The 175,335-nt window shown below is 62.6% G+C and carries 90 protein-coding genes and 1 pseudogene (1 of these 91 only partly in view); 52 read left to right on the top strand and 39 right to left on the bottom strand.

Annotated elements, in window-relative coordinates:
* Positions 1–3,684: non-ribosomal peptide synthetase (locus N4Q37_RS11235; RefSeq protein ID WP_260957937.1), on the bottom strand; the 3,684-nt coding region annotated here is incomplete at its 3' end.
* Between the two features lie 367 nt (positions 3,685–4,051).
* Between N4Q37_RS11235 and N4Q37_RS11230 the strand changes: the two genes are divergently transcribed.
* The 6 genes from N4Q37_RS11230 to N4Q37_RS11205 all read left to right on the top strand — a co-directional run bounded on the left by N4Q37_RS11230 (position 4,052) and on the right by N4Q37_RS11205 (position 13,716).
* The gene (locus N4Q37_RS11230; protein ID WP_260957936.1) at positions 4,052–5,056 is read left to right on the top strand and encodes a cupin-like domain-containing protein; all 1,005 of its coding nucleotides are present in this window, start codon (positions 4,052–4,054) and stop codon (positions 5,054–5,056) included.
* Positions 5,053–6,423 (top strand): MFS transporter, encoded by a 1,371-nt coding sequence (locus N4Q37_RS11225; RefSeq protein ID WP_260957934.1) that lies wholly within the window; start codon positions 5,053–5,055, stop codon positions 6,421–6,423. The genes N4Q37_RS11230 and N4Q37_RS11225 overlap by 4 nt, the downstream gene beginning before the upstream one ends.
* A gap of 159 nt (positions 6,424–6,582) precedes the next feature.
* Positions 6,583–7,194, top strand: coding sequence for an aspartyl/asparaginyl beta-hydroxylase domain-containing protein (locus tag N4Q37_RS11220; protein WP_260957932.1), 612 nt, complete (start codon positions 6,583–6,585; stop codon positions 7,192–7,194).
* Positions 7,195–7,432: 238 nt separating this feature from the next.
* Positions 7,433–8,425 carry a lipase family protein gene (locus N4Q37_RS11215; protein WP_260957931.1) on the top strand — a complete coding sequence of 331 codons (993 nt, stop codon included), beginning with the start codon at positions 7,433–7,435 and terminating at the stop codon, positions 8,423–8,425.
* Between the two features lie 241 nt (positions 8,426–8,666).
* Positions 8,667–10,493, top strand: a complete 1,827-nt coding sequence (locus tag N4Q37_RS11210) for a pentapeptide repeat-containing protein (protein ID WP_260957929.1) — start codon at positions 8,667–8,669, stop codon at positions 10,491–10,493.
* A gap of 64 nt (positions 10,494–10,557) precedes the next feature.
* Positions 10,558–13,716 carry a hypothetical protein gene (locus tag N4Q37_RS11205; RefSeq protein WP_260957927.1) on the top strand — a complete coding sequence of 1,053 codons (3,159 nt, stop codon included), beginning with the start codon at positions 10,558–10,560 and terminating at the stop codon, positions 13,714–13,716.
* Between the two features lie 109 nt (positions 13,717–13,825).
* Here N4Q37_RS11205 and syrC read toward each other — a convergent pair whose 3' ends face one another.
* The 3 genes from syrC to syrB1 form a co-directional block, all read right to left on the bottom strand.
* Positions 13,826–15,037, bottom strand: a complete 1,212-nt coding sequence (syrC, locus tag N4Q37_RS11200; RefSeq protein WP_260957925.1) for a syringomycin E biosynthesis aminoacyltransferase SyrC — start codon at positions 15,035–15,037, stop codon at positions 13,826–13,828.
* Positions 15,038–15,100: 63 nt separating this feature from the next.
* Positions 15,101–16,036 carry a syringomycin E biosynthesis L-threonyl-[L-threonyl-carrier protein] 4-chlorinase SyrB2 gene (gene syrB2, locus N4Q37_RS11195; RefSeq protein WP_260957924.1) on the bottom strand — a complete coding sequence of 312 codons (936 nt, stop codon included), beginning with the start codon at positions 16,034–16,036 and terminating at the stop codon, positions 15,101–15,103.
* Between the two features lie 17 nt (positions 16,037–16,053).
* The gene (gene syrB1, locus N4Q37_RS11190; RefSeq protein ID WP_260957922.1) at positions 16,054–17,892 is read right to left on the bottom strand and encodes a syringomycin E biosynthesis L-threonine--[L-threonyl-carrier protein] ligase SyrB1; all 1,839 of its coding nucleotides are present in this window, start codon (positions 17,890–17,892) and stop codon (positions 16,054–16,056) included.
* A gap of 338 nt (positions 17,893–18,230) precedes the next feature.
* On the opposite strand from syrB1, the gene N4Q37_RS11185 reads away from it, so the two are divergent.
* From N4Q37_RS11185 to N4Q37_RS11155, 8 genes and pseudogenes are all read left to right on the top strand, one after another.
* Positions 18,231–19,292, top strand: coding sequence for a TauD/TfdA family dioxygenase (locus tag N4Q37_RS11185; RefSeq protein ID WP_260957920.1), 1,062 nt, complete (start codon positions 18,231–18,233; stop codon positions 19,290–19,292).
* A 34-nt stretch (positions 19,293–19,326) separates the two neighbouring features.
* Positions 19,327–21,024: a cyclic peptide export ABC transporter gene (locus tag N4Q37_RS11180; RefSeq protein WP_260957918.1), complete on the top strand. Its 1,698-nt coding sequence runs from the start codon at positions 19,327–19,329 to the stop codon at positions 21,022–21,024.
* 386 nt (positions 21,025–21,410) lie between these two features.
* The gene (locus tag N4Q37_RS11175) at positions 21,411–50,474 is read left to right on the top strand and encodes a non-ribosomal peptide synthase/polyketide synthase (protein ID WP_260957916.1); all 29,064 of its coding nucleotides are present in this window, start codon (positions 21,411–21,413) and stop codon (positions 50,472–50,474) included.
* Positions 50,471–63,577, top strand: a complete 13,107-nt coding sequence (locus N4Q37_RS11170; protein WP_260957914.1) for a non-ribosomal peptide synthetase — start codon at positions 50,471–50,473, stop codon at positions 63,575–63,577. The genes N4Q37_RS11175 and N4Q37_RS11170 overlap by 4 nt, the downstream gene beginning before the upstream one ends.
* A 348-nt stretch (positions 63,578–63,925) precedes the next feature.
* Positions 63,926–80,263 (top strand): annotated as a pseudogene (locus tag N4Q37_RS28095) (amino acid adenylation domain-containing protein); the annotation flags it as partial.
* Positions 80,258–94,825: an amino acid adenylation domain-containing protein gene (locus N4Q37_RS28090; protein WP_449301162.1), complete on the top strand. Its 14,568-nt coding sequence runs from the start codon at positions 80,258–80,260 to the stop codon at positions 94,823–94,825. The pseudogene N4Q37_RS28095 and the gene N4Q37_RS28090, both read left to right, overlap by 6 nt.
* 78 nt (positions 94,826–94,903) lie before the next feature.
* Positions 94,904–96,055 carry a macrolide transporter subunit MacA gene (gene macA, locus N4Q37_RS11160; protein ID WP_260957911.1) on the top strand — a complete coding sequence of 384 codons (1,152 nt, stop codon included), beginning with the start codon at positions 94,904–94,906 and terminating at the stop codon, positions 96,053–96,055.
* 2 nt (positions 96,056–96,057) lie between these two features.
* Complete coding sequence (locus N4Q37_RS11155; protein WP_260957909.1) at positions 96,058–98,019, top strand: MacB family efflux pump subunit; 1,962 nt, start codon at positions 96,058–96,060, stop codon at positions 98,017–98,019.
* 91 nt (positions 98,020–98,110) lie between these two features.
* On the opposite strand, the gene N4Q37_RS11150 is transcribed toward N4Q37_RS11155, so the two are convergent.
* Positions 98,111–99,451 (bottom strand): diaminobutyrate--2-oxoglutarate transaminase family protein, encoded by a 1,341-nt coding sequence (locus N4Q37_RS11150; protein ID WP_260957906.1) that lies wholly within the window; start codon positions 99,449–99,451, stop codon positions 98,111–98,113.
* A gap of 287 nt (positions 99,452–99,738) precedes the next feature.
* On the opposite strand from N4Q37_RS11150, the gene N4Q37_RS11145 reads away from it, so the two are divergent.
* From N4Q37_RS11145 to N4Q37_RS11135, 3 genes are read left to right on the top strand one after another with little or no spacing between them, the layout of a single operon-like run.
* Positions 99,739–101,169, top strand: a complete 1,431-nt coding sequence (locus tag N4Q37_RS11145; protein ID WP_260957904.1) for an efflux transporter outer membrane subunit — start codon at positions 99,739–99,741, stop codon at positions 101,167–101,169.
* Between the two features lie 41 nt (positions 101,170–101,210).
* On the top strand, positions 101,211–102,284 hold the full coding sequence (locus N4Q37_RS11140) for an efflux RND transporter periplasmic adaptor subunit (protein WP_390897919.1): 1,074 nt from the start codon (positions 101,211–101,213) through the stop codon (positions 102,282–102,284).
* Complete coding sequence (locus tag N4Q37_RS11135) at positions 102,281–105,364, top strand: efflux RND transporter permease subunit (protein ID WP_260957901.1); 3,084 nt, start codon at positions 102,281–102,283, stop codon at positions 105,362–105,364. The genes N4Q37_RS11140 and N4Q37_RS11135 overlap by 4 nt, the downstream gene beginning before the upstream one ends.
* 60 nt (positions 105,365–105,424) lie before the next feature.
* On the opposite strand, the gene N4Q37_RS11130 is transcribed toward N4Q37_RS11135, so the two are convergent.
* Positions 105,425–106,291 (bottom strand): helix-turn-helix transcriptional regulator, encoded by an 867-nt coding sequence (locus N4Q37_RS11130; protein ID WP_260957899.1) that lies wholly within the window; start codon positions 106,289–106,291, stop codon positions 105,425–105,427.
* Positions 106,292–107,227: 936 nt separating this feature from the next.
* On the opposite strand from N4Q37_RS11130, the gene N4Q37_RS11125 reads away from it, so the two are divergent.
* Positions 107,228–107,827, top strand: coding sequence for a LysE family translocator (locus N4Q37_RS11125; RefSeq protein WP_260957897.1), 600 nt, complete (start codon positions 107,228–107,230; stop codon positions 107,825–107,827).
* A gap of 107 nt (positions 107,828–107,934) precedes the next feature.
* Here the strand turns inward: N4Q37_RS11125 and N4Q37_RS11120 are convergent, their stop codons facing one another.
* Positions 107,935–108,660 carry an autoinducer binding domain-containing protein gene (locus N4Q37_RS11120; protein WP_260957895.1) on the bottom strand — a complete coding sequence of 242 codons (726 nt, stop codon included), beginning with the start codon at positions 108,658–108,660 and terminating at the stop codon, positions 107,935–107,937.
* Between the two features lie 569 nt (positions 108,661–109,229).
* On the opposite strand from N4Q37_RS11120, the gene N4Q37_RS11115 reads away from it, so the two are divergent.
* The 7 genes from N4Q37_RS11115 (at position 109,230) to N4Q37_RS11085 (ending at position 118,718) form a co-directional block, all read left to right on the top strand.
* Positions 109,230–110,708 carry a hypothetical protein gene (locus N4Q37_RS11115; protein ID WP_260957893.1) on the top strand — a complete coding sequence of 493 codons (1,479 nt, stop codon included), beginning with the start codon at positions 109,230–109,232 and terminating at the stop codon, positions 110,706–110,708.
* Positions 110,709–110,924: 216 nt separating this feature from the next.
* Positions 110,925–113,099 carry a transcriptional regulator NosR gene (nosR, locus tag N4Q37_RS11110; protein ID WP_260957891.1) on the top strand — a complete coding sequence of 725 codons (2,175 nt, stop codon included), beginning with the start codon at positions 110,925–110,927 and terminating at the stop codon, positions 113,097–113,099.
* Positions 113,100–113,154: 55 nt separating this feature from the next.
* On the top strand, positions 113,155–115,074 hold the full coding sequence (nosZ, locus tag N4Q37_RS11105) for a TAT-dependent nitrous-oxide reductase (RefSeq protein ID WP_260957890.1): 1,920 nt from the start codon (positions 113,155–113,157) through the stop codon (positions 115,072–115,074).
* Between the two features lie 26 nt (positions 115,075–115,100).
* Positions 115,101–116,420 (top strand): nitrous oxide reductase family maturation protein NosD, encoded by a 1,320-nt coding sequence (locus tag N4Q37_RS11100; RefSeq protein WP_260957887.1) that lies wholly within the window; start codon positions 115,101–115,103, stop codon positions 116,418–116,420.
* On the top strand, positions 116,417–117,334 hold the full coding sequence (locus N4Q37_RS11095) for an ABC transporter ATP-binding protein (RefSeq protein WP_260957885.1): 918 nt from the start codon (positions 116,417–116,419) through the stop codon (positions 117,332–117,334). The genes N4Q37_RS11100 and N4Q37_RS11095 overlap by 4 nt, the downstream gene beginning before the upstream one ends.
* Positions 117,331–118,161 (top strand): ABC transporter permease, encoded by an 831-nt coding sequence (locus N4Q37_RS11090; protein WP_260957883.1) that lies wholly within the window; start codon positions 117,331–117,333, stop codon positions 118,159–118,161. Before N4Q37_RS11095 ends, N4Q37_RS11090 begins: the two co-directional genes overlap by 4 nt.
* Before the next feature lie 32 nt (positions 118,162–118,193).
* On the top strand, positions 118,194–118,718 hold the full coding sequence (locus N4Q37_RS11085) for a nitrous oxide reductase accessory protein NosL (RefSeq protein WP_260957880.1): 525 nt from the start codon (positions 118,194–118,196) through the stop codon (positions 118,716–118,718).
* A gap of 100 nt (positions 118,719–118,818) precedes the next feature.
* Here N4Q37_RS11085 and N4Q37_RS11080 read toward each other — a convergent pair whose 3' ends face one another.
* The 12 genes from N4Q37_RS11080 to N4Q37_RS11025 form a co-directional block, all read right to left on the bottom strand.
* Complete coding sequence (locus N4Q37_RS11080; RefSeq protein ID WP_260957879.1) at positions 118,819–120,315, bottom strand: nitrite reductase; 1,497 nt, start codon at positions 120,313–120,315, stop codon at positions 118,819–118,821.
* A complete protein-coding gene (gene cobA, locus N4Q37_RS11075) occupies positions 120,312–121,154 on the bottom strand; it encodes a uroporphyrinogen-III C-methyltransferase (protein ID WP_260957877.1) in 843 nt (280 codons plus the stop codon). The genes N4Q37_RS11080 and cobA overlap by 4 nt, the downstream gene beginning before the upstream one ends.
* 38 nt (positions 121,155–121,192) lie before the next feature.
* The gene (nirJ, locus tag N4Q37_RS11070; protein ID WP_260957875.1) at positions 121,193–122,389 is read right to left on the bottom strand and encodes a heme d1 biosynthesis radical SAM protein NirJ; all 1,197 of its coding nucleotides are present in this window, start codon (positions 122,387–122,389) and stop codon (positions 121,193–121,195) included.
* A 28-nt stretch (positions 122,390–122,417) separates the two neighbouring features.
* On the bottom strand, positions 122,418–122,954 hold the full coding sequence (gene ahbB / locus N4Q37_RS11065; RefSeq protein ID WP_260957873.1) for a siroheme decarboxylase subunit beta: 537 nt from the start codon (positions 122,952–122,954) through the stop codon (positions 122,418–122,420).
* On the bottom strand, positions 122,929–123,372 hold the full coding sequence (locus tag N4Q37_RS11060; protein ID WP_260957871.1) for an Lrp/AsnC family transcriptional regulator: 444 nt from the start codon (positions 123,370–123,372) through the stop codon (positions 122,929–122,931). The genes ahbB (N4Q37_RS11065) and N4Q37_RS11060 overlap by 26 nt, the downstream gene beginning before the upstream one ends.
* On the bottom strand, positions 123,365–123,877 hold the full coding sequence (gene ahbB / locus N4Q37_RS11055) for a siroheme decarboxylase subunit beta (RefSeq protein WP_260957869.1): 513 nt from the start codon (positions 123,875–123,877) through the stop codon (positions 123,365–123,367). The genes N4Q37_RS11060 and ahbB (N4Q37_RS11055) overlap by 8 nt, the downstream gene beginning before the upstream one ends.
* A 90-nt stretch (positions 123,878–123,967) precedes the next feature.
* A complete protein-coding gene (locus tag N4Q37_RS11050; RefSeq protein WP_260957868.1) occupies positions 123,968–124,492 on the bottom strand; it encodes an Lrp/AsnC family transcriptional regulator in 525 nt (174 codons plus the stop codon).
* A 2-nt stretch (positions 124,493–124,494) separates the two neighbouring features.
* Positions 124,495–125,673, bottom strand: coding sequence for a cytochrome D1 domain-containing protein (locus tag N4Q37_RS11045; RefSeq protein WP_260957866.1), 1,179 nt, complete (start codon positions 125,671–125,673; stop codon positions 124,495–124,497).
* Positions 125,670–125,999: a c-type cytochrome gene (locus N4Q37_RS11040; protein ID WP_313958321.1), complete on the bottom strand. Its 330-nt coding sequence runs from the start codon at positions 125,997–125,999 to the stop codon at positions 125,670–125,672. The genes N4Q37_RS11045 and N4Q37_RS11040 overlap by 4 nt, the downstream gene beginning before the upstream one ends.
* 149 nt (positions 126,000–126,148) lie before the next feature.
* Complete coding sequence (locus tag N4Q37_RS11035; protein WP_260957864.1) at positions 126,149–126,457, bottom strand: c-type cytochrome; 309 nt, start codon at positions 126,455–126,457, stop codon at positions 126,149–126,151.
* Between the two features lie 24 nt (positions 126,458–126,481).
* Positions 126,482–128,161, bottom strand: a complete 1,680-nt coding sequence (locus N4Q37_RS11030) for a cytochrome D1 domain-containing protein (RefSeq protein WP_449301161.1) — start codon at positions 128,159–128,161, stop codon at positions 126,482–126,484.
* A 34-nt stretch (positions 128,162–128,195) separates the two neighbouring features.
* Positions 128,196–128,363: a hypothetical protein gene (locus N4Q37_RS11025; RefSeq protein ID WP_260957862.1), complete on the bottom strand. Its 168-nt coding sequence runs from the start codon at positions 128,361–128,363 to the stop codon at positions 128,196–128,198.
* On the opposite strand from N4Q37_RS11025, the gene N4Q37_RS11020 reads away from it, so the two are divergent.
* The 6 genes from N4Q37_RS11020 (at position 128,362) to N4Q37_RS10995 (ending at position 134,086) form a co-directional block, all read left to right on the top strand.
* Positions 128,362–129,165: a CbbQ/NirQ/NorQ/GpvN family protein gene (locus tag N4Q37_RS11020; protein ID WP_260957860.1), complete on the top strand. Its 804-nt coding sequence runs from the start codon at positions 128,362–128,364 to the stop codon at positions 129,163–129,165. The genes N4Q37_RS11025 and N4Q37_RS11020 overlap by 2 nt on opposite strands.
* Positions 129,149–129,733 (top strand): cytochrome c oxidase subunit 3, encoded by a 585-nt coding sequence (locus tag N4Q37_RS11015; protein ID WP_260957859.1) that lies wholly within the window; start codon positions 129,149–129,151, stop codon positions 129,731–129,733. The genes N4Q37_RS11020 and N4Q37_RS11015 overlap by 17 nt, the downstream gene beginning before the upstream one ends.
* A 12-nt stretch (positions 129,734–129,745) precedes the next feature.
* Positions 129,746–130,000 carry a cytochrome C oxidase subunit IV family protein gene (locus tag N4Q37_RS11010; RefSeq protein ID WP_260957857.1) on the top strand — a complete coding sequence of 85 codons (255 nt, stop codon included), beginning with the start codon at positions 129,746–129,748 and terminating at the stop codon, positions 129,998–130,000.
* A gap of 288 nt (positions 130,001–130,288) precedes the next feature.
* Positions 130,289–130,729: a c-type cytochrome gene (locus N4Q37_RS11005; protein WP_260957855.1), complete on the top strand. Its 441-nt coding sequence runs from the start codon at positions 130,289–130,291 to the stop codon at positions 130,727–130,729.
* 3 nt (positions 130,730–130,732) lie between these two features.
* Positions 130,733–132,160, top strand: a complete 1,428-nt coding sequence (locus tag N4Q37_RS11000) for a cbb3-type cytochrome c oxidase subunit I (protein WP_260957853.1) — start codon at positions 130,733–130,735, stop codon at positions 132,158–132,160.
* Positions 132,161–132,247: 87 nt separating this feature from the next.
* The gene (locus N4Q37_RS10995; RefSeq protein WP_260957852.1) at positions 132,248–134,086 is read left to right on the top strand and encodes a nitric oxide reductase activation protein NorD; all 1,839 of its coding nucleotides are present in this window, start codon (positions 132,248–132,250) and stop codon (positions 134,084–134,086) included.
* Between the two features lie 4 nt (positions 134,087–134,090).
* Here N4Q37_RS10995 and N4Q37_RS10990 read toward each other — a convergent pair whose 3' ends face one another.
* Together N4Q37_RS10990 and N4Q37_RS10985 are read right to left on the bottom strand one after the other, a co-directional pair.
* The gene (locus tag N4Q37_RS10990) at positions 134,091–134,291 is read right to left on the bottom strand and encodes a protein DnrP (RefSeq protein WP_260957851.1); all 201 of its coding nucleotides are present in this window, start codon (positions 134,289–134,291) and stop codon (positions 134,091–134,093) included.
* On the bottom strand, positions 134,288–134,971 hold the full coding sequence (locus N4Q37_RS10985) for a Crp/Fnr family transcriptional regulator (RefSeq protein WP_260957850.1): 684 nt from the start codon (positions 134,969–134,971) through the stop codon (positions 134,288–134,290). The genes N4Q37_RS10990 and N4Q37_RS10985 overlap by 4 nt, the downstream gene beginning before the upstream one ends.
* A 565-nt stretch (positions 134,972–135,536) precedes the next feature.
* Between N4Q37_RS10985 and N4Q37_RS10980 the strand changes: the two genes are divergently transcribed.
* Positions 135,537–136,727 (top strand): NnrS family protein, encoded by a 1,191-nt coding sequence (locus tag N4Q37_RS10980; RefSeq protein ID WP_260957848.1) that lies wholly within the window; start codon positions 135,537–135,539, stop codon positions 136,725–136,727.
* A 25-nt stretch (positions 136,728–136,752) separates the two neighbouring features.
* A complete protein-coding gene (locus tag N4Q37_RS10975; protein WP_260957846.1) occupies positions 136,753–137,190 on the top strand; it encodes a CopD family copper resistance protein in 438 nt (145 codons plus the stop codon).
* 158 nt (positions 137,191–137,348) lie between these two features.
* Here N4Q37_RS10975 and ytfE read toward each other — a convergent pair whose 3' ends face one another.
* Positions 137,349–138,023, bottom strand: a complete 675-nt coding sequence (gene ytfE / locus N4Q37_RS10970) for an iron-sulfur cluster repair protein YtfE (RefSeq protein ID WP_260957844.1) — start codon at positions 138,021–138,023, stop codon at positions 137,349–137,351.
* Positions 138,024–138,181: 158 nt separating this feature from the next.
* Between ytfE and norR the strand changes: the two genes are divergently transcribed.
* The 7 genes from norR to ubiT all read left to right on the top strand — a co-directional run bounded on the left by norR (position 138,182) and on the right by ubiT (position 144,849).
* Positions 138,182–139,714 carry a nitric oxide reductase transcriptional regulator NorR gene (gene norR / locus N4Q37_RS10965; protein ID WP_260957842.1) on the top strand — a complete coding sequence of 511 codons (1,533 nt, stop codon included), beginning with the start codon at positions 138,182–138,184 and terminating at the stop codon, positions 139,712–139,714.
* Positions 139,715–139,837: 123 nt separating this feature from the next.
* The gene (gene pdxH / locus N4Q37_RS10960) at positions 139,838–140,485 is read left to right on the top strand and encodes a pyridoxamine 5'-phosphate oxidase (RefSeq protein WP_260957840.1); all 648 of its coding nucleotides are present in this window, start codon (positions 139,838–139,840) and stop codon (positions 140,483–140,485) included.
* 91 nt (positions 140,486–140,576) lie between these two features.
* Entirely contained in the window at positions 140,577–141,131 is a 555-nt protein-coding gene (moaB, locus tag N4Q37_RS10955; protein ID WP_260957838.1) for a molybdenum cofactor biosynthesis protein B, read from the top strand.
* On the top strand, positions 141,128–142,363 hold the full coding sequence (locus N4Q37_RS10950; RefSeq protein WP_260957836.1) for a molybdopterin molybdotransferase MoeA: 1,236 nt from the start codon (positions 141,128–141,130) through the stop codon (positions 142,361–142,363). Before moaB ends, N4Q37_RS10950 begins: the two co-directional genes overlap by 4 nt.
* Positions 142,364–142,488: 125 nt before the next feature.
* Complete coding sequence (ubiU, locus tag N4Q37_RS10945) at positions 142,489–143,484, top strand: ubiquinone anaerobic biosynthesis protein UbiU (protein WP_260957835.1); 996 nt, start codon at positions 142,489–142,491, stop codon at positions 143,482–143,484.
* A 10-nt stretch (positions 143,485–143,494) separates the two neighbouring features.
* The gene (locus tag N4Q37_RS10940) at positions 143,495–144,385 is read left to right on the top strand and encodes a U32 family peptidase (protein WP_260957834.1); all 891 of its coding nucleotides are present in this window, start codon (positions 143,495–143,497) and stop codon (positions 144,383–144,385) included.
* The gene (ubiT, locus tag N4Q37_RS10935) at positions 144,379–144,849 is read left to right on the top strand and encodes a ubiquinone anaerobic biosynthesis accessory factor UbiT (RefSeq protein WP_260957833.1); all 471 of its coding nucleotides are present in this window, start codon (positions 144,379–144,381) and stop codon (positions 144,847–144,849) included. The genes N4Q37_RS10940 and ubiT overlap by 7 nt, the downstream gene beginning before the upstream one ends.
* Before the next feature lie 121 nt (positions 144,850–144,970).
* Here ubiT and N4Q37_RS10930 read toward each other — a convergent pair whose 3' ends face one another.
* The 12 genes from N4Q37_RS10930 to N4Q37_RS10875 form a co-directional block, all read right to left on the bottom strand.
* The gene (locus N4Q37_RS10930) at positions 144,971–146,140 is read right to left on the bottom strand and encodes a spermidine synthase (protein ID WP_260957831.1); all 1,170 of its coding nucleotides are present in this window, start codon (positions 146,138–146,140) and stop codon (positions 144,971–144,973) included.
* A 48-nt stretch (positions 146,141–146,188) separates the two neighbouring features.
* On the bottom strand, positions 146,189–147,493 hold the full coding sequence (locus N4Q37_RS10925; protein ID WP_260957830.1) for an MFS transporter: 1,305 nt from the start codon (positions 147,491–147,493) through the stop codon (positions 146,189–146,191).
* A gap of 46 nt (positions 147,494–147,539) precedes the next feature.
* Positions 147,540–148,667, bottom strand: coding sequence for a HesA/MoeB/ThiF family protein (moeB, locus tag N4Q37_RS10920; RefSeq protein ID WP_260957828.1), 1,128 nt, complete (start codon positions 148,665–148,667; stop codon positions 147,540–147,542).
* Position 148,668: 1 nt separating this feature from the next.
* Positions 148,669–148,941, bottom strand: a complete 273-nt coding sequence (locus N4Q37_RS10915; protein ID WP_260957826.1) for a MoaD/ThiS family protein — start codon at positions 148,939–148,941, stop codon at positions 148,669–148,671.
* Positions 148,942–148,944: 3 nt separating this feature from the next.
* Positions 148,945–149,661: a hypothetical protein gene (locus N4Q37_RS10910; RefSeq protein ID WP_260957825.1), complete on the bottom strand. Its 717-nt coding sequence runs from the start codon at positions 149,659–149,661 to the stop codon at positions 148,945–148,947.
* Between the two features lie 28 nt (positions 149,662–149,689).
* Positions 149,690–150,391 (bottom strand): TfuA-like protein, encoded by a 702-nt coding sequence (locus N4Q37_RS10905; RefSeq protein ID WP_260957823.1) that lies wholly within the window; start codon positions 150,389–150,391, stop codon positions 149,690–149,692.
* Positions 150,372–151,589 (bottom strand): YcaO-like family protein, encoded by a 1,218-nt coding sequence (locus tag N4Q37_RS10900; RefSeq protein ID WP_260957821.1) that lies wholly within the window; start codon positions 151,587–151,589, stop codon positions 150,372–150,374. Before N4Q37_RS10900 ends, N4Q37_RS10905 begins: the two co-directional genes overlap by 20 nt.
* 90 nt (positions 151,590–151,679) lie before the next feature.
* On the bottom strand, positions 151,680–151,856 hold the full coding sequence (locus N4Q37_RS10895) for a hypothetical protein (RefSeq protein ID WP_260957820.1): 177 nt from the start codon (positions 151,854–151,856) through the stop codon (positions 151,680–151,682).
* Positions 151,857–152,289: 433 nt separating this feature from the next.
* Positions 152,290–152,676 carry a putative zinc-binding protein gene (locus N4Q37_RS10890; protein ID WP_260957818.1) on the bottom strand — a complete coding sequence of 129 codons (387 nt, stop codon included), beginning with the start codon at positions 152,674–152,676 and terminating at the stop codon, positions 152,290–152,292.
* A gap of 85 nt (positions 152,677–152,761) precedes the next feature.
* Complete coding sequence (locus tag N4Q37_RS10885; protein WP_260957816.1) at positions 152,762–153,439, bottom strand: Crp/Fnr family transcriptional regulator; 678 nt, start codon at positions 153,437–153,439, stop codon at positions 152,762–152,764.
* An 85-nt stretch (positions 153,440–153,524) separates the two neighbouring features.
* Positions 153,525–154,172: a two-component system response regulator NarL gene (gene narL, locus N4Q37_RS10880; protein WP_260957814.1), complete on the bottom strand. Its 648-nt coding sequence runs from the start codon at positions 154,170–154,172 to the stop codon at positions 153,525–153,527.
* Positions 154,169–155,962 (bottom strand): HAMP domain-containing protein, encoded by a 1,794-nt coding sequence (locus N4Q37_RS10875; protein ID WP_260957812.1) that lies wholly within the window; start codon positions 155,960–155,962, stop codon positions 154,169–154,171. Before N4Q37_RS10875 ends, narL begins: the two co-directional genes overlap by 4 nt.
* A 307-nt stretch (positions 155,963–156,269) precedes the next feature.
* On the opposite strand from N4Q37_RS10875, the gene N4Q37_RS10870 reads away from it, so the two are divergent.
* The 11 genes from N4Q37_RS10870 (at position 156,270) to N4Q37_RS10820 (ending at position 170,941) form a co-directional block, all read left to right on the top strand.
* A complete protein-coding gene (locus tag N4Q37_RS10870) occupies positions 156,270–157,571 on the top strand; it encodes an MFS transporter (protein ID WP_260957810.1) in 1,302 nt (433 codons plus the stop codon).
* Complete coding sequence (locus tag N4Q37_RS10865) at positions 157,549–158,946, top strand: NarK family nitrate/nitrite MFS transporter (RefSeq protein WP_260957808.1); 1,398 nt, start codon at positions 157,549–157,551, stop codon at positions 158,944–158,946. The genes N4Q37_RS10870 and N4Q37_RS10865 overlap by 23 nt, the downstream gene beginning before the upstream one ends.
* 67 nt (positions 158,947–159,013) lie before the next feature.
* Positions 159,014–162,781: a nitrate reductase subunit alpha gene (locus N4Q37_RS10860; RefSeq protein WP_260957806.1), complete on the top strand. Its 3,768-nt coding sequence runs from the start codon at positions 159,014–159,016 to the stop codon at positions 162,779–162,781.
* Between the two features lie 10 nt (positions 162,782–162,791).
* Positions 162,792–164,330: a nitrate reductase subunit beta gene (gene narH / locus N4Q37_RS10855; RefSeq protein WP_260957804.1), complete on the top strand. Its 1,539-nt coding sequence runs from the start codon at positions 162,792–162,794 to the stop codon at positions 164,328–164,330.
* 2 nt (positions 164,331–164,332) lie between these two features.
* Positions 164,333–165,088, top strand: a complete 756-nt coding sequence (gene narJ / locus N4Q37_RS10850; RefSeq protein ID WP_260957802.1) for a nitrate reductase molybdenum cofactor assembly chaperone — start codon at positions 164,333–164,335, stop codon at positions 165,086–165,088.
* Positions 165,081–165,761, top strand: coding sequence for a respiratory nitrate reductase subunit gamma (gene narI, locus N4Q37_RS10845; RefSeq protein ID WP_260957801.1), 681 nt, complete (start codon positions 165,081–165,083; stop codon positions 165,759–165,761). The genes narJ and narI overlap by 8 nt, the downstream gene beginning before the upstream one ends.
* A gap of 10 nt (positions 165,762–165,771) precedes the next feature.
* The gene (locus tag N4Q37_RS10840; protein WP_260957799.1) at positions 165,772–166,740 is read left to right on the top strand and encodes a peptidylprolyl isomerase; all 969 of its coding nucleotides are present in this window, start codon (positions 165,772–165,774) and stop codon (positions 166,738–166,740) included.
* A gap of 25 nt (positions 166,741–166,765) precedes the next feature.
* Positions 166,766–167,758 (top strand): GTP 3',8-cyclase MoaA, encoded by a 993-nt coding sequence (gene moaA, locus N4Q37_RS10835; protein WP_260957797.1) that lies wholly within the window; start codon positions 166,766–166,768, stop codon positions 167,756–167,758.
* 267 nt (positions 167,759–168,025) lie between these two features.
* Positions 168,026–170,041: a ribonucleoside triphosphate reductase gene (locus N4Q37_RS10830; RefSeq protein WP_260957795.1), complete on the top strand. Its 2,016-nt coding sequence runs from the start codon at positions 168,026–168,028 to the stop codon at positions 170,039–170,041.
* Between the two features lie 31 nt (positions 170,042–170,072).
* The gene (nrdD, locus tag N4Q37_RS10825) at positions 170,073–170,249 is read left to right on the top strand and encodes an anaerobic ribonucleoside-triphosphate reductase (RefSeq protein ID WP_260957794.1); all 177 of its coding nucleotides are present in this window, start codon (positions 170,073–170,075) and stop codon (positions 170,247–170,249) included.
* Positions 170,246–170,941, top strand: coding sequence for an anaerobic ribonucleoside-triphosphate reductase activating protein (locus N4Q37_RS10820; RefSeq protein ID WP_260957792.1), 696 nt, complete (start codon positions 170,246–170,248; stop codon positions 170,939–170,941). The genes nrdD and N4Q37_RS10820 overlap by 4 nt, the downstream gene beginning before the upstream one ends.
* 81 nt (positions 170,942–171,022) lie before the next feature.
* Here the strand turns inward: N4Q37_RS10820 and N4Q37_RS10815 are convergent, their stop codons facing one another.
* Genes N4Q37_RS10815 through N4Q37_RS10800 form a run of 4 tightly spaced genes read right to left on the bottom strand, consistent with a single transcriptional unit; the run spans position 171,023 to position 174,149 of the window.
* The gene (locus N4Q37_RS10815; RefSeq protein WP_260957790.1) at positions 171,023–172,390 is read right to left on the bottom strand and encodes a 4Fe-4S binding protein; all 1,368 of its coding nucleotides are present in this window, start codon (positions 172,388–172,390) and stop codon (positions 171,023–171,025) included.
* Positions 172,378–173,232, bottom strand: coding sequence for an FTR1 family iron permease (locus tag N4Q37_RS10810; protein WP_260957788.1), 855 nt, complete (start codon positions 173,230–173,232; stop codon positions 172,378–172,380). Before N4Q37_RS10810 ends, N4Q37_RS10815 begins: the two co-directional genes overlap by 13 nt.
* 21 nt (positions 173,233–173,253) lie before the next feature.
* Positions 173,254–173,616, bottom strand: a complete 363-nt coding sequence (locus N4Q37_RS10805; protein ID WP_260957785.1) for a cupredoxin domain-containing protein — start codon at positions 173,614–173,616, stop codon at positions 173,254–173,256.
* A 2-nt stretch (positions 173,617–173,618) separates the two neighbouring features.
* Complete coding sequence (locus N4Q37_RS10800) at positions 173,619–174,149, bottom strand: iron transporter (RefSeq protein ID WP_260957784.1); 531 nt, start codon at positions 174,147–174,149, stop codon at positions 173,619–173,621.
* 204 nt (positions 174,150–174,353) lie between these two features.
* Here N4Q37_RS10800 and N4Q37_RS10795 point away from each other — a divergent pair, with 204 nt between their 5' ends.
* On the top strand, positions 174,354–174,581 hold the full coding sequence (locus tag N4Q37_RS10795; RefSeq protein WP_260957783.1) for a DUF3079 domain-containing protein: 228 nt from the start codon (positions 174,354–174,356) through the stop codon (positions 174,579–174,581).
* A 50-nt stretch (positions 174,582–174,631) separates the two neighbouring features.
* Here N4Q37_RS10795 and N4Q37_RS10790 read toward each other — a convergent pair whose 3' ends face one another.
* Positions 174,632–175,335, bottom strand: the end of a protein-coding gene (locus N4Q37_RS10790) for a dipeptidase (RefSeq protein ID WP_260957776.1). 1,033 nt of this gene lie beyond the right edge of the window; 704 of the gene's 1,737 nt are visible here — the last part of the coding sequence; its start codon lies off the right edge, out of view — the gene reads right to left on this strand; it ends in the stop codon at positions 174,632–174,634.

The raw sequence follows: 175,335 nt of genomic DNA, 5'->3' as shown, positions 1-175,335 counted from the left end.
GGCGTACAGCGCGTTGAACTCACCGATCAACACCGCCACCGACCAGCCGTCGGAGACGATGTGGTGCTGGGTCACCAACAGGATGTGCTCGTCCTCGGCCAGGCGCAGCAGGCGGCCGCGAATCAGCGGGCCGGTGCTCAGGTCGAACGCTGCGCGGGCTTCTTCCTGGGACAGCTCCTCGACAGCCTGTTGCCGGGCCTCGGGGGCCAGGGCTTGCAGGTCATGCTCGACCAGGGCGAAACCGATGTCGGCCGGGGCGAAACGCTGCCGCACTTCGCCGTCCTGGCGTTCGAAGGTGGTGCGCAGGCTTTCATGGCGGGCGACGATGCGGTCCAGGGCCCGTTGCAAGGCGTCTCGGTCCAGGTTGCCGCGCAGGTGCAGGGCGGCGGGCATGTGGTAGGCGACGCTGGCGGCATGGTCCAGTTGATCGAGGAACCACAGGCGCTGCTGGGCCAGGGACAGCGGCAACGCCTGGTCACGGGGCGCCACGGCAATCGGTTGCAGTTGCGATTGACTCGCCAGCGCCACGTGCCGGGCCAGTTCACTCAAGGAGGTCTGGGCGAACAGGCTGCGCAGGTCGATCTCGACGCCAAGATCCTGGTGCAGGCGCGCTTGCAACTGCACGGTGAGCAAGGAGTGGCCGCCGAGTTCGAGGAAACCGTCGTGACGGCCGACCTGGTCCAGGCCGAGCAGGTGTTTCCAGATCTCGGCAATGGCGACTTCGGTGTCACCTTGTGGTGCCTCGTAGGCCTTGCTGGCAAGGGCTTCCAGGCCCGGGGCGGGCAGGGCGTTGCGATCGAGCTTGCCGTTGGCGGTCAGGGGCAGGGCGTCGAGGTGGACGAAGGCGCTGGGCACCATGTACTCGGGCAGGTGCTTGAGCAGGGTGTTGCGCAGTTGTTCGACGGGAACCTGTTCGCCGCAGACATAGGCCACCAGGCGCTTGCTCTCGGGTTGGCTGGGATGATCTTCCCGGGCGATGACCGCCACTTCGCGAATACCGGGGCACAGTGCCAGGGCCGCTTCGACTTCGCCGATCTCGATGCGCAAGCCGCGGATCTTCACCTGGAAGTCGTTGCGGCCCAGATATTCCAGGGCGCCGTTGGCGAGCCAGCGACCGAGATCGCCGGTCTTGTACAGGCGTGCGTTCGGGGCATCGCTGAACGGGTCGGCGATAAAACTTTTGGCGCTGAGTTGCGGCAGGTTGAGGTAACCGCGCGCCACGCCGATGCCGCCGATGTGGATTTCCCCGGCGATACCCAACGGTTGCGGTCTGCCACGCGCGTCGAGCACGTGCATCTGGATGTTGGCAATCGGTTTGCCGATGGGCACGCTTTCGCCGGGATCGCTGGGGCGGCAGTGCCAGGCGGTTACGTCGATGGCGGCCTCGGTCGGACCGTACAGGTTATGCAGTTCTACGCCCGCCAGTTGCCGTTCGAAACGCCGTTGCAGGGCACGGGGCAGGGCTTCGCCACTGCACAGCACGCGACGCAGTGCCGGGAAATCCCGGTCGTCGCGATGTTCCAGGAACAGGTCGAGCATCGACGGCACGAAGTGCAGCATGGTGATGCCCGTCTCGCGCATCACCTGGGCCAGGTAAGCCGGTTCCTGATGACCGCCGGGACGGGCCATGACCAGCTCGGCCCCGGCCAGCAACGGCAGGAAGAATTCCCAGACCGATACGTCGAACCCGAACGGGGTCTTTTGCAGGACCCGGTCGCTGGCCTCGACGCCGTATTCGTCACGGGCCCACAGCAGGCGGTTGACCACGCCCAGGTGTTCGTTCATCACCCCTTTTGGGGTGCCGGTGGAGCCGGAGGTGTAGAGCACGTAGGCCAGGTGTTGCGGCGTCAGGCCAGGCACTTGCGGGTTGTGTTCGGCAAGCGTGTTCAGGTCGTCCTCATCGAGCGCCAGCGCCGGGATATTCAACGGCGGCAATGGGTCCAGCAGGGCGCGGGTGCTCAATACGGCGCGAGGGGCGCTGTCTTCGAGCATATAGGCCTGGCGAGCGCTGGGCAGGTCCGGATCGATGGGCACGTAGGCGCCGCCAGCCTTGAGTACGCCCAGCAGGGCGACGACCATTTCCGGGCTGCGTTTGAGGCACACGGCCACTCGGGCATCCGGCTTCACGCCGAGTTCGATCAGGCGATGGGCGAGCTGGTTGGCCTTGCGATTGAGCTGTGCATAGCTGAGCAGTGGTCCGCTGTCGCCGCTCACCGCCCTGGCGTCCGGCTGCTGCTCGGCCTGCTGTTCGATCAGGGTGTGGATCAACACATCCCGCGGATAGTCGCGGGCCGTGGCATTGAACTCGACTTGCAGGCGCTGGCGTTCGGCCGCGCTCATCAGCGGGTAGTCGCCCACTGGCGTGTCATGCTGCTCCAGCACCGCTTCGAGCATCGCGACGATGCGTTGTTGCAGCAGGCGCGCTTCTTCCACGCTGTAGTAGGCGGTGTTGAAGTTGAAGTCCAGGTGCACGTCTTCGAAGGGATGGTAGTCACGCACGAAGATCGCCATGGGTGTCTGTTCGTAGCCGTTATCCATGGTGATAACGGTGGACGAGGTGCCGCCGAACTGATCGTCGCCGTCCAGGCTTTCGAACGACAGCGACACGTCGAACAGCTGCCGGCGCCCGGTCTGCGCCAGGCGCAGGACACGGTTGAGTTCGGCAATCGGGAAGCGTTGGTGACGGTAGCAGCGGCGCAGTTGGCCGCCGGCGGTGTTCATCAGGTCCAGCAGCGAAGCATTCAAGTCGACGGGCAGGCGGATCGGGCTGACCGAGGAAAACATCCCGGCGGTTTCCTTGGTACGGGCGTTCGTGCGGTTGTGCACGGGCATGCCGATGACCATTTCATCGACCCCCACGGTGCGGCAGAAATAGGTGGCGACCACGCTGATCAGCACATGGGCCACCGACAGGCTGCGCTCGCTGGCGAACTGGGCCAAGGCGTTGTACAGCGCGCGCGGCAGCATCGCCTGGACCTGGGCGCTGGGGGCCAGTTCGTTGGCCTGGCCGGTCTTGAAGTCGGCCCGGCGTTGCAGCAACGAAGGCGGCAGCTGTGCGTAGGTTTCCTGCCAGAACTCACGGTCGCGTTCGTAGCGGGACGATTGCAGATAGGCCCGGTCGTCTTCCAGGAACGAAAGATAGGAGTGACCTTGCGGCACCTGCTCGTTACCTGCCAGCAAGCCGTTGTAGGCCGCGCCCACGGCGTGACCGATAAGTGCCACGCTGATGCCATCGGCTACCAGATGATGGTAACGATTCAGCCAGTAATGGAGGTTCGGCCCGCAACGGACCATGCGCGCTTCCCAGAGCTGGCCGGTCAGGGTTTCGAACGGTTGGCGGAAGGCGTTGCGCAGGTATTCCATGGCCAGGCCGGCCTCGGCTTCGGCCTCGGTGAACTCCACCACTTCCAGCTTGACCTTGACCTCGGGCAGGACCCGTTGCCGGCCGATGCCGCCTTCATGGCTGAAGCTCAGGCGCAGGGTGTCATGGTTGTTGGCGACCAGCTCGATGGCTTTTTTGAACAGCGGGATGTCGATCGCGCCCTTGATCTCCAGGGACATGCCGATGTTGTAGTAGGGCAGGTCCGGGTGCGCGAGCTGGTCCAGCCAGATGCCCTGCTGGACAGAGGCCAGCTCATGGGAGACGGAGTCTTGGGTGGGCAACATATCGGTCGACGAATCCATTTCGGAGCACCTGCTGGCAGAATCGATTGAGGTTTTTCTCCGTTCGAATGGCAGCGGTGCGTGAAGACCTGGGCGACTGCCAGTCGGCGGGATCAATAGCCGTTGGGAAGGACATCGAGGCCGGCTTACAGGCGCCTGATGCAGTGGGAGCGGTGGGGACTGTATGCGCCCTGTCGAGGGGCTCGTCCTGCCGTCCGGTTGCGCCTGATATTCCTTCGCAAAGTGAGAAAAAATTAGAACATCCGGTTTGTGGTGTCTGTCATGGGAAGCAGGGACAACAGCCGGGAACGGGGCTTTGCGGCGCTTGGGCGTGGTCGTGGGAGTCTGTTATACCAACGGCCCTGAGTGTGTTTGCGAGGGTCGAATAATGCCGTTGATCGCCGAACCGGATCGCCCAGTGTCGAAGTTCTGGAGCCTGTCCCGCTTCCCCAACTACCCGCAGGCCGGACCGGTCGAAGTGATCGATGCACTGGCGATTTCCAAGGAGCAATTCACTCGCCGCTACGTCAATCGCAATCGTCCCTGTCTGATCAAGAATGCCGTGCGGCACTGGCCGGCATTCCAGAAATGGAAACGCCTGGATTACCTCAAGGCCCACTCGCGCAACAGTGCGGTGGTAGTGCGTTCGCAGATCGTTTCCGAGGTCATCGGCTGGTCCAATCCCACGGTCAAGGCCGAGCTGACCGAATATGCCAACACGGTCTACCGGGACATGCCGTTCCATGACTTCCTCGACAGCCTGGGCGAGGGCGATGCGCCACTGGTGGCCGACAGTTGCCGGTTCTCCGAAGGCTCGGCCATCGAGCAGATGAAGGAGGACGTGGGCGGATTGCCGTTCATGCCTCAGTTGGGCAAGTCCCGGGCTTACCCGTCCCATCGCAGTTTTCTGTATCGCAACTCCTATACCGATTGGCACTTCCATGTCACCGACGAAACGTTCATGGCCCAGGTGGTCGGTGCCAAGGAAGTGCTGTTGCTGCCGCCGGACGAGACCAGTTGGCGGGCGTTGCGCCCGGTGATCGAGCAGGCGGGCTACCTGTACGACATCGACACCGGGCGTTTTCCGGGTACGCGCGACCTGCGAGCCCTGCGCACGGTGGTGGAGCCGGGCGATGCCTTGTACATCCCGGTCTACTGGTGGCACGCGGTGCAATCGGTGGACGATGCGTTCGGCGCCACGGTCGCGGCGACGTTCCCGACGCCCCTGCACGTCAGCGGCGACATCAGCTCGCCCATTGCCCGGCGAGTGTTGCGCACGTATCTGTTTTCCCGTTACGCGCCGTTGGTGCTGGGGGCGGTGGCGTATTCCCTGGTTTATCGGCTGATGAGCAAGCTGATCGGTGTCGCCACGCCACGTGATGTGCGCACATGAGCCTGGAGAGTCGACGCAGGGGCTTTGACCTGGGGCGAGGTTTCTACTTCCTCTGGTGTGGCGAGTCCCTGGCGGTCATCGGCACGGCGCTGATGGAGTTCGCCCTGGGCGTCTGGGTGTACACCCACACCGGTTCGGCGGTGGCCTTCGCCAATGTGGTGCTGGCGGCCACGTTGCCGGCGGTGCTGTTCCTGCCGCTGGCCGGAGGCCTGGCGGACCGGATCAGTCATCGGGTCATCATCGTCTGTTGCGATGTGAGCCTGGCGATACTGCTGCTGGGTGTCATGGCGCTGCTCTGGTTCGAGCGCCTGGAACCGTTGCATCTCTATATCTTCAATTGCCTTGCGTCGATCGTCAGTGCCTTCCGCAAGCCGGCCTACCAGGCCGCTGTCAGCACGATTGTCGAGCCGGACAAGTTCACCCGTGCCTCGGGGCTGGTCAGTATCAGCAAGAACGCTTCGGCCCTGGTGGCGCCGCTGATGGCGGGGGCGATCATGGCGAAGGCCGGGCTGGTGACGATCCTGGCGGTGGACCTGGTGACGTTCTGTTCCGGCACGCTGCTGGTGATCAAGGCGTTTTCCCATGTGCGTGGAGCGTCGGCTCATCCTGACGCGGCGGCCAAGGGCACGGTGTTCGGCGGTGCCTTGGGCAATGTCGCCGCCGCGCTGAAGTTTTTTGTCGCCGAGCGCCTGATGGCCGGACTGTTGGTCTACACCATGATGCGCACCGCGCTGTTGTCGCTGGCCACGCTGATGATGACGCCATTGCTGTTGTCGACCCTGGGCAGCCAGACCTTGGGCATGGCCTACACCTGGGCCGCATTGGGCGGCCTGGCGGGTGCCGGGCTGTTGATTTCCATGGGCAACCCGCGACGGTTGATGGCGTTGGTCGCGGTAGCCGATCTGTTGCTGGCCGCCTGCGTCGTCGCCCTGGGCCTGGTGTCGCAGGCTGTCGCTTACTGCGCGTTGGCCTTTGTCGCGATCACCATGGCAAGCGTCGCCGATGCCAGTGTGAACGCGTTGTGGATGCGCAAGATCCCTGGCGGCAGTCGTGCCAGCGTGTTCGCGCTGATCAGCATGTTGACCATCGCCACCACCAGCCTTGCTGTCATTGTCGGTGGCTTCCTGGTCGATCATTGGTTCCAGCCGGCGCTGATGCCCGGTGGCCTGTACGCCGACTCGATCGGGCGCTGGCTGGGCGTCGGCCCGGGGCGTGGGGTGGGGATGCTGTTCGTCGTGGCCGGAGGGCTGTTTGCCCTCCTGCCGTTGGGCGTCTTGCTCTACGGGCCGATGCGTCGGCTGGACGGGACAACACCGCAAATGACTGTCGCACGGATGGCCGACAGTCCGCAGGTCGAACCCCTGTAAACGCCTGGCCGGCCGCCTGTACCGGATTCCCGTGACAGACAGGCCAGGCGCCAGTGGGTCAACCTTTTGCAGGCGCTTCTGCCGTGCCCGTGCCGCGGACCGGGAGGACTGCCTTCGCATCGCCATCGGAATCGACAACCCTCAACAAAAGGAGCACCTATGCGCCCGTCGTTTTATGATTCCAGCCGTTTTCCGCACCTCCAGAACCTGGCCGACAACTGGGAAGTGATCCGCGAGGAGTTCCTGGCCCTCGACGCGCCGACCCTGACCATCAACCGCGTGGGCAAGTCGATCACCGAGATCGTCGATGAAGTGACCGCGCACATGGAAGCCGGCGGCGAGTACGGTTGGCTATGGGGCTGGGGTGACGACATGGACGTCATGCCGGAGTGGACCCAGTACGGCCTGGTCGCCTATGACACCCCGATCCCCTACGCCCGCGCCGCCATGCCCGGGACCATCGACCTATTGAGCAAAATCCCGGGCATCAAACTCTGCGCCTTGCTGCGCATGGAACCCAACGTATTCCTCGGCACCCACTCCCATACCGGCACCTGGGAAGAAGGCCTGTTGCACATGCAACTGACCATCGATGCACCGACCACCCAGAACTATGCCTACCTCAACGTCAACGGCAATTTCAACCAGAGCACCAACGGCAACCTGGTGATTTTCGACGGCTCCCTCGACCACTTCGCCGTCAACGCCTCCCGGGCGCATCGTACTGTGCTTTATCTTGAGTTCTATCGCGAGAAACACATGGCGGCGTGAGGTCGGCCTGATGTGATGGGGAGCGAGTCTGTTCGCAAAGAATAGGGCGTGTCAGCCGGTATAATCGGCCGGCTGAATCGGTGACGTTGCGAGCAGGCTCTTCTTGGCATCGGTAGGCGTCTCGCGCTTCCAGAAACTGCGACTACACTCGGTCTTGCTGGCCCCGAAGGATCGACGGCTGCCGTGAGTTTTCGTTGATCCTCTTGGAAGTTATCTATCTTCGAGACAAGGAGCAGTCATGACTTCGCTAGACTCACTTCAGCAAAGACAGATCAATCTTACACACGCTTACGTAGTCAATAATGCGGCGTTGTATTCGCAATCTTGGAAAAATATCCCGAACCCCAAGCCGAGTCAGGTCAAAGACAACATTCTTTCGCGTCTTAATGGTTCCAAGGTGGGCGGTGGCTATGGCGTCGCTTGGGGCCCGGCGCTGGTTATGGATGGCGAATACGCGGCTCACATCACGGTGGTGCTGATCGGAGGGAAAAACGAGAACGATATCGTCGTGGTGACGAGTGGGACGCTCAAGGATTCTTTAAAAGATCAAGTGGACGATCTTGATATCTCTCCAATGATACCTTTGCAGAAACTTATCAATAGTTGTCCGGCACCGGTGAGCATATCGCAGGGGACGAAAGATGGTGTAAAGGCAATATTGGATGAGCCCTCCAAGATTGGTTTCCAGGGCACGCTGTGCGATTTTCTGGGAACGCGGCAAAGTGGGTCGACGATTCGATTGGTCGGTCATAGTCTTGGCGGTGCGCTCATGTCGGTAGTCGCGCTTTATCTAAAAGACAAATTTCCGAGCTTTAATTTTTATTGCGAGACATTCGCTGCACCCACGGCTGGCGATGGTTTCTTTGCCAGCTACTTCAATAAGCAGATGGCCGGTAATGCGCTGCGCGTATACAACACGCTGGACGTTGTTCCGATGGCCTGGTGTGCGACCTCTCTCGATTATTCCTTGACACTCTATGAGCCGGATAATGTGATCGATGAGAAAACGAAGGGAATGATTTGTTCCAAGATGGATACGATTGTGAATAGCAATCTGAACTACACGCAGTGGGGCATGGGCAATGCGCAAATGGAGCTGCGGCTCTGCGGGAAGCCTCAATCCAACTGTGCAAGCTATGAGGCTCAATCCGGCTATCAGCATATCTACGAATACATAACGCAGCTGGGATTGCAGCTTGGCGATATACCCATGCCACCGTTTGGCAGCTAGTGCGATAGTCTTGTTGTTCTGTGTCTGAGTTCTAGTTGCAGTTGCGGGTGTTAGGGGCTGCGTAACTGCAACTTTCTTGCCCGCAATCTTTTTTTGCAATAGGCGCGATGCGCCTGGCGAGTCCATGTCTGTCAGGTGTCGTAGCGCTCGCTTTTCTTTGCGCTATTAATTGGCTGTTTGTAGGTAAGGATGTCTGACTGCGGTGCTGGCTCGGCTTTATATATTTTGCTGAGATTGACAAATGGACGAGGAAACCGAGATGACCAACCCAGCTGTTGTAAAGACTTATATCGGCTGCTACTACCTGACTGTAGTCATCAATAATGGTTTAAGCACCAGTACATGGTTCGCGTACCGCCAGGGTGACTCGCTGGCATGCAAGCTTTCGGACAACGGCAACCTGGACGACGCGACCTTGTTCGCTTTCTACCTGGGGGATAGTTTCACCCCCGACAGCGTCAGTCTAGGCGCCCATAACTGGCTACAGGTTCAATCGGTGAGCGACGGGGCATGGTTGGACTTTGGCAGTTCAATTCCAGGCGGAGCCAAAGGCGATTTCTATGTCGCGCTCACCTATCCAGACACGCCTGCGACGCTCGCGTTGTCAAGCGGTACCAAGTACGGTATCCCGCCGTCAAACAACACCATCTGGATGGAACTCGTCCAAGGCAAGTCGGTTGTATCCGTATTCTATATCGACATTCTGGATAACACGGTCGTCTGGACCGATGTGGAAAAGGCGGTGGAGTTTGCCAACCTGTCGGCGCCCGTTACTACGAAACAGCTACTCCCTGCGGCGTGGGACCTGAACAAACAGTCTTACGACGGGACCGACTTCGGCTATCTCTTTCTGGACAATGCGGATTTCTCCGAGACTCGGGTGACGAACAGCAATTTGAGTCATGTCACGTTCTCGGGCACCGCGAATTTTCCGGAAGCGGTGCTCGATGGCAGTAATTTCAGCGGTTGCAAATTGGATGGTGCGAGCTTTTGCAACGCGTCGCTCAAGGGCGCCGATTTCAGCAACGCCAGCCTGAAAGGGTGCGACTTCGCCGGGGCGGTGCTCGACAATTGCAACTTTGAAGGTGCTGATCTGGCAAACGCCGATCTGTCCCTGGCATCCCTCTCGGATCTTACCCAGCCCATCCGCATCACCCGAGATGTCAATAACCGCACTATTTTCTCGAACGCCCGTGTGAACAAAGTCCTTACGCATGTGTTCGATGGCGAGAATAACGACCTCTACATCTGGAGCTACGCCCAGATGGACGGTGTTCAGTTCATGATGGAAGACCCCGACCACCCAGGCGCCGCGATCCTTGACGGCGTACTTGATAATCTAATCGCCCAATATGCCGTTCTGACCGGCGTACAGTTCGGCGCTTTTGACTCTCCAAGTATTCGCTACGCGGATTTTTCCTACGCTCAACTCGGCGGTGCCAACCTGGTGAAAGCGAACCTGGAGTACGCCAAGTTCGACTATGCCATCTTCTCGACACCAGACGGTAAGCACCGCTGTAATCTGGGCAAGGCGTACTTGCTCAATGCCTCATTCAGCAACGCGGACTTGTCGTACGCCATGATGTCGTATTGCTATTTGTTTGGTAACAAGGCGACGCTGGTTGGCGCGACCATCCTGCAGGTGGACTTTACGGGTGCGTACCTTGTCGCGACCGATTTCTCGGGTCTGGGAGGAAAGAATGCGGCGGGCGTGACCTTCGACTCAGCGTGCCTCATCAATGCCAAGTTCAACGACGTCGATCTGACGACCGTGCAGGATCAACGCGCATGTTCGTTCGCAAACGCGTGTCTCCAGGGCGTCGATTTTTCAGGCGCGAATACCAATGGGGTCAATTTTGCCGGGGCTGCTGTCAGCACGGACACAGGTACGCTGACTGTCCATCACGGTCGCGAGGATACGAAGCAGATCAGCTATAAAGTCACGGTGACGCCGACGGACACCACTGGCGCGATGTGTCCGAATGATCAGACAGGGCCTTGCACCGGCACCATGTGGCACTCCAATGACGCCCCCATGAACGACTGGAATTACGAAGGCGACAATTGACCTGGGACGCCGCCAGACTTGTGCGGACATTCGCATCCAATACATCTACTGCAGGGAAAGAACCATGAATCAAGGGAATGATGGATCGGCCAAACTGCCCGGACCGACCGAGACGCGGACGCTGCACTTCAATCTCAAGCACTGCAAGAACCCCGACGATGTGCTCCTGCACGCGAATCTGAGGAAGTACCGGCTCCAACGTCACACGCCGCAAACCCTTGCAAGGGCCAGCCAGGACATGCCCTTCCTGGCCCTGCTCGCGCAGGAGCATGTCACGCATTACATCGAAGGGCTTCCGGTCCCCTCGAACCGCCCGGCATTGATCACAGTGTCCACGGGGACAGGCGACGGATCGATTCGAAAAACCATCTCCATGTACCTGCACGTCCCCAAGGCCGGCAGGGCGGCTGCACGGGCAGAAATGATAAAGCGCGGCAAGGATCCACTTGCCTCGGCTCGCTACAAGCTCGCCAGATACGGCGTCACGTCGGAGCATTTTCAGTCGCTGGCCCAGGATGGCGACTTCCCGGATCACGTGGAAAATTACGGCGAAGCCATGGAGGCCGCGGTCGCGGTGCTTTTTCACCACCCGAGCCTGCTTAACCTCAGCGGCGACAACGGCGGCGCCATCCCTGCGTATATCAAGGAAAACTGCATCAAGGCTGCGATCGCGAATGACAGTGGCACCCTGGCGGACACCATCAACGGTGCCGGTGACGAGTGGCTGATAACGATACCGCTGCTCGACTGGAACAAGAAACAGGTGTACGACGGCAGCAAACCGCTCCATACGTCCAAGCTCGACCAGGGCGTGAGCCTGGCTGTGGCAAGCACGCTTCCCCTGGCGATCCAGCTATCCCGGCAGGATGAATACCTTCGCGGCGCGCTCTGGAAAGTGTCCGATGGTGTCGTATCGAGCGAATACCAGGGCACGGCGGGTTCCCATTCAATGCGCCGGCGTGACCAGGACTCTCAATGGCAATTGAAAAACCTCACCCCCGGCATGGGCGTCGTGGTCGATCCTGCCAGCGTGACGTACGACGATAACCAAATGTCGGTGACGGTGGAGAATCAGTGGCTCAGGCACCTGGGGGCCTACATCGAGTTCCTGGATGCCAGCGGCACCCCGGTCGCGCCGCCGGATTCATGGCCGGCAGCTTCGATCCCGGCCATGTTCAACGGCACCGCCACAACGAAGTACCTCGACCGGGTCGGGCCCATCGATGAAATCGCCGGTATTCCGATTGACGTCACGGACGTGACTCTGACGTTCCCCGTGCCGCCTACGGCCAGCGCGGTGAACATCCATCTCGCAGGGCTCGGTATCTTCGGTCCCGGGCACACCGACCGGCACATTTGCCTCCTTGGCATCTTCATGACGGCGACCTTCGAGTATGCGATCCCGATGATCGTCCTCGTCGCGGGGGCAGCGGTGATGAAAACGGAGCTCGTCACCAACCTGTTGAAGGACTACAAGGTCTACATGGGCATCTTGGGCGTCCTGGCAACGATCGACGCCGCAATCCTCGATTATGCGTTGACGGGTGGGGTCAAGGAGGTCCTCCTCAAGTTGGCCAATATCATCGGACCTTTGATATGGAAAACGGGCTTGAAGGCGATGTTGCTGGAATACATTGCGCAAGGAGCCTTGGAGGAGGCGATCCCGTTCGTGGACGTTGCCCTGGAAGCGGTCAACCTGGCGATCACCGCAGCGCAGCTCGGTCAGACGACGCTCGAGGTGTTCGAGGCTGCGCCGATCTATACCTCAACGGTAACGAGGACGATCGATCTGGACATCACCCTCGTGCCGGACACTCAATTTCACTACCTACCGATGCAGGCGACGCATTACGTGGTGACCGTGACGTACGACAGCCAGGTGACGGTACCTTCCAAGACGTTTTCGCTGCCTGGGGGCACGAACAAAGACTCCATCCCGATCAGTTTCAAAGGTGTCCCGGGCGGAGGAAAGCTGAAGGTGACCGCGATTTTCTACGCCGATAACGGATGGGTTGCAGGCAGAGGGGCGACCGACTGGACACCCGCACTGGGTACGGATGGCAGCACCCTCGTGATTCCAAGCCTGGAGATCAAGAACAGCTTGCCTTCGCTTACCAAGGGTTCGGTCTACGAACATGTGGAGAAGCTGTCCTACGAGGGAGGTCGGCACGTATGGGCCAAAGGGGCATCGTCCCCGACGGCCACGGCGACATCGGGCTCGGATCTCATCAGCCTGGTGAGTGTCACCCTGGCGCAGGGCCCCGCATCGATCGGCTACGCCTGGCAGGCCACCCATCTGAACATTCCAGAGAATCTCTCGACCAACCCCCGGTCGGTCGACGCCATGTACACAGTACAGAACGTGTCGCTTCTCCCACCGCCGGAGCAGGCCTATCAGCCGCTCGACGTCGGCTACAACGAAAAGTCAGGCATCTGCTACGACCTGGTGAGTCCGTCGGATGGCTCAGGGAGAAACTTCTTCCTCGATAGCTACCCAGTTGCAACCAGCAGCGACTATGGCGCACCGTCGTACGTTCATCTTCGCAAGGCGACGCTGAGCTACGACAATGGGTCGAAATGCGAGCCTCTACGCTCTGGAACGGGGCAGAGCTATGGTCGGTTCCCGGCAGGTATCCCATTGGATGATCTCATCCTGCATCCACAGGGTTATGTATTCGCCATCAGTACCGGGCGAAGCAAACTGCTTCGATGCGAGCTGTCGAGCACCCCCGTCGCGGATGCCGAAGCCCCCGATGCCTGCCTGCTCTCCGGCAAGGGCTTGCGGGAGGGCCTGGTGTCAGGGCCGGTGGCGATTGCGATTGGGCTGGATGGGGTCGTGATGGTGCTGGAGTCGGATAGCGCAAGGGTGCAGGCATTCGATATCCACGGTAATCCGGTCAAGTACTTCCAGGGCAAGACCTCGTCGACACTGTCGCTGACGGACCGCGGAAATTCGACTTATCTCGATTTGGATGTGGAGGCCAAGGGGTATGTCTACGTGCTTTCCTGTACCAACGATGGCGACTCGTCAGACGATTACTACATGGACATCTACACACCGCAGGGCGACCTCCTGGTGTCAACGCAAGGCGTTGCGTCCGGAAAACTCACCGTGAGCCTGGACCGGAACGTCTACGCGCTCAACTACGAGTTGATTCATGGTGCGGATGGAAGGCCGGAGCCGTCGATCAGTCATTGGATGCCGCCGGCGCCATCGGCTTAATCGCCGGTTACCCTTTAGGGTTTGTACAAAGACTATTCAACCACGTGGTGCCGACCTGAAGGGGCGGCACCGTTCGCAGGGCTTTGCTCAGGTTTTGAGACCAAAGGCCTCAGACCGCCGCAGACTCCAGCGTCGATTCAAGGAAGTGAAAGGCAGTCTGTTTCGAGCGCTGGGTCGATTCGAAGAACGCCAGGTGACTGCCGTCGGGTTCCACGTGCAGCCTGGCGTCGATGATGGACTCGGCGATGCGCTGGGAACCGCCGATGTGGGTGGTTTCGTCGGCGTCGCCGGCGACCACCAGCGTCGGCACGCTGATCTGTTCCAACCGGGACTGCAGCTCGGTCTTGTTCAGCGCGTCGTTGAGCCGTGCGTAACGGTAGAACAGCTCTTCGTTGACGTAAGGGTAGAGCGCCGCATGGGCAATCGAGTCCGGGATGGTTGCCAAGGTCGCCTGGTCCAGGAACAAGGCTTGCAGGTCGCTGGCCTCGTTGCGGTTCACGGCCGCCGATTCCATCAGCCATTCGAAGTTCTGTTGATGGGCGGTGCGCAGGCTGTCGTCGCCAAGGTTGTAGTCGCCGTGCCACAGGCTCAGGGAATTCACCCGATTGCCGTGGGTGGCGGCGGCGCTGAGGGCGATCACCGCGCCGCCGCAAATGCCCATCAGGTGCGCGCTCTGGAGCTTGTAGTGGTTCATCACATTGATCAGGTCGCCCACCTGGGCGTCGGTGTCCACGCACAACTGGTCGAACGAGGTGCAGGACCCGAACAGCCCGCGGGTTTCCCAGGTGACCACGAAGAACCGTTCGCTCAACGCGTTGAACCAGTCGCGGCACAAGTCGAACGGCATGCCGCAGGGCAGGGCCAGGACAATGGCCGGGCGTTGCCGGTTGGTGCTGGCATGCACGGACAAGGCCACGTTGTCGCGCGTGATCAGGTGCAGTGTCTCGACTTCCGGCACGGCACCACTGAAATCGAAGTGTCTGACCAAGCGCCCGAATTCCCTGGCATGGTCGACGTCGTCGAAATGCCCATAGGAGAAGTCGAGCGCCTGGCAGATTTTCTTGCTGATAAACATTTCGAACGATGACAGCTGCGCCTCACCGTCGTACAGGTACTGCACGGTCTTGACGCCGATCCGCGCGAAGGCGGCGCTGACCGCCCGTTCCGTGGCTCTCACGCTGGACGACGCCTGGTCGGGCGCAAGATTGCTCCCCTGTGCCAGGAAGCTCAGGCAGATCGGATCGGGCAGATGGATGGCAAGGTGCCTAAGCATCCTTACGGTCTCACACAGGCGCGTGGCGGCGTCGGTGGAAGTAGTCATGGATTGGGGACTCCTGTCAGGCACGTTGCGCATGCCAACTGTCATATGGCACAAAAAAAAGAATCAGACCGCTTCGAATTTCTTGCCTCGGGTGGTGTGGGTGACAAGGCGGTTGTATTCCGGGGTCTTGTCCCCGATCACCTGGACCGCGCCGTATTTTTCAAGGCTGATGCGACCGCCGTATTCCTCGATGTGTTCGGAGTCCGGGTAGATCTTCACGAAGGAGGGCACATAGCGCGAGGCAAAGCCCATGCGCATGTCCTGGGATTCGCCACTGTGAGGGTAGGAAGCGTGCATCAGGGTCGACCAGAAAATGATGAACTGCCCGGCTTTCATCTGCATCGGCACGGCGGCGGATTCGTCAGGCTTGAAGTTCTCGTCGATCTGCAACTGGCGATAGTCGTAGCCGAAGAAGCCGCGGCGCACGCCGTCCTTGACCACCGCGCTGTTGTTGGCTTCGGGGTCGTAGGCCATGCGTTTGGTTTCGTCGTAGTTCATGCTGTTCTGGGTGCCGGGAATGAACTGCAGGCAGCCATTGGCGATGTTGGCGTCGGTGAAGGCGGTCCAGACGGTGATGGTGCCACCGAAGTCTTCGTTGTCCGGCCAGAGGATCTGCGGTTTGCCGGAGGCGTTGGCGAAGGTGTCGGCCTGGTGCCAGTCGGTGCCCTCATCGCCTGGGTACTTGGGGAAAAACTCGGTGCGCCAGCACAGCACGTCCGGGCCGAGGATGCTTTCGACGCGGTCGCAGATCTGCGGCCGGCAGATGTGGCTGGCGAGGAAGTCGTCGTCCAGATGGCGATCGTAGTTGGCGATGTTGGTGCCGGCGGAGATCGCGTCCAGGTCCTGGTACGCCGCGGCGCTGCGGTCGAGCAGGCGCAGGCGCGTGCGTTTCCAGGCCTCTTTCATTTCTTCCGGCGAATAGGCGTCGAATGGTCCGATGAAGCCGTTTTTCTCAAAAGACGCGCGTTCTTCCGCGGTCAAGGCGAATTTCTTGCTCATGGCTCTTTCCTTTTCGGTCAATGGGCTTGGACAAGGGAGCGCTGGATGCTCTCGGCCAGTATTTTGGCGGTCGCGCCGCAGGCCAGTGCGCCAGGGTCCAGGTGGATCTGGTAATGGGCCTTGAGGGTGCTCAGCGAGCGGATCAGGGCCAGCGACGTGCCACCGAAATCGAAGAAGTCATCGTTCAGGCCGATGTTCTTCAAGCCGATGTCCTGCGACCAGACCTTGAGGACGAACTGCTCGTGCTCGGTCAGGCTGTCGGCCGTGTGTTGCACGGTGGTTTCAACGGATTCGGGCGAGGGCAGGCGTTTCTTGTCGATCTTGCCGTGGTCGGTGACCGGCAGTTGCGCCAGTGCAATGTAGGCCGAAGGGCGCATGTAGTCCGGCAGGTTGGCGGCCACCAGCGCCGCGACCTCGTTGCGGGTTTGTTCAGTCCAGGCGTCCACGCCCTGGGTCGGCACCACGTAGGTGACCAGGCGCCAGTCGCCATCGCCGTAATCGTGACCGGTGACATGGGCGGCCGCCACGGCCGGGCTGGTTTGCAGGCAGGCTTCGACTTCTCCTGGTTCGATGCGGAAACCGCGGATCTTCAATTGTTCATCGCAGCGACCGGCATAGCGGTATTCGCCGTCATCCCCCAGTACCAGCAAGTCGCCCGTGCGATAGGCACGGCTTGAGGTGCCTGGCAACTGGACGAAGCGCTCTGCATTCAGGCCCGGGCGGTTCAGGTAGCCCAGCGCCACGCCGGCCCCTTCGATGTACAGCTCACCGGCACTGCCCTGGGCGACCGGTTGCCGGTCGGCATCGAGCAGGTGCAGGCGCCAGCCGTCCAGTGGGGCGCCGATCGACACCATGGCGGCGCTTTCCAGGTCCTGGCCGAGCACGCGCTTGAAGGTGGTGTGCACGGTGGCTTCGGTGATGCCATACATGTTGATCAGGGCCGGTTTCTGGTCGCCATGACGTTCGACCCAAGGGCGCAACACGGTGGCCGGCAATGCTTCGCCGCCAAACACCACGTAGCGCAGCGCCAGCGGCGCGCTGGCCGAACGGTCGGCTTCATCGAGGCCACGGAAAGCCGAAGGCGTCTGGCTCAGGACCGTCACGCCCTGGTCGGCGAGCCATTGGCGCATGGCGCCGGGTGAGCGCGACACATCGTAAGGGACCACGGCAACGTGACCACCGTGGGCCAGGGCGCCCCAGATTTCCCAGACCGAGAAGTCGAAACCGATGGAATGGAACATCGACCAGACGTCGTTCTCGTTGAAGCCATACGAACGCTGGGTGCTGTCCAGCAGGCGGCTGACGTTTGCGTGCGCGACCAGCACGCCCTTGGGCTCGCCAGTGGAGCCGGAGGTGTAAATGACATAAGCCACTGCGTCGTCGGGGTTGCGACGGTCGGTGAGCGGTTCCAGCGCCGGGCCGGACAGCAGCTCGGCCAGGGGCAGTACGCGCACGGACGCGCTTGGCGGCAGATCGCCGCGTTCGCCGATCATCAGGCTCAGGCCGCTGTCGCGCACGATGTGCTCGACGCGCTTGCCGGGGTATTGCGGATCGACCGGGACATAGGCGCCACCGGCCTTGAGGATGCCCAGCAGGCTGATCACCAGGTCGACGCCGCGGGGCAGGTACATCCCCACCAGCATGCCGTCCTTGACGCCCTCCTGGCGAAGACGGGCCGCCAACTGCGAGGAGGCTGCGTCCAGCTGCGCATAGCTCAGTGAGCGGGTGGCGTCGGAAACGGCGGTTCGCTCGGGAAATTCCCGGGCCCGGGCGATGAATAATTCATGCAGCAATGCACCGGGCTTGAGAGGGGCTGGCGTGGGATTGATCGATCCGCCAGGGTTCTTGATCGGCATGACTAACGCTCCTGTTAATTGCCAGGCGCAGCGCTTTTGCGCGTACGCGAAAACCGTTGCACTCGAGACGTGACTGCGGCCCACGGGATAGTTTGCGGTACCTGTGCGATTCGCAGCTGGCGCATTTCAGCACCGAGTCCGTGCCGGCGTCTGTCGCGGGAAATGGGGACAAAACGGCGGGCAACCTCTCTGCGCAAAGGCAGCTGTGGGCTCTGTCCCTGTTTGCGGTGCCAGACATCCCCTCGCAACAGTGTTTTTATCCTTGCCCGACAGTGGGGCGCATTGGTCTTGCCCCGTATGAACATCGGGTCCGAGGACCTGGGGTACAGGAGCACTTCATGAGTCTGCAAACTAACGCTTCGCCTGTCATGACCGATGACACCCTGGCGGATTCGCTTGTCTGGCCCGGTCATGACGGCGATGCATCGGTCAGGCTGTCGTTGCTGGCCGAGGGGTTGAGCCTGCCGGTGATGATCGAGCCGATCGAGTCCGGCCTCGATCCCGCGCACTGGGCCGGCATCCATCGCGAGGCGATCGAGGCGTTGCTATGCCGTCACGGCGCGGTGTTGTTTCGCGGTTTCGACCTGGCCTCGGTGCCGGCCTTCGAAGCGTTCGCCGAGGCCTTGTCACCGGGCCTGCATGGCAGTTATGGAGACCTGCCGAAGAAGGAGGGAGGGCGCAACGTCTATCGCTCCACCCCTTATCCCGAACGGGAAATGATCCTGTACCACAACGAGAGTTCGCACCTGGAAAGCTGGCCGCGCAAGCAGTGGTTTTACTGCGAACAGCCGTCGCGGGTCGGTGGCGCTACACCGCTGGCGGACATCCGTCAGGTGTTGCAACGCCTGCCCTCCAACGTGGTGGAGCGATTCGAAGAAAAAGGGCTGATGTACAGCCGCACCTTCACGGCGGGCGTCGAGCCGGGTTGGGAGTCGTTCTTCGGCACCACCGACCGCGCGGTCGTCGAGCGGCGATGCCGGGAACAGGGTACCGATTTCGAATGGCTGGACGACGACACCCTGCAAGTGCGCACCCTCTGCCCGGCAGTGATCCGGCATCCGCTGACCGGTGAGCGCGCCTTCTTCAACCAGGTGCAACTGCACCACCCGTTCTGCCTCGGCGAAGAAATGCGCGAAGACCTGCTCGACATGTTCGGCGCCGATCGTTTGCCGCGCATGGTCAGTTATGGCGACGGCACGCCGATCGAGGATGACGTCATGGCGCTGCTCGGCGAAGCCTACGAGGCCTGTGCGGTCAGGTTCGCCTGGCGCAAGGGCGACGTGGTGATGCTCGACAACATGTTGGCGGCCCACGCACGGGATCCCTACGAGGAGCCGCGCCTGATCGTCGTCGCCATGGGCGAGATGACCGCCAGGGGTGACGTCTGGCAGCCGGCATAAGCCAAATCGCGAATCCATTCGAGGATAGCTACCCATGAAAGACCAGAAAGAGAAGAAGCCCAAGCCGGGTTCGGTCATGCGCCTGCTGTGGCGCAACCATCCCTGGTTGACTTTTTTCACCTTGATTTGTGGTGTCATCAGCGGGGTCGCATCCATTGCGGTGGTGAGCGTGATCAACCAGGCTATCCATGGTGATGGCGATCATATGCAGGCCTTGTTCTGGTTTGTCGGGCTCAGTGCCACGGCGCTGATCCTGCGCAACGGCGCGGCGCTGTTCCCGGCCTACGCCAGCATGCGGATCATGACCCGGTTGCGCATCGCGCTGTGTCGCAAGATCCTCGCCACGCCGCTGGAAGAGGTGGACCGACGCGGTCCGCCCAACGTGCTGACCATGCTGACCAACGACATCCCGCAACTGAACACCACGCTGATCGTCATGCCCACGGTGCTGGTGGAGATGACCGTCTTCTTGTTCGGTATCGCCTACCTGGCTTACCTGTCGTGGGTGGTTCTGGCCTTGACCGTGTCGCTGATGGTCCTGGGAGTGGTCTTGTACCTGTTCTTCTTCGCCAGCGGCGTAAGGTCCACCCGTCGGGTACGGGATGAGTACACCGCGTTCAACGAATACACCCACGCCCTGGTGTTCGGTCTCAAGGAGTTGAAGCTCAACGGTATCCGTCGTCGCTGGTTCGGACGTTCCGCCATCGAGGCGTCATCGACCCGGGTGGCGCGCTACAACTTCGTCGAGCGCCTGTGGTACACCGCGGCCGACAACGTCGGTCAGTTTACCTTGTCGTTGCTGATCGGTTGCCTGCTGTTCGCCGCGCCGCTGGTCAGTGCCGTCGAACCCAAGGTGATGACCGCCAGTGTGCTGGCTGTGCTCTATATCATGGGACCGCTTTCGCTGTTGGTGGGGGCGATGCCGGTGCTGGCGGCAGGCCGGGTTGCTTGCACCCGCCTCGCGGAATTCGGCTTTGCGATCAACGATCCGCACCCCGAACCCGCTGCGATCGAAGCGCCGAAAGTGCATCTGCTCGAGCACAAGAGGACCTGGAACAGCATCGAATTGAAAGGTGTACGGATGCATTACCAGGACCTGCATGCCGCTACCGGTTTCTCCCTCGGGCCAATCGACCTGACGGTGCAATCGGGTGAGCTGATCTACATCGTCGGTGGCAACGGTTGCGGCAAAAGCACCCTGGCCAAGGTACTGTGCGGTCTCTACATCCCGCAGGACGGCGAAGTGCTGCTCGATGGGGTCGCCATCACCGATGAAAGCCGCAGCGATTATCGCGATCTGTTTTCCGCGGTGTTCTCGGACTTCCAGCTGTTCAACCGCCTCATCGGTCCCGATGAAGAGGACGGCAACCCGGCGCTGGCGAGCAAGTACCTGGAAACCCTCGGGCTGTCCGACAAGATCAAGATCGAAGGGCTCGGCTATTCGACCACCAAGGCCCTGTCCTACGGCCAGCAGAAGCGACTGGCGCTGGTGTGTGCCTACATGGAGGACCGGCCGGTCTACGTGCTCGACGAATGGGCTGCCGACCAGGACCCACCGTTCAAGAAATTCTTCTACGAGGAGCTGCTGCCCGACCTCAAGCGTCGCGGCAAGACCGTGCTGATCATTACCCATGATGACCAGTACTTCCAACTGGCCGACCGCATCATCAAGTTGGCCGACGGGCACATCGTTTCCGATGTCAACTGCACCCTGCGCGACAAGCGAGCCTGATGCCCATGTCGACGATTGCATCCGGCTTGCGATGTTGTTGTGACGATACCTGAACACTTTTCTGAACAACGCCTGGCATCCAGCACAACCGACGGGGACGAGTCCTGCGTGGGATGGCGATGCCATGGCGGAGCAATCCGCTGATTCACCCGACACCGTCCGGCGCTGGCAGTTTGCGCGGACCGCATCAACTCCAGGCGTGCCTGTTGTGTTTGTCCCGGGCAGCACTGACGAATCTCTGAGAAGGAACCTATGACATTTTTCTTTGCACGTGTGGATGACGTCGTCGCAACAGGTCTGCCGAGCCACCGCTGTCATGCAGGCGCGAGCCGGACGGCTGGCGCCGGTCTGGCGTGGGTGGGTGTACGGGTATCGGAGGGGCAGGTATGAATCAGTCCCTGCAACTGTCGGCCACCTATCCGCTGACCGCCTCCCAGCGGGACATCTGGCTGGACCAGATGAGCAAAGGGGATTCGCCGCTGTACAACATGGTCGGCTACCTGCACATCAAGGGAGCGGTCGATCCCGTGCGTTTCCAGCGGGCAATCGACTTGCTGATCCAGAAGCACGATGCCCTGCGCACGTTGCTGCACCATGAAGGAGGGGCTGACGGCGTGCCCGTGCAGACCTTCGTCGACAGCCTGGCGGTGCAGGTTCCCGTGCTCGATTTTTCCGACCGTCCCGACCCGGAGGTTTCGGCACAGGCGTGGATGCAGCAAGGGATGACGGTTGCCTTCGAGCTGGACAAGAGCCCGTTGTTCCGCTTCTTCCTGGTCAAACTCAACGAGCAGTCGTTCCATTTTGTCGTCCACCTGCACCACATCATCATGGATGGGTGGGGCATCAACCTGATGCTGGATTCGCTCGCGGAGCTCTACAACGCCCTGGAAAATGACCAGGTGCCTGATGTGTCGGCACCGTCCTATGCCGAGTTCATCCAGGAGGATGCCCGTTATCGTGAATCCCCTCGCTTCAAGATCGATGAAGCGTATTGGCTGGAGAAGTACCAGGACGTTCCCGATCCCCTGTTCACCGCCCGCTACCGTGACCAGCATGCCGACGCACTGTCGCCCAGTGCCCATGCCGTGTGGCCCTTCGCCCATGCATTGAACGAGCGGATCGACGTGCTGGCGCAGGCGCATCAAGCCTCGCGTTTCGCGGTGCTGCTCGCGGCCGTGTATGTCTTTTTCGTGCGTAGCGGTCAGCGGGAAGAATTGGTGGTTGGCCTGCCGATCCTGAATCGCCCCAGCGCCGCCTTCAAGAAAACCGTTGGCTTGTTCACCCAGGTCAGCGCCGTGCGCTTGAAATTCGCCGATGACCTGTCTTTCGGTGAGTTGATCCGCGCGGTGGCGCGCGCGCTCAAGCAGGACTATCGCAACCAACGGTTTCCCCTGAGCGAGATCAATGGGGCGCTGGGGTTGCGTCGCGACAACCGCGCACAATTGTTCGACGTGTCGTTTTCCTACGAGCAGGAAGACCACCGGTACCGGTTCGCACAGGCCCCAGCCCATTCGGTGAAGTGCACCAATGGCCAGGAACAGATGCCGCTGGCCATCCACCTGCGCAGCAATCCGAACGACGACAACGCCTGGCTGCACTGGATCTACAACCAGGCCTATTTCCAGGCCGGTGAAATCGAAGCGATGGTCGATCGCTTCATGCATGTGCTGGAGCAAGGCTTGCGCGATGACTCGTTGCCGGTCCGGCGTTTTACCCTGCCGACGCCGGCCGAAGCGCGCCAGCTCCAGGCCTGGAGCGCGAGCGACGCCCAGGTGTATGAGCAGGAGCGTACCCTCCCGGGTCTGTTCGAAGCGCAGGCAAGCAAACAGCCTGGCGCGGTGGCGGTGGTGTATGAAGACCAGACGCTGACCTATGGCGAGCTCAACGCCCGGGCGAATCAGGTCGCCCACCGCCTGCTGGCCTTGGGGGTGTTCCCGGATGATCGGGTGGCGATCTGCGTCGAGCGCGGCCTGGACATGATCGTCGGCCTGCTGGGCATCCTGAAGTCCGGGGCCGGCTACGTGCCGTTGGACCCGGCCTATCCCCAGGAGCGCCTGGCATTCATGCTCGAGGACAGCGCGCCCGTGGCGTTGCTCACGCAATCGACATTGCAAGCGCGGCTGCCGGCGTCGGGCATGCCCGTATTGGCGCTCGACCAGCCCGCAGAAGCGGGCATCGACACACAGCCGCGGCATAACCCCGGCATCGGTACGCTGGCCCCGCACCATTTGGCCTACGTGATCTACACCTCGGGCTCCACCGGGTTGCCCAAGGGCGTGATGGTGGAGCATCGCAACGTCGCGCGGCTGTTCTCCGCCACCCAGGCCTGGTTCGACTTCGGCCCGCAGGATGTGTGGGCGCTGTTCCATTCCTTCGCCTTCGATTTCTCGGTCTGGGAAATCTGGGGCGCGTTGATTCATGGCGGCCGCCTGCTGGTGGTGCCACAACTGGTCAGCCGCTCACCGCAGGACTGCTACGCGCTGCTGTGCGAGGCCGGGGTGACCGTCCTCAACCAGACACCCAGCGCTTTCCGTCAGTTGATTGCCGCCCAGGGCGAAAGCGACCTGGGCCACAGCCTGCGCCAGGTGATCTTCGGCGGCGAAGCCCTGGACACCAGCATCCTCAAGCCGTGGTACGCCCGTGAGCTCAATGCCCGGACGCAACTGGTGAACATGTACGGCATCACCGAAACCACCGTGCACGTGACCTACCGTGCATTGTCCGCGGCGGATGCCCGACGAGTCGGGGTCAGCCCCATCGGCAAGCGCATCCCGGACCTGCGCCTGTACCTGCTGGACAAATACGGCCAACCAGTGCCGGCAGGGGTGGAAGGCGAGTTGTATGTCGGCGGCGCCGGCGTGGCCCGTGGTTACCTGAACCGGCCGCAGCTTAACGACACGCGTTTCCTGGCCGACCCCTTCGATGACACGCCGGGCGCGCGCCTGTATCGCACTGGCGACCTTGGCCGCTGGTTGCACAACGGCGAACTCGAATACCTGGGACGAAATGACGAACAGGTGAAGATTCGCGGTTTCCGTATCGAACTGGGTGAAATCGAGGCGAAACTGGCGGCTTGCCCGCAGGTGCGCGACGCCGTGGTGATCCCTCGCGAAGACGAACCGGGAGACAAGCGCCTGGTGGCCTACGTGATTGGCGAAGAGGGCGCCGAAATGGTCGCCGCCGAGTTGCGTGGCCATCTGCTGGGTTCGCTGGCCGAATACATGGTGCCCAGTGCCTTCGTGGTCCTGGACGCGTTCCCGTTGACCACCAACGGCAAACTCGACCGCAAGGCGTTGCCGGCGCCCGATTCCCAGGCTTTTGCCCGGCATACTTACGAAGCCCCGCTGGCTGGAGTGGAAACTATCCTGGCCGGATTATGGGCCGAGTTGCTCGGCGTCGAGCAGATCGGCCGGCAGGATCGCTTCTTCGAGCTGGGCGGTCATTCCTTGTTGGCGGTCAAGCTGATCGAGCGCATGCGCCAGGTCGGCCTGAATGTCGACGTGGGGGTGCTGTTCGGCCAGCCGACGCTGGCGACATTGGCGGCCGCTACCGACACCGACGGTGCCACAGCGGTACCGCCCAACCGGATTCCTCTCCACGCCGAGCGCATCACCCCCGACATGCTGCCCCTGGCGGTGCTGACCCAGGAGGAGATCGAGCGCATTGTCGCCGTCGTTCCGGGGGGCGTGGGTAACGTGCAGGATATCTACGGCCTGGTGCCGTTGCAGGAAGGCATCCTATATCACCATCTCGCGACCACCCAGGGCGATCCATACCTGTTGCAAGCGCTGTTGCGCTTCGGCAGTCGTCCGCAGCTGGAGGCGTTCGTGCAGGCTTTGCAGGCGGTGATCGCCCGGCATGACATCCTGCGCACGTCGGCGGTGTGGGAGGGCTTGGGCGAGCCGGTCCAGGTGGTCTGGCGCGAAGCCCGGCTGGCGGTCGAGGAACTGGTCCTGGACACGGCCGGGGGCGATGTCGCCGGGCAGTTGCAGGGGCGCTTCGATCCGCGCCAGACCCGCATCGATCTGCGCCAGGCGCCGATGATGCGCATCCACTTCGCCGAAGACACTGCTGACGGTAGCTGGGTCGCGGTGCTGCTGTTCCATCACCTGATCGACGACGCCACTTCGCTTGGCATGCTGGGCAAGGAAATCGAGGCGCACCAGCAAGGGCAGTCGGCTGCGTTGCCGCCGTCGGTGCCTTACCGCAACTATGTCGCGCAGGTCCGCCTGGGCAGCCACGCCGGGCAACATGAGGCCTTTTTCAGCGAGATGCTGGGGGACGTGGACGAGCCGACGTTGCCGTTTGGCCTGCAGGATGTGCAGGGCGACGGCACCGGGATCGAGGAAGCCGCGTTGCCGCTGGCCGCGCCACTGGCCCAGCGTTTGCGCGCCCAGGCCCGACGCCTGGGGGTGAGCACGGCGAGCCTGCACCACTTGGCCTGGGGCCAGGTGGTAGGACGTTTGTCCGGCCGTCAGGACGTGGTCTTCGGCACTGTGCTGATGGGGCGCCTGCACAGCGGGCAGGACGGCGGCCATGCCCTGGGCATGTTCGTCAACACGCTGCCCTTGCGCGTCGAAGCCGGTAACCAGGGAGTCCTTGCTGCGCTGAAAGCGACTCACGGGCGATTGGCCGCGCTGCTCGGGCATGAGCATGCGCCGTTGTCCCTGGCGCAGCGTTGCAGTGGCGTGGCGGCGCCGGCACCGTTGTTCAGTGCGCTGATGAATTACCGCCAGACCGCCGTCGCCGCGCAGGCGCCCAAGGATGCCGGTCAGGCACGCACTTGGGCCGGGGCGCAGATCCTCGGTGGTGAAGAGCGCACCAACTATCCGCTGTCGTTGTCGGTGGACGACCTGGGGGATTGCTTCGGGTTGACGGTCCAGGCGGTGGCCGGCATCGGCGCGCAACGGGTGTGCGGCTACATGCAGAGCGTGCTCGAAGCGCTGGTCGATGCCCTCGATCACGATGTCGACATGCCGTTGCAGCGCTTGAACGTCCTGCCTGCCAGCGAACGTCGACAACTGCTTGACGACTTCAACGCCTTCGACACGGCTTACCCGGCAGGCTTGTTGATCCATCAATTGTTCGAAGCCCACGCCCAGGCACGGCCCGAAGCCGTTGCGTTGACCTACCAGGACCAGCGCCTGAGCTACGCCGAACTGAACCGCCTGGCCAACCAGATTGCCCATCGCCTGATCGAGCAGGGCATCGTTGCGGATGACCGCGTGGCGATCTGCGTGGATCGTGGTCCGGAAATGGTGGCCGGGCTCGTGGGTATCCTCAAGGCGGGTGCTGCCTACGTGCCGCTGGACCCAGCGTATCCGAGCGAGCGCCTGGACTACATGCTCAAGGACAGCGCGCCCAAGGTACTGTTGACCCAGCGCGGCCTGTTGGAACGTTTCCCCCAGTTGAACGTGCCGGCGCTGCTGCTGGATGCCGGCGAGCGCACTGGCGCCGGTATCAGCGATCAGTCGCAGGCCAACCCGGACGTGCGCGGCGTGAGTCCCGACAACCTCGCCTATGTCATCTATACCTCGGGCTCCACCGGGCAGCCCAAGGGCGTGGCCATGGCGCATCGCGCCCTGGTCAACCTGATGCAATGGCAAATCGCCCAGGCGGCGCCGCTGGCACGGGACGCTGTGCGTACATTGCAGTTCGCGGCCCTTGGCTTCGACGTGGCGTTCCAGGAAATCTTCAGCACCTTGTGTGCCGGCGGCGAGTTGTCGCTGATCCACGCCGATCTGCGCTTGAATTTCCATCACCTGTTCCAGCACATCCGCGAACAACGTATCGAGCGCCTCTACCTGCCTTGCATTGCCTTGCAGGCGTTGGCCGAGGCGGTGATGGGTGACGGTGAAGGCGAACCATTGGCTTGTGCGCTGCGAGACGTCATCACCGCCGGCGAGCAACTGCGCATCACGCCACAGATCCGCGGGTTCTTCGAGCGCCTGGACGGCTGCCGTCTGCACAACCACTATGGACCGACCGAGTCCCATGTCACCACGGCATTGACCCTGCCGGACGATGTGGCGTCGTGGCCGACTCTGCCGGCCATCGGCCAACCGGTGGCGAATACGCGGATCTACCTGCTGGACGAGCACCTGCAACCGGTTCCGCGTGGCGTGGCCGGCGAGATCTACATCGGTGGCGTCTGCGTCGCCCGTGGCTACCTGAACCGCGACGAATTGACCGCCGAGCGTTTTATCCGCGATCCGTTCGCGGCGGATGCACAGGCGCGCTTGTACAAGACCGGGGATTTGGGACGACACCTGCCCGATGGCAGCATCGAATACCTGGGGCGCAACGACGACCAGATCAAGATTCGTGGGTTCCGGGTCGAGCTGGGTGAGATCGAAGCCAGGCTTTGCCAGCATGCCGGGGTTAGAGAAGCGGCCGTCGTCGCCCGCCAAGCCCGTGAAGACCAGCCTGGCGACAAGCGCCTGGTGGCGTATTTCACTGTCCAGGGAGGGGACGCGGCACCGGACGCCGATGCACTGCGCGCCCATCTGCAAGCACTGGTGCCGGACTACATGGTGCCCGCCGCCTACGTGCGGCTGGAAAAACTGCCGCTGTCGCCCAACGGCAAGCTCGACCGTCGGGCACTGCCCGCGCCCGAGGTGGATGCCTTTGCCAGCCGCGCCTATGAGGCGCCCCTGGGTGAACTGGAAACTACGCTGGCCCGGTTGTGGGCTGACGTCCTCGGCCTAGAGCAAGTGGGGCGACATGATCACTTTTTCGAACTGGGCGGGCATTCGCTGCTGGCGGTCAAGCTGATCGAGCGCATGCGCCAGGCTGGCCTGAGCGCCGACGTGCGAGTGCTGTTCGGGCAACCGACCCTGGCCGCCCTGGCCGCCGCAGTGGGCAGCCGCACCGACGTGGTGGTGCCGGCCAATGGGATTGTCGACGGCTGCGAGCGCATCACCCCGGCCATGCTGCCGCTGGTCACACTGGACCAGGAAACCATCGACCGCGTCGTGGCCGCCGTACCGGGTGGCGTGGGCAATGTGCAGGACATCTACCCCCTGGCACCGCTGCAAGAAGGGATCCTCTATCACCATATCGCCGCGCAAGCGGGCGATCCCTACTTGCTGCAAGCCACCTTCGCCCTGGACAGCCGCGCTCGACTCGAAGGGTTCGTGGCGGCCTTGCAGGCTGTCATCGAACGGCACGATATCCTGCGCACGGCCATCTTGTGGGAAGGCTTCGACGTGCCGTTGCAGGTGGTCCTGCGCCGTGTCGGGCTGCTCCTGGAAGAACAGGCGCTGGATCCGGCCGAGGGCGATATCGCCATGCAGTTGCAAGGGCTGTTCGACCCTCGACACGCTCGCCTGGACCTTGGCAAGGCGCCGTTGATGCGCCTGGCGTGTGCCTGGGACAGCCTTCATCAGCGCTGGGTCGCGGTCCTGTTGTTCCATCACATCGCCCTGGACCATACGGCGCTGGATGTGATGCACGACGAGATGCTGGCGTTCCTGGACGGTGAAGACGAACGCCTGGGCACCGCCATGCCTTATCGCAATTACGTGGCCCAGAGCCTGTTGGGGATGAGCCACGCGCAACATGAGCGTTTCTTCCGCGACATGCTGGGCGATGTCGAGGAACCCACGCTGCCGTTCGGCCTGCGGGAAGTGCAGGGCGATGGCCGGGGGATCGAGGAGGTCAAGCTGCACCTCGATGCACAGCTGTGCCGGCGGCTGCGGTGGCAGGCGCGGCAGTTGGGCGTGAGTGCCGCGGCCTTGCATCACCTGGCGTGGGCACGGGTGTTGGGGCGTTTGTCCGGACGTGAGGACGTGGTCTTCGGTACGGTGTTGCTGGGCCGTATGCAGAGCGGCGAGGGCGCGGACCGTGCCCTGGGCATGTTCATCAATACCTTGCCGCTGCGGGTGGATGTGGGTGGGCAGGATGTGCGCAGCGGGGTCAAGGCGACCCACGCCCGGCTGACGGCGTTGCTGGGTCACGAGCACGCTTCACTGGCACTGGCCCAGCGTTGCAGCGGTGTGCCGGCCTCGTTGCCGCTGTTCAGCGCATTGCTCAACTATCGCCACAGCCCGCTCCAGGAGGGCGACAGCGTCGACCGTTGGGCGGGGGCGCAGGTGTTGGAGGTCATGGAGCGCACCAACTACCCCTGCATGCTGTCGGTGGATGACCAGGGCGAAGGGTTCCTGTTGAGCGTCCAGACGGCGGGTGCGGTCGATGCCCGGCAGGTCGGTGCGTATATGCAGACGGCTTTGGCGAGCCTGGTGGATGCCCTGGAGTTCGCGCCGGATTCGTCCGTCAACGAGCTGGAAATCCTCTGTGAATACGAACGCTGGCAACTGCTGCGTGATTTCAACGCGACCCAGGCCAACTACCCGCAGCAAGAGACAATTCATGGGTTGTTCGAGGCGCAAGTGGCGCGCACGCCAGACGTTGTGGCGGTGGTGCACGGTGAACAACGCCTGAGCTATCGCGAACTGAACGAACGAGCCAACCGCCTGGCGCATTACCTGCGCGAGCAGGGCGTACAACCGGATTCTCGGGTAGCGATCTGCGTCGAGCGCGGCCTCGACATGGTGGTGGGCTTGCTGGCGATCCTCAAAGCTGGCGGCGGTTATGTGCCACTGGACCCGGGTTATCCGGCCGAACGCATTGCCTACATGCTTGAAGACAGCACGCCGGCGGTGGTGCTGGCGCAGGCGGCGACCCTTGGTTTGCTGGCCGGGACGTCGATGCCGGTCATCGATCTGGACAGTGGGCTCTGGCAGGACAAATCCGTCCTGAATCCGCAGGTGCCTGAACTGACCTCGTCCCATCTGGCCTATGTGATCTACACCTCCGGTTCCACCGGTTTGCCGAAAGGCGTGATGATCGAACACCGCAACACGGTGAACTTCCTGGCCTGGGCGCACCGTTCGTTCGATGCGGCGACCCTGTCGAAAACCCTGTTCTCGACCTCGCTGAACTTCGACCTGGCAGTTTACGAGTGCTTCGCGCCGCTGACCTGCGGCGGCAGCATCGAAGTGGTCACCAATGTGCTGGAACTGCAACAGGGCGAGCACGACATCAGCTTGATCAACACCGTGCCGTCGGCGCTCAAGGCGTTGCTGGAATCCGGTGGGTTGAGTGAGGGCGTCGATACGGTCAACGTGGCCGGTGAAGCGCTCAAGCGCAGTCTGGTGGAAAGCTTGTTCGAGCAAACCCAGGTCAAGCGGTTGTGCAACCTTTACGGCCCTTCGGAAACCACGACCTATTCGAGTTGGGTATCCATGGCCCGCGAAGACGGGTTTGCGGCGCATATCGGTAAGCCTGTCGCAAACACCCAGTTCTACTTGCTGGATGAGCACAAACAACCGGTGCCGCTGGGCGTTCCGGGTGAAATCTACATCGGCGGCGCGGGTGTCGCGCGCGGCTATCTGAATCGCGATGACCTCACCACTGAACGTTTCCTGGGCGATCCGTTCAGCAGTACGCCAAACGCCCGGATGTACAAGACCGGCGACCTGGGCCGCTACCTGGCGGACGGCAACATCGAATACCTGGGCCGTAACGACGACCAGGTGAAGATCCGCGGTTTCCGCATCGAACTGGGGGAGATCGAAGCCAAGCTTGCCCAGCACGAGGCGGTGAAGGAAGCCGTGGTCCTGGCCCGCGAGGACGTGCCGGGCGACAAACGTCTGGTCGCCTATTTCACCCAATCAGCAGCGGTGGACATCGAAACCCTGCGCGCACATCTGCAAGCACGGCTGCCGGAATACATGGTGCCGGTGGCTTATGTCAGCCTCGACGCCTTGCCGCTGACTCCCAACGGTAAACTCGACCGCAAGGCGCTGCCGGCCCCGGATCAGGCTGCGGTCATCTCCCGTGGCTACGAGGCCCCGCAAGGCGAGGTCGAAACGACCCTGGCGCAGATCTGGCAAGACCTGCTGGGTCTGGAACAGGTCGGTCGCCATGACCATTTCTTCGAACTGGGCGGTCATTCCCTGCTGGCCGTGAGCCTGATCGAACGCATGCGCCAGGCCGGGCTGAGTGCCGACGTGCGCGTGCTGTTCGGCCAGCCGACCCTGGCGGCTCTGGCCGCTGCCGTCGACAACGACAGCGTTCATTCGGTAAGGGTCCCGTCCAACCTGATCGCCCCGGGTTGCGAATACATCACCCCGGCCATGCTGCCGCTGGCCACGCTGACCCAGGACGCCATCGATCGCATCGTGGCGCAAATACCGGGCGGCGCGCTCAATGTGCAGGACATCTACCCGCTGGCGCCGTTGCAGGAAGGCATTCTCTACCATCACCTGTCGGCCGAACAGGGTGATCCTTATGTGCTACAGGCCCAGTTTGCCTTCGACAGCCGCGAACGCCTCACCGAGTTCACCCACGCGCTGCAGGGCGTGATCGACCGCCATGACATCTTGCGCACGTCGATGGCCTGGGAAGGGCTGGACGAGCCGGTGCAGGTGGTCTGGCGCAAGGCGTTGCTGGGCGTGGAAGAAGTACTTCTGTGCGCCGGGGACGGTGACGTCGTCGACCAACTGAAGGCCCGCTTCGATGCCCGGCACCACCGCCTGGATATCCGCCAGGCGCCGTTGATGTGCATCCGCTTTGCGCACGATGCCGTCAATGGGCGTTGGGTCGCGACCCTGTTGTTCCATCACATGGCGCTCGACCATACGGCGCTGGAAGTGGTGCGGCACGAGATGCAGGCCCATCTGCAAGGGCAAACGGATCAGCTGGGCGAGGCGGTGCCGTACCGCAACTACGTGGCCCAGGCGCGCCTGGGGGTCAGTCGTGCAGAACACGAAGCGTTCTTCCACGACATGCTCGGCGAGGTGGACGAGCCGACGCTGCCGTTCGGCTTGCAGGACGTACGCGGCGATGGCAGCCGCATCGAGCAAGCCACGCAAGTGATCAACCCCGGCCTGAGTCGCCGTCTGCGCACCCAGGCCCGCCAGTTGGGCGTCAGTGCGGCGGCCTTGCATCACCTGGCGTGGGCGCTGGTGCTGGGGCGTGTTTCGAGCCGCGATGACGTGGTGTTCGGCACGGTGTTGATGGGGCGGATGCAGGGCGGCGAAGGGGCCGACCGCGCGTTGGGCATGTTCATCAATACCTTGCCGCTGCGCGTCAGCGTGGGGAGGCTAGGTGTCAAGGCGGGCGTGCTGGCGACTCATGCGCGGCTGAGCGGATTGTTGGGCCACGAGCACGCCTCCCTGGCGTTGGCCCAGCGTTGCAGCGGTGTGGTCGCACCCACGCCTTTGTTCAGCGCCTTGCTCAATTACCGTCACTCACTGGCGGAGCCTGTCGAGCAAACATCTTCGACCTGGCCAGGTATCGAGAAACTGGGCAGCGAGGAGCGCACCAACTATCCATTGGCGTTGTCGGTGGACGACCTGGGCGACGGTTTCAGCCTGACCGTTCAAGCTGCCTGCGGAGTCGGTGCGCAACGGGTTGCTGCCTACATGGAAGCGGCACTGGCGAGCCTGGCCGTTGCGTTGGAGCGTGCGCCTGAATCGGCGCTGTCCGGTTTGTCGATCCTGCCGGCGGTGGAGCGTGAGCAACTGTTGGTGGCGTTCAATGCCAGTGAAGCCGAATATCCGCAGCAGCAGACGATTCATGGGTTGTTCGAGGAGCAGGTGCAGCGTACGCCAGACGCCGTGGCAGTGATCCATGGCGCGCAGCGTATGGGTTATCGCGAACTGAACGAACGAGCCAACCGCCTGGCGCATTACCTGCGTGGACAGGGCGTACAACCGGATGCGCGGGTGGCAATCTGTGTCGAGCGCGGCCTCGACATGGTCGTGGGCTTGCTGGCGATCCTCAAGGCGGGCGGCGGTTATGTGCCGCTGGATCCGGGTTACCCGGCCGAGCGCATTGCCTACATGCTCGAAGACAGCACGCCGACGGTGGTGCTGGCGCAGGCGGCGACCCTTGGTTTGTTGGCCGGTGCGTCGATGCCGGTGATTGATCTGGACAGTGGGCTCTGGCAGGACAAATCCGTCCAGAATCCGCAGGTGCCTGAACTGACCTCGTCCCATCTGGCCTACGTGATCTACACCTCCGGTTCCACCGGTCTGCCAAAAGGCGTGATGATCGAACACCGCAACACGGTGAACTTCCTGACCTGGGCGCACCGTTCGTTCGATGCGGCGACCCTGTCGAAAACCCTGTTCTCGACCTCGTTGAACTTCGACCTGGCGGTTTACGAATGCTTCGCACCGCTGACCTGCGGCGGCAGCATCGACGTGGTCACTAATGTGCTGGAACTGCAACAAGGCGAGCACGACATCACCTTGATCAACACCGTACCATCGGCGCTCAAGGCGTTGTTGGAATCCGGTGGCTTGGGCGAGGGTGTCGATACGGTCAACGTGGCCGGCGAAGCCCTCAAGCGTAGCCTGGTGGAAGCGCTGTTCGAACAGACTTCAGTCAAGCGCTTGTGCAACCTTTACGGCCCGTCGGAGACCACGACGTATTCCAGCTGGGTATCCATGGCTCGTGAAGATGGGTTTGCCGCGCACATTGGCAAACCAGTGGCGAACACCCAGTTCTACTTGCTGGATGAACACAAGCAACCGGTGCCGCTGGGTGTTCCCGGTGAGATCTACATCGGCGGCGCGGGTGTCGCGCGGGGCTATCTGAATCGCGATGACCTGACCGCCGAACGCTTCCTCGACGATCCGTTCAGCAGCGCCGCAAATGCGCGGATGTACAAGACCGGCGACCTGGGTCGCTACCTGCCGGACGGCAACATCGAATACCTGGGCCGTAACGATGACCAGGTGAAGATCCGTGGCTTCCGTATCGAACTGGGCGAGATCGAAGCCAAGCTTGCCCAGCACGAGGCGGTGAAAGAAGCCGTGGTGCAGGCCCGGGAAGACGTGCCGGGGGACAAGCGCCTGGTGGCGTATTTCACCGAACACCACACGGTCGACATCGAAACCCTGCGCAGCCATCTGCAAGCACGGCTGCCGGACTACATGGTGCCGGTGGCTTATGTCAGCCTCGACGCCTTGCCGCTGACCCCCAACGGCAAACTCGACCGCAAGGCGTTGCCGGCGCCGGATCAGGACGCCGTCATTTCCCGTGGCTATGAGGCCCCGCAAGGCGAGATCGAAACGACCCTGGCGCAGATCTGGCAAGACCTGCTGGGCCTGGAACAGGTCGGTCGGCATGACCACTTCTTTGAACTGGGCGGCCATTCGCTGCTGGCCGTGAGCCTGGTCGAACGCATGCGCCAGGCCGGCCTGGGTGCCGACGTGCGTGTGCTGTTCGGCCAGCCGACCCTGGCGGCATTGGCCTGCGCCGTTGGCAACCGTCATGAAATAACCGTCCCGGCCAACCTGATTGTCCCGGGTTGCGAGCACATCACCCCGGCCATGCTGCCGTTGGCCGCGCTGACCCAGGACGCCATCGATCGCATCGTGGCGCAAATACCGGGCGGCGCGCGCAATGTGCAGGACATCTACCCGCTGGCGCCGTTGCAGGAAGGCATTCTCTACCATCACCTGTCGGCCGAAGAGGGTGATCCCTATGTGCTCCAGGCCCAGTTTGCCTTCGACAACCGTGGGCGCTTCGAGGATTTCGCCCAGGCTTTGCAACAGGTCGTCGATCGCCATGACATCTTGAGGACTTCGATGCTTTGGGAGGGGCTTGAACAACCCCTGCAAGTGGTGTGGCGTGAAGCCCGGTTGACACCGGAAGAGGTCGTGTTGGACCCGGCCGCAGGCGATGTCGCGGCGCAGCTATATGAGCGTTTCGACTCCCGGCACCATCGCCTGGACATTACCCAGGCACCGATGCTGAGCCTGGTCCATGCCCACGACGCCGCCCACGACCGCTGGCTGGCGATGTTGCTGTTCCATCATATGGTCCTGGACCATACCGCGCTGGAAGTGGTGCAGTACGAAATGCAGGCTCACCTGTCGGGCCAGGCGGATCGCCTGGACGCGGCGATGCCGTACCGCAACTATGTGGCCCAGGCCCGCTTGGGCGTGAGCCAGCCGGAACATGAAGCGTTCTTCCGGGAAATGCTCGCCGATGTGGATGAACCGACGTTGCCGTTCGGCCTGTTGGATGTTCAGGGTGACGGCAGCGCTGTCGAAGAGCGGCAGCAAGGCGTCGATGCCGCGCTGGCCCATCGACTGCGGGTGCAGGCCCGTCAGTTGGGCGTTAGCGCGGCGAGCCTGGTGCACCTGGCCTGGGCGCAGGTGCTGGGTCGGGTCTCGGGCCGTGAGGACGTGGTGTTCGGCACCGTGTTGATGGGCCGGATGCAGGGCGGCGAAGGGGCCGACCGCGCGCTGGGTATGTTCATCAATACCTTGCCGTTGCGGGTGAATCTGGGGCAAACCGCTGCCCGTGCGGGCGTGAAGGCCACCCATGCGCGGCTGACGGCGTTGCTCGGTCATGAGCATGCCTCCCTGGCGCTGGCCCAACGTTGCAGCGGTGTGCCGGCACCGATGCCATTGTTCAGTGCCTTGCTCAACTACCGTCATACCGATGCGACGGCGTCGAGCCAGGCGTCGTCGGCGTGGAAGGGAATCCAGGTACTGGGTGGCGAGGAGCGCACCAACTACCCGCTGACCTTGAACGTGGATGACCTGGGCGAGGGTTTCAACCTGACGGCGCTGGTTACGCCGCAAGTCGGTGCACAGCGGGTTTGCGCCTACATGCATGCCGCGCTGGAGGGGCTGGTGACGGCCCTGGAACAAGCGCCGCAGACAGCTCTGTATCGCTTGCCGGTACTGCCGGCGGCCGAGCGCGAGCAACTGCTGGTGACCTTCAATGCCAGCGCTGCCCAATACCCGGCGGAGCAAACCATTCACGGGCTCTTCGAGGCCCAGGTGCAGCGCACGCCGGATGCGGTGGCGGTGCGTCATGGCCGGGAACAACTCAATTATCGCCAGCTCAATGGCCTCGCCAACCGCCTGGCGCACCACCTGTGCAAGCAGGGTGTGCGACCGGATTCGCGGGTGGCGATCTGTGTCGAGCGCGGCCTCGACATGGTGGTGGGCTTGCTGGCGATCCTCAAGGCTGGCGGCGGTTATGTGCCGCTGGATCCGGGTTATCCGGCCGAACGCATTGCCTACATGCTCGAAGACAGCGCACCGGCGGCCGTCCTGGTACAGGCCGCCACGCGCAGCCTGCTGGGCGACACGACGGTGCCGGTGATCGATCTGGACAAGGGCGTCTGGCAGGACGAAGCGGCGCCGAATCCGCAGGTGCCGGGGCTGACGTCTGCGCACCTGGCCTATGTGATCTACACCTCCGGCTCTACCGGTCTGCCGAAAGGCGTGATGATCGAACACCGCAACACGGTGAACTTCCTGACCTGGGCGCACTGTTCGTTCGATGCGCAAACCCTGTCGAAAACCCTGTTCTCGACATCGCTGAACTTCGACCTGGCGGTCTATGAATGCTTCGCGCCGCTGACCTGCGGCGGCAGCATCGAAGTGGTCACTAATGTGTTGGAACTGCAACAGGGCGAGCACGACATCAGCTTGATCAACACCGTACCTTCGGCGCTCAAGGCGCTGCTGGAGTCCGGTGGCTTGGGCGAGGGCGTCGATACGGTCAACGTGGCCGGCGAAGCGCTCAAGCGCAGCCTGGTGGAAGCGCTGTTCGAACAGACCTCAGTCAAGCGCTTGTGCAACCTCTATGGTCCCTCGGAAACCACGACCTATTCGAGTTGGGTGTCGATGGCCCGCGAGGAGGGTTTTGCGGCGCACATCGGTAAGCCAGTGGCGAACACCCAGTTCTACTTGCTGGATGAACACCAGCAACCGGTGCCGCTGGGTGTTCCCGGGGAAATCTACATCGGTGGGGCGGGTGTTGCCCGTGGTTACCTCAATCGCGATGACCTGACTGCCGAACGCTTCCTCAAGGATCCCTTCAGCGGCGTTCAAGATGCTCGGATGTACAAGACCGGCGACCTCGGCCGCTACCTGCCAGATGGCAACATCGAGTACCTGGGCCGTAACGATGACCAGGTAAAAATTCGTGGTTTCCGCATTGAACTGGGCGAGATCGAAGCCAAGCTTGCCCAGCACGAGGCAATCAAGGAAACGGTGGTCCTGGCTCGGGAAGACGTGCCGGGTGACAAACGTCTGGTCGCCTATTTCACCCAATCAGCAGCGGTGGACATCGAAACCCTGCGCAGCCATCTGCAAGCACGGCTACCGGAATACATGGTGCCGGTGGCTTATGTCAGCCTCGACGCCTTGCCGCTGACTCCCAACGGCAAACTCGACCGCAAGGCTCTCCCAGCCCCGGATCAGGACGCCGTCATTTCCCGTGGCTACGAGGCCCCGCAAGGCGAGATCGAAACCACGCTCGCGCAGATCTGGCAAGACCTGCTGGGGCTGGAGCAGGTGGGTCGGCATGACCACTTCTTTGAATTGGGCGGTCATTCGCTGCTGGCCGTGAGCCTGATCGAACGTATGCGCCAGGCCGGTCTGAGTGCCGACGTGCGCGTGCTGTTCGGCCAGCCAACCCTGGCGACGCTGGCAGCGGCGGTGGGTGGCGGCCGCGAAGTCGTGGTGCCGGCCAACCGGATTGCATCCGACTGCGCGCGGATCACCCCTGACATGCTGGTACTGACCGACCTGGACCAGGACGCGATCGACCGTATCGTGTCCAAGGTGCCGGGTGGCGCGCGCAACGTGCAGGACATCTACCCGCTGGCACCGTTGCAGGAAGGCATTCTTTACCATCATCTGTCGGCCGAACAGGGCGATCCGTATGTGCTTCAGACCCGGTTCGCGTTCGCCAGCCGCGAGCGCCTCGACGCCTTCGTCCAGGCCTTGCAACGGGTAGTGGATCGCCATGACATCTTGCGTACCGCGATGCTCTGGGAGGGGCTGGACGAGCCCCAGCAAGTGGTCTGGCGTGAAGCACGGCTGGGCCTGGAAGAGCTGGTGCCGGACCCGCGGGACGGGGATATCGTCCAACAGCTGAATCAGCGTTTCGATGCGCGTCACTATCGCCTGGACATGACCCAGGCGCCGCTGATGCGCATGGCGTTCGCGCAAGACAAGCCCAACCAGCGCTGGGTCGCGACGCTGCTGTTCCATCACATCGCTCTCGACCATGCGACGCTCAAGGTGGTGCAACGCGAGATGCAGGCGTACCTGCTCGGGCAGGACGGCCCGGTGGACGCCGCCGTACCGTACCGTAACTATGTGGCACAGTCTCGTTTGGGCGTGAGCCAGCACGAGCATGAAGCCTTCTTCGGCCAGATGCTGGGCGATGTGGACGAACCGACGTTGCCCTTCGGGCTGGGGCAGGTGCCGAGCGATGGCGGTGATCTTGAAGAAGCCACCTGGCAGCTCGACGACGCGCTGAGTGCTCGCCTGCGTCGCCTGGCGCGGCAAGCGGGCGTAGGGGCGGCGAGCCTTTGCCATCTGGCCTGGGCGCAGGTCTTGGGACGTGTATCGGGCAAGGACGACGTGGTGTTCGGCACGGTGTTGATGGGGCGGATGCAGGGCGGCGAGGGGGCCGACCGCGCCTTGGGGATGTTCATCAACACCTTGCCGCTTCGCGTCAGCCTGGGCGACCAGGGTGTCAAGGTCGGGCTCAAGGCGGTCCATCGGCAATTGACCGCGTTGCTGGGGCATGAACACGCCCCGTTGGCCCTGGCCCAACGTTGCAGCGGCGTGGCGGCGCCGGCGCCATTGTTCAGTGCCTTGTTGAACTACCGTAACTCCAGTGAACAGGTCGATGCCGACGATACCCGCCTGGCCTGGCAAGGCATCGAGACCCTCGACGGCGAAGCCCGCACGCACTATCCATTGATGCTGTCGGTGGATGACCTGGGTAACGGTTTCACCCTGACGGTCCAGGCGCTGGCCGGCATGGGCGCGCAACGGGTCTGTGCCTATATGGCGACCGCGCTGCAAAGCCTGGCTTCGGCCCTGCAAGACAGTCCGGCGCTGTCGCTGGACCGTCTGGACGTGCTGCCGCAGGACGAGCGCGAGCAGGTGTTGGCGGGCTTCAACGCCACCGCGCGCGCTTACCCGCAGGACAAGACCGTCCAGGGTCTGTTCGAGGCGCAAGTGTTGGCTTGTCCGGAGGCGACGGCGGTGGTGCACGATGCACAAAGCCTGAGCTATGCCGAGTTGAACCACCGGGCCAATCGTCTGGCCCATCATCTGGTCGGCCTGGGTGTGCAACCGGGCGATTGCGTGGCGATCGCGCTGGAGCGCTCGGTCGAACTGCTGGTCAGCCAACTGGCGGTGCTCAAGTGCGCGGCGGTGTATGTGCCGCTGGATGTCAGCGCACCTCTGGAGCGCCAGCAGTTCATGGTGCAGGACAGTGGGGCGCGGGTGGTGCTGACCTTGAACGGCGCTGTCGCGCCTGAAGCCACGTTGCGCGTGGATCTGGACAGCGTCGTGTTGGACGAGTCGTCCGATAACCTGGCGTTGCTCCAGAGCGCCGAATCGGTCGCCTACATCATGTACACCTCCGGTTCCACCGGTACACCGAAGGGCGTGCTGGTGCCACATCGGGCAATCAATCGCCTAGTGATCAACAACGGCTACGCCGACTTCAACGCCCAGGACCGCGTGGCGTTCGCCTCCAACCCGGCCTTTGACGCCAGCACCCTCGATGTCTGGGCGCCGTTGCTCAACGGCGGTTGCGTGGTGGTGGTCGAGCAGGACGTGTTGCTGACCCAGGAACGGTTTGCCGCGCTGCTCACCGAGCAGTCGGTCAGCGTGCTGTGGATGACCGCCGGCCTGTTCCATCAGTACGCCGCCGGGCTGATGCCGGTGTTCAAGCAACTGCGCTACCTGATTGTCGGTGGCGATGTGCTGGATCCGGCGGTGATCGGGCGCGTGCTGAAAGAAGGCGCGCCGCAGCATCTGCTCAACGGTTATGGTCCGACCGAAGCCACGACCTTCACCACCACCTACGAAATCACCGCCGTGGGTGAGGGCGGTATCCCGATTGGTCGTCCGATTGGCAATACCCGCGTCTATGTGCTGGATGCAAATCAGCAACCGGTGCCAGTGGGTGTGGCGGGCGAGTTGTACATCGGTGGCGATGGCGTGGCGAAGGGTTACCTGAACCGTCCCGAACTGACCGCCGAGAAATTCGTCACCGACCCATTCAGCGCCGATCCGGCCGCGTTGCTCTATCGCACCGGCGACCTGGCGCGCTGGCGCGCGGACGGCACGGTGGATTACCTGGGGCGTAACGACGATCAGGTGAAGATCCGTGGCTTCCGTATCGAGCTGGGCGAGATCGAAGCCCGTCTGGGTCAGTGCGTGGGTGTGCAAGACGCCGTGGTGCTGGCGCGGCAGGACGACGTCGGTCCCAAGCGTCTGGTGGGCTATGTCATCCCTGAAAACGATTTCGCCTTGTCGGTGCATGACCTGCGCAGCGAACTGGCGGCATCGCTGGCCGACTACATGGTGCCCAGCGCCTTCGTGGTGCTGCCGTCCTTCCCGCTGACCGCCAACGGCAAGCTCGATCGCCGTGCGCTGCCGGCGCCGGACGCCGAGGCCTACGCCAGTCGTGAATACGAAGCCCCGCAAGGCGAAGTGGAACAAACCCTGGCGCAACTGTGGGCCGAGGTACTCAAGGTCGAGCAGATCGGTCGGCACGACCACTTCTTCGAATTGGGCGGTCACTCGTTGCTGGCGGTGACGCTGATCGAGCGCATGCGCCAGGCCGGCCTGAGTGCCGACGTGCGCGTGCTGTTCAGCCAGCCGACCCTGGCGGCATTGGCGGCGGCGGTGGGCAGCGGCAAGGAGATCACGGTTCCGGCGAACCTGATTCCGCTGGACTGCGAACACATCACCCCAGAGCTGCTGCCGTTGGTCGAGCTGAGCCAGGAGACGATCGATCGCCTGGTGGCGACGGTGCCGGGCGGCGCGGCCAATGTGCAGGACATCTACCCGTTGGCGCCGTTGCAGGAAGGCATTCTTTATCACCACCTGGCGGCTGAACAGGGTGATCCGTATGTGTTGCAGGCTGCCTTTGCCCTGCACAGTCGTGACCGGTTGACGGCGTTCGTGGATGCACTGCAACACGTCATTGACCGCCATGACATCCTGCGCACGGCGGTGGTCTGGGAAGGTCTCGATGCGCCGGTCCAAGTGGTATGGCGCCAAGTGCAACTGCCGCTTGAGGAAGTTGTCCTCGACGGTGCGGCGGGCGACATCCTCACCCAGTTGCAGCAGCGCTTCGACCCACGGCATTACCGTCTCGACATCACCCAGGCACCGATGATGCGCCTGGTCTTTGCAGAGGATGCGGCTCATCAACGTTGGGTGGCGGTGTTGTTGTTCCACCATATGGCGCTCGATCACACGGCGCTGGAGGTGGTGCAGCACGAGATGCAGGCGCGCTTGCTGGGCGACGTCGACGCGTTGAGCGCGGCGGTGCCTTATCGTAACTACGTGGCACAGGTCCGGCTGGGGGAGGGTGAATCAGCGCACGAAGGCTTCTTCACCGAGATGTTAGGCGACGTGGAAGAACCGACATTGCCGTTCGGCTTGCAAGATGTGCAGGGTGACGGACGGGATATCGAGGAGGCCAGGCAGCCTGTAGACGCGGCGTTGAGCCTGCGGCTGCGTACCCAGGCCCGTCAGCTTGGGGTGAGTGCCGCCAGCCTGGTGCATCTGGCCTGGGCGCAAGTGCTGGGACGTGTATCGGGCAAGGACGACGTGGTGTTCGGCACGGTGCTGATGGGGCGGATGCAGGGCGGCGAGGGGGCCGACCGTGCGTTGGGCATGTTCATCAACACCTTGCCGTTGCGGGTGAGCCTGGGTGCACAAGACGTGCGCGGCGGCGTGAAACAGACCCACGCGCGGCTGACCGGCCTGTTGGGTCACGAACATGCCTCGTTGGCCCTGGCCCAACGCTGCAGCGGCGTGGTTGCACCGATGCCGCTGTTCAGTGCCTTGCTCAACTATCGGCACAGTGCCGTGCATGGGCAGGCTACCGCCCTGGCCGGTTGGGAAGGCATCGAGGCCCTGAGCAATGAAGAACGCACCAACTACCCGCTGACCTTGTCGGTGGACGACCTGGGCGAAGGTTTCAGCCTCACCGCCCTGGCCGTGCCGCAGATCGGCGCGCAACGGGTCTGTGGCTACATGAACATCGCCCTGGAGCAATTGGTGCAAGCGCTGGAAGAGGCGCCGCAGACGTCGTTGAACAGTCTGGCGATCCTGCCGTCGGTCGAGCGTCACCAGTTGCTGGAGGTGTTCAACGCCACCACACGTGAGTACCCACAGGACACGACCGTCCAGGGCCTGTTCGAGACACAAGTGTTGGCCTGTCCGGATGCGACGGCGGTGGTGCACGATGCACAAAGCCTGAGCTATGCCGAGTTGAACCGTCGCGCCAATCGCCTGGCCCATCATCTGGTCGGCCTGGGTGTGCAACCGGGCGATTGCGTGGCGATTGCGCTGGAGCGCTCGGTCGAATTGCTGGTCAGCCAACTGGCGGTGCTCAAGTGCGCGGCGGTGTATGTGCCGCTGGATGTCAGCGCACCTCTGGAGCGCCAGCAGTTCATGGTGCAGGACAGTGGGGCGCGGGTGGTGCTGACCTTGAACGGCGCTGTCGCGCCTGAAGCCACGTTGCGCGTGGATCTGGACAGCGTCGTGCTGGACGAGTCGTCCGATAACCTGATGTTGCTCCAGAGCGCCGAATCGGTCGCCTACATCATGTACACCTCCGGTTCCACCGGTACGCCGAAGGGCGTGCTGGTGCCGCACCGGGCGATCAACCGGTTGGTGATCAACAACGGCTACGCCGATTTCAACGCCCAGGACCGGGTGGCGTTCGCTTCCAACCCGGCCTTTGACGCCAGCACCCTCGATGTCTGGGCGCCGTTGCTCAACGGCGGTTGCGTGGTGGTGGTCGAACAGGACGTATTGCTGACCCAGGAACGGTTTGCCGCGCTGCTCACCGAGCAAGCAGTCAGCGTGCTGTGGATGACCGCTGGCCTGTTCCATCAGTACGCCGCCGGGCTGATGCCGGTGTTCAAGCAGTTGCGTTACCTGATTGTCGGTGGCGATGTGCTGGATCCGGCGGTGATTGGTCGTGTCTTGAAAGAAGGCGCGCCGCAGCACCTGCTCAATGGCTACGGCCCGACTGAGGCCACGACCTTCACCACCACCCACGAAATCCAAGCCGTGGGCGAGGGTGGTATTCCGATTGGTCGTCCGATTGGCAACAGCCGTGTCTACGTGCTGGATGCAAATCAGCAACCGGTGCCAGTGGGTGTGGCGGGCGAGTTGTACATCGGTGGCGATGGCGTGGCGAAGGGTTACCTGAACCGTCCCGAACTGACCGCCGAGAAATTCGTCGCCGACCCGTTCATTGCCGATCCGGCCGCGTTGCTCTACCGCACCGGCGACCTGGCACGTTGGCGCGCGGATGGCACGGTGGATTACCTGGGCCGTAACGACGACCAGGTGAAGATCCGTGGCTTCCGTATCGAGCTGGGCGAGATCGAGGCCCGTCTGGGCCAGTGCGTGGGCGTGCAAGACGCTGTGGTGCTCGCACGGCAGGACGAAGCCGGTCCGAAACGCCTGGTGGGGTATGTCATCCCTGAAAACGATTTCGCCTTGTCAGTGCATGACCTGCGCAGCGAACTGGCGGCATCGCTGGCCGACTACATGGTGCCCAGCGCCTTCGTGGTGCTGCCGTCCTTCCCGCTGACCGCCAACGGCAAGCTGGATCGCCGTGCGCTGCCGGCGCCGGACGCCGAGGCCTACGCCAGCCGTGAATACGAAGCCCCGCAAGGCGAAGTGGAACAGGTCCTGGCGCAACTGTGGGCCGAGGTGCTCAAGGTCGAGCAGATCGGCCGGCATGACCATTTCTTCGAATTGGGCGGCCACTCGTTGCTGGCGGTGACGCTGATCGAGCGCATGCGCCAGGTCGGCCTGAGCGCCGACGTGCGCGTGCTGTTCAGCCAGCCGACCCTGGCCGCCTTGGCGGCGGCGGTGGGCAGCGGCAAGGAGATCACGGTTCCGGCGAACCTGATTCCGCTGGACTGCGAACACATCACCCCTGAACTGCTGCCGCTGGTCGAGCTGAGCCAGGACACCATCGATCGCCTGGTGGCGACGGTACCGGGCGGCGCGGCCAATGTGCAGGACATCTACCCGCTGGCGCCGTTGCAGGAAGGCATTCTTTATCACTACCTGGCCGCCGAGCAGGGCGACCCCTACGTACTGCAATCGCAGTTCGCCTTCGACAGCCGTGAGCGTTTCGATGCCTTTGTCGAAGCGTTGCAACAGGTCATCGATCGCCACGACATCCTGCGCACCAGCGTGGCCTGGGAAGGCCTGGACGAGCCGGTGCAACTGGTCTGGCGTCGGGTGGTGCTGGTGCCGGAGTACGTGGAGGTGGACGCCACGGTCGGCGACGTGGCCACGCAACTGGCGTCCCGCTTCGATGCGCGGCATTACCGTCTGGACCTGCGCCAGGCGCCGCTGTTGCATCTGGCCTGCGCAGAGGATGAAACCAACGGCCGCTGGCTGGCGACCTTGCTGTTCCACCATCTGGTGCTGGACCATACGGCGCTGGAGGTCGTGTGCCACGAGATGCAGGCGCACTTGATGGGTGAGCTGGGGCACCTGACCGAAGCGGTGCCGTACCGCACCTACGTGGCGCAGTCGCGGCTGGGAGCCTGCGAGGCAGAACACGAAGCGTTTTTCCGCGAGATGCTCGGCGATATCGACGAACCGACGCTGCCGTTCGGCTTGGCGAAGGTCCAGGGCGATGGTCGTGGCATCGAGGAAGTGAAGGCATTCGTCGATGACGCGTTGAGCTTGCGTTTGCGGGCTCAGGCCCGGCAACTGGGGGTGAGTGCTGCCAGCCTGGTCCATCTGGCCTGGGCCCAAGTGCTGGCCCTGGCGTCGGGTCAGGAAAAAGTGGTGTTCGGCACGGTGCTGCTGGGGCGGATGCAGGGCGGCGACGGGGCTGACCGCGCACTGGGCATGTTCATCAACACCTTGCCGATCTGCGTGCCCGTGGATGAGCAAGGCGCGCGTGACGCCGTGAAGGCCACGCACGCCCGGCTGACCGGCTTGCTGGGGCATGAACATGCCCCGCTGGCGCTGGCCCAGCGTTGCAGCGACGTGGCTTCGCCGACGCCGCTGTTCAGTGCCCTGTTGAATTACCGGCACAGTTCGGTCGAGGTGACGGATGAGTCGTTGTCGGCCTGGAGCGGCATGCAACTGCTGTCCAGCGAAGAACGCACCAACTATCCGCTGACCTTGAACGTCGATGACCTGGGCGAAGGCTTCAGCCTGACGGCCCAGGTCGAATCGCGGATCGGTGCCCAACGCATCTGTGACTACATGCAGGTGGCGTTGCGCAGCCTGATCGAGGCGCTGGAGCAGGCGCCGCAGACCCCTGTGCGGCGCCTGTCGGTGCTGTCGCCGGATGAGCGTCGACAGTTGCTCCAGACCTGGAACGGTTCGGACCGCGCGTATGAGCATGACGCGTTGATCCACCGGCAGTTCGAAGCCTGGGCGGCGCGGCAACCCGACGCCGTGGCAGTGCTGTTCGAAGAGCAGACGCTGAGCTACGGCGAACTCAATGCCCGCGCCAACCAGGTCGCGCATCGGCTACTGGCCCTGGGTATCTGTCCGGATGACCGGGTGGCGATCTGCGTCGAGCGGGGCCTGGACATGATCGTCGGGCTGCTGGGTATCCTCAAGTCCGGTGCCGGCTATGTGCCGCTGGACCCTGCCTATCCGGCAGAACGCATCGGCTACATGCTCGAAGACAGCGACCCCGCAGTGATCGTGGTGCATGCCGCGACCCGGGCACTGCTGGCCGACGAAGCCGCGCGGGTCATCGATCTTGATGGCCCTGGCTTGGACAATCAGTCGGTTGCCGATCCGCAAATAGCGGAGCTGTCCTCCTCGCACCTGGCCTACGTCATCTACACCTCCGGTTCCACCGGCCTGCCCAAAGGCGTGATGGTCGAGCACCGCAACGTCGCGCGGCTGTTCTCGGCCACCCAGGCCTGGTTCGACTTCGGCCCGCAGGACGTGTGGGCGCTGTTCCATTCCTTCGCCTTCGACTTCTCGGTCTGGGAAATCTGGGGTGCGCTGACCCATGGCGGCCGCCTGTTGGTGGTGCCTCAGCTGGTCAGCCGCTCGCCGCAGGACTGCTACAAACTGCTGTGCGAGACCGGTGTCACGGTGTTGAACCAGACACCGAGCGCGTTCCGCCAGTTGATCGCGGCCCAGGGCGAAAGCGACCTGAGCCACAGCCTGCGCCAGGTGATCTTCGGCGGCGAAGCGCTGGAAACCGGCATCCTCAAGCCGTGGTACGCCCGGCCCATCAACGCCGGCACGCAACTGGTGAACATGTACGGCATCACCGAAACCACCGTGCACGTGACCTATCGCGCACTGGAGGCGGCCGATGTCCAGTTGGTCGGGGTCAGCCCGATTGGCGGGCGCATTCCCGACCTGCAACTGTACGTACTCGACACCCAGCGTGAGCCGGTGCCGGTGGGCGTGGTGGGGGAAATGTACGTGGGCGGGGCCGGTGTCGCGCGTGGCTACCTGAACCGCACGGAACTGACCGCCGAACGCTTCCTGGATAACCCGTTCAGCGATGAGCCGAACGCGCGGATGTACAAGACCGGTGACCTGGGGCGCTGGCTGGCTGACGGCAGCATCGAATACCTGGGACGCAACGACGAGCAGGTGAAGATCCGCGGCTTCCGGATCGAGCTGGGCGAGATCGAAGCGACGCTGGCGGTTTGCGAGGGTGTCAGCGAAGCGGTGGTGATCGCTCGCGAGGACGAACCGGGCGACAAGCGCCTGGTGGCTTATGTGATCGCTAAGGAAGGGGCGCAGCCATCCGCTGCCGACCTGCGCACGCAGTTGCTGGGTTCGCTGGCGGAATACATGGTGCCGAGCGCCTTCGTGTTGCTCGAAGCCTTCCCGCTGACCACCAATGGCAAGCTGGATCGCAAGGCCTTGCCGGCGCCGGATCAGTCGGCGGTGGCGAGCCGTGAGTACGAAGCGCCGCAAGGACCGGTAGAGACAGCCATCGCCGGGATCTGGCAAGACTTGCTGGACCTGGCGCGGATCGGTCGCCACGACAATTTCTTCGAGCTGGGCGGCCACTCGCTGCTGGCGGTGAAGTTGATCGAGCGTATGCGTCACGCCGGCCTGAGCGCCGACGTGCGGGTGCTGTTCGGCCAGCCGACGCTGGCCGCGTTGGCCGCTGCGGTCGGCGGGCATACGGAAGTCGTGGTGCCGGTGAACCTGATTCCGGACGGTTGCACACGGATCACCCCGGACATGCTGCCCCTGGCCGACCTGGACCAGGACGCCATCGACCGGATCGTCGCAACGGTGCCCGGTGGCGTCGCCAACGTGCAGGACATCTATGCCCTGGCGCCGTTGCAGGAGGGGATTCTCTATCACCACGTTGCGGCAGCCCAGGGTGACCCCTATTTGCAGTATGTGCTGTTCGGTTTCGACAGCTTCACGCGCCTGGAAGGTTTCACCCAGGCGTTGCAAGCGGTCGTTGCCCGCCACGACATCCTGCGCACCGCTGTGCTCTGGGAAGGTCTGGACGAGCCGGTACAGGTGGTCTGGCGCAACGCACAGGTGCAGGTCGAACCGGTTGTTCTGGACCCGACGGCCGGCGATATCGCTACACAACTGCACCAGCGTTTCGATCCACGGCACTATCACCTGGACATCCGCCAGGCACCGCTGATGCGCGTCGCTTATGCGCAAGACCCGGAAAATCAACGCTGGGTGGGTATCCTGCTGTTCCACCACCTGGTGGACGATGCCACCTCGCTGGCGGTGTTGTCCGCGGAAATCGAGGCGTACATGCTCGGCCAGGGGCAGCGCTTGTCGGCTTCGGTGCCGTACCGTAACTACGTGGCCCAGGCGCGGCTGGGTGTCGGTCGCGAAGCCCATGAGCAGTTCTTCCGCGAGATGCTCGGGGATGTTGACGAGCCGACGCTGCCGTTCGGCCTGCAGGATGTGCAAGGCGATGGCAGCGGCATCGAAGAGCTCCGCCAGGACGTCGACGGGGACCTGAGTCGTCGGTTGCGGGCCCAGGCCCGTCAGCTTGGTGTGAGCGCGGCGAGCCTGTATCACCTGGTCTGGGCGCAAGTGCTGGGCAAGGTATCGGGCAAGGACGACGTGGTGTTCGGTACTGTGCTGGTGGGCCGGATGCAGGGCGGCGAGGGCGCCGACCGGGCGTTGGGGATGTTTATCAACACCTTGCCGTTGCGGGTGAGCCTGGGGCAAATCGGTGTTGGTGCGGCAGTGAAGGCGACCCATACACGCTTGAGCGCATTGCTCGGTCACGAACATGCGTCATTGACCCTGGCCCAATGTTGCAGTGGTGTGGAGGCACCGACGCCGTTGTTCAGTGCCTTGCTCAATTACCGCCACACCGGCGCTCTGACCACGACCGAAGCATTGTCGGCCTGGAACGGTATCCAGGTGCTCAGCGGCGAAGAACGCACCAACTATCCATTGACCTTGAACGTCGATGACCAGGGCGAGGCGTTCAGCTTCACGGTGATGACCCCGCCACAGATGGGGGCACAACGTATCTGTGGCTATGTGCACCAGACGTTGGAAAGCCTGATCGGGATGCTGGAGCAGACGCCGGATACAGCGCTGCACCAGTTGTCTATCCTGCCGTGCAGCGAACGCCGCAAACTGCTGGATGAATTCAATTGTGCTGAAGTCGTTGCGCCGTCGGCAGCGGCCATTCATGAGCTGTTCGAGGCCCAGGTGCTGCGTACGCCGGATGACGTTGCCGTCGTGCAGGGGCACCAGTCACTGAGCTTTCGTGAACTGAATGCCCGGGCCAACCGCTTGGCGCATTACCTGCGCAAGCAGGGTGTACAGCCGGATTCCCGGGTGGCGATCTGTGTCGAGCGCAGCGCGGACATGGTGGTCGGCCTGCTGGCAGTGCTCAAGGCCGGTGGGGGTTACGTACCGCTGGATCCGGCTTACCCGGCCGACCGTCTGACCTACATGCTGGAAAACAGCGCACCGGTTGCGGTACTGACGCAAACCGGGACCCGCGGGCTGTTGTCTCATGGGCCGGTGCCGCTGATCGACCTGGATACCGGAGAGTGGCAAGCCGAACCGGAGCACAACCCGCAGGTGACGGACCTGGCGCCGGACCACCTGGCCTACGTGATCTACACCTCCGGTTCCACCGGCTTGCCCAAAGGCGTGATGGTCGAACATCGCGGCCTGCGCAACCTGCTGGACTGGTACCTCGACGACCTGGCGTTCCACGCTGGCGATGCGGTGTTGCTGGCCTCGTCCTATAACTTCGACCTGACTCAGAAGAACATCCTTGCCCCGCTGATGGTCGGTGCCTCGTTGCACCTGGCCGAAGAACCGTTCAACCCAAGCGCCATCGTCGTCCAGATCGCCGAGGCGGGCATCACCCACCTGAACATGTCCCCCAGCGCCTTCCACGCACTGGTGGATGCCGACCGGCACGAGGCCCTGAGCTGCCTGAAACGGGTGGTCCTGGGTGGCGAGCCGATCCAGATAGCCATGCTGGAAAAACTGCCGCTGCCACGGCCGGTGATCATCAATAGCTACGGGCCGACCGAGTGCAGCGACGTGGTTGCCTGGCACACCGTTGATCCCAGTCTGGAAACCTACCGCCACCGTTCGATTCCGATCGGTCGGCCGATCCGCAACATGCAATTGCATGTGCTGGACAGTTACGGCCAATTGGTGCCGGTGGGCGTCCCCGGTGAGATCCATATCGGTGGCGTCGGCGTTGCACGCGGTTATCTCAACCTGCCGCAGCTCAGTGCCGAACGCTTCATCGTCGACCCGTTCAGCGAGCGGGCCGATGCCCGCCTGTACAAGACCGGCGACATCGGCTGCTGGCTGGCCGATGGCACCCTGCAATACCTGGGGCGCAACGACGATCAGGTGAAGATCCGTGGTTTGCGCATTGAACCGGGAGAGATCGAAGCCAGGCTCGCCCAGCACGAAGTGGTGAACGAAGCCGTGGTACTGGTCCGTGAAGAGGTGCCGGGCGATAAGCGCCTGGTGGCCTGGTTCACCGCCTGTTCGCCAGACGAAACGACAGACATCGAGGCGCTGCGTGCCTACCTGTTGGCGCACCTGCCGGCCTATATGGTGCCGATGGCCTACGTGCGTCTCGACGCATTGCCACTGAGCCCCAACGGCAAGCTCGACCGCAAGGCGTTGCCGGCACCGGACCTGACGTCGGTCATCACCCGCGGCTACGAAGCCCCTGTCGGCGAAACCGAAATCACTCTGGCCCGCTTGTGGGCCGAGCTCCTCAACGTGGAACGCGTTGGTCGTCACGATCACTTCTTCGAACTGGGCGGGCACTCGTTGCTGGCCGTCACCCTGATGGAGCGGATGCGCCAGGAGGGCATGGAAGCGGATGTACGGACGCTGTTCGAGCAGCCCACGCTCTCGGAATACGCGGCAATGACAGAAACAATGGAGATTGTCCTGTGAGTGTGATCGAACTGTTGGCGACATTAAAAGAAAAAGACGTACAGCTATCGGTCAACGGCGATCAGCTCGTTGTACGGGGCCGGAAACAGTCACTGAAGGAGCCGGAGGTGCTGGCCCTGTTGCGCGAGCACAAGGCCGCGCTGATCGAATTGATCAACAGCGGCGAGTATGAAGCTGGCAAGGCCGGCGAGGTCGAGGTTCCCGCCAACGCCATCCCTGTCGGCTGCGAACGGATCACGCCAGAGATGCTGCCACTGGTCACGCTGGACCAGCCGGCCATTGACCGCATCGTTGCCAGCGTGCCGGGCGGCGCGGCCAATGTACAGGATATCTATCCCCTGGCGCCCTTGCAGGAAGGGATTCTCTATCACAACTTGACCGCCACCCAAGGCGATCCTTATGTCTTGCAGGCGCATTTCAGCATCGCCAGTCGTGAGCGCCTGAGGGATTTTGTCGATGCCCTGCAACACGTGATCGATCGTCATGACATCCTGCGCACCGCCATCCTCCGCGAAAACCTGGAGGCACCGCTCCAGGTGGTCTGGCGCGAGGCCCGACTGGGCGTAACGGACATCAGCACCGAGCTGGCCGACGGCAATGTCCTGACGCAACTGCAAGCCCGTTTCGACCCTCGCCATTATCGCCTGGACCTCAGCCAGGCACCGTTGCTGTCGTTGGTGTGCGCCGAAGACCCGGTCAATCAACGCTGGGTCGCGATGCTGTTGTTCCACCACATGGCCCTGGACCATGCGGCACTGGCGGTTGTGCAGGATGAAATGCAGGCTTGGTTGATGGGGCAGGCCAGGCAATTGCAGCCGGCCATTCCTTACCGCAACTATGTGGCACGAACCCGCCAGGCCGGCCAGCGCCAGACCGACGAGGCTTTTTTCAGCAAGATGCTGGGCGACGTCGACGAACCGACCTTGCCCTTCGGCCAGCAGGATGTGCTGGGCGACGGCAGCGCCATCGAAGAGCACCACCAACCGCTGACCCCGGAACTCAGTCGTCGGGTGCGGGTGCAGGCGCGTCAGCTCGGCGTCAGCGCGGCGAGCATCTTCCATCTGGCCTGGGCCCAGGTGCTGGGTCGCGTCTCGGGGCGTGAAGATGTCGTGTTCGGCACGGTGATGCTGGGGCGCATGCAGGCCGGCGAAAGCCTGGACCGGGCGCTGGGCATGTTCATCAACACCCTGCCGCTGCGGGTGGGCGTGGGCGCGCAGAGCGTGCGCGACGGGGTGAAAAGCACCCATGCCTGGTTGAGCGCCTTGCTCAGTCATGAATATGCCTCCCTGGCCCTGGCCCAACGTTGCAGTGGCGTGGCGGCGCCGGCACCGCTGTTCAGCGCACTGTTGAACTACCGCCATAGTGCTGGTGCGGCCCAGGTTCCCGGGCCGGAAGTGCTCCAGGCCTGGGAGGGCATTACAACCCTGAGCGCGCAGGAACGGACCAACTATCCGCTGATCCTCTCGGTGGATGATTTCTCCGATGACTTTGCCTTGGAGGTGCAGGCGAGCGCACAGATTGGCGCAACCCGTCTCTGCGTCTACATGCAGACGGCGGTCGAAGGTTTGGTGCAGGCGCTGGAGCAGGCGCCGCAAACGCCGCTTAACCGTGTGGAGATCCTTTCGCAAGCCGAGCGTAACCGGCTGCTGGTGGACTTCAACGCCACCCGTCGTGCCTATCCGCAGGCGCAGACCGTCCACGCGCTGTTCGAAGCCCAGGCGGCCCGTCTGCCGCAGTCAATTGCCGTAGTGCACGGCCAGTGCCAGATGACCTATGGCGAGCTGAACGAGCGGGCCAATCGCCTGGCCTACTACCTGATCGGCCTCGGCGTGCAAGTGGACGACCGCGTGGCGATCTGCGTGCCTCGCGGGCCACAAATGCTGGTGGGGCTGCTGGCGATCCTCAAGGCCGGTGCTGGCTACGTACCGGTGGATCCGGCGTACCCGGCAGAGCGCATCGCCTACCTGTTGCAGGACAGCGCGCCGCTGGTGGTACTGGCGCAAGCATCGACACGGGAGTTGCTGGGTGCGGCGCCGATGGTGGACCTGGACAGCGGCGACTGGCTGCATCTACCGGGCAGCAACCCGCAACTGTTGACGCTGACCCCGGCGAACCTCGCCTATGTCATCTACACTTCCGGCTCCACCGGCCAGCCAAAAGGAGTGATGGTGGAGCATCGGACCCTGGAAAACCTGGTGCACTGGCACACCGAGGTGTTCGACCTGAACGCCGACAGCCATACCGCGAGCGTGGCCGGGTTCGGTTTCGACGCCATGGCGTGGGAGGTCTGGCCCGCGTTATGTGTGGGGGCAACGCTGCACCTGCCACCGTCCTCGAACCTGGAGGAACTGCTCGACTGGTGGCAGGTGCAACCGTTGCAAGTGAGTTTCTTGCCGACACCGGTGGCCGAGCATGCGTTCAGTCGTGGCCTGCAACACCCGACCTTGCGTACCTTGCTGATCGGCGGTGACCGTTTGCGTCAGTTCAACCACGAGCAAAGCTTCGAGGTGATCAATAACTATGGGCCAACCGAAGCCACGGTGGTCGCCACCTCCGGCCGGGTCGAGGTCGGGCAGGTGCTGCACATCGGACGGCCGATCGCCAATGCCAGGGTCTATCTGCTGGACGCGCACCAGGCTCCGGTACCCGTCGGCGTGGCCGGTGAGTTGTATGTCGGTGGCGCGGGTGTCGCGCGAGGTTATCTGAACCGACCGGAACTGACCGCCGAACGCTTTCTCGATGATCCGTTCAGCGAAGTGCCTCAGACGCGGATGTACCGTACCGGCGACCTGGCCCGTTGGCTGGCCGATGGCACGATCGAATACCTGGGCCGTAACGACGACCAGGTGAAACTGCGCGGCGTGCGCATCGAGTTGGGTGAAATCGAAGCGGCGCTGAGCAGCCACGAAGCGGTGCAGGATGCGGTGGTGCTGGTGCGTGATGGACGTTTGCTGGCCTGGTTCGTCGGGCGCACTGCGGTCGACATCGAAACCTTGCGCAGCCATCTGCAAACCCGTTTACCCGACACCTTGGTGCCCACGGCTTTCGTGCGACTGGACAGCTTGCCGCTGACTGCCAACGGCAAACTCGACCGCAAGGCCTTGCCCGAGCCGGATCAAGGCGCCTGGCTGAGTCGTGAGTATGAAGCTGCGCAAGGCCCGGTCGAGATCGCTTTGGCACGCATCTGGGCCGACGTGCTCAAGGTCGAGCAGATCGGCCGTCACGACAACTTCTTTGAACTGGGTGGCCATTCGCTGCTGGCGATGAGCTTGATCGAACGGATGCGCCAGGTGGGGTTGTCGGTGGATGTGCGAGTCCTGTTCAGCCAGCCGACGTTGCGGGCGCTGGCCGCCGCAGTGGATGGACAACATGACGTGGCAGTACCGGCCAACACGATTTCCGAAGACTGTGCGCGGATCACGCCGGATCAGTTGCCGCTGGTGACGCTGAGCCAGCAAGCCATCGACCGGATCGTGGCGAGCGTGCCGGGTGGCGTTGGCAATATTCAGGATATCTACCCGCTGGCGCCATTGCAGGAAGGCATTCTTTATCACCATCTGACGGCGCAAAGCGGCGATCCCTACGTGTTGCAGGCGCTGTTCGCATTCCACAGCGAAGCGCGCCTTGAGGCCTTTGTGCAGGCGTTACAGGATGTTATTGACCGTCACGACATCTTGCGCACCGCTGTGTTGTGGGAGGGACTGGGGCAGCCGGTGCAGGTGGTCTGGCGCAAGGCTGTGCTGAGTGTCGAGCACCTGACGATGGATGCACTGGGTGCCGATGTGGCCGCCCAGTTGCAGGCCCGTTTCGATTCCCGTACCCATCGCCTGGATATCCGCCAGGCCCCGCTGATGTGCCTGCGGTTTGCCCATGACCCGGTCAACCAGCGTTGGGTGGCGATGCTGCTGTTCCATCACATCGCCCTCGACCATACCGCGCTGGAGGTGGTGCAGCAGGAAATGCAGATGCACCTGCTCGGCCGGCACGACCAGTTGCCTGCGCCGATACCGTATCGCAACTATGTGGCCCAGGCGCGCCTGGGTGTCAGCGAGGCGGAGCACGAGGCGTTCTTCCACGAAATGCTCGGCGATGTCGACGAGCCGACCTTGCCTTTGGGCATGCAGCAGGTGCAGGGGGACGGTCGCGGTATCGAGGACGCCACGCTTGAAGTGAACATCGACTTGAGCCTGCGCCTGCGGGCCCAGGCGCGGCAGATGGGGGTAAGTGCCGCCAGCCTGCATCACTTGGCGTGGGCGCAGGTGCTGGGACGTTTGTCGGGGCGCGACGATGTGGTGTTCGGCACCGTCCTGATGGGCCGGATGCAGGGTGGTACAGGCACCGACCGAGCCTTGGGCATGTTCATCAATACCTTGCCACTACGGGTGGCTCTGGACGAACAGAGCGTTTACAGCGGGATCAAGAGCACCCATGGGCGGCTGACTGCATTGCTTGGTCACGAACATGCTTCACTGGCCCTGGCACAACGTTGCAGTGGCGTGGCGGCACCTGCGCCGCTGTTCAGTGCTTTGCTGAACTACCGGCACAGCGCAGTCGGTACTGTATCGGCGGATACGACGGCAGCGTGGCAGGGCATGGAAGCCCTGGGCAGTGAAGAGCGTACGAACTATCCGCTGACCCTGTCGGTGGATGATCTGGGAGAGGGCTTCAACCTGACGGCGCTGGCGGTGCCGCAGATCGGTGCAACGCGGGTCTGTGCCTATATGAACGTTGCACTGGAGCACTTGGTAGCGGCACTGGAGCAGGCGCCGCAAACCCCACTCAAGCGTGTGGAAGTCCTCCCGCAAACCGAACGCAATCAGTTGTTGGTGGATTTCAACACCACCCGTCGAGCCTATCCGCAGGAACAGACCGTCCTGGCGCTGTTCGAAGCTCAGGTTGTCCATCTGCCGCAGGCGATTGCCGCCGTGCACGGGCAGCATCAGGTGACCTATGGCGAGCTGAACGAACGAGCAAACCGCCTGGCCCACCATCTGATCGGACTCGGTGTGCAGCCAGATGACTGCGTGGGGATCTTGCTGCCACGTTCGATCGACCTGCTGGTCGGTCAACTGGCGATCCTCAAGTGCGCGGCGGCTTACGTGCCGCTGGACCGTACTGCCTCGCTGGAGCGCCAACGTTTCATGCTGGAGGATTGCCGGGCGTCTTTCGTGCTGACCCTCAGCCACGAACCTGCCCCCGTCCGTACCCGTCGTGTCGACCTGGACGCGCTGCAGACGCAGGGCCACAGCCATGACCCGGCGCTCATGCAATCCAGTGATTCCGTCGCTTACATCATGTACACCTCCGGTTCCACCGGTACGCCGAAAGGGGTATTGGTGCCGCACCGGGCGATCAACCGTTTGGTGATCAACAACGGCTACGCCGATTTCAACGCCCGGGACCGGGTGGCGTTTGCTTCCAACCCGGCGTTCGACGCCAGCACCCTCGACGTCTGGGCGCCGCTGCTCAACGGTGGTTGCGTGGTGGTGGTCGAGCAGGATGTGTTGTTGTCCCAGGAGCGATTCGCGAAGTTGTTGATCGAGCAAGCGGTCAGCGTGCTGTGGATGACCGCTGGCCTGTTCCATCAGTACGCCGCTGGGCTGATGCCGGTGTTCAAGCAGCTGCGCTACCTGATTGTCGGTGGTGATGTGCTGGATCCAGCGGTGATTGGTCGTGTCTTGAAAGAAGGCGCGCCGCAGCACCTGCTCAATGGCTATGGCCCGACTGAGGCCACGACTTTCACCACCACCCACGAAATCACCGCCGTGGGCGAGGGTGGTATTCCGATTGGTCGTCCGATTGGCAATACCCGCGTCTACGTGCTGGATACGAATCAGCAACCGGTGCCAGTGGGTGTGGCCGGCGAGCTGTACATCGGTGGCGATGGTGTGGCGAAGGGTTACCTGAACCGTCCCGAACTGACCGCCGAGAAATTCGTCACCGACCCATTCAGTGCCGATCCGGCCGCGTTGCTCTACCGCACCGGCGACCTGGCGCGCTGGCGCGTGGACGGCACGGTGGATTACCTGGGGCGTAACGACGACCAGGTGAAGATCCGTGGCTTCCGCGTCGAACTGGGCGAGATCGAGGCCCGTCTGGGCCAATGCGAAGGCGTGAAAGACGCCGTGGTACTGGCGCGGCAGGACGACGCCGGTCCGAAACGCCTGGTGGGTTACGTGATTGCCGAAGCGGACGTCACCCTGTCGGTGCACGCGCTACGGAGCCAATTGGCAAGCACCTTGGCCGAGTACATGGTGCCCAGCGCCTTCGTGGTGCTGCCGTCCTTCCCGCTGACCGCCAACGGCAAGCTGGACCGTCGGGCACTGCCGGCGCCGGACGCCGAGGCCTACGCCAGCCGCGAATACGAAGCCCCGCAAGGCGAAGTGGAACAAACCCTGGCGCAACTGTGGGCCGAGGTGCTCAAGGTCGAGCAGATCGGCCGGCATGACCACTTCTTCGAACTGGGCGGCCACTCGCTGCTGGCGGTGACCCTGATCGAACGCATGCGCCAGGCCGGCCTGAGCGCCGACGTGCGCGTGCTGTTCAGCCAGCCGACCCTGGCGGCGCTGGCGGCGGCCATCGGCAATGGCAGGGAGGTCGAGGTGCCGATGAATCTCATCGAGTCTGGCTGTGGGCGCATCACCCCGGCCATGCTGCCGTTGGTGAGCCTCGACCAGGAGACGATCGACCGGATCGTCGCCACCGTTCCGGGTGGCGCGTCCAATGTGCAGGACATCTATCCGCTGGCGCCGTTACAGGAAGGTATCCTCTATCACCATCTGGCCGCCGAACAGGGCGACCCCTATGTGCTGCAGTCACAGTTTGTCTTCGACAGTCGCGAACGTCTCGACGCGTTCATCGAGGCGTTGCAGGTGGTGATCGATCGTCATGACATCCTGCGCACCAGTGTGGTCTGGGAAGGCCTGGACGAGCCGGTGCAGATGGTCTGGCGCAAGGTGCTGTTGGCACCGGAATGCTTCGAAGCCGATGCCACGGCCGGCGATGTCGCCGCGCAACTGGTGAGTCGTTTCGATGCACGACACTACCGTCTGGACCTGCGTTGTGCGCCGATGCTGCATCTGGTCTATGCCCAGGACGAAGTGCAGCACCGTTGGGTCGCCATTTTGCTGTTCCACCACATGGCGCTGGACCATACCGCGCTGGAGGTGGTGCAGCATGAGATGCAGGCGCACTTGACCGGCCAGGCCGGGCAACTGACGGAAGCCGTGCCTTATCGAAACTACGTGGCCCAGGCTCGCCTGGGTATGAGCGAGGCGGAGCACGAAGCGTTTTTCCGCGAGATGCTGGCGGACATCGATGAGCCAACGCTGCCCTTCGGATTGGCGCAAGTGCGGGGCGACGGACGCGGCATCGAGGAGGTAACCGAGGCGGTCGATCAGGTTCTGGGGCTTCGTCTGCGGACCCAGGCCCGGCTGCTCGGTGTGAGTGCCGCGAGCTTGGTCCATCTGGCCTGGGCCCAGGTCTTGAGCATGGCAACCGGGCAGAAAGCGGTGGTGTTCGGCACGGTCCTGCTGGGCCGGATGCAGGGCGGCGAAGGGGCCGACCGGGCGCTGGGCATGTTCATCAATACCTTGCCGGTCTGTGTGCCGGTGGATGAGCAGAGTGTGCGTGACGCGGTCCGCATGACTCATGGGCGGTTGACCGGCCTGCTGGGGCACGAGCACGCGTCGCTGGCCCTGGCTCAGCGTTGCAGCGGCGTGGCCGCGCCAACCCCTCTGTTCAGCGCACTGCTGAATTACCGGCACAGCGCGACTCAGGTGACTGATGAGCTGCTGTCGGCCTGGAGCGGCATGCAAGTCGTGTCCAGTGAGGAGCGGACCAATTATCCGCTGACATTGAGCGTCGATGACTTGGGTGAAGGATTCAATCTGACGGTTCAGGTGAATGCACACGTCAGTGCCCGACGTGTCTGTGGCTATATGCAAGTGGCCCTGCAGAGTCTGGTTGCCGCACTGGAACACGCGCCGGACAGGCCCATGTACAAACTCGAGCGTATGCCGGTCGTTGAGCGCCAACATCTGCTGGAAGCATTCAATACCACCGCCGTTGACTATCCGCAGGGGCAGACCGTGCACGGTCTGTTCGAGGCGCAGGTGGCGGCGTCTGCCGATGCCGTTGCCGTGGTGTTCGAAGAGCAGCAACTGAACTACGCGCAACTGAACCAGCGCGCCAACCGGATCGCCCACCGCCTGCTGGCCCTGGGCATCCGCCCGGACGACCGCGTGGCGGTCTGCGTGGAGCGTAGCGTGGAGATGGTCGCGGCGCTGCTGGGCATTCTGAAATCGGGCGCCGCCTACGTGCCGCTCGACCCCGATTACCCGGCCGAACGCCTGGCCTACATGCTGGAAAACAGCGCGCCGACGGTCGTGCTGACCCAGGGGGCTTTGTCGGCGAGCCTGCCCGCGACCGAGGCCAGGGTGATCGTGCTTGACGAGGAGGATTTCTCCACGCAGCCGACCGGCAATCCACGGGTGCAAGGCCTGCGGGCCGATCACCTGGCCTATGTGATCTACACCTCCGGCTCCACCGGCCTGCCCAAAGGCGTGATGAACGAGCATGGCGGGGTGGTCAATCGCTTGCTGTGGATGCAGGACGCGTACGGTCTGGGCGCCGCGGATGCGGTATTGCAAAAGACCCCGTTCAGCTTCGACGTGTCGGTGTGGGAGTTCTTCTGGCCGCTGTTCTGCGGTGCGCGGCTGGTGATGGCGCGTCCGGGCGGGCATCGGGATCCGGCCTATCTGCGCGAGGTGATCCAGGCCCAAGGCATCACCACGCTGCACTTCGTGCCGTCGATGCTGGACGTGTTCCTGGCCCATGGCGAGGCGGACGGCTGTGCCGGGTTGCGCCAGGTGATGTGCAGCGGTGAAGCGCTGCCGGGTCATCTGGTGCGGCGCTTCAAGGCACAACTGCCGCACACCCGGTTGCACAACCTGTACGGCCCGACCGAAGCGGCGGTGGACGTGACGGCCTGGGACTGCTCGGGCGCCGACACCCCGGACAGCACGCCGATTGGCAAGCCGATCGCCAACACCCGCATTTACCTGCTCGATGCCCACGGCCAGCCGGTGCCACTGGGCGTGGCCGGGGAGATTCATATCGGCGGGGTGCAAGTGGCACGGGGTTACCTGCACCGTCCGGAACTGACGGCCGAGCGGTTCCTTGAAGATCCGTTCAGCCGTGCTCCAAACGCGCGTATGTACAAGACCGGCGACCTCGGGCGTTACCTGCCGGACGGCAATATCGAATACCTGGGCCGTAACGACGATCAGGTGAAGATCCGTGGTTTCCGCATCGAACTGGGGGAGATCGAAGCCCGGCTTGCCCAGCACGAAGCGATCAAGGAGGCCGTGGTACTGGCCCGGGAAGAGGTGCCGGGGGAGAAACGCCTGGTGGCGTACCTCACGGTGCATGACGCCGAGGCCGGGGTGGATGTCGAAGGGCTGCGGGCCCATCTGCAAGGGCAACTGCCGGACTACATGGTGCCGGCGGCCTATGTGCGGTTGGAGGCGTTGCCGCTGACGCCGAACGGCAAGCTCGACCGCAAGGCGCTGCCGGCGCCAGATCAATCGGCGTTGATCAGCCGTGCCTATGAAGCGCCCCAGGGTGAGGTCGAAGTGGCGATAGCCCGGATCTGGCAGGACTTGCTGCAGATCGAACAGGTCGGTCGCCACGACAACTTCTTCGAACTGGGCGGGCATTCGTTGCAAGCCGTGAAGTTGATCGAGCGTATGCGCCAGGCGGCGCTGACGGTCGATGTGCGGGTCCTGTTCGGCCAGCCGACGCTGGCCGCGCTGGCCGCCGAGGCGGGTGGCTACACGGAAGTGGTCGTGCCGGCCAATGGCATCCCGGACGGCTGCACCCACATCACGCCGGACATGCTGACGCTGGCCGAGCTGGACCAGCAGGCGATCGATCAGGTGGTTGGGAACGTGCCCGGCGGTGCGAGCAATATCCAGGACATCTACGCCCTGGCACCGTTGCAAGAAGGGATTCTGTATCACCATCTCGCCGCCGCCCAAGGTGACCCCTACCTGCAATATGTCATGTTTGCCTTCGACAGCTTGAATCGCCTGGAAGGTTTCGCCCAGGCGTTGCAAGCGGTCATCGTTCGACACGACATCCTGCGCACCGGCGTGCTCTGGGAAGGCCTGGCCGAGCCCATGCAAGTGGTTTGGCGTGATGCGCCATTGGTGGTTGAAGCGGTGGCACTGGACCCGGCCTCGGGTGACATTGCCGCGCAACTGCATCAGCGCTTCGACCCGAGGCACTATCGCCTGGATATCCGCCAGGCGCCGATGATGCGGATTGCCTATGCGCAAGACCCGGCGAACCAACGCTGGGTGGGCATGCTGTTGTTCCATCACCTGGTGGACGATGTCACGTCCCTGGCCGTGCTGGTCTCGGAAATCGAGGCGCACATGCTCGGCCAGCAACACGCGTTGCCGGCCTCGGTGCCCTACCGCAACTATGTGGCCCAGGCCCGGTTGGGGGTGAGCCGCGAGGCCCATGAACGGTTCTTCCGCGACATGCTGGAGGATGTCGAAGAGCCGACGCTGCCATTCGGCTTGCAGGATGTACAAGGCGATGGCAGTGGCATCGAGGAAGTCCGCCAGGCCGTCGAAGTCGACCTGGGGCGCCGCTTGCGGGCCCAGGCCCGTCAGTTGGGGGTGAGCGCGGCGAGCCTCTATCACTTGGCCTGGGCGCAAGTGCTGGGACAGGTTTCGGGCAAGGACGACGTGGTGTTCGGCACGGTGCTGGTCGGCCGGATGCAGGGCGGCGAAGGGGCCGACCGCGCGTTGGGGATGTTCATCAACACCTTGCCGTTGCGGGTGAGCCTTGGGGCACAAGGCGTACGGGCCGGGGTCAAGGCGACCCACGCCCGGTTGACCGCATTGCTCGGCCATGAACACGCGTCGCTGGCGCTGGCCCAACGTTGCAGCGGCGTGGAGGCACCGACGCCGTTGTTCAGTGCCTTGCTCAACTATCGACACACCGCCACGACGGCTTCGGCCGAGGCGCTGGCGGCGTGGAGCGGCATCCAGGTGCTTCGTGGTGAGGAGCGGACCAACTATCCGTTGATGTTGTCGGTGGACGATCAGGGCGAAGGCTTCAGCTTTACCGTCATGACGCCAGCACGCATTGGCGCGCAGCGGCTTTGCGGCTATGTGCAACAGGCGCTGGAAGGTCTGGTGCGGATGCTTGAATCGACGCCGGAGGCACCCCTGCATCAGTTGTCGATTTTGCCGGCGGCGGAGCGTGAGCAACTGTTGGTGACGTTCAATGCCAGCGAAGCCGAATATCCGCAGCAGCAGACCATTCATGGGTTGTTCGAGGAGCAGGTGCAGCGTACGCCGGACGCCGTGGCAGTGATCCATGGCGCGCAGCGTGTGGGTTATCGCGAACTGAACGAACGAGCCAACCGCCTGGCGCATTACCTGCGTGGACAGGGCGTACAACCGGATTCACGAGTGGCGATCTGCGTCGAGCGCGGCCTCGACATGGTCGTGGGCTTGCTGGCGATCCTCAAGGCCGGCGGCGGCTATGTGCCGCTGGATCCGGGTTACCCGGCCGAACGCATTGCCTACATGCTTGAAGACAGTACGCCGGCAGTGGTGCTGGCGCAGGCGGCGACCCTTGGTTTGCTGGCCGGGGCGTCGATGCCGGTGATCGATCTGGACAGCGGGTTGTGGCAGGACGAATCCGTCTCGAACCCGCAGGTGCCTGAGCTGACTTCCTCGCACCTGGCCTACCTGATCTACACCTCCGGTTCGACCGGTCTGCCAAAAGGCGTGATGATCGAACACCGCAACACGGTGAATTTCCTGACCTGGGCGCACCGTTCGTTCGATGCGGCGACGTTGGCGAAAACCCTGTTCTCGACATCGCTGAACTTCGACCTGGCGGTCTACGAGTGCTTCGCGCCGCTGACCTGTGGCGGCAGCATCGAGGTCGTGACCAATGTGCTGGAACTGCAACAGGGCGAGCACGACATCACGCTGATCAACACCGTGCCGTCGGCGCTCAAGGCATTGTTGGAATCGGGTGGCTTGGGCGAAGGCGTGGACACGGTCAACGTGGCCGGCGAAGCGCTCAAGCGCAGTCTGGTGGAAGCGCTGTTCGAACAGACTTCAGTCAAGCGGCTGTGCAACCTCTATGGGCCCTCGGAAACCACGACCTATTCGAGTTGGGTCTCGATGGCCCGGGAAGAGGGCTTTGCGGCGCACATCGGTAAGCCGGTGGCGAACACCCAGTTCTACTTGCTGGATGAGCACAAACAACCGGTGCCGCTGGGCGTTCCGGGTGAAATCTACATCGGCGGCGCGGGTGTCGCGCGGGGTTACCTGAATCGCGATGACCTGACGGCTGAACGCTTCCTCAAGGATCCATTCAGCAATACGCCAAATGCGCGGATGTACAAGACCGGCGACCTCGGCCGCTACCTGCCAGACGGCAACATCGAATACCTGGGCCGCAACGATGACCAAGTGAAGATCCGTGGCTTCCGTATCGAGCTGGGCGAGATCGAAGCCAAGCTTGCCCAGCACGAGGCAGTGAAGGAAGCCGTGGTGCAGGCCCGCGAGGACGTGCCGGGCGACAAGCGCCTGGTGGCGTATTTCACCGAACACCACACGATCGACATCGAAACCCTGCGCAGCCATCTGCAAGCACAACTGCCGGCCCACATGGTGCCAGCCGCGTACATGCAGTTGGAGACCTTGCCGCTGACCCCCAATGGCAAGCTCGACCGCAAGGCGCTGCCGGCTCCCGACAGCAGCGCGTATTCCCTGCGCCTCTATGAAGCCCCCGAGGGTGAAATGGAGACGAGGCTCGCCGCGCTGTGGGCCGAGTTGCTGAAAGTCGAGCGGGTCGGTCGCCACGACCACTTCTTCGAGTTGGGTGGGCATTCGTTGCTGGCTGTCAGCCTGATCGAACGCATGCGCAAGGAGGGCATGGAGGCCGATGTGCGGGTGCTGTTCGGCCAGCCGACCCTGGCCCAGGTGGCTGCTGCGGTCGGGCAGGTGCAACGTGTCGACGTGCCCATGAGGAAGATCCCGACGCTGACGCGCAAACGCAGTATCTGAAGCTCCGCCATCCCTCTCCGTGGGGCGAAGGGCCTTGTCCGGGGCAGACCCGACAGGGTTTCGCCCCCGGACTTTGCCCCCCGCCGGCATGGCGTCTGCTCGACGTCCCGGGCTTGTCCCTGCTTCCCATGACAGACATGACATGGCGAATGTTCTAATTTTTTTTGGCCTGTAAGGAGACCGTCCGCGGACGGACCTCCTTCGGTTGAACATGACGATTATCCATGGCCCTGGCCCGCCGCCGTGATCGGCCCAATCGCCGTTCATTCTCGCGTCCACACGCCTCGCCGCAGCTGAAAGACACGTTTTTATCGTCAACCACTCCGAATCAGAAAAGCAGGTTCTTCGATGCAATTCAGCGAATTGATGGCAGCTCTGTCCAAGCACCCGATCCGTCTCCAGCAGGATGACGATAACCTTGTGATCCTGGGCGACGACGAAGGACTGGACGGCGCATTGTGGGACAGCCTCACTGTCCATAAGCGCGAATTGCTCGATCTGGTGGAGCGCAACGGTGGCGACTGGCTGAGCCCGGCATTTCGCATTACGCCGGACATGCTGCCGCTGGCGAACCTGTCCCAGGCAGACATCGACCGGATCGTCGACAGTGTGCCGGGTGGCGCAGGCAACGTGCAGGATATTTACCCACTGGCGCCCTTGCAGGAGGGCATTCTTTATCATCACCTCGCTGCTGAACAGGGCGACCCCTATGTCTTGCAGGCCTTGTTCGCCGCCGACCGGCGCACCCGCCTGGACGATTTTGCCCAGGCGCTGCAAGGGGTGATCGATCGCCACGACATCTTGCGCACCTCGGTGGTCTGGGAAGGGTTGGACGAGCCGGTGCAGGTGGTCTGGCACGAGGCCAGGCTGGCATTCGAAGAGGTCGAGCCGGCCCCGGCCGACGGCGATATCGTGGAGCAACTGCAACGGCGCTTCGACACCCGCCACCACCGCCTGGATGTGGGACGGGCGCCGTTGATGCGCCTGGTCTGCGCACCGGACCCGGTCAACGAGCGCTGGGTAGCGATTCTGTTGTTCCATCATCTGGCGATGGACCATGCGGCGCTGGAGCTGGTCCAGCATGAAATGCAGGCGTTCCTGCTCGGCCAGGCCCATGAGCTGCCCGAGGCAGTGCCTTATCGCAACTATGTGGCGCAGGTCAGGCTGGGGGCGGACGGCGAATCCCACGAAGGCTTTTTCCGCCAGATGCTGGCCGATGTCGATGAGCCGACGCTGCCGCTGGGTTTCGCCGAGGTGCCCGAACAGGAATCGGCCACCGAAGAGGTGCACCTGGGGCTCGATGATGCACTGAGTCGTCGCTTGCGGGTACAGGCCCGTCAGTTGGGCGTGAGTGCGGCAAGCCTGCATCACCTGGCCTGGGCTCGTGTGGTGGGCGCAATCTCGGGCCGGCAGGATGTGGTGTTTGGCACGGTGCTGATGGGCCGGATGCAGGGCGGTGACGGTGCCGACCGTGCCCTGGGCATGTTCATCAACACGCTGCCGTTGCGGATAAAAATGACTGGACAGGGCGTGCGTGCGGCCGTGAAAGCCACCCACGCGGACCTGACGGCCCTGCTTGGCCATGAGCATGCCTCCCTGGCCCTGGCCCAACGTTGCAGTGGCGTGCCGGCACCCGCTCCGCTCTTCGGTGCGTTGCTCAACTACCGGCACAGCGGCGGCGCCGCACAGGCGCCTACCACACAGGCGTTGCTGGCCTGGGAGGGGCTGCATACGTTGGGGGGAGCGGAGGCGACCAACTATCCGCTGACCTTATCGGTGGATGACCTGGGCGAAGGCTTCAGCCTGAGCGTGCTGGCCCTGGCCGGGATCGGTGCCCAGCGCATGGGTGAATACATGCGCCAGGCTTTGGAAAATCTGGTCCGGATGCTTGAATCGACGCCGGAGGCGCCCCTGCATCAGTTGTCGGTTTTGCCGGTGGCGGAGCGTGAGCAACTGCTGGTGGCGTTCAATGCCAGTGAAGCTGAATATCCTCAGCAACAAACCATTCATGGGTTGTTCGAGGAGCAGGTTCAACGTACACCCGAGGCCGTGGCGGTGGTGCGCGGTGAACAACGCCTGAGCTATCGCGAACTGAACGAACGGGCCAACCGCCTGGCGCATTACCTGCGTGGGCAGGGCGTACAACCGGATGCGCGGGTGGCGATCTGTGTCGAGCGCGGCCTCGACATGGTGGTGGGCTTGCTGGCGATCCTCAAGGCTGGCGGCGGTTATGTGCCGCTGGATCCGGGTTACCCGGCCGAGCGCATTGCCTACATGCTTGAAGACAGTACGCCGGCGGTGGTGCTGGCACAGGCGGCGACCCTTGGCTTGCTGGCCGGGGCGTCGATGCCGGTCATCAATCTGGACAGCGGGTTGTGGCAGGACGAATCCGTCTCGAACCCGCAGGTGCCTGAGCTGACTTCGTCGCACCTGGCCTACCTGATCTACACCTCCGGTTCGACCGGTCTGCCAAAAGGCGTGATGATCGAACACCGCAACACCGTGAACTTCCTGACCTGGGCGCACCGTTCGTTCGATGCGGCGACGTTGGCGAAAACCCTGTTCTCGACCTCGTTGAACTTCGACCTGGCGGTCTATGAATGCTTCGCGCCGCTGACCTGCGGCGGCAGCATCGAAGTGGTCACTAATGTGCTGGAACTGCAACAGGGCGAGCACGACATCACCTTGATCAACACCGTGCCGTCGGCGCTCAAGGCGTTGCTGGAATCCGGTGGGTTGAGTGAGGGCGTCGATACGGTCAACGTGGCCGGTGAAGCGCTCAAGCGCAGTCTGGTGGAAAGCTTGTTCGAGCAGACCCAGGTCAAGCGCTTGTGCAACCTTTACGGCCCGTCGGAGACCACGACCTACTCGAGCTGGGTATCCATGGCCCGCGAAGACGGGTTTGCGGCGCACATCGGTAAGCCGGTGGCGAATACCCAGTTCTACTTGCTGGATGAACACAAGCAACCGGTGCCGTTGGGTGTTTCCGGTGAAATCTACATCGGCGGTGCGGGTGTTGCCCGTGGCTATCTCAATCGCGATGACCTGACCGCCGAACGCTTCCTCAAGGATCCCTTCAGTACCGTTCCAAACGCGCGGATGTACAAGACCGGCGACCTCGGGCGTTACCTGCCAGACGGCAACATCGAATACCTGGGCCGCAACGACGACCAGGTGAAGATCCGCGGTTTCCGCATCGAACTGGGGGAGATCGAAGCCAAGCTTGCCCAGCACGAGGCAATCAAGGAAACGGTGGTCCTGGCTCGGGAAGACGTGCCGGGCGACAAACGTCTGGTCGCCTATTTCACCCAGTCAGCAGCGGTGGACATCGAAACCCTGCGCAACCATCTGCAAGCACAACTGCCGGCCTACATGGTGCCGGCCGCGTACGTGCAACTGGAAGCCTTGCCGCTGACCCCCAACGGCAAACTCGACCGCAAGGCGCTGCCAGCCCCGGATCAGGCCGCGGTCATCGCCCGTGGCTACGAAGCCCCGCAAGGCGCCGTCGAAACAGCCCTCGCACAGATCTGGGCCGAGGCGCTCAAGGTTGAGCGCGTCGGTCGCCACGATCATTTCTTCGAGTTGGGTGGCCATTCGCTGCTGGCCGTGAGCCTGATCGAACGCATGCGCCAGGCCGGCCTGAGTGCCGACGTGCGCGTGCTGTTCGGCCAGCCAACCCTGGCGGCGCTGGCGGCAGCCGTGGGTCACGGCAGGGAGGTCAGTATCCCTGCCAACCTGATCCCCCAGGATTGCGAGCGCATCACTCCGGCCATGCTGCCATTGGCTGCGCTGACCCAGGACGCCATCGATCGCATCGTAGCGGGGATACCGGGTGGCGCGCGCAATGTGCAGGACATCTATCCGCTGGCACCGCTGCAGGAAGGCATCCTGTATCACCACCTGGCGTCCGGGCAGGGTGATCCGTATGTGCTGCAGTCGCAGTTCGCGTTCGACAACCGTGAACGACTCGACGCCTTCGCCCAGGCGCTGCAATTCGTCATCGACCGGCATGACATCCTGCGCACCAGCGTGGTGTGGGATGGCCCGGATGAACCCCTCCAAGTGGTCTGGCGCGAAGCGAAGCTACAGGTGGACACGGTCGATTTCGATCCCTCGGCCGGCGATGCCGTGACGCAACTGCGTCAGCGTTTCGATCCACGTCATTACCGCCTGGATGTCACTCGAGCGCCGATGATGCGCCTGGCCTGTGGATTGGACGAGGCCAATGGTCGTGTGGTCGCGACGCTGCTGTTCCACCACATGGCCCTGGACCATACGGCGATGGAGGTGGTGCAGCACGAGATGCAGGCCCACTTGTTGGGTGAAACCTTGCAACTGGCGCCAGCGATGCCGTATCGCAATTACGTGGCCCAGGCGCGCCTGGGGGTGAGCCGCGAAGAGCACGAGGTGTTTTTCCGCGACATGCTCGGTGACATCGACGAGCCGACATTGCCTTTCGGTTTGCACGATGTGCAGGGCGACGGTCACGACATCGACGAGGCCGGGCAATCGGTGGACGCCGCGCTGAACCTGCGTCTGCGGGCGCAGGCACGCCAGCTGGGAGTGAGCGTCGCGAGCCTGGTCCACCTGGCCTGGGCCCAGGTGCTGGGCAAGGTGTCCGGCAAGCAGGAGGTGGTGTTCGGGACCGTCCTGATGGGGCGGTTGCAGGGCGGCGCCGGTGCCGACCGGGCGCTGGGTATGTTCATCAATACTTTGCCGCTGCGGGTGGATGTCGGCGTGACGGGCGTGCGGGCCGGGGTCAAGGCGACCCACGCACGGCTGACCGCGTTGCTTGGCCATGAGCATGCCTCGCTGGCCCTGGCCCAGCGTTGCAGTGGCGTGGCCGCACCGTTGCCGCTGTTCAGTGCGTTGCTCAACTACCGACACAGCGCCCCGGGCGAGGTCTCGGTGCAAGGGGAACAGGCATGGCACGGTGTCCATGCCCTGCACGGCGAGGAACGTACCAACTACCCGCTGACCTTGAACGTGGATGACCTGGGCAACGGGTTCAACCTGTCGGTACTGGTTGCCTCGCAAATTGGAGCGCAGCGGGTGTGTGGGTACATGCACACGGCGCTGGAAAAACTGGTGGAGGCCCTGGAGCAGACGCCGCAGGCGGCTTTGTATCGCTTGCCGGTGCTGCCGGCGGCGGAACGCGAGCAACTGCTGGTGGCGTTCAATGCCAACGAAGCCGAATATCCGCAGCAGCAGACCATTCATGGGGTGTTCGAGGAGCAGGTGCAGCGTACGCCGGACGCCGTGGCAGTGATCCATGGCGCGCAGCGTGTGGGTTATCGCGAGCTGAACGAACGGGCCAACCGCCTGGCGCATTACCTGCGCGAGCAAGGCGTACAACCGGATTCGCGGGTGGCGATCTGCGTCGAGCGCGGCCTCGATATGGTGGTGGGTTTGCTGGCGATCCTCAAGGCCGGCGGTGGCTATGTGCCGCTGGACCCGGGTTATCCGGCCGAACGCATTGCCTACATGCTCGAAGACAGCACGCCGGCGGTGGTGCTGGCGCAGGCGGCGACCCTTGGCTTGCTGGCCGGGGCGTCGATGCCGGTGATCGATCTGGACAGCGGGTTGTGGCAGGACGAATCCGTCTCGAATCCGGTCATTTCCGGGTTGGATTCCTCGCATCTGGCCTATGTGATCTACACCTCCGGCTCCACCGGTTTGCCGAAAGGCGTGATGATCGAACACCGCAACACGGTGAACTTCCTGGCCTGGGCGCACCGTTCGTTCGATGCGCAAACCCTGTCGAAAACCCTGTTCTCGACATCGCTGAACTTCGACCTGGCGGTCTATGAGTGCTTCGCGCCGCTGACCTGCGGCGGCAGCATCGAAGTGGTCACTAATGTGCTGGAACTGCAACAGGGTGAGCACGACATCACCTTGATCAACACCGTACCGTCGGCGCTCAAGGCGTTGCTGGAATCGGGCGGTCTGGGCGAGGGGGTGGACACGGTCAACGTGGCCGGTGAAGCGCTCAAGCGCAGTCTGGTGGAAGCGCTGTTCGAACAGACCTCAGTCAAGCGCTTGTGCAACCTTTACGGCCCGTCGGAGACCACGACCTATTCCAGCTGGGTATCCATGGCCCGCGAAGACGGGTTTGCCGCGCACATTGGTAAACCGGTGGCGAACACCCAGTTCTACTTGCTGGATGAACACCAGCAACCGGTGCCGCTGGGTGTTCCCGGTGAAATCTACATCGGTGGCGCGGGTGTCGCGCGGGGCTATCTCAATCGCGATGACCTGACCGCTGAACGCTTCCTCAAGGACCCATTCAGCAGTGCCGAAAATGCGCGGATGTACAAGACCGGCGACCTGGGTCGCTATTTGCCAGACGGCAACATCGAATACCTGGGCCGTAACGACGACCAGGTGAAGATCCGCGGTTTCCGTATCGAACTGGGGGAGATCGAAGCCAAGCTTGCCCAGCACGAGGCGGTGAAGGAAGCCGTGGTCCTGGCCCGCGAGGACGTGCCGGGCGACAAACGTCTGGTCGCCTATTTCACCCAATCAGCAGCGGTGGACATCGAAACCCTGCGCAACCATCTGCAAGCACAACTGCCGGCCTACATGGTGCCGGCCGCGTACGTGCAACTGGAAGCCTTGCCGCTGACCCCCAACGGCAAACTCGACCGCAAGGCACTCCCAGCCCCGGATCAGGACGCCGTGATCTCCCGTGGCTACGAGGCCCCGCAAGGCGAGATCGAAACGACCCTGGCGCAGATCTGGCAAGACCTGCTGGGCCAGGAACAGGTCGGTCGCCATGATCATTTCTTCGAACTGGGCGGTCACTCGCTGCTGGCCGTGAGCCTGATCGGGCGGATGCGTCAGCATGGCCTGAGTGCCGACGTGCGCGTGCTGTTCGGCCAGCCGACCCTGGCGGCGTTGGCCGCCGCGGTGGGTCGTGGCGCTGAAGTGCGGGTGCCGGACAACGGCATTCTGTTGGGCTGCACCCGGATCACGCCGCCCATGCTGCCGCTGGTGAACCTGGACCAGCAGGCCATCGATCGCATTGTGGAAACGGTGCCGGGCGGCGCGTGCAACGTGCAGGACATCTATCCGCTGGCACCGCTGCAAGAAGGCATCCTTTATCACCACATGGCTGCGCACTCCGGTGACCCTTATGTGCTGCAAGCCACGTTCAGCGTCGCGGATCGCGAGCGGCTGGAGGCATTTGCCCACGCGCTGCAAGGCGTGATCGATCGCCATGACATCCTGCGCACCTCGGTGGTCTGGGAGAGCCTCGATGAGCCGGTGCAGGTGGTCTGGCGCAAGGCGCAACTGGCGGTGGAAGAGGTCGTGCTCGCCGCCGAGGCCGGTGATATCGCCGGGCAACTGCGCGAGCGCTTCGACACCCTGCATTACCGCCTGGATATGCAGCAGGCACCGTTGATGCGCATTGCGTTTGCCCATGACCCGGCCAACCAGCGCTGGGTTGCGTTGCTGCTGTTCCATCACCTGGTGCTGGACCACACGGCGCTGGAAGTGGTGCAGGAGGAAATGCAGGCGCATCTGCTGGGCCAGGCCGAACAACTGGGCGCCCCGGTACCGTTCCGCAATTACGTGGCCCAGGCGCGCCTGGGCGTCAGTCGCCAGGAACATGAAGCGTTCTTCCGTAAGATGCTCAGTGATGTGGACGAGCCGACATTGCCCTTCGGTGTGTTGGATATCCGCGGCGATGGCGGCGATATCCAAGAGGCCGCGCTGAACCTTTCGGCCGACCTGAGCCGCCGCCTGCGAGCCCAGGCCCGTCAGCTGGGGGTGAGTGCGGCGAGCCTGCATCACCTGGCCTGGGCGCAAGTGCTGGGACAGGTGTCGGCTCGACAGGACGTAGTGTTCGGCACGGTGCTGATGGGGCGGATGCAGGCGGGCGACGGTGCCGAACGTGCGCTGGGCATGTTCATCAACACTTTGCCGTTGCGGGTGAGCCTGGGTGCGCAAGACGTGCGCAGCGGCGTGAAACAGACCCATGCGCGGTTGACCGGCCTGTTGGGTCACGAACATGCCTCGCTGGCCCTGGCCCAACGTTGCAGTGGCGTGGTTGCGCCGATGCCGCTGTTCAGCGCCTTGTTCAACTACCGCCACAGCAGCGCCGCTGTGACCCTGGACGATGGACTGGCCGCCTGGCACGGCATCGAGATCCTGAACAACGAAGAGCGCACCAACTACCCGCTGACCCTGTCGGTGGACGATTTGGGCGAAGGTTTCAGCCTCACCGCGTTGGCCGTGCCGCAGATCGGCGCGCAGCGGGTCTGCACCTATATGAATGTGGTGCTGGAGAATCTGGTGTCTGCGTTGGAGCAGGCGCCGCAGACGCCGTTGAACAGCCTGGCGATCCTGCCGTCGGCCGAGCGTCGCCAGTTGCTGGTGGACTTCAACGCCACCACCCGTCGCTATCCGCAGGACAGGACCGTCCATGCTCTGTTCGAAGCACAAGTACAGGCCAACCCCGAGGCGCAGGCGGCGGTGCAGGACGAGCACAGCTTGACCTATGCCGAGCTCAACGCCAGGGCCAATCGCCTGGCGCGCCATCTGATCGGCCTCGGTGTGCAGCCGGGCGAGCGCGTGGCCATTTTGCTGGAGCGTTCCCTTGAGCTGCTGGTCTGCCAACTGGCGGTGCTCAAGTGCGCCGCTGTCTTCGTACCGCTGGACATCCACGCGCCCTTGGAGCGCCAGCAGTTCATGCTCGATGACAGCGGGGCGAAAGTCCTGCTGACCCTGGGTTCTGCGACGGTGGCCGAAGGTACTGCACGGGTCGACCTGGATCGGATGGAACTGAATGAAGCCGGCGGTAACCTCGATCTGCCGCAAAGCGCCGAATCGGTCGCCTACATCATGTACACCTCCGGTTCCACCGGCACACCGAAGGGCGTGCTGGTGCCGCACCGGGCGATCAACCGGTTGGTGATCAACAACGGCTACGCCGACTTCAACGCCCAGGACCGGGTGGCGTTCGCTTCCAACCCGGCCTTTGATGCCAGCACCCTCGATGTCTGGGCGCCGTTGCTCAACGGCGGTTGTGTGGTGGTGGTCGAGCAGGATGTACTGCTGACTCAGGAACGGTTTGCCGCGCTGCTGACCGAGCAAGCGGTCAGCGTGCTGTGGATGACCGCCGGCCTGTTCCACCAGTACGCCGCCGGGCTGATGCCGGTGTTCAAACAGTTGCGTTACCTGATTGTCGGTGGCGATGTGCTGGATCCGGCGGTGATTGGTCGTGTCTTGAAAGAAGGCGCGCCGCAGCACCTGCTCAATGGCTACGGCCCGACTGAGGCCACGACCTTCACCACCACCCACGAAATCCAAGCCGTGGGCGAGGGCGGTATCCCGATTGGTCGTCCGATTGGCAATACCCGCGTCTATGTGCTGGATGCAAATCAGCAACCGGTGCCAGTGGCTGTGGCGGGCGAGTTGTACATCGGTGGCGATGGCGTGGCGAAGGGTTACCTGAACCGTCCCGAACTGACCGCCGAGAAGTTCGTTGCCGACCCATTCAGTGCCGATCCGGCCGCGTTGCTCTACCGCACCGGCGACCTGGCGCGCTGGCGCGTGGACGGCACGGTGGATTACCTGGGGCGTAACGACGACCAGGTGAAGATCCGTGGCTTCCGTATCGAGCTGGGCGAGATCGAGGCCCGTCTGGGCCAGTGCGTGGGCGTGCAAGACGCTGTGGTGCTCGCACGGCAGGACGAAGCCGGTCCCAAGCGTCTGGTGGGGTATGTTATCCCTGAAAACGATTTCGCCTTGTCGGTGCATGACCTGCGCAGCGAACTGGCGGCATCGCTGGCCGACTACATGGTGCCCTGCGCCTTCGTGGTGCTGCCGTCCTTCCCGCTGACCGCCAACGGCAAGCTGGATCGTCGTGCGCTGCCGGCGCCGGACGCCGAGGCCTATGCCAGCCGCGAGTACGAAGCCCCGCAAGGCGAAGTGGAACAAACCCTGGCGCAACTGTGGGCCGAGGTGCTCAAGGTCGAGCAGATCGGCCGGCACGACCATTTCTTCGAACTGGGCGGCCACTCGCTGCTGGCGGTGGCCCTGATCGAACGCATGCGCCAGGCCGGCTTGAGCTCCGACGTGCGCGTGCTGTTCAGCCAGCCGACCCTGGCGGCATTGGCGGCGGCGGTAGGCAGCGGCAAGGAGATCACGGTTCCGGCGAACCTGATTCCGCTGGACTGCGAACACATCACCCCTGAACTGCTGCCGCTGGTCGAGCTGAGCCAGGACACCATCGATCGCCTGGTGGCGACGGTGCCGGATGGTGCGCGCAATGTGCAGGACATCTACCCACTGGCGCCGTTGCAGGAAGGCATCCTCTACCACCATTTGGCCGCCGAACAGGGCGACCCCTATGTGCTGCAATCGCAGTTCGCTTTCGACAGCCGCGAACGTCTCGACGCCTTCGTCGAGGCCTTGCAGGTGGTGATCGACCGCCATGACATCCTGCGTACCAGCGTGGCCTGGGAAGGGCTCGATGAGCCGGTGCAGATGGTCTGGCGCAAGGTGCGGCTGGAGCCGCAGCACTTCGAAGCCGATGCCACGGCCGGCGATGTCGCCAGGCAACTGGCGTCCCGCTTCGACGCACGGCATTATCGCCTCGATCTGCGCCGTGCACCGATGTTGCAGCTGGTCTACACCCGGGATGAAGCCCAGGACCGCTGGCTGGCGATCCTGTTGTTCCATCACATGGCGCTGGACCATACGGCCCTGGATGTCATGCAGCATGAAATGCAGCTGCACCTGCTGGGCCAGGGGGCGCAGTTGGGTGAAGCGATGCCTTATCGCAACTACGTGGCCCAGTCGCGACTGGGGGCAAGCGAAGAGGAGCATGAAGGCTTTTTCCGCGAGATGCTCGGTGACATCGACGAACCGACGCTGCCGTTCGGCTTGCAGGATGTGCAAGGCGACGGACACGGCATCGATGAACTCCGCCAGGGCGTCGATCTGACGCTGTCCCGACGCCTGCGGTCGCAGGCGCGTCAGTTGGGTGTCAGCGCTGCCAGCCTGGTGCATCTGGCCTGGGCCCAGGTATTGGGCAAGCTGTCCGGCCGGCACGAAGTGGTCTTCGGTACGGTGTTGTTGGGCCGGTTGCAGGGCGGCGAGGGGGCTGATCGGGCGCTCGGCATGTTCATCAACACTCTGCCATTGCGGGTGGACGTGGGCACCGAGGATGTGCGTGCCGGGGTCAAGGCGACCCATGCCCGACTGACGGCCTTGCTGGGCCATGAGCATGCTTCCCTGGCACTGGCCCAGCGTTGCAGCGGCGTGGCGGCACCGACGCCGTTGTTCAGCGCGCTGCTCAATTACCGGCACAGCGCCACCGAGGTAAACCAGGAGGCCCGCTCGGCCTGGAGCGGGATCGAGGCACTGAGCGGTGATGAACGCACCAACTATCCGTTGACGCTGAACGTCGACGACCTCGGCGAAGGTTTTTCCCTCACGGCCCTGGTGGATACGTCCATCGGTGCGGCGCGCATCTGCGGCTATATGCAGATGGCCCTGGGCAGCCTGGTCGAAGCCCTGGAGCAGGCACCGCAAACTCCGCTGCAAGCCTTGCCGATCCTGCCGGCCGCCGAGCGCCAGCAGTTGCTTGAAGCCTGGAACCGCTGCGATGTCGAATACGCCGGGGATGCCCTGATCCATCGTCAGTTCGAAGCCTGGGCCGCGTCCCGACCTGACACAGTGGCCGTGGCGTATGAAGACCAGGCGCTGACCTATGCTCAGCTCAATGGGCACGCCAACCAGTTGGCTCACCGCTTGTTGTCACTGGGCATTCGCCCGGATGACCGGGTGGCGATCTGCGCCGAGCGCGGCCTGGAGATGATTATCGGCCTGCTGGGTATTCTCAAGTCCGGCGCTGGTTATGTGCCGCTGGACCCGGCTTACCCGGCGGAACGCCTGGCCTACATGCTGCACGACAGTCAACCGGTGGCGTTGGTGACTCAGGCGCACTGCCACGACAACTTGCCGCCAGTGACCGTGCCTACGGTCGTCCTCGACCCGCTCGACGTCGATGAAATCGGTCAGCAACCGTCACACAACCCCGATGTGCCGGGCCTGGTCGCCAGTCACCTGGCCTATGTGATCTACACCTCGGGTTCCACTGGCCTGCCCAAAGGCGTGATGGTCGAGCACCGCAACGTTGCACGGTTGTTCTCGGCCACGCAGCCGTGGTTCGACTTTGGACCGCAGGATGTGTGGGCGCTGTTCCATTCCTTCGCCTTCGACTTCTCGGTCTGGGAAATCTGGGGTGCGTTGACCCATGGGGGCCGCTTGCTGGTGGTGCCACAACTGGTCAGCCGCTCACCGCAATATTGCTATGCGCTGTTGTGCGAGGCTGGGGTGACCATCCTCAACCAGACGCCGAGCGCGTTCCGGCAGTTGATCGCGGCCCAGGGCGAAAGTGATCTGCACCACAGCCTGCGCCAGGTGATTTTCGGCGGCGAGGCGCTGGAAACCGGCATTCTCAAGCCGTGGTACGCCCGTGAGATCAATGCCCGGACGCAATTGGTCAACATGTATGGCATCACCGAAACCACGGTGCACGTGACCTACCGTGCACTGTGCGCGGCGGATGCGCAGTTGGTCGGCGTCAGCCCGATTGGCGGGCGTATTCCCGACCTGCAACTGTATGTACTCGATGCCCAACGCGAACCGGTACCGGTTGGCGTGGTGGGTGAGATGTACGTCGGTGGCGCGGGAGTCAGCCGGGGCTATCTGAACCGTGACGAACTGACCGCCGAGCGCTTCCTGAGTAACCCGTTCAGCGATGAGCCGAACGCACGGATGTACAAGACCGGTGACCTGGGTCGCTGGCTGGCGGACGGCAGCATCGAGTACCTGGGGCGTAACGATGACCAGGTGAAGATCCGTGGTTTCCGTATCGAACTGGGCGAGATCGAGGCCAAGCTGGCCGCGTGCAGCGGCGTGCGTGAAGCCGTGGTGCTGGCGCGCCAGGACACGCCGGGCGATCAGCGCCTGGTGGCCTATGTGATTGCCGAGGAGGGCGAGCCACCGACGGCGGCCGACCTGCGCACCGAGTTGCTGGGTTCGCTGGCCGAGTACATGGTGCCCAGTGCGTTCGTGATGTTGACGGTGTTCCCGTTGACCACCAACGGTAAGCTGGACCGCAAGGCGTTGCCGGTGCCCGATCAGTCGTCGGTGGTGACCCGTGAGTACGAGGCGCCCCAGGGCGAAGTCGAGACCGCTATTGCGCGGATCTGGCAAGACCTGCTGCAGGTGGAGCAGGTGGGTCGCCATGACCACTTCTTTGAAATGGGCGGTCACTCCCTGCTGGCGGTGAAGCTGGTCGAGCGCATGCGTCAGGTCGACCTGGCGGCCGACGTGCGCGTGCTGTTCGGCCAGCCGACGCTGGCGGCGTTGGCTGCAGCCGTGGGCGGTGCCCGCGAGGTCGGGGTACCGGCCAACCTCATTCCTGCCGACTGCACCCGTATCACTCCGGACATGCTGCCGCTGGTCGATCTGGACCAGGCCGGCATCGACCGTGTGGTGGCGATGGTGCCGGGTGGCGTCGCCAATGTGCAGGACATCTATGCCCTGGCGCCGTTGCAGGAAGGCATTCTCTATCACCATCTCGCGGCGGCCGAAGGCGATCCCTATCTGCAATATGTGCTGTTTGCCTACGACAGCCGCGCCCGGTTGGACGATTTCGCCACGGCGTTGCAGGGCGTGGTTTCGCGGCACGACATCCTGCGCACCGGCGTGGTCTGGGAAGGGCTGGACGAACCGGTGCAAGTGGTCTGGCGCGAGGCGCAACTGCAACTCGATGAGATCGAGCTGGACCCGGCGGCAGGGGATATCGCCCAGCAACTGCGCGAACACCTGGACCCACGGCACTACCGCCTGGACATCCGCCAGGCACCGATGATGCGTATCGGCTATGCCGAAGACGCGGCGAACAATCGCTGGGTCGGCATGCTGCTGTTCCACCACATGGTCGACGACGCGACGTCCCTGGCCATGCTCACGGCGGAAATCGAAGCCCATGTGATGGGGCGCGAGCATCTGCTGGCAGCTTCGGTGCCGTATCGTAACTACGTGGCCCAGGCGCGGCTGGGTGTCGGTCGCGAAGCTCATGAACAGTTCTTCCGCGAGATGCTGGGCGATATCGACGAACCGACATTGCCGTTCGGCTTGCAGGATGTGCAGGGTGATGGTCGCGGGATCGAAGAAGTTCGCCAGCCGATCGATGCTGCGCTTGCCAGGCGCCTGCGCACGCAAGCCCGTCAGCTCGGCGTGAGCGCGGCTAGCCTGTATCACCTGGCCTGGGCACAGGTGCTGGGCCGTGTCTCGGGCAAGGACGACGTGGTGTTCGGCACCGTGTTGCTGGGCCGGATGCAGGGCGGCGAGGGCGCCGACCGGGCACTGGGGATGTTCATCAACACCTTGCCGTTGCGCGTGGACGTGGGTGCCCAGGGGGTACGGGCCGGGGTCAAGGCGACCCATGCGCGGTTGAGCGCATTGCTGGGGCACGAGCACGCTTCGCTGGTACTGGCGCAGCGTTGCAGTGGCGTGGCTGCCCCGGCACCGCTGTTCAGTGCGCTGCTGAATTACCGTCATGTCGGCGGGCAGACGGGCTCCGGTGAACGCATGGCCGCCTGGGAAGGTATTCAGGTGCTGGACGGCGAGGAGCGGACCAACTATCCGCTGTCGTTGTCGGTGGATGACCTGGGTGAAGATTTCAACCTGACGGTCATGGCCCAGGCGCCCATCGGCGCCGGGCGTATCTGCAACTATGTACAAACGGTCCTGGAACATCTGGTTCAGGCGCTGGAACTATCACCCTTGGCGCCGTTGAACGGGTTGCCGATCCTGCCGCCGGCCGAGCGCCGGCAGTTGCTGGAAACCTGGAATGCTACGGATGTGGCCTACGCCGACAATGCGCTGATCCATGGGCAATTCGAAGCCCGGGCGGCGGCGCAATCCGACGCCGTGGCGGTGCTGTTCGAGAACCGGACGCTGACCTACGGCGAACTCAATAGCCGGGCCAACCAGCTCGCCCATCATTTGCTGGCCCTGGGCATTCGCCCGGACGACCGGGTGGCGATCTGTGTCGAACGGGGCCTGGACATGATTGTCGGCCTGTTGGGCATCCTCAAGGCCGGCGCCGGTTATGTACCGCTGGATCCGGCCTATCCGGCGGAACGCCTCGCCTACCTGTTGCAGGACAGTGCGCCGGTTGCCGTGTTGGTACAAACCGCGACACGGCGTTTGTTGGCTGACATTTCGGTCCCTGTGGTCGATCTCGATGGTAGCGACTGGCAGGACGAATCCGTCCGCAATCCGCAAGTGGCAGGGCTGGACTCCAGCCATCTGGCCTACGTCATCTACACCTCCGGCTCCACGGGTCTGCCCAAGGGCGTGATGGTCGAGCACCGCAACGTCGCGCGGCTGTTCTCGGCCACCCAGGCCTGGTTCGACTTCGGCCCGCAGGACGTGTGGGCGCTGTTCCATTCCTTCGCCTTCGACTTCTCGGTCTGGGAAATCTGGGGCGCGTTGACCCACGGCGGCCGCCTGTTGGTGGTGCCGCAACTGGTCAGCCGTTCGCCGCAGGACTGCTACGCGCTGTTGTGCGAGACCGGTGTCACGGTGTTGAACCAGACGCCGAGCGCGTTCCGCCAGTTGATCGCGGCCCAGGGCGAAAGCGACCTGGGCCACAGCCTGCGCCAGGTGATCTTCGGCGGCGAAGCGCTGGAAACCGGCATCCTCAAGCCGTGGTACGCCCGGCCCATCAACGCCGGCACGCAACTGGTGAACATGTACGGCATCACCGAAACCACCGTGCACGTGACCTATCGCGCACTGGAGGCGGCCGATGCGCAGTTGGTCGGGGTCAGCCCGATTGGCGGGCGCATTCCCGACCTGCAACTGTACGTGCTCGACGCCCAGCATGAGCCGGTGCCGGTGGGCGTGGTGGGTGAGATGTACGTCGGTGGCGCGGGCGTCAGCCGGGGTTATCTGAACCGCGCTGAACTGACCGCCGAGCGCTTCCTGAGTAACCCGTTCAGCAGCGAGCCGAACGCACGGATGTACAAGACCGGCGACCTCGGCCGCTGGCTGGCCGACGGCAGCATCGAATACCTGGGACGCAACGACGATCAGGTGAAGATCCGTGGCTTCCGTATCGAGCTGGGCGAGATCGAGGCAACGCTGGCCGCCTGTGAAGGCGTCAGTGAAGCGGTGGTGATCGCTCGCGAGGACGAACCGGGCGACAAGCGCCTGGTGGCTTATGTGATCGCCAAGGAAGGCGCGCAACCATCCGCTGCTGACCTGCGCACGCAGTTGCTGGGTTCGCTGGCGGACTACATGGTGCCGAGCGCCTTCGTGTTGCTCGAAGCCTTCCCGCTGACCACCAACGGCAAGCTGGACCGTAAGGCCTTGCCGGCACCGGATCAATCGGCGGTGATCAGCCGCGAATATGAAGCCCCCCAAGGGGAAGTGGAAAGCACCCTCGCGCGGATCTGGCAGGACTTGCTCAAGCTCGAACAGGTGGGTCGCCACGACAATTTCTTCGAACTGGGCGGTCATTCGCTGTTGGCGGTGAAGTTGATCGAGCGTATGCGCCAGGTTGACCTGAGCGCCGACGTGCGGGTGCTGTTCGGCCAGCCGACGCTGGCCGCGTTGGCCGCTGCGGTCGGCGGGCATACGGAAGTCGTGGTGCCAGTGAACCTGATTCCGGACGGTTGCACACGGATCACCCCGGACATGCTGCCCCTGGCCGACCTGGACCAGGACGCCATCGACCGGATCGTCGCAACGGTGCCCGGTGGCATCGCCAACGTGCAGGACATCTATGCCCTGGCGCCGTTGCAGGAAGGCATTCTCTACCATCACCTGGCCGCGGAGCAGGGCGATCCCTACGTGTTGCAGGTGATGTTCGGCTTTGACAGTCGCGAGCGCCTGCAAGCCTTTGCCCATGCCTTGCAGAGCGTGGTGTCGCGGAACGATATCCTGCGCACCAGCATGGTCTGGCAAGGCCTGGAGTCACCGGTGCAGGTGGTCTGGCGCCACGCAACGCTGGCCCTTGAAGAGGTCGAGCTGGATCCGGCGGCGGGCGACGCCGTGCAACAGTTGCACGAGCGCTTCGATCCGCGTCACTACCGTCTCGACATTGCCCAGGCACCGCTGATGCGGGTGGCTTATGCCCAGGACCTGGCGAATCAACGTTGGGTCGGCATGCTGCTCTTCCATCACATGGTGTTGGACCACACCGCCCTGGAAGTGGTGGTGCATGAAATGCAGGCCAGTTTGCTGGAGCAGTCGGAGCTGCTGGCACCGGCTGTGCCGTACCGCAATCATGTCGCCCAGGCCCGGTTGGGCGTGAGTCGCGAGCAGCACGAAGCGTTCTTCCGCGAGATGCTGGGCGATATCGACGAGCCCACGCTGCCGTTCGGCCTGCAGGATGTGCAGGGCGACGGCAGTGGCATCGAAGAAGTGCAGCAGGGCGTTGATGTGGCATTGGCCCGGCGCTTGCGGGCGCAGGCCCGTCAGCTCGGCGTGAGTGCGGCAAGCCTGGTCCATCTGGCCTGGGCCCAGGTGGTCGGGCGTGTTTCGGGGCGTGAGGAAGTGGTGTTCGGCACCGTGCTGATGGGCCGGATGCAGGGCGGTGATGGGACCGACCGGGCGCTGGGCATGTTCATCAACACCTTGCCACTGCGGGTGAGCGTGGGACAGACCGATGTCCGCGCAGGCGTGAAGGCGACCCACGCCCGGTTGAGCGGGTTGTTGGGGCATGAGCACGCGTCCCTGGCATTGGCCCAGCGTTGCAGCGGTGTACCGGCCTCGCTGCCGCTGTTCAGCACTTTGCTCAACTATCGGCACAGCGCCGCTGAAGCGGCAGCCGACCAGGCCATCTCGGCCTGGCACGGGATTCACACCCTGAGCATGGAAGAACGGACCAACTACCCGTTGTGCCTGAACGTCGACGACCTGGGCGAAGGCTTCCTGCTGACGGCCCAGGCATTGGTCGAAGTAGGAGCCCGGCGTGTCTGCGGTTACATGCACATGGCCCTGGAAAGTCTGGTGCAAGCGCTGGAGCACACACCTGACGCAGCATTGTGCGAGTTGTCGATTGTGCCCGCCGACGAACGCGAGCAATTGCTGGTGACATTCAACGCCACCGACGCTGAATACCCACTGGAGCAGACCATCCACGGGCTGTTCGAGGAACAGGTGCGGCGCACGCCGGATGCCGTGGCGGTGCGTCACGGCCGGCAACAACTCAACTACCGGGAACTCAACGGGCTCGCCAATCGGCTGGCCCATTACCTGCGCAAGCAAGGTGTGCGGCCAGACTCGCGGGTAGCGATCTGTGTCGAGCGTGGCATCGACATGGTGGTGGGCTTGCTGGCGATCCTCAAGGCGGGCGGCGGTTATGTGCCGCTGGATCCGGCCTATCCGGCGGATCGGATTGCCTACATGCTGGAGGACAGTGCCCCGGCGGCGATCCTGGTGCAAAGGACTACGCGCGGTTTACTGGGTGAAACGAGTGTGCCGGTGATCGACCTCGACAAGGGCGTCTGGCAGGACGAGACGGCGCCCAATCCGCAGGTCGACGGCCTGACCTCGGCGCATCTGGCCTATGTGATCTACACCTCCGGTTCGACCGGGTTACCGAAAGGCGTGATGATCGAACACCGCAACACCGTGAACTTCCTGACCTGGGCGCATCGTTCGTTCGATGCGCAAACCCTGTCGAAAACCCTATTCTCGACATCGTTGAACTTCGACCTGGCGGTCTACGAGTGCTTCGCACCGCTGACCTGCGGCGGCAGCATCGAAGTGGTCACCAATGTGCTGGAACTGCAACAGGGCGAGCACGACATCACCTTGATCAACACCGTGCCGTCGGCGCTCAAGGCGTTGCTGGAATCCGGTGGGTTGAATGAGGGCGTCGACACGGTCAACGTGGCCGGTGAAGCGCTCAAGCGCAGCCTGGTGGAGAGCTTGTTCGAGCAGACCCAGGTCAAGCGCTTGTGCAACCTTTACGGCCCTTCGGAAACCACGACCTATTCGAGTTGGGTATCCATGGCCCGCGAAGACGGGTTTGCGGCGCATATCGGTAAGCCTGTGGCGAACACCCAGTTCTACTTGCTGGATGAGCACAAACAACCGGTGCCGCTGGGCGTTCCGGGTGAAATCTACATCGGTGGCGCGGGTGTCGCGCGGGGCTATCTCAATCGCGATGACCTGACCGCTGAACGCTTCCTGAACGATCCGTTCAGCAGTACGCCAAACGCCCGGATGTACAAGACCGGCGACCTGGGCCGCTATTTGCCAGACGGCAACATCGAATACCTGGGCCGTAACGACGACCAGGTGAAGATCCGCGGTTTCCGCATCGAACTGGGGGAGATCGAAGCCAAGCTTGCCCAGCACGAGGCAATCAAGGAAACGGTGGTCCTGGCTCGGGAAGACGTGCCGGGCGACAAACGTCTGGTCGCCTATTTCACCCAATCAGCAGCGGTCGACATCGAAACCCTGCGCAGCCATCTGCAAGCACGGCTGCCGGAATACATGGTGCCGGTGGCGTATGTGCACCTGGATGTACTGCCGCTGACTCCCAACGGCAAACTTGACCGCAAGGCTCTCCCAGCCCCGGATCAGGACGCCGTGATCTCCCGTGGCTACGAGGCCCCGCAAGGCGAGATCGAAACCACCTTGGCGCAGATCTGGCAAGACCTGCTGGGCCTGGAACAGGTCGGTCGTCACGACCAGTTCTTCGAACTGGGCGGCCATTCGTTGTTGGCGATGCAACTGATCTCTCAGGTTCGTTTGCGCATGGGCGTGGAACTGAGCCTGACGGAGCTGTTCGCTCATCCCGAACTCATGGGACTGGCGCAGGCCGTGTCGCGGGCCGGGCGTAGCACGTTGCCGGAGATTGTCCGGGCTCCCCGTACCGAAAACCTGCCTTTGTCGTTCGCCCAGCAGCGCCTGTGGTTCCTGGCGCAGATGGAAGGCGCCAGCTCGGCTTACCACATGCCCGCCGGCCTGCGTTTGCGCGGTGCCCTGGACCCTGTCGCGTTGCAACGGGCGCTGGATCGCATCGTCGCTCGTCATGAGTCGTTGCGTACCACCTTCGTGCAAGTGCGGGACGAGGACGCCCGGCAGTGCATTGCGCCGGTCGATGTGGGTTTCGCCCTGTTGCTGCAGGATTTGTCCGGCCGGGCCGATGCCGATGCCGAACTGCACGCCTTGGTGGCGCAAGAAGCCACCGACGCCTTTGACCTGGAGCATGGCCCGCTGATCCGGGGTCGGTTGATCCGCCTGGACGACGAGGACCACGTGCTGCTGGTGACCATGCACCACATCGTTTCGGATGCCTGGTCCATCGGTGTGCTGATCAAGGAACTGGCGGCGCTCTACGACGCCTTCCGCCATGATCTGGACGATCCGCTGCCGGTCCTGACCGTGCAATACGGCGACTATGCCCTGTGGCAACGCCGCTGGTTGAGTGGCGAGGTGTTGCAGGCCCAGAGCAGCTACTGGCAGCAAACCCTGGTCGATGCGCCGGCGCTGCTGATGCTGCCGACGGACCGGGTGCGTCCGGCGCAGCAGGACTACACCGGGGCGGCGTTGCCGCTGGTGTTCGACGCCGATCTGACGGCCGACCTCAAAGCCTTGAGCCAGCGTCACGGCGTCACCTTGTACATGACGTTGATGGCCGCCTGGGCGGCGCTGTTGAGCCGTCTTTCCGGCCAGGATGAGGTCGTGATCGGTTCGCCGGTGGCCAACCGCACGCGTTCGGAAGTCGAAGGGCTGATCGGCTTCTTCGTCAATACCCTGGCCGTGCGCGTCGATGTTTCGGGCGCGCCGACCGTCGAATCCCTGCTGGCGCGGGTCAAGACCCAGGCCCTGGGTGCCCAGGCGCATCAGGACCTGCCGTTCGAGCAGGTGGTCGAAATACTCAAGCCGGTGCGCAGCCTGTCCCACAGCCCGCTGTTCCAGGCGATGTTGTCCTGGCAGACCCTGGACAACAGCGAACTGGTATTGGGCGACCTGAAGCTCGAAGGCCTGGGCGTGGCGAACACCGTCGCCAAGTTCGACCTGTCCCTGGAACTCGGCGAGGCCCAGGGGCAGATCTTCGGCGCCCTGGAATACGCCACGGCGTTGTTCGATGAGACCACGGCGCGGCGTTATCTCGGTTATTTCGAGCGGCTGGTGCGTTCCATGGTGGCCGATGACCAGGCCCTGATCGAGCGGATCGCGCTGGTAGACGACACCGAACTCGAACACCTGCTGGTGGGGCTCAACGCCACCCAGGCGGCGTACCCTCATGAGCGGACGATTCATCAGTTGTTCGAAGCCCAGGTCGCCGCTCGTCCCGAAGCCATCGCGGTGGTGTGCGAAGGTGAGCGCCTGAGCTACGCCGAGTTGAACCGCCAGGCCAACCAACTGGCGCATCACCTGATCGGGTTGGGCATCCGTCCGGACGATCGCGTGGCGATCTGCGTCGAGCGCAGCGCCGAGATGCTGGTGGGCTTGCTGGCGGTGCTCAAGGCTGGCGGCGGCTACGTGCCGCTGGACCCGGCCTATCCCGCCGAACGCCTGGCCTACATGATTGCCGACAGTGCCCCGGTGGCGTTGCTGACGCAACGCGCGTTGCAAGATCGCCTGCCGGTGCTGGCGGCGCCGGTGGTGCTGCTCGACCACGCCGAGCGCGAGCGTTGCGGCATCCTCGACGGTTGTGGCGACAACCCGGTGATCGCGGCCCTGGGCGTGCGCCACCTGGCCTACGTGATCTACACCTCGGGTTCGACCGGTGCACCGAAAGGGGTGATGATCGAACACCGTGGGTTGGTCAACTATTGCGTGGATGCGGTCCGACTGTTCGGCCTGACACCGGCCGACACCGTGTTGCAACAGAACACGCTGAACTTCGACCTGTCGGTGGAGGAGATCTTCCCGGCCCTGGTCGCCGGCGCCACCCTGGCACCGACCCGGCAACTGTTTGGCAGTACCGCGCTGCAACAGGATGCCGACGTCCGTCCGACCTTCCTGCACCTGACGGCGGCGCACTGGCATACCCTGGCGGCCGAATGGCACGGCACGCCGGCCTTGGCTCGCGACCATCTGCGCGATGTGCGATTGGTCAACGTCACCGGCGACGCCTTGTCGACGCAGAAGTTGCAGATGTGGGACGAGGTACGCCCGGCCCATACGAAACTGATCAACACCTATGGCCCGACCGAGGCAACGGTGTCGTGCACGGCTGCCTACATGCAACATGATCCCGACAGCCTGGCCGGCAACGCCACCATCGGCACGCCGATGGCCAACACCCGCATCTACCTGCTCGACGGGCACCGCCAGCCGGTGCCGTTCGGAGTGGCGGGCGAGATCTTTATCGGTGGCGACGGCGTGGCCCGGGGTTACCTGAACCTCGACACGATCAATGCCGAACGCTTCCTCGTCGATCCGTTCAGCGACCAGCCCGGCGCCCGCATGTACAAGACCGGCGACCTGGCGCGCTATCGGCCGGACGGGCGCATCGAGTACCTGGGGCGCAACGACTTCCAGGTCAAGGTCCGGGGTTTCCGTATCGAACTGGGTGAGATCGAAGCCAAGCTCAGCCACTGTGCCGGGGTCAAGGAAGCGGCGGTGATCGTGCGCGAAGACACGCCGGGGGACAAACGCCTGGTGGCCTACGTTGTGCCCCAGGCCAACGTGAGTCTCAGCGCGGCAACCCTGCGCACGGAGTTGTCGACCCTGTTGGCCGAGTACATGCTGCCGAGTGCGTTTGTCAGCCTGGCTGCGTTGCCGCTGACGCCGAACCGCAAGCTCGACCGCCAGGCGCTGCCGGCTCCGGCCGCCGACGCCTACGCCAGCCGCAACCACGAAGCCCCGCAAGGCCCCACCGAAATTGCCTTGGCGCAGATCTGGCAAGGCCTGCTCAACGTCGAAGCGGTGGGGCGTCATGACCACTTCTTCGAACTGGGTGGTCACTCGTTGCTGGTGATGCGCCTGATCGCCCAGGTCCGCGAGCGACTGGGCGTGGAGTTGAGCCTGGGTGAGGTGTTTGCCCAACCACAATTGAGTGCGTTGGCCCAAGGGCTGTCCCAAGCGGCACGCAGCACCCGGCCGGACATCGTGCCGGTGTCCCGTGAGCAGGCGCTGCCGTTGTCGTTTGCCCAGCAGCGCCTGTGGTTCCTTGCGCAACTGGACAGCGCCAGCGCGGCGTACCACATCCCCACCGGCCTGCGCCTGCGCGGTGCCCTGGATACCCAGGCGCTGAACCGCGCCCTGGACCGTATCGTCGCCCGTCACGAAGCCTTGCGTACCACGTTTGTCCAGGGCCAGGAGGTGGAGCAACGCATCGCAGCGCCCGATGTTGGCTTTGCCTTGCGGTCGTTGGATCTGAGCGGGCATCCGGATGCCGAAGCCGAGCTGGCGCGCATGGCCGACGAGGAGGCGCGGCAGGCCTTCGATCTGGCCCGTGGTCCACTGGCCCGGGGTCGATTGGTGCGCATGGGCGATGCTGACCATGTGCTGCTGGTGACCTTGCACCATATCGTCTCGGACGGCTGGTCCGCCGATGTGCTGACCCGTGAACTGGGCGTGCTCTATGCGGCATTCAGCCAGGGTCAGGACGATCCGCTGCCGGCCTTGCCGGTGCAATACACCGATTACGCCGTCTGGCAGCGGCGCTGGCTCACTGGCGAGGTGTTGAGCAGCCAGGAACGCTACTGGCAGGAAACCCTCGCCGGCGCGCCGGCGCTGCTGACCTTGCCGACCGACCGACCACGGCCAGCGCAACAGGACCATCGCGGCCATGCGGTGGGAATCGCCTTTGATGAAACCTTGACCGAAGGCCTCAAGGCCTTGAGCCAACGTCATGGCGCCACGCTGTTCATGACCGTCATGGCCGCCTGGGCCACGGTGCTGAGCCGGATGTCCGGGCAGGACGACGTTGTCATCGGTACGCCGACGGCGAACCGCATGCAGGCGGAAGTCGAAGACCTGATCGGCCTGTTCGTCAACACCCTGGCGGTGCGCGTCGACGTATCTGTCGAACTCACGGTCCAGGCCCTGCTGCAACGGGTGAAGGCCCAGACCCTGGGCGCCCAGGCGCATCAGGACTTGCCGTTCGAACAGGTCGTGGAAGTGGTCCGGCCGTTGCGCAGCCTGTCCCACAGCCCGGTGTTCCAGGCCATGTTGTCGTGGCAGAACAGCGAAACCGGCGGGCAGGAACTGGCCGACCTGTCGCTGCAAGGACTGGGCGTGACCAGCCGTACCGCCAAATTCGATGTGTTGCTGGACATGGCGCTGATCGATGACCGGCTGTTCGGTTCGCTGGAATACGCCACGGCGCTGTTCGACCAGACCACGATGGAGCGCTACCTCGGTTACCTCGAATGCGTACTGCGCGCCATGGTTGCCGATGAGCAGGCCGTGGTAGCCCATATCCTGCTGCTGGGGGATGACGAGCGCCGGCACCAGTTGGAAAGCTTCAATGCGACGACTGTCGACTACCCGCAGGGGCTGACCGTGCACGGGCTGTTCGAAGCCCAGGTTATGGCCTCTCCGGATGCCGTTGCCGTGGTGTTCGACGAACAGCACTTGAGCTACGCACAACTGAACCAGCGCGCCAACCGGATCGCCCACCGCCTGCTGGCCCTGGGCATCCGCCCGGACGACCGCGTGGCGGTCTGCGTGGACCGCAGCGTGGAGATGGTCGTGGCGCTGCTGGGCATTCTGAAATCCGGCGCCGCCTACGTGCCGCTCGACCCGGATTATCCGGCCGAGCGCCTGGCCTACATGCTGGAAAACAGCGCGCCGACGGTGGTGCTGACCCAGGGCGCTTTGTCGGCGAGCCTGCCCGCGACCGAGGCCAGGGTGATCGTGCTTGACGAGGAGGACTTCTCCACACAGCCGACCGGCAATCCACGGGTGCAAGGCCTGCGGGCCGATCACCTGGCCTATGTGATCTACACTTCCGGCTCCACCGGCCTGCCCAAAGGCGTGATGAACGAGCATGGCGGAGTGGTCAACCGGTTGCTGTGGATGCAGGACGCCTATCAACTGGGCGCGGCCGACGCGGTGCTGCAAAAGACCCCGTTCAGCTTCGACGTGTCGGTGTGGGAGTTCTTCTGGCCGCTGTTCTGCGGTGCGCGGCTGGTGATGGCGCGACCGGGCGGACACCGTGATCCGGCGTACCTGCGCGATGCGATCCAGCGGCACGGCATCACCACGCTGCACTTCGTGCCGTCGATGCTGGACGTGTTCCTGGCCCATGGCGAGGCGGACGGCTGTGCCGGGTTGCGCCAGGTGATGTGCAGTGGTGAAGCGCTGCCGGGTCATCTGGTGCGGCGCTTCAAGGCGCAATTGCCAGGGACGTCCTTGCACAACCTGTACGGCCCGACCGAGGCAGCGGTGGACGTTACCGCGTGGGACTGCTCGGGTGCCGACACGCCGGACAGCACGCCAATCGGCAAGCCGATTGCCAACACCCGCATCTACCTGCTCGATGCCCACGGCCAGCCGGTGCCCATGGGCGTGGCCGGCGAGATCCATATCGGTGGCGTGCAGGTGGCGCGGGGTTACCTGCACCGTCCGGAACTGAGCGCCGAACGGTTCCTCGACGATCCGTTCAGCGAGCGGCCGAATGCGCGGATGTACAAGACCGGCGACCTGGGTCGCTATTTGCCGGACGGCAGTATCGACTACCTGGGGCGTAACGACGATCAGGTGAAGATCCGCGGGTTCCGCATCGAACTGGGCGAGATCGAAGCCAAGCTTGCCCAGCACGCGGCAATCAAGGAAAGCGTGGTACTGGCCCGCGAGGATGTGCCGGGTCTGAAGCGGCTAGTGGCGTACTTCACCGTGCATGGCGCCGATGAAACGGTCGACATCGAAGGCCTGCGAGCCGGGTTGCAAGCACAACTGCCTGAATACATGGTGCCGGCGGCCTATGTGCGGCTCGATGCGTTGCCGCTGACCCCGAACGGCAAGCTGGACCGCAAGGCGTTGCCGGCACCGGACCTGTCTTCGGTGATCACCCATGCCTATGAAGCGCCGCAAGGTGACGTGGAAATGGCCATTGCCGGCATCTGGCGGGACCTGCTGGCGCTGGAGCAGGTCGGTCGTCACGACAACTTCTTCGAGCTGGGCGGTCACTCGCTGTTGGCGGTGAAAATGATCGAGCGCATGCGTCAGGTCGATCTGAGCGCCGATGTGCGGGTGCTGTTCGGTCAACCGACGCTGGCGGCGTTGGCCGCTGCGGTCGGTGGACACACGGAAGTCGTGGTGCCGGTGAACCTGATTCCGGACGGTTGCACACGGATCACCCCGCAGATGCTGCCGCTTGCCGACCTGACCCAGGAAGAGATCGACTCGATCATCGCCGGGGTGCCGGGTGGCGTCGCCAACGTGCAGGACATCTACGCCCTGGCGCCGTTGCAGGAAGGGATTCTCTACCATCACCTCGCCGCCGCTGAGGGCGATCTCTATGTGCAGCAGGCGGTGTTCAACTTCAAGGAGCGTGCCCGGTTGGATGCCTTCGTCGATGCCTTGCAGGGCGTAATCGACCGGCACGATATCCTGCGCACGGCCGTGCTCTGGGAAGGATTGCGTGAGCCGGTACAGGTGGTGCTGCACGAGGCGCGACTGATTCTGGATGAGTGTGCTGTCGAGCCCGACCAGGACGTCGCTGCGCACCTGCTGGAACGCTTCAACCCGCAGCATTACCGGCTTGATGTCCGTCAGGCACCGTTGATGCGCATGGCGTTCGCCCATGACCCCGCCAACGGGCGCTGGGTGGCGATCCTGTTGTTCCATCACATGGCCCTCGATCACACCGCGCTGGAGGTGGTGCAGCACGAGATGCAGGCGCATCTGCTGGGGCTGGCGGATCAGTTGGGTGCAGCGACACCGTTCCGCAATTACGTGGCCCAGGCCCGCCTGGGCATCAGCCGCGAGGTCCATGAGCAGTTCTTCCGCGACATGCTCGGTGATGTCGATGAGCCGACGCTGCCGTTCGGCGTGCTGGACGTACGCGGTAACGGCGGCGCCATCGAAGAGGCCGGGTTGAACCTGTCCGCTGACCTGAGCCGCCGGTTGCGGGCCCAGGCCCGTCAGCTGGGCGTGAGCGCGGCGAGCCTGCACCACGTGGCCTGGGCGCAGGTACTGAGCAAGGTCACCGGCAAGCAGGATGTGGTGTTCGGCACCGTGTTGATGGGCCGGATGCAGGGTGGCGAGGGCGCCGACCGGACGTTGGGCATGTTCATCAACACCCTGCCGTTGCGGGTGAAGGTGGGCATCGAGGACGTGCGTAGCGGCGTCAAGGCCACCCATGTCCGGTTGAGTGGATTGCTCGGCCACGAACACGCGTCATTGGCCCTGGCCCAGCGTTGCAGCGGCGTGACGGCACCGATGCCGTTGTTCAGTGCCTTGCTCAACTACCGACATAGCGCCCTCCAGATGGCTTCGAGCGAGGCGCTGACGGCTTGGGACGGCATCGAGACTCTGAACAGCAGCGAACGCACCAACTACCCACTGACCCTTTCGGTGGACGACCTGGGCGAAGGCTTCAGCGTGAGTGCGTTGGCCGTGCCGCAGATTGGCGCGCAACGGGTCTGTGGCTACATGAACATCGCCCTGGAGCAATTGGTGCAGGCGCTGGAAGAGGCGCCGCAGACATCGTTGAACAGTCTGGCGATCCTGCCGTCGGCCGAGCGTCACCAGTTGCTGGAGGTGTTCAACGCCACCGCGCGTGCGTATCCGCAGGACAAGACCGTCCAGGGTCTGTTCGAGGCGCAAGTGTTGGCTTGTCCGGAGGCGACGGCGGTGGTGCACGATGCACAAAGCCTGAGCTATGCCGAGTTGAACCATCGCGCCAATCGCCTGGCCCATCATCTGGTCGGCCTGGGTGTGCAACCGGGCGATTGCGTGGCGATCGCGCTGGAGCGCTCGGTCGAATTGCTGGTCAGCCAACTGGCGGTGCTCAAGTGCGCGGCGGTGTATGTGCCGCTGGATGTCAGCGCACCTCTGGAGCGCCAGCAGTTCATGGTGCAGGACAGTGGGGCGCGGGTGGTGCTGACCTTGAACGGCGCTGTCGCGCCTGAAGCCACGTTGTGCGTGGATCTGGACAGCGTCGTGTTGGACGAGTCGTCCGATAACCTGGCGTTGCTCCAGAGCGCTGAATCGGTCGCCTACATCATGTACACCTCCGGCTCCACCGGTACGCCGAAGGGCGTGCTGGTGCCGCATCGGGCAATCAATCGCCTGGTGATCAACAACGGCTATGCCGACTTCAACACCCGGGACCGGGTGGCGTTCGCCTCCAACCCGGCGTTCGACGCCAGCACCCTCGATGTCTGGGCGCCGTTGCTCAACGGCGGTTGCGTGGTGGTGGTCGAGCAGGATGTACTGCTGACTCAGGAACGGTTTGCCGCGCTGCTCACCGAGCAAGCAGTCAGCGTGCTGTGGATGACCGCTGGCCTGTTCCATCAGTACGCCGCCGGGCTGATGCCGGTGTTCAAGCAACTGCGCTACCTGATCGTGGGTGGCGATGTGCTGGATCCGGCGGTGATCGGGCGCGTGCTGAAAGAAGGCGCGCCACAGCACCTGCTCAATGGCTACGGCCCGACGGAGGCCACGACCTTCACCACCACCCACGAAATCACCGCCGTGGGTGAGGGTGGTATTCCGATTGGTCGTCCGATTGGCAATACCCGCGTCTATGTGCTGGATGCAAATCAGCAACCGGTGCCAGTGGGTGTGGCGGGCGAGTTGTACATCGGTGGCGACGGTGTCGCCCTCGGTTACCTGAACCGCCCCGAACTGACCGCCGAGAAATTCGTCACCGACCCATTCAGTGCCGATCCGGCCGCGTTGCTCTACCGCACCGGCGACCTGGCGCGCTGGCGCGTGGACGGCACGGTGGATTACCTGGGGCGTAACGACGACCAGGTGAAGATCCGTGGCTTCCGTATCGAACTGGGCGAGATCGAGGCCAGGTTGACCGGGCATGAGGCGGTGCGTGAGGCCGTAGTGTTGGCCCGCGAGGAGGTACCGGGACAGAAGCGCCTGGTGGCTTACTTCACGCAAAACGACGCGAACCAGACGGTCACCCTCGAAGCGCTGCGTGAGCATTTGCACGCACAGTTGCCCGACTACATGGTGCCGGCCGCGTATGTCCAGCTGACTGCATGGCCGCTGACCGCCAACGGCAAGCTCGACCGCAAGGCACTGCCGGCGCCGGATCAGCACGCCGTCGTCAGCCGTGTCTACGAAGCCCCGCAAGGCGAGGTCGAAATCCTGATCGCACAGGTCTGGCAAGACTTGCTGGGCCTGCAACAAGTGGGGCGCCACGACAATTTCTTCGAACTGGGCGGCCATTCGCTGTTGGCGATCCGGCTGGTAGGGCTGCTGGCGCAGGCCAACCTGACGGTGTCGCTGGCCGAGTTGTTCCAGCACGACACCATCGCGTCGATCGCCGCGATGTTGCAAACCCGCCCTGCGGACATTCAATTGGAGGAGGCCTTCGTGCCGGTACGTACCACAGGCCAGCAGAACCCGTTGTTCCTGGTGCATGAGTTCAGTGGGCTCGATTTCTACTTCCCGGTACTGGGCAAGCACATCGACCCGGATATTCCGGTCTATGGCCTGCCAGCCATCCCATGGGGCGAGCCGCAGTTGCAAACGATGGAGTGCCTGGCTTCGCGGCTGGTGGGCATCATCCGTTCGGTCCAGCCCAAGGGGCCTTACCGCCTGGCCGGTTGGTCGTTCGGTGGTGTGTTGGCCTATGAAACGGCCATCCAGCTCATTGGCCTGGACGAGCAGGTCGAGTTTGTCGGCCTGATCGACAGCTACCTGCCACGGCTGGTGGATCAGGGACGGGCGCGCTGGGCTCCGGACGAAGCCCACAAACGTCATCTGCTGGACCGTTGCGAGGTCTTCTGGAAGGTCCAGGAGCCGGGCGTCGTGGACTTCCCCTCGATCTTCGCCCGACTGCTCCATCTACAGGCGCAATTGAGCCTCTTCGATTTCGAAGGCCTGGTGCAGCATTGCCGCGACGAAGGCGTGCTGCCTCCCGAACTGGTCGCCTACGATGCCGCCCAGCTCTGGCAATACCTGGACCGCGAAGTCGCCCACGGCCATGCGCTGGCACATTATTCGGTGTATCCGATTTCGGTTCCGGTGCACCTGTTCATGGCCCAGGAGCGCAAGGACGATGCGCCCGGACATTCCGGCTACCTGGGTTGGGAGGCGGTCCTGCCTACGACGCAGATGCGCTGCGTCAACGTGCCTGGCAATCACCAGACGATGATGCAGGCTCCCCATGTCCAGGCATTGGGCCAGGCCATTGAAGATGCACTTCGCACCGTTGCATCGCGTCCGGTTTCTTCGCCGAAGAGCAGCTACCAACCGCTGCTGACGATCCAGGGCGGCCGCGCGGATCACGCACCGATCTTCTGTGTGCCTGGCGCGGGCGACAGCGTGACGGGCTTTATCGGACTGACCGATGCCTTCGGACCGGAGTGGCCGATCCATGGGCTGCAACCCCGTGGGCTGGATGGCAATACCGAGCCTTTCAGCCTGGTGGAAACCGCGGCCCAGGCCTACCTCGACGCGATTGATAAGGTACAACCCGAGGGGCCGGTGCATTTGCTTGGCCATTCCTTCGGCGGCTGGGTCGTTTTTGAAATGGCGGGTCGCCTGCAGGCCCAGGGGCGCGAAGTGGCCTCGTTGACCCTGATCGACAGCGAGTCACCCGGCGGCAATGGCGTAGTAGGCCGGCCTTACACCGCAACGGGTGTGTTGCACCGGTTGATCGAGGCGATGCAACTGGCCTCCGGCAAATCCCTGGGAATCGATGCCAGGGTGTTCGGGGCCCAGGACGACGTGGCGCAGATGCGCTCGTTGCACGCGGGCATGGTCCGCGTCGGCATGCTGCCGCAACGCTCGGCGGTGGATTCGATGCGGGGTCCGGCACGGGCCTTTGGCACCGCCTTGCGCACGGTCTACCGACCGCAACATCGCTACACCGGGCCGGCGCGGCTGGTGCTGGCCAACGATCCGACCTTGGATTCGGCCGGTAACAAACGTGAACAACAGCAAATGATCGAAGGATGGCACAGGCATGTCCGCGATCTGAGCGTCTGGTACGGTCCGGGCAACCATTTCACGATTCTCAAGGCCCCTCACGTCCACCGCCTGGCTGCCTGGTGGCACGACAGCTTGTCCATGCCCGATGAGGAGGCGGCCAGTGATCTCGTCTAGCCGCGCCCCCCAGGGGCGCTTACCTGGAGCCCGGCGCCGTACTGGCCGGGCCTGAATTCAACGCACATAGAGTTATTTATGGAAAAGTCGAAGTTTCGCAGAATCGCTATCGTGCTTGTCCTGGTCGTGGTCACCGGCCTGGTTTTCTACAGCGCGCAGTCGCCGGGAAAACCACCGGAGTACCTGACTGCCACGGTCGAGCGCACTGACATCGAGAACGCGGTCCTTGCCACCGGGACACTCCAGGGCGTCAAGCAGGTGGATGTCGGTGCCCAGGTATCGGGGCAGTTGAAGTCACTCAAGGTCAAGTTGGGCGACAAGGTGAAGAAGGGCCAGTGGCTGGCGGAAATCGACCCGTTGATCGCGCAAAATACGCTTCGCCAGGCCCAGGTCAACGAAGAAAACCTGAAGGCGAAGCGGCAAGCCACCGCAGCACAACTCAAGGATGCGAAAGCCACCTACGATCGCTACAAGGTGCTGCAACCGGACGACGCGATTTCCAAGCAGGAATACGAGACCGCCGAATCGAACTACAAGGTGGAGGCTGCCAACCTGCTGTCCCTCGATGCACAGATCAAGGACGCGCAGATCCAGGTGGAAACGGCCCGGGTCAACCTGGCCTACACCCATATCGTCGCGCCCATCGACGGCTATGTCGTGGGGATTGTGACCCAGGAAGGCCAGACCGTGATCGCCGAGCAACTGGCGCCGGTGCTGCTCAAGCTGGCCGACCTGGACACCATGACCGTCAAGGCACAGGTGTCCGAGGCTGATGTGATTCATATCGTTCCCGGCCAGGAGGTGTATTTCACCATCCTGGGGGAAGCGGAAAAACGTTACTACGCCACCCTGCGGGGCACCGAGCCGGCACCGCAGAACTTCCTCGAGACGCAGACCGCCGGCACGCCCAAGCAGAACACCGCGGTGTTCTATAACAGCCTGTTCGACGTGCCGAACCCCGACCATCGCCTGCGCATTTCGATGACGGCCCAGGTCCGTATCGTCCTGGACAAGGCCAAGGCCGTGCTGACGGTTCCGGTTGCCGCCCTGGGCGCGAAGAACCAGGATGGCAGCTACGTGGTCCGCGTGCTGGACGCTGAAGGCAAGGCCCAGCCGCGTAATGTGCAGACGGGCATCAATAACAATGTCAGGGCTGAAATCAAGGATGGCCTGGTCGAAGGTGACAAGGTGGTCATTGGCGAGCCGACCCCAGCCGTGGCAGGAGCCTGACCATGACCCGACCACTGTTGGAACTCAAGGGGATCACCCGCAGCTTTCAAGCGGGCGAAAAGGCTTTCATCGCGCTCAAGGACATCAACCTGACGATCAACGCCGGGGAAATCGTGGCGATCACGGGAGCGTCCGGCTCCGGCAAATCCACCCTGATGAATGTGCTTGGCTGTCTCGATCATCCGAGTTCCGGCAGCTACAAGGTGGATGGACGTGAAACCGGTTCGATGGACGACCATGAACTGGCGGTGCTGCGTCGTGACCATTTCGGTTTCATCTTCCAGCGTTACCATTTGCTGCCGCACCTGAGCGCTTTGCACAACGTCGAGATGCCCGCCATCTATGCCGGCACCGGCGAGTCGCAACGCCAGCGCCGTGCCGGCGAACTGCTGGGACGTCTGGGGCTGACAGGGCACCAGGGCAATCGACCCAGTCAGCTCTCGGGCGGACAGCAGCAGCGGGTGAGTATCGCCCGGGCCCTGATGAACGGCGGCGACATCATCCTCGCCGACGAACCTACCGGTGCGCTGGACACCGCCAGCGGCAAGGAGGTGATGAAGATCCTGCTGGAACTCAACGCGGCGGGGCACACGGTGATCATCGTGACCCACGATGATAAGGTGGCTGCCCATGCCCAGCGCATCATCGAGATCCGCGACGGCGAGATCGTCAGCGACCGACTCAACCCGCAGCGACCGCTGGAAGATCCGTCGGCACAGGCGACACGCCCGGCCAGGGTCAAACCGTCGAACCGCCTGCTCGCCAGCTTCGGGTTGTTCAGCGAAGCGTTCAACATGGCCTGGGTGGCGTTGATTTCGCACCGCATGCGCACCCTGCTGACCATGCTGGGCATCATCATCGGCATCACGTCGGTGGTATCGATCGTGGCCATCGGCGAAGGGGTCAAGCAGTACGTCCTGAAGGACATCGAGGCGATCGGCAGCAATACCATCGAGATCATGCCCGGGGCGGACTGGGGGGACAGTCGCTCGACGGCTATCGAAACCCTGGTGCTGTCCGATGTCACGGCCCTGAGCGATCAGTACTACATCGACAGCGCCACCCCCAACCTCGGTCGCAACCTGTTGCTGCGCTACCAGAACATCGACGTCAATGCGACCGTCAACGGTGTGAGCGAGAGCTACTTCCAGGTTCGCGGGATCAAGATCGGCTCGGGGGTAGCGTTCAACAAGGATGACGCCCGGCGGCAGTCGCAGGTGGTGGTGATCGACCATAACACCAGCCAGCGACTGTTCGGCCCGCACACGGACCCGCTGGGCAAGGTGATCCTCGTCGACAACCTGCCTTGCACCGTCATCGGCGTGACCGAGGACCGCAAGAGCGTCTTCAACACCAGCAAGAACCTGAACGTCTGGATGCCCTATGAAACGGCGGCGGGACGCTTGCTGGGCCAGCGCTTCCTGGACAGCATCACGGTCCGGATAAAGGACGGGCAGCCGAGCAAGCTGGTGGAGGACAACGTGGTCAAGCTGCTGGAGCAGCGTCACGGCATCAAGGACTTCTTCACCTACAACCTCGACAGCGTGCTGCAGACGGTCCAGAAGACCAGTCAGTCGCTGGCGTTGCTGCTCTCGCTGATCGCAGTCATCTCACTGGTGGTGGGGGGCATCGGCGTGATGAACATCATGCTGGTTTCGGTGACCGAGCGAACCCGTGAAATCGGCATCCGCATGGCGGTCGGCGCACGTCAGTCCGATATACGCCAGCAGTTCCTGGTGGAAGCGGTGATGGTCTGCCTGCTGGGGGGGGCGATCGGTATCGGCTTGTCGTTCAGCATCGGCTATGTCTTTTCGATCTTCGTCAAGGAATGGCAGATGGTGTTCTCGATGGGCTCGATCGTCACCGCCGTGGTCTGTTCGACCCTCATCGGCATCGTGTTCGGCTTCGTACCCGCCCGTAACGCCGCACGACTGGACCCCATCAACGCACTGGCGCGCGATTGACGCCGACCCTGGCGGGAACCAGCTTCACCCTAGCCTGAGCTGCTTGCGAAGAGGGGAGACCATCCCCCCTTCGCACGCCTGGTGATGAGCTTTACACCGCTTCGCGAGCTGCGTGCGGGCGGTTTTCACTGACTTTGCCGACGGCCTGTTCGAACCGGTCCAGCACCATGCCGACCTCGCTTTCGGAGATGGTCAGCGGGGGCAGGAAACGGAGTACCGCGCCATGGCGTCCGCCGGTTTCCATAATCAAGCCGTTATGGAAGCAATTGAGCTTGATGGCCTGGGCGCGAGCGCCATCGGCCTTGCCGGCACGCTGGTGGCTGGCCGGCTGGGTGATCTCCACACCGATCATCAGCCCGCGACCACGGATGTCGCCAATGAACGGGAAACGCTGGGCGATGTCCCGCAGGCCGCTTTCCAGGCATTGCCCCATCCGGGCTGCGTGGGGGACCAGGTTGTCTTTCTTGATCTGGCGCATGGTGGCCGTCCCGGCGACCATCGCCACCTGGTTGCCGCGGAAGGTGCCGGCGTGCATGCCCGGTCCCCAGGTATCCAGATGTTTGGCATACACGATGACCGAAAGGGGATAGCCGCCACCGATGGCTTTTGACAGCACCAGGATGTCCGGCACGATGCCGGCGTGCTCGATGGCGAACGTGCTGCCGGTACGGCCCAGCCCGGTCTGGACTTCGTCGACGATCAGCAGGATGTCCTGCTCGAGGGTGATTTCGCGCAAGGCCCTCAGCCAGTGGGCCGAGGCCGGGATGCAGCCGCCTTCGCCTTGCACCACTTCAACGATCACCGCCGCCGGTTTGGCGACGCCGCCCTCGGGGTCCGACAGGACGGTGCGGATGTAGTCGATGGACAACTGGTCGGTGTGCTCACCGTCCGTGCCGAATGGGCAACGGAACCGATAGGGGAATGGCAGGAAATGCGTGCCTTGGGCGATCAAGCCGTCGCCGGTCTTCGGTGACAGCTTGCCCATGGCGGACAACGATCCGGCCGTCATCCCGTGGTAACCGCCGTGGAAGGCCATCAGCGGCGAGCGCCGGGTGTAGTGGCGCGCCAGTTTGATGGCCGCCTCGACCGCATCCGAACCGCTGGGCCCGCAGAAAAGAATCTTGCTGGTGTCACGCATTTTTGCCGGCAATGTCGAGAACAGTTCCTGCACGAAAGCATGCTTGGCCGGGGTCGCCAGATCGAGCGCCTGTTGCAGGTGATCGCCGCTCAGGAACTGCATCACGGCGTCCCGCACTTCAGGCGGATTGTGCCCCAGGGCCAGGGTCCCGGCGTTCGACAGGCAATCGAGAAACTCCTGGCCGCTGGCGTCCTTGATGCGCATGCCCTTGCCGCTGACGAACAGCCGCTGGAAGGTTTGCGCATAGGTCCGGGCATTCGACTCGACGTTTTCAAGGTAAGTGAGTGCTTCCATATTCGATCATCCATTGGCTATGGAAAGTGAGCCGAGCGGGGTCTTTTCTTTCGAGGCTCGACGACAGGTGCAGCCTTTGCAGGTCCGGGGCATTTCAACAGTACCCCGGGTTTATCGCGAATTTTCTTGCCGGCACCTGTCCCCGTATTCCACGCCAGACACAAAAAACGGTGCAGGGTTAAATGCCTGCCACACGAGCCTCGTCAAGCCAGCACCCGCGATCCGCCATTTGTCTCCAGGATGTTGATGTCGCGTTTTTTATCGTCACCAGGCCTCAAGAGAACGCCATGCCTGTCTTCTCGTCCCCACAGCGCCGTTTGCTGATGACACTGTGCGCAGTGGCCTTGAGTGGCTGCGTGCTGGGCCCTGACTATCGGCTGCCGGCGGTCCCGGTGGCCGCCCGCTGGCAAGCGCCGGTGCCCCATGGCGCGTCCGTAACCGGTTTGGCCGACTGGTGGCAACAATTCGATGACCCCGCGTTGGCCGAACTGTTGCGCCTGGCCGAGGCCGACAGCCCGTCCATGGACCAGGCCTGGGCCAATATTTCGTTGGCCCGGGCAACGGCGGCCGGTGACGCGGCCGACGCCTGGCCACGGGTCGACGGCAGTCTGTCCGGCGGGCGGGGCGGTCAACAGACAGGTTCCCAACGCCTGAGTGGATCGGGTTCTTCCTCCGCGATGGATGCGGCCTGGGAGCTGGACCTGTTTGGCAAGTTGCGTCGCAACAACGAGGCCGCCAGGTCCCGTGTCGAGGCGCGGGTGGACGACTGGCATGACGCACGGGTCTCCCTGGCCGCCCAGGTCGGTGACTACTACGTGCAGTATCGAGGGTGCCAGAAACTGGTGGTGGCTTACCGCGACCAGACCCAGTCGCAACAGGACACCGCGCGGATCACTCGCCAATCGTTCGAGGCCGGCTTTACCTCGTCCGCCGATGCGGCCCTGGCCGATGCGAGTGCAGCCAGCAGTGCGGCGACGTTGGTCCGGCAACAGAGCGAATGCCAGGTGTTGCTCAAAAGCCTGGTGGCGCTGACCGGCAGCGATGAGGGGCGGCTGGTGGAGGTGCTCGGGCATACCCCGGCGCAACTGCCGCAACCGGCCGAGCTCAACGTGCAACAGATCCCGGCTGATCTTTTGCGCCAGCGTCCCGACCTGGCGTCCAGCGAGCGTGAACTGGCAGCGGCGAATGCGGAAATCGGTGTGGCCCAGGCTGAACGCCTGCCGAGCCTGAGCCTGGCCGGCACTTTTTCGGTGGGCACCACAGCAGGCCAGCGTAATCGCTCTTGGTCGCTGGGCCCGGTGTTGTCGATTCCGCTGTTCGATGGTGGCAAGCGCCGCGCGGCCGTGGACGGAGCCAGGGCCACGTATGAGGCCGCCCTGGCCGTTTATCGCCAGACGCTGCGCACCAGCGTGATGGAGGTCGAACAGGCCCTGGTGCGCCTGGATGCGGCTCGTCGCCGCGAGTCGGATGTCGAGCGTTCCACCGCCGGCTTTCGTGAGTCGTTCCAGGCCATCGACCGCAGTTGGCAGGCCGGCAACGTCAGCTTGCTGGACCGCGAAACCGCTCGCCGCCAGGCGCTGACGGCGGAGATCGAGTTGATTACGTTGCAGCAGGACCAAGTGCGTTACTGGATCGCCTTGTACAAGGCCTTGGGGGGTGGTTGGCAGGCCAATCAGCCGTTGGCACGGATTCGGACGTCGAGTGGAGAGGGTGCGTGAGATCCAGGTTGGGTAAATATGCGCTGGCAGTCGTCGTGCTCATGGGGGTGGTGGCGTTGATCTCTCTTCGTCGGGATGACGAGCCCGCCGTGGCCGCCCCCCACGTCAGCAGCCTGAGCGTGGAAGTCGTCCAGGCGCGGCGCCAGGTCTGGCCGCAGTTGTTGTTTGCCAATGGTGCGCTGGCGCCCTGGCAGGAAGCCGTCATCAATGCCGAGACCAGCGGCTTGCGCATTGCCAGCCTCGAAGCCGATGTGGGCAGCCGGGTGAAGAAAGGGCAGTTGTTGGCCACGTTGGCTCGGGAAACCGTGCTGGCCGAAGAAAGCAAGCAGAAAGCGCTCGTTGCCCAGGCTGCGGCCAACCTGGAACAGGCCCGCTCCAATGACCGTCGCGCCCGCGTGGTGGGCCAGGGCGGGGCCCTGTCGGAGCAGCAGCGCGAAGATTATCGGATCAAGGTGGCGCTCGCCGAGGCCGACCTGGCCAGTGCTCGCGCCGAATTGCAAAGCACCCGGATCAGGCTCGCGCAGACGCGTATCGTGGCGGTGGACGATGGCGTCATTTCTGCGCGTACGGCGTTGCTCGGCAAGGTGCTCTCGGCCGGCGACGAGCTGTTTCGCCTGGTACGCGACGGTCGCATCGAATGGCAGGCCGAACTGGACGCCCGTCAGTTGGCGCAGGTGCAGGCCGGGCAGGTCGCGCGCCTGACATTGCCGGACGGGCAGAGCCTGGAAGGGCGGGTGCGACTGGTGTCGCCCACCCTGAACACCAGGACCAGCCGGGGGCTGGTGTACATCGAGCTGCCGAGCGATAGCCCGGCACACTCAACAGGGCCGCGGGCCGGGATGTATGCCAGCGGCCAGATCGAACTGGCGCCTCGCGAAGCCCTTACTGTGCCCGACACGGCGGTCATCCTGCGTGACGGGCGCTCCTATGTGTTCACCCTCAATGACGATATGCGCGTCGTTCAACGGCCAGTGGTGGTCGGCCGGCGCCTGCACCAGGCGGTGGAGATCCTCAGTGGGCTGGATGAGCCGGAGCGCATCGTGCGTGCCGGCGGTGCCTTCCTCAACGACGGCGCGAGCGTGACGTTGGTTCAATCCCAGGTCGCCCAGCCATGAACATCTCCACGTTGTCGATCCGCTATCCGGTGCCAGCCGTCATGCTGTTCATCCTGCTGACGATCTTCGGCCTGCTGGGTTTCGGCAAGCTCGCCGTCCAGGACTTTCCGGACATGGACCTGCCAGTGGTGATGATCAATGCGTCACTCGAAGGTGCGGCGCCCGAGCAACTGGAGACGGAAGTGGCGCGCAAGATCGAGGACAAGCTCACGTCCTTGCGCCTGCTCAAGCACGTGACCACGGTCATTACCGACGGCGCCGTCAATATCAGCATCAGCTTTGATATCGACAAGGATGGCAACGAGGCCCTGAACGAGGTGCGCAACGCGGTCGACAGCGCCATGCCGCAATTGCCGGCCAACCTCGATACACCCTCGGTTTCACGCTTGACCACCAGCACTTCGCCGATGCTCACGTACGTTATCGATTCTGCCACCCTGGATGAGGAGGCGCTGTCCTGGTTCGTCGACAATGAACTGAGCAAGCAGCTGTTGGCGGTGCCGGGCGTGGCCCTGATCTCGCGGATTGGCGGGGTCGACCGGGAAGTGCAGGTCAACCTCGACCCGGCCCTGATGGCCGGGCTGGGGATCCGCGTGGCGGATGTCGCCAGCCAGTTGCGGGCGATGCAAAAGGACAACTCCGGCGGGCAGGGCAATCTGGGCAGTGGTCAACAGGCCGTGCGGACCCTGGGTGCCATCGATGATCCGGCTGTCCTGGGCAGCATCGACATCCCCAGCGGTGATGGCCGTCTGTTGCCGTTGGGGCAGTTGGCGGACATTCGCGACACTCACGCCGAGCGCAGCAGCCGGGCGTTTCGCGATGGCAAGCCGGTGATCGGCTTCCAGATCACCCGGTCGCTGGGGTTTTCCGATGTCGGCGTTGCCAATGACGTGCGCAAGGCCATGGCCATGTTCGCGGACCGGCATCCCAACGTACAGATCGTCGAGGCCGGTGACACGGTCAAGGCCGTCCTCGCCAATTACCACGACTCGATGAACCTGCTGTACGAAGGCATGCTACTGGCGGTGCTGGTGGTCTGGGGCTTCCTGCGGGACTGGCGCGCCACGCTGATCGTCGCCACGGCGCTGCCCTTATCGATCATCCCCACTTTCGGTGTGATGTACCTGGCCGGATTTACGCTCAACTCGGTTTCCTTGTTGGCCCTGGCGTTGGTGATCGGCGTGCTGGTGGACGATGCCATCGTCGAAATCGAAAACATTGCGCGGCATTTGCGCATGGGTAAGACGCCCCTTCAGGCGGCCACCGATGCCGCCAATGAAATCGGCCTGGCGGTGCTCGCCACGACGGTTACCCTGGTTGCGGTGTTCCTGCCCACGGCCTTCATGGGCGGGATCGCCGGGACCCTGTTCCGTCAGTTTGGCGTGACGGCGTCGGTGGCGTTGTTGTTTTCGTTGCTCGTGGCGCGGGTGCTGACGCCGATGATGGCGGCGTATTTCCTCAAGGCCAGCCACGAAATCGCGCACGACGGCCCTGTGATGACCCGTTACTTGGGCTGGGTCCATGCCAGCCTGACCCGGCGCAAGACGACTTTGGTACTGGCCAGCCTGTTCTTTTTCGGGGCGCTGGCCCTGGTGCCGTTATTGCCCACCAGTTTCCTGCCAGCCCAGGATTCGGGGCGCAGCAAAATCAGCCTGGAAATGCCCCCCGGCACGACGCTGGAGCAGACCACCGAGGTTGCATTGCAGGCCAGCGAAAAGCTGCGGGACATGCCTGACGTCGAACACGTGTTCATCGCGGTAGGCAGCGCCAGCCGCTCCGGTGCCGGGCCGGCCGATATCACGGGTGCCGGGGATGCTGACTTGACCGTCGACCTGGTGGCCCGGGATGCCCGTGAGCGCAAGCAGGTAGAGGTCGAAGCCGAGATGCGCGAGCGGTTGCGCACGTTGCCGGGAGTACGCATCAACGTCGGTGGCGACGGCAGTGGTGAGAAACTCGATATCGTACTGGCCAGTGATGACGGCGATCTGCTGGAGCGTACCGCGTTGGCCCTGGAGCCGCAGTTGCGCGAATTGCACGGTATCGGGAACGTCACGTCCAGCAGCGCTTTGCAACGCCCGGAAATCCAGATGCGTCCCGATTTTGCCAGGGCGGCGGAGTTGGGCATCACCAGCCAGGACATCGCCGATACCTTGCGGATGGCGACCTACGGCGAGTACTCCTCGCAACTGGGCAAGATCAATCTGTCCCAGCGTCAGGTGGACGTACGGGTGCGCATGGACTCGCTGTTGCGCAACGACCTGCAGTCGATCAACCAGCTACGGGTGACCGGGCGTGACGGACAGGTCGCGTTGTCGTCGCTGGGCACGATCAGCCTGGGCAGCGGGCCGGCGCAGATCAGTCGGCTGGATCGTCTGCGCAATATCACCCTGTCTGTCGAACTCAACGGGCGCAACCTGGGTGAGGTCATGGCCGAGGCCAGCCAACTACCGGCCATGCGCAATCTTCCGGCCGAGGTGAAACGCGTGGAGCAGGGGGAGTTGCAACTGATGACCGAGTTGTTCGCCAGCTTCAGCCTGGCCATGGCCATTGGCGTGTTCTGCATCTATGCAGTGTTGGTGCTGCTGTTCCACGACTTCTTGCAACCGGCGACGATTCTTTCGGCGCTGCCGCTTTCACTGGGCGGTGCGCTGGTGGCATTGCTGGTATGCAATTTCAGTTTTTCCTTGCCCTCTGTCATCGGCCTGCTGATGTTGATGGGGATTGTGACCAAGAACTCCATTTTGCTGGTGGAGTACGCGATCATGGCGCGCCGCGATTATGGCCTGGGTCGATACGAGGCGTTGGTGGACGCCTGCCACAAACGTGCTCGTCCCATCCTGATGACCACGATTGCAATGGGCGCAGGGATGCTGCCGACGGCAATGGGAATGGGCGAAGATCCGAGTTTCAGGCAGCCGATGGCCGTGGTGGTCATGGGCGGGCTGCTGACTTCGACCCTGCTGAGCCTGTTGGTGGTGCCAGTGATCTTCACGTATGTGGACGATGCCCTGGAGTGGTTCAAGCACCGTGCCTGGCGTGGCATGGACAGGGGCGTAGAGGGGGAAAGTGCAAGAGGATGAACTGTATTCCCCCAACAAATACTCGATGCGATGGACCGAGCAATCGTTGGGGGGAGCGTTTTAGACGGCTTGTCGAATCGCCGTGTTGCCTGCCCATTCGAGAGGGTTTGGCGTGGCGTCCATTGAATGCATCCACCGGATAAGCGAGCGGCGTCCGCCAATGCCCATCTTGATCGCGGCACGTTTCAGGTAACTTTCAACGGTGTTGACTTTCAAATTGAGTTGCTCGGCAAGTTCGGGCGCTGTACGCCCGGCCAGCAAACCCACACACACTTCCGTTTCACGAGAGGACAGGCTCAAACCCGACAACAGCAGGCGGTCGGCAAAGCGTTGGCGCAATGCCTCCATGCCACCATTTTCAGGGCCGTCCAAGGAAAGTTGGGCGTCGTCTCGAACAGTCTCGGCCGGCGCCAGGGCCGCAACATGCTCTTCCACCATGGGCAACAACAGGCAGGAAAAGTCTTTCAGCAAGGCATGTTCCTGCGCCGAAAAACCTTTGGAAAAAGGTGAGCGGTATACCGATAGCACATAGCGACGGCCGTTCTTGCGAGTCGTAAGGTGCAATTGAGTCGTTGCAGAGGGCGAGGCAGGTTTATCCGAATGTTCGCGTTTGAGCAAGCACCGGGAAAAGTTGGGCACTTTATGGGAGGTGCTGTCTTCGAATAACATGTCATCGGCAAGGAAAAAAGGCTTTGCGGTATGCGTGTCCATGATGTCGTCGACACAGTGGGTGTCCATGCCGACGTAACCCAGACTGGAGGTCCTGGGTTCAGCGATATTGCTGCTGCCAATGCGTTGCTCGGTTATATGTGTTGCATCGATGGGGACTTCGGTGAGTATCAAGTCGTGTAATAGGCGGGGGAAATGTCGGCTGCCGGTGCTGGCAATCACTTTGCCAACGTGCGGGAATAGTCGTTGTAGGTTCATCCTTTCTCCAAACTCATGCCAGAGTATTTGACGTTATAGTTGCAGTTCAGTGTGCATGGGGATCTTTGCCGGAATATTTCGATGTGCGTGCATTTGGCGAATATCGAGGGATGGATGGAATGTGCCTGACGAACGGCACGAATTGAAGGGTTGGTCATCTACGGCAGTTTTATTTATTGCGTATTTCTCAAGGGTCTCGTGGTAAGTGTTTGTACTAGCGGGGAGTGCGATTTTACGAGTCGACAGTATTTGTTTCCGGACCCCGGCAGGAATATTCGATTGGTTTTCAACACGGATGGAAATGCTGAAAAAGCGATAGGTGCACGATGAGTCATTCATGAATGCGATTTCTTGGCCGGGTTGAGGCTACTGTTAACTTTGCAATAAAGCATTTCAACTGTCCTAAAGTACAGGGCGGAATTAATAGAGTGTATAGTCTAATTAGTTGAGGGGGTTCTTGTTGTGGTTATTTTTGTCGGAGCAATCGTTACATGACGGTTTAGTATTGATGAATCTCCAAAATAGTACCGGCGCGAGGGAATGGACAGGCCGGGTGCTTTGAATGCGTATCGGCAATATTGATATTCGAAGAATGAGAGTTTTCTTGACGGTCGGGGGTAGGCGCGACTAACTCTTTGATAGTAGGGTGTTCGAAAAATTGACACAGCAGAACAGTAGAGTATTGATGTGGTGAGTGAGCAACAGGTGTCTGGGGGTGCGCTGTTTTGTCCCGGATTTACGGTGCAGGCCTTACAGGCTGTTCTGGGGTAGAAAAGTCGGGTGTGATAGTTGAATGAAATTAGTGTAGCCACTCTATTTTCACCGAATTGATCTGATGTCGTACAACTTGGTGTGATGGATGCTGAAAATAGCTGATGGATCGAACAGATCTCCCGACAAATCGAGCCCGAGTGGCTTTCTGGTATGGATGACCCCATGAGTTATATTGCGCTGTCATTGTTGACTGTTTTGCTGGTTCCAGGACCAACGAATTCGCTGTTACTGCAAACCGGGATCAATCGGGGCTTGAACACAAGTTCGATGAAGTTTGTCGCCGCGGAATGGTTGGCGTATGTCATTCAGATGAGCATGTGGGGTGTGTTCATTGACCTGCTGATCACTGATCACTCCTGGATAGTGGTTGCCACCAAAGTGTTTGCGGTGGGTTTTTTATTCTACATATCGTTAAAGTTGTGGTTCTCGGTAAAAGACAATATGCCGGGTGCGACTGCAGGTGTCAGCGTACCTGATTTGTTTGTGGCGACGCTGACCAATCCAAAGGGATTGTTTTTTGTTTCCTTCGTAGCCCCTGTCGGCACCTTTTTGTCCTTGGATAACTATTTGTCATTCATGTTGCTGTTCACGGCAATCATATTTCCGGTAGGGCTTGTCTGGATTGCCGCTGGCGCATTCTGCAGTCGGAAGTTGCAGGCCATCGTTTCCGGAAGATTTTTGAGCCGAGCCATTTCCTTGGTGATAGGCTTGTTTGCCTGCGGCATGCTTTTTAACATTGCATCGCAGGTCATATTTGCTTGAGGTTGCGCGGCTATCGGATTGGCCTGGCGCGATAGAGATTTTCATATCACCAGGCCGGCGAGTCTCGAGGGAAAACAAGTAGGTGCGGTTGTGCGTGAGCCGATGGGTTAAACGAAATTCAGTTGGATAGCCTTGATCATCGCTTGCTTGACGTTGATGCAATCCAGTTTCTCAGTCATCTGCTTGGCATGGAACTTCACCGTTCGTTCGGTGATGTTCATGATCAGGCCGATTTCCTTATAGTTTTTGCCCAATGCCAGCCAGCGCAGGAACTCGATTTCCCTGGGCGATAATTTCAGATTGTTCTCAGGGGCGTTTTCTTTTGGGCGATATTGGTTGGCGATGAGGCTGAGAGCTTTAATGATGACGAGGTTCGATCGGACAATGAGGGAGAAGTCAGGGGCATTTTCTTCGCAGGACAGATGAACGGAGCCAAAGGCTTTGCCCGGCTCGTGAATGGGCACGGTGAACCCTTGCCTGGCCCCATGGAAAGAGCGTGGGTCGAATACCTCGGCATCGTCTATTTCTGCCGGGATTTCATTCCAGAAAAAGGGCGCTACGCTAATGGCCGCATTGGCTATGACCGGATCCGATTTGTACAGGGAATTCTTGTGGTAGATGTCGACCCATTCAGCGGGATAATTGCTGTGAATGGCGACTCTGGCGTTGTTGAAGGGCAGCGGTTCCAGATGGACATAAGCGAATTTATGGATGCCCAGCCTTGAGAAAACCCACCCGAGGACTTCGGTATATTCTTCCTCGCTCGCCCCAGGGAGGTTGTTTTCCACCTCTTGAATTAAGTTGAACAGATGGCTGGAGATGGGTTTGAGCATAATGGATGCGCTCGAAAATAAAAGTTAAGACAACGACGTAGCCAGGCTCATTACCTTTAGAGTCGCCAAGAGGAGTTGTATTTTTGGCAGCGGCTGTATCAACAACCCCTGCGTCGGGTCGGGGTCGTCGATATGACTGGAAGGTCCGGGTGAGCGGAATTTTTTCCGCTCATCATCGATCGTTTTGGGACGTGATGAGGCTGTTGCATTACGTGAAATGCTGGTGTTCTCAATAGCACTGAGATCATTGCGCCTCCTGGCTTGGACAATCCCCATGGACTACGGGGGACTCCGCAAATTACGACAACTGAATCGATTAATTGAAGGAACAGTATAGACAGCTTTCCCGAGACGACCAGAAGATTAAAAACCTTTAATTTCAATCATCTAGACATTTTTCCTGGAAGCTGGTCGTAGGGTTCTCCCAGCAGCCCGCAAAGGCAAATGCAACCTGGGTCACAGCAATGACATCCAAATGACCCCATTCATTCGCTTTCGTGCAAAAAAAATTTACTCCGGATGAAAGAGATGAGAAAAGCTTCGCAGTTTCCCTTGCGTATGGACCTCTCATGCCTCGATCAAAACTGTTCGCTACGCTGTTTGTCGCACTGCTGGCCGGTGCGGCGCTGTGGTACATGTGGATGATTGCCAGTGCCAAGCTGCAATGGGGGGGCGGCAGTCCTGATCAACAGCCGTTGGGTAGCGTCAAGGACACCCGGTTGCGCGCGATGACCCAGTACTGCACGGGTGTGACGGTGACTCCGCAGGGTACCTGGTTGGTTGCGCGCCTGGAGAGCGAGGCGCGGGAGTTCGAGCCGTCGGCGGATGTCGTGGACCTGGATGCGACGGTCTACGGCAAGCCGGATGAGAACAAGGAACCGGAAGAGCCTGGCGCCTTTGCCGGTTTGTTCTCGCGCGACGATAACGAAACCTCGTTCATTTCCCGCCTGGACGCCCAGGGGCAATTCCAGCTGGTGGCGCATGTCAGCGGTGCCGCCTGCCTGGTCGCCAGTCCGGACGGGACCAGTGTGTTCCTGCTCACGGGCCTTGACCGACCTGAAACGGCGAGCACCGATGAGCTGCGCCAGACCGTGGTGCTGCGCAGTGACGATCAGGGCCGGCACTGGACCTGGTTGAGCAAAGGCTGGTTTGCCGAGGCCGATCAATTGGCCTGGAACCTGAACCTCTATTTCCATGGCGCGAACGACGTGTGGGCCTTGGGGCGGCCGGGCGCCGCGGACGATGGCAGCAATGAAGAGACGCCGGGTGCCGTGCCCACCGGTGTCTTCTACTCGGCTGATCGCGGCGCGAGCAGCGCACCGATAACGGCGCCCGAGTCGTTGCTGGTGTCCACTGAATACCTGCGCGACAAGCGTCCCGATGTCACTGATTGGCACACAACGGACGGCGAGCATGGGGAGATTCGCAGCAATGTCCTGCAGTTGGATGCACAGCGGGCCTTTATCTGGGTGTCCCAGCGTTTCTGGGGCAGCAACCCGGACGGTGTCGGTGACAACGTCGCGTTCAATGTAACGACGCGAGCCCGGTTGCAAGCCAAGGCCGGGCAGTGGCAGGTGGTGGATGTGCAGCGCGATGACAACCTGTTCATCGACAAGCTGGTGCAGAACCAAACAGGGCGGGTAATCGGCCTGATCGACCAGGGCGACCGTGGCCGGGAGGTTGTCGCCGAACTGGACACTCTCGCATTGACCTGGCGTGCGTTGAGTGAGCTGCCCAGTGTGTTCTCGCCACTGGCCTCGGACAGTCAGTTGCGCGAGGGCCATTTCTGGGTGGGACAGGACACCCTGCTGATCAATACCTCCAGCAGGCACCACCCCCCGCGTTGGCTCTACTGGTGGTCGGATGCGAATATCTCCGCCGATGGGGTGTTCTACTCCAAGGACTGGGGCCGCTCCTGGCAACGCCTCGCCATCGACGGATACCTGGGCATCGTCGGCTTTCAACCGGCGCAGGATCGGGTGATCTGGGCCAAGGGCAACTGGTACGACAATAATGACGGCGGTATCTACTCTTATGGCTTGCGCTGACGCCAGCCCAAACAACTCAAAACCCGTGGCGAGGGAGCAAGCGCCCTCGCCACAGGACTGTTCAAGGTTCGGGTGTCGGGGTGAAGGTAAGATCGCTGTCGCGGGCAAGCCTTGCTCCCACATAAGTCTTTCTGCGAGTTGATTTCAATCAAGGGCCGGGACGGGAGGTGGGTCCTACCATGATCGCCAAGATCCTGTCTTTAAGCCTTGGCGTCCATGATCCCTTCCTCTGTGTTGCTGCACCCTTCGCGTTTCTGGCTCCGTGGGCTGTTCGTGTTGCTGATGGTGGTCGCGGGCCTGGCCCACGCCAAGGACTATGGCGACATCGAGCAACAACGCATCCACCATGTCCTCAACCAGACCGATTCGATCTCCGCGCCTGAAGGGCGGTTCAAGGTACGCACACTGTCCGCTGCCGGCAAGGTCATCGGCTACGTGTTCCAGAGTCTGGACGCGGTGGACATTCCTGCTTACTCGGGCAAGCCGATCAATGTCCAGGTGATCCTCGATCCCGCCGGCGTGATCCTCGACGCTTATGTGCTGGAGCACCACGAACCGATCCTGCTGATCGGTATCGCCGAAGAAAAACTCCACGCGTTCAGTGCGCGCTACAGCGGCATCAAGGTCAATCAGCGGGTGGTGGTAGGGCATTCCAGCGACCCGAATGCGGTGACCGTGGATGCGATTGCCGGTGCCACTGTCACGGCGATGGTGGTCAACGAAGTCATCATGCGCGCCGCCCACGATGTCGCGGTGTCCCTGGGCCTGGTCAAGGGCGACGCAGGGTTGGCCGTGGCCCCGGCCCGTGTGCGGGAAGATCTTTACACCCCGGCGGACTGGAACACCCTGACCGGCAATGGCGCGGTGCGTCGTCTGCACCTGACCCGGGGCCAGGTGGATGCTTCGTTCAAGGGTACCGACGCCGAACAGGTTGAAGTCGCCAGCGCCGAGCAGGCCGACGACACGTTCATCGACTTGTACGTCACTCACCTCAACCCGCCGACCATCGGCCGCAATCTGCTGGGCGAGGCGCAATACCGCGAACTGATGAACACGCTCAAGCCGGGCGAGCAGGCCATTGCGGTGATGGGCAGTGGACGCTACTCCTTCAAAGGCTCGGGTTACGTGCGCGGTGGCATTTTCGATCGGGTGGTGCTGCGCCAGTTCGGCGACACCATCAGCTTCCGCGACATGGATTTCCAGCGCCTGGACGACGTGGCCGCCGACGACATGCCGGCGTTCGATGAAATGGCCATTTTCATCATCCGCGCTTCGCACCGTTTCGACCCCGGTTCGCCGTGGAGCCTGGAGTTGCTGGTGCGCCGCCAGACTGGTCCGGTCAGCGGCATCTTCAGCAATTTTGAACTGGCCTATCAACTGCCCGAGCCCTACCTGGAGCGACCGCTGCCCACTGCTGAACAACTTGCGGCGGCCGAAGAAGCCAGCCGGCCGATGTGGCTGACGCTGTGGTACCAGAAAAGTGTCGAGATCAGTGTGCTGGGCGCGGCCCTGTTGGTGCTGACGACCATCCTGTTCCTCCAGGACGCGCTGGCCCGTCGGCCGAAACTGTTGCATTGGGTGCGCCGGGGCTACCTGGTATTCACCGTGGTGTTCCTGGGTGGCTACGCGTTGGCGCAGTTGTCCGTGGTCAATGCGCTGACCTTCGTCCATGCGTTGTTCGAAGGTTTCCGTTGGGAGCTGTTCCTCACCGATCCGCTGATCTTCATTCTCTGGGTCTTCACCGCCGCCAGCATCCTGCTGTGGGGTCGCGGAGTGTTCTGCGGCTGGCTGTGTCCGTTCGGCGCGTTGCAGGAGTTGATCAACGAGCTGGCGCGCAAGTTCAAGGTGCCTCAGTACGAGCTGCCGTTCGCCGTGCATGAGCGGCTGTGGGCCATCAAATACATCATCCTGCTGGTGCTGTTCGGCGTGTCGCTGGAGTCGATGGCCACCGCCGAACGCCTGGCCGAAATCGAACCCTTCAAGACCGCCATTACCCTCAAGTTCGACCGTCAGTGGTGGTTCGTCGCGTACGCGGCGGGTTTGTTGGTGATCAACCTGTTCACCCGCAAAGTCTATTGCCGCTACATCTGCCCGCTGGGCGCCGCCCTGGCGATGCCGACCCGGTTGCGGCTGTTCGACTGGCTCAAGCGCCGCAAGGAATGCGGTAACCCCTGCCAGTTGTGCGCCAAGGAATGTGAGATCCAGGCGATCCATCCCGATGGCCGGATCAATGCCAACGAATGCCATTACTGCCTCGACTGCCAGATGACCTGGCACAACGAAAACAAATGCCCGCCGCTGATCAACAAGCGCAAAAAGCGCGGCAAGGCGCCCGTGACCGAGACCGACCCGCAACTGATTCCCGTGGTGCAGGTGAACCCGGCGCCTTGAGGTCCCCCTCGATGGCCAGTCCCTTGACCGTTTCATTCTTCATGGAGCACACAGCATGAGCGACAAAGAAAACCAAACCCCTGGCGCGGTGGAAGAACCCAGGGGTGTCAGCCGCCGCAGTTTCCTGGGCACCGGCGCGGTAACGGGTGCAGTCCTGGCCGGCGCGACGGCGCTGGGTGCCGGCACGTTCACTCGTGAGACCTGGGCCGCGGCGGCCAAGGAAGCCAAGTCCAAGATCCATGTCGCGCCTGGCGAGCTGGACGAGTACTACGGTTTCTGGAGCGGTGGCCACCAGGGCGAAGTGCGCGTGTTGGGTGTGCCATCGATGCGCGAGCTGATGCGCATTCCGGTGTTCAACGTCGACTCGGCCACCGGTTGGGGCCTGACCAACGAGAGCAAGCGCATCCTGGGGGAGAGCGCGAAGTACCAGAACGGCGACTGCCACCACCCGCACATCTCCATGACCGACGGTAAATACGACGGCAAGTACCTGTTCATCAACGACAAGGCCAACTCCCGGGTCGCGCGCATTCGCCTGGACATCATGAAGTGCGACAAGATCCTCACCGTGCCCAACGTGCAGGCGATCCATGGCCTGCGCCTGCAGAAGGTGCCATACACCAAATACGTGTTCGCCAATGGCGAGTTCGTGATCCCGCATCCCAATGACGGCCGCACGTTCGACCTGCAGGACAAGAACAGCTTCACCATGTTCAACGTCATCGACGCCGAGAAAATGGAGATGGCCTTCCAGGTCATCGTCGACGGCAACCTGGACAACTCCGACGCCGACTACACCGGCAAATACGCCGCCAGCACCTGCTACAACTCCGAGAAGGCCTACGACCTGGGCGGCATGATGCGCAACGAGCGCGACTGGGTGGTGGTGTTCAACATTCCGCGCATCGAGGCGGCGGTCAAGGCTGGCAAGTTCATCACCCTGGACGGCTCCAAGGTGCCGGTGGTCGACGGTCGCAAAATCGACGGCAAGGACTCCGAATTCACCCGCTACATCCCGGTGCCGAAGAACCCCCACGGCTGCAACACCTCGTCCGACGGCAAATACTTCGTCGCCAACGGCAAGCTGTCGCCAACCGTCTCGATGATCGCCATCGACCGCCTGGATGACCTGTTCGAAGGCCGCTACAAAGACCCGCGGGATGTGATCGTCGCCGAACCGGAGCTGGGCCTGGGCCCGCTGCACACCACCTTCGACGGGCGCGGCAACGCCTACACCACGCTGTTCATCGACAGCCAGGTGGTGAAGTGGAACATGGACGAGGCCATCCGCGCCTACAAGGGCGAGAAGGTCAACTACATCAAGCAGAAACTCGACGTGCAGTACCAACCCGGCCACAACCACGCGTCGCTGACCGAAACCAGTGAGGCGGACGGCAAGTGGCTGGTGGTGCTGTGCAAGTTCTCCAAGGACCGCTTCCTGCCGACCGGCCCGTTGCACCCGGAGAACGACCAACTGATCGACATCTCCGGCGACGAAATGAAGCTGGTGCACGATGGCCCGACCTTCGCCGAACCCCATGACTGCATCCTGGCGCGGCGCGACCAGATCAAGACCCAGAAAATCTGGAACCGCAACGACCCGTTCTTCGCCGAAACCGTGGCCCTGGCCAAGAAGGACGGCATCAACCTGGAGACCGACAACAAGGTCATTCGCGACGGCAACAAGGTGCGCGTCTACATGACGTCCATGGCGCCGGCCTATGGCCTGACGGAGTTCACCGTCAAGCAAGGCAACGAGGTGACGGTGACGATCACCAACATCGACCAGATCGAGGACGTCACCCACGGCTTTGTCATGACCAACCACGGCGCCAGCATGGAGATCAGCCCGCAACAGACCTCGTCCATCACGTTCATGGCCGACAAGCCAGGCCTGCATTGGTACTACTGCAGCTGGTTCTGCCACGCCCTGCACATGGAAATGGTCGGACGCATGCTGGTCGAGCGGGCCTGAGTCGGCGGATCGAGGAGAAAGGTCCAATGGCCGGGAACACCCAACGATCTGCGGGTCGCGCCCGTAAACCGGCCATTGCGCTGATGCTGCTCGGACTATCGGGCAGCACGCTGGCCGCACTGCAACCGATCACCGACCTGCCTTTGCAGGCCGAGGGCGAACAGCAATGGCGCCTGCCCGCCGGGCAATACCAGGGCTCGTTCAGCATCGATCAACCGATGACCCTCACCTGTGAGCCTGGGGCGGTATTCCAGGCGCAGGGCGAGGGCAACGGGCTGATCATCCGGGCGCCGGATGTCCGGGTCCAGGGTTGCACCTTCCTGGACTGGGGGCATGACCTGACGGCCATGAACGCCGCTGTGTTCATCCAGCCCGTCGCCCAGCGCGCGCAGGTTCGTTCGAACCGGATGCAGGGCCAGGGCTTCGGCATCTGGGTCGATGGCACGCGGGACGTGAGCCTGATCGACAACCACATCCAGGGCGATCCCAGCCTGCGCTCCCAGGACCGCGGCAACGGGATCCACCTGTATGCGGTGCATGGCGCCCAGGTCATCGGCAACCAGGTGCGCGAAACCCGTGATGGCATCTACATCGACACTTCCAGCGGCAACCTGCTGCAAGGCAACACCCTGGAAGACCTGCGCTACGGCGTGCACTACATGTTCGCCAATGATAACCGTCTGCTGGACAACGTCACCCGCCGTACCCGCACCGGCTATGCCCTGATGCAGAGCCGCCAGTTGACGGTGATCGGCAATCGCTCCGAACAGGATCAGAACTACGGGATCCTGATGAACTACATCACCTATTCCACCCTGCGCGACAACTTCGTCACCGACGTGCGCGACGGGACCACCGGCGACACCATGATCGCCGGCGCCGAGGGCAAGGCCCTGTTCATCTACAACTCATTGTTCAACCGCATCGAAGGTAATCATTTCGAGCGCAGCGCCGTGGGCATCCACCTGACGGCCGGCTCGGAGGACAACCGCATCGCCGCCAACGCCTTCGTGCATAACCAGCGCCAGGTCAAATACGTCGCCACGCGCTTGCAGGAATGGTCGGCGGACGGTCGCGGCAATTACTGGAGCGACTATCTGGGCTGGGACCGCAGCGGCGACGGTCTGGGCGACGTGGCGTATGAGCCCAATGACAACGTTGATCGCCTGCTGTGGCTGTACCCGCAAGTCCGCCTGCTGATGAACAGCCCGGGCATCGAAATGCTGCGCTGGGTGCAGCGCGCTTTCCCGGTGATCAAATCCCCCGGGGTCATGGACAGCCATCCCTTGATGGAGGCGCCGGTCCTTGCCCCGTCACGCAACAGTGCTCAGGAGGACGCGTCGTGAACGTCGTCGAGATCGAAGGTGTCAGCCAGCGCTACGGCGATGTCGCCGTGCTGCGCGAGCTGAACCTCAACCTGGCCCAGGGCGAAGTGCTCGGCCTGTTCGGGCACAACGGTGCGGGCAAGACCACCACCATGAAGCTGATCCTCGGCCTGCTGCGCGCCAGTGAGGGTGAGGTGCGGGTGTTCGGCCGCCAGCCCAGTGACCCCGGCGTGCGGCGCATGCTGGGCTATTTGCCGGAGAACGTCATGTTCTATCCGCAGTTGAGCGGCCGGGAAACCCTGCAACACTTTGCCCGGCTCAAAGGCGCCGCCCCGGAGCAGGTCGAGCGTTTGCTGGAGGAGGTGGGGCTTGCCCAAGCGGCAGAGCGGCGAGTACGCACCTATTCCAAGGGCATGCGCCAACGCCTGGGGCTGGCCCAGGCGTTGCTCGGCCAGCCACGGTTGTTGCTGCTGGACGAACCGACCGTGGGCCTGGACCCCATCGCCACCCAGGACCTCTACCAACTGCTCGATCGCCTGCGCTGGCAGGGCACCAGCATCATCCTGTGTTCCCATGTGTTGCCGGGCGTCGAGGCGCACATCAACCGCGCCGCGATCCTGACCCGTGGACGCCTGCTGGCCCTGGGCAGCCTGGACCGGCTGCGCAAGGAGGCGGGGCTGCCGACGCTGATCCGCGCCTCTGGCCTGAGTCGCGCCGGGCACCTGCGACAGCACTGGCGCAGCGAAGGGCATGCGACCCAGGGCTGGGGCAACGAAGGTTTGCAGGTGTCTGCGCCGGACGGCAGCAAGCTCGTCCTGTTGCGCCAGTTGCTGGCCCAGGACGACCCCTCGGACGTCGAGATCAAACCGCCGTCCCTGGAAGATCTCTACCGCCATTACATGGTCCGCGCGGCCGTCGAGGAAACCCGCTCATGAACCCGATCTGGAACATGGCCCGCAAGGAATTGAGCGACGGCCTGCGCAACCGTTGGTTGTTGGCGATCAGCCTGCTGTTTGCAGTATTGGCCATTGGCATTGCCTGGCTGGGCGCGGCGGCGTCCGGCCAACTGGGGTTCACCTCGGTGCCGGCCACGGTGGCGAGTCTGTCCAGCCTGGCGACCTTCCTGATGCCCTTGATCGCCTTGTTGCTGGCCTATGACGCGATTGTCGGCGAAGACGAAAGCGGCACCTTGCTGCTCTTGCTGACTTACCCGTTGGGGCGCGGCCAGTTGCTGCTGGGCAAGTTTGTCGGCCATGGCCTGATCCTGACCCTGGCGACGTTGATCGGCTTCGGTTGCGCGATGCTGGCCATCGCCATCCTGGTGGACGATGTGCAACTGAGCCTGCTGCTCTGGGCCTTCGGTCGCTTCATGGTCTCCAGCACGCTGCTGGGGTGGGTGTTCCTCGGGCTGGCCTACGTGCTGAGCGGCCTGTCGGCGGAAAAGTCCACGGCCGCCGGCCTGGCGCTGGGGGTGTGGTTCTTTTTCGTGCTGGTGTTCGACCTGGTGCTGCTGGCGCTGCTGGTGCTCAGCGAAGGGCGCTTCAGTCCGGAACTGTTGCCATGGTTGCTGCTGTTCAACCCCACCGACGTGTATCGGTTGATCAATCTGTCGGGGTTCGATTCCGGCTCCAGCGGCGCAGCGGTGCTGACGCTGGGCAGCGACCTGCCGGTGGCGGGGCCCTGGTTGTGGCTGTGCCTGGTGGCCTGGATGGTCGTGCCGTTGTGGCTGGCTTACCGGTTATTCAATCGCCGGTGTCCATGAGTTTCTGAACTTGGTGAAGGGAGCGTGTAACGATGAACAGGATTTACTTCAAGGCGGGACGGATGCTGGCCGGTGTGTTGATCTGCCTGGCGCTGGCGGCCTGCGACAAGGCCGGATCCACACCGCCCAACGAGGCGACACTGGCGTTCCACCCCAGTGATGAGTGCCATGTGTGCGGTATGGTGATCAGCGACTTCCCAGGGCCCAAGGGCGCGGCGGTTGCCGCCGGCGGCGTGAAGAAATTCTGCTCGCCGGCGGAAATGCTCGGGTGGTGGTTGCAGCCGGAGAACCATCGCGACGACGTCAAGCTGTATGTCCATGACATGGGGCGCGGCCAGTGGGAAAAACCGGACGATGCGCACCTGATCGACGCCCGCACCGCCTACTTCGTCATCGGCACCGGCCTCAAGGGTGCCATGGGCGTCGTCCTGGCCTCATTCTCCGACGCCCAGGCCGCGCAGAAACTCGCCACCGACACCGGCGGCCGGGTGCTGCGCCTGGAAGACATCGACCAGAAACTGCTGGGACAGGCGAGCATGAGCTCGATGAGTCACTGACGCGTCAGGAGTATCACTCACTGCCCTGTGGGAGCTTCACTGCTTTGCTCCCACAAGGAATCCATGTTTCCCACAATCATTAAAGCCAGTCACCCAACCCTCAGTGCGAAGTGCCTTCGGCGAATTCGATCTTGTTGCCGACGTTGTACTTGCCCGAAGGTTTGTTCATAGGCAGGCGTTTGATTTCCTGGAGGGTGTTGCTGTCGTAGACGATCAGCGCGCCGTCGGTGTCCCAGATGCTCAGCAGCAGGTAGCGACCGTCGCGGGTGAATTCGACGTGGGCCGCGGTTTTGCCGGGCATGGGGCGCAGGGTGTGGGCGATTTCCAGAGTCTGTTTGTCGATCAGGTGGATGGCATCGTTGTCCGGGCCGAAGAACACATCCGTCCAGGCATAGCGCGAATTGGCGTGGCTGCGCAGGAAAAACCCCGGCCCCAGGGTGGGGATCTGCTTGATGACTTTCCAGGTGTTGAAGTCGATCACCGAAATCAAGCCCTTGCTGATATTGGGCGTGGCGAACACCCAGTGCCCGTCGCGTTTCCAATAGGTGCCCGAGCCCAGGTGAGGCATGCCCGGTAATGCAATGTCTGTCACGACCTTGCCGTTGTCGAGATTGATGACCTGGCCGCCCTGGGCCTTGCGCGAAGTCGCGAGCAACTGGCGGTAATCGGGGGAGAAGGAGAAGTCATCCAGGAAGTCATCCGCGTCGATGCGCCGGGGCACGAAGTCCGGGTTTGGACCGGTAGACAGCTCCCAGACTTCCTTGACGTCCTTCAGCGCGACAATGAAGCTGTTGCGCGGCGGGGCGGTATACACCGCGCTGACACGCGACGCCTGGCCGTCCCGGCCTACCGTGGCGATGGTCTTGACCAGCGACAGGTCGCGGGCATCGAGTACCGTCAGGTTGCCGGGCAGGTAGTTGCCCACCAACACCCAGCGACCGTCCTTGCTCACCGCCAGGTTGCGGGTATTGAGCCCGGCCCGCACTTCGGCGATCAGCTTGAGGTTGTGCAGGTCGTACAGGCTGATCCAGCCGTCCCGGGAGGCCAGGTAGACGAAACGTCCGTCCGGTGAAAACTTCGGTCCGCCATGCACCGCAAAATGCGAGGCGAAGCGCGCCAGCACCTCGAAACGATCGCCGTCGACCACATCGACATGATGATCACCGGCCTCCACCACTACGAACAGGTTCAACGGATCGGCCTGGTGCTGGGGTTTCGCCGGCAACTTGGCGAGGTCCGCGAGCACGTGATGACTGGCGCGGATGTCGTTCTCGCCCCAGGTGGGCTCGACGTCCAGTGGCCGTTGCAGGTAAAGGGTCAGGCCGTCGATCTGTGCGGGTTCCAGTACCGCGCCGAAGGCCGCCATCTGGCTGGCCGGCCGACCTTTTTCGATCACCGTGCGAATTTCATCAGGCTTGATCCGGCTCAGGCTCTGGGGCAACAGGGCCGGCCCGGTCCCGCCGATGCGGTTCACGCCGTGGCACTGCTGGCAGTGCTGCTGGTAGTCACGTTCGGCCTGCGTCAGGTCTGGCGCCGTGGCACTGGCGCCGGGGGCCGCGCCAACCCACAGCAATGGCATCAGCCACAAACGTTTCATAGCGCCACCTTCGACAGGCTGGGGCGGACTGGGGGAGTGGGGTGCAGGCACGCCGGATGTTGCAGCGGCTGGTGGGCGAACAAGCCGACCACCTTGCCGATCACGGTCAAGGTCGGTAGCCCGTCGGAACACGCTTGCGCCATGTCCGGTAACTGCTGGAGCGTGCCGCGCAGTACTTGCTGGTCGGGACGGGTGCCGTTGTTGATCAAGGCGGCCGGGGTGTCTGCTGCCAGGCCTGCTTCCATCAGTCGCGCGGCAATGAGCCCCAGGTTCGACAGTCCCATATAGAAAACCAGGGTCTGGCTGTCATCCGCCAGGCTCTGCCATGGCAGGTTCAGATCGCCTTCGCGCTGCAGGTGGCCGGTAATGAACCGGCAGGAGTTGACCAGGTCGCGGTGTGTCAGGGGAATGCCGGCATAGGCGCTGCAACCGGCCGCGGCGGTGATACCGGGCACCACCTGGCAATCGATGCCGCGGGCCAGCAGGTACTCCAGCTCTTCGGCGCCCCGACCGAAGATGAACGGGTCGCCGCCCTTGAGCCGGACCACCCGTTGGCCCTGGTCGGCAAGATCGGCCAGCAATTCGTTGATCTGCGCTTGGGGCAGGCTGTGGCAACCGGCGGCTTTGCCGACGTAATGGCGGGCGCACGGCAGTGGGATCAGGCTCAACAGTTGGGGGCTGATCAGGCGGTCATAGACCACGGCGTCAGCCTGCATCAACAGGCTCCAGGCGCGTAACGTCAGCAGGCCGGGGTCACCGGGGCCGGCACCGACCAGGGCGACTTCACCGGGTCTGAAGGGCGATTGCAGGGCAGCGGGCAAAGCGAGGGGGGCAAGCATGGGACTTTCCTTGGGTTGGCATCAGGTACGCCATAGGGTTATCGGGCGCAGGGCAAGGTGGCGTCGGTGATCGCGACGCTGGGGATGGCCTGCAAGCCAATTTCTTCATCGCACAGGTGACAGCCGGGGTCCTGGCCCCAGAGGTCACCGTCAGCCCACGCGCGGGTGCGGGTATTGCCATTGCAGATAGTCAGCCAGCGACATTGGCCGCAGCGCCCGCCCACCGCCCGTGGATGCTCGCGCAGCTTGAGCAGCAGGGCGTCGGGACGCTCTGACCAGAGGGTCTTGAACGGTGTCTGGCGCACATTGCCCACCGAGTGCTGCCACCAATACGTGTCGGGGTGGACCTCGCCGGTATTGTCGATGTTGGCAATGCCGCTGCCCGAGGCATTGCCGCCCCAGGCCTCGAGTATCCGTTCCAGGGCGGTGTAATGCTGGGGCAGGCGCTGCGCGACCCATTGCAGCAACAGGATGGCGTCGGCGTCGTTGTTGCCGCTGACGAAATCACTCTCGCGACCTTGCTCGATGTCGCGCCAGGCCCGTTCGAAGATCAGCGTCATGGCGTCGCGACTCATCTGCTGCCGGGCATCGAGCTTGCGACTGCGTTTGCCCCGGCCGCTGTAGTTGAGGTGCGACAGGTAGAATTTCTGCACGTCGTATTCGTTCATCAGGTCCAGCAGTTGCGGCAGTTGCCCATGGTTCTGCTGGGTGAGGGTGGTGCGCAGGCCGACGCGGATCCCTTGCTCGCGACAGAGCCGGATGGCCGCCATGCTGCTGGCGAAACTGCCCTTGAGCTGGCGGAAGGCATCGTGGGTGTGCTCCAGGCCGTCGATGCTGATGCCGACGTAGTCGAAGTGCGCCGCACGGATCTGCTGGATATTGGTCCTGTCGATCAGCGTGCCGTTGGTGGACAGGGCCAGGAAGAAACCCTTGTCGCGGGCATAGGCGCTGAGTTGGAACAAGTCGTCACGCAACAACGGTTCGCCGCCGGACAGGATCAGCACCCGCACGCCAGCTTCGTGCAGGTCATCGATGACCTTGAGCGCCGCGTGGGTGTCCAGCTCATCGCGAAAGACGCTGTCGGCCGAGGTGGCGTAGCAGTGCTTGCAGGTCAGGTTGCAGCGTCGCAGCAGGTTCCAGATCACCACGGGCGGCCTGTGGCTGCCCGGTGGTGCGGTGCGGGGAGGAGGGCATTGGCCGGCCAGGGCTCGCAAGTAGTGGCTGATCCTCAACATAAAGCGCTCCTTGGGTCGACGGGCAGACTCAGCTTGGGACGGGCGACAAGCGCAGACCGGTTTTTTTCAGGATGCGGCTGCTCACCAGCATCTCGTCGGCGGCACAGGCCTCGCCCAGCAGGTAACGCAGGTGGTCGCGATAGTGGTCGATCTCCTCGCGGCTGCGGCCATGGACCATGGCAAACAGGTTGTAGCGCCAACCGGGCCGGCGCGGGCGACGGTAGCAATGACTGACGAAGGGTTGCGCACCCAACAGCGCGCCGAGGCGCGGCATCTGGGCATCGGCCACGTCCCACACGGTCATGCCGTTGTGGCGGTAGCCCAGTCGGTAGTGATTCGGCACGGCGGCGATGCGGCGAATGGCGCCTTCGGCCTGCAAGCCCTTGAGCAGGTCGAGGGTCGCCTCCACGCTCAAGCCCAGTTGTTCCGCCAACCAGGCCCACGGATCTTCGAGCAGGGGCAGGCCGGCCTGGGTCAGTTCCACCAGGCGCAACGCCAGGGACGCTGGCGTCTGGAGCGTGGGTATTTGCCGCGGCGCTTCAGACGGGGAAATACAGGCCGACATGGTAGGTCTCCTCTTTGGGCAGGTTCAGCGCCGCCAGGCCGGTCAGGCGCTCGATGCGCCGCAGGGTGTCGGCGATGGCCTGTTCGCTGGAGCAGGCGAGCACGAACCACATGTTCCAGGTGTGTTCGCGGCGGTAGTTGTGGGCCACCTCGGGCATGTTGGCCAGTTGTTCGGTGACGCTGTCGAAGCGCTCCTCGGGCACCGCCAACGCTGCCAGGGTGAAGGCGCCGCCCAGGCGATCGAGGTCGAACATCGGACCGAAACGGGTGAGTACGCCTTCGTTGAGCAATTCGTGCAGCCGGTCGAGCAGTTCGTTGCTGGTGCTGTCCAGCTCACGGGCCAGGGTCTGCCACGGGTCGCGGACCAGGGGCAGGCCCAGTTGCAGGCGGTTGATCAGGCGACGGTCCAGGTCATCCATCGATGCGCGCTCCGGCCGGCGGGGCGAAGCGGCCGCCGCATTGCTTGAACAGGTGGGTGCTGAACAGCAATTGATGGGGCAGGTCGTTCAGCAGATGCTGTTCCAGCAACGTCTGGACCTGGGCTTGCACGCGGTCTCGCTGGCGACCGTGGATCATGCAGAACAAGTTGTACTGCCACTGGGGCAGGCGCCGTGGCCGTTGATAGCAAAGGCTGATGCCCGGCGCCTGGCCGAGGCGCCGCCCGACTTCATCGACCAACGCATCCGGCACGTCCAGCACCAGCATGGCGTTGGCGGCGAACCCCAGGGCCCGATGGTTGACCACCAGGCCGACGCGTCGGAACAGGCCTTGCTCATGCCAGTGCTGCACCTGGTCGAGGACTTGTCGCTCACTCGCACCGATCTGCTCGGCCAAGGCCTGGAAGGGGCGTGAGACCAGGGGCAGGCCGGTTTCCAGGTGACGGCGCAGGGTCAGTGATTGTTGTTCGTTCAAGGGGTCTTTCATGAAGTGGCCTCCAGGCTTTGTACGAAAAGTGCCTGCGCAACGATCATGCTGCGTTGAAAACAGGCTCGTGCGCGAGTCCGATCGGAATGCTCATTTACAACCCGTAAACTCCGCTTCCTCGCCTGTTTTCGTCTTGCCTGATCGTCGCTCGGCGACTTTTCGTTCAAACCCTAGGGCAAAGCCCAGGTCAATGCGGTAGGCGGTCAGCATGGGCAGGTCCAGGGGCGTGAGGCCGGTGTCGTGTTCCAGTTCCTGGAGGATGTTGTCCAGGTGGCCGCGGTCGGGGCCGGTCAACACGAACCACAGGTTGTAGCGATGTTCCCGGGCGTAGTTGTGATTGACCTCGGGGTACTGGCTGACGCGCGCCGCCACCTGATGCAAGCGCTCTTCGGGCACCGCCAGGGCGGCGAGGGTGCTGGCGCCGGCGCGGGTGTGTTCGAACACCGGGCCGACCCTCGACAGGCTGCCGGCCACTTGCAGATGTTGCAGGCATTCAAGCACTTGCACCTCGGTGCAGCCCAAGGCCTCGGCCATGGCCCGGTAGGGTTCGGCGCACAACGGCAAGCCGTGTTGGAAGCAGTCGATCAGGCGACGGGCCAGCGAGCTCGATGTCATGGTCAATACCCCGGTTTGTGCGCGCGGCTGCTGAAGAAAATGCCACTGGGGCTGAGGGCGGGCAGGGTGCCCAGGCGTTCAAGCCGGTACGGGTTCCACACCTGCACCTGGCCACCGTCGCGGGCGGACAGCCAGACCTGGTCACCGCGGGCGGTGAACTCCATGTGCAGCACCGCAGGCCCGGGGCGCAGGTCGGCGACGATGGCGTGGGTCTGGGTGTCGATGACCTGGACACGGTCGTTGTCCGGGTAGGCGAAGTTGACCCACAGTTGGCGGCCGTCCGGGCGTGCCGTGACGAACACCGGTTGGCCGGCCACGGCGATGGCGTCGGTCTGCTGCCAGTTACGCGCATCCATGACCAGCACCTGGTGATGCCCGACCGCAGGCACGAACGCTTGTTCATCGGCCATGGCCCAGCCCTCCAGGTGAGGCATCTTGTACACCGGCAACTTCTCCTGGCCGCGGCCGTAGTGCCCCAGCACGCGCTTGACGCCGCGCTCGGGGTGCCACAGGTCCAGTTGCGCCATGCCGTCTTCGCCGAACAATCCGGCCATGTAATAGCGCCCCTGCGGCGTGATCAACGCGTCGTAGGGCTGCTGGCCGATAGCGGTGAAGCGCTCGATGCGGGGTGTGAGGCCCTGGCTGAAATCGGCCGTCCAGATCTCACCGGTGTCGAACAAGCTGAACACGAAGCGTTGTCCGGGCGCGTCCACCAGGCCGACCACCCGTGAACGCTTTTGTCCGCCGGGCAACGGTGTGGCAGGGATGTCGGCGACCTGTTCCAGGGTCTGGGCGTCGAAGACCTTGACGCCGCCGGGCTCGTAGTTGGACACGGCAATCAGCTTGCCGTCCTGGCTGATTGCGCCGCCGATGCTGTTGCCGCCCTGGATGATGCGCCGGTCGATGCGCGCGGTCAGCAGGTCGACCTTGCTCAGGCCGCCATCGCGGCCGAACACGTAGGCGTAGCGTTGGTCGCGGGAGAACACCACCGAGGCGTGGGACAGGTCGCCCAGGCCTTCGACACGGGCGAGGGTGGTGCGGGTGTCGCTTTCGATGATTTGCAGGCTGCCGGTTGCGCGCTCCACCACCACGCCCAGGTCACCGGTGCCGCGCAGCGGTGTCTGGGCGCAGCCCGAGAGCAACAGGGCGAGGGCCGTGCAAGACAAAAGAGAACGGATCATGAGGCGGGTTTTCCTTGAAGGAGCCGGTCCACCAGCCAGCGGATGTCATCGGGATCGAGCAGCGGTGCCCAACCGGGCATGGCGCTGCCGGGTCGCCCTTGGGCGACGGTGGCGATAAGGCTGTCGCGGGACTTTCCAGCCAGGGCCTGACGGGTCAGGGGCGGGCCGAGGCCGCCGGTCATGTAGAGGCCGTGGCAGGCGCCGCAGTCCTGGTCCAGCAGGTGCTGCAATCGGGCCTGGCGCTGGCTGTCGGGAGCGGCCAGCGCGCAGGCGGAGAAAACAAAGAGGAGGGTGGTCATCAAGGTTGCTGCGCTGTGTCGTTCCATGACGTCCTCCAGATCAGAAAATAAAGTCGAGCACCCTCCTGTGGCTGGGAGGATGTGTGGGAGCAAAGCTTGCTCGCGAAAACAGGCGACTTGATTTCTCAAAGAACTCATCGCCTTCATCGCGGGCAAGCCTTGCTCCTGCAATGAGTCTATTTAAGGCTCAACACCCACCCCGCCAGGATCTTGGCTTCTTCCTCGGTCACCGGGTTGGCGGGCATCGGCATCGGCCCCCAGTTGCCTTGCGTACCCTCCTTGATGTGTTTGGCCAGCAGGTCCTGGGCCCCGGCGACGCCGGCATTTTTCGCCGCGACGTCCTTGAGGGCCGGGCCGACCACCTTGGTGTCGATGGAGTGGCAGGCGGCACAGGGCTTGCTCTTGAACAATGTCGGACCGTCTTCTGCCAGCGCCGGTAGGCTGGAGGCGGCGGTCAGGGCCAAGGCAATCAGAATAGACTTCATGGTTTTTCCTCTTATTGATGGGGCTCAATAGATATCGTTTTGGGTGTTGTAGACGTTGAATTTCCCGGTCGGAGTGATCAGGCGCTTGTCCTTGATCACGCTCTTGACCTTGAGGGTCTTGTCGTCGATGACCACCAGTGCCGACTCGTCGTCCTGTCCGCTCCAGACCGAGAACCAGACTTCATCGCCCGCCTTGTTGTACTCAGGCTGGACCACGCGCAGGGCGCCTTTCTTGATGCCGGCGTATTCGGCAATCGGCAGCACGGTGTAGCCGGCGTCGAGCTTGTCGATGTTGAACACCGCCACCGACTGGCTGAGCTTGGCGTCAGGGCTCAGGGTGGTGTCGACATACAGGTGACGGGATTGCGGGTGGGTCTTGATGAACAGCGAGCCGCCGCCCTGGCCCTGGAGTGTGCCGACCTGCTTCCAGGCGTATTGCGGGTGTTTGACCGGGTCGGTGCCGATCAGCGAGACGCCGGCGTCGCCTAAGTGGCTCGTGGCCCAGACCGGCCCGTAGAGCGGATGGTTGAAGTTGGCGCCGCGTCCCGGATGCGGTGTCTTGCCGACATCCACCAGGGCGGTGAGCTTGCGTTCCTTGGAGTCGATCACCGCCACCTTGTTGGAGTTGTTGGCCGCCGTCATGAAGTAGCGATGGCTGCTGTCCCAACCGCCGTCATGCAGGAACGGCGCGGCGTCGATGTTGGTGATGGTGAGGTTCTTGATGTCCTGGTAGTTGACCAGCATCACCTTGCCGGTTTCCTTGACGTTGACGATGAACTCCGGCCACTCGTGGGAGGCGATGATGGCCGCGACCCGAGGTTCCGGATGGTATTGCTGGGTGTCGACGGTCATGCCGCGGGTCGAGACGATCTGCTTGGGCTCCAGGGTCTCGCCGTCCATGATGGTGAACTGCGGCGGCCAATAGGAGCCGGCAATGGTGTACTTGTCTTCGTAGCCCTTGAACTTGGAGGTTTCCACCGAGCGGGCTTCGATGCCCACTTTGATTTCCGCGACCTTGGTCGGCTCTTTCGGCCACAGGTCGATCATGTCGATCTTGGCGTCCCGGCCGATCACCAGCAGGTAGCGTCCCGACGCCGAGATGCGCGAAATGTGCACGGCGTAACCGGTGTCGATCAGCTTGACGATTTTCTTGCTGTCGCCGTCGACCAGGGCGATCTTGCCGTCGTCGCGCAGCGTCACCGAGAACAGGTTCTGCAGGTTGAGGGAGTTGAGTTGCTTGGTCGGCCGGTCCTCAGGCTTGACCAGCACTTTCCAGGTCTTGAGGGTTTCGGCCATGCCCCATTCCGGTGGTGTCGGCGGGGTGTGCTGGATGAACTTGGCCATCGTCGTGATCTGGTCTTTGGTCAGGGCGTTGGACGTGCCCCAGTTCGGCATGCCGGCGGCCGAGCCGTAAGTGATCAGCGCCTCCAGGTAGGCCTGGCCGCGGGCCTGGGTGATGTCCGGTGTCAGCGGCTTGCCGGTAGCGCCCTTGCGCAGCACCCCGTGGCAACCGGCGCAGCGCTGGAAGTAGATCTCCTTGGCCGAGTCGAAGTCGGCCTGGCTCATGTCCGGCGCGCCTTCGGTCTTGACCTGGCGCGGTGGCTCAGGGGCAGTGGTCTGGTCGGCGAAGGCGTATGGCGCGGCTAACGCCGTACACAGCGCCGCCGCCCGAATGGCCCACGATTTTTTGTGGCTGATCAGCATTCCATTTCTCCTCAGGCATGACCCGCGCTGCCCTTTAATGGATGTTCGGCGCGCAGGTTTTCTGGTGCGGTGCAAGGCTATGCCCAGGGGGATGGTTGGCCGCTTGACGGCGATCAAGTTTGCCCGCCGGGGCCCTTGCCAGGTTGTCGCAGGGCCCCGTAGCGTGATGGGCAATCCGTTGTTCGAGCAGGCCCTTTTTCATGAACGCCATCCATTCCTTGCAGCATCCCGAAGAACCCTTCTATCAACCCCAGGACAACGAACCGGCCTTGTTCGAACAGGCCTGGCGCCACGGCATGCCGGTGCTGATCAAAGGGCCGACCGGTTGCGGCAAGACCCGTTTCGTCCAGCACATGGCCCATCGCCTGAAACTGCCGCTGTACACCGTGGCCTGCCACGATGACTTGAGCGCGGCCGACCTCGTGGGGCGTCACCTGATCGGTGCCCAGGGCACCTGGTGGCAGGACGGACCCTTGACCCGGGCGGTGCGCGAGGGCGGGATCTGTTACCTGGACGAAGTGGTCGAGGCGCGCCAGGACACGGCGGTGGTGCTGCACCCCCTGGCCGATGACCGTCGCCAGTTGTACCTGGAACGCACCGGCGAGGTGCTCCAGGCGCCGCCGTCCTTCATGTTGGTGGTGTCGTACAACCCCGGTTACCAGAACCTGCTCAAGGGCATGAAACCCAGCACGCGCCAGCGTTTTGTGGCGATGCGTTTCGGCTACCCGGCGGTGGCTGACGAAGAGCGTATCGTCGCCCGCGAGGCCGGTGTCGACATGGCCTTGGCGGCTCAAGTGGTGCGGCTTGGGCAAGCGCTGCGCCGCCTCGATCAGCATGACCTGGAGGAGGTCGCGTCCACCCGCCTGCTGATTTTCGCCGCCCGCATGATCGGCGCCGGCATGGACCCGCGCCAGGCGTGCCTGGCCTGCCTGGCCGAGCCCTTGAGCGATGACCCGCAAACCGTGGCCGCGCTGATGGACGTGGTCGATGTCCACTTCGGCTGAAGCCGTTGTCAGGTCCCGGCGCTTGCCGGGTGACCTGGCGATGTGGTTTTTCATCCTCGCCGAGCTGTCGGTGTTCGCCTTGTTGATCCTGGCGTTCACCGTCGCCCAGGCGCTGCACCCGCAACTGTTCAGCGAGGGAAGGGCGTTGCTCGACCGTTCCACGGGCCTGGCGATGACCCTCAGCCTGCTGACCGGCGGCCTGTTCGCGGCGCTCGCGCTGGAGCAAGTCAGGCGGGGGCGCTCGCGTCGGGGCGCGGCGTTGCTGGCGATGGCCTTGCTCGCCGCCTGTGGCTATGTGGCACTGAAGCTCACGGAGTATGCCCACCTGTTGGCGAACGGCCTCGGGATGGAACGCAACACCTTTTTTACCCTGTACTGGATTCTCACGGCGTTTCATTTCCTCCACGTGCTGCTGGGGATGGTGATCCTCGGCTGGCTGGCCGAGGGCTGCCGGCGCCGGCGCTACGGGGCGCGGCAATACAACGGGCTGGAGTCCGGCGTGTTGTATTGGCACATGGTGGACCTGGTCTGGGTGTTGCTGTTTCCGGTCGTCTACATCCTCGATTGAGTGGAGGTGCTCATGTCGGCTTCCCGACTCTTGATTGCCAGCTGGATGCTGCTGGCGCTGTTGAGCACTGGCACCGTGGCCTTGGGGCAAATGGCTGCCACTGGGGTGGTGTCCGTTGCCATATTGGCCGTTGCGGTGACCAAGGCCTGGGTGATTGCCGAGGGGTTCATGGAGTTGCGCCATGCGCCTTGGTTGTGGCGGGGGCTGGTGGTGTGTTGGGCGGTGTTGTTGGCGGTTGTGATTGGTTTGGTGTTGGTTGTGTCTTGATTCGTTAGCACATCCATCCATGCCTGCAGTACCGACATCGCGAGCAAGCTTCGCTCCCACGGCGGTTGCGGGCGCTCACAGATCTGATGTTCACCTTGGATTCCCGTGGGAGCAAAGCTTGCTCGCGATGACGTCCGCCCAGACGCCCCAAAACTCGTGGCAAGGGGGCTGTCTTGAGGGTCTCGATGAAACAACCCACCAAAACCATCGGAGATTCTTGATCGCCATCAAGCGTTTCCAGCTCCCTCACTTCATAAAATGAACACGCCAAGCAATGAGGAAGTGACCATGTCAGATACCTTCACCAAAGGCATGGCCAGGAATATTTATTTCGGGGGAAGCGTGTTCTTTTTCCTGATATTCCTGGCCTTGACCTACCACACGGAAAAGACTTTTCCAGAGCGCAGTAACCAGGCGCAGTTGACCGAGTCAGTGATACGCGGCAAGGGCGTCTGGGAACGCAATAACTGCATCGGCTGCCACACGCTGCTGGGCGAGGGCGCGTACTTCGCGCCGGAGCTGGGCAATGTGGTCAACCGGCGCGGTGGTGAGGAAGCCTTCAAGCCCTTCCTCCAGGCCTGGATGAAAATGCAGCCCCTGGGCGTTCCAGGGCGTCGGGCGATGCCGCAGTTCCACTTGAGCGAGCAGGAGGTCGACGACATCGCCGAATTCCTCAAGTGGAGTTCGAAGATCAATACCAATGGCTGGCCGCCAAACAAGGAGGGCTGAGAGATGAGCATGGCTAATCCGCATCTGAAATTCGCCTCGCAGGCCGTCGCCAAACCTTACTTCGTGTTTGCCCTGATGCTGTTTCTCGGGCAGGTCCTGTTCGGTTTGATCATGGGCTTGCAATACGTGATCGGCGACTTCCTGTTCCCGCTGATTCCTTTCAACGTGGCCCGCATGGTCCACACCAACCTGCTGATCGTCTGGCTGTTGTTCGGCTTCATGGGTGCGGCCTACTACCTGATCCCGGAAGAGGCCGATCGCGAACTGCACAGTCCGAAACTGGCGCTGGTGCTGTTCTGGGTATTCGCCGCCGCAGGCGTGGCGACGATCCTGGGCTACCTCTCGGTGCCCTATGCGACGCTGGCCAAGTACACCGGCAACGACTTGCTGCCCACCATGGGTCGTGAGTTCCTCGAGCAACCGACCGTTACCAAGATGGGCATCGTAGTGGTCTGCCTGGGCTTCCTCTACAACATCGGCATGACGATGCTCAAGGGGCGCAAGACCACGGTCAGCATGGTCATGATGACTGGCTTGATCGGTCTGGCGGTGTTCTTCCTGTTCTCCTTCTACAACCCGGAAAACCTCGCCCGCGACAAATACTACTGGTGGTGGGTGGTGCATCTTTGGGTGGAAGGCGTCTGGGAACTGATCATGGGTTCGATGCTGGCCTTCGTCCTGATCAAGATCACCGGTGTGGACCGCGAAGTAGTAGAGAAGTGGCTCTACGTGATTATCGCCATGGCGCTGATCACCGGCATCATCGGTACCGGTCACCACTTCTTCTGGATCGGTGCGCCTGAGGTCTGGTTGTGGGTGGGTTCGATCTTCTCCGCGATGGAACCGCTGCCGTTCCTGGCGATGGTGGTCTTTGCCTTCAGCATGGTCAGGAACCGTCGCCGGCAACACCCTAATCGCGCGGCCACCTTGTGGGCCAAGGGCACGACCGTGACGGCGTTCTTCGGTGCGGGCGTCTGGGGTTTCCTGCACACCCTGGCACCGGTCAACTACTACACCCACGGTTCGCAACTGACGGCGGCCCACGGTCACCTGGCGTTCTACGGCGCCTACGCAATGATCGTGATGACCCTGATCAGCTACGCCATGCCACGCTTGCGCGGCTTGGGTGAAGCGGCGGACGAGCGCTCCCAGCGCCTGGAAATCTGGGGCTTCTGGTTGATGACCCTGTCGATGGTGATGATCACCTTGTTCCTCACCGCAGCCGGTGTCGTCCAGGTGTCGTTGCAACGCTGGGCAACGGATGGCAGCGCCTTGCCGTTCATGGCCACGATGGATCACTTGAAACCGCTGTTCTGGGCTCGCCTGGTCAGTGGCCTCGGGTTCCTGCTGGGCCTGCTCTGCTACCTGCTGAGCTTCAGGCAGCGCGCTCGCGCGGCCCAACGCGCGCCGGCGGCGGTAGTGCCTTCGTGAGTCGCTACAACGACTAGTCCGAACCCATTGTGGCGAGGGGATAAATCCCCTCACCACAAATAGGTTTGGCTCAAGAGGAAGATAACCATGGCATTCACCCTTGAGCTGGAAGAGTGGGTCGGCAGTGTCTGGCACCGTTTCATCACCCGCCGGGCCAGCCCGGATTTTCCCGAGGCGCGTGTCGAGCTGAGTCATCGGCAACGCTCGCTGCAAGTGCTGTTTCGCGCCACCGGCGGCGCCAGTCACCAGGGTGTGGAAGCGGTCAGTGACCGTGACCTGCTGCTGCGGCGCAACCTGCTGCAACAGATCGCCGGGACCTGCAAGCAAGTCCCCCTGGCCTGGTGCGATGCCGACAACCTGCGCTTGCCCGCCAGCCTGGCGGCGTTCCCCGATGCGGGGCTGAACGAAGAGTTGTACCGCTGGCTCGCGTTGCTGGCCGCACAATCGGGGCCGATGAAACACTGGGGGCGGGACAACCAGCGCTGGACCCAAGCCCTGCTGCGACGCTACCCCGCCATGCTGCCCCGATACCAGCGACTGGTGGAGGCGCACTTGTCCTTGCGTCCTGATCCGGCTTCGTTGGAACCGGCCGAGGCGGCGCTGGAGCGGGCCTTGTGCCAGGCCTTGCGCGAACCCGGCAGTGTCGAGCATTTCCCCCGCAGCGAACGGGCGGCCTGGCCGCTGCCGCTGTGGCTGTATCCCCCCCGGCACCTGGGCAATCCGCAGGCTGCCAACCTTGAAGAATCCGAGCAATACCTGGCGACGCCGCCGGGTGAACAACAGGGTGGTCGCAAGCGCGCCGAGCGGATCGATGAAACCACCCGCGATGGCGGCCTGTTGATTGTGCGCCTGGAGAATCTGTTCAGTTGGACCGAACACGTGGACCTGGATCGTTGGGCTGACGACAGCGAGGATCCGGACGCCGCCCGTGTTGCCGAGGACCTGGACCAGCTGACGCTGTCGCGCACCCGGTTGCGCAAGGGCGGTGGTTTGAAACTGCACTTGGACCTGCCGCCCGCCGATGTCGATGACATCCCGCTGGGCGAGGGCATCCTGCTGCCGGAATGGGACTACCGCAAGCAACGACTCCAGGCTGATTTTGTCAGCCTGCAAACGCTCATCCCGCGCGACTGCGAGCCTCAGCCGCTGCCCGCGCGGTTGCGCAACCCGGCCCAACGTTTGCGCCGTCAGTTCGAACACCTGCGCAACGATCGCCAATGGTTACGTCAGCAAACCCAGGGTTCGGAGCTGGACATGCAGGCCTGGCTGGACTTTCACGTCGAGCGCCAGCACGGCCGATGCAGCGAGCGCGGCCTGTTCATGGAGCAACGCCAGACCCGTCGCGACCTGGCCTGCCTGCTGCTGGCCGACCTGTCGATGTCCACCGACGCGCACCTCAATGACGAGCATCGGGTCATCGACGTGATCCGCGACAGCCTGCTGTTGTTCGGTGAAACCCTTTCGGTGCTTGGCGACGACTTTGCCTTGTACGGGTTTTCTTCCCTGCGCCGCCAACAAGTGCGGATGCATGAGGTCAAGGCGTTCAACCAGCGCTACGACGACCAGACCCGAGGTCGCATCCAGGGGCTGAAGCCGGGTTACTACACGCGCATGGGGGCCGCCATTCGCCAGGCCACGCAGCGCCTGGAAGGGTGCAAGCGGCGGCGCAAGCTGTTGTTGCTGCTCAGCGATGGCAAGCCCAATGACCTGGATCTCTACGAGGGGCGCTACGGGGTGGAGGACACCCGTCAGGCGGTGCTGGAGGCACGGCGCCAGGGGCTGACGCCGTTTTGCATCACCATCGATCGGGAAGCGGGGGATTACCTGCCGTACATGTTCGGGGCCAACGGCTACACCTTGATCCGCCAGCCCGAGCAATTGCCGCTGCGCTTGCCGCAGCTGTACCGGCAACTGACCCAGGACTGAGGATTCAGACGATGTCGCGGGGCAACCAGAAGAACATGAAGACGCAGAACAGCGTCAGCCCGACGCAGAACCAGGTGAAGCGCCGCAGCCGGCGCTCACCAGCCCGCGCGGCTTCGGTCGGCAGTGGCATGCCGCACTGGCGGCACTCGGCTTCATGGGCGGGGTTGGCCTGTTGGCAATACAGGCAAATGGGCTGGGAGCTCATTCGAACTGCTCCAGGCGCAGGCGATCGAGAATCGCGATCTGGCGGCCGTCCTGGGTGATGATCTTTTCATCGATCAGGCGGCGGATGATCCGCGAGAAGGTTTCCGGCTGGATGGACAGGTGGCCGGCGATCAATTGCTTGGCCATCGGCAATTCGAACTGGCAGTCCACTGCTTGCAGGCGCACCAGTTGCGTCAGCAGGTAGCGCACCACGCGGTGGGTGGCGTTCTTCAGCGACAGCGTCTCGATCTCGTTGACCCGTTGGTGCAGGCGCACGCAAAGCTTGCCGAGCAGGGCGAACGTCAACCGGCTGTTGCTTTGCAGCAGGCGCATGTAGGTGGCGTTGGACAACCGATACAACTGGGTCGGGCCCACGGCTTCGGCGGAGGCGACGTAGTTGGGCGTGTCCATCAGCATCATGGCTTCGGCGAAGGTCTGGCGCTCACCGATCACTTCAAAGACTTTTTCCTGGCCATCCGGGGTCAGCCGGTAGATCTTCACGGCGCCGGAAATCACGAAGTAAAACGCCTGCGCCGGCTCGCCCTGGAGGAACAGCGGGTCGCCCTTGTCGATGTTCAGCAGTTGGCTGGTGCTCATCAACTCGTCGAGCTGTTCTTCATTGAGGGGCTCGAACAGATGATGGCTGCGCAAGATCTGGTGATGGACACGGTGCAATACCATGGCGTGGATCCTTGTGATGGCAAAAATAAACGGGTTCAGACAAGACTCAGGGACAGGCCGCTGGCCAGCGCCACGACGCAGGAAAGGACGACGAACCAGGTGAGTGGCAACGCGACGTGTTTCATGGAAAACCCCCGGGCAAATAAAGTCTGTGCCCCTGCCTGAGCAAGAGCCGGGCCAGGCTCGTGGGGGTTGTTTCTTGGGGTGATGCGGTGGGTGTGGGTAAAAATAACCCTGTGCAAACAGGGTTAAAACAACCATTGCGCGGTAATAAATACCCTTTCCCTGCTACAGTCTTGGTAGAAGCGAGCCTCTGTGGGAGCAAAGCTTGCTCGCGACGAACGATAGCGCGGGCTGACTGTAGAGCGCGGCGCCTTAATCGCGAGCAAGCTTTACTCCCACAACAATCGGGTTCGGCAAGCCCCTTGCAAGTACCTGTGCGAGGTCGATGGGCTGGCTTGATCTGAGACAAGGCCTGCCGACGTCGATAGTCGATCATTCGAACCCTGATTGTTGACCCTCGTCAGTGGGCTTTTCGGCCTGTGGAGAGGTTAAGGAGTGATGTATGCAAGTGCTTGACCGTCGCAAGGCCATGGCCATCGCGCCGCTGTGGCGCCTGGCGTTCCGGCCGTTTTTCCTGGCCGGATGCGTACTGGCGCTGTTGGCCATCCCGCTGTGGCTGGCGGCATTCACCGGGCGGCTGTCTGGCTGGCAACCGGCCGGTGGCTGGTTGGCCTGGCACCGTCATGAACTGTTGTTTGGCTTCGGCCTGGCGATTATCGCCGGGTTCCTACTGACGGCAGTGCAGACCTGGACCGGCACCCCGGGGCTCAGCGGCAAGCGACTGACTGCCCTGGCGCTGCTGTGGCTGGGTGCGCGCCTGGCCTGGTTGGCCGATGCGCCCTGGCCCTTGCTGGCGGTCCTGGAGCTGGGTTTCGCCCTGGCGGTCGCCGCGTGGATGGGCATCACGCTGTGGCGTGTGCGGCAGAAGCGCAACTATCCGATCGTGCTGGTCCTGTTGCTATTGGCCGCTGCCGATGGCTTGTCGGTGTACGGTCTGATCCGGCAGGACGAAGGCCTGGAACGCCAGAGCGTGCTCACTGGCTTATGGTTGGTGGCGGCAATGATGGGGCTGATCGGCGGACGGGTGATTCCATTCTTTACCCAGCGCGGTCTCGGTCGGGTGGAGGGCGTTGCCCCTTGGCCGTGGCTCGATCGTCTGTTGCTGGCGGGCTCGGCTTTGGTGGCGTTGTTGTACGCGTTCGGTCCGGCGTTGTCGGCCAATGCCTGGGTCGGTCTGCTCTTCGCCGCGTTGACCGTCGGCCACACCATTCGCTTGGTGCGTTGGCATGACCGGGATCTGTGGCGGGTGCCGCTGCTGTGGTCCTTGCACCTGGCTTATGCATGGCTGGCGCTGGCCTGCCTGGGCATGACCCTGTGGCACTTCGGTGCGCCGGTCAACCCGAGCCTGGCGGTGCACAGCCTGACCATCGGCGCCATGTCCGGACTGATCCTGGCGATGATTGCGCGCGTCAGCCTGGGCCACACCGGACGGCCCCTCGAACCGCCGCAAGGCATGACACTGGCCTTCATCTGCTTGAACCTGGCCTGCCTGAGCCGTGTGCTGCTGGTGTTGGTGTTGCCACTGGCTGCGCTATGGCTGGCGGGTGTGTGCTGGGCATTGGCGTTCGGGCTCTACGCCTGGCGATATGGCCCGATGCTGTGCCAGGCACGGGTGGATGGGCATCCGGGTTGAGTCCACTGGACAAAGGGGAGCGATGATGTACGGGGTCTTGCTGGTGACGCATCTGTTGGCGGCCATTGCCTTCATCGGCACGCTGTTTTTCGAAGTCTGCATCTGGCACGCCGCCCGCCGGCCATTGGCCCAGGGCACCCGGGATGCAGCGGATGAAGTGATCGCCAAGCGTTCGCGGCACGTCTTGCATGGGGTGGTGCTGGTGCTCTATGGCGCCGGCATTGCCTTGGCGTGGCAACATCGCGGCGCCTTGAGCCAGCCGCTGGGCAACAGCTTCGGCCTGCTGCTGAGCTTCAAGATCCTGTTGGCGCTGAGCATCATCGGCCACTATTTGTGGCTGGCATACTGGCTCAAGAGCGGACGTCTCACGCCGAACCGGGCCACTTGGCTGCGCCGCAGCATCCTCGGGCACATGGTGCTGATCGTGGTGTTGGCCAAGGCGATGTTCTATTGGCAGTTTTGAGTGGGAGAGAAAAGTAACAAAGGGTTGTGAGAGCAAAGCTTGCTCGCGATGGCGTAGTGTCAGTCGATATCGATGCTGACTGATCCAGCGCTATCGCGAGCAAGCTGTGCTCCCACAGGGGGTTTGCTCCCGCAGGAAGAACGGGCAGTGTCTGGGAACTAGCGAGCAGGGTTCATCGCATTGACGAACAACACGTTGTTCTCCAGGTGGATGTGCTGCATCAGGTCATCGCGCAGTTCGACCAGCCCGCGGTACAGGGCGCGCCAGGTGTTGCAGGCGTCGGCGGGCGGGGTGATCTGGTCGGTCAGGGCGAGCATGGTTTCCAGTGCTTCGCCGTGCTGGTCGTGTTCATAACGCAGCACCTGGATCGGCGCCGAGGCGCGTTCACCCAGGCCTTGTTGCAGCATGGGGAACAGCACCTGTTCTTCCTTGAGCATGTGCCCTTCGAGTTCCTGGTAAAGGTCTTGCAGGTGATCGGCCAGGCCGTTGGGGCAAGTAGGACGCGCGCCGTGCACCAGCTCGACGCGACGGGCCAGACGGATCAGTTCCGGCAGCTGTTCGCGGTGGCGAGCGTGATAGCGCTCCAGGATGTGGGCGATCAGTTTGGCCTGGGGTTCGTCGCGCCAGTCATGGCCCAGTTCGCCGGCCGCTTGCAGCGTCTTCAAGGCGTCGGCGATCAGCAGCGGGTTCAGGCCCTTGCCGAGCGCCGCTTCGCGCAGGGACTTTTGCCCACCGCAACAGAAGTCGAGGTTGTAATGATGGAAGGTACGGGTCGCACCGGGAATGTCGCAGGCCAGTTGGCCCAGGCTTTGTTCTAGTAGATCGAGGCTCATCATGTTTCCTTGGGTGAATCCCGGGAGGGACAGATGACTCGACATTGCAGTCGGCATGCCATATTTAACCTGTTGAAATTTAACGAATAATTTTTTAGCAGGGTGATTCTCACCCTGGCTGCACGGGGTCAAACGAACCCTGGAGGGTCATCACTACCATGCTGCGTGAAAGCCTGGCCGCCGACCTGATCGTCGAGCTGCCCAATGCAGTGCGCTTGCAACGCCTGGTGCAGACGCTACGCGAATACTTCAACAGTGGCGCCGTCGGATTGTTGCGCCTGGACGAGGACAGCCTCCGGCCCGTGGCGACCGTGGGCCTGGTCCACGAGGCCCTGGGCCGGCGGTTCGTGATCGCCCAGCACCCGCGCCTGGCGGCGATCATGGCCTCGCGCGAACCCACCTGGTTCGAGCCGGACAGTCGCTTGCCGGACCCCTATGACGGTTTGCTCGATCACCATGTCGGTGAGCCGTTGCCCGTGCACGATTGCATGGGTGTGAGCCTGTACGTGGAAGGGCAGCTCTGGGGGGCGATCACCCTGGATGCGCTGCATGCCGGCACCTTCGACAGCCGCGCCCGCGAAGAGCTCAAGCGCTGCACCCTGCAGATCGAGGCAGCGGTGCGGGTCACCCGGCTCGAACAGGAAAACCGCAGCCTGCGGGCGTCGCGCGCTGACCCGGCGGACTTGCGCGTGCCGACCGGAGAGGGGGAAATCCTCGGGCGCAGCGAAGGGTTGCAGCAATTGCTCAACGAACTGGACGTGTTGGCCGACTCTGAACTGCCGGTGCTGCTGCTGGGCGAAACCGGCGTCGGCAAGGAGATGTTCGCCCGCCGCCTGCACCGCTTGTCCCGGCGTAGTCACAAGCCATTGGTCCAGGTCAATTGCGCGGCGCTGCCCGAGTCCCTGGCCGAGAGCGAGTTATTCGGTCATGTCAAAGGCGCCTTCTCCGGGGCGACGACCGACCGTGCCGGACGCTTCGACGCGGCCAACGGTGGCACGCTGTTTCTCGACGAAGTGGGCGAACTGCCGTTGAGTGTGCAGGCCAAGTTGTTGCGTACCCTGCAGAACGGCGAGATCCAGCGCCTGGGGGCGGACAAGCCGCTGCACGTCGATGTGCGGATCATCGCCGCTACCAACCGACACTTGCCGGACAGCATTCGCGACGGTCTGTTTCGTGCCGACCTGTATCACCGGCTTTCGGTGTACCCGGTGCCGATTCCGCCACTGCGCGAGCGCGGCCACGATGTGCTGATGCTGGCGGGGCATTTCCTGGAGCTCAATCGCACGCGGTTGGGTTTGCGCGGGGTGCGCTTGTCGCCAGCCGCCGAACAGGCGCTGCTGGCGTACAGCTGGCCGGGCAATGTGCGGGAACTGGAGCATGTGATCAGCCGTGCGGCATTGAAGCAATTGAGCCGAGGCGCCAATCGCAGCCTGATCATGACGCTGGAGCCGCAAGTGCTGGACCTGGACCTCAACGCGGGTGTAGCCGCGACCCAGGCCCTGCTCGAACCGTCCTCCGACGGGGCCGACGCACCGTTCCTGCCCTTGAGCGAAGCGGTGGACAATTGCCAGCGCCAGGCGATCTACAAGGCACTGGAGCGCTGCGGGCAGAACTGGGCCGGTGCGGCGCGACTGCTGGAAATCGACCCGAGCAACCTGCACAAGTTGGCGCGGCGGTTGGGGCTCAAGTAGCGGTGGGTCGGCACACTGCGACGGCGTCCAGCCCTTCACCACAAGAACCCGCATTGACAACGATCAAGGCCTGCCAGCCCCACAGAATCCACACTGGGCCAAACCCATCGTGGAGATACCGACATGCCCCTTTCCCTGGCAGAAATGCGCCGCCAATACACCCGTGATGGCCTGGATGAAGCCCAAGCGCCGGACGAGCCGATGGCGCTGTTCGGCGTGTGGATGCAACAGGCCCGAGAGACCGAGCAACCGCCGGTAGAAGCCAACAGCATGGCCCTGGCCACGGTGGACGAGCGCGGCAGGCCCCATTGCCGGGTGTTGTTGCTCAAGGGTTTCGACGTCCAGGGCTTTTCGTTTTTCGGCAACTACGACAGCGGCAAGGGGCAAGACCTGGCGGCCAATGCCTGGGCGGCCATGACCTTTTTCTGGCCGGGCCTGGAGCGTCAGGTCCGCGTCGAAGGGCAGGTCCATAAGCTGGACCCGGCGCTGTCGGATGCCTATTTCCAATCCCGTCCGCTGGCCAGTCGTCTCGGCGCCTGGGCGTCGCCACAGAGCCGGCGGCTGGTCGATCGCGCAGCACTGGAAACCTTGCTGGCGCAGACCGAACGACGCTTCGCCGATCAAGCCGTCCCGCGTCCGGCGCATTGGGGTGGCTATTGCCTGCGTCCCGAACGGTTGGAGTTCTGGCAGGGTCGCGCCGATCGCTTGCATGATCGCCTCGACTATCGCCTGCAAGAGGGCGCGTGGCAGCGCAGTCGCCTGGCGCCGTGAATGCCGAGGGAGGTACCTCCATGGAGGAATAGGCCGGGCAACGATTGCGGTTCAGGCTGGGCCATCTTTTCTGACAGCAGGACGGCTGACCATGGCCCATCTGACGCAACGCCTTTTCCAACCCCTGAACATTGCCGTGTTGACCATCAGCGATACCCGCACTTTCGAAACCGACACGTCCGGCCAGACCCTGGTGGATTTGCTGCAAACCGCCGGGCATGTGCTGGTCGACCGGGGCCTGGTGCGGGACGACATCTACCAGATCCGCGCCAAGGTCTCCGAGTGGATCGCCGACCCCCAGGTGCAAGTGGTACTGATGACGGGTGGCACCGGTTTCACGGCGCGTGATAACACCCCGCAAGCGGTGGCGCCATTGCTGGACAAGCAAGTCGACGGCTTTGGCGAGTTGTTCCGCCAGGTGTCGCTGGCGGAAATCGGCATGTCGACCCTGCAGTCGCGCGCACTGGCGGGCATGAGCAACGGCGTGTTGGTGTGCTGCTTGCCAGGCTCGCCGGGTGCGTGCCGGACCGGCTGGGAAAAGATCCTGGCCAGTCAGTTGGACAGCCGCACCGGTCCGTGCAATTTCACGCCGCATCTCAAGGCTCAGGCCGGTGTCGCTCCGGTCGCTTGCGAGACGCGCTCGTGAACGGCCGGGTGTGCGACAGCGGCGTGTTGATGCCGGTGGATGAGGCTATCCGGCACTTGCTCGATCAGGCACCGCCGCCACCGCCGGTGCAGCGGGTCGACCTCGACCACGCCCTGGCCCGCGTGCTGGCAGTCGATATTCTCTGTCCGATGAACCTGCCGGCCTGGGACAACAGCGCCATGGACGGTTATGCCTTGCGCGCCGCTGACCTGCCGGAGGAGGGCGGTTACCTGGCGTTGACTGGACGCATCGCCGCCGGTGACGAACCGGGCGCGCCGTTGCAGGCCGGGCAGGTCGTGCGGATCTTCACCGGTGCACCGCTGCCGCCGGGCGCGGACACCGTGGTGCCCCAGGAAAGCTGCCGTGTGGACGGCGAGCGCGTCTGGCTCCCGTCGGTCACCCGTGCTGATCACGTGCGCAAGGAAGGCGAGGAACTGCGCCGAGGCGATCTGCTGCTCAAGGCCGGCACACGCTTGCGCGCCCAGGAGCTGGGGTTGCTGGCCGGTGCCGGGATTGCGCGGGTGGAAGTCTATCGCCCGTTGCAGGTCGGCCTGCTCAGCAGCGGCGATGAGTTGCGTGAGCCGGGCGAGCCATTGGCGCCGGGGCAGATCTACAACAGCAATCGTCGCAGCCTGGCGGCGTTGTTACGCGGCTGGGGTGTCGAGGTGCATGACTTCGGGGTCATGCCCGATCAACTGCAGGCCAGCCGCCAGGCCCTGAGCCGGGCGGCCACCGAGTGCGATGTGTTGCTGACTTCCGGCGGCGTGTCGGTGGGCGAAGAGGACCACCTCAAGCAGGCCATCGCGGCCCTGGGCAGCATCGACCTGTGGCGCCTGGCAATTCAGCCGGGCAAGCCGCTGGCCTTTGGCGATGTCCAGGGCAAGCCTTGGCTCGGGTTGCCGGGCAATCCTTCGGCAGCGTTGATCACTGCGCTGATCGTCCTGCGGCCGTTCCTGTTCCGGGCCCAGGGCGTGGACCAGGTGATGCCGGTGCCGCTGCAACTGCCCGCCGGATTCGATTGGTTGCAGCGCAACAAGCGTCGGCAGTATCTGCGGGCCAGGTTGACCCCGGACGCCGACGGACACCTGTGTGTGGAACTGCACCCCCAGCAAAGCTCAGCGATGCTGACCGCCGCGTGCTGGGCCGACGGGCTGGCGGTGGTGGACTGCCAGGCGCAGGTGCACAAGCGCGACAACGTGCTGTACCTGCCCTTTGCCGCGTTGATGCATTGAAGGCAATTGATTGCCGTCAAGGCCGCCGGGCCGTGGCTGATTAGACTGGCGGCGGCCTTAAGGTCTGTACGCAAAGCGCCTGCGCGATTTGCGTACAGACCATCGTTTTCTCACGAGGATGCCCCATGCAACTGGTTTGCCCGGCAGGGAATCTGCCTGCCCTCAAAGCGGCGGTGCGCCAAGGCGCCGATGCCGTTTATGTTGGCTTTCGCGACGACACCAATGCCCGGCATTTCGCCGGGTTGAACATGGATGACAAGCAATTCGACGCGGCGGTCGCGCACATCCGCCAACATCAACGCAAGCTGTACGTGGCGGTTAACACGTACCCGCAACCCAAGGGGTGGGAGCGTTGGCAACGGGCGGTGGATCGCGCCGCCGATTTCGGCGTGGACGCCCTGATCGCCGCCGACCCTGGCGTGCTCGGCTACGCCAGCCAGCGCCATCCACAACTGGCTTTGCACCTGTCGGTACAGGGCTCGGCGACCCATGCGGCGGCCCTGGCTTTCTACGCCGAGCGTTTCGGCATCCGGCGCGCCGTGCTGCCCCGGGTGTTGTCCCTGGCCCAGGTGCGGCAGGTGGCAGCGGCCAGCCCGGTGCCGATCGAGGTCTTCGGTTTCGGCAGCCTGTGCATCATGGCCGAAGGGCGCTGCCACTTGTCTTCCTACATCACTGGCGAATCGCCGAACCTGTGTGGCGTCTGCTCGCCGGCCAAGGCCGTGCGCTGGAGCGAAGATGCCCAGGGTCTCAGCGCGCGCTTGAGCGAAGTGTTGATTGACCGTTACACCCCGGACGAACCGGCCGGATACCCGACCTTGTGCAAAGGCCGGTTCCTGGTGGGTGGCAAGCGCTTCCATGCACTGGAAGAACCCACCAGCCTGGACACCCTCGACTTGCTGCCGGAACTCGTGGCCATTGGCGTGGAGGCCGTGAAGATCGAAGGCCGCCAGCGCAGCCCGGCGTATGTCGAGCAGGTGACCCGGGTCTGGCGCGCGGCACTGGATGCGCACCGCACCGCGCCGCAACGTTTTCGGGTACAGGAAGAATGGCGCCAGGTGTTGGCCGGCTTGTCAGAGGGCAGCCAGACCACCCTGGGTGCCTACCATCGATCATGGCAATGAGGGAGGCGTGATGAAACTCAGCCTGGGACCGGTCCTGTTTTATTGGGACAAAGCGCAACTGGGAAATTTCTACGCCGAGATGTCGGCACTGCCCTTGGATGTGATTTACCTCGGGGAAACCGTGTGCTCCAAGCGCCGGGCGTTCTCGCTGGACCAATGGCTGGGCCTGGGACGCGAGCTGCAAGCATGCAGCCAGGCGCAGATCGTGTTGTCGAGCCTGACGCTGATCGAAGCCGCGTCGGAGCTCTCTTCGCTGCGTCGGCTGTGTGACAACGGACAGCTACTGGTGGAAGCCAATGACATGGGGGCGGTGCAGTTTCTCGCCGAGCGCAAGCTGCCTTTCGTCGGTGGCCCGGCGCTGAACCTGTACAACGGTCATTCCCTGGCGCAGTTGCAGGACAGCGGCATGATCCGCTGGGTGCCGCCGGTGGAATGTTCGGCGGCCCTGATCGCCGATGTGCTGGAGCAAGTGCGGGACATGGACCGCGAAGTACCCGAAGTGGAGATCTTCTCCTACGGCCATCTACCCTTGGCTTACTCGGCGCGCTGCTTTACCGCCCGCGCCGAAAACCGTCCCAAGGACGATTGCCAGTTCTGCTGCATCAACTATCCCGACGGCCTGGCGTTGAGCAGCCAGGAAGGCCAGCAGCTGTTCACCCTCAACGGCATCCAGACGATGTCCGGCGAGGTGACGAACCTGTTGGCCGATTACACCGCACTGACGGCCTGCGGCGCCGATGTACTGCGCCTGAGCCCCCGGGCCCAGGGCATGGCTGAGGTGGTCATGGCCTTTGACAGGGTGCGCCAGGGCGAGGCGCCGCCGCTGTTCGTCGACGGCTGCAACGGTTACTGGCATGGCCATGCCGGTATGTTGAAAGTAGAGGAGGCAGGCCTGTGTTGAGTCCGAAGAAGTGGCTGCTCAAAGGCGCCGACCGGTTGCTGCCGCTGGTGGGCAAGGTTCCATTCATGGTGCAGCGCCTGGCGTTGCAGCAAGCGCTCAATCGCTGCCTGGCGGAACCGCTGCGCGACGGTGGCTTCGACGTGTTGCGTGGGCGCTGGTTGTGCCTGCGGGTGGTGGACCTGAAGTTGTGCTGGTACCTGACCCTGGCCCGTGACGGATTGCGCATCGCCGAACGGGCCGAAGCCCAAGTCACCATCAGCGGCAACTGGCGTGAATTCCTGTTGCTGGCCAGCCGGCAAGAGGATCCCGACACGCTGTTTTTCCGTCGTCGATTGGTGATCGAGGGGGATACCGAACTGGGATTGGCCCTCAAGAACTTGATCGACAGCCTCGACCCCGAGGTGTTGCCGCCCTGGCTGTGGCGCAACCTGGAGCGGGCAGGGAAAGGGTTGGCGGCGGGGTGAGAGGTTGAGTCGCTGTGATCGACGCAGATCCAGTGTGTGGCTTGTCTGCAATATAGGTGGCCTCACAGCCGGTGGCTCCTGCGGATGTACCCCATCCATGTGGGAGCCGAGTTTGCAACTGTCAGATCGAGTCTGAATTTCTACGCCCAAGGGAAACACTCGATGACAATCGGGCTAGCGCTCGTCGAAAACCTTCCACCTTGGACGCATCTCCCCGGGTCCTGTGGGTAATGACGCCATAGGCGTAAGGGAATAAACCCTCCAGCCAGTCTCGTGGGTGGATCTCGACGCTGTTCTCCAGTGTTGCGACGACCCAGTCGGGGAGCCATGACATATCGCGGTCCGAGAAGTTGACTTCGCCTGCGATCAGCAACGCCAATGTGGTACGCAGCGACGATTTGTCCTTCAGTAATCGCTCTTGCAGCGCTTGGCAAGCGCCCGGGTCATCCAATAACACGCGAAGATCGCTGGGCCTGCCCAGCTTCAGCGAAGCAGGAAGCAGCGCAGACAGGACCGGTAACGAGTCGATCCAGCGTTTTTGTACCTCCAGATCAATCCCCACGAAGTCCAGTGCCGGGGGCAAAAGCGGCGTGTGACGGATAGCCGTGGGTGTCAGATAGCGCAGGCGAAGACTCATGATGTCCATAAAGAGCCGGTCACTGGCGCATAAAAACTCCAAGGTAGGTACGGTGCCCAGTATGGTTGATGGCGGTGGACCGATAATGAACGTCGCATTGCGTCGATGGGGCAGGTGGTGAATGTCGCCCCAGCTGTCGTTCAGGCAGTGGGCGAGCCAAGCCTGGGTCGTAGGGCCGCTGAACGGGTCCAGATTCATGGGAACGCCAAAACCGTTGAACACCACGTGACCGAGGGGATTGAGGCGGCTCTTCAATAGCTGGTGGAATCCGTGATCAAACACGATCGGGGCATAAGCGCTCTGGGTGTAGAGGTCGACAATAATGACGTCGTACCGATCGGGAGTGACGACCAGGAAGTGCGCGGCGTCGGCGACCACGCCGTCAAAGTCGATATGCGCTGCAAGTCGGTTCCGGTTGTCGAGGCTGCGCACGAGTGCGGTCTCGTCCAGATCAACGGCCAGCAGACTGGCCACTCTGGTGCTGGCTGCGATCGGCGCCAGCGCCACACCGTCCGAAAGCCCCAGCATCAGAACCGAGATTCGATCCTTGGACGGGTCCCCCAGAAAACCGGTACAGCCCATGTCGTCATAATATTGGCCGCAGAAGATCTGTTCATGTCGAGCAGATTCAGTTCGACCCTTGAAGTCCGGCATGGCGAAAGGCAACTCCGTTTGTAAGAGGCGGGGGGGCGGCGAAGTACGTCAGTGCGCAAACGCTTTGGGGTATTTGTCCAGATAGGCATCATTGAGCTGCGTATCCTGGGAGCGCATAAAAGACTTGAAGTCGGGCACCAGAAAAACCAGCAGAGACAACAGCACCACCATGAAACCCAGCAGCGTGATTGTCAGTGCGACCCCCAGATAGGCGATCAGGGTGTTCATCGCGAAACTGCCCAAGGGGCTAGCTGCCGCAGACAGAAAGGAAACCGTGGCAAAAATCCGGTTGCGATGGAGCTTTGGCGTTGCCAGCAACCTCACGGCTGAGGTGGGGATGTTAATCAACATCAGGCCGACGCCGCCGCAGAAACAGGCCGCAGGCACGATGAGCGACGATGATACGGTCCCGACCACCACCAGGTTGCACCCCAGTAATGCAAAGCCTGCGGACACACACATGTCACGGGGAATCCGGTCGGAAAACCAGCCGATGATTTTGTAACTGCCCGCCAGAATGCCCAGCCCGAAGCACGAATCCAGAAGACCGATGTAGGTGACCGGGTACTGAATGACGTCCTTCACGTACAGTGGGATCAGGATGGTGAAGAACGGAAACAGGGCAAAGTTGATCAGCATTGCAATGATGGCCAGGTAAAATTCGACCTTCACTCCGTACACCACTTTGAAGCCGGAACAGATCATGCTGAAGCCGCTGGCAGCCGGGGCTTTTCCGTCTTGGCCGGTGACCCCGATGTGGCTAGGGATGGTCGCGATCAACGTCCCGGCGATGAGAATCGCAAAAAAATCGGCGGCAAAGGCGAATGTGATGCCGAATCCGTAAATCAACCCGCTGGCCAGTACCGGCCCCAGCAAAATGGAAAAGGACGACATCACGCTTTTGGTCTGGAAGGCCAAGGAGACTTTATCGTCGTCTGCAAACAAAGGAATGATCGATGCCTGGAGAGGGTCGCGTACGCCGACGATCGCACTGCTGATTATCATCAGCGCGCCCACCATCCAGGGGTTGAACGACCCCGTGGCAGATAGCACCGCCATCAACAGTGCTGTCAGCAGGCTGATCCATGAGGCCAGCTTGATGATCAGGATTTTGTTGTACTTGTCCCCCAGCCATCCCAACAGAGGTTTGGCTAACACTTCCGCCGCGATGGAGCAGGCAATCATATTGGCGAAATAGAGCGTAGAGCCTGTTTCCTGCAAGGCCCACCAGGCCACCGCCAGTTGATTACACCGTCCACCCAGAACCATCAGTAAAAAGCTGAACTGCACTTTCAACAGGCGCCGGTCGATGCCGGGAAAGCCCCACGTAATGCCTGAAAAATTTGCACTCATTGACGTACCTTTGATCCGAATAGGGTGACTGCGCAATCAGCGGCGTTCAATAAGTGACGGGGTGACGTTCATCAGGGTAAATCGCTAGATATCGCTCGATGCCACCCTCAAGGCTATAGAGTTCCGCTTCCTGGCTGACGCTGCGAACTGCCAGCAGGGCTGCTTTGCTCCTAATGCCGGACTTGCAATAGAAAACGATAGGGCGGGTGGTATCGAGTTCTTCCTGGCGTTTGATGATGTCTTTGAGCGGAATCAGACTGCCGCCCAGCGAACCTTGCTGATGCTCGCTGATGTCGCGCACATCGACCAATTGAAATGGCGCTTGTGTCGCTATCCAATCATGCAGTGTGTTGGGTGACAGCCAGTCGCTGTCGCGCCACGCAGACGTGGTCGTAGCGCCAAGCATTTTCTCAGGGGGCCGGTCCTGTGATTTTTTGTTGATGTTCAACAGGTGGAAAGTGTTTTCCAGACAGTCGATAGACAACAAATGTCCGCTCAAGGGCTCCCCGGCACGGAGGATGAGCTTGAGAACTTCGTTGGCCTGAAAGCAGCCAAGCAAGCCAGGTATAACGCCAAGAACGCCCGCCTCCGAGCAGCTTTGTGTCAAGTGCGGTGGCGGAGGTGTTTCGAACAGATCCCGTAAACACGGCCCCCGTTGTTGGGTGTGCCGGTTGTAATAATTAAATACCGACACCTGCCCCTCGAACTGACTGATCGAGGCATAGATCATCGGTTTTTCACACTCGATACAGGCGTCACTGATGAGGTATTTGGCGCCGAAATTATCAGTGGCGTCGACGATGATGTCGTATTTCGCCAGCAGCGACAGGACGTTGTCTGGGTTCAGCGTCGTGGCAACGGTGTGGACGACGATGTCGGGGTTCAACTGATTGATGCGACGTTTGGCTGCCAACACTTTCAGGTCGCCTACATCGGCAATCGCATAGAGAATTTGTCGGTGCAGATTGCTCACGTCGACGATGTCGTTATCAACGATGCCGATCGTCCCGACGCCAGCACCAGCCAGGTACAGGAGTACCGGGCAACCCAGCCCCCCGGCACCGACCACCAGCACCTTGCTGTCTTTGAGGCGTTGCTGCCCCTGAGCGCCGACCTCACTGAGGATGATTTGGCGGGTGTAACGGGAGGTGTCCATCTTCAGGTTGCATTGCATGTCAGCCACCTGCCACTGCGTTGATCAGAATCAATTGCGCATTACTGTCCAAGGGCCGATGGCGGTCATGTTCACTGGTCACGGGCATGCCGTCGACGAACAACCCCACGAACGGCAGCGGGTACAAGTCCTCTGAGAAGACCGGACCAATCAGGGCGGGAAACCGTGCGGTCAGATTGTTCAGTACTTCGCTGACACACAAGCCCTCAGTGGCGTGTGTTTTATGCTGATCGGTGTAGGACATGAACTGCCGGGGAAAATGTACGACGGCCATGGGTCATCCTTGAACAGTGTCAGTTGTTAGGCTGCTGGAAAACGCATCCAGCTTGGAGGTGATCAGTTTTCCGATTTCGGACAGTTCCGCCGAAGCCTGAAGAGTGGCCAGACTTTTGAGGAAGTACTGGTGCAAGTAGTCGAGTCGTTCAGGACGAGCTCGCACGGAGCCACTGGCCAGCAACCGTTGGTGGTAGTTCACGGCGCTGACCGCAAACAGGCAAGCCAGCAATACACCCCTAGGGTTCTTACCGCCGGTTCCTGATGGCAGTACGTAGTTGTTCGAACTGTCCTTGAGCTGAAAGTCGTAAATCTCGGCAATCAAACTGGACCAAATATGGGACAGCTCATGCACCAGTAACTCTTCAAGGTCCGTCATGCTGGTAAACGCGGCTTCGCCCAAAAACACTTGTTGCGGTAGCACGGGATTGGTCAGGCTGACTTGTTGAGTCAGTAGCTTATATATGTTAACCGGCAGGTCAAATAATCTGGCCCATTCCGGCAACAAGGCTTTGAGGTTGATCTTCGCTTCGGCCAACATAATCTGCTCGGCGTTACCGAGCGCCTGATGGGGCGGAAACGCGGGTGCACCTTCGACGTGCCGGTTATACAGGCCGGTGGCAAAGTCTGGTTGCAAATAGGTGGTTAAAGGTAACTCGCCTCCCTCAATGTTTTTACGCACAACGGCGACGAGCGTTAAAAGTTTTGTGCTGTTGAACATGGGGTGCACAAAGGGCAAGCCGTTTATTTCACACAGTATCTCTGATGGCGACATTCTGTTTCACCGTTCTCGTCCATGGTTGTTGTTTGAGAAAGTCGATCAAGTCCAGGCTCTTTACTCTGTAAGCGGAAAAGTTGGCTAGGGCGTTGTCTATTTGTTTCGCCGCGACAGGGAGTGCCAGCAAGGCTTCTTTCAAACAATTTAGTGTTCGATGTCCGTACCACATGTTTTTCAGGTGATGAAGTACGTGTTGTTCTTGTGCTGGCGTAATGAACTGTTCGGTCGTCCACTGTCTTAAAAACTGCCTGATATGAATAAGTGGTTCGCTGAGTGAAAGAAAGGGCTCTTGTGCTTGATGTATCAGGGTTACTTCGTCGTCGGACATGTCCGGATCGCTGGCGAATTGTCGATACACTTCGCCAAAGCCTCTCATTCCAAGCGTATCCATTTCACAGGCGCGAATGGCCCCCATGGATGACAACCCCCAAATGCGCCAACCCGCGCCAAGGGCGTCGAGTATCTCGGCATGGCCGACGGCAGGGTGCGCATGGAACACGCCATCGACAATGGCGAGGTTTGAAGGGGGCGATTGCGCCACCAGGCGTTCGATATCGCCGCGTTTGACGGGCGGGCGTAACACCAGGCCGCCACCGCGCAGTAATTGACTGTTTATTCCTTGCAGGGAGGGGCCCGCAAACAGCGTGCATGCCTCAAGCGCTTTGTTTGACATACGTAAGTAACCTCGGACCGACCCTTTTCAAACCGGGCTCAAAGGCTTCCAGTCCCGGAATAATTATTCTGACCACAGTGATGTCGTCCGTCGCTTTGCTGAGCAAAACCCTTAGCACGGTACTGAGCCCGACACTTTGCAACCGCTCAATGAGCAACTCCCAGGCCGATTCGATCGTGGGGATCGCGGCCTCCTGGCAGTCGATGGAGGAGTAATCGATCATCTGGTTCCGGGAGGTGGCCACGGTACGCAAGTGTGAAATAGCCTGAAGCTCGACCGAACGACCCTTCTTCTCGAAGTATTTGACGCGCTCGATGATGTCGTCCCGGCCTCCATGGATGTGGCTTAAACGGCTTTGGGCCGCCTCGCAGATAGCCCGGATCAAAGCGATTTCCTTGATGGGATGTAGCCCTGAACCGCTGGCCACAGAGATAGGCGCCTGGGAGGACTCTTCCATGATAAAAGCCTGAAAGTAGGCCAGGCCAAAACAGTTCTCGGTGTAACGAACCGACAGACTTAATCCCGCGCCATTGATTTTGTTAATCAGGGAGTCGACTTCTGCGCTGTAGCGGTCCAGATTGACGAGGCAGGAGCGGTCATTCAGGTGATTAAAGGCTTGAACATCGCGCTCCATGAGTTCACAAACAGCGTGTACCGAGGCTTCCACCAAGTCATTACCTGAGGCCAGGCCACTGGAGCTTTCCCCGAAGAGTCGTTGCCCGGGGTTTTCGGGGTAGGGAATGAACACCAGTTCGGCGGGTGCAAGCACTTTTTGCTCGCGCAATACATCTTCAACTTCAATGGCCATGATGGGCGAGTCGGCGTCGGCACGAAAGCCGTACAACATGCAGAACTGATTGAACGCTATCCGTCCTTTGTGGCTTTCAATGAGTTGTCTCGGCGTGGTTTTTAACAGTTTCAGTTGTGCAGTGTTGTATTGCGCAAGGCTGAACTCGATGGCTTCCATGTACGCGCCAATCTTGGCTTCTGCTGATCTGAGACCTTTGCCAGCGTTTACGCACAGCGAACCCTTCAATGCGTCGGGTCGTATACTGGCGAACACCGGAATGCCGATGCGGTCCAGCCAGGTTGTGTCTGTCACTCGGGTAATACCCAGGCGCGGGGCTATATCGTTGACAATGATTTTTAATGTTTCTTCGGCACTTCGGCGACGAAGACTTGAACTAAGTCGTTGCATAAATGGCCACCCTTGACTGATGAAAGGTATGAGCACGCGTCATGTTCGACACAACAGAAAGCGGGAGGGAATTACTTCCCTCCCGTTTTTTCAGGCTGCGACTTTAACGTCTTCAGTCAGAGCTAGCGACAATACGTTGTTATTCGACTGATGTGCCACAAAGCCGGCATGCATCAGGCTTTCATCGTTCAGAATCACGGAGAATTTCTCCGCAGTTTCTGCATCCAGTTCAAGCTCAAAGGTTGTATTGTTGACTAAAGAGTCCATTTTATTTGTCCTATCCGTAGCATTGCGTTTGAGAGAAATTTGTTGCGCAACACCTATGAGATTTGCAGATAGTAGAGAATGCGCCACTGACTATTGGTTTCAAGATGTTGCGGTATTGCATCGCTGCGAAGTGTTGTTGAATTATTTGAAATATTAGTCGCGATGATTGTGGGAATTGACTTACAGATTATTGGGGAAGATATATTTCTATTTGGGGATTGATCTCGGAAATTCCTGTAGGCACTTTCTGAAAGTTCTAATGTTCTTGGCGTGTAGTCTCAGTCAAGACCGGGTTTGTAGTATCGGTTGGGCTGATTTAAAAAATCTTAATGGAAAATGGCAGTTTATGGTTTTAGGACCGCTTCGCGGTCCAGCGGGAGCAAGCTCCCTCGCCACAGGTTTTGGCGTTCGACACTAAAACCTGTTCGCTTTCTCAAGCTGTCTTGGTGGCTGCGATCACCCGGCTTTCAATCAGCTGCTTGATTTCCTCAAACAACTCATCACTCTGCTCCTCGGTGCAATCCTCGCCGTTGCGTTTGCGCAAACCGTGGTGGCTGAAGATCAGATGTATATCGGCGTGCAGGTCGTGCTGGTTCAGGCAGCGTTCGACGCATTGCAGCGGGCAGCCGTCCAGCGCCAGGATTCGCCGTCCCGAGCGCGCTTTGTTGACCAGTGCAGCCACATGCCCGCCGACCCCGACGATGCAAGACATTTCGGCCAGGCCGCTGCGATCCAGGCGCAAGGCCAGGGTATTGGCCAGCTGCGCGACATTCGAGCAACCGGAGCAAGAGTAGACCAAGGGAAGGCTTGAATCGGACATGAGGGGTCTCCACTGATGGACTCAGCCAGTGTGCGAGGCCGGCAGTTATGCGCCTTGACCATGGTCAAATCCGAGACTGGCCCGGCTACTGTTGGTAAGCCTCCAACTCCTCCTCGGCCAGGATGCGAATGTTGCGGCGCTCCATGGCGATCAGGCCACCGTCCACCAGGCGATGCAGAATGCGTGAAAACGTCTCGGGCTGGATACCGAGCTTGGAGGCCACCAGGCGCTTGGACACTTGCAGCACCACCTGGCCGTCACGCGGGTCGCGCTCCTGGAGCAGGAAGTTGATGACACGCCGACTGGCGCTGGCCAGGGTCAGGTTGTCGATGTCCTTGAGGCGCTGATGCAAATGCACGCTCATGCTCGCCAGGATCGCCAGGCAGACTTTGGGCTGGTCCTCCAGGGCCTTGCGGTAATGCGTGCCTTCGATACTCACCACCACACTGTCCTTGATGGCCGATGCGCTCACCGGGTAGCAACGGGCCTGGCTGAACAGCAGGGCCTCGGCAAATGTCTGGCCGGGCTGGATGATCTCGACCAGGTTCTCCTGGCCTTCCCCGGTGACCCGGTACAGCTTGACCTGGCCACTGACCAGCAAGAAGAAGCGCTTGGCCGGATCGCCCTGGTGCATGAGGGTGCTGTTGCAATCCAGGCGCTTGAGCACCGCCAGGCCGCACACGTCTTCGAAGACTCGCTCCGGCAATTGGCTGAACAGGTGGTGACGACGCAACATTAAAACAATGGAAGGGTGGGTCAGCATGGCGTACCTCCGCGTGCCGTCATGGTAGAGCCCCAGGCCCTGCCGGCCTATGCCTCGGCCGGCTTACCTCGGAAGAGGGATGGGCTTAGCCCGCCCCGCGCAAATGCTCCATCGCCCACACCGCCGCTTCGACCCGAGAGCGCAAGCCGAGCTTGTGCAACAGGTTCTTCACATGGACCTTGACCGTGCCCTCGGTGATGCCGAGCTTGTGCCCGATCACTTTGTTGCTGTGGCCCCCGGCAATGCTCTTGAGCACCTGGCGTTCGCGTTCGGTCAGTTCGACGTCGGCCTGGCGTGGCGGCGAGCGCAGGGCCTGGGCCATGACGCGGGTCAGGCCGGGGCTGATGACCAGGGTGCCGGCCAGGGCATCGCGGATGTACTGGATCAGCAGTTCCGGTTCCATATCCTTGAGCAGGTAGCCATTGGCGTCCAGGCGCAAGGCGTCGCGGATGTCGTCTTCGGCATCGGACACGGTGAACAGCAAGACCTTGCCGGTGTAGTGCATGGCGCGCAGCCGGCGCAGGGTTTCGATGCCGTTCATCTGCGGCATGTTGTTGTCCAGCAGCACCAGGTCGGGCTTGAGGGGTTCGATCAGGGTCAGGGCCTCTTCGCCGTGGCTGGCCTCGCCGACGATCTGCAAGTCGTCTTCGAGTTCGAGCATCTGGCGGATCCCGCGACGCATCATCGGATGGTCGTCGACCAAGAGAAGGGTGTGGCGTAGGGGGGCGTTCATGGTGCGATGCTCTCGGTGTGTTGGCCCAGGAATTCGGGTTGGAAGCGCACCTGGATGCAGGTGCCTTGGGGTGTTCTGGAGTGGATCTGGAGCTGACCGTGCAGGCTGCGAGCCCGTTCGTTCATGATGTTCAGGCCATGGTGTTCGCGCTGGTCGACCTCTCCGCTGAAGCCGCGGCCGTCGTCCTCGATCGACAACTGCACGGTTTCGCCTTCCTGGCGCAGTTGCAGCCAGGCGTTCTCGGCATGGGCGTGGCGCAAGCAGTTGGACAGGGCCTCGCGGGTGATCTGCAGGATGTGGATCTGTTCGCTGGCCGAGAGCTCGAAAGCCAGCGCGTCGATGAGCAGGTGCACCTTGAAATCGCCACGGCTGGAGAACTCCTCGGCGGTGTCCTTGAGCTCCTCCACCAGGCCATCGTCATGGATTTGCAGGCGGAAGGTGGTCAGCAGTTCGCGCAACTGCCGGTAGGCGTTGTTCAGGCCTTCGCGCAGTTCGGCGGTCACGGTTTCCAGGGTTTGCACCGGTTCGCCACGGCGCATCAGGGTCTGCATGCGGCTGACTTGCAGCTTCATGTACGACAAGGCCTGGGCCAGGGAGTCATGCAGCTCGCGGGCGATGATGGTGCGTTCGTCGAGCAGCAGCAGGCGATGGTCCTGTTCGCGCTGGCGCTTGAGGGATAGGGAGGTGCCGATCAGGTTGGCCAGGGCCTGGATCAGCGCGGTTTCCCACGGTTGCGCCTCGTGGCCGTCGACAAAGTGGGCCTTGAGCTCACCCAGCTCGTTCCCCTGGTTGCTGATGCTGAAGGTCCGGGGCACAAGGGTGACGTGTTTCTGGCAGGTGGCGCAATCGCTGCTGGCGCACACCTGGCGGCTGTCAGCGCCGTGCAGGGACAGCAATTGTCGGGCCGGCGCCTGCCCTTGCAGGCACAGCGTCAGGCGCAGGCCCGGCAGGCGCTGTTGAAAGCGTCGGATCAATTCATCCAGTTCCTGGGCATTGGCCTGGCGCGTGGCGAGGCTGCCGCTGCTCTGGTAAAGCAGCTCCAGGGCGGCGTTGGCCTGTTGCAGGTTCAGGGTCTTTTGCCGGACCTGGTTTTCCAGGGTGCGATGGGACTCCTCGATCGTCTCGGCCATGGTGTTGAAGCTGGTCGCCAGTTGGCCCAGTTCATCTTCGGACTGGTGGTTGACCCGCACCTGGAACTCGCCACGGCGAAACCGCTGGGTCGCGTCGACCAGTTCCTGCAATGGCGTGACCACGCCGTACTGCAATTCATACAGGCCGATCAGCAGGATGATCATGGTGCTGAACAGCGCGACGCCCTGGATCGTCTGCTGCCAGCCCTGCTTATGCTCGCTCTGGCGTTGCAGCAGGGTGACGAACTGGTCCAGTTGCTCGACGAAGGAGCTGGCGCTGGTCTGGAAAAGCACTGCATCGCCGCGCTCGACGGCCGGGCGCAGGGTCTGGTTCCAGCGCTGTACCAGGTTGCGATAGCTCTGGTGCAGCGAGGTGGCTGGCCCGTCTTCCAGGACGGCCCGCAGGGCCGGGCTGTCCAGGCGTTGTTGCAGGCTTTCGGTGATCGCCGGGATCTCGTCGGTGGCACCGGCTGCGAGCTTCCAGCTCAGGTGGTAGGTCTCCATGCGCACGGAGCCGGCGGTGTTGATGGCGGCGGCATCGCCCTGGCTGAACCAGGCGATCAGCCCGGCGCTCAGGGAACTGGCCAGGGCCAGGATCGCGATGAGGATCACCGCCAGCCCGGCGCGAGCGGGCAGGGAGCTGCGCAACCAGCGCATCATTGTGGCTGGCCCGCAAGGGAAATCGACAAACTGGACATGAGCACGCGCCAGGTAATGGGTGTGGCAGTCCATCCTGGACGCACTACCTCTAAAGAGTTGTTGGCCGCTTCAAATCCCTGAAAGTATCGACCTTTTTCTTCAAGGTACTGATAAACAAAGGTTTTCGTCAGTATCAGGGTCTACCCCTTTAGAGGTAGGCAGGCCAAGGATAGGCCAGTACCCCTCAAAGACTCGTTGATCCAAGTCAAGTTTTTGCGGGGTCGGCCTCACTAGGCTGCGCTCATTGAACTGACTGGGGTGCGTCGTTATGCGAGCGCAAGTGCAACAAGGGCTGGTACTAGGGATGAGTACCCTGGCCTTCACCGTGTGCTTCATGGTCTGGATGATGTTTGCCGTGCTGGGCGTTCCGATCAAGGAAATGCTGGCCCTCAACGAAACCCAATTCGGCCTGTTGGCCGCCACGCCGGTGCTCACCGGCTCGCTGGTGCGTCTACCCCTTGGGCTGCTGACCGACCGCTTTGGCGGCCGGATCGTGTTTTTCCTGCTGATGTTGTCCTGCGTATTGCCGCTGTACCTGATCACCCTGGCCACGGAGTTCTGGCAGTTCCTGGTACTGGGGCTGTTCGTCGGGATGGCCGGCGGTTCCTTTTCCGTGGGCATTGCCTACGTCGCCAAATGGTTCGACAAGCACAACCAAGGCTTCGCCATGGGTGTGTTCGGCGCTGGCAATGCCGGTTCCGCCGTGACCAAGTTCCTGGCCCCGGCCCTGATCGCGCTGGGCTCCTGGCATCTGGTGCCGAAGGTGTTCAGCGCCATCCTGTTCATCACCGCGCTGCTGTTCTGGTTTCTCACTGCCGAGAAAAAAGAACACCGCGGCGTGGGCGGCGCCAGTCTGCGCGAGCAACTCCAGGCCCTGAGAGAGCCGGCCGTTTGGCGCTACTGCCAGTACTACTCGATCGTGTTCGGCGGTTACGTGGGCCTGGCGTTGTGGATGACCAAGTACTACGTGCAGGAATACGGTTTCAGCCTGCAAAGCGCGGCGCTGCTGGCCGCCTGCTTCTCGCTGCCTGGCGGCGTGCTGCGGGCCGTCGGTGGTTGGATGTCGGACCGTTGGGGCGCCCAGAGCGTGACCTGGTGGGTGTTGTGGGTCAGTTGGATCTGCCTGTTCCTGCTGTCCTATCCGCAGACCCAGCTGCAAGTGCGGACCGTCAACGGCATCGTCGACTTCCACATCGGCCTCAACGCCACCGTGTTCACTGTGCTGCTGTTCGTGATGGGCATTGCCTTCGCGTTCGGCAAGGCCTCGGTCTTCAAGTACATCGCCAACGACTACCCGAAAAACATGGGCGCCGTGTCCGGCATCGTCGGCCTGGCCGGCGGCCTGGGCGGGTTCGTGTTGCCCATCATGTTTGGCGCTCTGGTGGACCTCACCGGCGTGCGCTCGTCCTGCTTCATGTTGCTGTACGGCGTGGTCTGGGTCTCCCTGACCTGGATGTACTTCAGCGAAATGCGCAAGCGCCCATTCCTGGGTAAACCGCTGCCAGCCACCCAATCCCCGTTTTCCAGCATTGCCCAAGGAGAAGAACATGTCCGTTCTGCAAAAGCCTGAAAAAGGCCCGGTCATTCATGACTGGCGCCCGGAAGACCCCGCATTCTGGGGCAGCAGCGGCAAGCTGACCGCCCGGCGCAACCTGTGGATCTCTATCCCGGCGCTGTTGTTGGCCTTCGCGGTCTGGATGGTCTGGAGCACCGTGATCGTGCGCTTGAACGCCATCGGCTTCAGCTTCAGCACCGACCAGTTGTTCTGGCTGGCGGCGTTGCCGGGCCTGTCGGGTGCCACCTTGCGCATCTTCTATTCGTTCATGGTGCCGATCTTCGGGGGGCGCCGCTGGACCGCCCTGAGCACCGCCTCGCTGCTGATTCCCGCGCTGTGGATGGGCTTTGCCGTGCAAAACCCAGGCACCCCGTACAGCGTGTTCGTGCTGATCGCACTGCTCTGTGGTTTTGGCGGCGGCAACTTCGCCTCCAGCATGTCGAACATCAGCTTCTTCTATCCCAAGTCCCAACAGGGCACCGCCCTGGGCCTGAACGCTGGCCTGGGCAACCTGGGGGTGTCGGTGATGCAGTTCTGCGTGCCGCTGGTGATCTCCTTCGGCGTGTTCGGCTTCATGGGCGGTCAGCCACAGGTGTTGGCTGATGGCAGCTCGCTGTGGCTGCAGAACGCTGGCTTTATCTGGGTGCCGTTCATCGTGGCCGTGACCCTGATCGCCTGGTTCGGCATGAACGACCTGTCCAGCGCCCGCGCTTCCTTCAGCGAGCAGGCAGTGATCTTCAAGCGCAAGCACAACTGGTTGATGTGCTGGCTGTACCTGGCGACCTTCGGCTCGTTCATCGGCTTCTCCGCGGCGTTCCCCCTGCTGATCAAGACCTCGTTCCCGGAAGTCATCGCCCTGAAGTTCGCCTTCCTCGGCCCGCTGGTCGGTGCCCTGGTGCGTCCATTGGGTGGCTGGCTGGCGGACAAGCTTGGCGGTGCGAAGGTCACCCTGTGGAACTTCGTGGCGATGATCGTGATGGTGTTCGCCGTCATGCACTTTCTTCCGCAGCACGGCGAGGGCGGCAGCTTCTACGGCTTCCTGGGCATGTTCATGCTGCTGTTCATCACCACCGGCGTGGGCAACGGTTCGACCTTCCGCATGATCCCGGTGATTTTCCGCACCCTTCATGAAAAAGCCGCCCTGGGCAAGAAGCCCGAGGTGCGCGAGCAGGCCCTCAAGGACGCCGGCAAGGAATCGGCCGCCGTACTGGGCTTCAGCTCGGCCATGGGCGCCTTCGGTGCGTTCTTCATCCCCAAATCCTTTGGCTCTTCGATGGCCCTGACCGGCGGCCCGGAGATGGCCTTCTACATGTTCGTCGGCTTTTACCTGAGTTGCATCGTGGTCACCTGGTGGTGGTACGCCCGCAAGGGTGCCGCGACACCTTGTTAAGTCGAATTCAACCCAATTGCGTGGGCGGGGCGCAGATCCCGCATGGCAAGCCTGAGAGGAAGACACTGTGAGTCATTTATTGGATCAACTGCGGTTTTTCAACCGCAAGCAAGGCGAGTTCTCCGACGGTCATGGCGAGACCCGCAAGGAGTCCCGGGACTGGGAGAACGTCTATCGTTCGCGCTGGCAGTACGACAAGATCGTGCGTTCTACCCACGGGGTGAACTGCACCGGTTCGTGCTCGTGGAAAATCTACGTCAAGAACGGTCTGATCACCTGGGAAACCCAGCAGACCGACTACCCGCGCACCCGTAACGATCTGCCGAACCACGAGCCACGCGGCTGCCCTCGTGGTGCCAGCTACAGCTGGTACATCTACAGCGCCAACCGTCTCAAGTACCCGAAAGTCCGCAAGCCGTTGCTCAAGCTGTGGCGCCAGGCGCGCCAGACCCTGCCGCCGGTGGAAGCCTGGGCCAGTATCGTCGAGAACAAAGCCAAGGCTGACTCGTACAAGAGCAAGCGTGGCATGGGTGGCTTCATCCGTTCCAACTGGGAAGAAGTCAACGAGATCATTGCCGCCGCCAACGTCTACACCGTCAAGCAGCACGGTCCTGACCGCGTGGTGGGCTTCTCGCCGATCCCGGCGATGTCGATGGTCAGCTACGCGGCCGGCGCGCGTTACCTGTCGCTGATCGGCGGCGCGTGCCTGAGCTTCTATGACTGGTACTGCGACTTGCCACCGGCCTCGCCAATGGTGTGGGGCGAGCAGACCGACGTGCCGGAATCGGCCGACTGGTACAACTCCAACTACATCATTGCCTGGGGTTCCAACGTTCCGCAGACCCGTACCCCTGACGCGCACTTCTTCACCGAAGTCCGTTACAAGGGCACCAAGACCGTGGCGATCACCCCGGACTACTCGGAAGTCGCCAAGCTCACCGACCTGTGGCTCAACCCCAAGCAGGGTACCGACGCCGCATTGGCCCAGGCCTTCAACCATGTGATCTTCAAAGAATTCCACCTGGACAAGCCGAGCGCCTACTTCACCGACTACGCCAAGCGCTACACCGACTTGCCGGTGCTGGTGATGCTCAAGCCGATGCTGGGCACCGCGCCAGGCAATGGCTTGCAGCCGGATCGCTTCCTGCGTGCCAGCGACCTGGCCGACAACCTCGGCCAGGACAACAACCCCGAGTGGAAAACCATCGCCATGGATGCCAACGGCGAGCTGGTTTCGCCGCAAGGTTCCATCGGCTATCGCTGGGGCGAGAAGGGCAAGTGGAACATCCTGCCTCGTGAAGGCGGTGAGGGCCGCGAGGTCGACCTCAAGCTGAGCCTGATCGGCGGCGACGTCGCCGAGGTGGGTTTCCCATACTTCGCCGGCGAAACCCAGGATCACTTCCAGCACGTGGCAGGCGAAGCCGTGCAGTTCCGTCGTGTGCCGGTGCACAGCGTGGTGCTGGCCGATGGCAGCGTGGCGAAAGTCGCCACGGTGTTCGACTTGTCGGCCGCCAACCTGGCCATCGACCGTGGCCTGGGTGGCGCCAACGTCGCCAAGGGCTATGACGACGCCTCGGTGCCGGGCACTCCGGCCTGGCAGGAACAGATCACTGGCGTGAGCCGCGAGAAGGCGATCCAGATCGCCCGTGAATTCGCCGACAACGCCGACAAGACCCGTGGACGCTCGATGATCATCGTCGGTGCGGCGATGAACCACTGGTATCACATGGACATGAACTACCGCGGGCTGATCAACATGCTCATGCTCTGCGGTTGCATCGGCCAGACCGGTGGCGGTTGGGCTCACTATGTGGGTCAGGAAAAACTCCGTCCGCAATGCGGCTGGCTGCCCCTGGCGTTCGGCCTGGACTGGAACCGCCCATCGCGGCAAATGAACGGCACCAGCTTCTTCTACGGCCACAGTTCCCAGTGGCGCCACGAGAAGATGAACATGCACGACGTGCTCTCGCCGCTGGCCGATAAATCCCAGTTCCCCGAGCACGCCCTGGACTACAACATCCGCGCCGAGCGGGCCGGCTGGTTGCCGAGCGCACCACAGCTCAACACCAACCCGCTGCACATCTGCCGCGATGCCGCCGCGGTGGGCCTGGATCCTAAGGACTATGTGGTCAAGTCGCTGCAGGACGGTTCCCTGCGCTTCTCCTGCGAGCAACCGGACAACCCGGTCAACTTCCCGCGCAACATGTTCATCTGGCGTTCCAACCTGCTGGGTTCCTCGGGCAAGGGCCACGAGTACATGCTCAAGTACCTGCTGGGTACCAAGAACGGCGTGATGAACGAAGACATCGGCAAGGTCGGCCACTGCAAGCCTACCGAAGCCGAGTGGGTGGACGAGGGCGCCATCGGCAAGCTCGACCTGGTGACCACGCTGGACTTCCGCATGTCCTCGACGTGCGTGTACTCGGACATCGTCTTGCCGACCGCCACCTGGTACGAAAAAGACGACATGAACACCTCGGACATGCACCCGTTCATCCACCCACTGTCCGCGGCCATCGATCCTGCGTGGGAATCGCGTTCGGACTGGGAAATCTACAAAGGCATCGCCAAGGCGTTTTCCGCCATGGCGGTCGGCCACCTGGGTGTGGAGAAAGACCTGGTCACCGTACCGTTGATGCACGACAGCGTCGGCGAACTGGCCCAACCGTTTGGCGGCACCGACTGGAAAACCGCTGGCGTGGCACCACAACCGGGCAAGAACGCACCGAACCTGCAAGTGGTCGAGCGTGACTACCCGAACATCTACAAGCAGTTCACCTCCCTGGGCCCGCTGCTGGAAAAACTCGGCAACGGCGGCAAGGGCATCAACTGGAACACCGATACCGAAGTCAAATTCCTCGGTGAGCTGAACCACCACGAAGTTGAATCGGGCATCAGCCAAGGGCGGCCGAAAATCGACAGCGCCATCGACGCTGCCGAGGTGATCCTGTCCCTGGCCCCGGAAACCAACGGCCACGTCGCGGTGAAGGCCTGGGCGGCACTGTCGGAATTCACCGGCATCGACCACAGCCACCTTGCCGTGTCGAAAGAGCACGAGGCGATTCGCTTCCGCGATATCCAGGCGCAGCCGCGCAAGATCATCTCCAGCCCGACCTGGTCTGGCCTGGAAGACGATCACGTGAGCTACAACGCCGGCTACACCAACGTCCATGAGTCGATCCCATGGCGCACCATCACCGGTCGCCAGCAGTTCTACCAGGATCACCCTTGGATGCAGGCGTTCGGCGAGCAGTTCATGAACTACCGGCCGCCGGTCAACACCCGCACCATCGACGTGGTCAAGGGCAAGCGCAGCAACGGCGAAACCGAGATCGTGCTGAACTGGATCACGCCGCACCAGAAGTGGGGCATCCACAGTACCTATACCGACAACCTGATCATGCTCACCCTGAGCCGCGGCGGGCCGATTGTCTGGCTCTCGGAAATCGACGCCAAGCGCGCCGGTATCGAGGACAACGACTGGGTCGAATGCTTCAACGCCAACGGTGCCCTGACGGCCCGTGCAGTGGTCAGCCAGCGCGTCAAGGAAGGCATGGTGATGATGTACCACGCCCAGGAACGGATCGTGAACGTACCCGGCTCGGAAACCACGAAGACCCGCGGCGGCCACCACAACTCGGTGACCCGTGTCGTGCTCAAGCCTACCCACATGATCGGTGGCTACGCACAGCAGGCCTACGGCTTCAACTATTACGGCACGGTCGGTTGCAACCGCGATGAATTCGTCGTGGTACGCAAGATGGCCAAGGTCGACTGGCTCGACGGTTCCAGCGGCGATGACCTGCCGCGCCCACTGCCGACTGAGCTGGATTGAGGAGATTGAGATGAAAATTCGTTCACAGATCGGCATGGTCCTGAACCTGGACAAATGCATCGGTTGCCACACTTGCTCGATCACTTGCAAGAACGTCTGGACCAGCCGTGAAGGCATGGAATACGCCTGGTTCAACAACGTCGAGACCAAGCCTGGTATCGGCTATCCGAAAGAATGGGAAAACCAGGACAAGTGGAAGGGCGGTTGGGTGCGCAATGCCAACGGTTCGATCAACCCACGCATCGGCGGCAAGTTCCGCGTGTTGGCGAACATCTTCGCCAACCCGGACCTGCCGAGCCTGGATGACTACTACGAACCGTTCGACTTCGACTACCAGCACCTGCACACCGCACCGCTGGGCGAGCACCAGCCTGTTGCGCGGCCGCGTTCGGTGGTGTCCGGCAAACGCATGGAGAAGATCGAGTGGGGCCCGAACTGGGAGGAAATCCTCGGTACCGAATTCGCCAAGCGTCGCAAGGACAAGAACTTCGACAAGATTCAGGCGGACATCTACGGCGAGTACGAAAACACTTTCATGATGTACCTGCCGCGCCTGTGCGAGCACTGCCTGAACCCGGCGTGCGCGGCGTCTTGCCCGAGCGGTGCGATCTACAAGCGTGAAGAGGACGGCATCGTCCTGATCGACCAGGAGAAGTGCCGCGGCTGGCGCATGTGCATCAGCGGCTGCCCGTACAAGAAGATTTACTTCAACTGGAAGAGCGGCAAGTCGGAAAAATGCATTTTCTGCTACCCGCGTATCGAAGCCGGTATGCCGACCGTCTGCGCCGAAACCTGCGTGGGCCGGATCCGCTACCTCGGCGTGCTGCTGTATGACGCCGATCGTATCGCCGAGGTGGCGAGCACGGCCAACGAGCAAGACCTGTACGAGAAGCAACTGGAGATCTTCCTCGACCCGAACGACCCAGCCGTGATCCGCCAGGCCCTGGCCGATGGCGTGCCGCAATCGGTGATCGACTCGGCGCAACGCTCGCCGGTCTACAAAATGGCCGTGGACTGGAAACTCGCGCTGCCGTTGCACCCTGAATACCGCACCCTGCCAATGGTCTGGTACGTGCCGCCACTGTCGCCGATCCAGAACGCCGCCGCAGCGGGTACCGTCGGCATGAACGGTGTGATCCCGGACGTCGACAGCCTGCGTATTCCACTGCGTTACCTGGCCAACCTGCTGACCGCTGGCGATGAGAAACCGGTCAAGCTGGCCCTCAAGCGTCTGTTGGCGATGCGTGCCTACAAGCGTTCCGAGCAGGTCGACGGCGTGAAAGACCTGAAAGTGCTGGCCGATGTCGACTTGAGCGTGAACCAGGTGGAAGAGATGTACCGCTACCTGGCGATTGCCAACTACGAGGACCGTTTCGTGGTGCCAAGTGCCCACCGTGAAGACGCGATGAGCGATGCGTTCGCCGAGCGTTCCGGTTGCGGCTTCAGCTTCGGCAGCGGTTGCAGCGGCAGCTCCGACACCAACATGTTCGGTGGCAAGAAGGCCAACCGCCGTGACGTGATCAAGACCGTGCAGTTGTGGGAGGAATGAGCATGCGCATTCTCAAGGTGATTTCGTTGCTGCTTGACTACCCGACCGAGAGGCTGGTGGAAGGGCGCGACGAACTGGAGGAAGCGATCCTCCAGGCGCGGGAAATCAGCCCCAACCAGCGCGCGGGTCTGTTCGAGCTGCTGGAAGTGATCTGCGGCAAGGACCTGATGGACGGCCAGGAGCACTACGGTGCCCTGTTCGGCCGGGGGCGTTCGCTGTCGTTGTTGCTGTTCGAACATGTCCACGGCGAGTCCCGTGACCGGGGCCAGGCCATGGTGGACATGATGGCCCAGTACGAGGAAGCGGGTTTTGCCATCGGCGTGAAGGAGTTGCCCGACTACATCCCGCTGTACCTGGAGTTCTTGTCCACTCGCGAAGACCTCGAGGCCCGTGAAGGTCTCGCGGATGTAGAGCATCTGCTGGCCTTGCTCGCGGCGCGGTTGGAGGAGCGTGAAAGCGCTTACGCCAACTGCTTCCGGGCGCTGTTGCAGATCGCCGGGGCGGAACCGCGCGACGCGGTGGCCCAACTGCGCGAGCAGGTGAAGGCCGAAGTGCGCGACGACTCCCTCGAAGCCCTGGACAAGATCTGGGAAGAAGAGGCCGTGGATTTCCTCAAGGCCGAGCAACAGGACCGCTGCAGCTCACTGCCAAGCGCACCAGGCAAGGCCCGGGAAGAAAGTGCAGTGCCGTTGCACTGGGTGGATTTTCAGCATGAAGGGCGGGCCGCAGCGCCGGCCGGGGAGGTAGGCAATGTCTAAATGGGATCTGTTGTTGTTCGGGGTGTACCCCTACGTCGCCTTGGCGATTTGCCTGATCGGCAGTTGGGCGCGGTTCGACCTGTCCCAGTACACCTGGAAGGCCGGCTCCAGCCAGATGCTGAACAAGAGCGGCATGCGCGTGGCCAGCAACCTGTTCCACGTGGGGGTGCTGTTCGTGCTGGCCGGTCACTTTGTCGGCCTGCTGACGCCTTCGGCGATCTATCACCATGTGCTGAGCACCGAGAACAAGCAGTTGCTGGCGATGGTCTCCGGTGGCTTCTTCGGGATGCTGGGCCTGATCGGCCTGCTGATGTTGCTCAATCGCCGCCTGACCGACCCACGGGTGCGGGCTACTTCCAACACTTCGGACATCCTGGTGCTGGTGGTGTTGCTGGTGCAACTGGTGCTGGGGCTGCTGACCATCGTGGCCTCCACCGGCCACATGGACGGCTCCGTGATGGTGATGCTGGCTGACTGGGCACAGAACACTGTGCTGTTGCGTCCAGTGGACGCCGCGACCTCCATCGCGCCAGTGAGCCTGGTCTACAAGCTCCATGTCGTGCTGGGCCTGACCCTGTTCGTGCTGTTCCCGTTCACTCGTCTGGTCCACATCATCAGTGCGCCAGTCTGGTACCTGGGACGTCGTTATCAAATCGTTCGGCAAAAGTTCTGAGGAGAAGATCATGGCGAGTGGATGCGGATGTGGCGGTGGTGGCGGCGGCGGTGGTGGCTGCGCTTCCTCCGCGGTGAAAGCGGCACCGGCGGTGGCGGCGGTGGCCGATATCGAACCGGCAGGGGCGGTGCAGTTTGCACCGGCCCAGGCCACGGCGGCGGAAGATCAAGCCCCGCAGTTGATTGCCAGCAGCGAACAGGAATGGCCGATCATCAGCGTCAACGGCGTGTCCATCGCGCCGCAGGCGATGGCCCAGGAGCTGCAATATCACCCGGCCGAGAGCCGTGAGGATGCGGTCTACCAGGCCGCCCGGGCCCTGGTGATCCGCGAATTGCTCCAGCAGCGCATCGCGCAGCTGGGCCTGACGTTGCAGGTCGGTGCCGGCGAAAACGAAGAGGAAGCGGCCACGCGGCTGCTTCTGGAGCGTGAGGTGCAGGTGCCGCAATGTGACGAGGACACCTGCGTGCGTTACTACGAGAGCAACCGTGCGCGCTTTCACAGCGCGCCGCTGCTGGCGGTACGGCACATCCTGCTCGAATGCGCCCCGGACGATGCCGAGGCCCGCAGCCTCGCCCATGTCCAGGCGGAATTGTTGCTGGAGCGGTTGGACCAGAACCCAGGCAGTTTTGCCGAGTTGGCGCTGAAGTACTCGGCTTGCCCTTCCAAGGAGCAGGGCGGATCGTTGGGGCAGATCAGCAAGGGCCAGACCGTGCCCGAGCTGGAGCGTCAACTGTTCAACCTGTCGGCGGGGCTGGCCAGCAAGCCACTGGAAAGTCGTTATGGCTGGCACGTGATCAGCATCGACCAACGGATCGACGGCCAGCCACTGCCTTACGAGGCGGTGGCTACGGCGATCCGTACCCAACTGGAGCAGGGCGTCTGGCAGAAAGCGCTGGTGCAGTACCTGCAAACGCTGGTGGGGGCGGCGGATATTCGCGGCATCCACCTCCAGGGCGCCGACTCGCCGCTGGTCCAGTAAGCATCGGCTCAATCAGGGGAAATGCATGAACGCTGTGTTGCAGGACGGTTTTGGGCGCCAGATCGATTATTTGCGGATGTCGGTGACCGATCGTTGTGATTTTCGTTGTGTGTACTGCATGGCGAAAAACATGACCTTCCTGCCGCGCCAGCAAGTGTTGACCCTGGAAGAGTTGCAGCGCCTGGCGCGGCTGTTCGTGGGCCTGGGGGTGAAGAAAATCCGCCTGACCGGTGGTGAGCCGTTGATCCGTCCGGGCATCGTCGGGCTGTGTCGCGACATCGCGGCACTGCCCGGCCTGCGCGAACTGGTGATGACCAGCAACGGCTCGCAGCTGGGCCGATTGGCCCGGCCGCTGGTCGAGGCGGGGGTCAAGCGCATGAACATCAGCCTCGACAGCCTGGACGGGGAGCGCTTTCGGGCGATCACCCGCAACGGCAGCCTGGACCAGGTGCTGGCGGGCATCGAAGCGGCGACGACGGCGGGGTTCGAGCGGATCAAGCTCAACTGCGTGGTCATGAAAGGGCGCAACTTCGATGAAGTCCCGGCGTTGGTGCAATACGCTATCGAGCAACGCATCGATATCAGTTTCATCGAGGAAATGCCGTTGGGGGAGGTGGGACGTTCCCGTGGCGAGTCGTTCTGTTCCAGCGACGAGGTGCGGGCCGCGATCGCCACTCATCATCGGTTGCTCGACAGCACCGAGAACAGTGGCGGGCCGGCGCGCTACGTGCGCCTGGAACAACATCCCGACACGCGGATCGGCTTCATCTCTCCCAATACCCACAACTTCTGCGCCAGTTGCAACCGCGTACGCATGACCGTCGAAGGACGGTTGCTGTTGTGCCTGGGGCAAGAAAACTCCCTGGACCTGCGCGGCTTGCTGCGCCGGTATCCGCTGGATGACCAGCCGATCATTCAGTCGATAAAGCAGGCACTCAAAGGCAAGCCCTTGCAGCATGATTTCAGCCCCGGTGGGGAAGTGCAGATCGTGCGGTTCATGAACATGAGTGGCGGGTGACCTGACCCATCGCAATCGCGAGCAAGCTTTGCTCCCACAGGTGATTCGTGTGTGCACAGGATTTGTGAGCACCGAGATCCCTGTGGGAGCAAAGCTTGCTCCGGACGGCGATCCGACGATGACCACAGCACAGCCAACATCCCCCACAACTGATCCACCCCCCATTCTTGACATCGATCAATTGCAACCCCGCCTTTTGCCCGTAATCTCCACTGCATATTGTGTTTTAAGATTTTAAAAAATCTATATGTTGTGTTTGGAGCCAAAATGCAGAGCACGTTGATCTCAGTAGGCTGTAACCGCTTGCACAAGCGCGATGGCAGTATCGTCGCCTTTGATGCGGACAAGATCCGCCAGGCGCTGATCGCCGCCGGCAAGGCCACCGGCGAATACGCCGAAGTCGAAGCCGAGGAATTGCTCAAGGCGGTATTGACGCGGTTGGAAGGGCAGACGCGGTTGAACGTCGAGCAGATCCAGGACCGTGTCGAGCGCGTGCTGATGGACGCCGGATTCTTCCTCTCCATGCGCGCCTACATCGTCTATCGCGAGCAACACGGACGCCTGCGCCGCGATCGCCGCACGCTGGTGGAAGTCGCCACGTCGATGAACGAATACCTGGACCGCGAAGACTGGCGCGTGCAAGCCAACGCCAACCAGGGTTATTCCCTGGGCGGCCTGATCCTCAACGTTTCGGGCAAGGTCACCGCCAACTACTGGCTCGACGAGGTCTACAGCCAGGCCATCGGCGAGGCGCACCGCGAAGCCGACCTGCACATCCACGACCTGGACATGCTCGCCGGCTACTGTGCCGGCTGGTCCCTGCGCACGCTGTTGCACGAAGGCCTCAACGGCGTGCCCGGGCGGGTCGAAGCCGCGCCGCCCAAGCACCTGAGCAGCGCCTTGGGACAAATGGTCAACTTCCTCGGCACCCTGCAAAACGAATGGGCCGGGGCCCAGGCGTTCAGTTCGTTCGACACCTACCTGGCGCCTTACGTGCGCAAGGACAAGCTCAGCTACAACCAGGTGCGCCAGTCGCTGCAGGAATTCATCTACAACCTCAACGTGCCGTCGCGCTGGGGCACGCAAACCCCGTTCACCAACCTGACGTTTGACTGGGTTTGCCCACAGGACTTGCGTGAGCAGATCCCGGTGATCGGTGGCGAAGAGATGCCGTTCGCCTACGGTGACCTGCAAGCGGAAATGGAGCTGCTCAACCGTGCCTACATTGAAGTGATGCAGGCCGGCGATGCGAAAGGGCGGGTGTTCACCTTCCCGATCCCGACCTACAACATCACCCATGACTTCCCCTGGGACAGCGAAAACGCCGACCGGCTGTTCGAGATGACTGCCCGCTACGGCTTGCCGTACTTCCAGAACTTCCTCAATTCGGACATGCAGCCCAACCAGGTGCGGTCGATGTGCTGCCGCTTGCAGTTGGACGTGCGCGAGTTGCTCAAGCGCGGTGGTGGCCTGTTCGGTTCGGCCGAGCAGACCGGTTCCCTGGGGGTGGTGACGATCAACTGCGCGCGCCTGGGCTATCTGTACAAGGGCGACACCAATGCCCTGTTGCAGCGTCTCGATACCTTGATGGAGATGGCCAAGGAAAGCCTGGAGGTCAAGCGCAAGGTGATCCAGCATCACATGGACGCCGGCCTGTACCCCTACACCAAGCGCTACCTGGGCACCTTGCGCAATCACTTCTCCACCATCGGCGTGAACGGCCTGCACGAAATGCTGCGCAACTTCACCGATGACCAGCAAGGCTTGCACACCGAGCAGGGCCGGGAATTCGCGTTGCGCTTGCTCGATCATGTGCGCGCCACGCTGCTGCGTTTCCAGGAAGAAACCGGCCACCTCTACAACCTCGAGGCCACGCCCGCCGAAGGCACGACTTATCGTTTCGCCAAGGAAGACCTCAAGCGCTACCCCGACATTCTGCAAGCCGGCAGCCCGGTGGCACCGTACTACACCAACTCCTCGCAACTGCCGGTGGGTTTCACCGACGACCCGTTCGAGGCGCTGGAGCTGCAAGACGAACTGCAATGCAAATACACCGGCGGCACCGTATTGCACCTGTACATGGCCGAGCAGATCTCTTCCACCCAGGCTTGCAAACAACTGGTGCGCAAGGCCCTCGGACGCTTCCGCCTGCCGTACCTGACCGTGACGCCGACGTTCTCCATCTGCCCGGTGCACGGCTACCTGGCGGGCGAGCACGAGTTCTGCCCGAAATGCGACGAGGCCTTGCTGCTCAAGCAGCAGCTCGCCGGCACCGTTCACTGATCCGATCCATCGACCGCAAGGAGTTTCACCCATGAACGCATCGCCTACCATTCCCCAAGCCGCTGTCCCACAGGCACAACGCCAACGTTGCGAAGTCTGGACCCGAGTGATGGGTTATCACCGTCCGGTGGCGGCCTTCAACCCGGGCAAGCAGTCCGAGCACCGCGAGCGGGTGCATTTCACTGAGCGTGCGGCCGGGCGTCCATGAGCCGAGTGCTACGGGTCGGGGGCATGGTGCCCCTGACCACCCTCGATTATCCGGACCAGCTGGCTTGCGTACTGTTCTGCCAGGGTTGTGCCTGGCGTTGTCGTTACTGCCATAATCCGCAACTGATCCCGCCACGCGGCAGCGAGGAAGTGGATTGGTGCCGGGTGTTGGCGTTCCTGCAACGTCGCCAGGACTTGCTCGACGCCGTGGTCTTCAGTGGCGGCGAACCGACCTTGCAGGACGGTCTTGCGGCGGCCATGGACGAGGTGCGGCAGATGGGCTTTCGTATCGGCCTGCACAGTGCCGGTATCAAGCCGGCGGCCTTTGCCAAAGTGGTCGGGCAAGCCGACTGGGTGGGCTTCGACATCAAGGCGTTGCCCGAAGATGCCTTGGATGTGACCCGGGTCGAAGGCAGTGGCGCGGCCAACTGGCGCAGCCTCGACCATCTGCTGGCCAGTGGTGTGGACTATGAGTGCCGCACCACGGTGCATTGGCATTTGTTTGATCCCGAACGACTGCTGACCCTCGCCCGACGCTTGAGCGAGCTGGGCGTGCGGCGTTTTGCCGTGCAGTTGGTACGCACGGCGCGAATGCTCGATCCGCACCTCTCCAGCGTTTCTGCACAAGCCTTGCTGCCGGAGCTCTGGGCTGCCATGCGCGAATTATTCCCATCGTTCGTGTTGCGCAGTTGATCGGGCCGTGATTGCGAAAAAGCCCCGCCCCCCACAAAGGGGGCGGGGCTTTTGGTAGGTGATTCACACGGTTTCCATGGTTTACCAACCCCAGAACTGCAACCACCAACCGTATCCCACCAAGCCGCTGGCCAGCGCCAGACAGGCCAGGGCCGAGTGTTGTCGGATCGGCGATACGGCCGTTTGCCGCAGGCGCTTGAAGCCCAGCCACAGGCTCCAGGCGATCGCCGCGCTCAGCAAGCCGGCCCGGGCCGGTTGTACCCATTCCAGCAACAGCCCTTCATAACGCAGCAGTTTCACCGTGGTGGCCGACAAGCCGAGGAACAGTCCGGCACCGCCAAGAGGCGTGAGAGTAATGGCCAGGGACGAATATTCTGCGCGATCGCCCACCAGCCGTGCCGCCAGGTGCATCAGCAGCATCAGGGATGTACCCAGCAGCACCGCGCTCATGCCCAGGTACGCGAGAATGCAGAAGCCGTCGAGCCAGCTGAAGCTGTCGTTGAGTTGCGGGTAATGGGTCAGCAACCACCAGGGCGCGTTGTCCTGCAACGGCCAGAACAGATCATGGGCCACCAGCCATTGGGCCAGCCCTTGCTTGAGGACGATGAACCAAGGGCTGACCGTCCATTGGAAGGCCCCCATGGCCAGGCCGATCACGCCGAACAACAGTAGGCGTGCGTCCCAGGGCGAGAGGTTGGTCGCCGTCGAGTGAAGGATTTCCTGGTTGCTGGAGCGGGCAATCAGGCGCACCGCATCGCGCTGGCCGCTGCAGCGCCCACAGGCGTGGCAGTCGGCGGCGCCGCGCAGGCGGCGAATGTCCAGCAGCGGTGCACAGTTGGGCGGTGGGCGACGTGGCGCGAGGTTTTCCTGCCAACGCTGTTCGTTCACCTGGAAGTGCACCGGGGCCAGGCGGGCGAGCAGGGCGAAGACGCCACTGACCGGGCACAGGTAGCGGCACCAGACCCGTTTGCCACGGGCGAACAACAGCCCCACGATCACTGCCGCCACGGTCGACCCTCCCAGGATCAGCAACGCCGCCTGGGCATAGTCGTAGACGCTGATCAGTTGGCCATAGATTGTGGTGAGGCAGAACGCAAGCGTCGGCCAGCCCGCCCAGCGCAGCGCCCGCGGCATTCCCAGGCCCTTGCCGTACTGGCTGGCCCATTCGCTCAAGGCGCCTTCAGGACACAACACGCCGCACCAGAGCCGACCGAACAACACGATCGACAGCAACACGAACGGCCACCACAGGCCCCAGAACAGAAACTGCGCCAGCAACGTCAGGTTGCTGAGCGTGTGCGCCTGGCTGTCCGGCATCGGTAACAAAGCCGGCACCACCAGCAAGATTGCGTAGAACAGCACGACCGCCCACTGCACGGCGCGAATGGTCGCGCCGTGGCGCCGCATTCCATCGCCCAGGCGTTGCAGCCAGGGATTCAGGTTGGGCATGGCAGGCTTTCCACCTTGCGGGGCCGCAGCCATCCGGCGACGACCAGCCAATAGCCCAGCCACACCAGCAAGGTCAGCAGGCTGGGGCTTGCACGATAACCGGTGAAATCGGCAAGGAAACCGCCCAGGCCGTGGCCGTCGTCGAGGAGCGCGCTGCTGTCCCACAGTGCGTCGCCAATCGCGCGATACACCGCTTCGGGCCAGTCCATCGCCAGCAGTTGCCCGCCGATCCGTTCGATGCCGCTGACCAACAATGCGCCCCCCAACAGCAGCAGGATGGCTTCGCTGATGGCAAAGAAGCGCGGCCAGGAAATGAACCGGCGACTGCTGTGCAGCACCGAGACGGTCAGCAGCGACAATACCAGGCCCGCCGCCGCGCCCACCGCGAATAGCCCCAACTGCGGCCCTTGCAGGCGCGCTCCGGCGCCGTACAGGAAGACCACGGTCTCACTGCCTTCGCGGCTGACCGCCAGCAACGCCAGTACCAGCAGCCCCAAGCCACCCTGGCGACTCAGGCGCTGATCGGCGTGACGCGTCAGGTCCTGCTTGAGTGAGCGTGCGTTGTGGTGCATCCAGCCGACCATTTGCACGATCAGCCCGCTCGCCACCAGCGCGAGTGACGCCTGGAACCATTCGTTGGCAGCACCGCTCATGGCTTCGCCGGCCAGCAGAATCAGGCCGGCCAGCACGCCAGACAGCAGCAGGCCCAACGCCGCGCCGGCCCAGACGTAGCGCAGCAGTTGGCTGGCCTGTTGCTGGCGGCTGACCCAGGCCTGGAGAATCCCGATCACCAGCAACGCCTCGACGCTTTCGCGCCAGACAATAAACATCGATTGACTCATGCAAACGCCTCCTGTTGACGATCACTGGGCGAGGATTTCGCCCTCGGGCAGTTGCGGGTTGAACTCATCGAAAAACGGATACTGCCCGGGGCGCAATGGATGGATCACCACGAACGTGGTGACCCCTGGCGACAACACCTTTTCCACCCGCAGGGGCGTGCTCTCGAATTCCGCAGGGCCCTGGCCGACATTCTTCAGCACGATCTTGAAGCGCTGGCCGGCCGGCACTTGCAACTGCGCCGGGGTGAAATGCCCATCGCGTATGCTCAGTTCATAGGTCGGCAGTTCGGCCTGGGCCAGAGAGGGCAGCAGCAAACCGGCCAGCGTCAACCCGACCAGGCGGCGAAGACGTGCACAGTAGCGTGCACAGGAGGAGCGGTTCATCCTCAGTACCCGCCTTTTTTACCAATACCGGCGTAGACGAATTCGTAGCGCAGCTCGCAACGCTCGAACCAGGGGGCTACACCGGTTTCCTTGTCGGTGTGCCGACCGAGGGAGCCATGGCCGCCGGGTGGCAGAATGGTGAAGGTCAGTTGATATTTGCCAGGGCCGAGCAGCTTCACGTTATCGCCATAGTGAGGGCCGTCGTTGGCGACCATGGCGTGGAAGTCGCCCTTGAGCTCGGTGTCGTTGCCTTGTTTTTTCAGTTGGAACGATACGTTGAGGTACGGCACGAAGCTGCCTTCCTGGAAACCCTGCGGGTTGTCGGCCGTGGCGCGGATGTCGGCTTCGAGGTGGACATCGGAATCGGCCGTAGGGCGCATCATGCCGGCCGGTGCCATTTCAATCGGCTGCAGGTACACCGCGCCGACTTCCAGTCCCGGGCACATTTGGGGTTCGCCGATGGGGTATTCCTTGGCCTGGGCCAGGGGGGCGAGAAACAGCAGGGCGAGGGACAGGGGAGCAAGGGTGCGCATGATGACTTCCTGACAAGGTAAGAGGTGCCCGAGTCTAGAAAGCTTCGCTGCGAATAATAATGATTCTTGTCAATTTTTCATAAGATTGTGCGATTGATTCGCAAGTGCCGGTACGGCACGGGGGTGGTTCTTGATTCTGGTCAAGACGGGGCTGATCTTGAAGCGGTAGGGTGCAAGCACACCCATCTGCTATCGGGGTTCACTATGGCCAAGCCCTTTCCACTCAATCCCAAGCATCCCGAACGCATCTGCTGGGGCTGCGACCGCTACTGCCCGACGAGCGCCCTGGCTTGCGGCAACGGCGCCGATCGCACGATGCATCCATCGGAGATGATCGGGGAGGATTGGTACCTGCATGGCGATTGGGGATTGGAGCTGGTGGATATTACGGACAAGGCCATGGTTGAAAGCGCCGCTCAACCGAAGGAATGAAGTACTACCTGTGGCGAGGGAGGTTGTCCCTCACCACAGCTCATCTGTCCTTAGAGTCTTGGTAACTGCCCGACGCGCCCCATCATCTCCGTCACGATCTGCAAGTCCAGGAGGAACTGCTCCACCGTCTTGAACTCGTTGTCGTTATGGCCGGTGTACTTGACGTCGGGCATGGCCAGGCCGAACTGCACACCATTGGGCAAGTCATGGACCGAGGTGGCGCCGGCGGACGTGCCGAACTTATGGGGCATGCCCAGGTTTTCAGTGGCTACGGCCAATAGTGCCTTGACCCATTCACCCTCGGGGTTGCGGTACATCGGCTCGTCGATGCTGTAGTCGAAGGCCACTGCAACGCCGGTCTTCTTGCTCCAGGCATCCAGTTTGCCGGCGATTTCGCGTTTGAGGGTTTCGGTGGATTTGCCCACCGGCACCCGCAGGTTGACTGCCAGCTTGAAGGTCTTCTCGTCCATGCCTACATAGGTCAGGGAAGCGGTCAGTGGCCCCATGAAAGCATCGGAAAAGCCAATTCCCAACGTGTTGCCCAGGTAGTCCAGGCCCCAGTTGTTGGCGGCGTAGCGGGCGGCGTCGGTGATGTGGTTGTGCTTGAGCGCGATCTTGCCGTCGAGGCTGTTGATGAAGTCGAGCATCCGCGCCACCGGGTTGATGCCGGATTCGGGCTCGGAGGAGTGGGCCGACACGCCCGTGAAGGTCAACTGAACGCTCTTGTCGACGACTTTGCTGGTGACTTCTAAAT

The sequence above is a fragment of the Pseudomonas citri genome (genome assembly GCF_025336485.1).
Classification (GTDB): Bacteria; Pseudomonadota; Gammaproteobacteria; order Pseudomonadales; family Pseudomonadaceae; genus Aquipseudomonas; species Aquipseudomonas citri.
The sequence above is the reverse complement of the archived record's forward strand: the minus strand, read 5'-3'. Positions and strand labels throughout refer to the sequence as shown.

What these genes read in the sequence shown, in the direction of transcription:
- N4Q37_RS11230 (WP_260957936.1), top strand. Translation starts at nt 4,052, where the DNA reads ATGCCGTTGATCGCCGAACCGGATCGCCCAGTGTCGAAGTTCTGGAGC.
- N4Q37_RS11225 (WP_260957934.1), top strand. Translation starts at nt 5,053, where the DNA reads ATGAGCCTGGAGAGTCGACGCAGGGGCTTTGACCTGGGGCGAGGTTTC.
- N4Q37_RS11220 (WP_260957932.1), top strand. Translation starts at nt 6,583, where the DNA reads ATGCGCCCGTCGTTTTATGATTCCAGCCGTTTTCCGCACCTCCAGAAC.
- N4Q37_RS11215 (WP_260957931.1), top strand. Translation starts at nt 7,433, where the DNA reads ATGACTTCGCTAGACTCACTTCAGCAAAGACAGATCAATCTTACACAC.
- N4Q37_RS11210 (WP_260957929.1), top strand. Translation starts at nt 8,667, where the DNA reads ATGGACGAGGAAACCGAGATGACCAACCCAGCTGTTGTAAAGACTTAT.
- N4Q37_RS11205 (WP_260957927.1), top strand. Translation starts at nt 10,558, where the DNA reads ATGAATCAAGGGAATGATGGATCGGCCAAACTGCCCGGACCGACCGAG.
- syrC (WP_260957925.1), bottom strand. Translation starts at nt 15,037, where the DNA reads ATGACTACTTCCACCGACGCCGCCACGCGCCTGTGTGAGACCGTAAGG.
- syrB2 (WP_260957924.1), bottom strand. Translation starts at nt 16,036, where the DNA reads ATGAGCAAGAAATTCGCCTTGACCGCGGAAGAACGCGCGTCTTTTGAG.
- syrB1 (WP_260957922.1), bottom strand. Translation starts at nt 17,892, where the DNA reads ATGCCGATCAAGAACCCTGGCGGATCGATCAATCCCACGCCAGCCCCT.
- N4Q37_RS11185 (WP_260957920.1), top strand. Translation starts at nt 18,231, where the DNA reads ATGAGTCTGCAAACTAACGCTTCGCCTGTCATGACCGATGACACCCTG.
- N4Q37_RS11180 (WP_260957918.1), top strand. Translation starts at nt 19,327, where the DNA reads ATGAAAGACCAGAAAGAGAAGAAGCCCAAGCCGGGTTCGGTCATGCGC.
- N4Q37_RS11175 (WP_260957916.1), top strand. Translation starts at nt 21,411, where the DNA reads ATGAATCAGTCCCTGCAACTGTCGGCCACCTATCCGCTGACCGCCTCC.
- macA (WP_260957911.1), top strand. Translation starts at nt 94,904, where the DNA reads ATGGAAAAGTCGAAGTTTCGCAGAATCGCTATCGTGCTTGTCCTGGTC.
- N4Q37_RS11155 (WP_260957909.1), top strand. Translation starts at nt 96,058, where the DNA reads ATGACCCGACCACTGTTGGAACTCAAGGGGATCACCCGCAGCTTTCAA.
- N4Q37_RS11150 (WP_260957906.1), bottom strand. Translation starts at nt 99,451, where the DNA reads ATGGAAGCACTCACTTACCTTGAAAACGTCGAGTCGAATGCCCGGACC.
- N4Q37_RS11145 (WP_260957904.1), top strand. Translation starts at nt 99,739, where the DNA reads ATGCCTGTCTTCTCGTCCCCACAGCGCCGTTTGCTGATGACACTGTGC.
- N4Q37_RS11140 (WP_390897919.1), top strand. Translation starts at nt 101,211, where the DNA reads ATGGGGGTGGTGGCGTTGATCTCTCTTCGTCGGGATGACGAGCCCGCC.
- N4Q37_RS11135 (WP_260957901.1), top strand. Translation starts at nt 102,281, where the DNA reads ATGAACATCTCCACGTTGTCGATCCGCTATCCGGTGCCAGCCGTCATG.
- N4Q37_RS11130 (WP_260957899.1), bottom strand. Translation starts at nt 106,291, where the DNA reads ATGAACCTACAACGACTATTCCCGCACGTTGGCAAAGTGATTGCCAGC.
- N4Q37_RS11125 (WP_260957897.1), top strand. Translation starts at nt 107,228, where the DNA reads ATGAGTTATATTGCGCTGTCATTGTTGACTGTTTTGCTGGTTCCAGGA.
- N4Q37_RS11120 (WP_260957895.1), bottom strand. Translation starts at nt 108,660, where the DNA reads ATGCTCAAACCCATCTCCAGCCATCTGTTCAACTTAATTCAAGAGGTG.
- N4Q37_RS11115 (WP_260957893.1), top strand. Translation starts at nt 109,230, where the DNA reads ATGCCTCGATCAAAACTGTTCGCTACGCTGTTTGTCGCACTGCTGGCC.
- nosR (WP_260957891.1), top strand. Translation starts at nt 110,925, where the DNA reads ATGATCCCTTCCTCTGTGTTGCTGCACCCTTCGCGTTTCTGGCTCCGT.
- nosZ (WP_260957890.1), top strand. Translation starts at nt 113,155, where the DNA reads ATGAGCGACAAAGAAAACCAAACCCCTGGCGCGGTGGAAGAACCCAGG.
- N4Q37_RS11100 (WP_260957887.1), top strand. Translation starts at nt 115,101, where the DNA reads ATGGCCGGGAACACCCAACGATCTGCGGGTCGCGCCCGTAAACCGGCC.
- N4Q37_RS11090 (WP_260957883.1), top strand. Translation starts at nt 117,331, where the DNA reads ATGAACCCGATCTGGAACATGGCCCGCAAGGAATTGAGCGACGGCCTG.
- N4Q37_RS11085 (WP_260957880.1), top strand. Translation starts at nt 118,194, where the DNA reads ATGAACAGGATTTACTTCAAGGCGGGACGGATGCTGGCCGGTGTGTTG.
- N4Q37_RS11080 (WP_260957879.1), bottom strand. Translation starts at nt 120,315, where the DNA reads ATGAAACGTTTGTGGCTGATGCCATTGCTGTGGGTTGGCGCGGCCCCC.
- cobA (WP_260957877.1), bottom strand. Translation starts at nt 121,154, where the DNA reads ATGCTTGCCCCCCTCGCTTTGCCCGCTGCCCTGCAATCGCCCTTCAGA.
- nirJ (WP_260957875.1), bottom strand. Translation starts at nt 122,389, where the DNA reads ATGTTGAGGATCAGCCACTACTTGCGAGCCCTGGCCGGCCAATGCCCT.
- ahbB (WP_260957873.1), bottom strand. Translation starts at nt 122,954, where the DNA reads ATGTCGGCCTGTATTTCCCCGTCTGAAGCGCCGCGGCAAATACCCACG.
- N4Q37_RS11060 (WP_260957871.1), bottom strand. Translation starts at nt 123,372, where the DNA reads ATGGATGACCTGGACCGTCGCCTGATCAACCGCCTGCAACTGGGCCTG.
- ahbB (WP_260957869.1), bottom strand. Translation starts at nt 123,877, where the DNA reads ATGAAAGACCCCTTGAACGAACAACAATCACTGACCCTGCGCCGTCAC.
- N4Q37_RS11050 (WP_260957868.1), bottom strand. Translation starts at nt 124,492, where the DNA reads ATGACATCGAGCTCGCTGGCCCGTCGCCTGATCGACTGCTTCCAACAC.
- N4Q37_RS11045 (WP_260957866.1), bottom strand. Translation starts at nt 125,673, where the DNA reads ATGATCCGTTCTCTTTTGTCTTGCACGGCCCTCGCCCTGTTGCTCTCG.
- N4Q37_RS11040 (WP_313958321.1), bottom strand. Translation starts at nt 125,999, where the DNA reads ATGGAACGACACAGCGCAGCAACCTTGATGACCACCCTCCTCTTTGTT.
- N4Q37_RS11035 (WP_260957864.1), bottom strand. Translation starts at nt 126,457, where the DNA reads ATGAAGTCTATTCTGATTGCCTTGGCCCTGACCGCCGCCTCCAGCCTA.
- N4Q37_RS11030 (WP_449301161.1), bottom strand. Translation starts at nt 128,161, where the DNA reads ATGCTGATCAGCCACAAAAAATCGTGGGCCATTCGGGCGGCGGCGCTG.
- N4Q37_RS11020 (WP_260957860.1), top strand. Translation starts at nt 128,362, where the DNA reads ATGAACGCCATCCATTCCTTGCAGCATCCCGAAGAACCCTTCTATCAA.
- N4Q37_RS11025 (WP_260957862.1), bottom strand. Translation starts at nt 128,363, where the DNA reads ATGAAAAAGGGCCTGCTCGAACAACGGATTGCCCATCACGCTACGGGG.
- N4Q37_RS11015 (WP_260957859.1), top strand. Translation starts at nt 129,149, where the DNA reads ATGTCCACTTCGGCTGAAGCCGTTGTCAGGTCCCGGCGCTTGCCGGGT.
- N4Q37_RS11010 (WP_260957857.1), top strand. Translation starts at nt 129,746, where the DNA reads ATGTCGGCTTCCCGACTCTTGATTGCCAGCTGGATGCTGCTGGCGCTG.
- N4Q37_RS11005 (WP_260957855.1), top strand. Translation starts at nt 130,289, where the DNA reads ATGTCAGATACCTTCACCAAAGGCATGGCCAGGAATATTTATTTCGGG.
- N4Q37_RS11000 (WP_260957853.1), top strand. Translation starts at nt 130,733, where the DNA reads ATGAGCATGGCTAATCCGCATCTGAAATTCGCCTCGCAGGCCGTCGCC.
- N4Q37_RS10995 (WP_260957852.1), top strand. Translation starts at nt 132,248, where the DNA reads ATGGCATTCACCCTTGAGCTGGAAGAGTGGGTCGGCAGTGTCTGGCAC.
- N4Q37_RS10990 (WP_260957851.1), bottom strand. Translation starts at nt 134,291, where the DNA reads ATGAGCTCCCAGCCCATTTGCCTGTATTGCCAACAGGCCAACCCCGCC.
- N4Q37_RS10985 (WP_260957850.1), bottom strand. Translation starts at nt 134,971, where the DNA reads ATGGTATTGCACCGTGTCCATCACCAGATCTTGCGCAGCCATCATCTG.
- N4Q37_RS10980 (WP_260957848.1), top strand. Translation starts at nt 135,537, where the DNA reads ATGCAAGTGCTTGACCGTCGCAAGGCCATGGCCATCGCGCCGCTGTGG.
- N4Q37_RS10975 (WP_260957846.1), top strand. Translation starts at nt 136,753, where the DNA reads ATGTACGGGGTCTTGCTGGTGACGCATCTGTTGGCGGCCATTGCCTTC.
- ytfE (WP_260957844.1), bottom strand. Translation starts at nt 138,023, where the DNA reads ATGAGCCTCGATCTACTAGAACAAAGCCTGGGCCAACTGGCCTGCGAC.
- norR (WP_260957842.1), top strand. Translation starts at nt 138,182, where the DNA reads ATGCTGCGTGAAAGCCTGGCCGCCGACCTGATCGTCGAGCTGCCCAAT.
- pdxH (WP_260957840.1), top strand. Translation starts at nt 139,838, where the DNA reads ATGCCCCTTTCCCTGGCAGAAATGCGCCGCCAATACACCCGTGATGGC.
- moaB (WP_260957838.1), top strand. Translation starts at nt 140,577, where the DNA reads ATGGCCCATCTGACGCAACGCCTTTTCCAACCCCTGAACATTGCCGTG.
- ubiU (WP_260957835.1), top strand. Translation starts at nt 142,489, where the DNA reads ATGCAACTGGTTTGCCCGGCAGGGAATCTGCCTGCCCTCAAAGCGGCG.
- N4Q37_RS10940 (WP_260957834.1), top strand. Translation starts at nt 143,495, where the DNA reads ATGAAACTCAGCCTGGGACCGGTCCTGTTTTATTGGGACAAAGCGCAA.
- N4Q37_RS10930 (WP_260957831.1), bottom strand. Translation starts at nt 146,140, where the DNA reads ATGCCGGACTTCAAGGGTCGAACTGAATCTGCTCGACATGAACAGATC.
- N4Q37_RS10925 (WP_260957830.1), bottom strand. Translation starts at nt 147,493, where the DNA reads ATGAGTGCAAATTTTTCAGGCATTACGTGGGGCTTTCCCGGCATCGAC.
- moeB (WP_260957828.1), bottom strand. Translation starts at nt 148,667, where the DNA reads ATGCAATGCAACCTGAAGATGGACACCTCCCGTTACACCCGCCAAATC.
- N4Q37_RS10915 (WP_260957826.1), bottom strand. Translation starts at nt 148,941, where the DNA reads ATGGCCGTCGTACATTTTCCCCGGCAGTTCATGTCCTACACCGATCAG.
- N4Q37_RS10910 (WP_260957825.1), bottom strand. Translation starts at nt 149,661, where the DNA reads ATGTTCAACAGCACAAAACTTTTAACGCTCGTCGCCGTTGTGCGTAAA.
- N4Q37_RS10905 (WP_260957823.1), bottom strand. Translation starts at nt 150,391, where the DNA reads ATGTCAAACAAAGCGCTTGAGGCATGCACGCTGTTTGCGGGCCCCTCC.
- N4Q37_RS10900 (WP_260957821.1), bottom strand. Translation starts at nt 151,589, where the DNA reads ATGCAACGACTTAGTTCAAGTCTTCGTCGCCGAAGTGCCGAAGAAACA.
- N4Q37_RS10895 (WP_260957820.1), bottom strand. Translation starts at nt 151,856, where the DNA reads ATGGACTCTTTAGTCAACAATACAACCTTTGAGCTTGAACTGGATGCA.
- N4Q37_RS10890 (WP_260957818.1), bottom strand. Translation starts at nt 152,676, where the DNA reads ATGTCCGATTCAAGCCTTCCCTTGGTCTACTCTTGCTCCGGTTGCTCG.
- N4Q37_RS10885 (WP_260957816.1), bottom strand. Translation starts at nt 153,439, where the DNA reads ATGCTGACCCACCCTTCCATTGTTTTAATGTTGCGTCGTCACCACCTG.
- narL (WP_260957814.1), bottom strand. Translation starts at nt 154,172, where the DNA reads ATGAACGCCCCCCTACGCCACACCCTTCTCTTGGTCGACGACCATCCG.
- N4Q37_RS10875 (WP_260957812.1), bottom strand. Translation starts at nt 155,962, where the DNA reads ATGATGCGCTGGTTGCGCAGCTCCCTGCCCGCTCGCGCCGGGCTGGCG.
- N4Q37_RS10870 (WP_260957810.1), top strand. Translation starts at nt 156,270, where the DNA reads ATGCGAGCGCAAGTGCAACAAGGGCTGGTACTAGGGATGAGTACCCTG.
- N4Q37_RS10865 (WP_260957808.1), top strand. Translation starts at nt 157,549, where the DNA reads ATGTCCGTTCTGCAAAAGCCTGAAAAAGGCCCGGTCATTCATGACTGG.
- narH (WP_260957804.1), top strand. Translation starts at nt 162,792, where the DNA reads ATGAAAATTCGTTCACAGATCGGCATGGTCCTGAACCTGGACAAATGC.
- narJ (WP_260957802.1), top strand. Translation starts at nt 164,333, where the DNA reads ATGCGCATTCTCAAGGTGATTTCGTTGCTGCTTGACTACCCGACCGAG.
- narI (WP_260957801.1), top strand. Translation starts at nt 165,081, where the DNA reads ATGTCTAAATGGGATCTGTTGTTGTTCGGGGTGTACCCCTACGTCGCC.
- N4Q37_RS10840 (WP_260957799.1), top strand. Translation starts at nt 165,772, where the DNA reads ATGGCGAGTGGATGCGGATGTGGCGGTGGTGGCGGCGGCGGTGGTGGC.
- moaA (WP_260957797.1), top strand. Translation starts at nt 166,766, where the DNA reads ATGAACGCTGTGTTGCAGGACGGTTTTGGGCGCCAGATCGATTATTTG.
- N4Q37_RS10830 (WP_260957795.1), top strand. Translation starts at nt 168,026, where the DNA reads ATGCAGAGCACGTTGATCTCAGTAGGCTGTAACCGCTTGCACAAGCGC.
- nrdD (WP_260957794.1), top strand. Translation starts at nt 170,073, where the DNA reads ATGAACGCATCGCCTACCATTCCCCAAGCCGCTGTCCCACAGGCACAA.
- N4Q37_RS10820 (WP_260957792.1), top strand. Translation starts at nt 170,246, where the DNA reads ATGAGCCGAGTGCTACGGGTCGGGGGCATGGTGCCCCTGACCACCCTC.
- N4Q37_RS10815 (WP_260957790.1), bottom strand. Translation starts at nt 172,390, where the DNA reads ATGCCCAACCTGAATCCCTGGCTGCAACGCCTGGGCGATGGAATGCGG.
- N4Q37_RS10810 (WP_260957788.1), bottom strand. Translation starts at nt 173,232, where the DNA reads ATGAGTCAATCGATGTTTATTGTCTGGCGCGAAAGCGTCGAGGCGTTG.
- N4Q37_RS10805 (WP_260957785.1), bottom strand. Translation starts at nt 173,616, where the DNA reads ATGAACCGCTCCTCCTGTGCACGCTACTGTGCACGTCTTCGCCGCCTG.
- N4Q37_RS10800 (WP_260957784.1), bottom strand. Translation starts at nt 174,149, where the DNA reads ATGCGCACCCTTGCTCCCCTGTCCCTCGCCCTGCTGTTTCTCGCCCCC.
- N4Q37_RS10795 (WP_260957783.1), top strand. Translation starts at nt 174,354, where the DNA reads ATGGCCAAGCCCTTTCCACTCAATCCCAAGCATCCCGAACGCATCTGC.